Genomic DNA, 230,686 nt, shown 5'->3' on the forward strand with positions numbered 1-230,686 from the left:
ATGGAAAACGCCCGCATCCTTGAGGAAAGGTTAAAGCGCATTATCCGGGAGGTAAGCAATCAAACCGGAAATGAAATTAAACAAGACTTGTTGGTGGATTTGGAAAAAGAGGTAACAACTATCGTCCGTCAGAACTCCCAGCAGGAAGTAACCCGCTTCCTAACCTTGCTCAAAGGGGCCATTCATCAAATTTAGGGAGGGATTTTCATGTCCGTCAGGCAAACGGCCCAGGATGAAGCAATTCAGGCGTTGATGAAGGAAATCCTGGTGACCCTGCGTGAAAAATTGCTGCAACCTTTCGTTCAGGAGATAAACCAGCTGGCCCGCGCCATAGGTGAACTGCAGGAACAGCAAACTGCTTTTTACCGGGAAACCCGGGAATTAATCAACCAGCTGGAAAACCGGGTGACGGAAACCCCCCTGGTTACACTCACTGCCCTGCGGGATGCCATTCAGCAGGCAAAGGAGGGTTAACGCCATGGCTACCGCACAGGGCAAGGAAAAAGAGGTGGTGGATTCCCTGGCTCAAACCATCCGCCAGCGGATCGTCACCCCCGCTGAAAGGCGGTTTAAGCAGCTGGACGGGCAGGTAACCAGTTTGAACGCCGCCCTGCACGATAGATACCAGGAGTGGCGCTCGGCCATGGAGGAACTGGAAAAACGCGTCACCCGCCTGGAACAGGAGCTTTCCCAGGCAGAAAAGCAAATCCGGGGACTCGCCTTTGCCCTCGCCCTGCTCCTGGCCGGAGCCAGTTTTTTGCTCCTCAGAGGGTGGTAGACGAAAATTTGCCTTTCCGGTAGGAAAACGAAATAGAGAGGTAGAAGAATATCCAGCAATCCAATCTGCCCGGCGGGGGTATTCAAGTTGTATCCTCAAACCCACGTTTACTTCGCCGAGAGAGTTTGCGGGAAACTTTCTGATGCCCTGGTTTTAGGCAGCATTTTCCCCGATATGATTGCCGCCCTGGCCCCCGGCCGCGAAGAAAGTCATGGACGGGGGAAAGAGCTGCTGGCCGCCCTGGGGGACGATCCCCAGCTGCGGGATTTTGCCCGGGGGGTACTGACCCACGGGGTTACCCCGGAGGGCCTGGATTACTACGGGGATGAAAAATACCTTCACTACGAACGGGGTTACTGCTTTGAAAAGGGCCGCTCTATAGTGGAGGAAACCATCCGGGCATGCAACCTGCCTCCGGCCATGGGCTGGTGGAAAAGCCATAACATCGTGGAGATGGGTATTGAACTCATCACCGGCGAGGGTAGCTTTTACGGCCGGGCCCTGGCCGCCGCCTTTAGCAATGCCGTCCTGATCGATAAAATCAGCCGGCAGGTGGCCCCGCTATACGGCGTGGAGCCCCGCCGGCTTTACCAGCGCATCCATAACTTTCCCTATTACATTGAAATAGCCCGGCTTACCCCCCGCACCCTGGCGGCCAAGTACGATGTGCAGATGTTTTACAAACACCGCATCCGCATCGACATCGAGCGGACGGCCCGGCTTATTGCCGCGGCCCGGCACATCGTGGAAGCAGACCTGGAGGAATTTTTCAAGTACGCAGAAGAACAGGTGCGGCAAAACATGCTCAAAGCAGGGGCTTGGGAACCTGTAGCAAAAAGTCCCGGCCATGCCTAACCGGGATTTTTTATTTGAAGAATTTACATTAACGCCGGCCCCAGGGCAACCGACTTTACCACCACTCCTTCGATTTGCTGCAAATCCCGCTCCAGCGTCTTGCGCTCGCTTTCATCGGCCTCCACGGTCAGGGTGATAATCCCCCGCCTGCGGCTGGGATCCGGAATCCCCGACCGGCTTAAAATCCTGGAACCGTGCCTGGTAAGCACCTGCTGCACCTCCGGCGCCCTGTCTGCCCGCCCATCCACTAAAATCCCCACCACACAAATATCCTTTTGCATTACCACCATCCCCTCTGACTTTCTTTCCCTGAACGTGAGGACCTATTCTAGTATTTACCCTGCTGGCAGTTTTTATTTCAGCAAGCAAGCAGAATGAGGTAATTACTCCAAAGCCTGGATAATATGCTTTTACTAAAAACTTTTTCTAAAAAAGCAAAGGGGCTAGTCCAGTGTGTGAAGTCCTTATACTGATTATTTGCCTGGCCCTGGCCTTTGACTTTATTAACGGTTTCCATGACACCGCCAACGCCGTGGCCACCTCCCTGGCCACCGGCGCCCTGACAAACCGCTTGGCCATCCTTCTGGCCACCGCCATGAACTTTCTGGGGGCGCTCACATTTACCGGGGTGGCTCTGACCATTGCCGAAGGCATTGTTGATACCGCCGTCCTTTTCAACAATCCCAAAACTATTTTGGCCGCCCTGCTGGCGGCCATTGTTTGGAACCTCTTTACCTGGTTTGGCGGGCTACCCAGCAGTTCTTCCCATGCCCTGGTAGGCGCCTTAACCGGCGCCACCCTGGCCGCAACAGGCCTGATGGGGGTTAACCTTACCGGACTGACCACTATTTTTCAAGCCCTGGTCCTGTCCCCACCTCTGGCCGTAACTGCCGGTTTCACAGTCATGTCCATCGTCTTTTCCCTGACCAGGGGCCGGGCCGGTCCCCGTCTAAGCCGCCGGTTCAAACACTGGCAACGCCTGGCCGCCGCCCTCCAGGCCTTTTCCCACGGCACCAACGACGCGCAAAAAACCATGGGGGTAATTACCCTGGCCCTGGTCCTGACCGGATACCAGGAGAGTTTTGTGGTCCCCCTGTGGGTCAAAGTCCTTTCGGCCCTGGCCCTGGCGCTGGGAACCTCCTGCGGCGGCTGGCGGATCATCCGTACGGTGGGCAGGGGCATCACTCATCTTGACCCGCCCGCAGGCTTTGCCGCGGATATGGGCTCGGCCCTGGTGATTTTCACGGCCACCCTTTTGGGATTACCCGTCAGCACCACCCATGTCATTTCTTCTTCCATCACTGGAGTTGGCCTCACCCGGGGAACAAAGGCCGTATCCTGGCCCACAGTGGCCAGAATTCTTTTAGCGTGGGTTTTCACCCTGCCGGCCACCACCGCCCTGGGGGCGCTGTTTTACTTCCTTTGATAATATAATACGTACACCGTTACCACCAGGGATACTTGTTACGTATCCGGCTCCGGGGGGTCAAAAGCTTTATTAAGATCATTCCGGCTACAAAACCTCCCACATGGGCCCACCAGGCCACGGGGTTTACCACCCCACCCAGGGAAGCCGCCCCGTTGAAGAGCTGGATGACAAACCACAGGGCCAGGAAAATCACCGCCGGCACCTCCATCAGGGTGAGGAAAAAGAACACCGGCACCAGGGCCAGGATCCTTGAATGGCGAAAGGTAACAAAGTACCCGCCCAGAACCCCGGCAATTGCCCCGCTGGCACCGATAACCGGTACGGGTGAAGTTGGGTTGGCCAGTATATGGGCCAGGCTTCCCACCATGCCGCAGAGCAAATAAAAGAGCAGAAAACGAAAGTGGCCCAGCCGGTCCTCCACGTTGTCCCCGAAGATCCAAAGGTACAGCATGTTACCCCCGAGGTGTACCCACCCGCCATGCAAGAACATAGCTGTAATAAAAGGCAGCAATAGGGGTTCCAGCGGCGCCCCGGTTTGGAGGGCATGGGTTACCTGGACGGGAATAACGCCCAGGTTATAGAAAAGCTCGCTTAGTTGTGCCTGGGAAAGGCCCAGTTCTTTAAAAAAGAAAACCCACAAGTTGGTCAAAATTAAGAGCCAGTTCACAAAGGGCCTGCGTCGCGGGCGGATGCTATCGCGTAAAGGAATCACTAAATCAACCCTCTTCTCCTGTTTTTTTGCCGGGAATTGAGCACACGCAAAGGGCATCAGGCTGTGGCCATTCCTCCAATATAGGATATACTTTTCCGGCCATTTCTGACAAGGATTTTATTGGCACCAGTAACCCACAAAAAATGCCGGGCCGCTTTCATAGCCCGGCAAAAATCCTACCCTGCCAGCACCATCCGTGCATCCAGGACCAGCGCGCCCCGGTCATAAACAACTACCGGGTTTAAATCCATCTCCTGGATTTGCGGATAGCTGGCCACCAGATCGGAAATCTTAACCAGTATATTGACGAGAGCCTCTTCGTCTGCGGGCGGTGTACCCCGGTACCCGGCCAGCAACCGGTACCCCCGCAATGACCGGATCATGTTCCTGGCCACACCGGGGCTTACGGGAACTAGACGAAAGCTGACATCCCCCAGAATTTCTGTAAACACCCCACCGAGCCCGCACATGAGCACGGGTCCGAACTGCCGGTCGGTAGTAACCCCGATAATCATTTCCCTCCCCGGGCTTGCCATGGGCTGCACCGTTACTGCAGCCGCGGGATCTGTTGCCCTCGCCCGGGCCATGATCTCCCGGTAGGCCAGGCGCACCTGCCGGCTATCCACCAGGTTCAGGGCCACCCCACCTGTATCCGACTTGTGGGTGATTAAAGGGGACCGCACCTTCAAAACCACGGGATAACCCAATTCCCCGGCCCGCTCCACCGCTTCCTCCTCATTATGAGCCAGGAGGCAGGGGGGTACGGGTATTCCCACCCCACCCAGGATTTCCTTCACCTCATCCTCACATAAATACCGGCGCCCGGCAGCCCGGGCCTCAGCTAAGAATTCTGCAACGTTCACCGGCTGATCCCTCCTCGTTGCAGGGCGTAATGTAAAAGGGCCGACACTCCCCAGGCCGCCTCCTCGGGGGTAATGTAGACGGGGATGTCCCGGGAGTGCAACACTTCCCTCTCTTCCCTTACTTGTTCCTGGGTCGAAATGTACAGGGCCACCACCGGCTTGCCGCTCCGCTTTTGTGCGGCCAGGAGTTCCGGAGTAGGACAGCGCCAGTTCAGGTGAAGGCAGTAGATGGCCACCAGGAGATCGATTCGAGGATCATCCAGCACCGCTTCCACCAGCCGGCCAATGGCAGCCGCCTGCATGCCCTGTCCCGCCGCATCCAGGGGGTTTTTGAGCACCACCGGGGGGTTTTGTCCCAGTACCTCTTTGATTCTGTCCATAGTACTCTCAGCAAAGGGAGGGAATACCCCGCCCCGCAGGTTTACTTCATCCAGCAGTACGATACTGGGACCCGCCGTATGGGTCACCACCCCCACCCCGTTTCCCCGGGGAATGGGAGCCATGGCCAGGGCTTTACAGGCAGCCACCATTTCCAAAGCATTCTCCACTACCAAGAGACCGAATTGTTGCAGTATCTGCCTGTACATTTGATAACTGCCGGCCATGCTGCCGGTATGGGTAACAGCGGCAAGGTTCACCGTATCCGAACGCCCTACCTTATAAAATACCACCGGCTTACGCCGGGCCACCTCCCCGGCCACCTGTACCAGGCGCCGGGCATCATCGGTGCCTTCCACAAAAACACCAATGACCGCCGTGCTGTCGTCCCGGGCCAGGTATTCCAGGTAATCGCTCAACTCCAGGGTGCTGCGGTTGCCCACCCCCACCCACTTGTTAACGCCCAGACCCTCATCCATGGCTTTGTGAAGTATGGTAAGCCCCACGCCACCACTCTGGCTGACAAATGAAACTTTGCCCGAGGGTAACCGCAGGGGGTAAAAAGTGGCGTTCAGATTGGCCCGGGTATTAATCAGCCCCAGGGTGTTCGGGCCAACCACTTCCATGTTATATTGCCGGGCTACGGCAATCAGGCGTTCCTCCAGGGCCTTCCCTGCCGGCCCCATTTCTCGAAAACCGCCTGCTACGCAGATGACTCCTTTCACTCCTTTTTTACCGCACTGCTCCACCACTTCCACGGTAGCAAACTGATTTACCCCAATTACCGCCACATCCACCGGTCCGGGCACTTCTTCCAGGGAACGGTATACCGGCAGGCCCTGCAAGCTCTCCAGGCGGGGATGTATTGGATAAATCTTGCCCTGAAACCCCGAGTAGATAAGACTTTGTAAAAGGTTGTAACCTACCCGGTCGCTCGACTCGGTGACCCCTATTACAGCCACACTGCGGGGGTAAAAAATACTGTCCAGCACCTCCAGTTTATTGCCGGGCAATCGCGATCCCTCCCCACAAGAATGATCCCCTTACGGTTAAATTCTAAAAACTTTCTGATAAACCTGCCGGCCAGCAAAATAAAAACCTCCCCGGCCCGGGGAAGTTTAGAACTGGCGAACTCCGGAAGTCAGCTCAGGGTAACGTGCATGCCCGCCTTCAGGGAATAACCTTGGTCAACGGGTACTCAATGATGTCATGGGCACCGTTCCTTTTTAAGGCCGGGATCAAATCCCGTACTTTTTTCTCATCCATAATTACCTCCACCGCACACCAGTCACTATTTACCAGCTGGGAAATGGTGGGGTGTTTCATGGCCGGCAACAATGCCAGTACATCATCCAGCTTCTCCCTGGGCACGTTCATCTTTAAGCCTACCTTGGCGTCGGCCCGGAGCGCCCCCTGCAGCAGCACGGCCAGGTTTTCCAGCTTCTCCCGTTTCCAGGGATCCTCCCAGGCCTTTTTGCTGGCATGGAGGCGGGGGGTTGATTCCAAAATGGTGGCAATCACCCTTAAATTGTTGGCTTTTAGCGAGCTGCCGGTTTCCGTAAGATCGGCTATAGCATCCACCAGATGAGGCACCTTCACCTCGGTGGCACCGTAGGAATACTCCACATAAGCCTCTACGCCGTGGCTGGCAAGAAACTTTTTGGTCACCCGGACCAGCTCGGTGGCAATGCGCTTGTTTTGCAAATCGGCCACCGTCCGGATATCGCTATCATTGGCCACGGCCAGCACCAGCCGGATGGGGTTGGTGGTTTGTTTCGAATAAACAAGCTCGGCCACCTCCACCACGTCGGCCTCATTTTCCATGATCCAGTCCAGGCCGCTGATGCCCGCATCCAGCACACCCTCATGTACATACCGGGGGATTTCCTGGGCACGCATCAGCACTATTTCCAGCTCCGGATCGTCAACGCTGGGAAAGTAAGAACGGCTCTTGACCGCTATACTAAAGCCGGCCCGCTTGAATAACTGAAAAGTGGCTTCCTGCAGGCTCCCCTTTGGCAAGCCCAAACGCAACTTCAAATAAAACACCCCCACGATCCTTCTTTGCTTTAACATGATAAAATACTACTTAGTAAAACTATCATCCAGTATAGATCAGTCCCCCTCCCATGTCAATAGGAAGTTGCATAAAAAGGAAAACCCGGTGCCAGAATAAATCCGGCACGGCAAAGGAGGTTACGGGTATTGAGTTCCCGGAAGTTGTTTTGGTACACCCTTCTTGCAGTGTTCACCCTATTTATTTTTTTAAACGCAGCGCCTAAAGCCTGTGCGGAACAACAGCAACCCGATAAATTAGAAAATAAACAAAATCTGACTACGGCTACGGAAAACGTTCTTATTTTTTGGACCGACGGCCCCAAATTGAAGGCCATCACCCTGATGGCCATCACCCCGCGCAAGAAACCGGTGGGCATTGTCTCCATCCCCATAAACACCCGCATCCACGAGATCAGGGGCGTGGAAACGCTGGAGGAACTCTACCACAAAACGGGACGGGAAGGGACGACGGCATACCTGGAAAAACGCTTCGGCATACCCATCAACCATTACGTGGATATCAGCCAGGCCACCCTGACCCGCACCAGCGAGGCGCTGGGACCGGTGGAGATGGCGGGCAAACAAACTTCACTGCTGGAGGTATTTGAGGGAACTTATACCAGCCAGCGCATGGACCTGCAAACAGAAATCCGGGCCCTGGCGGCAAGGTTGATTGAGCCGGCCGTACTGATTAAACTGCCGCGCCTTTTGTGGATTTTTACCAGCGGGGTGGAAACAAACCTGGGCATGGGCCATATCCTGACCCTTTACCAGGCCTTGCAGGGGAACGGCCCGGAAATCCTGCGCAAGCAGGCCCTCCCCGGGCGGGATTATTTTGTCGGCCCCGCCAAATACCGCGAGGTAGCCCCGGATGCCTGGAACCGGGTGTTGCGGGAAGTCACCTGCACTTAAAACGTGACCGCTCGGACGAGCGGCTTTTTCATTCAGACAGAGTTACCATTATTAAACGCGCAAACACTTTATAACCGCAGGAAAATATATTAACGGCAGAAAAGCTAAAAGGGAGGAGCATTATGTTGTTGCAAAAAATTATTCTATCACTAATAATTGTCAGTATGGCCGGCATTCTTGGGGCTTCAAATTGCACAGCTACCGAGTCGCCCGTCTCAAAAAAGGAACTGGAAACCACTGTTAAGGAAATATTTGACACCCGTGCCCGGGCCATTATCACCGGAGCCGATCCCGCCCCGGCCCTGGCCTGCTACGACACCGGGGCCAAGCTGGGCCGCTGGGCCCTTGCCCATGAGGAACACAAGTTGAATTTTGTACAGCAGTGGGCTAAAAAGCGAGGGGTGCGGTTTATTGAAGCGAAACCATCAATACACATCACCTGGTTCCGTGTTCGTGGAGATACCGCCGAATTTATTGTTCACCAGACCCTTCAGCTGGGGTACGTTTACCCCAACGATCCTGCCGTTAACCGCTTTGGAATCGGCACCCGGCATTGGATGGAGCTGGTAAAAAGGGGCGGAAAGTGGCTTATCCGGAAGGACTTTTATAACGACGGGCTGGGTGACGACACCCTGGTACCTAAACCCACTCCTGCTGATGGCCCTGCTTACATAGGAACGGTTGTAAAATCCGATTCCATTCAAAACTACACAAAGGGGGTTTTCGACCGGGAGGGGGCGGCCCGGTACGCGGATAAATACGCCGGCCTGGCCTGGGGGGCCGGCAACAACCACAAATACAACCCCCGTTACCGCGACCTCAACGGCAACGGCGGGGACTGCACCAATTTTGTGTCCCAGTGCCTGGGGGACCAGGAAGGGGGCAGGCTCCCCATGGACGGCACCTGGTACTACCGCTACGACCGCAATGGCGGTTCGGGCAGCCGGGCCTGGGTGCAAACCGAGGCCTTTGCCAGCTGGCTTTTGTACAGCGGCCATGCCCAGCGTATAGCCCGGGGCACCTTCCCGGAATTGAACCAACCCGGCGCTAAATTTCCCCGGGGAGCCGTACGGGAACTGCAAAAAGGGGATGTGATTGGCTACGAGGAAAAGGGGCGCATCGAGCATTTTGCCATTGTGGTTGGGACGGACTCCCGGGATTACCCGGTGGTGGACGCCCATACCGTAGACCGCTACCACTGTCCCTGGGATATGGGGTGGGATAAGAAGACAGTTTTTCATCTCTTCCGGATCAACGACGGCTCTCAACAGATATCCAGGGCCCGGGAAGAAAAACGGGGGGTAAGCTGCCGGACTTATCCCCCTTAAAATATACGGGCCTCCCCCTCGTCCTCCCAGTCGTTGTTCACCTGGTGGTGGAAGATGGCCTCCAGGCTTTCATCATCGTAACCACCCGGGGGGCGCAGTTTAAGCTGGCTAATCACTTCCTTTACCCCCCGGGCCCTGGCGGCCGCAGCTTTGGCTACTTCAATCTCTTCCTGGCTGTCCACCCGCCCCTGGAGGAAAACCACTCCCTTAACGCTTTTTACCCCCACATGATGGCGGTTGACACCCGCCGCCTCCAGCTCTTCACCTACTTCAAAGGCCACATCATCGTCGGTGATGGCCCCGTCGGTACTTATGGCCACACCGTTTTCCACCGCCCGGATGCCTTCGATGGCCGAAACAATCCGGCGCACCTGTTCCCTCTCGGCCAGGGTATCCACGATACCGGTAATGCGGGCCTTGCCGTCCACCACATCGGCCTTCAATCCGTATTCCCTGGTACGCACGTCGCTGTCCAGGACGGCCTGCACCTTTTGTGTTAAAATCTCGTCCCGTTCTGCCGGCAAGACAACCCCTCCTTACTTCATAAAAATAAAGTGCATGCAGAGCTCTCCCATACCACCAGACCCTTTAAAGGGAAAACCGCCCTAACTAAAAATTAAGTGCAGTTTTCCCCCTTACTTGCAGGTATTATTCCCTTTCACACAATAAATATAGTGGAAAAACCATTCATCTTGCGGGGTGAAAAAATGGCATATCAACCCAACCGGCGTCCCCTGTGGGAAGTTACCGCCGATCTGGCCCTGGCCGCCCAGGGGAAAATACCGGCCGATGTGGTAATCAAAAACGGCCGGGTGGTCAACGTACATACCGCCGAAGTCCAGCCCGGCCTGGATGTGGCTATCAAACTCGGCCGGGTGGTGCTGGTGGGCCGGGCCGACCATACCATCGACAAGGATACCCTGGTGATCGATGCCGGGGGCTGTTACCTTGTACCTGGCTTTTTGGACGGACATATTCACGTGGAAAGCAGCATGGTTACCGTCACCCAGTTTGCCCGGGCGGTAATCCCCTGCGGCACCACCACCATTTTCATGGATCCCCATGAAATCGCCAATGTCCTGGGTATGGAGGGCATCCGCCTGATGATGGAAGAAGGGGAAAGGCTGCCTTTAAAGGTTTTTACCACCATGCCCTCCTGCGTCCCCGCCGCCCCCGGCTTTGAGGATGCCGGGGCAAGCATCGGGCCGGCGGAAGTTCGTGAAGCCATGACCTGGCCGGGGATCATCGGCCTGGGCGAAATGATGAACTTCCCCGGCGTGCTGGCGGGAGATCCCCTGGTACACGGGGAAATACAGGCCACCCTGAAAGCAAACAAGGTGGTCACGGGGCATTACTCCATTCCGGAAACGGAAGTGGGCCTGCCGGGCTACATTGCCGCAGGCATCGCCTCCTGCCACGAATCCACGCGCATGGAAGACGCCCTGGCCCGCATGCGCCTGGGTATGTACGCCAAGATGCGGGAGGGTTCGGCCTGGCAGGATGTCAAGGCTACGATAAAGAGCATCACCGAAACCCGGGTAGACTCCCGCTACGCCATCCTGGTTTCCGACGACACCCACCCGGAAACCCTGCTTACCCTGGGCCACCTGAACCACGTGGTGCGCCGGGCCATCCAGGAAGGGGTCGACCCGGTGCGGGCCATCCAGATGGCCACCATCAATCCCGCCCAGTGCTTCGGGGTAACCCGGGATCTGGGCAGCATTGCCCCCGGGCGCTGTGCCGATATTTTGTTTATCCCCGATCTTGCGGACATGAAGGTGGAAGGGGTCATGGTGGACGGCATGATGGTGGCCGAAAAAGGGCGGATGTTATTTGACCTGGCGCCCTTCGATTACCCTGAAAAGGCCCGTAACTCGGTGCACCTGCGCAGGTCCCTTGCCGCCGGTGATTTCACCATTGCCGCCCATCACGGCAAAAAAGCCCTGGTGCGGGTAATGGAAGTAATCGAAGCCAGGGTGGGCACCCTGCACCGGCAGGTGGAAGTACCCGTGGAAAACGGGGAAATCAAGTCTTCCGTGGAACTGGATGTGGCCAAGGTGGCCTGCATTGAACGGCACGGCGGGCCGGGAAACATGGGCCTGGGCCTGGTCAGGGGCTTTCATCTTAAAGGAGGCGCGGTGGCCTCCACCGTGGCCCACGACAGCCATAACCTGCTGGTGGTGGGGATGGACGACGCCGACATGGCCCTGGCCGCCAACACCCTGGCCGAATGCGGTGGCGGCATGGCGGCCGTGCTGAACGGCCGGGTGCTGGCCCTCCTGCCCCTGCCCATAGCCGGGTTGATGTCCGACCGGCCGGTGGAAGAGGTACGGGAAATGGTGGCCGCCCTGGAAGGGGCCTGGAGGGAGCTGGGCTGCCCCCTGGTCTCCCCCTTCATGACCATGGCCTTGCTCTCCCTGCCGGTCATACCGGAGCTGCGGGTGACCAACCGCGGCCTGGTGGACACGGTGAACTTCCGTTTTGTGGACCTGGTGATTGGGGAAACGGTGTGATACTGCCCTACTTTTTCCTTGCCTGAAACGCCCTTACCTGCTATGCTGGAAGTGAAAGGCAGGTGGCAGCCGTGGAAGAGGTCAAAAGGGAAATAGCAGCCACTTCCGATGAACAGGAATACCGCCAGGCCGGACAAATGTTCTTTCTGGGAAGCTGGGTTCAGGGTGAGATACGGGACCTGCGGGCCGAAATGCGGGAATTGCGCAAGGAATTATCCTCAACAGAAGATGGGTTAAGGCAGGAAATCAAAGCCGTTGAAGAAAGCCTGAGGAAGGAAATCAAAGCCGTTGAAGAAGGCCTGAGAAAAGAAATTAAAGCCGTCGAAGAAGACCTCAGAAAAGAAATCAAAGCTGTTGAAGAAGGCCTGAGAAAAGAAATCAAAGCCGTCGAAGAAGGCCTCAGAAAAGAAATTAAAGCCGTTGAAGAAGGTCTGAGAAAAGAAATTAAAGCCGTCGAAGAAGGCCTGAGAAAAGAAATCAAAACCGTTGAAGAAGGCCTCAGAAAAGAAATCAAAACCGTTGAAGAAGGCCTTAGAAAAGAAATGATAACTTTTGAATCAAGTTTAAGGCAGGAGATAAACTCGCTAAGGCACGAAATAAAAGGGTTTTTCTGGGCTACCGTCGGCATTGCGCTGGCCGCTCTGGCTGTTAGCATCAGTGTAGCCATCAAAATCTGGCAGTGATCGGCCTTGTTCTAATGAAGCCTCCGGGGAAAATTCCGGAGGCTTCATTGTTTTTTCAACCCGGCCCCGGATTAAAGAAGGCATCCACGCATAACCGGCGGGCAGGGCCGATCATAATACAGTTAAACACTTATCTAAAGGGTGAATCCCGGTGCTCAGTCTGCAAGAAATGATTGCCAGGCTGCTGCTGGCCTTTTTAGTGGGATTTTTCATCGGCCTGGAGAGGGAAATACGCCACAAGCCCGCTGGAGTGCGCACCCATACCCTGGTCTGCCTGGGGTCCGCCCTGTTCACTTTAATCAGCAGCTACGGGTTCATGTCCCTGTTGGGAACAACCCCCTACCAGCCGGGGGACCCGACACGCATTGCCGCCCAAATTGTCACCGGTGTAGGATTTATCGGCGGCGGCATTATCTTCAAGGACCAGGACCACATCCGCGGCCTGACCACCGCCGCCAGCATCTGGCTTACCGCTGGCCTGGGCACGGGCATCGGCGCCGGCCTGTACGTCCCCAGCCTGGTGGCGGCAGTGCTGGGGTACCTTACCCTGAAATTGAACCGCCTTCTCCGGAGATGGGGCCTGGACGACCCGGGCGAAGAGTAAAAAAAAAGCCCGCCGTAAAACCGGGCGGGGAAAATGCCTGCGGTATTTTATATTGTCCCGACCCATTCAAAGTCCCGCCTTATCCCCGGCTGGCCCGGCTGCCACTGGGCCGGCACACCTTCACCCGTGGCGGCAGCATACTGAATGGCCTGGAGAACGCGGATGATCTCGTCCACGTTCCTGCCCACCTCCCGGGGGTACACGCAGTAGTATTCTACGCGGCCCTGAGGGTTGATAATAAAAGTAGCCCGGTGGTTATACATAACATACTAACGCGGGTTACTTTCAGAAAGCATCTTTCTTACCATCCTGTTGAGCTGGCGATTAATACCAGCCACCCTCTCAACCTCCAGCACAAAGACAATGCCCTTTCCGGGCTTATTCAGGTCTGTTTCATTGACAATGGCTTCCAAAACCTTGCCGCTCTTTGGACGTTCAATCAAAGTTAAAATGATTTCCTTCTCAGGCTCAATAGGAATACCGAACAATTTGGCGTTCTCGTGAATTCCCGTGCCGCGGCCGAAAAGTATGGTTCCCCCTTCCGCACCGACTTTTCTTGAAGCATCAACCACTTTTTCCGAATCACCCTTGTTAACGATGGTCACAATTAAATCGTATAAAACCTCTTCGCCATCCTTTATCATTTCCATTCCTCCCGGATTCTGCTCAGGTGGTACAGCGGGGGTACCCAGGTGACAGATACCGGCCACCCGGCTCACGTCGAGAACAAAAGCTATCCCGCGGCCGGGTTTATCCAACCTGGCAGCAGAAATTACGGCCTGCAGCACAACGTCCAGCTTGCTTTCATCCACCAGTATAAGAATAATTTCCTTTTCCGGCTCTAGTTCGATCCCCAGAATCTCCGAAACTTGATGGCCCCCCGTACCTTCGCCCAAAAGAGTGGTCCCGCCTTCAGCCCCGGCCTTCTTTGCCGCCTTTACCGTCTTTCTGGCCACGCCATAGTTCACAACGGCTATCAACAGCTTATACTTCCGCATGATAGCGTTCATCCTGCTTCTCCTTTCTGCTAAAGAGCAGACCTAAAGATAAAACTGCCAGAATGGGAGAAAGCGCTACCATAGCAATCATCCCGAACCCTTCGGTTAAGGGATCACGGCCCTCTAAAGCCGAGGCAAAGCCCAGAACCATGGTTAATATAAAAGTCACGGTCATCGGCCCGGTGGCCACTCCCCCCGAATCAAAAGCTATGGCCACAAAGGAAGGGGATGAAAAACGCGCCAGTATGAAAGCAAGCAGGTAGCCCGGAATTACCAGGTACCACAGGGGAATTCCCAGCCAGACTTTCCACAGCGACAGGGCAATGGAGGCGGCCACCCCCAGCGATACCGTATAAAGCATTACCTGCTGGGGAATATAACCCCCCGATGCCTTCTCCACCTCATAATTTAACACACGGACGGCAGGTTCGGCAAACGTAGCTACAAAACCCATTAAAAAACCAGCCGGTATGATTAACCAGCCGAACTCCAGGCTACCCATGGTTTTCCCGATTATTTCTCCCACGGGCAGGAAACCCACGTAAACGCCCTGCAGGAAAAAGGACAACCCCAGGAAGGTCAGCACAAAACCCTTTAAAACTCTGATAAATCTCCTTCTGCTGAACTTCAGCAACCAGACCTGCAGGATTAAAAATAACAGCAGGAGAGGAGCCAGCGCAACGGCCACCTCCAGCAGAACGTGGCCAAAACCGTCAAATACTTTAAGTTCATTCAACCATAAATCACTCCCAGCAGCAGCACGGATAAGATGGGCCCAACAGAGCCCAGAGCCACGTAGCCGAATCCATCGGCGGAAGTGCTTCTACCCCCCAGAACAGATGCAACCCCCACACCCAGGGCAAGAATAAACGGCACCGTCATCGGGCCTGTGGTAACGCCGCCGGCATCCAGAGAAACGGCCCTGAATTCGGCGGGGGCGAGCACGGCCAGGATGAAGACCAGGGCGTAACTGGCAAGCAAAAGATGATGCAGGGGAACACCCAGAACCACCCGCAATATGGCCAGTCCCACAAATATGGCCACGCCCAGAGCGACAAAGATAATTAAAAGATCTTTGGAGATGGCTCCCCCGGATACTGCATCCACCTGGGTGGCCAGAACCCTGACATCCGGCTCGGCCACAGTCACCACAAAACTGAAAAGAAAACCGAAGAGGACCAGAATCCAGACCCTACCAATTCTGGAGAGCGCCGAACCGGTGGCTTCACCAATTTGCAGCATTCCCAGATGAATGCCCACCAGGAAGAATATCAAGCCAATGGTGACCATGACCACCCCGATCAAAAACTGCGCCATAACCAGAGAAGGTAACCGGAGCACTGCCTGCAGGATGAGCACAAATACAGTAACCGGTAAAACAGCCAGAACAACTTCCAGCACAGTGCCCTTAATATCTTTCATGACCTCATCCTTTCTTTTATGTTTTTACCCTGAACATTCACGCTGCAAGCTCAACCAGGGAACCCATAAAAAAGGGAACCCATAAAAAAATTTAATACGTTACCAATGAAAATTATATCATTTGTATCTTTAATTTATCAATCCAGTGGTCAAAAAAGGAATAACTAGCAACCACATGGCGGGTATGCACTCCGGGTACTGTGTAAGCTGCTGAAAGACGGGAAAATAAAAAGGGGAGGTAAACTCCCCTCCAGCGTACAGATAAAGTGTTTCCGGGATGTGCCCCGGTTTTACTCGCGGCGGCTCCAATTATACAAAACGTCTTTTCCGCATCAGGCAAACCCGTAAGCGTAAAATACCCCCCCCTTGCATTCAAGGTGGGGGCTAAAACATGCTAATTATTCATCCGGCATACAGGAGGCAAAGTTTCCGACCACGGCAGGAGTTGATCCAGGGCATCTTTGTCCTGGAGGTCCAGGTTGGGGAGTTTTTCGAAGAGGTGAATGAGGTACTGGAAGGGATTTAACCCGTTTTCTTTGGCTGTTTCTATGATGCTGTAGATAATGGCGCTGGCTTTGGCACCCCGCGGGGTGTTGGCAAACAACCAGTTCTTGCGGCCGATGACGAAGGGCTTGATGGAACGTTCACTCCGGTTGTTATCGAGTTCCAAACGCCCGTCTTGCAAAAAAGCGGTCAGTTTATCCCACTGGCCCAGGCAATAGTAAACCGCCTGCCCAAAGGAACTTTTGGGCAGTACCTGCGTTTTCTGTTTTTTTAGCCACGCCAAAAAGGCGTCCAGCACAGGCCGGCTGCGCACCTGGCGAATTTGATAGCGTTCTTCCGGTGTTGCCTCTTTCAACTCGCGCTCAATGGCAAAGAGCCGGTTGCAGAACTCCAGCCCCACCTGGGCGGCTACTGCTTTATTGCGTTTATCTTCCGGCAGGGCATTTAAGGCTTCATCAAACTTGCGACGGGCGTGGGCCCAGCAGCCGACCAGGGTAACATCCGAAAGCTCATTGTAGCCAGCATAGCCGTCAACGTGTAAATACCCCTTAAAACCTGCCAGGAAGCGGCGGGGATGTTTGCCGGCCCGGGTGGTCTGGTATTCGCAAAGGATGATTGATGGTCCGTCCCGCCCGGTACGGTAAAGCCAGAGATATGATTTGGTAGCAGCTTCCCTCCCGGGTTCCTGGAGCACCTGTAAGGTCGTCTCGTCGGCATGGAGGATATCTCTTTTAAGCAGGTGTTCATGGAGGCGGTCATAAATATGGGTTAGCCAGGTGTTGGCTCCATGGAGCACCCAGTTGGCCATTGTCTGCCGGGAAAGGTCTATCCCCAAACCCTTAAACTGCTGCTCCTGGCGGTAGAGGGGCAGGCCTGCCCCGTATTTCTGGGTCATGATGTAGGCCAGGAGGGAGGGAGATACCGGGCTGCCGGGAAGTATGGGTGCCGGAATAGGTGCCGTGATAACGGGAGTACTTATCTCTTCCCGCTCGCAGCGGCGGCAGGAATAGACGTAGCGCACATGTTTAACCACTTTCACCTGGGCCGGGATTACTTTTAGTTCCTGCCGTATTTCAGTGCTCATCTCATGCAAAGGACCACCGCAGCACGGGCAGACCCGTTCTTCTTCCGGCAGGCGGTGCTCTACACTTCTACCGGCAGGTTTTCCAGGTTCATCTCCCGGCGACTGCGCCCTTTGCAGCGCTGGTAGGTGATGGTTTCCAAATCAGGTTCTACTGCCTCAGGCCGGGCTTCCACTTCCGCTTCGTTAAAAAGCGAGAGCTGCTCTTCTTCTAAAGACCTGGTCCGTTCGCTGGAAACACCGAATTGCCACTTCTTGCTTAAACGAAACTGCTCCATAAACCAATTCAGTTTAGCGGTCAGCTCGGCATTCTGTTGTTCCAGCCATCTACACTGCTCTTCCAGCTGTAGACAGCGGCTTTGCAGCTCTTCTATATTCATGGCAGCGATAGATTGCGAAGTAGTGTTCATGAATAAAAGATTCGACGAAACCCGTCGAATCCCTCTAGAATCAACCACAAAGTGAAAATATTTCTTTCTGGTGCTTTATATTACAGTGCGTGCTTTTACCTCGGGATGAGCTTTAGGCTGTTCTATCGATAGGCCGTCGAGCAGCCAGCGCAGTTCCCGGCGGCTAATGGCAATAGTTGAAGAAGTGCTTCTTTCCGGCCAGGGGAATTTACCTTTCTCCAGCCGGCGGTAATAGAGCCAAAACCCATTGTGGTCCCAGTGGAGAATTTTAATTTTGTCCCGCTGCCGGTTACAGAAGACGAAAAGGCAGGAAGAGAAGGGGTCCAGCTCAAACCCTTCCTTGACCAGCACGGCCAGCCCGTCGATGGATTTGCGCAAATCGGTGGCGCCGCAGGCGAGATAATACTAAATTCATTTAGCATAACGCTACCAGCACCTTAACTACCTGAGAAAGCAAGGCTGGATCAAAGCCGGGTTTTACCTCGATGTTGGCCGGTCCTATTTTGACCAGTAAAGTATGGTCCTCTTCTATAAATGACTGGTTGCTTATTTCCACCGGCAGCCACCGGTTTGATTTTCCTGGGGTAACTCCGTTCCGGTCTTTAAACTTTCGCAGCCAGTACCATAACTGCCTGGGGCTGACGCCTTCATGGGCGGCGCACCATTCTCTGACGCTTTGCCCACTCATCCTGTATTCGGCTATTCGGGTTTCCCATAGCGCTTCCCGTTCGGCTTTGGTCATAAGAAAAAATCCTCCTCATCGAGCTTATTTTCTGAGCTTATTTTCTGAGTAACGGTGCCCCACCCGCCCCCATTATGCTGAACGAAGGAATGTAAGGGCATTGACCCCGGGAGACATGATAGGGTAAGCAGGGGGCGAATAGGTGGGTTAGACCACCCAAGATAAATTTTAAAAATGGCAGATTGAGTGAGCTTTTTAAAGTATCAATGAAAAATATTGAGATAGGAAGATTATCCCTTAAACTTGGGTATTATGCCAAGGTGGGTTGTGTTTGACGCTTACGGTGGTGGGGATGGACGACGCCGACATGGCCCTGGCCGCCAACACCCTGGCCGAATGCGGTGGCGGCATGGCGGCCGTGCTGAACGGCCGGGTGCTGGCCCTCCTGCCCCTGCCCATAGCCGGGTTGATGTCCGACCGGCCGGTGGAAGAGGTACGGGAAATGGTGGCCGCCCTGGAAGGGGCCTGGAGGGAGCTGGGCTGCCCCCTGGTCTCCCCCTTCATGACCATGGCCCTCTTATCCCTTCCGGTAATACCTGAACTGCGGGTGACCAACCGCGGCCTGGTGGACACGGTGAACTTCCGTTTTGTGGACCTGGTGATTGGGGAAACGGTGTGATACTGCCCTACTTTTTCCTTGCCTGAAACGCCCTTACCTGCTATGCTGGAAGTGAAAGGCAGGTGGCAGCCGTGGAAGAGGTCAAAAGGGAAATAGCAGCCACTTCCGATGAACAGGAATACCGCCAGGCCGGACAAATGTTCTTTCTGGGAAGCTGGGTTCAGGGTGAGATACGGGACCTGCGGGCCGAAATGCGGGAATTGCGCAAGGAATTATCCTCAACAGAAGATGGGTTAAGGCAGGAAATCAAAGCCGTTGAAGAAAGCCTGAGGAAGGAAATCAAAGCCGTCGAAGAAGGCCTGAGAAAAGAAATCAAAACCGTTGAAGAAGGCCTCAGAAAAGAAATCAAAACCGTTGAAGAAGGCCTTAGAAAAGAAATGATAACTTTTGAATCAAATTTAAGGCAGGAGATAAACTCGCTAAGGCAAGAAATAAAAGGGTTTTTCTGGGCTACCGTCGGCATTGCGCTGGCCGCTCTGGCTGTTAGCATCAGTGTAGCCATCAAAATCTGGCAGTGATCGGCCTTGTTCTAATGAAGCCTCCGGGGAAAATTCCGGAGGCTTCATTGTTTTTTCAACCCAGCCCCGGATTAAAGAAGGCATCCACGCATAACCGGCGGGCAGGGCCGATCATAATACAGTTAAACACTTATCTAAAGGGTGAATCCCGGTGCTCAGTCTGCAAGAAATGATTGCCAGGCTGCTGCTGGCCTTTTTAGTGGGATTTTTCATCGGCCTGGAGAGGGAAATACGCCACAAGCCCGCTGGAGTGCGCACCCATGCCCTGGTCTGCCTGGGTTCGGCCCTGTTCACTTTAATCAGCAGCTACGGGTTCATGTCCCTGTTGGGAACAACCCCCTACCAGCCGGGGGACCCGGCACGCATAGCCGCGCAGATTGTCACCGGTGTTGGATTTATCGGCGGCGGCATTATCTTCAAGGACCGGGATCACATCCGCGGCCTGACCACCGCCGCCAGCATCTGGCTTACCGCCGGCCTGGGCACGGGCATAGGCGCAGGCCTGTACGTCCCCAGCCTGGTGGCGGCAGTGCTGGGGTACCTTACCCTGAAATTGAACCGCCTTCTCTGGAGATGGGGCCTGGATGATTCCGGGGAGGAGTGAGTCCTTATACGGCAGCAGAAAACATTTACTTTTAAACTCATTTTATCCTCTTCAATCCGCTCCTGTTCTTTTTCCCTTTCCCGACTCTCTCCCTCAGATCCATTTCCAGTTCCATGTCGATTTCTCCCATGCTTTCTTCAATATGCTTCAGGAATATCCCCAGAGCGTATTCCGGCACAAACGCCGCATCGCCGACCCTGTCATAACTCAGCCTGTCACCGAGTATTTCCCTCAGCCAGTCCGCTACCGGCCCAATGTTTCCCTGGCTTTCCTCGACCAGGTCTTCGCAGAAATTGATCTCAGATGCCGCCCCGACCAGTATCACCGGGAAAAGGGGTAGCAACAATAACGGACCCTCCCCCGCCAGGTCGTCTTCCAGATCCGACCGTCTCACCCGGCAGGCAGAGGAAACGGGTATCACGATTTCTCCAGTATTTAGCAACTCCCAGGCCGCATCTTTTACGTGATCTTCAAATGCCCTGGCCTTCGGAGGCGCAACAAGCCGATCGCCTACAAAAATACGCATACCCCTGCACCTTAAAGGGGAAAGCATACTGAATTCTGGAACGTCTGCGAAAAACTGCCGCGCTTCAAGCGCAATCCGCTCGATATCTTCGTGCGGCAACCTCCCGGAAACAGCGCCGACTTCTCTAAGATCTTCCAGCACTACGGGGATGATGCCGTAAAACACCAGCACGGTAAGCTCTTCGTCCAGGGGCGGCGCAGGCAGAACAGGATGTAAAGACAGAACTTTTTCGAGAGCCGCCGGATTTTTCGCCATCTCCAGCGCCCAGGCGCTCCTGGCTTCTGCTCCGTCCTCCCAGTGGGGGTTATTCCGGAGCCATTTCACATACCACTCCCTGTCGAAGGGAACCTGGACAATCCTGACCGCCTCTTTTTCCGTTAGTTCTTGCAAGAAGTTGTAGCGCCGGAGGAGGTAGTCTTTGTAATCCTCTATCCCTTGAGCAAACATTGCTGTATAATCTTCTGGTAAGTAAATTCCCGCCGCTACCAAATGGTCCTCACGGGCAATGCCATTGAAAAGATTAAAAGACTTAATAAAAATCGCCCCCTGCAAATCATCTTGTAATTAACAAACAGTACACTGAACATTCCTTGCAGATTACCGGCAATCCAACCTGCATCAGCGAATATTTCCCTTCATCGGAGTAACTACCGGGCCTTATTTTCTCAGAGAAGCCCCATTGTTTACCTCCTTCCTACTATGCGTATTGCTTGGTCGCATTTTCGTCGGTAAATAGAACCCCGGGTAATCCGCAGATCTCCGGCCTTACTTTTAGGTAGCAGACGTGACGCATATACTGAACTCGCCGGAGCATTGGAATTCCAGGCCACCAAGCAAGAGCACGAAGACAACAAGCTTTCTCAACTTACAGAATAACATATTCAAGTAATAGAGTTCCAGTCAAAATAACATATTCAAGTAATAGAGTTCCAGTCAAAGGAGGTTTCATTTCTTTTTTTCTTTTTTTTGGGGGTCGTTCTCCTTCTGGTACATACTTACTTAAATTTTACACGGCCGAGTAGTTTCTTTTCACTTCCCCTGCTTTCCATCTTTTACTGCATCGCCTCCGACAAGTCAATTTTCGTTACATTAGCCACGACAGGCAGTAAATGACCATGTCGGCCAGTTCATGTCGGAGTGCGGCCAATTTTTCCCCATCAAGAGGTTCATTTTCGAGTGTCCACTGGAACAGGATATCAAACTCACAATCTCCTTGTTAAAAAATGTCTTTTTTTGTTGAAAAATAGCGAAAATAAAAAAAGCCGGGTTATCGGGCCACATCTGCCGAGGAGTGCAGTTCCACCCAGGTCCGCACGAAGCCATGGTCATCCAAGGGGCCGCAAGGGTACGGCCTGTTCGAAGCTTTCCTGGATGCCCAACCATGGCGCAAACAGAATTTTTTCCACCGTAGTCACATCAATGGCGCGAGTCACTTTGAGCCGCCACTGATTGCCGGTGTATGAGTAGCACTTATGCCCTTCCGCCGTGATGCCCAGATGTTCCCGTACAACGTCCACGTCCCACCTGTCGCGGCTCCTTAACGTCCGACACGGCCCGGGCAAAGTGCGACCCCGGTTGGTCTGCATCGATTGAACGGATCAGGTACACCTTTTCGAACCCCAGCCCCTTCTGGAATACCGGAATGACGTTCTGCATACGTTGCTCGCTGGCCAGTGCGATCATAACACGCTACATCGCTCAACCTCCTAAATCGTCCCGGCCCTTTCAAAGTCCCGCCTGATGACCGGCTGCAGTAATATTCAATACGACCCTGGGGGTTGATGATGAAGATGGCCCGGTAGGCTGCACCGGTCTCCTCATCGAGCACGCCATGGAATATAGTAATTGGCTTGCGCGCTGAAATTACGCTCCCCTTACTCCAATTCTTTCAACAATCTTACATACTTCCTTCGTCCGTTTAAAAGGTTAACCAGCTTTTCATCCGCAGTCCAGAATTCACATCCTTCCCCGGTTCTCTCCTCCACCACCTCGGTAACCGCCAGGAAAGCCGCATCGTAAAGCGTAGGCATATCAAAGTGGCGGCTGATTTTCCAGGCCAGGTCCATTATCGAGTCATCATTAAGGTACTCTATCCCGGGAAATTGCCGGAACTCCAACCATAGATCATCTGCTTCCTGAACGGCTAATTCCTCTCTTCTACGCTTCTTTCTCAGAACAGTACCTACTTCAGCCCACGCGAATGCGGGAAGCACAATGAGCTGCCGGTGGTCTATAATCCTTTGCAGAAGCGTCGTTGCTTTGTCACTATCTTCCTCCTCCATGAGCACCTTGATCAAAACCGAAGTGTCCAGGCAGATATAATTACTCATGACGACTCAATCCTTCCCGGATTTCACGGATCAGTTTTGTAGAATCACTCTTTATACCTGTCCTCTTCGCCACCTTGGCCCTTAACTGAAGCATCCTCTCCAGGCTTTTTTTCCTGGTTTGTGTCAACACGTCCATTTCATCGAACTTTCGCGATCTCTCGAACGTTTCAGCGTCGACCAGGTAAGCAACCGGCTTTGACCGCTGAAGGATTACCGCCGGTTCTTTTGAGCGAATTACTTCCGCCAGAACCTCGCGAATGTTCCTCCGCAGATCTGTCACATTTACTATATGCATTGCAGTCACTCCCAAGTGTATTTTTAATCAAAATATAACCGGTTAAGAGAGTGATTGCAACACTTTTCGGAAAATAGTAAAAAACAGGGAGGACCCCACCATTTGGGATTGACCTGTTTCAATCCCTCATAGGTAGGCTGGAAACGAGTAAACAACTTGCAGTTATGCTTTTCATTCAAGGGTTTCAATCCCTCATAGGTAGGCTGGAAACCCTCGCTCATGGCCCGAGCCCAGTTCTCGTACTTCTGTTTCAATCCCTCATAGGTAGGCTGGAAACGCCCGGCAAAGCCGCCTACGGTATAGGGTTTAACCCGTTTCGATCCCTCATAGGTAGGCTGGAAACGACCAGGAGCGGCTGGGCCACCCCCCGACGCTTCGCGTTTCAATCCCTCATAGGTAGGCTGGAAACGAAACCTGGCAAAAAAGCCAGAACGGGGCTATCCTGGTTTCAATCCCTCATAGGTAGGCTGGAAACTCCTGTTTTCCGTACCAAACAGGAAGCAGTAAACTGGGTTTCAATCCCTCATAGGTAGGCTGGAAACAACTTCCCCCAAGCGCATTCCCGTGTAGGCTGCAATAGTTTCAATCCCTCATAGGTAGGCTGGAAACATAACGGGGTTTTTACATCCGGGAAAACCTTCAATTGGTTTCAATCCCTCATAGGTAGGCTGGAAACGCCTGCCTCGTCAGGCTCCGGGCGGCCACCCCGGAGGTTTCAATCCCTCATAGGTAGGCTGGAAACCATTTCGGGGGCGCTATTTTACCGTTCGCCCCCGAAGTTTCAATCCCTCATAGGTAGGCTGGAAACTTTTTACTTCTTCTATACCTTCTTTGCTTCTTATGTGTTTCAATCCCTCATAGGTAGGCTGGAAACACAGGACTTCCCCCTTATTGCCGCTGGCATCGACCGCGTTTCAATCCCTCATAGGTAGGCTGGAAACGTGCAACAGCAAAGATGTAAAAGTTGTGGTTGTACCGTTTCAATCCCTCATAGGTAGGCTGGAAACGAGCCGGATGAAGCAGTTGCTTCCTAGTGGTGATGAGCGTTTCAATCCCTCATAGGTAGGCTGGAAACCCAGCCAGATCCACACCGGCACTGTCGCCAGCGCCCGTTTCAATCCCTCATAGGTAGGCTGGAAACTTTACCTGCAAAATAAAAGGATTTTATGGGTTCATGGTTTCAATCCCTCATAGGTAGGCTGGAAACCAGGGGAAACACGCCCTGATGCCCAAACAGTACGCTGTTTCAATCCCTCATAGGTAGGCTGGAAACTGCAGTGTATGCTTACAAATATGTCTGATTCCCAGGTTTCAATCCCTCATAGGTAGGCTGGAAACCTGCATAGCACCTTGCAAAAAAGTAATCACTACCAAGAGTTTCAATCCCTCATAGGTAGGCTGGAAACGTTAAAAACAGGTCTTGTGAAAGGGGGAATATAACGGTTTCAATCCCTCATAGGTAGGCTGGAAACAATTAAGTAAGGGGGAATTAATATGGCTACTTTGACGTTTCAATCCCTCATAGGTAGGCTGGAAACTCGCTTTCCAGGTTATCCTTCGCGCTGAACAACCCCGTTTCAATCCCTCATAGGTAGGCTGGAAACCATTTATTGATTTTGAAATGCAAAATAAAATAGTCCGTTTCAATCCCTCATAGGTAGGCTGGAAACCCCGCGCTATGAGGAAATGGGCCGCATATGCTTATAGGGTTTCAATCCCTCATAGGTAGGCTGGAAACCCCCGTATGGGGCTTATTTGTTTTGGGGAAAATTTCGTTTCAATCCCTCATAGGTAGGCTGGAAACCAATTAGAGAAGAAATATTGGGAGATCTTGGTTTGGAGTTTCAATCCCTCATAGGTAGGCTGGAAACACTAATTGCTCCAGATAAGAGCGAGCAACTCAAAGAGAGCATGTCCTAAATATCGTGGAATTTCGGTAGCGCCCTTTTTCGCGATTTTAAGCTGTTTTCACTGCCATGGAAGATTTTGGAGTAGTGATGACTTCAAGCAACGCTGTGGCCAATAAAGGCAGCTCCCGATATCCCTTGAGACGCTGAAACCCCTTCTCTGCTTGAAGCAGCCCGGCTGCTGCCCAGCGCAAAACCTGCATCCCACTGCGCCACCTCTTTACGTTCCGGGTAACAACCCTAACCTTGTCAAAAGCTGATTCTATCAAATTCGTCGAACATAGGCTCTTCCGCAGAGTTTCAGGTAAGCCCAGTCGGGTTATGGTAAGTGTCTCCTCCAACCCTTCACGCAGGCTCCTTGCCGCCCCGGGGTACTTTTCTTCAAGAGTGTCGGCCAGCCTGTTTAGTTCACTCAGAGCCTTACGGTGATCCTTTTCTGCCCAGGCCTGGTTTAGCTTTTTACCCACCCACCCCCGAGCTTCCCCGGGCAGGTGTTCCAATACATTACGCTTTTTGTGCACCCGGCACCTTTGCACCACAGCCCGTTCCCCAAAAACTTCTCTGACCGCGAGCCTCAAGGCCTTGGAGCCGTCTATGACCACCAGTATCCCCTCTTCCGCCTTCAAGCCACGTGCTACAAGGTCGGCAAGCAGGGACTTGCAAACCGTGGCATTTTCCGTAGCTCCTTCCCATAAACCCAGAATTTCCTTTTTTCCCTCGGCCGTGATGCCCAGGGCAACCACCACCGTGTGGCCGGCAAACATGACCCCATCAATTACCAAAACCAAAAAGCGTTTGTCCCCCAAAGGCCTGCTGAGCAGTTCCTCCAGGGCCTTGCGAGTCGCATGGATAAATCGCCGGCTGATGGTACTTTTGGAGATCCCCTGAGCGGGTACCTCTTCGCCTACGGGTTCAAGTCCGTGTTCATAGTTCCTGGTGGATAAGCCGCAAATCATACGTTCCAAAACCGATTCGGTAATGAACCTTTCGTCCTGAAAAGCTTCGTAGGTATTAAGCCTTACTTCTCTGCCGTCTGTGGTGCGTACCCGGGGCCGTCGGACAGCTACCTTCCGACCGCCCGGAACTACGCTGCCTTTCTCGCTCCCGTGGCGCACAGCTTGCCGGTTTGGGTTGTGCTTGCCTTTAGGTCCGACTATCTCGGCCACCTCAGCTTCCATCATGGCCTTAAGAACATTCAGTCCCACGGTAATGGAGAGGGCCAGGAGGCCATCCTTGGCACTGCCTATAGCTTCCCTCAAAGATACCTGTACATGGTCGGGCAGGTTAGAAAAACTATCAGGGGATATTGGGTTTTTAGCCTTCTTGTGATATACTGGCATTGGTGGCGGTTACCTCCTTTGGTTTGGTTTGTCTACCCCTGTTATATCACAGGGGATTGAGGGCCGCCACCTTCATTTTCCACGATTTTTGGGACAACGCCCTCAAAGAAGTTTCAATCCCTCATAGGTAGGCTGGAAACGAAATAAGTTCAATATTGCAAAGAATAAGGCTTAAGGGTTTCAATCCCTCATAGGTAGGCTGGAAACGCTTCGTTAATTTCGTCCATGAGCGGCCCTTTCAAGTGTTTCAATCCCTCATAGGTAGGCTGGAAACACGTGAGAGATTTTCGTGGGATAATCCCAAGTTCAATGTTTCAATCCCTCATAGGTAGGCTGGAAACACGGATAAAACAGTCCAGCATCGCCAATGTCCCATTGTTTCAATCCCTCATAGGTAGGCTGGAAACATGACGACATCGAGCACGAGACGAATCTGAAAGGCGGTTTCAATCCCTCATAGGTAGGCTGGAAACCGAGGCCAGTAGATGTGTATGTGGTAGTGTCCGAGGCGTTTCAATCCCTCATAGGTAGGCTGGAAACTTTCTAGAAAACGCTTCATACTCTTCCTCCTTCCCCGTTTCAATCCCTCATAGGTAGGCTGGAAACAGCCTGTCATAGACGGAGCCAAAGACGGGGCCATAATGTTTCAATCCCTCATAGGTAGGCTGGAAACGAAAGGGGAATGTGAGAATGAAACCGATATGTGTATTGTTTCAATCCCTCATAGGTAGGCTGGAAACCCATCATAGCGAATTCCACTTTTCTCAGAACATGTTGTTTCAATCCCTCATAGGTAGGCTGGAAACGCAAAACACCCTCTCAAGCGAGATTATCCATGCCAGTTTCAATCCCTCATAGGTAGGCTGGAAACTTGTTGCCAGAAATGCGTTTACATCTTTTCGTTGTTTGTTTCAATCCCTCATAGGTAGGCTGGAAACGGCCCGGGTTTACTCACCGTAAGGATTTTCCTGGGAGTTTCAATCCCTCATAGGTAGGCTGGAAACCAGGCCGCCAGCAGCCACCTTTTCCCGGTATTTCTGTTTCAATCCCTCATAGGTAGGCTGGAAACACGGGAGCAATGGACGTTCCAAACATGCAGCCTACGTGTTTCAATCCCTCATAGGTAGGCTGGAAACTCTACCTAAACGGAGAAGCATACACCATCAGAACGTTGTTTCAATCCCTCATAGGTAGGCTGGAAACTACTGCTTGCGTTGTTGTCAACAAGAATGAACTATTTGTTTCAATCCCTCATAGGTAGGCTGGAAACTAGAAAAGGCGCTTTTGGGCTGCATCCTGAAGGAGCGTTTCAATCCCTCATAGGTAGGCTGGAAACACCTCCGGAGTTGGTAGAGAATGATTCCGGAATCAGTGTTTCAATCCCTCATAGGTAGGCTGGAAACCGGCAAGACGTACCACGCCAACTGCTACCGCGAGGGTTTCAATCCCTCATAGGTAGGCTGGAAACTTCATGACACACCTCCATCACACAGGCTCCACTTTGGGTTTCAATCCCTCATAGGTAGGCTGGAAACGAACTCCCCATGCAGCCTGTCGGCGCACAATTTTGCCTAGTTTCAATCCCTCATAGGTAGGCTGGAAACAATCAAAAACACCCTTTTCTCCTGTTTGTGGATCTGGTTTCAATCCCTCATAGGTAGGCTGGAAACTGAAGCAGATTATCATACTCGTAAACAAGCATTATTAGTTTCAATCCCTCATAGGTAGGCTGGAAACCCAATACAGGGAGATGAAATAAACCATGGACAATATAAGGTTTCAATCCCTCATAGGTAGGCTGGAAACGGCTGATACAGTGATTGACACCAATTATATCATCGGTTTCAATCCCTCATAGGTAGGCTGGAAACCAAAACGATAACTGCGACGGCTGCATCCATCTGGACCAGTTTCAATCCCTCATAGGTAGGCTGGAAACGTAAGCGTCAAACACAACCCACCTTGGCACAATACCCAAGTTTAAGGGATAATCTTCCTATCTCAATATTTTTCATTGATGCTCTAAAAAGCTCACTCTATCTGCCATTTTTAAAAAATTTATCTTGGGTGGTCTAACCCACCTGTTCGCCCCCTGCTTACCCTATCATGTCTCCCGGGGTCAAAAGCCCTTACATTCCTTCGTTCAGCATAATGGGGGCGGGTGGGGCACCGTTACTCAGAAGCAGGGTCATGCCCTAATGGAAGTTTTTTCGGTTTCCCCCACCCAAGATTTTTTACCTTTGCTGATGATTCTTTTACGTGGGTAGAAGGAGGCCCCCCGCACCTTTTCAGAAGGGGCACCCCCCTAAGGGCATGAGCCTTTTAGGTCGCCAGTTGCTGCCGGCGATAGCTGCCCAAGACCTTCTCCGGGTCGTAGAGGCGTTTTTCTTTGGTCAGGGTAAACATTACCCGGAGGAGTTTGCAGGCGATTACTACCAGGGCCTGCTTACTTTTCAGCGTGTTTTCCCCCCGTGTTTTCAAGTAAGCATAGAGTGCCTTGAACTGGGGATTTTTGGCCACCAGGACCAGGGCAGCCTGGTAGAGGATGCTCCGCAACCCCGCCCGGCCCCGCTTGGAGATCTTTGTAACCCCTTTTTTGGAATCTCCGGATTGGTTTATGGTTAGGTTGTAACCGGCCAGTTTGCGGATCTGGCGCCAGTCTTCGTACCGGGTAAGATCCCCCACTTCCCCTAAGAAGCTGGCGGCAGTGACGACTCCGATTCCGGGGATGCTCAAAAGGTATTCGGCTAAGCCGGTTTTGGCCAGGGCCTTTTCCATGGCCGCTTCGGTTTGGGTCAATTGCTTTTGCCAGAAGGAGATTTCCTCCAGGCACTGGGTAAGGCGCAGACGGGCGGCATCTAAACCTTCCGACACGCCGATGGATTCCTGGGCGGCGGCTAGTAAAAGAACGGCCCGTTTTTGACCCACTTTCCCGCTGCTGGCTGCCTTAAGTTCAGCGGTCAACTCTTCTACCGTGAGCTGTTTTAGGTCGGCGGGGAAGGGCCGGTGGGTCAGAATGTACAGGGAGGCCTTCCCCAGAAGGTTTTTAAAAATACGGCGATATTCGGGAAAATACTCGTCCAGGATTGCCACCAGGTTGTTCTGGGCAGAGTTTAGTTTGGCCTTTTGCTGATGGCGGTTTTGGGTGTACCCTCGAAGTTCGGCCCAGATCCCTTTGGGTAGATAGCAGTGGAAAAAGCGTCCTTCCCAGGTTAAAGTGGCGATGATCAGGGCGTCTTTCCGGTCGTTTTTGGTGGGCGAGTTATCGTCGAGTTCTTTTTGCTTTTTGACGTGGTAAGGATTGACGATCACCACCGGGATACCGGTATTGATCAGGTAGCTGGCCAGGGGTTTCCAATAGTGGCCGGAAGGCTCCATGGCCACGACGATGTTTTGCGCACCGATTTGTTCTTTGACTCGGTGCATTCTACCCAGTAGACGGGAAAAGCCGTTTATGCTATTCTGAAAAGAGAAGGCGCTGCCCACTTCGATGCCTGTTGACCCGTCCAGCGTGCGGGCCCAGTGGGTCCTTTTGGCGATGTCGACGCCTACAATCAGGGTGTGAACACTGCGAATCTCTTTTAGGTTTTTGTTTCGTTTCGTCATTAATCTCGACCTCCGGTACGTTTGGAATTTGCTCTAACCTTTTTGTACCAGGAGGTCTTTTTATTGGTCAACCCCTCTCTAAAGCATTACAGGAATGCTCAAAAAATAAGCTCGATGAGGAGGATTTTTTCTTATGACCAAAGCCGAACGGGAAGCGCTATGGGAAACCCGAATAGCCGAATACAGGATGAGTGGGCAAAGCGTCAGAGAATGGTGCGCCGCCCATGAAGGCATCAGCCCCAGGCAGTTATGGTACTGGCTGCGAAAGTTTAAAGACCGGAACGGAGTTACCCCAGGAAAATCAAACCGGTGGCTGCCGGTGGAAATAAGCAACCAGTCATTTATAGAAGAGGACCATACTTTACTGATCAAAATAGGACCGGCCAACATCGAGGTAAAACCGTCCTGCCTGGCAAATGCCTGATAAATCTGTTCGGGTTTCAATCCCTCATAGGTAGGCTGGAAACGATGTGGGCGGCGACCCTATCCTTTCGGTCGATAGGACGTTTCAATCCCTCATAGGTAGGCTGGAAACCTACAGTGGATGCAGTCACCGAAGTAGTGTACCCGAGTTTCAATCCCTCATAGGTAGGCTGGAAACTCCATCAGTTGGAGGTAATAAGATCTCAAGCTAACACGTTTCAATCCCTCATAGGTAGGCTGGAAACCCCGCACTCGGAGGCCGTGCATGTCTTCGTAAGCTTGTTTCAATCCCTCATAGGTAGGCTGGAAACAAATATATCCACACCGGTATGGTATATACCCCTACAGTTTCAATCCCTCATAGGTAGGCTGGAAACCCTTGATCAGCCTACCAGGTGGGTACGCCTGCCTGGGTTTCAATCCCTCATAGGTAGGCTGGAAACCGTCGTGGCATTCCGGGCACAGTGCCAGGCCGCCGGGTTTCAATCCCTCATAGGTAGGCTGGAAACTCATGCGGATCCGGTCGGCAACGGCGCGGATCATCTGTTTCAATCCCTCATAGGTAGGCTGGAAACCGGCGGGATGTGTGTCAGGAACCTTTCCTTGCTGAAGGGTTTCAATCCCTCATAGGTAGGCTGGAAACATGCAGAAATTGTAAGCAAAACGACAACGGTTACTGGTTTCAATCCCTCATAGGTAGGCTGGAAACTCTGGCCAATATACCGCTTTTAACGGCTGCTATTACGTTTCAATCCCTCATAGGTAGGCTGGAAACCGTGCTTTAACGACGATTCCGATTATGCAAAAATCCGTTTCAATCCCTCATAGGTAGGCTGGAAACCGAGCGATTCAGGAAGGGAGAATCCGGATTCTACTGGGTTTCAATCCCTCATAGGTAGGCTGGAAACAAGTTTTCTTCCGGTACCCGGACGGGGGAATTAATGTTTCAATCCCTCATAGGTAGGCTGGAAACGAAATTAACGGAAAGGATAACATGCCTGCCTGCGGAGGTTTCAATCCCTCATAGGTAGGCTGGAAACCAGGGAACCGCGCAAAATCGAGTTGGCAAACGAATGGTTTCAATCCCTCATAGGTAGGCTGGAAACGGAGTTTTCTCTGAAATGGCTGGACCGGCTCCCCGGGTTTCAATCCCTCATAGGTAGGCTGGAAACGGAGTGGGCAACCTTATACTGAAAGCACTCCACACAAGTTTCAATCCCTCATAGGTAGGCTGGAAACTGTTACCGAACTTGCTAACCACCTCAGGGTTTCAGTGTTTCAATCCCTCATAGGTAGGCTGGAAACGGGGCCTTCCGTGGGTGCTACATGATAGCCAAATTCGTTTCAATCCCTCATAGGTAGGCTGGAAACCATTTACAACTGGCGAACTGTGGTTTCTGGCAGGAATGTTTCAATCCCTCATAGGTAGGCTGGAAACAAAAGACCGTGGTTCGGGCCGCATGGAAGTGGCTGCGTTTCAATCCCTCATAGGTAGCATTCCCGTAAACAGGAGTAGTGGGGCTTGAGGAAAAGAAAAAATCCTGGTATGGTGTAAATGCCAAAACCCAAAACCACCAATACCAGGAGGGATCAGCGATGTACAATCCCCTTTCCCAGAAGCTTGCCATGATCACACCTGAAACCTTAATTGTGGGTGTAGACGTGGCCAAGCATACCCACTACGCCCAAATGATCAATTTCCGGGGGGAGGGACTGCACAAGCCGTTCCCATTCCAGAATACCATATCCGGCATTGGTGATCTAGTCCAGCAAATCAGGACGATCCAGTTTAAACACGGCCTGTCTAAAGTTCTGGTGGCCATGGAGCCTACCGGCCATTACTGGCTCCCCTTAGCCTGTGTCTTAAAAACGCAAGGGATTACGGTGGTCCTGGTCAACCCGCACCATGTCAAAAAGGCCAAGGAACTGGACGACAATTCACCAACCAAACGGGATGACAAGGATGCCGGGGTAATTGCCCGCCTGGCCAGGGATGGTCGTTTCTACATCCCGCACATTCCAGCCGGCGTAATAGCGGATATCCGTAATCTCGTCAACTTCCGGGAACGGTTAAACAAAGACCTTCAGCAAAGCAAAGCGCGAATCAACACCCTTCTGGACCTGTATTTTCCGGAGTTTCAAGACGTTTTCAAGTCTGTTGAAGGAAAGGCCGCCATGGCTGCCCTGGATAATTTCCCTTTCCCGGCTGACCTCATTGAAAAGCCGGTAGATGAAGTGGCTGCCGTTTTAAGTCAGGCCACTCATAACCGGGTCGGGCTCAAGCATGCTGAGCTCCTAAAGGATAAAGCCAGGACCTCGGTGGGTGTAAGAGATGGCCTTGAAGGCGCCAGGATGGAGCTCCGCTACCAGCTACGCCGGGTCAAGGAAATCCTCAAGGAATGCGAGCTGGTTGAGGCCCGCCTGGCAGAACTGTTGAGGGAAATCCCTTATGCCGGGTACCTGCTCACCATCCCGGGAATGAGCATACTGCAAGTGGCCACCATAGTTTCCGAAGTGGGCGACCTGAACAACTACCGCAATGCCAGGCAGTTAATAAAGCTGGCCGGCCTGAACCTGGTGGAAAACAGTTCAGGCACCCACAAGGGAAGGACCCGCATCAGCAAGCGGGGCAGAGCAAAGCTGCGCTGCGCGCTCTTCCGGGTAGCCCTGGTTTTGGTGGCCAGAACGCAGGAATTTTCGATACTTCACCACTATTACACCACCAGGCCCAACAACCCATTGAAAGGAAAGCAGTCCTTGGTGGCCATTTGCTGCAGGCTTTTGCGCATCATCTTTGCCCTGGCACGTAAGGGAATGGCGTATAACCGGGATTTGGTTTTGCCTGAAAGCCATCCGGCCTTAGTACATGCCGAACCGGTTAGACCAGTGGCAAAAGTAGCCGCTTAGGCCGGTATCCAGGCAACGGCCTGTACCTGCCACGGCTTTCCTTCCGTTCTACCGGGCTGCAGGCGGAAGGTGCTGGCTGCATCATAACATTGTACCGTTATAATGCCCTTGCCACATGGACCTTGACAATCATGCAGCGCGGAGAGCCAAAAATCAAACCATGAGGGTAAGTAGACCCTGTTAGGTAGCACAATGGCCTCCACCCCTGGACAGGTGGGACGAAGGAAAGTCCGGAGCCGGTACGGTTCATTGGTATCCCGGGAGACATGAGAGGGTATATCGCCAGGGTAAAGTGTGGAGAAAAGAGCGCGCGAAAAATTGTCACACAAGCAGCCCTGGTATTTCTGTATACACCACCTTCCAGACAAAGGCATAACTGGGCATCATTATCAGTCATAGCCCTGCTGAAAAATGAAAATGGCTGAAATTGTGAGATTAACGAAGATTATTCAACCTTATTGAGAGAGGCTGGAAACATTTGTTTTCGGTGAATTGAGAGAGACGCTCTATTGGTTTCAATCCCTCATAGGTAGGCTGGAAACCCTTTACGACACTGGTTGTACGAATACAAGCAACTGGGTTTCAATCCCTCATAGGTAGGCTGGAAACGAAACTGTTTTCCTTCCGTGTCAGGGGTCTTGACGAGTTTCAATCCCTCATAGGTAGGCTGGAAACTGGGACCGCTGACCTGGTTCTGCGTAGGCGACCCGGAGTTTCAATCCCTCATAGGTAGGCTGGAAACATAGATTTCTTATATTTTTGGTCGTCTCCACTCTAAAGTTTCAATCCCTCATAGGTAGGCTGGAAACCGCCATATTGCCCGATTATCACACGCGGTTAGGCATGTTTCAATCCCTCATAGGTAGGCTGGAAACCCGGGAAAGCTTCACACTATAAGCATGTGGCAGAAGTGTTTCAATCCCTCATAGGTAGGCTGGAAACCCTAACTCCAGCAGGCGGGTGGCGAAGGTGTGGCGTGTTTCAATCCCTCATAGGTAGGCTGGAAACCCGAACCGATACCATAATACGGCTAATAAGAACATAGTTTCAATCCCTCATAGGTAGGCTGGAAACTCGGCGGCAGGGCTAGCAGGTAGGGCAGCATCTCCCCTTGTTTCAATCCCTCATAGGTAGGCTGGAAACTGCCAGCCGTCTACCGAACCTTGGGTATTGCCCACGTGTTTCAATCCCTCATAGGTAGGCTGGAAACCCGGTGGGCGTGGCGGGCAACAAATAGCGCCCACCTACGTTTCAATCCCTCATAGGTAGGCTGGAAACATATAAAGGGTGTTCCATATGAGCACATTAGGCCAAGTTTCAATCCCTCATAGGTAGGCTGGAAACGCGTGATTTTGGCAGTTCGTAAGGGTGTATCCCTCATGTTTCAATCCCTCATAGGTAGGCTGGAAACCACCGGCAATACTGACATGGGTAGACAAAGAAACAGGGTTTCAATCCCTCATAGGTAGGCTGGAAACTTGAAGCAGAAAAGCAGTTTTGGGAAGAGCACGTCTGTTTCAATCCCTCATAGGTAGGCTGGAAACCCTTCGTTTTCGAGCAAACACCAAAGGTATTGCATTTGTTTCAATCCCTCATAGGTAGGCTGGAAACCACCAGGGCAGTATCCTCCTGGTCGGCCAGGTCGGGTTTCAATCCCTCATAGGTAGGCTGGAAACCTACCCCTGGGCCGTGGCGTGCAGAGGTATATGCAGTTTCAATCCCTCATAGGTAGGCTGGAAACGCCGCTTGGCCTGGCTTCCGAGGATAGTTTACCGGGTTTCAATCCCTCATAGGTAGGCTGGAAACGTGAGAAGTGCGGCTGGACGTATCGGCAAAGATTTGAGTTTCAATCCCTCATAGGTAGGCTGGAAACCTGCATCTTCTCGTGTCGCATGTAAAGAGCCGTTTGGAGTTTCAATCCCTCATAGGTAGGCTGGAAACTTACATCCCTGGGAATCCAAGCATATTTCAGTGCGTCGTTTCAATCCCTCATAGGTAGGCTGGAAACGGCTGAAGGCCCTGCAACCACAATACCCGCAACAAAGTTTCAATCCCTCATAGGTAGGCTGGAAACGGCCGCCTTAAGGGATACCAAATTAATCCCCTCGAAGTTTCAATCCCTCATAGGTAGGCTGGAAACTGTGATAAATCAGTAAATCCATAATCGCCCAGAACTTTGTTTCAATCCCTCATAGGTAGGCTGGAAACCCCGTTTGGGCCGCATTGTATAAAGGCTCACTTTTTACGACCGGTTTCACAAACGTAAATACGGCAATCTGCTTACCAGGTGCAAAACGGCCCGGAACCTCGACCAGCGCGGCTTATCAATCCCCCCGAAGTTTTACCTGCTTGTCGTCGTTCCCCGGCACTTTTTGCATTATTGGACATCGACGACAAAAATCCTGCTAAAAGATCCACTCCTCCCCACCTTTCTTTATACCCATCAGTTCTCTTTTAGCATATTTCTGGTTTCCCAGGACATAAAAGAGGAGCGCGCAGGACACCTTCCTCTAGGTTCACATCCTCCCAGGTTTCAATCCCTCATAGGTAGGCTGGAAACGGTGCGCTGGACTATTGTTAATCCGGATATCGCTTAGTTTCAATCCCTCATAGGTAGGCTGGAAACCGGATTTGCCTATCAATCATTCGATCACTTTGAGAAACGTTTCAATCCCTCATAGGTAGGCTGGAAACCTATGATATAGCCAGAAGGGAACACAAGGGGGAGATGTGTTTCAATCCCTCATAGGTAGGCTGGAAACGCTAGCTCAAGCATTACTTGAGCTAGGAATTACGAGGTTTCAATCCCTCATAGGTAGGCTGGAAACCGGGGTGGTAGGCTAGTAGTAACCTACCACTATTCCAGTTTCAATCCCTCATAGGTAGGCTGGAAACACGCCGAGCAGGAACTGCAACGTACCCGGCTCGCGGTTTCAATCCCTCATAGGTAGGCTGGAAACAAGGACTGACGCCAAGTTTATCAGCAAACTGTTTACGTTTCAATCCCTCATAGGTAGGCTGGAAACTCACGACACCTTGCGCGCGATAGAAGTCATCCGCCAGTTTCAATCCCTCATAGGTAGGCTGGAAACCCGGTGGATTTTCCGCGGATCAAGATTCCTTCCGGGTTTCAATCCCTCATAGGTAGGCTGGAAACCCTTGAAAACTGGGCGCGGGACGGCCTGCGGACCGTGTTTCAATCCCTCATAGGTAGGCTGGAAACTGCCAGCCGCAGTGTGGCTGGCATTTAACTCAAGCTGTTTCAATCCCTCATAGGTAGGCTGGAAACCCCGTGGAGCAAGTTGTAAAAGAAATGCAGGAAAAACGTTTCAATCCCTCATAGGTAGGCTGGAAACCCATTATGCCGCATTATGCTGCTTACAGCCATAGCCAGTTTCAATCCCTCATAGGTAGGCTGGAAACAAAGGATGATAAAACAAATCCCCGGAATAAACGTTAGTTTCAATCCCTCATAGGTAGGCTGGAAACCATGGGTGCCGGGCGCTGATTATTCTATGTTGCCACGTTTCAATCCCTCATAGGTAGGCTGGAAACCTCTCACCTCCTGCGCTGGCTCCGCCTTAGCGAATATCGTTTCAATCCCTCATAGGTAGGCTGGAAACTCGCGGCAGTGCCGGTGCGTGAGTTCCGGCTTCCGGGTTTCAATCCCTCATAGGTAGGCTGGAAACACTGGACGCCTCTGGGTCGGGCGGGCATGCCGACGGGTTTCAATCCCTCATAGGTAGGCTGGAAACGATAATAGTAAGCAATTACTATCCCCGGCAGATGTGTTTCAATCCCTCATAGGTAGGCTGGAAACACATGGAAATCCTTCAAATAAACCATGATGTCATCGGTTTCAATCCCTCATAGGTAGGCTGGAAACTTGCGTGCTTTCCATTGATACCGGTGAAGAATTTATCAGTTTCAATCCCTCATAGGTAGGCTGGAAACGGATCTACCGCCCTTTCCCCGCCGGGCAGCAGAACCGTTTCAATCCCTCATAGGTAGGCTGGAAACCCCTGCCCGTTCTGTGCGGATGAGAAGCATTTCAACTTGTTTCAATCCCTCATAGGTAGGCTGGAAACTCGCCTTTTCCGAATACGAACTGCTCCTGCCCCAAAGCGTTTCAATCCCTCATAGGTAGGCTGGAAACCAGGAGGTGATAAAAGTGAAGGCATGGTGGAAAATTCAGTTTCAATCCCTCATAGGTAGGCTGGAAACCCGGCCGTGCAGAAGCTTTTGGGCAAGGGTTGCGGGTTTCAATCCCTCATAGGTAGGCTGGAAACTGATGAACTCCTGGGCGACCTGTCCGGGATAAAGTAGTTTCAATCCCTCATAGGTAGGCTGGAAACCCCGCCGCTGTTCTTCCAGAGTTTGGGCCTCCACCAGTTTCAATCCCTCATAGGTAGGCTGGAAACTGTCGTTGACCTCCTGCCACTCTTCCCGGAGTTTGCGTTTCAATCCCTCATAGGTAGGCTGGAAACCGCGATGGCCACTCTTTCGCCGATGGGGATTTCTATGTTTCAATCCCTCATAGGTAGGCTGGAAACCCAAAGCCAGTAGAACAACCAACACAGCCTCCGCCCCGTTTCAATCCCTCATAGGTAGGCTGGAAACCAAATCCCTGCAGACGTCTTGCCGATGCCAGTTAGATGTTTCAATCCCTCATAGGTAGGCTGGAAACGAAATATCACCGCACACTTGCAGGAGAATTTCCCGAGTTTCAATCCCTCATAGGTAGGCTGGAAACGGCGGGGCATGGCGTGGATCAGGGTTCAATAAAAAGGTTTCAATCCCTCATAGGTAGGCTGGAAACTTGCCGAAGAGATCAAAACTTTGGTTACCGGCCAGGTTTCAATCCCTCATAGGTAGGCTGGAAACCCGCCGGGCTGTTGAAGAGAAGCTCGGTTGGAGCGAGTTTCAATCCCTCATAGGTAGGCTGGAAACCAGAGGCCGGGAGGAGCACAGCGGTACCGAAAGTATTGTTTCAATCCCTCATAGGTAGGCTGGAAACCAAATTGCTCTGGGCATCACCATATGCCGGCTCGCATGTTTCAATCCCTCATAGGTAGGCTGGAAACCTGCTGGGTTACGGTCGCTAGGATACCGTTGCCGTGTTTCAATCCCTCATAGGTAGGCTGGAAACGCAAAACGCTGCGGGTTGCACACTGCCTTAGGCTCGGTTTCAATCCCTCATAGGTAGGCTGGAAACCCGAAAAATTAGCCCGGGGAAGGGCGGAAAGGGGAAAGTTTCAATCCCTCATAGGTAGGCTGGAAACGCCAGAGCCGCGCTGGTTGCTCTGAGCAAGGTGCAGTGTTTCAATCCCTCATAGGTAGGCTGGAAACGATCCGGGTTTTTCTCTATCGCAGTCCTATTGAATCGTTTCAATCCCTCATAGGTAGGCTGGAAACCGTCCAATGACTCCCAGCACAGTCTCGGGAGTGTGCGTTTCAATCCCTCATAGGTAGGCTGGAAACCAAAGTGCACAAAATTGAAGTAGTAAGATCTCAAGCGTTTCAATCCCTCATAGGTAGGCTGGAAACCACAGAAATACAGGCCCGAGCTTCGGGCGAATAGGAGGGTTTCAATCCCTCATAGGTAGGCTGGAAACCCCGCTAATCTCCGTGCTGGCCTCGTTGTCCCAGACGGTTTCAATCCCTCATAGGTAGGCTGGAAACATGTGGCCCGAAGAAAAATTGCGAGCCGTAACCGGATGGTTTCAATCCCTCATAGGTAGGCTGGAAACGGAAATTGCATACCAAAAGGCATGGGAAAGGGTCAAGAGGTTTCAATCCCTCATAGGTAGGCTGGAAACTTATAAACAACAAAAAGAAGAGTGGTTAAAGAAACAGTTTCAATCCCTCATAGGTAGGCTGGAAACAGAAAGAATATGGAGGGATTTTCCCGTACAAAAATCGTTTCAATCCCTCATAGGTAGGCTGGAAACTGATGAAGCCGGGCGAACAATTGACCTTGTTTGCGGGTTTCAATCCCTCATAGGTAGGCTGGAAACTGCTATCTGACCTGGAAAGTGAAGGCTACGAAACAGGTTTCAATCCCTCATAGGTAGGCTGGAAACAATAAGGGGGAGTTATAATGGCAAGACGTGCGAAACGTTTCAATCCCTCATAGGTAGGCTGGAAACGTTCTACCTGGCCGATAAGCCCGAGGATCTGCCCTTGTTTCAATCCCTCATAGGTAGGCTGGAAACCAAGTAGTGTAACAATCTGGCCAACCGGAATAAAAGTTTCAATCCCTCATAGGTAGGCTGGAAACATGAGTTGTTGTTTTTCGACACGGAAGATGTCACCATGTTTCAATCCCTCATAGGTAGGCTGGAAACCGTTGCATCTCGATAGACATCACACCGTACTTACTGTTTCAATCCCTCATAGGTAGGCTGGAAACGGAGTTTCAACCCGGCTTTCCCGGCTATGTCACGTGGTTTCAATCCCTCATAGGTAGGCTGGAAACCAGTCCTATTGAATCTGACATCGAGGTATTTACCGGGTTTCAATCCCTCATAGGTAGGCTGGAAACCACACACCTTCCGGCATGAAAGCTCTTGGAAAATCGTTTCAATCCCTCATAGGTAGGCTGGAAACCCATGCCTGGTTTCGTGTTGCAGGGGTTTGGCATAGGTTTCAATCCCTCATAGGTAGGCTGGAAACCTGTCGACTGCCCTGATGTCGTAGCTTTCCAGCCAGTTTCAATCCCTCATAGGTAGGCTGGAAACCATCGGGAGGAATCCTAACATGCTTGACCGGGATGTGTTTCAATCCCTCATAGGTAGGCTGGAAACGGGAGCTGGTTACATTGTGCGGTGGGAAGCAGGGTCGTTTCAATCCCTCATAGGTAGGCTGGAAACCCGAAAAATATACCGGCAATCTTGGAGGCAAAAAGTTTCAATCCCTCATAGGTAGGCTGGAAACAAACAAAAACTGAAAGCACAACTAGCACTGCAGGAGGTTTCAATCCCTCATAGGTAGGCTGGAAACGAACCCAACACTACTAATATAATAACTAAACTAAAGTTTCAATCCCTCATAGGTAGGCTGGAAACGGGCTGGGTTGTGGTGCGAGGGACTGAGTTGCTTCCGGTTTCAATCCCTCATAGGTAGGCTGGAAACGTTTACGGCACCCTGTCCCTGTTGCCCCGCCACCTGGAGTTTCAATCCCTCATAGGTAGGCTGGAAACCATTGTAGTAAATGATATAATCCAGTTCCTCCCAGGGTTTCAATCCCTCATAGGTAGGCTGGAAACGCATGATTGGAGCCGGCATCCTGGATGGTGATTACGGTTTCAATCCCTCATAGGTAGGCTGGAAACAGTTTAACACCATTCTTTTTAAGCTGCCTTTTATAGTTTCAATCCCTCATAGGTAGGCTGGAAACCCCGTTTGGGCCGCATTGTATAAAGGCTCACTTTTTACGACCGGTTTCACAAACGTAAATACGGCAATCTGCTTACCAGGTGCAAAACGGCCCGGAACCTCGACCAGCGCGGCTTATCAATCCCCCCGAAGTTTTACCTGCTTGTCGTCGTTCCCCGGCACTTTTTGCATTATTGGACATCGACGACAAAAATCCTGCTAAAAGATCCACTCCTCCCCACCTTTCTTTATACCCATCAGTTCTCTTTTAGCATATTTCTGGTTTCCCAGGACATAAAAGAGGAGCGAATCCTCTTCCGGATCGATAATTCGCTCCATGTCGGCCTTCAACGCACGGAAGGTTGCTTCGGTCAGCTCGCCCTCCAGGACCGAGTTCTGAACCCAGTTCAGGTACTTCCGCGCAATTTTCAGCACCTTGCCCACACGGGCAACATTTACATCGTATACAAGGATGACGTACATTCCGACACCTGGTTCAAAAAACTTGACTGTTTTTATTTCTAGCCAAGCCGGCCCCCAGACCAGGCATTCGCCTCCTTTCCGGATACTTGATTTTGCCCCCGAAGGGCGGGCGACAGGGGACCTCGGCCCGGGAGTCCCACCCGGACGGGAGTGCTGCACCGATAGGGCACAACTGGCACGGACCGCTTGCGCGAGGAAGCTCAGGCTTCCACCAAAATTGTGATGACCTATCGGTGGGGAGTTAACCCCGCCTCCCACATCCTGTTAGGACGTCTACCGGTTTGTCCGACACCGGCTAAACGGGGTCACCGTACGGACAGGGCCAACTGTTTGAGATCGTGCCAGACGGAGCAATAGGCTTCCTGCTGCCACGGGGCGAGCCCATTGTACACAGGGAGCTTCCTGTCCAGCCGCCTCAAGCAGGCCCTGACCCCACGGGTCATCCCTTTTCCTTCCCCCGGTGTATCAGGATTGACCTCACGGGTCAGGTTTCGCTTGATTCGGGCTACCAGTTGCTCAAGCTCTTTCGTTACCCGTTCCTTAAAGCCCATTGCCCGGCGGCCTATGCTCAATGCCGCCACACAGTGCACCGGAACAGCATAACGCTTCATGTACTTCCAGTAGCCAATGGTGGACGTGTGCCGGGCAGGCACTGCCTTGAAGGGCATCCCTTCCTTGGCAACCCTCCGGCACACCGCCCCCACCATTTTCGCGAAGGGAAAGTTGGAAGCCATGCGGTTAAACTTCTTATTAGTGTCCAGCCTGTCTTTGCCGAAATCGAGATCCTCCAGGACAATTGGCTTGCCCAAAAAGAAGGCTATGTCCACTACTACCCTGGCCAGGACGCCTATCAGGTAGTCCCGCCGGAAGCCGGAAGCGTAAGCCAGGTCGGGTATCCTGATGTAAAGAAAACCGTTGGGGTAAGTGATGACCTGAAACTCTCCCTCATACTTGCCCAGGTTGCTGGGGTAAGGGATATTAAAACCTGCCGGCCACGGCTCCGGTTGGCCCAAAGCGTTTACATTGCACAGGGCCACGCCATCGGGGTTCGTGTCTAATGCGAGGCAGCCCTTAGCAAAGTCGGGCTCCCGTACCCTGCCAAGATCGAACGTCAGGTGCACCAAGTAGCGGCCCTCCAGGGTGCGGATCAGCTCTACTGTGTAGGGCAACTTCATAGCCAGCCATATCCGCACCAGGTCCCGGTGCTTTTCTGGCAGCCACAACCTGCCCTCTACCCTCGGGGCGCGCCCCATCTTCGGGCGGCCAAGTTTATCCATGCCTGTCTGTTCGGAAAGGTGGGATATGGAGACCGTCAAGCGGAAGTCTTGCCCGTCAAAAGATACCTTGATGTTGGGGTTGCCGCCTTTAGTTTCGTCTCCCCGGGAGTAGAGACGGTTTCTGCGGGCGGCCCGCCACTCCTCCCGCATGGCCCGACCCCTGCACACCTTTTTCCAGAGCTTCCGGCCACTGAAGACCACTTTCGGTATGGTGCCGTTCTCCTGGTGGGTTCTGAGTTCTCCCAGCTTCTTTTCCAGGGAACCAACCCGGTTGCTCCGGCCCCTGACCGCCAGGCAGAGTTTTTCGATAACTTCCGGGGCAACTCCCTTTTCCTCCGTCTATACGGTAGCCTTTCCCCTGCGCATATACCCGCAACCTTTCCAGTTGGCGCGCCAAATTTCCGGCATCAGCCTGCTTCTTTGTAGATACCCGGGCGTAAAGGGCAACCGCCTCTGGCTCTGCTTTTATCCCCCCTGTCCCCAGAATGCGGTGTATCTCGTCCAGCGGGTACCTCCGCTGGCCGCTGGGTAGACGCACAGGTCTTTTCAAACCCTGCTTTTCCCATACCCGGAGGCGGTTCGGGTGTACGCCTAACCTCTTCGCCGCTTCTCCAATGGATAAAAGTTCCATGTTTTTACGTTAGCAAATTAGTTAGAAATACTCAACTACAGTATTCTTTTTCGTAGCTGCTTACCTGCCGGGCCAGGGCCTGCTAAAGAGATAGCAGCTCCCCGGTGGTATGAAGAAGAACACCTCATTACCAGCGGCTTACAAAGGGCTCATAGGTTTCCTCCCCGATCAGGTGTTTCTCCAGCTTGTACAATTCCAGCCGTATCAGGGTCTGATAACTGACATTGCGCTTGAGGCGCCGGTGATAGAAGGTGGTCTGAAGCTTATCCTCCAGTTCTTTGCAGGATGTTGGCCAGCGCACCCTCCACGAACTTCCGTGCCAGGTTGAGACGGCGGCCGGGATCCAGGTAGTGTTCGGCCTGGCGGAGGATCACATACCCGGGCCCGGGAGGACTTCTTGACCTCACCCACCACAAATTCACGCCCACCGCGGCGCACCAGGTCCAGGCACAGGTGCCCCAGGTGTACCTCCTTGCGCTCGCGTCCATAGGCGTGAGATCCTATCAGTCGCCCCAGTTCCAGGAACACGTTGTCCTCATCGGGGCAGATCTGCCGCGACATAAGCCAGACCTGCCGCGGGCAGATCATCATGGCCTGAACGAAACTTCCGATCACCCGGATATCCGTTGCCACAGCCTTCTCACCACCTGTTGAACGGCACCGGAATTGCCGGCCTCTGCCGGACATTCCACCACTCCCGGCTCAATAGATCAGCGCACCCTCATCTTTAACCCGCTTGAAACCGGTCTGCGCATCGTAGAACTCCTCGAGCAGGTGGGGAGGTATCACCGGTGGTCGTGATTCGCTGCCAATCCTGTGCAGCAGGAGGTCTGCCGGCACGGAAACCAGGTAGCGCAGGAAATCCCGTTTGAGGATGAGAAAGGCCTCCTTCCGGCGCTTCAGGTCCCGCTCCCCGGCCACGGTGGCCTGATAGCGGTTCCATACGTCTTCCGCAGCAGCGTCCGTACAGACGAAAACCTGTTTATAATACGGCAGGTCCCGGATCAAGGCGAAGTCCTGTACAGCCGGGCCCTCCTCGCCCCCTGCTCCCCTGGTAAAGCGCAACTTTGCCATGGCCTCTAGCAGCCCCTCGCTTTCGGCCATGGATTTGCCCTGGCGCACGGTGCGGAAGTAATCGTCCACGGCATCAAAAAAGTCCGGTTCCTCAAGGTACGGCCGGGCCGCAAAGAGCCGGCGGGCGGCCAGGGTATGGATTTTGCCGTAAACAAAGGAAGCCAGGGACCGGCCCCCCTCACCTGCCTGATCAACCAGGTGCAGCAGGCGGACATTCCCCTGCGGCCGCTGAAAGTGACGGTTGCAGCGCCCGGCCACCTGAACCACTGAATCCACCGGTCCCAGGTCCCGCCATACTTCGTCAAAATCCAGGTCCACACCGGCCTCCACCACCTGGGTGGACACCAGGACCGGCTTCTCCCCCCGTTCCAGCCGGGCGCGTATTTCCTTCAGGCGCCGCTCCCGCTCGGCTGGAACGATATTCGTGGAAAGGTAGTAAAGGGGAGGCCCTTTCCCGCCCCATTCCTCCCGCAGCGCCGCGTAAAAGGCTACGGAGCTTTTGATGGTGTTCAATACCACCAGGTAAGAGCGGCCGGGACGGTAGCAGCGCAGGAAATCCGCCGCCGCTAAGTCCACCGTCAGCGGGGTAATATCCGTGGAAACAATGACCCGGTTCACCGCCTGGAACTGCTGCCGAACGGCATCCGGATCCCCGGCCAGTTCCAGGATCTCATGCTCACCGAACCATTCCGGGCGGGTGGCAGTCATGAGAATGACCCGCAGGTCCAGCTGCCTGCATGCCCGGCGCAGGGTTTCTTCCACCAGGGGCCAGTATTCCACCGGAATGTTCTGCACCTCGTCCAGGATGAGGATGGCGCCCCCCAGCCGGCAAAACTTCTTCAGCATCCTGTTTTCGTAACCAATTAAAGTATGAAAAAGCTGAACGAAGGTGGTAATCACCATCTCGCTCTGCCAGCTTTCGATAAGCATGAGCGCCTCATCAAGGGACCTCCCGTCGTCGTCACCCCTTTCCTGGTAGCGAATTTCTGCCAGGTGGTGGTGTTTTAAAAGCCAGGAGGTTGGAACGCAGGCACCGGGAGAGACAAGGGCCGCCCGCAATACCTCCTCCCCCACGCCAAATGTCTGATCAATGATACTGGTAAAGGGAAGGGCGTAAATAATACGGGGCGGCAGGCCACTGGCGGCGGTTAACCGGCCGCGCAGGTAAAGGGCGGCCTGCATTCCGGCCAGTGTCTTTCCGGAGCCGGTAGGGGCAGTGATGGTAAAAATTCTCTGCCCCGGTGGGGCTTCCTTTATCCGGGCAGTGACATTCCGGTAGAGATTTTCCCGCAGCATTTCCATGGAAGTCCGGGGCGTACTGAACCGGACGGCACGGTACCGTTCCACCAGTTCTCCTTCTGCGGGAAAGACGACCCGCTTTCCTTCCTCCACACCCGCAGCATGGATTTTATCCGCATCGATAAGGGCGGAAAAGAGACTTAATAGATCGAAATAGTTTTTCAGGTCCTTTTCGGCCCGGCGCTTCAGCCTTCGCCATTGACCGTACAGTTCTCCATAGGCGGCCGTCCACCGGTCCAGAAACTCCTGCAGAATCCGGGACCAGTTCAGCCCCAACCAGTCCGGTACTGCCAGGTCCTGCCCGTCCAGGAACAGCGCGGTACGCCTGGCGGCCCAGGAGAGGGATCTGGCCACCGTACCGGCCTGATTGCGCAGGTCGGCCACCTGGTCTTTTACCACGCGCAACCGCCCGCTAACCGCCGGGTCGAGAGTATCCCAGGACGGCAGGGATAGATCCCGCGCAGGTACCAGGAACTCATCCGGGGTGGCCAGTCCCTGGTGGTGCCGGATCACGGCCAGGAAAACCGCCAGCCGCAGCGAAACGGGAAGATCAAGCCGGGCGGCCAGGTGGGCCGCCCAGAGGCCCGAAATGAAGGCGTGCTGTTTGGCCGGACCACCCCGGCCCTGCCGCAGGTAGCGCTGAAAGTAACTGGTGTACTTGCCGAAATCATGGGCCAGGCCGGCCAGCACTGCTGCCGGGATAAGTTCCCGGCGGCCCGGCAGGGACCGCAGCCGGGCGGCGGCCCCTGCCGCCACCCGGGCCAGGTGAATACTTAAAAGATGATACCGCTGTCCATCCTTATGGGCGTAGTAAAGCACTTCTACCCCTCCAGAAAAGCCACCGTTTCCACCGCGTTATCACCCACTAAGAAACGGCAGGCAGGAACAGCCAGGCGGACGTTCAGGGATTGTGCCCGGGCTTCGTAGATAACCGATACCGGCGGACGTAAGATGCGTCCCGGTCCGAAACTGTGGGGCGCCCGCTCCCGGACCAGGCGACGGGACGGCGTTTCCCCGGCCAGCAGGATTTCCTGCAGCAGGGCGGCGTTAAGGACCGAAGTAAGGGTGAGCGCCGTTCCCGCCGGGAGAACATCATAGTCATCCGGGCCGGCCAGGGCCACATACTCCCCGGCGGCAATACACTCGGTCAGCCCCAGGTACAGGGGATAATATGTCCTGTTTTCCCGCAGGCGGGCGGCCGCCTCCTCCACCAGCCCGGCATCCGGGTGGGAAAAGAAGATGCGGAAGCGCAACCTGCGGTGGTCGCCCTCCGGCAAAAGAAACTCCACCGGCGTCTGGGTGCCCCGCGCCCGGCCCAGGCGCCTTAACTCGGTGAGGTCTTCCCTTTTCGTCCGCACATAATTTACGGTCTGAACCAGCCGCCGCCCGGGCACCTTTACAGCCACTGCAAAACGTCCCCGGTCTAGCAACTCATAATACGAATCCCGTTCATATCCCACGACGGCCGCCACCACGCCCATCAGCACGGTGCGCGGCGGGAAGCCGTAGGTCAGGGATGAGGAGTTGGTGTAATACTTGCGAAAGTGGGCCATCGGACCGGTAAGGTCAAAAATGAGTACCCGTTTCAAGATATCAGATCCCCTCAATAGTCTCTATCCTGCCGGGACCCAGAAGATCGCCCATCCATGCGGCCATGGAAACCTCCTCCCCATCCACAGCGGTACGCAGGTCCGCATCCTGCCAGATATATACCCGTTCGATGCGCCCCCGCATCCGCTCCAGGCGACCGGCAAGACCTCCTATTTCCAGGGTGAAATCCTTCACAGCACGCAGGCCGCTCTCCGGTGCCAGGCTCAAATCCTCACGCAGGTCCCCTATAAAGGTTTCGTTATCGGTAAAGACAAAACGGGCGTACAGCCGGGGATACTGGCCGATTTTGGAGCGGGTGGCCAGCAGTGGAATGGCTTTGAGCATTGCTTCGTCCAGGAGGGCCAGATCGGCTTCACTGGTAGCCGCATCCTCATCCCCTCCGGCCCTGGCCAGCACTGCCGCGGCACGCCTGGCACTGACGACGCCGTGGAAGCCTATCAGCGCGTAATACAGCCGGTAGTCCTTCCCGAAGGTACCCTGCCGCGCCCCTTCACGGGTGGCAAACTGGGAGGAAATGGTCACCGAATCCACCAGCTGCACCCTGTTCAAGGAATAACCCCAGGTAAACTGCACCGGGCCGGTCAGGTTCACCGCTTCACCCCCGCCCCGCCGGTCTCCCTTAATGGGCATGGTCGCTCCAAAAAGCCGGACATCAATTAATTTTTTCAGTAAAACGGGCAGATCGGCACCGGTCGGGTCATCCCGGCCCAGCAACTGTTTCAAGCGTTCGGTTGCTTCCACCAGACCTTCAGCTTTGGTAACATAGATGGTGTGGCCCATCTCCTGCAGGTAGTCCCTAATATACCGCTTCAGCCGCACATCCGAAACCAGGCAGCGCTCCCGGTCGGTGTCCATGCGCGGTCGATTTTCATCATCCGGGTCGCCGTTGGGATTACACATTTTGGCATCATACAGGAACAGGATTTCTCCGTTTTGCTTAATCACTCCGCCCATTCTTCAGCTCCTCCTTCATTCACTGGCGATTTCACTGTTTTCACTTTCTTCCTTTGCCCTGATGGCCGCCCGGGTGGCATAGGCATAACCGGAGAGAATATAGAAAACATTCTCCTGGGGAGAAAGGGGCCAGTCCCTCCGGTGGGCGTCCAGCAATCTCTTCATAATGGCGAAAAGTCCTTCATTGTAGCGCAGGATATCGTACTGCCTCAGCTGGTTGAAAACAATATTGGACAACTGTACCACCTTGCCCCAGAGCATCCCGGCGTAATTAATCTTTTCCAGAACAGGTTTTTGTTTGTAACCCGCCTCCGCCTGCTTCCGCCCGATCTGGTTCATCAGATAACCGAGCAGGAACAGTGCCGTGGCCGGCTCCCCGTATTTCATTTCCCGCAGGTAATCCTGCACGGCTTTGTTGAGACCTTCCAGTTCCGGCGACCCGCTCAAGGACATCCCTCCTTCTAAAAGTTGCTCTTCCCTCAGGAACATCAAGAGCAAGTTGGCCTGGAGCATGTGGTGCCCCATCTCCAGTTCCTCGTACCCCGGCGCCGGAGGGTGAATATTGGTGCCCGCAAAACCACCGGTATGGTAAATGGCGGCCAGGGCCACAAACTGTTCTACCAGGAAATGGTAGCTTACCGGCCGCTGGCCAAGCAGGGCTTCATAAATGTAAAGCAGCTTTTTATGTTCTACCCCCCGTCTGCCCTCGCTGATGGGTATGAGCCGGTAGATGCGGGTCAGATCCAGCCACCAGGCCCGGTCGGCACCCAGGAGGGCCTCCCCTTTTGTTGCCACCCGGTAACTGTGGCGCAAAAGATGCGCTATCCGGCTGGGGGCCACGTCTTTCACCAGGGCCAGTACCCGGAATTCGCTCTGGCTTTTCTGGTAAAAAAGAAAATTCAACAGCGCCAGGTTGTCGTAGGGCAGTTCTTCCAGGAAGTCCTCCAGTTCATTTTCCAGGCCGCCCCGCCCGCCAAGGCTTTCCAGCCACCCGGCCAGGCTGCTCAGGGCACCTACCCGCGCCCGCAATTTTGCCGCCCAGGCCTCCAGATCCGCCCGGCTGATCTCCGGCTCGATGAGAAAGGAAGGCAGCACCAGAAAGTTAACCGGGCCGGCCCGCAGGCCCAGGTGCTGGCGGGCATACTTTTCAGCCAGCAACAGTGCCCGCAGGCAACCGGGACAGATCAGAAAGGTACGTGTAAATCCTTCTTCGCTGACTCCGGAAGCAAAGCCTATCTTATCCGTAATGTAGTATTTTAGAAAATCCAGCCCTGAAAGGTCGAAAGTGACAGAACTTTTCTCCAGCCCGCAGACGGAACAGACGCCCGGCACACTTTTTTTACTTCCTTTCGCCGCCGCCCCTTCTTTGCTCTGTACCACCACTTCAGCATAGGAAGGATCTGCAGCCAGGACCTCACCGTCCAGGAGGACCGACCATAAGCCTACCTGCGGAACCTTTAAGTCCAGCCCGGCCAGTAAATGGCGTTTCAGTTCGCCGGCCACCGCCTGGATGACTTTCTTAGCCCTTTCCCGCGGCTTGCCGGAAGCGCCATCCCACGTGTTTTGTAGAAAGTCCTTCCCGGCCAGGCCGATCTTTTCCGGGTCCAGTACGGGACTGCCGTCCGGAAGGGTGCTGAAATAAGTCTCCACCAGGAGGGCTATCTTCTGGTAAAAGCCGGTTTCCTGCCGGCCCATTCCCTGCAGGGCAGCCTGCAGGTTGGGCAGGGCCTGTCCCACCAGGTATTCAAGCTTATCCGTGGTCAGGAAGAACTGCGGCCGATTGCCGACGTTATTCCCCACCCACCGGTACCGGGAGAGCACGGCGGGATCAATTTCCACCAAATCCGCCGACAGTTCCGGCTTTGTCCCGGCCGTTAGAAAGTTCAGCCTCACGAGATATTGCTTGTCCACCCTGGGCGGTTTGGGGAGGGGCAGGACCAGATCCTCGATGGGGTCGCCGTCCCGGGCCAGGGTTTTTCCCACCAGAGCAACAGCTTCTAACAGGATCAATCACCTCCTGATTCAGGATTTTCATTTTCCTCCTTTTCAGCATACCATGACGGGCTGACCAATTTTTGTCGTTCGCCTGTTAAAGCTTATCCGATTACCGTGGCGCCCGGCGAGAGCACTGCCTAACATTTTAAGTAGTAGCCGATTACTACATGATTACCGAGCAACACCCATAGCCCTGGGAATTTTTCGACCCCAGACCTGCGTCCAGGGCCAGCTGCAAAAGCTCCGGGTCGCCGGAAAGTTCGTACTCCCCCATCCAACCTTTGATGACAATATCCTTGTAGTAAGTAACCTTCAGGTCCCGGTCCCCCACCCGCACCGGCCGGATGGCAAATCCATCCGTTGAAGCCCGGCGGCCGTGGACCAGAAGGTGTTTTTTGGCCAGGTTATTTGCCACCAGCTCGACGAAGCGCGGTTCGAAGGGCGAGTAATAATAGGTATATTTCCGCCCGTCGCCGGGAAAAGTGCTGTAAACCACCACGGGGGAGAGCATCCGCACGCGGATGGTCCGCCCTTTAACACGGGGGGCTGCGGTGGCCATCTCCTTCACTTCCAGAAAAACATCCCCCAGGCGCACCCTGCCCTGGCGCAAAAAGCCGGTTCCCAGTTCCTGCAGGATAAAGGGTACAGGTGAGCAGATGACCAGGCGCAAAGGCGGGGTAAGCACCAGCCGTCCAGCCGCCTGGTCGTAGGTCACCGCCTGTCCCATCAAGCGAGAAAAGGTGAAAAGCTTGAACCGCCGCTTCTCCAGGGCAAAGCCGTGCTCGTGCAGGAAGCTCCTGAGCACCGGATTATCCATCTGGCGGTAGATCAGCCCCTGGAGCAGGTGCCCGTACTGGACGGGAACGGCCACCGGCCCGGGGGCGGAGAAAAAGATGGTGAGCTGCATGGCATTCATTCCTCACTTTTAACAGGCTTATTCTTCTTTCAAGGGCTTTCATTTACTGAATGTGGGCCAACGTGACGCAAACGTAGGACCTGGCCATCGGGCAGACACGAAATACGCCATCCCTGGTTAAGCCGGAAGTGGCCAATTTTCTTCCCTGATGAATCTCTAACGTTCTCGTAGTCCTTATATTGCAGCCCCCCGTCTCTGCGTAATCCCTCAAGTCCACGTTCACGGTAAAGAAGGGACACTTTAGCCAGCGTTGTTTGTATATCTGCCCTTCGAGCGCTGTCTGTTATGGAATGGTAATCCTTTTCAAAAGACCTTTCATAAGTCAGAGATGGAAATGCCAGCAATCTACCGCTCAGGATTTTTTGCTTATTCCGTTTCCAGATAAGCAGTCCCCACGTACTGAGGGTATAACTACCCTGCTGATCGGATTCCAGATAAATTTCTGGAATGCCCTGTATCTCTTCCTTCGTAGCTATATAACCGTTTTCCATAAGGGCAAAAATAACAGCCTTTTCCCGAAGCACCGGAATTTCATCCATGACTACAGGCAGGCGGGGAATGCGAATGAGATCCGCCGATGGTGCCTCGAAAATGTAGATTATTTCGTCAGCATAGAACATGCCGAGGGTGTTCATATAACCCTGCAGGCTTTTAAAACCGCCCACCAGGTTGAAAACTATCCGGTAACGGTTCTGCCGGTAACCCGGCAGGGTTTCTTCACACCACCTGACCACCTCATTTACACCGGAGGTAAAACTGCTGCAGTCTCTGGTACTCAGTCTTGGTGGCACCATAAGCTCAACTGAATTGAACCCAAGCCTTTTTAGATGTTCAGCAAGCAAACGGGCAGCTGCATGGCCCTGGTAGGTATCAGTGGCCACCAGGACGTGATGATCCCTGCTGAAATCCCTGGAGTAAAAATCGCGGCCGTAGTAACCCAGCAGCCCGTTAAGCTCGGCACATAATTGTCGCATTTCTTCATACCCGGCATTCTGAAGCACATTACCAACTTCTGCAACCACCCCGTCGATCACATCTTTTTGGTAAGGCGATAATTCTTTTTCAACCATGTTGGCTGTGGTTATGAAAAGGGATTTCAGCTCCCGACTATTTTTTTTATTGACATAGTTGGTCAGCAGACTGGTACCCACCGTGGAAAGGATCAGTTCAGGCAAGCTTACTATCCCTCCCCACCTTCCAGGATATCTCTAATTTTGGCAATCTTGGCGGCGTTTTTCTTGTTGGGCTTCTTCCAATGGTCGGGTTTATTCTTCTGGTACCATCCGGCCAGGAGTTGGGCAATCTCACGACGGTCAGCAATTGCCGTATTATTATCCTGCATCCTGGAAAGCCATTTGGTAGTCAGCGCATGCATGAACCGTTCCGGATCACTGGTATAGCCGTCCTGCTCCATTTCGGCCCAGATGGCACTTAAAGGCCCTGGGGAAAGCGCACCAGATTCTTCAAGAACAGCCTCACTTTGCTTATCCCCGGGCTGTCGTGATGGCCATCGTTTAAGCCACTCCGCCTCCATTTCCCGGCGCCGGATAAAACGACCGTAACCAACAGCCGTTTTGGCACCGGCACCAATCCCCGCCAGGGCTTCCTCCAGCCATTCCAGCACAAGCACGCAATCCCGGCGATCCTCCGGGTACTCCGAATGTCGCGGTGCGATGGCAAATAAAAAGGATTGTCCGGGAGCCACGGTCAGAAAGGGAATGGGAACAGGATCAAACCAGTCCCCGGGCGGCTGTGGTACCCCCTGCGGCTGGTAGTATGGAGCATAATGGGGCGTCATAACGTCTGCCTGGACCTTTACCGGTCCCGCCGGCAGGGCATCGAAAAAGATAACGCTGCCCACACTTTTTTCAGGGACTGTACCGGGCGGGCCAAAAATGCGCAGCACATCGGCTTCATTCGCCCCCGCCCACTGTTCGGCCCAGGCGCGTACCACACCTTTGACGGAGGAACCGGGAAGGTAGGGAACGCCCAGCACATAATGCCAGGCAAAGCCATTTTCCACCGGGTGCTCCCGCCCAAGACCGGTGACAAAGCGCCAGTCGGTGGTAAAGCAACGCACCTCACCCCGCAAAGCCGTCACCATGCGTCCCAGGCGGTCAACAAACTCTTCCAGTAAAGCGGGTAAGCCAATCTTTCTCCCACTAATCTGGTTGATCCAATCGGTTTTTCCCGATTCCAGAGTCCAGTCTTTACCTTTTTTCGTCCACATATTGCAGAATTTGTCGTACCAGAGACCGGTATTAAAAGCATCCCGGTATTTCTCAGGGGCGTCGTTACCCGAATATAGCGGCAATAACTTGCTCAATTTCATCGCCCCCCGCCATTCTTTTTCAAGTAAGCGACGGCAAATTTCTTCAACCAGTTCAGCCATGACAAGGCCTCGGCCTGGGCGCGCAGGTAGGTTCGCCGGTCATTGTTTACTATGGCTTCCATCAGGTCCCCTGCCGTACGATAGGGCGCCTGGGGATCATCCCGGCAGAGCCAATCGTGCAGAAATGCATAAAGCTGGTAATGAGGATCCCCGCGATCACCCTTAGACTGTGCCAGCAGGGTGGCCAGCGCCTGACCCAGACCGTTATTGAGGATGGTTGCCGGCAAGCGTTCTACATATGAGGCAAATTTGTCTGCTTTATCAGGATCCAGTGTTTTTTCTATTTGATGGACCTTCGAGAGGGCATGGGCAGCCCGCTCCTGTTCCAGTGTTCGTTTCATTGCCTTTCACCCCCGGCTGTTAAACAGGAAACGGCACACCAGCCCTGTCCCACAGTCTCATTACCCCCTACCTGGAGATAAGGGCGTTCCACAAAAAGCCGAACCAGGTCGTCTACTGCCTGTTCTTTTCCTGGCCGGGCCATTACCAGGGCGTAAAAAAGACTGTCCGGGGGCAGGGTTTCTTCATACCACAGGTTTTCACTGGTCTTGGTCTCGTCATTCAGTACGTTGCGGGCGTTGACCTGCAAGCCGTAGCGAGCAAAGTAAGCGAATTCATCGTCGTTCACAACAACCAGCGAGCCGGACAGTCGATGCCGTACTGTTTGATGACGGACCAGGGGAATAATTGCCCGGGCTAGGCCATCCATGTCGGCGGTCACGATATCAAAGGATAGCTCCTCCAGGAAAAGGCGGCCCTGGCCTTCAGCCGCAGCACTTCCGGACAAAAGCCCGGGTAACCCGGGGAGGGTTATGGAAAGTCCGGCCAGTTCCATGTCCCGCTGGTAGCGCTCCAGGAGGTAGGGGCAGGTCACCCATTTATAATGACCATTCAATGAACGAACGGGCAGGAGTAACAGTCTTGCGTCGGTTACTGCCACTGCCCCGGCAGCTTCCTGCCGCCCGAATATTTCATAAACCTTTTCATTCTCCCGGCCCCACACCTGTTCAGCCCGCTCCCGCAGTGCCCCTTTCAAGCTGGAGCCGACGATGACAGGGTAACAGGTAGCGGCCTCCCGGGCCACGGGCAAGTCGATGACCCCTGCAGTTTGACCGGCTCCTGGATGAAGGCTGGTCTCAGCCAGTAAACCAAGAACAACACTTTTCACTGGATATCCTCCTCCCATTTTCCAATTACAACCTGTCCGAACCCGTATGCAGTTCTGTCACCGAGACACTGGCCGTGCAGGGCCGCCACTTTCTTTAAATCTGCCTCTCCTGCTTCAAAAAACCATGTACAGCCGGCGGGCAGAAGGGGCACCAGCGGGCGTGGTTCCTGATTGGCCAGATCCCACCCGCCTACCTGCTCGACCTTACCCACACAGGCAGAAACACAGCGACCGGGAACACCGGGCGGCCCTTCAAGAATCACCCGTTGGGGATCGTCATACCACCCCGGAGTGATCAGGGTTACGGTAAAACGCACTTTACGGTCTACCCCGGGTATGGGTACAGCCGAAACCGGAAGAATATTTTCACCACCGGCCGTTTCCACCCTTACCTCTGCCAGGCGCCCTTCCCCGCCCATATTGACCACCCGCCTGGCTTCAATTTTCCAGCCGCCGGGTATTCCGGCAATAAGAACGACCAGTTCCACCCTGTGCCCGGGTCGGACATGAATGCAGTTGTAAAGCCTGCTTTCCGCGGCGGTACGGGTACGGTCATCGCGCTCCAGCCCGGTGCGGTGTTCCTCACTCCAGATGGAATTCTTTTCCCGGACATCGGCATTCGCTGGCACTTTCCCCTCCAGTACCGACTCCAGGCCGGAACGTGTCAGGAAAAGATTTTGGGGTGGGCTCGCACCTTGCAGTGTATCCGCCGGTACCGGTAGGCGTACAATACCCAGGTCGCATTCCACTTCAAGGCCTGGCTCAAGCCGTATAAATTCAAATTTTACCCGGTTACCGGGATTCTTTTTTGCGGTTTTTCGCGAAAGTAAAATTAGCGGAGCTGCAAATAACGGCTGTCCGTCGAGGAAAATATAGGGTCCTCTCAACTGAAGGTTACCCGGATCATCGGGGCCACCCAGTTCCACCGGCCACCGGTGCTCCTGCCCCGGACGCCATCCCCGCTCTGCCGCCAGAGTGGTACGGATGGCACCCTGCAGTGTGGTCATATAAGGCGGGAAAATACCGCGGGCCACCGTGTGGCCACCTTCCCCCATGTTAAAGGGAAGCCCGTCGCGAAAGAAGCAGGTGTCCAGAAACCGGAAAGTCCACCGCTGCCATTCCATCAAACCACCCCCCTGCCAGCCAGGAACTTCACCAGCAGAGCACCGTCAAGGGTCAATGCCCCTTCCGCCTTGTGAACTATGCCTTCTTCATCGCGCCAGGAACGCCGGCAAATAGTGAGCAGTTTTTTTACCCTCTCCCGGGCTTCGTCCGGGGTACACTGGCGTTCCCGGTTTTTCAGGTATTCGGCTGCCAGGATGTCCACCATATCCTCTTCGGAAAGTTCTAAAGCGCCTTTTTCCTGCAAAATATCAAAACGAGCCCGTAAATTATAAAAGAAAGTGCTGTTGAACTCTTTCTGCCTGCTGTCATTACCCTGGAAGGCTTCCACCAGGTCGACAAATATATTGGTCCGGCCATCCGTCACCACCTCCCAGGGTGCGGACCAGGTCAGTACACGCCCGGCGCCCTTCCAGACGGCAACGGCCAGGCTGTCCCGCCCGGTTTCTTCCTTGGCCACATCATCGAGAAGCCGGTGCGCCTCGCGGTAAACGGCGGTCAGCGGCGTGGTGAAATGGGCATATACGATAGCCCCGGAAATGGTACCTTTCCCTGCCCCTACCCCGGCAAAACTTTGAAGATAAGCCGCATGCAGTCCAATGGCCGCTGGAAGAGCACCATCCACCGGCAGAAGAGCCAGGACGTCATCGCCACCGGCAAAAACAGTAACTCCATTGTTATCCTGGATAATTCTTTTGACAGATTGACTAAAATTACGCAGGGCAGCACTTATCTTTTCGGGCAGGTATTCCCTCAGCAGGGCTCCCAGCCGGTCCCCGTCCATTACCAACATGGCATAAAAGGGGGCAGCCGGCGGGCCCAGCTCTGCAAGGTGCTTTTTCAACTCACGGCGAAGGTCCGATATGTTTACGGCCTGTTCTGTCCCCTGTTTCCAGAGATTGGGGTTCGCCAGGGAGGAGTCGAAAAAACAATTCCCGTCCAGCGAGGCAAATTCCCGTGTTTCGGGGAAGCTGGCCAGCACTCCTTTTAAACAGGCAAACCGTTCCGGATTTTCGCAGCGGCTTACACCGGTTAAAGACGCGGCTTTTACCGCATACCGCCTGGCCTCTTCCGGCCGGTTCCTGCAAACCTGGGCCAGCCAGGGCACGGCTGCCAGGTAGGGCGTGGAAGGGTAACGCCGGGGTACCCTCCAGAGAATTTCCTCCGCTACCAGCGGGAAAAGGCGTTTCACCAGCGCTACGGCACAGAGCCGCTCCGTCTCGGCCAGGTTGAGGGCCCCCCACCCGCCTGCGCAATGCCTCCCAGAAGTTGTCCTGCCGTTCCCTTTCCCGCATACGCAGGTAACCGGACAGCTCCTGCATGTTGCCCATCAGCGTGCATTTATCGCCCGGCTCCACCGGTGGCACGTGGGTACGCCAGTTTTTGCGCCGGTCCAGCAGGGCAGGGTCATCACCCATAACCCAGACCATTTCCCAGAATCCGTTTATCTGCCTTTCCCATATTTCCCGGGTGCTCCGCCCCAGATGGACCACCGGCTGCAGGTAGGCCTGCCATACTTTTTCTGCCAAATCCGTCCAGGCCTCTTTTACCGCCTCAACACAAACGGAAGGGTCGAAATCGTCGGGAACCTCAGCCTGAAAACGGTTGGGCAGGGTGGCTATTTCAGGCCCTCCGGACACGGGGATACCCTCCCTGCGCTGCTGAATGGCCGAAAGCAGCGGATCGGTTATTTGTCCCATCTCATCCTTAACTGCCGGAAGAACCAGTTCCCCACCTGCTTCAATAACGGCCAGCATGGCCTGGCCGGCCAGGTAGGAAAGAATAAAGGAGCCGGCCCAGAAATCCCGGGTCCGCCGCGCCTGGGCCACAAAACCCTGCACAGGGCCGAGGGAGAAATGTAAACAGGTTTTTTCTTTCACGGCCAGACCACCATCCCATTTTTAAATGCGGAGCGGTTAAAAAAGTTCTCAATATCCCGATAGTTCACGCGGCAATCAACCTCGGCATATTTTCCACCGCCCGACATTTTGATACGCTCTCCCTCAGGCAGAAAGACCGCCGGTAGCAGGGTCAGGATAGCCGCGTATTCCCCGGAAGCCAGGGCATGAATGTGAATGAAAAGGGGGCTGGCCCGGCGCTTATAGTTTCTGGCATCAACACTGGCTTTTTGTCTGGTCGATAAAAAGAAATAATTATGGGGCAGGCCAAAAACCACCCGGCGTGGATGACTCTGGGGTTGTGATAATCGCCCGCTAAGCAGGTGCAGTATCAGATCGTGATCATCTGCGAAATTCTGTTCAGCCTTTTCTCTCCAGGGAAGAACATGCACCCCTCGATTTCTATCCCGGCAGCCATAACTACGATAACGTAACAATTCTCTCCCTATTTCATCTAAAAGATGGATGGGATCTTTTCCTGTTTTCACAATACTCACTTTTGCCTGCGTACTGAAAGCAGTATAACCCGGTTCCGATGGACAAACATCGGTAAGATTAATCTCCTTGAGCAACTCCCGGATACGATCACGAAGTTCTCCCATGTTCCTGGGAACAGACCATTTTTCTTCTCCATCCACCCGCAAGGATTCCAAAGACAGTGAGCCAAAACCCTTGCGCGCCCGCGCGCCTGCAGCTCCAAAAAGTCCAAGGGCTTTTAAAGCGGTAGATAAACAGGTTGTTATCTCTTGTGAAATGTTTTTCTTTATGGAAAGACGCAGGGTAATTTTCCCACCAGGTTCAAAATAGGGGCGTTTGGTTTCACCACGATCAACCACACCATAACCCAGATAACCAAGGCCTTGATAGTTTTTCCAGTTTTGCCCGGCAGTTACCTGGTTTAAATCCCGTCGATCCACCACTGACAGGAGGAACTGCGCCTGGCCCTCAGTGCTCCCAAACAACCTGTTCTCCATCACCTTAACATCTTCCCACCTTCCCTTGCCCGGCAGGGCCACTGCGCGAAACCAGAAGCGCATCAATCCCTTCAACGACGGCGGGCGCAGTTCAACATCTGCCGCAGGGTTCACTCCACCCAGGAACAAGGGCGTGGTCACACGGTAAGTAACTTCCCAGTTTGGCGTAGGTCATCACTCCTTCTCAAATAAGTTATAACAGCCAGTAACCGGTACCAAATCCCAAAGCACATACTTTTAATCTAATTTTCACCGCTTCCCTCGGGCCCGCTCGCGGATGGCCTGAAGGTTTAGAATTTCCATCACTTTAAAACGGGTTACTACACTCCCGGTCTCCGGCACCAGGCGTAAAACGGGCGGAAAGTGGCCCATGCGACCGTGTACCAAAGCCAGGACCACAGCGGCACTGTAGTTCAAAGATGGCAGGTTGATTAACAATGGTTCGGTTTGCCATTCCCGGGAGCTAAGGCCCAAATCCTCCAGCCGGGAGGCGATCTGGGGTTCCAGAGGGCTTTGCAGATCGATCTGGCTGGGTACTTCGATTACTTCTGAAACTGCACACCCGGCCAGGGTTTCAATTTCCCGCAAATTCTGTTCCGTCAAAGGATGAGAAAAATTAATAATCCTCACCTTGTTTCACTTCCTCCACCAGGGCAAAGTATGGAGCAAACTCGGCGATCAGTTTGCTGCGGTCCACGTTACCGTCAGGGTAACCCAGCCAGTCCCGCAGTTTCTCGTATACCCCCCGGAGCTGGTTGGCCACCGTCTGCTCCTGCTTGAAAAGGGCAGCAGCAATGGCAGCGTTATCCAGCCCCCGGCAGGCCAGGCGGACCACCTCCCTTTCGGCGCGGGTCAACCGGCGTTCAATGAACTCCCGCTGTCGTTTTATCCGGGTAGCACGGCTGAGTTTTTCATGCCAGGCCACCACTTCGGCGGGGTCATTCATCTCAGCCACGGTCTGCATCAGCACCCCGGCTTCACTCCAGCGGAGAACCGGCACGGATACCAGCCAGGCCCTATCTGCGGGGGAGAGATGCAGCCGGCGCTCGGAACCGGGCTGCCATCCTTCCGTGATCAGGTGCCAGACCCGATCCTCCGGGCCGAAAAGGAGCTGGGCAACCACCATGCCCAGTATCCCCATGACCTTGCGGCCGCCGGATATGCAAAGATGCACCATACCTCCCGCCTGGCGGGCACAGCGAATTTCCACATACAGGGTGCGCAGGAGAGCCCGCAGGTCCCTATCGGTACAGAAATCCAGCACTGGTCCATCCGTAGAAGTAACGGGAACGGCCCGCAGTTGAATACCCGGGTAGACCGCCCCCTGAAACTCCCCCTCTATGATTCTCAAGGCTTCCCGCACCCTGGGGGTTTCCGTGTAGATTACCACCACCTCACTGATTGCTTCACCACCGGATAACAGATGGTCCAGCGTTATGGTCACTACCTGGGGTTCCACACCCAGAGTGGCGATCAATATACCGGCACGGTGGTTGCTCTTACCCGGAGGACCGGAGGGAGGGCTCATATAACCACCTTCCCGCTCTAAAAATCCGTTTCCCGGCCGTTACGGGTATTCATAGAATTCCGGGGACCCGCCCCCAGCACCCAACACCCATCGTAACACTCAGTTTTCTGAGTGTTAACTTAACCTGGGTGTTGAATGCATGGTTCTATCTTCCACCCTACTCCGAAACGGCCGGTACAACCAGAGCTGCAGCCTACTAATTTAAATGGTAATCTTTTACCATACCCACCTTCATACCTGGTTTATGTTTCCAGGATTTATCCCTGTTATTCGACATATGCCCGTACAGTCCTGCCAGAAAAATGAAAAATACCCCATCAATTTGCATAACCTGGCACTTTCCACCATAAAAGCAAGAAAGACCGCCGGCGAAATGCCAGCGGCCCTCTTTAGTTACTTCACCACGATGTTCACCAGTTTCCCCGGTACGGGGATGACCTTCACTATTTGCTTTCCCTCCACCAGTTTCTGCACCCGGGGCTGGGCCAGGACCACCTCTTTCATTTGTTCCGGGGTGATGTCCGCCGGCACCAGCACCCGCTCCCGCACCCGGCCGTTGATCTGCACCACAATGGTAATCTCGTCTTCCACAATGGCCCCGGGGTCATAGGCGGGCCAGGGCTGCTTGTGGATGCTCTCCCGGTGGCCGGTGGCCTCCCACAGCTCCTCGGTTATATGAGGGGCAAAGGGAGCCAGCAGAATGAGCAGGTGCTCGATCCCTTCCCGCAAAACCGCCGGGTCCCGGTCGGTTTCCGGCACCTCTTTGTACTGGTACAGGGCGTTCACCAGCTCCATGATGGCGCTGACGGCGGTGTTGAAGTTAAACCGGTTGCCGATATCCTCGGTCACCTTTTTAATGGTCAGGTGGGTCACGCGGTGCATTTGCCGGTTGACCCCCACCAGCTTACCTGCCGGTTTTGGCGGTGCTTCCAGCAGCCCGCCGGCCACGGAGGTGACCAGGCGCCACACCCGGTTGAGGAACCGGTAGCAGCCCTCCACCCCCTGGTCGCTCCATTCCAGATCTCGCTCGGGGGGTGCGGCAAAGAGGATGAAAAGCCGGGCGGTATCGGCCCCGTATTTGGCCACAATCTCCTCCGGGCTGACCACGTTCCCCCTGGACTTGGACATCTTGGCGCCGTCTTTCAGCACCATGCCCTGGGTTAACAGGTTGGTGAAGGGTTCCTGGATGCCTACCAACCCCAGGTCGTAGAGCACCTTGGTGAAGAAGCGGGAGTACAGCAGGTGCAAAATGGCGTGTTCCACGCCGCCGATGTACTGGTCCACGGGCAGCCAGTAATCCACCCTGGCCCGGTCCCAGGGCTGCCTGTCGTCCCGGGGACTGGTGTAGCGGTAGTAGTACCAGGAGGAACACATGAAGGTGTCCATGGTATCCGTTTCCCGCCGGGCCGGCCCGCCGCACCGGGGGCAGGTGGTATTCACGAACTCCGGGCAGTCGGCCAGGGGCGACTGCCCGGTGGGCTTAAATTCCACGTCCCGGGGCAAGAGCACCGGCAGGTCCTTCTCCGGCACTGGGACGATGCCGCACTTATCGCAATATATGATCGGAATGGGGGCGCCCCAGTAACGCTGCCGGGATATCAGCCAGTCCCGCAGGCGGTAGTTCACCTGGCCCCGGCCCAGGCCCTTTTCCTCCAGGTAGGCGATTACCGCCCGGATCCCCTCGTCTTTGGGCAGGCCGTTGAACTGGCCGGAGTTTACCATCACCCCGTCGCCGGCATAAGCTTCCGTCATGGTCTGTGGGTCCAGTTCCTCCCCGGGCGGCTGGATGACCACCCGGATGGGCAGGTTGTACTTGCGGGCAAATTCAAAGTCCCGCTGGTCGTGGGCCGGCACGCCCATCACTGCCCCGGTACCATACTCCAAAAGGACGTAATTGGCCACCAGGATGGGCACCCGTTCCCCGTTCATGGGGTTGATGCAGTAAGCTCCGGTAAATAGCCCTTCCTTTTCCACGTCGGTGGCCGTGCGGGCAATTTCGTTTAAATTGCGCACCCGCCGTACGAAGTCGCGCACCGCTCCGGCCTGGGGTTTGCCTTCAACGAGCTTCTCCACCAGGGGATGTTCCGGAGCCAGCACCATGTAGGTCACCCCGAACACCGTGTCGGGGCGGGTGGTAAAGACCACAATCTCCTCATCCATATCGGCCACTTTAAAGCGGATTTCCGCCCCCTCGCTGCGGCCGATCCAGTTTTCCTGCATGATTTTAACCTTCTCCGGCCAGCCCTTCAGCAGCTCAAGATCCTTGAGAAGGCGCTCGGCGTAGGCGGTAATTTTAAAGAACCACTGTTCCAGTTCCCGTTTTTCCACGGGAGTCTTGCAGCGCTCGCAGGCACCCTCCTTGACCTGCTCGTTGGCCAGCACCGTGGCGCAGGAGGGGCACCAGTTGACCGCCGCCTTTTTCTTATAGGCCAGCCCTTTGTGGTAGAGCTGCAGGAACAGCCACTGGGTCCATTTATAGTAGCCGGGATGGCAGGTGGCCACTTCCCGGTCCCAGTCGTAGCTGATACCCAGCTGCTTGAGCTGGGCACGCATGGTCCTGATGTTATCCATGGTCCAGTCGGCCGGATGGATGTTACCGTGCTTGATGGCCGCGTTTTCCGCCGGCAGGCCGAAGGCGTCCCATCCCATGGGGTGCAGGACGTGGTAACCCTGCATGGTTTTAAAGCGGGCCACCACATCGCCAATGGAGTAGTTCCTTACGTGGCCCATGTGGAGCTTGCCGGAAGGGTAGGGAAACATCTCCAGGCAATAGTATTTTGGACGGTCGGAGAAGTCCGGGGTTTTATATAAATTTTCTGCGGCCCAGCGGGCCTGCCACTTCGCTTCAATTTCCTTGAAGTCGTAGCGTTCGTTCACCAAAGCATCCCCCTTGCCGTATACCGTAAACTGCTGTCCCTTGTTTCGACGGCATTTCATCATAAGTGTCATTTTATCATAAATGTTACGCTTAAGACAAGAACCGGCAACCCGGGGAAAAGAGAAAACGGGGTGGTGGACAAGCAGATGTCTTCACCACCCCGGGGGCAACAGGCAACTTCAGGCTGTTTCTACCCGGGCTGCCTGGAACAAATTCAACTCACGGATGGCCTGCTCCCGCAGCTTGAACTTTTGCACCTTGCCGTTGGCCGTGGTGGGGTAGCTCGATACAAACTGGATATACTGCGGTATTTTATACCGGGCAATCTTGCCGTTACAAAACTCCCTGATTTCCTCAGCCGTGGCTGTACAGCCTTCCTTCAATTGTATGAAGGCCATTACCTCTTCGCCGTACTTGCTGCTGGGCACCCCCACCACCTGCACATCCTTGATCTTGGGGTGGGTATGCAGGAATTCCTCAATCTCCCGGGGGTAGATGTTTTCACCGCCCCGGATGATCATATCCTTGATCCGTCCCGTAATACGGACGTAGCCCTGTTCATCCATAATCCCCAGGTCGCCGGTGTGCAGCCAGCCTTCCCGATCGATGGTGCTGGCCGTTGCCTCCGGCATTTTATAGTAACCCTTCATGACGTTGTATCCCCGGGCGCAAATCTCGCCCTGGTACCCCCGGGGTACTTCTTCCCCGGTGGCCGGGTCCACCACCTTCACCTCTACGCCCGGTAAGGCCCGGCCCACGGTGGATACCCTGATCTCCAGGGGGTCGTCGGTCCTGGTCATGGTAATTCCCGGGGAGGCTTCGGTCTGGCCGTAGGTAATGACTATTTCCTTCATCCCCATGCGGTCTACCACCGCTTTCATCACTTCTATGGGGCAGGGAGCCCCGGCCATGATGCCGGTGCGCAGGGAAGACGTGTCGAAGGGTTGTTTTTCCAGCACCTCCAGCTCGGTGATGAACATGGTGGGTACGCCGTGCAGGGCGGTACACCTTTCCTTTTCCACTGTTTCCAGAACCCGCACCGGATTGAAGGACTCCAGGGGCACCATGGTGGCTCCCGAGACCACACAGGTTAAAGTCCCCAGCACACAGCCAAAACAGTGGAAGAAGGGCACCGGGATGCACAGGCGGTCCCGGGGACCGAAATTCAGGCACTCGGCTACACTTTTTGCGTTCATGACTAAATTTCTATGGGTCAGCATGACCCCCTTGGGGAAGCCGGTGGTCCCGGAGGTATACTGCATGTTAATCACGTCATCGGGATCAAGGGAGGCCTGGCGGGCTGCCAGCTCCTGTTCGGAAATGGCCTCCGCCATCCCCAGCACCTGTTCCCAGGTGTACATCCCCGGGTGCTCCTCGTCGCCGATAAAAACCACACTGCGCAGCATAGGGAATTTTTTGGCATTCAGCCGCCCGGGCAGGCAGTGGTTAAGTTCCGGGCAGAGCTCGTGGAGCATTTCTATGTAATTGGATTCCTTTGTTCCGTTGATGAGTAAGAGGGTGGTGGCATCGGACTGCCGCAACAGGTACTCCAGTTCGCGCACTTTATAATTGGTGTTTACCGTAACCAGCACGGCGCCGATCTTGGCCGACGCGAACTGGAGGACGACCCACTGGGGTATGTTGGTGGCCCACAGGGCAATGTGCTCACCCCGTTTTATGCCCAGGGCCATCAATCCCCTGGCCGCCCGGTTACACAGTTCCCGAAACTGCCGGTATGTATAGCGCAAACCACGGTCGGTATAAACCAGGGCCTCGTTATCTGGATACAGGGCAGCCGTCCTGTCGAGCAGGTCACCAATAGTGATCTGGTCAAACCGGTCCATCCCACCGACCTCCTTGATATATTAAAACTTTAAAATGTTAACTTAGTAAAGAGACAAGAATATACTAATAGCACTCCCCCACCGGCTTCCCGGGGAGCATATAAAACGAAAGCCTCCCGCCCCTCTAGGGACGGGAGGTTTATCCCGCGGTACCACCCTACTTGGTAAATGGTGGAGCTGGCGGGAATCGAACCCGCGGCCTCTTCCATGCCAAGGAAGCGCGCTCCCTCTGCGCCACAGCCCCATAACTTACCCTCTCGATGTGCTTTAACGGCCACACGCCGGCCCGGAGTACTTCAGCTTTCCCCCGGGCAACTCCGGGGCGAGTTCAGCAACCCGGTTCACCGCCTCGCACCTGCCGGCGGCTCTCTGCAGATACCGCTGCTGCTTACTGCTCCCCATCACAGTCATTTGTCCTTATTAACGGACACCTACAATTGTACGACATACCCGCCCGTTTGTCAACAGCCTGGCGCAAAAATTTTATAGGTTTACGGGCATACCCACTACCCGGGCATCTCCCCACAGACGTTCCAGGTTATAAAATTGCCGTTCAGACTCCTGGAAGACGTGAACCACCACGCCGCCGTAGTCCAGCAGCACCCAGCGCCCCTCCCGCATCCCTTCCTGCCGGGGAACGAGCCTGGCCTTTTCATCCACCACCTTGATAATCTCCTCGGCGATGGCCTGGACATGGGTGGTTGAGCGACCGCTCAAGATCACAAAATAATCGGCGATGATGGATATCCTGCTGATATCCAGTACGGTGATATCATATGCCTTTTTATCTTCCGCCGCCTCAACGACAACCTTAACCAGCGCCTGCGGATCAAAGGTCAAAAGGCATGCCTCCTTAACAGTTTTTGGGTATATTATATTCGCCCTCGAGAGGAAAGTTCCTGCCGGTAAAAAGAAAACCTCCCGGTCCGGAGGATCTGGAGGTTTTTTCTTTTTAAGCACGCTCTTCCCTGGGCCTGGCTTCATTAACCGTGATTACCCGGCCGTTGAATTCGGTCCCGTTCAAGGCGGCAATGATGGCATCGGCATCTTTATCGGCCACCTCAACAAAGCCAAATCCCCTTGACCGCCCGGTCTGGCGGTCGGTAATTACCCGGGCGCTGATGATTTCACCATACCGGGAGAAAGCTTCTTCTAAATCCTCAGCCCTGGTAGCCCAGGGCAAATTCCCCACATAAAGGGTGCGAACCACCTGTTTCACCTCTTTCCTGCGGCATGTCTAAGTTGTGTGCGCTTATTATTTGCTAAAGATCTTTCCCTCATACTGCGCATAAACCCGAAAGCTATGCCATTTTCTTACTCAATGGCCCTTTATTGTTAGGAAAATTGTTTAGGATACGCTCGCAAAAAGAATGGCATTTCTAAATATTAAATTTATAATTTTTAGAAGCTATCACCGCTTATAAAAACTATAAGCACAAATTATACTTAAGAGGTCAAGTTTTTTCTCGCTTTGTTCGCATAAGCCTCCTTTAGCTCCAAAAGATAACGGGCTAAAAATTTGGCACGAAAATTGCGAAAATACTCCGTTGCCGCGGCAAAAAGTTAAACGATCCTACACCACCAAAGAAAGGAGAGTCCCATGACCACGCAAGAAAAGCTGCTCACCCGCAATCCCCGGGCCGATCTCCTGGTGGATCTGGCCGAACTGGTCAGCGGTCTTTTACTGGTGGGGTTCCTGTGGGCCCACATGCTATTTGTGGCCGCCATATTGCTCGGCGGCAGGACCTTTGACCGGTTGTCAATCCTCCTGGACGAATATTACCTGTCCTACATCGGCATTCCTTTTATTATCGTCGTGGCCCTGGTGCACATGGTGGTGGCCGGGCGGCGAATCCCCAACAAATGGCACGAGCAGCGCATTATCCTGCGCCACAGCAAAATGCTGGGCCACACCGACACCTGGATATGGGTCTTCCAAACCATCACCGGCATGGCCATTCTGGTTCTGGCCGGCATTCACGTCTGGATGGTCCTGTCCGGTTGGCCCATTCGGGCCGTTACTAGCGCCGAACGGGTACAATCCTTCCTCTGGTTTTACATCGTCCTGCTCCTGGTGGGTGAATACCACGCCGGTTTTGGACTTTACCGCCAGTTTGTGAAATGGGGCTGGATTAACAGGCATACCATTGGAGTGGTACTGAAAACCATCACGGTAATCATCGTGGCCCTGGGAGCGGTCACCCTTTGGGCCTTCATGCGGCTAGGAGGTGCACAATGAGCGTCTACCAAACCCACACCACGGACGTGTTAGTCATCGGTGCCGGCCTGGCCGGAGAACGCACGGCCATTGAAGCGGCAACCCACGGGCTGGATGTGATTATCTTAAGCCTGGTTCCTCCCCGGCGCTCCCACAGTACCGCAGCCCAGGGGGGAATGCAGGCTTCTTTGGGAAACTGCGCCATGGGTTACGGGGACAACCCGGACATTCACTTTGAAGATACGGTGAAAGGTTCCGACTGGGGCTGCGATCAGGATGTGGCCCGCCTCTTTGCCAACACCGCCCCCATAGCCGTACGGCAGATGGCCTACTGGGGAGTGCCCTGGAACCGGGTCGTGGCGGGCAGGAAAACCCTCCCCGATGGCCGGGAAATAGAGGACTTAAAGGAATACGAAGGACTGATTACGGCCCGGGATTTCGGGGGTACGGCCAAGTGGCGCACTTGCTACACCTCCGACGGCACGGGACACACCCTGCAGTACACCATGGACAGCATCGTCATCAAAATGGGCATCACCGTCCACGACCGCATGGAGGCCATCGCCCTGATTCATGACGGCGAGAACTGCTACGGGGCGGTGGCCCGCTGCCTGCGCACCGGCCAGCTCCATGCCTACCTGGCTCGCTCCACTGTCATTGCCACGGGCGGCTACGGCCGGCTGTACGGGATTTCCACCAATGCCGTGATCAACGAGGGCAGCGGCATGTTCCTGGCCCTGGAAACGGGCGTGGTACCCCTGGGCAATATGGAGGCGGTCCAGTTTCACCCCACGGGGATGGTGCCGGTGGGGATTCTGATCACGGAAGGTGCCCGGGGTGATGGCGGGTACTTGCTGGACAAAAACCTTCACCGCTTCATGCCCGACTACGAACCAAAGAAAAAGGAACTGGCTTCCCGGGACGTGGTCTCGAGGCGCATGATCCAGCATATCCGCAAAGGTTACGGCGTGGAAAGCAAGTGGGGCCCCCACCTGTGGCTGGATATCCGCCACCTGGGACGGAAACATATTTATACCAACTTGCGGGAAATTGCCAACATATGTAAGAACTTTGCCGGCATTGACCCGGCCAAAGACCTGATTCCCGTGCGTCCCACCCAGCATTACAGCATGGGGGGAGTGAGAACCAATATCGACGGGCATGCCTACGGCTTAAGGGGTTTATTTGCCGTGGGAGAAGCCGCCTGCTGGGACCTGCACGGCTTCAACCGCCTGGGGGGCAATTCCCTGGCCGAAACCATTGTGGCCGGCATGGTGGTGGGCAAGAAGGTGGCCGAATACACCCTGGGAGCCGCTCTGGATTGCCCCCTTAAACTGGTGGATGAGCACGTCAAGCGCCAGGAAAACAGGATAAACGACCTCATTTCCGGCCGGCTGGGCAAAGAAAATGTTTACGAGCTCCGCAAGCAGATGGAAGACACCCTGATGGAATACGTGGGCATCTTCCGCAACGGTCCCGATTTGCAAAAGGCCGTAGACAAGCTCCAGGAGCTTTACCGGCGCTCCTTAAGGCTGGGGCTGCGGTCCAGCGGGAAATATGCCAACCCGGAACTGGCCTCCGCTTTAAGGCTGCCCGGCATGATCCGCCTGGCCCTGTGCATAGCCTACGGTGCTTTAAACCGCACCGAGAGCCGGGGCAGCCACGCCCGGGAAGATTACCCCTACCGGGACGACGTGAACTGGCTCAAGCGCACCCTGGCCTACTGGCCGCCGGGAGCTGAACTGCCGGTCTTGAAATATGAACCGGTTAAAATCACCGAACTCCCGCCGGGAGACCGGGGCTACGGCGAATCGTCGGCGGCAAATGCCGCCAGGACGGAAACCACACCATAGAGAACAAAAAATGCTTGCCGTTTGCACAAAGTGAGCGACTTGAACGAGCAGAGGCCAAACTTAGCGAGGGCGAAAGCGGAGGCGGGGTCGAGCGCGGGATGCGCTCGACCGGCCCCCTGAGGCAGGAAGCGAATGGGCCGGGAACCCCGCCGGAGCTTGAAGCCCGAGCGCTAGTTTGGCCTGCGAGGCGAACCGGAGCGAACGTGGGTGCAAACGGCAAGCAAGGCAAGCCGATTTTGAGCCCGGCCCGTAGCACGGAGCGACCAGGGGCGACCGCTACTCAGGCGAATTTTAGTCTACGCACAGGATAAGGAGGAGAATCATGGCTGAACGCCTGCTGACTTTCAGCATCTTCCGCTACAACCCCAACACGCCGGAAATAAAGCCCTACATGCAGGAGTACAAGCTCGAGGAAATGCCGGGCATGACCCTGTTTGTGGCCTTAAATAAAATCCGGGAGGAACAGGACCCCTCCCTGATGTTTGACTTTGTGTGCCGGGCGGCCATCTGCGGCTCCTGTGCCATGCTGGTGAACGGGAAACCCCGCCTGGCCTGCAAAACCCTCACCAAAGACCTGCCGTCCAGGATTACCCTCCTTCCCCTGCCGGTATTCAAGCTCGTGGGGGACCTCTCGGTGGACACGGGCACCTGGTTCAGGCACATGTCCCTGAAAACGGAGGCCTGGATCCACACAACAAAAGAATTCGATCCCCAGGCCCGGGAAGAGCGCATGGACAACGAAACGGCCCTGAAAATTTACGAGGCGGAGCGGTGCATTGAATGCGGGTGCTGCATTGCCGGCTGCGCCACGGCCAACATCCGGGAAGATTTCATCGGAGCGGCGGGCATAAACCGGGTGGCCCGGTTTATGGTCGACCCCCGGGATGAACGCAGCCCGCAGGAATACTTCGAAGTGGTAGGCACGGAAGAGGGCACCTTTGGCTGCGTCGGCCTCATGGCCTGCGAAGATAACTGCCCCATGGGGCTGCCCCTGCAAATGCAGCTCGCCTACGTGCGCCGCAGGATGGCCGCGGCCGGTCTTGCAGCCAGGCCGCAAACCAGGGCCTGTTAGTTTACGAAGCTTTCCTTAAAAACCATGGACAGAGGCGGCCCGCATGTAAAAGAGGGGGCCGGTTGTCCAACCATATATGGTAAAGGGGAAAAGGGAGTCGATTGTCCCTTTTCCCCTTTATGCCTATTATTATCGAGTAAGAGGCGAGCACAGCCTGACCAATGACGGGGTAACCGAACCCAGCAAGCCCGCGGAGTCTTATTCATCGGCAATTTATATAAAGTAAAGCACCAGCCGTGATTTGTTTAATGCAAAGAGGTCAATTTTCCCTATACAGAGTTATACATTAGTTAACTAACATATAACTTTGCACCAAGGTACTCATTGTGCAGATGGCATTGCCACCGACGGCTACCTCCGTCACCGTCTGGCCCGACCTTAAACCCCGGAAGGGGAAGCCCCACATACCTGTAAAGCAGGTATGCGCCTGGCAGGCTTGTGGCTTTAAGGAGGCACTCCAGCGTTTTTCCGTCCCGCAGAACAAACTTCCTGCTTGCGCAAGGAGTTGCCCTTTGGGCACATACCGGAGGGGGGAGTTACCCCGCCTACCTGCCGCCCCCGCTCTCCCCTTGAACGATAATTAAACCGCGAACGCTGCTCCATCTATGCACATACTCTGTCCTTTTCTATCACGGGTGCCAGCTTCCCAGGAAAGCCGGGCATAAGGCAGGAACGGCAGGCTTGAAAGTTTATGCAACTTTTATTGCGTAAGTCAGGTAATTTTCGATTGTCCAGCTCTTTTTATAGTCGCCGTTTTTCCTGGCTTTTTGGCGGACGGCCTTGACTGTGCCGAAAAGCTTGCCCCAGGTGGAAAGGTGCGGCTGTCCTTCCTTCGGCGCCAGCAGCCTTTTGATTTCTTTAGGCAGCTTTTCTTTGTAGCCCAGCGCCCGCCTGGCGATGACCAGAGCAGCGGCCTGGTGGACAGCCAGGCCGTAGGTATCTTTATACTTGGCAAACCCGATGAGGGAAGTAAACTTCGGATTTACCGTAAAAACTGCAATCCCTTCTTTTCTTAAACGGATGACCAGGTTGGTGAACATGGCTTTATGCGAAAAGTTGTGGCTCATACGGTTGAAGAAGCGGTTGGTGTCGTGGTCCTGATTGAAAAACAGCTCCTCTAACGCAACCTGGGTGACGCTCTGTTTCTTTAACCACCAGGCAATTTCTCTGCAGAGGCTGCCGATGATGTGTAACCTCTTTTCGTGGCTCACATAGGGCAGGTCCGGGCAGGGAAAATTGCGCGAAGCCAGATAGTTGCCGTTGGGATGGACAATGGTTACCGAAATGACCTGCGGATTCAGGTCTATCCCGGCCATTTTTAAACTCCGGTCAACTTCTTTGGCATCTTCCAGGGAAAAGGAAATGTGGCAGAAAAACCGGTTCTTTTTGCGAATGACCTGTACCGTGTAGGGCCGGCCGGTGGCTAAATGTTCAGCCAGGTACTTGACGTAAGGAGCAGGTATGGACAGCGGCAGCGTGATCCAGTCTTCCTTCCGACGGGGAATGCCCCGGCCCAGTTTTATATCTTCGTCTTCCGGGGGCAGATAAACGTTCAGGAAGAAATTTTCTCCGTCGAAGAAGATTTCCGTGTTGGCGTTGCCCAGCTGTCCTTTTAACCCCTTCTGGTTGGCCTGGCCAACGCTGGTAAAGGAATTGCTCCGCAGTTCTTTCCACTCTTCTCTGGAAAGCTTACCCTTCGTTAAAGCGATGAAGTTTTTCTTACCGCCGAAAACAGCAGGGGGAACGGTACCTTTTTCTTTATGTGATTGCCAGTAAGAAAGCCTGTTCTGCAGTTTTTCGATTCTGCTTAAAATCCCCTTGCGGTGGACAGAGTTTTTTGCCCGTTCCAGTTTCTCTTCTGCTTTTTTGATTTTCGCCTCCAGGTCGTGAATGTACATGTCGATGAGTTCTTTCTGAGAGCGGATGGTGTCTTCCGCTTCGGCATAGGCCCACTGGCACCAGCGGGCGTTGCGGATGAATTTACTCTGGAGGGAGGAAATAATTTCTTCTCTCTTCACTCCCCGACGGATGGCCTGGTAGGCGGTGCGCCTGGCCGCCTGAAAGACGCGCATGAAATTAATCAGGGTTGCTGCCAGGCGCTCGTCCACGGTTAATATGCCTTTTATAGTGAACATGTTGTTCGGCTTTTTCGGCGGCTTCAATATCTTTCATGGCCTCCCTTACTTTTTTTCGGAACTCTTTACTCCGGTGGCCGTACAGCCTGGCACTGAAACTGGAAAGAACAGCTAACATGTCAGCAACAAGCTCTTCCTGAAGGGATTCCGGTTCTGCCCCATTGACGATTTCTATCCGGACACCGAAAGCGTTGAGGTATTTTTCGATGTAATTGTAGCCGAACCGGGCCAGCCTGTCTTTGAATTCGATTACTACCAGGTCGATTTTCCCTTCGCGAGCCATTTTAAAAATCCGATCGAGGCCTTTTCTTTTTTCGTTCAGTCCTGAACCCTGTTCGGCAATGACTGCTTTTATCTCGTAACCCTTTTCCTGGGCATATCTTTCTAAACGCTGCTTTTGGCGTTCCAGATTTCCTTCGCCGGCCTGCTTTGCCGAAGACACCCGGGCATAGATTACGGCCCGAACACCCTCGGGCTGATTTTCTCCCAAAAGGCGAAGGATCTCGCTTCGGGCGTAGCGCCTTTGACCGGAAGGAGTGCGGATGGCCTTAATTTTACCTGCTTTCTCCCACCGGCGCAGAGTTATGGGTACAACGCCCAGAATTTCGCAGGCTTTCCTCATTGGTAAATAGACTTCCAGATCATGTTTCATGAGGCAAGTATATCATTGTACAGGGAATATGTCAACTGTTGACAGGACTCAAGTTCACTATAAAGACGGATCAAAAGAACTTTTGGATCCCTTATTTCTAAAAATGAAATATTATATTTTTTAGAACCACCTTCCCTAAAACATTTTTAGACAGAAGGAATTTTTATATATTCTGTAGAATGTTTGCCTGGAAATAAAAGGATTAAATCTAGATAAAGGACTAGGATGCAAGGCCACGGTTTAAGGCTTCAGGGAGGCTAAGCGGGCCAGAATGCTGCAAGAAGAAACAGGCCCCCCTGTTCTCCAAAAAGTTTCAGGGAGGGTTTTCATTTGGAGAAGGAAACGCTCCTGCAAAAATTAAGAAATAAGGATCCTCAAGCTCTGAGATTTCTTTGCGAAATGTTTTATAAATCCTTATTTCAAGCTGCTTTTTTTAAAATTAGGTGGATAAAGCTGGAGATAGTTTATCAACTGGAAGGAAATATTAGCAAAGAAGAGGCTATAAAAAATAGTAATTTCACAGTTTTAAAAGCTTGAAAAAGTGTTTAAGTAATTTAGAAAAATGAGGTTGGAATGTGATTAAATTTTTAATTGCTTAGCTTTCTGTAATCAGGAGTAATAATACTTTCTTGAGGAAGAAGGTGTCATCCACAATCTATAAGCAGATCCGCAAATCACTGGAGGATAAGTTCGCATACAGTTCGGGGGACTCTTCAGTAATCTCAGGGGGCTCCTGGCCCGCGAGCTGTTACAGAGCCAGCAGGTAAAGCTTAAAATTATGTTCGTGCCGGTTTTTTTCATCTCATAAACAAATACACTGGGAGGGAATAAGGTGAAAAAATTAAAATTTATCATTGTATTGGCATTAGTAATGCCAGCAGTAGTAATACTAGCAATGCTTGGTAATAACACTTTAGGCCAGGCTAATGTTGCTGATGAGGCTGCAATCAAGTCAACAATAACTAAGTATTTTGCTTCCAAGTACGAATCACTTTCAACATTAACTGAGGTTTCAATTGACAACTTCTTTCTTAGAGAAGACCCGGTTTCAGCCAAGAGTGCACAATTTGAGAAAGATGTACGTCGCATATTAGTAGAGTGGAGAAAATTAAGAGATCTTCCCATAGAGAAATTCAGCCTCAAACCAAATTTTGAGGAAATAAAAATATCTGGAAACAACGCGAAAGTCCGTGTTTTTGATACATGTATTTACCAATATAAAAATCTCCCATTTGAAACAACAGAAAGCACGCTTCATGAAATTACATTAAGAAAAGTTGGCTCATCCTGGAAAATTATTAATGATTTTTATGAAGATTCAATAACACAACCTGAATCCGTGACGGGCTGATGAAGGTTGGCAAATCAACTTAGCACATTTAAGCAAAAGCCCCACGGCGGGCTGCACCTGCATCCCGGCTTTACTCCGGACAGGTGCTGCCCCTCCGCGGGCCATTCACTTATACAGCCCCCGGTTCAATATGTACGCCTCCACCGGCTCGGGCAGGAGATACTTGATGGGGCGCCCTTCCTGCACGCGGGCCCTGATTTCCGTGGAAGAAATGGCCAGGGCCGGCACTTCCATGGGGATAATGCGTTTCACGTGCTCCGGATCTATCCCCGCCAGCCGGCGCTTTAAATTTCCCAGGGGGTAGCCGGGACGGGTGGCGGCAACGAACCAGCACATTTCCAGCAGTTCATTTACGTTTTTCCAGTTCAATATTTCCAGTACCGCATCCGCACCGGTAATAAAAAAAATTTCCGCCCCTGGATAAAGATTCCGGACCTCCCGCACCGTATCAATAGTGTAGGAGTACCCCGGCCGGTCCACTTCAATGGTGGATGTATCAAAGTAGGGGTTGCTGGCCACGGCCAGTTCGGTCATAATCCACCGGTGGTGGGGGTCGGTAATTTTCCGCTTCGTTTTATGGGGGGGACGGCCGGCAGGAATAAAAATAACCTTGTCCAGTTGAAAGGCATGCCGGGCTCCCTCGGCGGCAACTAGATGCCCGTAGTGGATGGGGTCGAAGGTGCCGCCCATAATGCCTAATCTTTTCCATGTCTGCGCCATAAGCCAAAACCTCAGCATCATTTTAATGGCCCCGGTGACAAAAAGCAACCCCCTGTTGACACGATTTGCGGGTGCGTATAGAATTAGAAAGTGTTATTAAGTATAATAATAATTCACATTTTTCAACGGAGTTAACCCAACATTTGCCGCGTTTGAAAATGCCAGCCGAAAGGTTGCACACCAGTAAACGCAACTGGAGGGTAGAAAAGATAGTGCTCGATCACCAATTGCGGGTTTTTGTAACTGTAGCGGAAAAGAAAAATTTTTCCCGGGCCGCCGAGGTACTCAACCTCACCCAGCCGGCCATCAGCCAGCACATCCACGCCCTGGAAGAACACTACCGGGCACGGCTCTTTGACCGTTCAAACAAAAAGGTGGAACTGACCCAGGCCGGCGCCATCCTTTACTCCTACGCCAAAAAAATCTTAAACCTGCACCAGGAGGCCGAACGGGCGGTAACCGATCTCATCGAACTGGTTACGGGCAAGATTGCGGTGGGAGCCAGCATGACCATCGGGGAGTACGTGCTGCCCCGGCTGCTGGGCGCCTTTGCCCAGAAGTACCCCGATGTTGAGCTGGCCATGACCACCGGCAACACGGCCATGGTCTTTGAACAAACCCTGGAAGGAAGCATTGACATCGGCCTGGTGGAGGGGCCGGTAGAGCATGCCCACCTGCAGGTGGAACCTTTTCTCACCGATGAAATGGTGCTCATCGTCTCCCCGGGACATCCACTGGCCGGCAAATCCCAGGCTACGGGGGAGGACCTGGAATCCTGCACCTTCATCCTGCGGGAGGAAGGCTCCGGCACCCGTGTGGCTGCGGAAAACGCCCTGCGCCAGCTGGAGGTTACGCCGGCCAGGATAATTGTCATGGGCAGCACCCAGGCTATTAAGCAGGCCGTGGAAGCGGGGCTGGGCATCTCCTTCCTTTCCAAGTTGACCATCCGCAAGGAACTGGCCCTGGGCACCATTAAACCGGTTCGGCTGAAGGACATAAACATAACCAGGGAGTTCAAAATCATCCGCAACCGCACCAGGTTCCAGTCCCGGGCCTGCGATGAATTCGCCCGATTTATCACCTCCGAAGAGGTAATAGCAGCCCTGCAGGCCAGGGCTTAAACGCAAAGTAATTGCGAAAAAAGGACAGGCCTTTTACCCAAAGCCTGTCCTTTGCTTTTAAACCCACAATAAGGCATCAACTCCGGATTTGACCCTCGCCGAAAACAATATACTTGTAAGTGGTCAGTTCCTTCAACCCCATGGGTCCCCGGGCATGGAGCTTCTGGGTGGAAATGCCGATCTCGGCACCCAAACCGTACTGGTAACCGTCGGTAAAGCGGGTGGAGGCGTTCACGTATACTGCTGCCGCATCCACCTCCCGCAAAAACCGCCTGGCCCGGGCATAATCCCGGGTGACGATGGCCTCGGAATGCCTGGTGCCGTAGCGGTAGATATGCTCCATGGCCTCCTCCATGGATTCCACCACCTTCACGGCCAGGATCAGGTCCAGGTACTCCGTGGCCCAATCCTCCTCTGTGGCCGGCACTACCCAGGGCACCAGCTCACGGGTCTTCTCGCATCCCCGCACCTCTACCCCGGCCGCCCTTAGATCCTCCAGAAGTCCCGGCAGCAATTCCCGGGCCACCTGCTGGTGCACCAGAAGCGTTTCCATGGCATTGCACACTCCGGGACGCTGGCATTTGGCGTTGATCACGATGGAACGGGCCATTTCCAGGTCGGCACCATCGTCCACATAAACGTGGCAGTTGCCCACACCCGTTTCAATCACCGGTACGGTGGCATTCTCGACCACCGCCCGGATTAATCCCGCCCCGCCCCGGGGAATGAGTACATCCAGAAGGCCGTTTAACTTGAGCATGACATTCACTGCCGCCCGGTCGGTATTCTCAATGAGCTGGATGGCACCGGCGGGGGTGCCTGCGCCCTCGGCGGCTGCGGCAATGACAGCCACAATAGCGCGGTTGGAATTGATGGCCTCGGAACCCCCCCGCAGCACCACGGCGTTGCCCGCCTTCAAACACAAGCCCGCGGCATCCACAGTGACATTGGGCCGGGCCTCGTAAATCATCCCCACTACCCCCAGGGGAACCCGCATCCGCCCCACCTGCAGGCCGTTGGGCCGCAGCCACATGGACTCCACTTCCCCCACCGGATCAGGCAGGGAAGCCACAGCCCTCAACCCTTCAGCCATATCCTCGATGCGCCCGGGGGTAAGCAGCAGGCGGTCGATTAGGGCCCGGGATAAACCCTTCTCCCGCCCGGCCTGCACGTCAATTTCGTTGGCCGCCAGAATGCGCTCCTGGTTGTTAAGCAGGCTTTCGGCCATGGCCAAAAGGGCCCGGTTCTTTACCTCCGTAGAAAGGTAGGCCAGATGCCGGGCTGCCTCCCTGGCCCTCTGTGCTTTTTCCCTTACCTCTTGCTCAATTTGTTCCATCATCTTTCCTACCCCCCTATTAATTGCCGGCACGGCATGTTTAAATATCCAGCACCAGGTTGTTGCGGTGGACCACCTCGTCGTAGTCCTTATGCCCCAATACCCTGGCAATTTCCCTGGTCTGTATACCCTTGATGCGTTCCACTTCGGCGGAGGAGTAGTTCACTATACCCCGGGCAATTTCTTTACCTGCAGGATCGCAGATGCTCACGGTGTTGCCCATCTCAAAGGATCCTTCCACCCGGATGATCCCCGAAGGCAAAAGGCTCTTGCCGTTTTCCAGCAGCGCCCGCGCCGCTCCTTCATCCACGTAGATGCGGCCGTGCACGGCGGAGCTATAGGCAATCCAGCACTTTTTTTTCTCCAGCCGGCTGCAGGGCCAGAATACCGTGCCCAGGGGTTCGCCGGCCACCACCCGCCTGACCACATCCTTTTCGGAAGAACTGGCCAGCACGGTAACGATCCCCGAGTGCATGGCAATGCGCGCCGCCTGGAGTTTGGTAACAATGCCGCCGGTACCCACCGGCGTCCCCGCCCCTCCGGAAAGTGCTTCCAGTTCCGGCGTGATTTCGTGCACTTCCGCAATTAGCCTGGCCCCGCTGTTTTTGCGGGGATCGGCATCGTAAAGGCCGTCTATATCCGATAAAAGAATCAGCAACTCGGCATCCACCAGGGTGGCCACCAGGGCCGCCAGGTTATCGTTATCCCCCAGCTTTATTTCCTCCACCGCCACCGTATCGTTTTCATTAATCACGGGCACCACGCCCTGGCGCAAAAGGGTATACATGGTGTTGCGGGCGTTTAAAAAGCGCTTGCGGTCGCTGAAATCCTCCCGGGTCAGGAGGATTTGGCCCACGGCAACACCGTATTCGCCAAAGAACTTATCGTACATATGCATAAGCATACCCTGGCCCACCGCTGCGGCGGCCTGCTTTTCCGGAATGGTCCTGGGACGGCGGGTGTAGCCCAACCGGTGCTGTCCCACCCCAATGGCTCCCGAAGTGACCAGGAGCACTTCTTTGCCCTGGTTATGTAAATCCGCCAGCTGACGCGCCAGCTGTTCCATCTGGGAAAGGTTGGGCCGCCCGGTGGGATAGATAATGGAACTGGAACCCACCTTGACCACAACCCGTTTGATATGGCGGAAATCCCTCTCCCCGGCCATGAAAATCACCACCGGCAACAGTATACCATAAACCATGAACCGGTGCCAAAAGATACTATTGCGTGGCTGCCGGACGGCAGCCGCCCCGACAGCCCAGCACACTGAAAAATGATGCTCTTTCCAGAACCCGCTGTAACAATTAGCGAACGCTGGTCTTTGCGGTATAGCTTTTTAAGTGAGTGCTGGGTTGGCAATAAGGGAAAATTTATGGCTTAATGAAACCAAAATCCGCCTGGAAACGTCTATATAATAGGCCATGGTTTAAAAAGTGCAGGAAGGAGGTGGTCAGCACCGGCATGGGTGCGCATAACTACCGGCCAATCGCATGATTTTTTCATGCTTATAAGCTTTAGATTAGCAGCTTTTTAGTTAGAGGTGCTATCCCATGAAAGCAATTTTCCAGAAGATCCTGATGGGTCTACCGGTCCTCTGCCTGTTTGCCTTTCCCTTACAAACCCCGGCGTATGCATCGGCCAGCACAATTATTTTGAAGCTGTCCTCCAACCAGGCGGTGGTTGACGGAACGGTTTACCCTCTCCCGGCGGCACCGGTAATTAAAGACGGCGTTACGCTTGTGCCTTTGCGCTTTCTGGTGGAAACGCTGGGCATGGAAGTACACTGGAACAGCCGGTCCCGGGAGATAACTATTAAAGGACAGGAGGGCCAGATACAACTTAAACCGGAAAGCAAAGAGGCAGTGGTTGAAGGTCAAATCCGGCAACTGCACTGCGCACCCACAATCAGCGGCGGCACCAACCTGGTACCCCTGCGTTTCGTGGCCGAAACCTTAAAATATCAGGTTTCCTATGATGCTTCCACCCGGGAAATCAGGGTGGCCCAGCCCCCGCCACCGCCCCCGCCAAACCGGCCCCCGGTGGCCCGCTTCGAGATTGAAAAGACCACCGTGGCCCAGGGGGAGACAGTCATCTACCGGGATGAGAGTTATGACCCCGATGGGGACGGGCTGGTGGAAGTGAAATGGACGGGCAAACAGCGGGCCTTTTTCAAACCAGGGGAATATACCGTTACCCTGCAGGTGAAGGACAGCCGCGGCGCGTGGAGCGAAACAGCCAGCAAAACCATTACCGTCACCGAAGAAGTGGTCATGGACGAGATAACCTACAACCTGCACCACCCCATCCCGGGAGAACTCCTGGACTTATCGGCGGTTGAAGTGCTGAAACTGCCCGCGGTAGATCCCGCCACCACCATGAGCCGGGAAATGTTGATGGTCAGCAACAGCCCGGAGGTATTTACCCGGGAAGGCATCCTTTATGCCGATACCCTGTGGGGAACGGCCCGGCTTTATTACCACCACATCAACGGTAGCACCGTCAACCAGCACGTTTATCTCCTGGCCACCAACCAGGGCCTGGACACGGCCACGGTTACCATCAAAAAACAGGCCTTTGCCGGCCCCGGGGACCCCATGGCTGCAGGCCGGGCGGCCACCTACCGCTACCTGGCAGCAGGAACGGAACAGGCCCGGACCATATACATTAAACCGGGGGAAACGCGAATTTTAAATGAAGAAAAAAAGCCCATTGCCCCGGGACTGTGCGTACACGGCATCCTTGACCTGCATACCGACCGGGAAGTACTCTTTTCCGTGGTGGCCATGGAAAACGGGGATCCCATAACCGCATACAGTAATCTGTCCACGCTTCCACCGGACGGCAAGCACATCCGGGGCACTTTTCCCCGGGCCAACCGGTTCCTGTCGGTACACCTGTATGAAAACAAACCGGCCCGGCTGATTATTGCCGACGGCGGGGGTGATTCCTTCCTTTACGGCAGGGACGGGGCCACCAACCTGCTGGGGTACAACAAGGGCAATTACGGCGTATCTTACGAAATAACCATTGAGTCGAAGCACCGCATGGGCGTGTTTTTCTCGCCCCGGGGCGGGCCCTTTGCCGGCGCGGCCACCTGGGACGGCCAGCCCTTCTACCTGCCCAACCGGGGCGTGCTGAACCCACCCGGCCAGGGAGCCCTGGTGGGCATCATCGAAGCCGGGCAGCAAAAGACCCTGCGTTTTATGCCCCCGGCAGCGTCCTACCTGCCCATCAACCTGATTTTTATACCTTTTTAGAGGGCCTGTCCCGGGGGAGGTTCACACCTTTTTAAAAGGCCTTTCCCTTAAAAGTGGGGAAGGCCTTACTTCACTCCATATAAGTAAACTCAAATTTCCCGATGCGCACCGTGTCCCCTTCCCGGATACCAGCTTCCCTCAAGGCGTCCTCCAGCCCCATCCGGGAAATGATCCGCTGCAGCCTTTCCACCGCCTCTTCGTTCTCCAGGTCGGTCATGGCCACGTGGCGCTCGATCTCCCGCCCTTCCACTAAAAACACTCCATCCTGGCGGGATACGGTAAACCGGGGTCCCTCCACCCTGGTTACGCGCACCTTTTGCTCAGCCAATGGCTCGGGGGCCGGGAGCTGGTCCAGCAGCTCGGCCAGGCGGTAGATCAAGGGAGCTATCCCTTCCCCGTTCAAGGCACTGATGGGGAAAATTTCGTACCTATCACCCAGGGCTATGCCCAAACGGCCCAGATTTTCCTTGGCCCCGGGCAAATCCATTTTATTTGCGGCTACCACCATGGGACGCGTCGCCAGGGCCGGGTCATAGAGGGCCAGCTCCCGGTTGATGATTTCAAAATCCTGCAGGGGGTCCCGCCCCTCGCTCCCGGCAATATCCAGGACGTGCACTAAAAGGCGCGTGCGTTCCGTGTGGCGCAGAAACTGGTGGCCCAACCCGGCACCGGCGTGGGCCCCTTCAATGAGGCCGGGTATGTCGGCCATGACAAAACTGCGCCCCTCGTCCACCCGCACCACGCCCAGATTGGGCACCAGGGTGGTGAAGGGATAACTGGCGATTTTGGGGCGGGCAGCCGAAACACGGGCAATCAGGGTGGACTTGCCGGCGTTGGGAAAGCCCACCAGACCCACATCGGCCAGCAGTTTGAGTTCAAGCTCCAACCAGCGTTCCTCTCCCGGCTCGCCTTTTTCGGCCATACGGGGAGCCCTGTTCACCGCACTGACAAAACGGGCATTACCCCGTCCTCCCCGTCCTCCCCGGGCCACCACCACTTCCTGCCCCGGGTATACCAGGTCGGCAATCTCTTCCCCGGTAGCGGCATCCCGCACCAGCGTACCCGGGGGGACCCTGAGGATCAGGTCCTCCCCCTGCCTGCCGTGCATGTTCTTACCCATGCCGTGCTGACCCCGCCCGGCCTTGTAATGACGCTGGTAGCGGAAATCCACCAGGGTGCGCAGGCCCGGATCCACTTTCAGGATCACGTTCCCCCCCCGGCCGCCGTCACCCCCCGCCGGCCCGCCTTCGGGGACGTATTTTTCCCGGCGAAAGGCCACGCACCCGTTTCCGCCGTCTCCTCCCCTGACATAAATTTTTGCGGTATCAAAAAACATGCTCTTTCACCTTTGCTTATTATGTACCCCATTAAAATGGTTCAGGACTCCCGGCGGGGAAAAACAAGTAAAATTTCATAGAAACTTTCGCCGTTCTGCTGAACCGCAACCGCTTCTGCCCGGCCACCATGACCGGCGAGAATCCTATCTATGGCGCATATTTTCTCTTTTAGCGCTTCTAAGGGGGCCACCGCCGGAAAAACCAGACGGCAGGTGTAACACCCTTTTGACTCCTGCAGGCTGATCTCCAGGCGGGGGTTGGCAACCCCGGGCGATGACAGGATGGACAAAGCAAGGGAAAAAGCTGTTTCCAGGGCTGTACCCACCTGTGCCCCGGGAACGGAACAATCGCCCAGATTGCATTGAATGTCGTAGTCTACTTCAACCTGTAAATTGGTACCTTGAGCGAGAGCCGCCAGAAATACCGCGGTGGCCTCGGGCACCTGCAAATGGATGATTTTCGCCAGGCGCTCCAGTTCCCGGGCCACTTCCAGGAGATATTCCCGCGCCTTTTCCCCCTTATTCATTTGAATAAACCCGGAGATTACCTGTAAATGGTTGAGAAAATCGTGCCTTTGCAGGCGAATAAATTCCAGCAGGGACTGTAGCTCCATGAAAACCTTCCTCCAGCATTATACTCGACAGGTTAACTTTTTCTATACAGAAAAAGGGAATCCCTGCCGGTTTAAAAAAGTCTAGCGAAAAAATGAAGGCCAGCCTCAGAGCTGGCCCGTATCAATTCTCCTAAGCTTGCAATGCCGCCACCGGAATCACGCTAACCTGCTTTTTATTGCGCCCTTTGCGATGGAAGGAAACCACACCGTCTACCAGGGCAAACAGGGTATCGTCGCCACCTTTACCTACATTACGCCCCGGGTGAATGCGGGTTCCCCGCTGCCTTACCAGAATGCTTCCGGCGGTGACAAACTGACCGTCCTGACGCTTTACGCCGAGAAACTTGGGATTGGAATCCCGGCCGTTGCGTGAACTGCCTACACCTTTTTTATGCGCCATAAAATTCACCTCCTGCTAAGGCCGGCCCAAAGCACGGCTCCTTCAGGCTTCGATTTTTTCAACGATAACCTCGGTAAAAGGCTGCCTGTGTCCTTTTTTACGGCGGTAGTTTTTCTTGGGCTTATACTTAAAGACGATAATCTTGGGACCCCGGCCGTGGCGCACGGCTTTTAAAATTACCTTTGCTCCCTCCACCACCGGGCTGCCCACGCGGAGCTCCCCGTCCTTTTCCACGGCCAGCACCTGATCGATTTCCACCACTTCACCGGGCTCCACCGCCAGTTTTTCCACCAGCAGGGTGTCCCCTTCACGCACGCGGTACTGCTTGCCGCCTGTGGCAATTATGGCGTACAAGGATAAAACCTCCCCCTTCTCAGGTCTCGCCGAAAGCAGGTAGGGCCTGGTGCCCTTTGGCAAACCCCTTTCGTGCGGTTGCGGCAGCGCGAAAACTGCCTACGGTATAACATTTTAACACAACCGGTAGTTTTGTCAAGCAACACGAGAATTACTTCACCAGCCGGGCCCGGGCGTAGGTGCGGTAAACTTTACTTACCTCTACGGGCACCGTTTCGCCCACCAGGGAACCGGCTCCTTCAATGTCCAGGATAAAGCCGTCAATGCGGGCAATCCCGTCGTTGGTGTTGGAGATATGGGGTTCTTCCACCTTCACCTCCAGCACCTGGCCGGGCTTGACCGGCAAAGTGTGGGCAATAACTTCTTCTTTATTGTAGAGCGGCCGGATGCTTACCGATTCGATATGCTGCCCCTGGGAACCGCGGATGTACAGGTTTTTACCCGTTTTCTGCTCCAATTCCCGCAGGTTAACGCCCCCGCTGCCAATTAGCCGGGCAGCCACCAGGGGGTGGGCCTCCACCAGAATGGTGTCCGCGCTGGTACGCCGGGCCAGTTCAATGATGCGGTTCTTGAAATGAATGCCCACCGTTTCCTCTGAGAGCACCTTACCCCGCCCCTCACAGTAAGGGCAGGGACGCTGCAACACCTCGGACAGGCTGGGGCGGACCTTCTTGCGGGTCATTTCCACCAGCCCTAACTGGGTGATGCCCAGGATGTTGGTCCTGGTCTTGTCCTTTTTGATCTCTTCTTCCAGGACTTTTAGAACCTGCCGCCGGTGGCCTTCCTGCTGCATGTCGATGAAGTCGATAATGATGATCCCGCCTATATTGCGCAGGCGCAGCTGGCGGGCTATTTCCACTGCCGCATCCAGGTTGGTTTTCAGCACCGTGTCCTCCAGGTTGGTGCTGCCTACATACTTGCCCGTGTTTACATCTATCACGGTTAAGGCCTCGGCCTGATCGATAACCAGGTAACCGCCGCACTTGAGCCAGACTTTACGCTTAAGCGCCCGTTCTATTTCCTGTTCAATGCCGTAGTCCTGGAAGATATTTTCCTTTTCTTCCAAAAACACCTTGTATTTCAGCTTCGGAGAAGTGATGTCCAAAAGCTCCATGATTTTTTCATACTCGGAACGGGAATCCACCGTCAGGCGGTCCACATCCTCGGTAAAAACGTCCCGCAGGATGCGCTGGATCAGCTCCAGGTCCCGGTGGATCAGGTTGGGCACCGGTCCCTGGCCGGCTCGGTGGAGGATCTTGTGCCAGAGCCGGGTAAGCATATGCACGTCCTGGGCAATGTCTTCCTCTCCAACCCCTTCGGCCACCGTACGCACGATTAACCCCATGCCTTCAGGTTTGAAGCGGGCGGCCAGCTCTTTTAATCTTTCCCTTTCCCGCTCCTGTTCAATGCGCCGGGAAATACCGATGTAATCCATGGTGGGCATTAGAACCACATAACGCCCGGGCAGGGTAACGTGGGTGGTCACCCGCGGCCCTTTGGTGCCAATTGGTTCCTTAACAATCTGGACAATCACATCCTGGCCCTTTTTTAGTATATCGGTAATGCTGGTCCCCAGTCCGTGATGATGGAAACCGTTGCCTCCACGGGGCGGCAGGGCGTCCTCCACATATAAAAAGGCGTTCTTATCCAAACCAATGTCTACAAAGGCCGCCTGCATACCGGGCAGAACATTTTCCACCCGGCCGCGGAAAATATTACCCACCAGGCGCTGCTGGAATGAACGTTCAATATACATTTCCACCAGCACCCGGTCTTCCAGCACCGCTACCCGGGTTTCCTCTTCTCCCGCATTAATGACAATTTCCTTAAACAAAACTAAAACCTTCTTTCAAAATTAACCTCCATAGGATATTTCCGGTTCCGCCGGATATAGACCCGTCCGGGTCACCTCGAGCTGCTCATCCTTAACCGGAAGCCCGAATCTGGCCAGCACCTGGACCACTTCTTCCGGACGCACGGCTCCACGGCTGCCCACGGCAAGGCACATCTCCAGCCTGACGCGGCCACCTTCCAGCCGGCCGGACAGGGCATAAATGCCCGGGCGGATATCCAGGACCTTTTCCTTGTTTCCCCCGGACCGGCGGCTAATAATGATTTCCGGGGCCTCGAGCAGCCCGTCAATGCTTCTTTGCAGGTCCTCCTGCGTAATTTCCCGTGCCAGGGATACGTCCACCCGGTAGGTGGCTTTTTCAAGAGTGGCCATCAGTGCCGGCGCGTCATCGGGAATGCGCCATACCCGGGTCACCTTAAGTCCCTGGGGAAGCTGATCGTTTAAGCGCTTAAGCATTTCATCCACCGGGAGCGCGGCCAACAGTTCCAGGTCTAAATACTCTTTTTCCCCCTTCACCCCCACTGGTAAAGGCGCCCCCAGGCTGAAGCGGGGGTGGGGGTTGAACCCCTGGGAGAAGGCCAGGGGCAGCCCGGCCCGGCGCATGGCCCGCTCAAGGGTGCGCACCAGGTCCAGGTGGGAGATGAAACGGGCCGGGCCTTCTTTGCGAAACTCAATCCGGTAACGGGGCAAAATGGGTACCTCCTGTATTATATTTACATGAGACATTATCCGGATACACCCTCTGCCCGGTCCAGCACTTCCGGTTCGATTTCCAGGGTGGGGCAGAGCCCGCAGCCCGGGCACCTGCCGGTGCGGCAGTCGGGCGTAGCCTTCCCCTCCATGGCCCTCTTGTGTTCCAGGACCAGGTACTTCCTGCTCACACCGGCATCAATGTGATCCCAGGGCAAAAGGTCGTCGTATTCATAACGCCGGTAGGCATACCAGGCAGGGTCCAAACCGGCGGCACGAAATGCTTCCTGCCACCTGTTAAAGTCAAAGCACTCGGACCAACCGTCAAACCGGCTGCCCAACCGCCAGGCCTCTTCCAGCACCCGGTCCAGGCGCCGGTCTCCCCGGGCCAGAACTGCCTCCAGGAAGCTGGTTTCCACCTCATGCCAGTGGAAGACCAGGCCCTTTTCCTTCAACAGTCCCCGCAAAAGCGCTTGCCGGCGGTACAGCTCCTCCATTTCCACCTGGGGCTCCCACTGGAAGGGCGTATGGGACTTGGGCACAAAGGAAGAGGCACTGACCGTAACCCGGAGCCTGTTCCTGGGTACACCCAGTTCCCTTCCCCGGGCCAGCACCCGCCGGGCCAGTTCGGCGATGCCCCGCAGGTCTTCTCCGGTTTCCGCAGGCAAGCCGATCATGAAGTAAAGCTTGATGGCCTGCCAGCCGGCGGCAAAGGCGGCCGAAATCGCCTCCATGAGGTCTTCTTCTGTCACGCCCTTATTGATCACATCCCGCAGACGCTGGGTACCGGCCTCGGGGGCAAAAGTCAGGCTGGCCCGGCGTACCCGCTGTACTTCCCGGGCCAGGGTTACGGAAAAGGCATCCACCCGCAGTGAGGGCAGGGATACGCTTACCCCCATATCCCCCAATTGATCAAGCAAAGAGCGCACCACTTCCTGAACCCGGGAGTAGTCGGCCGTACTCAGGGATACCAGGGAGATCTCGTCATACCCCGTGTGTTTGACAATTTCACTGGCCTGTTGCAACAGGGTGGCCGGGCTTTTTTCCCGTACGGGCCGGTAAATTACCCCGGCCTGGCAAAAGCGACAACCCCGGGTACACCCTCTCTGCACCTCCAGCATACCCCGGTCATGAACCACACCCAGGTAAGGAACCAGCGGTTTCACGGGAAAGGGAGCCCGGTCGAAATTGCGGATGACCCGTTTGATCACCTTTGGCGGCACGCCGTCGGCAGCGGGCTCAATGGCGGAAATTGTTCCATCCGCATGATATTCCACCCGGTACAGGGAAGGAACATAAATACCGGCAATTCCCGCCGCCCGGCGCAAAAAATGCCGGCGGTCGGCCCGGTGCCCGCCCAGCTCCAGGTACAGGTCCAGCAGTTCATGAAAAACTTCTTCCCCCTCGCCGATTACAAACAGGTCAATAAAACCGGCCAGGGGTTCAGGGTTAAAGGCACATGGCCCCCCCGCAATCACCAGGGGATGTTCCGGACCCCGCCGGTGGCTGCGCAAAGGAATACCTGCAAGGTCCAGCATATTCAAGATATTGGTAAAAGTCATTTCATATTGCAGGGTAAAGGCCAGGATATCAAAATCCCTTACGGGCCGGTGGGACTCCAGGGTAAAGAGGGGTATGCCCCGGCGGCGCATCTCCCGCTCCATATCCACCCAGGGGGCGAAGGTGCGCTCCATGAGCGCGTCCTCCCGGCTGTTCACCACATGATAAAGGATTTGCAGGCCCAGGTGGGACATGCCCACCTCGTATACATCGGGAAAGGCAAAGGCCACCTTTACGGCAGTTTTGTCCCAGTCCTTGTATATGGCATTCCATTCCCCGCCCACGTAGCGGGCCGGTTTTTGCACCCGGTGCAGTACCTGTTCCAGTTCGAACATAAGATCCTCCTACTTGTATTATTGCCCGGGAAGGCACACCTTAAAATTATTTTACCTGTTTAACCAAAAGTTGTAAACACTAAAGCGGGTGCAAAGGCAGGCGGCCCACGGGCAGGTCCACCCCGTGGCTCAACAAACCATCGATAATCTGGGCTTCGGTAAGAAACCCTTTATACTGCCACTGACGGTCAAGAACCAGCACCAGGTGAAACTTCTGGGGTAGAAAGGGTTTGACAATCTTGCCCAGGGGGACGTCTTCCAGGGCAATCAGCGATTGCACGGGAAGCACCCCGGCCCTCAGGATTTCCCCCTTTTTACCGGCCAGTTGACCCATGAACAGGTAGGGGGCCATGCCCCGCTCCCGGGTGGCGGCAAAAAACAAAAACAGCCCCGTAAACAAAATATCTAAACCCGTAAAACCAAGGAACAACCCGAGGGATCCCAGCAGGACCACGGCCACGGCAAAGACCTGCCCCAGGGTGGCCGCCCGGTAGGTGGCCTCCTTTATGCTCATCCGGCCGGCCAGGCTGGCGCGGTAAACCCGGCCGCCGTCAAGGGGCAGGGCGGGCAGGAGATTGAAGGCGGCAATGAGCAAGTTGCACTGGAGAAAAAAAGGCCCCAGTTCGTCATGCCATAAACCGTAGTTCTTCATGGCCAGGCCCAGAAGGACCATAATTACATTGCATAACGGTCCGGCCGCGGCCACATAAACTTCTTTGACGGGATCCAGGACCAGTTCGCTGCCCATGCGGGTGACCCCGCCGAAGGGCAACAGTTCCACTTCGGTTACCGGCACGCCCAGATACCGGGCGCAGGCCACATGGGCAAGCTCATGAAGTAGCACTACGGCAAAAGCCACCAGCCCCTTGCCCAGGATGCCGGCCACAAAGAAGAGGCCCAAAAGGGCCAGGAAAAAGGTATTCAGGTATAAATCCACCCCCATGACTCGCCCCAGGCGCATGGAAACCACCTCAAAACTGCAACTTCATCAGGGGATCGATCAACCTTCCCTTTTCCCGCACTTCAAAATGCAAACCGCCGCCGGCCACATCCCCCTTATCCCCCACTTCAGCCAGTTTTTGCCCCGCGGCCACCTGCTGCCCGGAGGTCACGGCGATTCCGGTCAACCCGGCGTATAAAGTATAATCCCCCTCCCCGTGATCCAGGAGCACAAACCGGCCCAGGGAAGGATCCTCTCCCACCCTGGCCACCCGGCCTTCCCGGGCCGCTTTCACGGGCGTACCCACTGGCGCTGCAATATCAATACCTGCATGGAAACGTTCCAGATCGTCCAGGGGATCCCGCAGCCACCCGAAACCCCGTACCACCTTGCCCGACACGGGGATCTGGAAACGTCCATCTTCACCGGCAGGACCCAGGGTCTGGCGGGTGCCCGGGGGTATATCTTCGGGGAAGGGCTGATCCACGTTAACCATTTGCAGGGCCAGTTGCACCACCTTTTGTACTACGGGCTGATAGTTCCACTCGGTGGTCAAAAGGTAGCGCAGGCCTTCCCGCACCTGTTCCCCTCCCGGATAGGGAAGTTCCCGGGCCAGGAGCAGAATGGCAAAGATAATCATCGCCACCATACCCCGCCAGAACCAGCTGTTACCCCGGCCCCCCCTGGAAGGGGAGTACCGGTATGGCCAGTCTTCGGTACGTGGATATTCAGAGGTAGGGTATTTTCTTTTACGCCTGTTCCAAAGCAAGATTCATCCCCCCTGCTGGAAAAAATATATTGGACAGGGGGGACAAATATGACAAGCCCCGGTCTTAATTATGCCGCGACATTCTTCTGGTCCGCCCGGCGGTGGAGCACAAAATTTACCGCGTATCAGGACGGCGATCGGGACAGCATCCTAAAACAGGATTTTCTTGCGCCTCATGTAGACGTTCAGCAAAATCCCAAGCGCCGCCAGGTTCATGATCATGTTGCTGCCGCCGTAACTGAAAAGGGGCAGCGGGATACCCGTCACCGGCATAATCCCGACCGTCATGCCAATATTGACAAAAATATGAAAAGCAAACATACAAACCACTCCCCCGGCCAGCAGCGTCCCCTGCAGGTCCCTGGCCTGGGAAGCAATCTTCAACCCCCGGTATAAAAGGACCAGGTACAGGCTCAGGAGCACCACCGCTCCCAGGAACCCGAACTCCTCACCTACAACCGAGAAAATAAAGTCGGTATGGCGGATGGGCAGAAAGGTGAGGTGACTCTGGGTGCCGCCCAGCAACCCCTTGCCCAGGAACCCCCCGGAGCCAATAGCAATGAGCGATTGCCACACATGGTAGCCCGCCCCCAGCAAATCGCTCTGGGGATCTAAAAAAACGGTCAGCCGGGTCACCTGGTATTCTTTGAGGGTGTGCCGGTGAAAGGACTCATGCCGGCGGTGGGCTTCCCGGTAATCCCTCTCCACCTGTTGATATTTTCTTTGGAGCTCCTGCCTGGCCGTTTCGGAAACGGCCGCCTTTTTTTGCCGTTCCAGGTCCAGCAGCTGTTTTTCCAGGTTAACGTCGGCATTATGCAGGTACATATGCAGGACAAACAGGCCAACCGTCAGGGCCAGGCCGGCGCCGATCAGGGCCAGGAGCAAACCCGGCCTGGCTCCGGCCAGGAAGAGCATGCCGAACATGATGGCCACAAACACCAGGGAAGTACCCAGATCCGGCTGCTTCAAAATCAAAAGAGTGGGTATCCCCACGTACACGAAACAGGGCAGGAGATCCCGCAGGCGGTTTAAGCGGCCTTCCCGGGCGGACAGAAAACTGGCAAAGGTGATGATCATGATCAGCTTGGAAAACTCGGAAGGCTGAAAGCTCAAGGGACCGATAGAAATCCAGCGCTGGGCCCCCAGGGCTTCCCGTCCCAAAAAGATCACCGCAATGAGCACGATCAAGTTGAGTATATAAAGCCCCCGGGCGTGTTTACAAAGATCTTCGTAGGGTATATACATGATGGCCGCCATGACCAGTATTCCGGCAAAAATCCAGGCCAGTTGCCTTGTGACATAGGTATAGTCGAGGTGCAGGAGTTTTACGGCAAAAAAAAGATTTTTCAACCGGCTGAATGATTCGTCGGTAAATTCCAGGGTGGCGCTGCCGATGGCCACCAGACTAAAGAGAACCACCATGCCGGCGGCCAGGAGGAGGATATGATCGACGCTGCGTACAAACCGCTTACTAACCAAGTAAAATCACCGCTTCTGGATGAAGTCCTAAAACTACAGGTTTAATTATATACCACCTCCAAAGACAAAAAAAGCCCCGGGGTAATACCAAATTACCACAGGGTCAGGCTGGTGATTATGCGGTTACACCTTAAATACCCGACGCCAGGTGCCTCGTTACCCGTTTCATACCCTTTACCGGAATGCTGGCCACCAGGGCCACCTGAGTTTCATTGCTGTCCAGGTTGATCTCCAGTGCCTCCTCGTCAATATCCATGTATTTTTCAATAACTTTGATTAACTCCGTCTTTAAGGTTTGCAACAGCTGGGGCGAAACACTGGCCCGGTCGTGCACCAGTACCAGGCGCAACCTCTCCTTGGCCACATTTTTGCTCCCACCGGCTTCCCGCCCAAAAACGCGATTTAAAAACTCCAGCAAGGCCAACCCCCCCCCCTTACCAGTAGATTAGGATAAACCGATCATGCGCCGTAAAAAGCGAGACATAAAACCGCCTTCGTCCAGATTCATCATCGGTACCGGCTCACCTTTAATCCGCCGGACAATATTGCGGTAAGCCTGTCCCGAGCGGGAACGCTCATCCTGGACCACGGGTTCCCCCCGGTTGGTGCTGATCACCACCGCCTCGTCTTCCGGCACTACTCCCAAAAGATCGATGGCCAGGATGTCGATAATATCCTCTATGCTCATCATATCCCCGTGGCGCACCATGCGCGGGCGAATACGGTTGATAATCAACTTGGGGTCCCGCAGCTCGGCCGCCTCAAGAAGACCGATGATCCGGTCCGCATCCCGTACGGCAGCTACCTCGGGGGTAGTCACCACGATGGCCTTGTCCGCCCCGGCAATGGCATTGCGAAAGCCCTGCTCAATCCCTGCCGGACAGTCGATAATCACATAGTCGAATTCCTGTTTGAGTTCCTCACACAGGGCCTTCATCTGATCCGGACTGACCGCCGTTTTATCTTTGGTCTGGGCGGCGGGCAAAAGGAACAGCCCCTCGAAGCGCTTGTCCTTGATCAAAGCCTGCCGCAGGCGGCAATGCCCGCCGGTAACATCGGTTATATCGTAAACAATGCGGTTTTCCAGCCCCAGGACCACGTCCAGGTTGCGCAGCCCGATATCGGCATCCACCAGTACCACCCGGTGCCCGTGAGCGGCCAGGCCTGCACCCAGGTTGGCCGTGGTGGTGGTTTTACCAACTCCTCCCTTGCCGGAAGTAACTACGATGACCTCACCCATATGAGAGCCTCCTCTTTAGCAGTTTTCTATCTTCATCCGTGGCGTTCCCCATTAAAAATTTCGATCGTCACTACACCATTCTTTATCCGGGCCACTTCAGGCTGTTCGGGTTTTAAGCTCTGCCCGTCCGGGGGGCGCGTAATGTGACCGGCAATGCGAAGCTGGGTGGGCTCCAGGCGAAAGGCCAGCACCATGGCCTTTTCGTTTCCACCGGCACCGGCGTGAACAACCCCCCGTACGGCCCCCATTACAATGATGTTGCCCGTCGCCACCACCTCCGCCCCCGGGTTAACATCGCCAATAATGACGATATTGCCGTCGTAATGGATCTTTTGTCCGGAACGCAAGGTGCGCTGAATTAAAATCGTGTTATCATCTACCATTTCCCCGGCGTAAGACGGCCGCTCCCTGCCCAAGGTGCATTCCCCCCAGTGGTGCTTTAAATTCTACAGGTAGCAACCAAATCCTGCTAATAATTATAGTTTATTCATTACTTTCATGCCCGGGTATCCCCGGAACGTCCTGAGAAGGAGGTGGACTGCCGTTGTTTGACGGCTGGTTACCTGTATTTGACGGCGGAGCGGCCCCACCCCCTCCAGACGGGGGCAGAACATCGGGCGGGGTACTCTGCTCGTTGCCGGCACCAGGTGGGGACTCACCTGCGGGCTGCCCGGGAGAAACGCCATATCTCTGTTCCCCGGGAGATGCATCGGGTGGTGTCGTGGTGCGCCGGGGCTGGACATTCCCGGACCCGGACCCACCGGCAGGACGCCGGGAAGGTACAGGTGCGGCGCGAAGGGCTCCCGTTGCCCGCTCCACCGACAGGCCCGCAGTGGGAGGAGCGTTTTTCAGATTAAAGTAAGCATCCAGGATCTCCCGGGCCACGGAACCGGCGGCGGAACTCCCGTGGCCGCCATATTCCACCACTACGGCCAGGGCCACTTCCGGTTTTTCATAGGGGGCAAAGGCCACAAAAAGGGCGTGGTTGTCGTGGCCATGGACCTCGGCAGTTCCGGTTTTGGCAGCGGAACTGTACCCGGTCCCCGCAAGCACGCCTGCGGCGGTGCCGTCGGGCGGTAAAGTAACTTCGTGCATACCCCGGCGTAATATCTCCAGCGTACGGCCGGAGACGTTGACCCGGCGGATTTCCTGGGGTGAAAACTGGGCCACCGTCTGGCCATCGGGAGCCACAACCTTTTTAACCAGGTAAGGTTTGTAAAGAACGCCTCCGTTGGCAATGGCCGCTACGTAGTTGGCCAGCTGGAGAGGAGTATAGTAGTTGTTGCCCTGGCCAATGGCCATATCCAGGGTATCGTATTCCCGCCATTTCAATTCCCACTCTATCTTGTTGTACCTGTCCTGCAAAGGGGCCAGACGCCTGTTCATTTCCCGCTCCAGGGCCGCCTTTTCCCCTTCACCCGCACTGGCCAGGCGCTTCTCATACTCCTTGCGGATATCGTCCATTTGTTTTTGTACACTGTCCAGAAGGGGCTTCCACAGGTTGTATTTTTGCTCCGGTCCCGGAATGCGGCCGGCATGCTCCCCGGGCAGCTCCAGCCCCGTCTTTTGTCCCAGGCCGAATTCCCGGGCATAGCGGGCAATGGGTTCGGGGCCGAGCATTGCCCCGACGGTCCAGAAAAACGTGTCGCAGGATACCTTAAGGGCCCGTACCACATCCACCCGCCCGTGCCCGCCGGGTTTCCAGTCGACTTTGTATTTGTAACGCCCGGTATCGCTAATGGCGAACTGGGGAGTTATTTTGCCCAGTTCCAGCGCGGCTGCCGCCACCACCATTTTAAAGGTAGAACCCGGGGGATACAGGGCTATGGCCCGGTTGAGCAGCGATTGATCCCGGGCAATTTTGGCCCAGGCCGCATTCCACTCCTGCCGGGAAAGGTCCCGGGTGAAAATGGTGGGATCATAGGTGGGGTGGCTGGCCAGGGCCAGGATCTCCCCGGTGCGGACGTCCAGCACCACCGCCGCCCCGGCCCTGGCCTGGCTGTAACCCTCTTTTTGCACCCGGGCGATACCCCGGGCCAGGGCATCCTGGACCGCCCGCTGCAGCCGGGCATCAATGGTTAGCACCAGGTTGTTACCCGGTACGGGCTCCTTTATGCCCAGATCCCTTACCGGGCGCCCCTGGGCATCCACCTCCACCTGGCGGGCACCCCGCTGGCCCCGCAGATAGGACTCAAAGGATTTCTCCAGGCCGTCCTTGCCCCAGGAGTCCCCCAGCCTGTAACCCTTGTCTTTATTCTCCTCAAGCTCCTTCTGATCCATGATGCCCACGTAACCCAGGGTGGGCACCAGCAGGTCCCCGTAAGGATAGTGCCTCACCGGCCGCACATCGATGAGCACTCCCGGCAGCTCCAGCCGCTGTTCCTCAATCCGGCTTACCGTTTCACTGGACACCTTATCGGCTATGGGCACCGGTTCATAGAGACGCAACTTCTGTTCGTTGAGTTTTTTATGGATTTCCTGTTCGATCTCCGCCACGCTCATGCCCTGGAAGGTTTTTTCCCCCACCAAAATACGGGCCAGCCTGGCAATCACCCGGTCGGTATCCTCGATGCCTAAATAGGCAAAGGAAATGGTGTAAACCGGCTGGTTGCCCACGATGCGCACGCCGTTGCGGTCGAGAATTTCCCCCCGGGGGGCAATGATGGGAATCAAGCGCAGGTGGTTCTGCTGGGCCATCATCTGATATTTGTCCGCCTCCACCAGCTGCAAATAGGCCAGGCGGATAACAAGCACGGTAAAGGCGGCGATCACCATGCCCAGCAGCACCCGTAGCTTTTTCTCCAGACTTTTAGCTGTTACCCCGTTTGTTGCCACGGCGCATCCTTCCCTATTAAAACTGACCCATTCTGAACCATCCCCTGAGGTAAAGGCGGTAAAACTTGCGGTAAAATAACGGCACCAGCAGCGCATTGTACACGGCTGAAGGAAGGATCACCCCGAACAGGGCCAGCCCCAGGGAAATTTTGATCTGCAAATATACCAGCAGAAGATAATAAACCAGTTGACTGATCAGGGTGGCCAGAAAAGTCAAGGCTGCTACTACCAGACTGCTGTCCTTGTACAACCGGGTTTCCGACCAGCCCACCAAATAACCGGCTACAGCAGTAGAGAGGGCGTTGAGGCCAAAATAGTTGCCGGTGACAAAATCTTTCATCAAACCGGCAACAAACCCCCAGAAGGCCCCTTCCCGCTGCCCTCTCCAGAACGCATAAAAAACTACCAGTAAAAAAATCAGATCGGGCACCACACCCTTAATGCGGATCAAATCCACCACCGTTACCTGCAGCAGCAGAGCCAGCAATAAAAACCCGGGCAGGACCAGCAAGCCCAACAAAGAAAAAAACCTCCCGCACGGTCATCTTTTCAATCGCGACTTTCCAGGAAAAACGTCCGGTACACGGCCCGGCTTAAGGAGCCGGGGGGTGCGTCCCGGTAATCACCAGCACTTCCTCCAGGCGGTTAAAATCCACAAAGGGCCGCACGGAGGCTTCAAAGAAAAGACCGGTCGGATCCCTCTTCACACTGGTTATCTCGCCAATGGGGATGCCCCTGGTAAAAATGCTCTTCGTACCGGAAGTAACCACCACCTGCCCGGGTCTTGTGGGCATGTCGTTTGGTATGTGGATCATGCGCAGGCTTCCGGCACTCCCGGCGGTGCCCTCAACCATACCCGGCGTACGGCTGTCCTGCACTAAAGCGCTGACTGCACTGCGGGGGTCGGTAATTAATAAAACGGTGGCGGTACGGTCGGTGGCGGCAATCACCCGCCCCACCAGACCCCGGGGAGTCAATACCGTCATGTTTTCTCTGATGCCTTCAGCCCGGCCTTTGTTGATGGTAATGGTGCTGAACCAGTTCCCCGGATCCCGGCCTATTACTGCCGCCGCGGTAACTTCAAGTCCGGAGTCGGCAGCGGGACCGCTTTTAAAATCCAGCAGCTTTTTCAGTCTCTCATTTTCCAAACGGTATTCCCTCGCCCGGTGAAGCTCGCCTTCCAGCCGGGCCACCTGCTCCGATAACTCCCTTGCCCGGCGCGATGCGTTCACCAGGGAGAGGGGAAAGGTGACTATATCCCTGACCCCCCGGCCCAGCCTGGCGGTTACCTGTTCTAAAGGGGCAAAGGTATCCACCAGTATCTTTTCCAGGGGCGTTACTTCCACCCGGCTGAAGGCGGTCACCCGCATCACGTACAGGACCAGGACCAGCAAAATAACCAGAAAAAAAAGCCTCTTACCCGAAGTCAACGGGATCAACACCTATCTTTTGTTTCAGTTTACGACAGCTTGCGCGGGTTAATGAGTACCCGGCGTAAAACATCGATATTTTCCAGCACCCGCCCGGTGCCGTAAGCCACACACAAAAGCGGCTCGTCGGCCAGGTGCACGGGCATGGCCGTCTCTTCGCTCACCAGCCGGTCCAGCCCCTGCAGCAGTGAACCGCCCCCGGCCATGACAATGCCCCGGTCCATAATGTCGGCGGCCAGCTCCGGCGGAGTCTGCTCCAGGGTGCCCTTAATGGCATCCAGAATAGCCGATACCGGCTCGGAGAGAGCCTTGTAAATCTCCTCGGAGGTAATGCGCACCGTTTTGGGCAGGCCGGTCACCAGGTCTCTTCCCCGAACGTCATAGGTCTGGACTTCCCCGGTGGGATAGGCGGTTCCTATTTCAATCTTGATCTCCTCCGCCGTGCGCTCACCGATCATGAGATTATAGGCCTTTTTTACATGCTGGATAATGGCTTCATCCATCTCATCCCCGGCAATGCGAATGGAGCGGCTGGTAACAATACCCCCCAGGGAAATTACCGCCACCTCGGCGGTACCCCCGCCGATATCCACAATCATATTGCCTGTTGGCTCATGTACGGGCAGACCGGCGCCAATGGCCGCAGCCATGGGCTCCTCAATGAGATAGGCTTCCCGGGCGCCGGCCTGCAGGGCGGCTTCCCGCACCGCCCGCTCCTCCACCGCCGTCACCCCGGAGGGAACCGAAACCACTACCCGGGGGCGGATGAGAAAGGTGCGGTTGCGCAGGGCCTTGTTGATGAAGTACTTGATCATGCTCTGGGTTACGTCGAAGTCGGCAATTACCCCGTCCTTCATGGGCCGGATGGCTACGATGTTGCCGGGCGTACGGCCAATCATCTGCTTGGCCTCTTCCCCCACGGCCAGCACCTGGCCGGTATCCCGCTGAATGGCCACCACCGAGGGCTCCCTTAAAACAATACCCTTGCCCTTTACATAAACCAGGGAGTTGGCGGTGCCCAGGTCTATACCCATATCCTTGGAGAACAGCCCGATCCGCATGTTCTCTCCCCTTTCCATCCAGATCATCTAAATCAAACCTTTGGCCTTGAAACTGATGTACTTATTATCCCCAATAATCAGGTGATCCAGAACCTCAATGCCGATAATGCGCCCGGCTTCCAGCAGGCGCCTGGTCACCTCCAGGTCCTCCTGGCTGGGGGTTGGATCCCCGCTGGGGTGGTTGTGCAACAGGATTACCGCCGCCGCATTGCGGCGAATGGCATTCTTAAACAATTCCCGGGGATGCACCGTGGAGGAATTAAGGGTACCGATGGAAATGATCTCCCGGGCAATCACCTGGTTTTTGGTATTCAACAATAACGCCCGGAAATGCTCCCTGTCCAGATGGCGCATTTCCTCCATGACCAAACGGGCGGCATCTTCGGGACTCCTGATCACCGGCCGGGTTTCCCCGCCGGCCTGGGCAATGCGGCGGCCCAGCTCCAGGGCCGCTTTCAACATGGCCGCCTTGGCCGGCCCGACCCCCCGGACACTGCTCAACTCCTCCACGGAGGCATCAACCAGGCCCCGCAGGCCGCCGAAATGCCCCAAAAGGGCCGCCGCCAGTTCCATAGCACTGGCCGTGGGTGTACCCGTACGCAAGAGAACGGCCAAAAGCTCCAGATCCGTCAGCACCCCGGCGCCATCCCGCAAAATACGCTCCCGGGGGCGCAGATCCACGGGCATGTCCTTAATGGTAATGCGGTACGTTGGGGAATCCAAGGCTTCTTGCAGCCTCCAAACACACTTAAAAGATACCCGAAAGGGTTCCCGGGGAAACTTTCGGGGAAAATCTCAGTTGTTTTGAACATACTCCAGGGGATCCACACCAAATTCCTTCAGCACCTGGGCCAAACGGGCCAGGGGAAGGCCGACCACATTAAAATAGCATCCCCTGATTCCGGCAATAAAAATTGCCCCCAGTCCCTGGGCAGCATAGGCCCCTGCCTTGTCCAGGGGTTCACCGGTGGCCACATACCTGGCAATTTCTTCTGTGGTCAGCGGTCTGAACCTAACCCGGGTGCGCTCGTGGGTAACCACCCGGCGCCCGGAGGGTTTTTCCATCACCGCCACGCCGGTGAAAACCTCATGCTCATTCCCCGCCAGGAGGCCGAGCATCTCCGCGGCCTCCCGGGCGTCGGCCGGTTTGCCCAGGACCTTGCCCTGCCAGACCACTACAGTATCCGCCGCCACCACCAACCCTTTGGAAATGGAGGGCGCCACGGCCCCGGCTTTTCTTAAGGCCAGCGTCTCTACCAGTTGATGGGGGGGCAATCCTTCTTGCACCTCTTCCTCAACCTCGGGCACCACTACGGTGAAAGGCAAGCCCAGCTGTTCCAGCAACATGCTCCGGCGCGGCGAAGAAGAAGCCAGGTAAATAGGCAACACTTTTGAACCTCCGCATTTAGAGTTTACGGTATAAAAGATATCCCAGGAGTAAGCCCAGCGCCGTGAGAGGCCCTAAGGTAAGGGTAAAACCAAAGGTGAGCCGGGCAAAATGAAGATCCAAAGTAGCCGGGGCAAGGCCCACGGAGGCAAAAGGCTTGAGCGCGGGCAAAAAAGGAATGAGCACTGCTCCCAGCGCATCACCCACCAGTGCCCCGACCAGCATAAGAATTACCAGCAACCAGAAGTTTCTCTGGGGCTTGTACATAGCAGCCACAGCTATCACCCGGCCATCGAAAATTGACCACTTATCTGTACTAGTTTATCATTTTGCCTCTTTTGTGACAAGCTGCAATTCCGCCCTGTCAAGCATTTCCACTCTCGCACCGGCGTTTTTCGCCCGGCGGTAGGGTGGGGGGATCTTACCCTATTGTTCCGGTAAGCACCGCCGCCACAAAGGCAGCGTAAAAAACCCCGCCGTAGGCCACCAGAAGCCGTGCATCAAGAAAACCGCGCCGCAAAAGCAACAGGTAAGTCACCAACCCGGAAGCCAGCGCCAAAAGAGCACTTAAAAAGGCCGTTTCGGTGAGCACCCATGGGGTCAGGATAATGCCGATGGCTGGAATAACGGAACTCTGAAAAACCATCGCCCCGGTAATATTACCCAGGGCCATGGTATCCTTGCGCTGGGCAAGCCAGATAACACTGTTAAATTTTTCGGGCATCTCCGTGGCCAGAGGGGCAACCAGAAGGGAGAAAACAAAAGCAGGCACCCCCAGTATGGCCGAGAGATCCGCCACGCCATCCACAAAAACCTTTGCCCCGGCCACGATCCCCAAAAAGGCCAGGAGCACCTGGACGATTACCAGAACCAGGGGAGGATTGTCGACCCTTTTACACAGGTAAAGGGGTTCGCATTCCCCTTCCTCCTGGTCCAGGGTGCGCCCCTTGGTAATGGTTTCATATACAAAATAAATGTAGGCGACAACCAGCCCCAGGGCTACCACCAGCTTTAACGGACGGGGTAGAAAAGCAGCCGCAATGGCCAATGTATAAACCACCAGGAAGAAAAACAGGTCCCGCCGGATCACGTGGGGATCGGGCTCCAGGCGCGTGCGGCGGAAGACCAGCACGGCCCCCCCGCTGATCAGTAAAGCCAGGGTTCCCAGCATAAAGGGTGCGCCAAGAATGGCTCCGATGCCTATTTCTTCCCCCACCTCACCGCTGCCTAAAAGGATGGCGATCAGGGGAATGACCGTTTCCGGCATGGCCGTACCCACCGCAGCCAGGATGCTCCCTACCGCCCCCTCGGTCAGGCAAAGCTTCCTTCCCAGCCATTCCACACCGTTGGTAAAAAAACCGGCGCTAACCAGGATAACCCCCAGACTGATCAATAACAGGGCAAGATCCAAAACCATTGAAGCTCCCTCCACATAAAAAGGCCCACCGCCAAAAAACGACGGGCCTTACGTCTGGAATTAATTATAGCCCCATTGGCCGGCAAAGTCCAGCCTTATGCCTTGGGGGTGCCCGGCCAAACTGTCCGGCGCCGGTACATCTTTACCTCTTTTTTTACGTGAGCGCCTTCTGGATCAAGCCGGTCAGGGGAGTAAAAACGGCCTCCACGGCCCTGGCCGGATTGGGCAGCGGTAATCCCAGAACCAGGCCAAAGCTGTAGATCATGCCCAAGATCAAAAGGACACTGAAAGCAACCAACTCCCGCCACATTTTCTTTTTCACCAGGGGTGGCACCTGCAGGGCGATGATGGCGATAAAGAGCAGGCTGAGCAAAGCAATCTCCATCGTAGATCACCCTCCTTGATATGTTCACTGAGCTTCCTGCATCCTGGGAGGCCGTAAGGGTTTATTGATCAGGCCTATGCGCCGGATCACCGTTTTTACCTCCACCGTCACGGGCATGGTCGCGAAAACATCCTCCCATTCCCCTTCTACCTGCCTCCATACCCGGGGATACTTGCGGTGCACCGCTTCACCAAAGCCGAGGGCATCGGCCCGGTATTCCTCCTGCAGCCTGGTCACGCAGGCCATAACCTCCTGCTTGATTACCTCGGCCAGCTGTTTTTCCAACCGGGAAATGACCTGGGGATTCCTTAAATCAAGCTCCAGGTTTTCCGATTCGGTAAGGTTCACGCGGGTGGTGATCTCCACCCTCATGCCCGGCTGCCCGCCGGCCAGAAACGGTTCCAGCTTCACTCCCCCCCGGCCGGCACGCAAAATTTCCACGGCCAGTTTCTGTTCACCCCGGGGGCCGGGAAGGGAAAAGGTGATTGGCCCGCCCCGCACTTCCCCCCGCACCCACAACAATCCCCGGGCTTCCCGTTCGTTAAGCCATCCCACCAGCTTGTCCCGGCGAAAGACGGCCGTTCCGGTAAGTTTGATGTTATGAAAGGGCGCAGGCCCTGCCCCCCCGGGGTGCAGGGACACGCGGCTAAAAGCGGCGTTGGGCACTGCTTCCAAAATGGCCGTATAGGGCTCCTCGCCTGAACTCTCCAGCATCTCGGCAAATTCCCCCAGGTGGGTGGGGGCGAAACGGGCGGAAAGTTCCTGGTTGTTGATTACCCCCACGATATTCTGTGCCGGGGTGACCTCCAGGTGGACGGGAACCTCCATGATATCCCTGGGATCCCCCCTGGCTATCAGGATCCAGGTATCCCGCCGGAACTGGCGGTTGCGCTCAAAGAAATCCAGCACTTCCGCAACCCCCCTTTCCCGGGCCAGTTTTTCGGAAATAATGACCACCTGGTTGTGGGCGAAAAAAAGCTCCCGGGGACTTTCCATGGACAACCGGCGGATGGCTTCAAAAACCGTCCTACCCTCCGTAGCCAGGTTGAGGTAGCGCTTACGTCCGCCACCTCCGCCACCTCCGCCACCTCCACCACCACCGCCCATACCTGTGATTCCACCTCCGCCGGCAACGGCCGTGGGAACCAGGGTCTGCACTACCAGGCGTATCTTGCCCCCGGGGGCGGCATCCACGGCCGTGAGCAAAACAATGCCCAGATCTTCCACTTCCCGGTGGTCCCAGCAGCCAGTGAGGACGAAAGGCAAAAACAACAACAGAAACACTAACACCTTAATCCGCCCGCCCCGGGGAAAAAGTCGGAAACGATGACCCGGGACTGGTTCCGGCTGTTTTGCGTTGCAATCAAAACGAAACCTGCTCATTTGGCCACTACCCTTTAAGCTTGCAAGGATACAGATGCGGGTTCTGTTACCTTCTTTGCCCACCGCCGCCTCCCTTTTGCCCCTTCTGGGTTGGTGGGGCGGGTTTCAAGCCCGGGGTCTGGCGAATGGGATCTTCTTTGGCCAGCTCTGAAGGGCGGGCTTCCATGGCCCACAGGGGCGCCCGAATCACCACATCCTTTAAATCCCTGGCGTGCAGGGGGGCCAGGGGGGCCAGGTAAGGGATGCCGAAGGAACGCATGGAAGCCATGTGCACCAGGATAGCCAAAAGCCCCATCATCACCCCGAAGATCCCCAGGGTGGCCGCCAGGACCATTATGGGGAAACGCAACACTCGCACAGCGATGGCCATGCTGAAAACCGGCGCCACAAAGGAACTGATCCCGGTCAGGGCCACGACTATAACCATCAGGCTGGACACAATCCCGGCCGACACGGACGCCTGGCCGATCACCAGGGCCCCCACAATGCTCACTGCCTGGCCCACGTTCCGGGGCAGGCGGATACCGGCCTCCCTTAAGGCTTCAAAGGTAAACTCCATCAGGAAGGCCTCCACAAAGGCCGGGAAGGGCACCCCTTCCCGGGAGGCGGCTATGTTGATCAAAAGCCGGGTGGGGATCATTTCCTGGTGAAAGGTGGTAATGGATATGTAAAGCGAAGGTAATATCAAAGATGCAATAAAGGCAATGTAACGAAGCCAGCGTACGGCCGTGGCCAGAAAAAAGCGTTCGTAGTAGTCCTCGGAAGACTGTACGAAAACGACAAACTCCGCCGGCATGATGAGCACAAAAGGGGTGCCGTCGGTGATAATGGCCACGCGCCCGTCCAGAAGCATGCTCACCACCCGGTCGGGACGCTCGGTGCGGAACACCTGGGGGAAGGGAGAATACGGGTGATCTTCGATTAATTCTTCGATATTACCACTTTCGATTATGCCGTCCACCTTGATGCGAGAAAGACGGTCTTTCACTTCCTGCACCAGCCGGGGATCGGCCAGTCCCCTGACATAAACGATCTCCACAAAGGTACGGGTGCGCTCCCCCAGGGTGATCTTCTCCACCACCAGGTTGGGATTGCGCAGGCGGCGGCGGATGAGGGAGGTGTTGGTGCGCAGCAACTCGGTAAACCCCTCCCGGGGCCCCCGCACCACGCTCTCACTGGTGGGCTCCTCGATACCCCGCACCGGCCAACCGGGAGCGGTGGCCAGGAGGGCCACCGCCTCCCCTTCAACGAGTACGGCTGCGTCACCATAAAGAATCCCGTCCAGAAGTTCAAAAGCAGTAGCAGCTTCCTTTACCGAACTCACATTAATCATGAAATTACGGACCAGGGTGAACAAATTCCCGGCCGCCTTCCCCCCCAGGCCGGCCATGCGGGACTCCAGGGTCAGGCCCTTGATCAAGGTGTCGTTGACCGTACCCTTGTCCGTCATGCCGTCAATAAAAACAACGGCCCCGGGAACACCCCCGTCAACACCAAGCTGAAGCTCGCGGATAACCAAATCGCTGCTGTGCCCCAGGATTTGCTTAATAAGAGCCAGGTTATCCTTTAACCGGGAACTCAGGGGCATTTTTTTCAATTCCCCGGCCTCGAAGCTTTGCTCCCATTGAGTGTGGCTTTCCTTGAAGGATTGGGGTTTTTTGTTGCTCCGGGGTAAAATCCGGGCAAACTTTTTTAAAATACGGACCAAAAGAACACCTCCCGGGAAGACTATACCTCCTTCATGAATTAACCCTTCGAGATGGTATTATGAGTTGGCCGGAGGGGTTTTATCCAAACGTACCAAAATTAAAAAAAAGCACCGGATCATCCGGTGCTTTATTACGAAGTGTCCCATAATTTCATTTAATTTATTTATTCTTTAATTCAAATTAATGCTATCCTTTCCCACCCGCGTGCGGGACCCCATCCGTTGTCCCCTTCTCCATGAGTACCTCCCGGGCCTCGGCCACCATGTACAGTGAACCGGTTATGCAAACCAGCTCACTTGGACGGGCCAGGGACAAGGCATACTCCACAGCCTCGGGAACCGACTCGATGGTGTAGACCTCGGTTACATATTTGCGGGCCTCTTCGGCCAGACGCTGCCAGTCGCCGGCCCGGGGGCTGTTGGGCCGGGTAACCACCACCGCCCGGGCCCGGGGGGCCAGTTCAGCCACCACCCGGCCCCGTTCCTTATCCCCCAGCATACCGATGACCAGCACCACCTGCCTGCCGGTGAAATAATCGTCCCATGCCCTTGCCAGGCTGCGGGCGCCGTCGTAGTTATGGGCACCGTCCAGGAGCACCAGGGGCCGGCTCAAGACAATCTCCAGCCGGGCCGGCCAGCGGACCACAGCCAGGCCCCGGTACAGGGCTTCCTCCGGAATGGCAAACCCCTGCTCCATCAACAATTCCACCACCGCCACCGCCCCGGCGGCGTTCACCAGCTGATGCCTCCCCAGCAGGGGGATAAAGAGATCCCGGTAGGTGCGGCGCAGGCCGTGCACTGCAAGGTACTGGCCGCCCTGATCAAGCCCGCCCCCGGCTGCTTCCCACAAAACGGTGCGGCAAGAAATTCCCGGGTTGAGATTGAATCTGTTGCCGGTCTCCTCCGTCACTCCCGCCCCCGAAGCAATGGCGGTGCCCACACTGTTCACCAGCACCATGGGCGAACCTTTCTCCCGGCAAAACTTTGCCACCACTTCCAGGGCTTCCCCCCGGCAGGCCGTTACCAGGGGCACACCGGGCTTGATAATTCCGGCCTTGACAGTGGCAATCTCCCGGATGGTCTGGCCCAGGTAATCCATGTGGTCCATGGCTACGTTGGTAATGACCGTTACCAGGGGTTTTTCCACCACATTGGTGGAATCAATGGCTCCTCCCAGCCCTACCTCCAGAATTAAAAAATCCACCCCTTCTTCGTAAAAATACTTGAAGGCCATGGCCGTGCTAACCTCAAACTCGGTGGGATGCTCAAAACCCTCTTCCACCATGGCTTCCAGGTGGGGCTTCAGCTGGCTGATCAACGAGGCCACCCGCTCAGGAGGGATTTGCACTCCGTCAATCTGGTATCGTTCCGTATAGGAATGCAGGTGGGGTGAGGTAAAGGTGCCCGTGCGATAGCCGGCAGCAGTGAGCACGGAAGCCACCATGGCGGTGGTGGAACCTTTGCCGTTGGTTCCCCCGATATGCACCACTTTGAGCTTTTCCTGGGGATCCCCCAGCCGGCGCAACAGCTCTTTTATCCGCCCCAGGCCGAAATTTACCCCGAATTTGGTCAGGTTCTGCAGGTAGGTCATGGCTTCATCATACTGCACCGCTGTCACCCCAAACAATCTTCGAATTTCTGCACCTCTAAACGCTGGGGCACTTTAAACTTTATCCCTCGAGCATGGCCAGCCTTTCCCGGATGGCAGTTGCTTTGCCCGCCAGCTCCGCTTCTTTGGCCCGTTCCTTTTCCACCACTTCCGCCGGCGCTTTGGCCAGGAAACTTTCGTTTCCCAGCTTGCCTTCCACTCTCTTGAGCTCCTTTTCCACTGCCTCCAGTTCCTTTTTCAGGCGGGCCAGTTCCCGGTCAATGTCGATGAGTCCGGCCAGGGGCACATAAATCTCCACACCCCTGGCCACACCGTGGGCGGCCTGCGGGGGGACCCGGTCCAGTTGAGGTTTCACCTGCACCCGGCAGCGGGCCAGCCCCTGGATGTAACCGGACCACTTCTGGATCAAATCCCGGGTATCGCCGTCAGTTACAACCAGAACGACGTCCGCCGTCTTGCCCGGGGGAACATTCATTTCGCTTCTGATGTGGCGGATGGACCGGATTATCTCCATGAGCACCGCCATCTCGGCCTCGGCCTTTTCATCCCGCAACTCGGGCCGGTAGACCGGCCAGGGGGCTTGCATAATCGTGCGACCCTGGTGGGGGAGGCGCTGCCAGATTTCCTCGGTGATAAAGGGCATAAAGGGATGGAGCAGCTCCATGGTTCCCCGCAACACCCGGGCCAGCACATCCTGGGCGCAGGCCCGGTCCCGACCGTCCTGGCCGTGGTAAAGCCGGGGTTTGACCAGTTCAATATACCAGTCGCAGAACTCATCCCAGATGAATTCATAGAGAACCCGGGCTGCTTCTCCCAGTTCGTAGGAATCCAGGAACCTGGTTACTTCCTGCACGCAGGCCTGGTAGCGGCTCAAGATCCAGCGTTCGGCCAGGGTATGGGCTTCCCTGCCCGGGGCCGAGGCCGGATCGTAATCCTGGAGGTTCATCAGGGCAAAACGGGAAGCATTCCAGATCTTGTTGGCAAAGTTCCTCGCCCCGTCCAGGCGCTCAAAGTGAAAGCGCAGGTCGTTACCAGGCGTGTTCCCGGTAACCAGCATGAAGCGCAGGCTGTCTGCGCCATGGCTTTCAATAACGTCAATGGGGTCCACCCCGTTGCCCAGGGACTTGCTCATCTTGCGCCCCAGGGCGTCCAGCACCAGGCCATGGATGAACACTTCCCGGAAGGGCACTTCCCGCATGAAATGAAGGCCGCTCACAATCATCCGGGCCACCCAGAAGAAGATAATGTCCCGCCCCGTCACCAGCACGGAAGTGGGATAATAATAACCCAGCTCAGGCGTCTTTTCCGGCCAGCCCAGTGTGGAAAAAGGCCACAGGGCCGAGGAAAACCAGGTGTCCAGCACGTCGGGATCTTGCTCCAGGCGAGAGCTGCCACAACGGGTGCATTTCCGGGGCGGTTCCTTGGCCGCAATAGCCTCCTCACACTCCTGGCAATACCACACCGGGATGCGGTGTCCCCACCAGAGCTGCCGGGAAATGCACCAGTCCCGGATGTTTTCCATCCAGTTCAGGTAAATTTTCGTGAAGCGTTCCGGAACGAAGCGGATGCGTCCTTCCTTTACCGCCTGGATGGCCGGCTCCGCCAGCGGTTTCATGCGCACAAACCACTGGCGGGACAGCATGGGCTCAATGACCGTGTTGCAGCGGTAACAGTGCCCCACGGCGTGATTATGATCTTCTATTTTTACCAGGTAACCCTGCTCTTTTAAATCTTTGATAATCCTCTTGCGGCATTCCCAGCGATCCAGGCCCCGGTAAGGGCCGGCCTCTTCGTTCATCACCGCGTCCTTGTTGATCACCCGCACCTGGGGCAGGTTATGCCGCCGCCCCACCTCAAAGTCGTTGGGATCGTGGGCGGGAGTGATCTTCACCGCCCCGGTGCCAAAGGAGGGATCCACGTACTCATCGGTAATGACGGGCATTTCCCGGCCCAAAAGGGGCAGGACCAGGGTTTTGCCCACCAGGTGCCGGTAGCGTTCGTCCCCGGGATGAACGGCCACGGCCACGTCCCCCAGCATGGTTTCCGGCCGGGTGGTGGCTACGGTAATGGCATCACTGCCGTCCCTGGTGGGGTATTTGATGTAATAGAGCTGCCCGGGCTTGTCCAGGTGCTCCACTTCAATGTCGGAAATGGTGGTATGGCAGCGGGGACACCAGTTGACGATGTAATAATCCCGGTAGATGAGACCCTGTTCGTAAAGCCGCAGGAAAACCTCTTTGACTGCCTCGGAACACCCCTCATCCATGGTAAAGCGCTCCCGGTCCCAGTCACAGGAAGCCCCTAAGCGGCGCAGCTGGTGCGTTATTCGCCCCCCGTACTGTTCCTTCCAGGCCCAGACCCGTTCTAAGAACTTCTCCCGGCCCAGGTCATATTTGTTTTTACCCTCTTTGGCCAGCTGTTCTTCCACCTTGGCCTGGGTGGCAATACCCGCATGATCGGTGCCGGGAAGCCACAGGGTGTTGTAGCCCTGCATGCGGCGCCAGCGGGTGAGAATGTCCTGTAAAGTATTATCCAGGGCGTGCCCCATGTGCAGCTGCCCGGTGACGTTGGGCGGGGGCATCACAATGGAAAAAGGCTCCCGGTTATCAACCTCAGCACGAAAGAATTTATTTTCTTCCCAGTAGCGGTACCACTTTTCCTCCACGGCCCGGGGATCATAAGTGGTGGGCATGTCAAATTGCGTCATAATGCCTCTCCTCCCTGTAATCTGTGAACATTATAATGTGATCCCCGCTTTTTAGCAACCTCCGGGGTAACTGAAGTATCCCCAGTTTTTTAAAGCCCCTGTTTTGGCTCGTTAGCGAGCGACTTGAGCCGAGCGGCCAGCCAAACTTAGCGAGGCGAAAAGCGAAGGCAGGCCCGAGGGCATGGATGCCCGAGGCCGGCAACTGAGGCAGGATGCCGAATTTGCCGGGAAGCCTGCCGGAGCTTTGAGCCGAGCACTAGTTTGGCCCGCGAGGCTCACCGGAGCGAGCGGGAGCCAAAACAGGGTAGTTGGAAAGTGGGGATAACTCAGCCGGGGTAAATGTTCAGTAAACCCCGTTGGATGCGGCGCTATCCCCGCTCACTCCAGTGGCCGGACAGCGAATGCTCACCCTCCGGAACAAATTCCTGGCATGAAATGCTAATAACCTCATAGAGATAGTTAAAGGGGAAAATGAGGCCATGGAGAGCGGGGGGTGTTGGAAATTGGGCAGGCCCAGGTTGTTGCTGGTGCTTTTGCTGCTCTTGAGCCTGACCCTGTCGGCAGGCGCCATAATCATCAAAAGGTTTAGCCAACCACAACCGGAAACCAACATCATACGGCTAATGGAAGGGCCACGTTCGGTTTACCACCTGCCCCATTACATAGCCCTGGCCCTGGGTTTTTTCAAGGAGCAGGGACTGGAAGTGGTTCTGGAAAACACTGCCAATGAACAAACACTGCTGCCCGCCCTGGCCGGCGAACGGGCCGACGTGGCCTTAGTTGGCCTGGAACAGGCCATTTACAGCCGGGCAGATGGATTGCTGGACGACGTGGTAGCCTTTGCCGCGCTGACCCGGCAGGACAGCCATTTCCTGCTGGCCCGCAAAGCAAACGGCCCCTTTGAATGGGCCAGCTTGAAGGAAAAGACCGTTATCGCCGGTTGGCCGGAAAGCATTGAAACGGTGCTTTTAGAGGGGCTTTTAAGACAGAACAACATCGCCCCCTACCGGGAGGTAACCCTTTATACCAACATTCCGGCATCTTTACGCATAGGTGCCTTTTCAGCAGGGTCGGGGGATTTTATCATCCTGGCCGAACCACAGGCCTCAATGGTGGAAAACGCGGGACTGGGCCGGGTGGTGGTCTCCCTGGGCAAAGAAGCAGGCCCCCTGCCGGCGGCGGTTTACGCGGCCAGGACGGAGTTCATCCGTAAAAACCCCGTCGCCCTGCAGCGCTTCACCAATGCCGTATACAAAGCCCAGCTCTGGCTGGCCCATCACGGCACCCGTGAGGCCGCCCGGGTGGTCAGCCCCTATTTAAGGGATATGAACGAGAACCTGCTCATGCGGGCCATTGAGCGTTACCGGGCCCAGGAAACCTGGGCCACCAACCCGGTCATCGATCCCGAAAGGTACAACTATCTCATGGATTTGCTGGACCAATCCCGGGAAGTAGCCAGAAGGATTCCCCCGGAACAAATGGTAAACAACCAGTTTGCCCAAAAAGCCGTGGAAACGGTGGAGTACGTTCCGGAAAAGGAAAAACCGCGCTGGCTTGAACGTTTAAAGATTTAATTTATCCATCCCTCGATGACGCGCCAGAGCTCGTCCCGCCCTTCACGGGTGCGGGCGGAAAATTTAATCAGGGGGTCATCCCCGGTTAAACCCAGGGTCTGCCGGACTACCAGCAACTGCCGCAGGCCCTGGCTTTTGGAAAGCTTGTCCGCCTTGGTGGCCACCACCACTGCAGGCAGGTGGTGATGTTTCAGCCACTGGTACAGCTGCACGTCCTGGGCGGTGGGAGGATGGCGCAAGTCCACGATCTGGATTACACCCCGCAACTCCGGGCGGCGGGACAGGTAGCCCTCAATCAAAGGTCCCCAGCTGGCCCGCATCTTCTCCGGTACCCGTGCGTAGCCGTACCCGGGCAGGTCCACCAGGTAAAACCGGTTGTTGATCAGGTAAAAATTCAGGGTACGGGTCCTGCCCGGGGTATTGCTGGTGCGGGCTAGATTCCGGCGGTTGACCAGGCAGTTCAACAGGGACGACTTCCCTACATTGGAGCGCCCGGCCAGGGCAACCTCGGGCCTGCCCCCGGCCGGGCAGCGTTGCAAATCGACTACACTTTTAACAAACTCAGCAGAAACGATGTTCATGGATCGCGGCGGGATCCTCCTTAACCGGTATCACAGGCTGGTAGGAAACCTCGGGAACCTCCCCCGGGGAGGAGCCCAGTTCAGCAGCTTCGTGCTCCTGCTCCTTTTCTAAAAGGGCTATTTCCAGGACTTCATCCATGTGCTCCACCTGGATGAACTGCATCTTGCTCCTGACGTTGGACGGTATATCGTCCAGCTCCTTGCGGTTATCCTTGGGCAGAATCACCGTGGTGATACCCGCCCGGTGTGCGGCCAGCACCTTTTCCTTGATGCCGCCCACGGGCAGCACGCGCCCCCTCAAGGTAATTTCCCCGGTCATGGCCACATCATGGCGCACCTTGCGCCCCGTGAAGGCCGAAGCCAGGGCGCAGGCCATGGTAATGCCGGCCGAAGGCCCGTCCTTGGGGATGGCCCCCTCCGGAACGTGGATGTGGATATCGTGCTTGTCAAACACTTCTTCATCTATGCCCAGCTGACCCGCCCGGCTGCGTACATAACTGTAGCTGGCCTGGGCGGATTCCTTCATTACTTCACCCAGTTTACCTGTTAAAGTAAGCCGGCCGGTACCCCGGTAAACGGTAACCTCGATGGCCAGGGTGTCGCCCCCAACCTCGGTCCAGGCCAGACCCGTGGCCACGCCCACCTGATCTTCCTGTTCGGCCACCCCGTAACGGAACTTGGGCGTTCCCAGGAAGTGCTCCAGGTTTTGCACGGTAACGCGAACCTTTTTCGTTTCCTCTGCCACGATCTGCCGGGCGGCCTTGCGGCAAAGGGTGGCAATCTGCCGCTCCAGGTTACGCACGCCGCTTTCCCGGGTGTACTCTCGGATAACCCGGCGAATGGCTTTTTCTGAAATGCTGAACATCTCCCGGGTGAGCCCGTGTTCCTTCAGCTGTTTGGGTAAAAGGTGCCTCAAGGCTATCTGCACTTTTTCCTCTTCAGTGTAACCGGAAATCTGGATCACTTCCATGCGGTCCAGAAGGGGCCGCGGGATACTGTGCTGGACGTTGGCCGTGGTGATGAACATTACATTGGAAAGGTCAAAGGGTACTTCAATGTAATGGTCACTGAAGCTGTTGTTTTGCTCCGGGTCCAGCACTTCCAGCAGGGCCGCCGAGGGATCGCCCCGGAAGTCCATGCTCATCTTATCAATTTCATCCAGCAGAAATACCGGGTTCTTGGAACCGGCGTTGCGCATTCCCTGGATTATCCTGCCCGGCAACGCACCCACATATGTGCGGCGATGACCGCGGATTTCCGCTTCATCCCGCACGCCGCCCAGGGAAATGCGCACAAACTTGCGCTCAAGGGCCCGGGCAATGGAACGGCCCAGGGAGGTCTTGCCAACCCCCGGCGGGCCGACGAAGCACAAGATGGGGCCCTTCATCTTCTTGTTCAGCTTGCGGATGGCCAGGTACTCCAGGATCCGCTCCTTGACCTCGGTGAGGCCATAATGGTCTTCTTCCAGGATGGCTTCGGCAGCCTTGATATCCAGCCGGTCCCGGGTGCTCTTGCTCCAGGGCAGCGCCAGCAACCAGTCCAGGTAATTGCGAATAACCGCCGATTCCGCCGCCATGGGCGGCATTTTTTCCAGTCGCTCCACCTCCTTGAGGGCCTTTTCTTCCACTTCCTTGGGCAGCCTGGCTTCGGCAATCTTCTCCCGGTATTCCTCACCCTCCGCCACGCGCTCGTCCTTTTCACCCAATTCCCGCTGAATGGCCTTCATCTGCTCCCGCAGGTAATATTCCTTCTGGGTTTTCTCCATCTGCTTGCGCACACGGATATTGATCTTGCGCTCCAGTTCCACGATCTCCAGTTCCCTGGCCACCAGGGCGCACAGCTTCTCCAGCCGTTTGACAATGTCCACGGCTTCCAGCACCTGCTGTTTTTCCTCTATGCGCAGGGGCAGGTGGGAGGCAACGATATCAGCCAGCCGTCCCGGTTCCTCCAGGTTGACCACGGAAACCACCGTTTCCGGCGGGATGCGCTTGGAGAGTTTCACGTATTGCTCGAACTGGTAAACCAGGCTGCGCATCAACGCCTCAATTTCGGGGGTTTTGATAAAATCTTCATTATATTGTTCCACTTCTACTTTAAAGAAAGGCTCATAGGCCAGGTAACGCCGGATATGGCCCCGGGCAAGACCTTCTACCAGAACCCGGATGGTACCGCCGGGCAACTTGAGAAGCTGTTTCACCTCGGCTACGCTACCAATCCGGTATATGTCATCAACGCCGGGATCGTCGGTCTGGGCTTCCTTCTGGGTGGCCAGAAAAATAATGCGGTCGTTCATCATGGCCTGCTCAATGGCCTGCACCGACTTTTCCCTACCCACGTCGAGGTGGATGACCATGTAGGGAAATACCAGTATGCCCCTTAACGGCAGCAATGGTAAAATTCGTACTACCGGCTCCATAGCTGCACCTCCTTCTCGGTATGTTTCTGCGTTCCGGCCACACACACCACTATTTTAACATACACCTAACATTCCTGCCATAGCAATAAGTGGTGCGGAAAAACAAGAACCCGGCGCAAGACACCGGGTCAGGAACAGCTAATATTCACTGGTCGTAAATGTTCAGTAAAACCGTTATGATGAGAATGCGGCGCACCACCCGTCCATATTTTGGGGTTTAACTCCCGGGACAGTGGTTTGACGAAAGGCCGGGGGAAGAAAGCAGTCCCGCTGCCGCCAGCACATCCCGCGGCACCGGCAGGACGCCTTTGCGGGCGGCGCCGGGTTGTTCCATCAGGGCCGTTTTGAGCACCTCTTCCAGCCTGTCCACCGGTACCACCTCTACGTCCGGCAGGTCCCGGAAAAGCTCCTGGTAATTTTCCCGGGGGATGAAAACCTTCCTGGCCCCGGCCTGGCGGGCAGCTTCCACTTTGGGCACGATTCCCCCCACGGGCAGCACGAGACCACGGATGGAAACCTCGCCGGTCATAGCCACCCGGTTATCCACGGGGATGCCCGTAATGGCCGAGTATACCGCCGTAGCCACCGCCACCCCGGCCGAAGGCCCGTCTACCGGAATGCCGCCGGGGAAGTTCACATGGATGTCGTAGTCCCGGGGATCCACATCAGTGGTGCGGCGCAGAACGGTGAGGACATTTTCCACCGCCCCCCGGGCCATGCTCTTGCGCCGCATGGTCCGCCCCCGTCCTTTCACCTCTTCTTCGTCCACCACGCCGGTAACAATCACCTTGCCCTGACCCCGGGGGACAGGCAGGGCGTTGGCTTCAATTTCTAACAGCGCCCCCATGTTGGGACCGTAAACGGCCAGGCCGTTGACCAGACCCACCTGGGGTTGGGAGGCCACCTTCTTTTCGGGCCGGGGGCTGTACTGGCCGCTGTGCACAACCCATTCCACATCGGCCGCTTTGATCTGCTGGCGTCCCTCGGTAAGAGCAATACCGGCGGCGATCTGTACAATGTTTACCGCCTCCCGTCCGTTGGTGGCAAATTTTTTAATGACTGCCAGCCCCCGCTCATCCAGGGGAAAACCAACCTTGCGGGCGGCGTTGGCGGCAATAATTTCAATTTCGTGGGGCAGCAAAGGGCGGAAAAAGATCTCCACGCAGCGGGAGCGCAGCGCCGGCGGAATTTCCTCCGGGGTGCGGGTGGTGGCCCCCACCAGGCGGAAATCCGCGGGCAGGCCGTTTTGAAAGATATCATGGATATGATTGGGAATATTTGGATCTTCGGAACTGTAATAGGCGCTTTCTAAAAGGACTTTACGGTCCTCCATGACCTTGAGCAGCTTGTTCATCTGAATCGGGTGAAGTTCGCCGATTTCATCAATAAAGAGTACCCCCCCATGGGCTCTGGTCACCGCACCGGGTTTGGGCTGGGGTATACCCGCCATGCCCATGGGTCCGGCCCCCTGGTAGATGGGATCGTGCACTGAACCAATCAGGGGGTCGGCAATTCCCCGCTCGTCAAAACGGGCGGTGGTGGCATCAACCTCCACAAACTTCGCATTTTCCTTGAAGGGAGAATGGGGGTTTTTTTTGGCTTCCTCCAGCACCAGCCTGGCGGCCGCCGTCTTGCCCACCCCGGGCGGCCCATAGATAATGACATGCTGGGGATTGGGGCCGCAAAGGGCCGCCCGCAGGGAGCGGAGCCCTTCCTCCTGGCCAATGATCTCCTCGAATTTGCTGGGCCGGGTTTTTTCGGCCAGCGGTTCGGTGAGGGAAATGGACCGCAACCGCTGCAGCCTTTCTATTTCCTTGCGGGATTCCCGCTCCACGGCCGTTCTATTACCCTGCTGGGCCTTTAACAGGTTCCAGAAGTAAAGGCCGATGATCACTCCAAAGAAAACCTGGACAAAGGTGATAAAGCTGCCCAGTCCCCCGGGAAACTCTGCCACGGTCATGCCTCCTTGCCTTGATTTCTGGCAAGATCTATTATTGCCCTTTTATGCATCTAAAAAACACTGCTACCGTTCCTCCCACACTAGACTTTTCTAGGTACAGCTTTGCAAATCCAGTAGTTTAACTAAGCAACCAATGTTAGCAAGGAAAACGCTGCATACATAACCGAGAGTTGTGGTAAAGGTCATCGCTTCCGGAGAAATTTCCGCAGAAGCTACCCGCGACGGGAACAGCAACGCCGCGCCGCCGACCTTATAGGACAGCGGCCTCGTAAGGTTAAAACCGACCCGTGCGATATTCAAGCTTCCCGCATAGTCCCGGTCCGCCTGCCAGCTACACGAAGGACAGACGAACCAGGAGCCGGAATCCTTCTCAGTTTTGTTTCCCGGAGAGATTACATGCTTTCCAGCACCGAGGCACCGCGGGCAGACCCGGCTCGTGCCTCCCGGCGGTACCATGAACACCCGGATACCCGCCAGCTTCGCCTTGTATCTCAGAAGCCGGAAAAGTAGACCCCGCACCACCGTGGACACCCACCAGTTGAGGTCCCGGTTACGGCCTTTTTTGCCGCGCAGCGTGACCAGCCATTCGACGAAAATGTGCCGGCAATCAAAAATTTTGGCCAATAAAACCAAAAGCATACTCACCGTGTGGGCCAGAGTGTGCTGTACCCGGTGGTACTTCTGCCAGGCCGCCGCTATCTTCCGGTTACATTTCTTCCAATCTGGAGTCCCTTTTTCGTACCGGTCACGTTCTTTCTGGAGTTTTTTGATGTCCTCCCGGATGCGGAAGAGCCTGGCCTTGAGCCCAAACCAAAAAACAAAGAAAGGCGGCGTGAGCTGGCCCTTCCTCGAAACCACCGTGCAGGTCACCAGCTTCCGCAGTCCCCAGTCCACACTCAATGCCCGGCCAGGGTCACCGGAAGGTTCCTCCTCCGGTACCTCCACCTTTACGTCCAGCAAAGCTACGAGTTCGCCGTCCGGCTTGACTTTGAGCCGCAGGTCGGGAGCGCACAAAGCCCCGCCCGCGGCCAGCTTCTCCTGAAGTTCAGCCGGTATCTCTACGGAAAAGGGGAACCACTGCCAGTCCTTTTTCGACCGCACCTCTATCGTAACCGGAAGCTTTATTTCGCCCGACAGCCGGTTTTCTTCCAAACGGTACTTTATCGCCTGCCCGTCTTCCGCCCCGTCATCCGGGGCCAGGGTGTACGTGAACCGCTTCGGTTCCGGCTTTCTCTGAAATTCGAAAAAGTCCTGCGGCAACCTTTCGTGCTCAGTGCAGAATTCCGCCAGTTGTTCGGCCACGTTTAGAAGGTATCCGAACTTTTCCGGGTTACCTTCAGCCTTGAATTCTTTATAGAGCTTTCTCGCCGTGTTTTTTGCCCCACCGGTAAAGAACGGGAGCAGGTGCTCGAATATGCGCTTCCGCTCGGCCTGGGAGCGCAGGATGCGGCCCGCCGACTCCAAAATGCACCGCCAGGGACGGCTGGGGATGTAAACATCCTCCGGACGAGACATCTCCGCGTCGAGAAGTTTCCAGATCTGTCCGGAGTGAGCCGCTACCTTCTCCAAACCTTCTAAAGACCAGTAATGCCCCAGGGCCTGCTCCTGCAGCTTCAAGCCCAGTGTAGTTAGAGTTTATTACCGGCCCGACAAACTCATTCGGCAGCCTTACGCTCGTCGTCAGTATCAAGGCGTTCCAGCGCCCCTTTCACTTCCGCTTTTAGCTTTTTTACCTTGTGCGACCTGTACCCGTAGAGTTTGCCTGCAAAAGAAGTGACTATGGTGAGGCTCCTGCGATTGGTGGAAAGACCAGAACCAACGTCAGTCAGTACTACTATTTCGGAAAATTTAGAGCCATATGTCCCCTTAAGCGCCTCCACCTGCCGCGTCCGTGTCAAGATCCAGTAGGTATCTCCACAACAACTTTTCCCGTTATGAGACCTCACCGCTCAAAAACATTAGCTTCAAGGCAGCGGCCTTGACATCCACCCCGCAGGTGGTCAGACAAACCCACCGACGGGGCGGCTCCGGGGAACAGGTAACAATAATACACCCCCCGTCGCAAAACCATTATACCACCTGCGGGGGCCCCGGCTGTCAAGGCTCCCCTAACGGCGCTGCCTCTTAAGCCCTCTGAGGCTCACCAGGGAACAGGTTAGCCAATAAGGGCAGCAAAATCTGGCCGGGCAAGTTCCCGTAAAACATACTTAATCCACGGCCGGTCGGCAAAAGGACCCTTTAATGCCGGTAATGTCGCCTGCAGCCATTTTTCCACATCCCCGGCTTTTTGTTTTTCCACTGGCTTTAACTGCGCTAATTCCCTCAGCTTTTCGCGTTTCACCGGCCAGCGCAAAACATAATTATCAAGCTTCCCGTTTGCCTTAGCGGCCAAAATCCGGGCCATCCGGTCCCCACCGTTAATGGTCCACCGGGCTCCCAGGCGTTTCATCCGCCGGGCCACGTTGTGTTGTATCTGCCCTTCAATGGTGCCCAGGCGTTTTGCTCCCGGCAAGGCAACAATCCCCACCCAGTTTTCCTCAAGATATTGCAAAAGCCTGGTGATCCTCTTCTTCCGGTTACCTCTGGTCTTTTTCGCTGCTTCCGTTAGAATCCCTTGGGTTTCCTGCCAGTTACCCCGGGAAATAGCTGCGGCTACCTTCCGAAAGGTTTCTTCATCATACCAGAGAGCTTCCGTTAAATGCTTGCTCAGGTGGTATGGGTCTAAGCGATATTCGGCGCCGGGGAAGTATTCCACTCCCTGCTTGGGCCAGTCTGCTCCATCGCCGCCAATGTAGATCTTTTGGGTCCGGCTTAAATCCCATTTCCCCCCGATCTCGGCATAACCTTCTTCCCAGGCTGCCTCACCTTCATTTAAGCTGCTTAATACAAGCTTGTTTTTCAGGGCGAAGCGATCCCGGTCTATTTGCTCCTTCCCCTCGTAAGCTACTATGTGTTTGATTTCTCTTCGTTTCTGCTTTTCCCTTTGCAGGCGGATTATCACCCCGTCGGCTTCAATACACAGCTCCGGCGCCACTTCTTTCCCTCCGGGAGCTTCGCCGTCTTCAAAAACTGCTGCTCTTTTTTCTTGGCCTTCGCGTTGGAGAACTTCGCCTACTTCCTGGGTGGCCTGCCAGATGGTCATGGAACTTACCCCGGGAACAAGGTAGCTCAAAATCTCCGCCGCCCGGTCAAAGGGAAGCTCAGTGCTTAGTTTGACAGCCAGTTCCTTTAAGCGGGGGGTAATCGTGGCCCGCTTCGGCCAGCCCAGTAGCTCATCCAAAAAGAAGTTGGTTTCCCCGGTTTTTTTGTTTTTGTACAGGCGCCTTTTGTAGAGAAATTCCCCAAAGGTGCTGATGGCTGTTTTATCCCGAAATCCAACCACCCTCCAGGTGCTCCGGTCACGTTCATTCATCAGGCGGGTATCGAGCTGTTCCAGTGCCCAGGTGAATATTTGGTTGCAGACCTTTTGACAAAGCTCATGGATGCCTTTTTCAAGTTCATAGAAGTCCTTGCAACTACCAAGTAATTCAATCAGACCCTTAATGAAAAGAAGGACTGCACCCACTATTTGGCGAATATTTAGCATGAGACCTCACACTCCTTTTTGGGGTGTTTTGGCGCGCGAGGTCTCATTTCTTTTTCAGGGGGCTGATCCCCTTCTGGTGCCTACTGAAATTTTATACACGGCCTTTCACAGTTAACTGAGTATCCCCCATGAAACAAACAAAAAAGCACACGCATAACTACGTGTGCCTGCAATCTATTTTACCTTCCGGCAATTACGCCGTTTCTTCCTTTTTCTTTTTGCGGTCTAGGGCCACCACCAGGGGTTTCTCCTTTTTCAGGATGGTCTCTTTAGTAATGATCACCCTGGCGATATCTTCCCGGGAGGGAATTTCATACATTACGTCCAGCATGATGTCCTCCAGGATGGCCCGCAGTCCCCGGGCGCCGGTGTTGCGCTTGAGGGCCTCCTGGGCCACCGTCCGCAGGGCGTCGGGGTGGAACTCCAGACTCACCCCATCCAGCTCGAACAGTTTTTCATACTGTTTGACCAGGGCGTTCTTGGGCTCGGTGAGGATGCGGATGAGGGCTTCCTCATCCAGGGCGTCCAGGGTGACGATAATGGGCAAGCGGCCGACAAACTCGGGGATAAGACCGTATTTAAGCAGGTCTTCCGGCAGGATCTGGCTTAAGATCTCCCCAATTTTCTGATCCCGCCTGCTCTGGATTTCGGCGCCAAAGCCCAGGCCCTTTTTCCCGATGCGGTTCTGGATGATCTTCTCGATACCGTCAAAAGCACCGCCGCAGATAAACAGGATATTGGTGGTGTCCAGCTGGATGAACTCCTGGTGGGGGTGCTTGCGACCACCCTGGGGCGGCACGCTGGCCACGGTACCCTCCAGGATCTTTAAGAGGGCCTGCTGTACGCCCTCGCCGGACACGTCCCGGGTAATAGACGGGTTTTCCGACTTACGGGCGATCTTGTCGATTTCGTCAATGTAGACGATGCCCTTTTCCGCCTTCTCCACATCGTAATCGGCCGCCTGGATGAGTTTTAAAAGGATGTTTTCCACGTCCTCTCCCACGTAACCGGCTTCGGTCAGGGATGTGGCATCGGCAATGGCAAAGGGAACATTGAGCAACCGCGCCAGGGTCTGGGCCAGCAGGGTTTTACCGCATCCCGTGGGCCCCAGCATGATGATGTTGCTCTTCTGCAGTTCCACATCATCTATCTTGCCACCCAGATTGATGCGCTTGTAGTGGTTGTAAACCGCCACGGCCAGGGTTTTTTTGGCCTGCTCCTGGCCGATGACGTACTGGTCCAGTATTTCTTTGATTTCCTTAGGCTTCGGGATGTCCCCCAGGTCAAGCCCAAGGTCCTCGCTCAGTTCCTCTTCAATAATTTCGTTGCAAAGCTCAATGCACTCATCGCAAATGTACACCCCGGGACCGGCCACCAGTTTTTTGACCTGGTCCTGGAGTTTGCCGCAGAAGGAGCACTTGAGCTGACCTTTGTCGTTAAACATAGCTAAACACCTCTTTTATTTTGGCTTGCGATAGGTCAACACCTCATCGATGATACCATATTCCTTTGCTTCTTCAGCGGACATAAAGAAGTCTCGATCAGTATCCCGGGCAATTTTTTCCCTGGGCTGACCCGTATGTTTGGCCAGCAGTTCGTTCAAGATATCTTTTATGCGCAGGATCTCCCGGGCATGGATCTCAATCTCCGTCGCCTGACCCTGCACACCGCCCAGGGGCTGGTGCAACATGATCCGGGCGTAGGGCAGGGCATAGCGCTTACCCTTGGCGCCGGCAGCCAGCAAAAAGGAGCCCATGCTGGCGGCCTGCCCAAGGCAGATGGTGGAAACATCTGGTTTAATATACTGCATGGTATCATAAATGGCCAACCCGGCAGTAACAACGCCGCCGGGGGAGTTGATATAAAAATGGATATCCTTTTCCGGGTCCTCGGCCTCCAGGAAAAGCATCTGGGCAATAACCAGATTGGCCACATGATCGTCTATAGGTCCGCCAATGAAAATAATCCGGTCCTTTAAAAGACGGGAGTAAATATCGTATGCCCGCTCACCGCGGTTGGTTTGCTCAACGACAATTGGCACTAAAGTCGACATGATAACGCTACCTCCTGCGTAAAGGATGGATTATTATTACTACAGCGATCACAAGCGGGAACTTATTCCGTCGCCGGTTGCCCGTCCTGCGCGACTATATTAGCCTGGTCCACTAAGAACTGGATTACCTTATCCCGCACCAACCCCGTTGTGACCGCCTCCAGCTGACCCTGGCCCTCCACCACTTTACGCACTACCGCGGGATCCTGCTGCATTTCTTTAGCCATCCGCTCAATCTCCGCCTGTATTTCTTCTTCGGTGACGGTGATGTTTTCAGCTTTGGCGATGGCATCCAGCACCAGCATGGTCTTCAGGCTCTCCCGGGCATCCGGGCGGAGGCGTTCTTCCATTTCCTCCACGGTGCTGTTTGAGTACTTCAAATAGTTTTCCAGGGTGAGGCCCTGAACCATTAAGCGCCGCTCCAGGCTTTGAAGCATTTCCGCCAGACGGGTTTGAATCATTTCCTCAGGGATGTCAACCTGTGCATTTTCCACCGCCTTCTTCAGGACGGCCTGACGGGTTTCGGCCTTTGCCCTGGCTTCGGCAGCTTGTTTTAATTTATTCTCCAGGTCCGCCCTTAATTCCTCCAGGGTATCAAACTCACTCACGTCCTTGGCAAACTCGTCATCCAGCGGGGCCAACTCCTTGCGCTTGATGGCCTTCACGGTAACGGTAAAAACGGCTTCCTTGCCCGAAAGCTCCGGCTTGGGATAGTCTTCGGGAAAGCGGACCGTGATCTCCTTCGTCTCGTTGATGGCCATCCCCAAAAGCTGGTCCTCAAAACCAGGGATTAACCCGGCGTTCCCAACTTCCAGGGTATAATCGGTAGCCTGCCCGCCCTCAAAGGGCTCGCCGTCCACCCGGCCTTCAAAGTCAATGGTAACCAGGTCTCCTTGCTGCACCGTACCCTCGTCAAGGCTCACCAGCTTGGCATGGCGGTTTTGCAACCGTTCCAGTTCTTTTTGTACATCCTCGGGCGTTACTTCCGTACTGGGTTGGGTTACTTCCAGACCCTTGTACTGGCCCAGTTCCACTTCAGGCTTTACCACTACCCTGGCCTTAAAAACCACCGGCTTACCCTCTTCCACCTGGACCAGTTCCAGCTGGGGCTGGGCCACCGGTTCGATACCCGTATCTTGTACTGCTTTAAAATAGGCTTCCGGAATCAGCATTTCCACTGCTTCATCCAGCAATGCCTGTTTGCCGATATGCCGCTCCAGGATAATCCGGGGAGCTTTACCAGGCCGGAAGCCGGGCACGTTAACCTTCTTGACCAGCTTCCGGTAGGCCCTATCCATTGCCTGGGAAAATTGATCGGCATCTACCTCTACTTCCAGTAAAACAGTATTTTTCTCTATCCTTTCCGCGTTAGCTTTCATCTATGCTCCCCCTTATAAAGCTTTTTAAATAACCAAATTTAGCCCCTTTTGCCATTATAGGCCGAACAGTATTATAGTGTAACCATTTTTGAGGTAAATACTTAATTCTACGGTTCAAGGATATTTCCTCCAGAAAAAAGGCCTTTTATTTCCCAGCCCCCAAAAAATTTATGGCAAAAATTTTTCCAAAAAAGCCCTTGCTGGCCCGATATATGCATTATACACTAGTAAGGTATTTTACCTGAAGAGAGCCAAAACTGCAATATGAAATTCTGTCAAAAATTAAAACACCGAAAAGTCACGGCAGGCTGCAGGTATTGCGGGCTCCGGGCGGGACCGGAAAAGCGGCAAAAAGTATACCTTTCCAAAAACTAAGAGAGCGTGCTTTCTGGTATTTAGAATCTTGAATATTCTTTTTAGAAAAAAGATGTATTGCATTTCCGTCCTGTATACAATATACTGTTTGTTGAATACAATAAACAAAATTTGGTTATCTTCAACCGGCTGATCTTACAAGGTTCTTACCGGGGAATTTTAAGCGGGATTGATGAAAGCGGGAATTTATAAAAATTAAAAAGGAGGGCTGATAAATGATCGACTGGACCAATGCTCTGGTAGTAGCCATCAGCGGTATTGTTTCGGTGTTTCTGGCCCTGGGCATACTAAGCGCGGTGGTGAGCTTTTCCGGCTGGCTTTTTGCCTACAGCGCCAGGAAAAAAGCTGCCGTTCAACAATCCCAGCAGGCACCTGCTCAGGGAAAAACAGTTGCAATTCACTAGGAAAGGGGGTTCTGTAAGTGGCTACTCCGGTCAATTCACCCATGGTGGGCAAGCTGATTTCAGTTGATGTTAAAGTGGGGGATCAGGTGAAGGAGAATGATCCCGTGGCCACTATTGAAGCCATGAAAATGTATGTCAAAATCTATGCTCCGGCCAGTGGTGTGGTCAAGGAAATTAAAGCCAGTCCGGGCGATGTAGTCAACCCTGATACGGTAATCTTAACTTTGGAGTAGAAGAAAGGGGAACTGGCTATGCTGGAGCAGTTGACAGAGGTCATCAACAGCACGGGGCTCCTCAGTTTGACCCCGGGCAATTTAATCATGTGGGCCGTTGCCTTTGGTCTCATGTACCTGGCCATAAAAAAAGGGGTCGAACCCCTCCTGCTGGTGCCGATTAGTTTTGGTATTTTTGCAGCCAATTTTCCCCTCACTGGACTGATGGAACCGGGAGGGCTGTACTACTTGTTCTTCCATAACGGCATCCAGAACGAGTTAATCCCTCCCCTGATCTTCCTCGGTCTGGGAGCCATGACCGACTTCGGTCCGGTAATTGCCAATCCCAAGACTTTACTGCTGGGTGCGGCCGCCCAGCTGGGAGTTTATGCGGCCTTCTTCACCGCCCTGTTATTTGGTTTTAGCGTTGCCGAAGCGGCCGTCATTGGCATTATCGGCGGTGCGGACGGACCCACCACCATCTTCCTTTCGGCCAACCTGGCTCCGCATCTGATGGGGGCAGTTTCCGTGGCTGCTTATTCCTACATGGCCCTGGTGCCCCTGATTATCCCGCCGGTGGCCAAGTTGCTGACCACACCCAGGGAGCGGGCCATGGTCATGAAACAAATGCGCCCGGTAAGCAAGGGAGAAAAAATCCTCTTCCCCCTGCTGGCCAGCCTGGTGATTATCCTGCTGGTGCCCAAATCGGCGCCCTTAATCGCCATGTTCATGCTGGGCAACCTGTTCATGGAATCTGGTGTGGTCCAGCGCCTCACCGACGTTTCGCGCAATGAGCTGATGAACATCGTAACCATCTTTTTGGGCCTGGGTGTTGGCGCTACCATGTCGGCGGAAACTTTCCTTAAACCCCAAACCATTTACATTTTCATTCTCGGTGTCGTGGCCTTTGCCTTCGCAGCTGCGGGCGGCATCCTGATCGCCAAGATCATGAACTTGTTTACGACGAACAAGGTCAACCCGTTGATCGGTGCGGCAGGAGTATCCGCAGTTCCTATGGCCGCCCGGGTGGTGCACCAGCTGGGCTCGGAAGCCAACCCGCAGAACTATCTGCTCATGCACGCCATGGGGCCGAACGTAGCCGGGGTAATCGGTACTGCCGTAGCCGCCGGAGCCTTCATCACGGCCATCCATTAAGGCGAAAACCCCTTTGGCGCGCCGGGGAACTCAGTGAAGTTTCCCGGTTTTTTTAATTAAGGGACTGGAGAATGTTGATGCCGCAGCAACCGGCGGCTAAGGAAAAGCAGGAACAGCAAGGCCAGGCCGCCGCCCAGGGCGAACCCGGCCGGAGCACCCCAGAAGTGGGCCACAGTACCGCTGAAAAAATTGCCCAGCGGCACCAGGCCGATAAAGACCAGGGAATAAATGCTCATCACCCGGCCCCGCAGGTAGTCGGGAACGTTCATTTGGACGGTGGCGTTGGCGGAAGCACTAAAGGTGCTCACAGCAAAGCCAGCAAGGCACAGCAGCAATAGGGCCAGGGGGTAGTAGCGCACCAGGGCCAGCAATAGCTCGCACAAACAAAAGCCTGAAGCGGCGGCCAGGAGCAATTTGACCCGCGGGCCGCGATTGCTGAGGTAGGCGAGGGTAAGTGCGCCCATAAAGGCCCCCAACCCCGTGGCAGACATGAGAAAGCCAAAGCCCTGGGCCTCCCTGTGCAGCACCTCCCGGGCAAAAACGGGTACCAGCACGTTAAAATTGATGGCCAGGGTACTCATACTGCCTACCATGGCCAGTACGGTGAACACCGTTGGGTTGGAAAGAATATAGGCAAGGCCCTCCCGTACATCTTCCCACAGTTTTTTATGCCCCTCCCGGACAGCCTTATCCTCCTGTACCTGGATCAACAAAAGCCCGCCCAGCACGAACAAAAAGCTGGCCGCGTTGGCCAGGAAACAGGCCGCAATCCCCACGGTGCTGATCACCAGACCGGCCACGGCCGGACCAATGATGCGCGCCCCGTTGAATACGGAGGAATTGAGGGCAATGGCGTTCATCAGATCATCCCGGCCTACCAGCTCGATGATAAAGGCCTGGCGTGCCGGCATGTCCAGGGAATGCATGGTCCCCAAAAGAAAAGCCAGCACCGCCACGTGCCAGTACTGTACCACGTTAAAAAGGGTAAGCAGGCCCAGAACAAGAGCAATGAGCATAGACATGCCCTGGGCAAACAGGAGCAGGGGTCGCTTGGGCAGGCGGTCGACCACCGCCCCGGTAAACAGGGCGAAGAGGAGCAACGGGAGGAACTGGAGGGCCCCCACCAGCCCCAGCAGAAACGGGGAACCGGTCAGTTCCAGCACCAGCCAGGATTGAGCCATATTCTGCATCCAGGTGCCCACCAGGGAAATGCACTGGCCGGTCCAGAACAGGCGAAAATTCCGGTGGCGCAGGGATGAAATAATGGCTTTGAATCCCGGGCTCTTTTTTTGTTCCGGATAAGGGTGTATTCGCATGTTTTTTGGTGAACCATCCTTAAAATTTTGGCTTTAAATTCCGGCTACAGGTCCAATTCTCTGCAAGCCACCGTTTTCCCTGCCCTTTAAATGGGAGCTGGTGAAAACTCGCCGGTCAAAAGAGCGCTGTACATTGAAAACGCTTTGTATACCGTCTCGGATCACTTGATTAAAATGAACGACCTCAATAGCTTGAAGGAAATCAACCGGCTCCGGATTGACAAGTGACGTGGCCGGTAAAAAAGCGGGCCGTCCCAAAGGCAGGCCCGCCTTCTCTTTGATTCTCCCTTACTCCAGCCTGAACTGGCTGACCATTTCCTTCATAGAACCAGCTATTTTGTTTAGCTCGGCGGCTGAAGCCGCAACTTCTTCCATGGCCGCGGTTTGTTCCTCCGTGGTAGCCGCCACGTTTTGAACCGCTTCGGACATCTGCCCCGCAGACACAGCCACTTCCTGTGCCTTCTGGCTGAGTTCCTTGACCAGCTCGATAATGGACATCAGGGACCGCCCCACTTCCTCCACCACCCGGCTGCCTTGAACGGTTTTTTCCTTGCCGCTTTCCATAATTCTCACGGCCTGGGCGGACTGTTGCTGCACCTCGCCGATGATGGAGCTTATTTCTTTTGCCGAGCGAGCGGAATTTTCCGCCAGCTTGCGCACTTCTTCCGCCACTACGGCAAACCCCCGGCCGGCCTCCCCGGCCCGGGCCGCCTCAATGGCTGCATTTAAGGCCAGGAGGTTGGTCTGTTCGGCAATATCGTTAATTGCACCTACAAACAGCACTATTTTTTCTATGGCCTGGATTAACGTTTCTACAGACCGGGCCGCTTCTTGAGACGACTGCTCAATTTCCTGCATGGTATCTATCACCCTGTCGATATTCCGCTGGCTCTGGTCGGCCTGCCGGCCTGCTTCCGCCAGTCGGCCGGAGACGGCTTTTATGTTTTCAGCCACGTTGTCCACCGTAGCGGCAATTTCACCAACGGTAGAGGCATTTTCGGTAGCCGCACTTGACGTCTGATCCATCTGGGAGGAAAGTGCCGCCGCGGTGTTGGAAACCTGGGCGCTTCCCTGGCTGATGCCTTGAATCAACTGCCGCAGCCCCTGGCGCATCTGCTCGAAGGCGTGGGCCAGGCGGCCTATTTCATCGCTGGAGCTTACAGATACTGCTGCTGTGAGATCACCCCGGGCCAGCCGCTCCGCCGCCACCACCATATCGCTCACCGGCCGCACAAAACGCCGGGCAAAGAAGACTGCAAGCAAAACGGCAAGCACCAGACAGCCCAGGAGCGAAATGACAACCGCCAGCACCACCTGCCCGACCCTTTTCATGGTTTCCTGCCTGATCATGGCCGCTTCCTTCTCGATATCGTCTACATATATGCCGCTTCCAATAATCCAGTTCCATGGGCCGAACAGCTTCACATAGGAAATCTTGGGGTAACCCACCGAGGGGTCTTCACCGGGCTTGGGCCAGTAATAGACCACGGTGCCCTCGCCCTTTTCGGCACAGAGGCGGTTCATTTCCGCAAAAAGTTTCTTCGCCTTCACCCGCTCCCGGACTTCCGGGGCATCCTTGGTATAGATTTGTCCCTGGTAAAATATGGAGCGCACCAGGGCCAGGTCCTCATCGGCGGCCATGTCCTTACCCTTCAATTCCGGTTTGATGGGGTGCATCAGCATTACCGCCCGTTCCCCCGCGGTGTGAATCCAGAAATAGCCTTGTCCCTCGTCGTAAAGCATGTGGCTGATGCGTTTAAAAGCCCGCTCCTGTGCATCTTCCACCGTTAACTCGCCTGTCTTGACCCGTTGCACGTATTCACCGGTCAGGTTATGGGCGCTTTCCACCAGGCTCCTTAACTTGCCCTCCCGCTCCGCCAGCATTTGTTCGCGGATTTTTTCCACATTGCTTTCCCCAAACCGTTTAATCTGCCATACGCTCAATGAACCAATAATAAGTGCCGCCAGAACAATCAGGCTTACCACCAGGGTGACCACCTTGCCCTGCATGCTTTGGAAACCCCGAAACATTACCATACCCCCTTCGTCAATTTAAGGGGCTATTTTTCGTCGTATTATTCTTCATTTCCTGCCGTAAATTGTCTTTTTTGGCTACCTTCCGTACACTTGGTAACAAATAGCTCCGTCAGGCGCGGGTCAAACTGCCGGCCGGCCTTCTCATTCATCATTCCCTCTCGTGCAGGACAAAGATATATCTTGACCAAAAATCTCCCAAATGTTAAATTCATACCGGTAGCCATACCAGCAAAAGGAGAGGGCGGAAATGTCTGAAGATATGAGGGAATACCTTGAGCCAGTTTTTATTAGAGCCAGGAACCTGCCTGAAGCCTGGTACCTGCTTTTAAAAAAGCTGTTTGAAATTGACGCCTATACATATTTCCCCGAGTGGGGCGGCGGCGCGGACGAGCACGGCCGGTGCGACAACAGCCGGCGGGAGTTTGATTTCGCAGTCTGCCAGATCACCCACCCCTGGGAGCGACCGCTTTGCGATATCCTGCCACCCGGACTGGGTATTCCAGCTCCCCCTACCACGATGGACAAGATCGAGGAGTACTTTGCCACCTATATCCTGAACCCGTACAAAGCGGAAAACGAGTCGTACACTTACGGCGAACGCATCTGCGAGCAGGTGGACGACCTGATTCGCTACTACCGCACCTATGGATTTGACCACGTGAAGGGGTGCATAGAAATCGCTTCTCCGTCCGATCTGGCCAGAGGTAAATCCCTGCCCTGCCTCAGGCTGATTGACACCAAAATCCGCATGGATAGAAAGGCGGGCGTTTACCGGATGCACTTTTACGTCTACTTCCGGGCCTGGGATTTGTGGGGCGGGTTCCCGGTTAACATGGGCGGCCTGCAGTTGTTCAAAGAATGGTTGGTTGAGCAGATAGGCCCCCACCCCAAAACGGGTATCCCCCTGGAAGACGGAGAAATGATCGTCATGTCCAAAAGCCTCAATGTGCGCGGCCACATGGAACCTTTCGCCCGCGCCAGGGTCGGCCTGTAAAACAAAAACTCAGCAGGTGGAGATGTCTTTGCCGGCTTCTTCGATGTATCCCTAGATTTCCTAGTAAGCCCACGATTACCCGCGAGGGAAATATAATTGAAAGGGGGGAACGATCCATGTCCGAGCAACTGCTGAAAGAGATCCTCGGTGAATTAAAGGCCTTGAATCAATGTGTCGGCAATATGGACCAACGCATCGGCAACGTGGAGCAGCGCATCGGCGGCCTCGAACAAGGCCAGGAGGAGCTCGCCGGGCGCATGGAACGAATGGAACAGCGCATCAGCAACGTTGAGCAGGGCCAGCAGGAGCTTGTCAAGCGCGTCAGTGGCCTGGAGCAGGGCCAGCAGGAGCTCGCCGGGCGCATAGAACGAATGGAACAGCGCATCAGCAACGTTGAGCAGGGCCAGCAGGAACTTGTCAAGCGCGTCAGCGGCCTGGAGCAGGGCCAGCAGGAACTTGTCAAGCGCGTCAGCGGCCTGGAGCAGGGCCAGCAGGAACTTGTCAAGCGCGTCAGCGGCCTGGAGCAGGGCCAGCAGGAACTCGCCGGGCGCATGGAACGAATGGAAGCCCTTATCGAAAACGAAATCATCGATAAGATCCGCGCCCTCTTCGATGCCCGCGCAGTTCACATGGATTATTTCGTCAGCATCAGGAACTCCGTGGCCAGAATCGAAGAGAGAGTCGAGCACCTTGCACGAAGACAAGTAGAAACTTTTATCAAGCTGGAAGAGCACGACCGGGAAATCAGGCTCCTGCGCCTGGAAATGTCCGGTCATTGATCCTTTACTTATGACATAATGACAAATAAAAGACCGCCTCAGGGTTTAACCTGAAGACGGTCTTTTTTCTGGCGTCCCAGGAGGGATTCGAACCCCCGACCCACGGATTAGAAGTCCGTTGCTCAGGCCCAAACCCTCCAGCCCGCATCATTCCTGCACTTTCCCGAAACTGCCCTCGTCACCAACAACGGATTCAGTCGTTTTTCTTTGCGGGTAAATATTCGGAATCCGTTGTTCTGTTTCCTTCCGCTTTCCCATAGAATTTTCCCATGCCTCTATGAGCTTTTCTTATGCTCCGGCCCGGTGGTCTGGTGGCCTGATGGCTTGGTGAGAGGGTGGCCTGGCTACTGCAAGAGATTTCTACTTTTTAGAAACGTTAGTTCCGTGGCCGGGAACTCTTCCTTACCACCCTCCTGAAATACCTTTCCATCTTCATTTCCAATTCTTCCCTATCCCAAAGTCCTTCCTCAAACAACCTGTCCCGGTAGGCCTTCATCTTTTCATACTGTTCCGGCGTTATTTTCCCCCTCTCTTTCCATTTCCTGTACTTGTCCAAAACTTGTGCCTTCAAGTCTAGCCCTTGTGCCCTTCGTCTACTCATTCTTTTCGCCGGTGTTTCGTGTTCCTTCCCCATTTCCCGGTTAAAGAAAGCGTATAAGGCGGCGGTGAACACGTCCGGCGGTGAGATAACGGCCCGGCCTTTGATAACGTCCAATTCGGTGAAATTTCTAAGATGCCTGAGATACCTTTTGACGTTCTGATCCAGTATCTTTTTTGCATAGTCCACAAGCCCGCTTTCCGGCGGCTTTTTCAACTGGAGGTAGTAAACCCCCATGTCATAGACAAAGCTGCCATATTCGGAGAAAAGAACGGGAGTTTTGCCCCGCATGTAGAGGCGGTAGTTTTCAGGCGGCCCGGTAAAGGCTTGAACAAACTCTTCCAATTCCCGGAGGCCATACCCTTCCTCAAATGGCCGGAGGAATACCCCCCTTAGTTTTGCTTCCTTCCCCTGGACAATGGCCCTCCAAATGTCCACCACCATGTAGAAAAAACCCAGGGTATTTTCTAATTCGCTTACCAGGATGGCGTTACCCTTTCTGTTGATAAGCGGCCCATATTCCTGCCAGAAATCAATCAATGCGGCGTGGTTGCCGTTCAATACCTCTTCGGCCAGGGTAAAAACCTTCCTGTCAATGTCTGCCGGCAGCTTTTCGGCTTTCTTCGGATCCTCCCATACCAGGCATGGCCGCAGGTATTTCCCCGGTAAGCCCTCCCCTATTTCCACGGCCAGCCTGTGGCTTTTCCAAAACTCCTCTGCTTTTCTGTCCGGCAGGGTAATCTCCCAGGGAAACTTTTGTTCAATCCAGGCCCGGCATTTGCCCGGTGTTTTCAGGGTGATAGCGGTGGTAATCTCCATGTTCTGTTTTCTCTCCTGTCCGTTATTGTCCGTTAACATAATAGTACTATGGACTTAGCAAAAATTCAAGAGGGAGGTATTCAAAATGAATCGGATTCGGGAAATTCGCCAGCAGAAGAAGATGACGCAATTCGAGCTGGCCCGCCGAACCGGTATCCACCCCGTAAACCTGTCCAAAGTTGAATCTGGAGTTTTGAGGGCATACCCCGGCTGGCGGAAAAGAATTGCGGAAGCCCTGGGGGTGACGGAAGATGAAATCTTCCCAAAAGAAAAATAACGAAACCATCATTTCCGCATATGTCGGTGGACAGCTGAAAAAATGCGGTGTCTTGAAGCAGGAAAACGGCCGGTACGTTTTTGAGCAGCGAATCAGGGAAAGAGACATCTTAAAAATTCGTGGGGCGGCGGGTGTTGATCTGAGATACGAACCCCCTCTTCCCGAAGATTGCATAATTAGGCATGTCATAAGCGAATCCGGCAGTGAAACAGTGTTCGAAATTCCGCTTCAAGCGTTAAAACAACATCCCAAAATGGATATTGCAAGTATTGGCCCTAAGCACCCCAAAAGAATGTACTTGAGTTACCGCTTCTGGCGAAATCGAACACTAGAGGAAATGCAGCCCCGGCTTTTCGAGGCGGTGTAGTTATGAGTGATAAATACTCATTCAACGAACGATATGGCGAATCAATCGTTTCCGGCGGTGTGGCTGCCGTCCCTTTCGCCCTCTTCCGTTACCAAAAAGAACTGGGACTAAGCCCGGAGGAAACCTGGTTTGTAGTCTACATACTCTCCTTCAAATGGGACGGCGGCCTTCCATACCCGTCTTTGCGAAAAATGGAACGGCTTACCGGCGTCCCACGGCGGAGGCTTCACCGGATTAAGGACAGGCTGATAAGCAAGGGATACCTGCAAATTAGAAATCAGTTTCGTAAGGACGGCGGCCAGGACAGAAACCGGTACGACTTTTTTGGCCTGTTCAACAAGCTAAAATGGCACATCGAGCAAGATAAGAATCCAGAAAATCCAATAGCTGAGGACGATACCCCCGGTGACAAAATGACACCGGCCCCGGTGACAAAATGTCACCGCCCCGGTGTACGATTTGACACCGGCCCCGGTGTACGAAATGACACCCCTAAAGAAGAATCAGTAATAAAAGAAGAATCAGGGATAAATACTACTACGTCTACACCAGAAGAAGCCCAATTTATTTCTACATTGTCTACAGTGGAGAATTATCCCCTGGACATAGAAAAGGATGTTGCATTTCTAAAGAAACTCAAGGAACTGTTTCCGAACGTTGATGTAGTGGAAGAAACACGCAAATGGGCGGTGTATAAACTCGATAAGCCACTAAAGAAGAACTCCAACCCGCGAAGCCAAATCAGAAACTGGATGGAGATAGCAGCTAAAAAACAACAGGGAGGTAAACCAAATGGCGGCAGAATTAAACCCGTTGCAAAACCATCAGAGACATTCGATGACTGGCTATGATGAATATCTAGACAAGGTACGAAAACTCTTCCCTATTACCGCGAACTGGCCTGATGAAACGATTATTGAAAACATCAGGCTTTTCAAGGAAGCGAGCGAGCATATATCAGGGTATTGCTGCAACATCCGTCCTTTGAATCCGCGACACACATACAAAGCCCCGACAGAACGTCCCGGTGAGTTTGAGACTGTGCAGTGTCCCAAGGCATGGCAGACGGCGGTGAAGGAAGCCATAGCCGAGGCCAATCTTCCAAAGCGATTCTTGAGGCTTAAACTGGCCGATTTAGACGATGGAGAAGCAAAGACAAAACTGCTGGCCTATGTGAACGATTTTGAGGCCCTGAAACGGGAGGGAAAAGGTTTACTCCTGGCCGGCAGCGTAGGGACGGGGAAAACACAAAGAATTGTATCGTTGGCTGCCGAATTAATCAATCGTTATCTGACGCAGGTAAAGTTTGTGACGTGTCATGAACTTCTCGAATTGTATAAACAAAGTATGAATGATGGTATTAAAAGGTTGAAACTCAAGGAACTTCGTGAATGCGAACTGATGATAGTTGACGATGTGGGAGCGAATCGTTTTTCGGAATACGACCAGGCGGCATTCGGCAGTTTCATCAACGAACGTTATAATGAAATGCTTCCCGTTGTTTTAAGCACGAATCTGAGTAAGGCGGATTTAAAAGAGCTGGTTGGCGAGAGGGTTACCAGCAGAATCACCGAGATGTGCGAGCGAATAGTTTTAACTGGCCCCGACAGGCGGGAAGGGAGGTGAATAGTGTGCCCCGTATCACTTTTCGATTGGGCGATGAGATTGATACTGAATTGAGGCGGTTACTGAAAAACATCCGCAGGGACAATCCACGGATGGATGTAACGGTATCGGATATTATCCGGGCAGCTCTCCTGGCCTACATTCAGCAGTGGAAATTCATTTCCTGGGCTCAAGGCAACTACAAACTCCGGCCTAGGCCCAAGCGAGGCCCGCCGGAGGCCGGGAAGTAATACTAGTATCAAACACTAGTGTTGGGAGGAAAACGGAGATGGCCTCATTCCATAAAGTCAACGTAAAAGTGGCCCGAATGAAAGGCAAATACCAGGCCTGGCCGGGGAAACCACCGAACTACAAAAAGCGAAAGAAAGGTGGTGGCCAGGATGCGATGCTCAAGGTGCGGAGTTGAAATGGATGCGGAAGATTTGAAGAACGGTGTTTGTGCAATTTGCCTCGAATACGATGAAAGGAAGAGGCGAAAAGAACTGGCCCGCCGTGGCAAACTCCGGGCGGCGGGTGGACTGGCGGGGAAGCCACAACCCTGCTGGCCGTGGCCGCAGTTGGCCTATCAATGCAGTCGGATAATTAGCGGAAAGAAAGGAGAATGAATCATGAACGGACACTCTTCGGCAAATCTGGCGATTGCGAAAGGCATTCCGGTACGGGTGGCAAGTCCTGAGCAGCCACTGGTGCCAAAGACAAGGGTATATGTCCACGCGAAAGACATCGGATTCAAGGCCTACAGCGAACTAGCAGACTTCCTGATGGAGCAGGAGCAGGAGAAAAAGAAGCCCTCATTCCTGAGAAAAAGGGAAAACAAAGTTAGCCTGGAGGAAATTCTGAGCGATATTGATGTGCGGGTGACGGAAGCGTTTGAGAAAGAACTGGCCGAGGTTTCGACGAACATCCCGAAGGCCGAGCTGGAGGAATCCCTGGCCGGATTCAAGCGGGAAGCCCGTTTGGAGTTTCTGAAAAGCCTCTTGAGATACTGGCCCGAATTCGCCAGGCAGGTGTACGAGCTCGAACCTTCGCTATCCCCGCCACCCCAGGTAAATAAGGAGCAGTTGAGTAAGCTGCGGGAGCTTCAAAAAATCGTGGACAGGATTGTTGAAGATGTGGAGCGGGCAATATCGGAAGTCACCAAATACCTGGACATGGTGGCTGAGGCGGCCAGGGAAGAAAACTCCATCCTCCAGGGTACAGCGGAGGCAGGCAAAGGGAGGCTTCAGGAGTTACCCCCCCGGCTGGCCTGGGCTATCAGGACGCGGATTGTGCAATACGAAAGCCAGCGGGCAGGCTTCAGTGAGCGGATAAGACCTTTGGCGGAAACGGTCAAGTGGAGAAGGTGGTGAGCACATGGACCCGGTTATGGCCAAATACCACCCTTCGCAGTGGGAAAAACTGAATGAGAAGATAAGGATTCTGGTGGAAATCGAAAATCAACTCCGGCCAGAACTAGAAAAGGCAAAACAAACAGTAGAGGAACGGGAGGAAGAGTTTAAAGCGGCCCTCAGAATGTATGAAGCCGTCAGGGAACAGCTCCGGCGGATAAGGCTGGAACGTGAAACAATCGTCACCAACATGGAAATGGCAGCCAAAGCCGCAGGCAGGCGAAAGAAGCTGATTTAACGATGAATTTCATCGGCAAAGGGTGTCGGCAATGATGGACACCCTTCGTTGTTTGCCGGCAAACCTGTTCGACGAATTTCGTAGTACGACAGAGCCGTCCGTTTTTCGGATGGCTGGCCTGCCACACCCAGGAGGAAATAGCGGAGGCGGTGGGGTGTCACCATAGTACGGTACAGGAAGTTTTGCGGGAAAAGGCAAACTTGCCGGAATCCGCGTAGCGGCACTGGAAGCCGAAAAATGGCTTGCGAAAGAGGCGAAGGAGAGGCAGAGAAAACATGGAGGAACAGCCCCTGGAAGGCCAAAAACACTTCCTCAAAAGATTGAGGAAGTGTCTATTCTGGAAGAAAATAGGGAAACCGTTAGTCAAAAAATTGAGCAACGGAGGAATAAATCCGACGGCGAAGCTGCAGAACAGGCGGCAAAGCTGTTCGGGACTAATGGCCAGACGTAATTTGACGGATGAGCAGAGGCTTTTGGTGTGCGGAATTTGCGAAGGCGGCAGGCACGTAGTAAAATTGAGGAGGAAATAAATCCCAATAGGGGTACTCAAAAAATTGAGGAAGCCTATCAAATAGGCTGTTCCGCTTTGTTTCACCTTCCATAATGGCACCCCTGCGTTACCCGCTTTGGCGGGTATTTTTTTGGCAACGAAGTGCCCCGAAAAGCCGTACATCCCGCACCATCCGGGCACGAGGCGGCCCGCCCTATTTCCGCCGGAACCAACCCTGGCTTTCGGGTACGAAGTTTGCTTAGCAATGTTCGCACCAATAGCCAGAACGTAACCTGGCCGGTATAATCCAGCAGTTACGGCATATTGCCCGTGATTCGCTTCGCTACTATGGCTATTTCTCTTGATGCAGTATCATCGAAGTAGGCGGGCGGCGGGTATGCCCGCCAATTCCGCATAAAATGCGGCCTGGAGGGTGCTGAAGGCCCTATTTGGGATACTTCCAGGCGGTAATGCACGGAAAAATTTTGGAGGTAATACGGTACTAGTGTTTACTACTAGTGTTGGAGGCATTTTTTGGTGTATACTGACGGGAGGGATAACTCTCCCGGCGGGCGGCACACCCTCCCCCCTACCCCCGCGGCCCCGGAAGGAGGCTGGTCATGCCGGTTGTCCCGCTTTCACCGAGGGAATTTCAGGAGAAAACAGCCCTTTGCTGGGCTTGTGCCAATGCCACGGGTGCTGATTGTGCATACTTCTCCATCAAGGAGCCTTTGGTTGGCCTGGAGGCTGTCGGTGCAGTGGCCTACATGGTGGAGATAGAGGGCAGGCCGTCCTTCAAGGTGGCCCGGTGCCCTCACTTCCGGGAAGGCCCTCTCAGGCCATTGAGCGAACAGGCACTCCTGGCCGTTGCCTTCCTCTAACGCATAAACGGCCATAGAAAGGGCGATAACTGGCTGGCAGGTATGATAACATTACCCTCTCCGTTTTCTCCTGCTGTAGGCCAAAATTAAAGGCCGCTTATGCGGCCCGTTACTTCTTCTTCACCTTCCCGGCCCTTGTCCTCTCCGGCAGTAACTGCTTCACCGGGGAGGCTACGGCGTGTTGTTCGGCTAAGTCATTCTCCGTCAAGGCAAGGTATCGTTTTGTCATACTCAAGTCCGCATGGCCCAGCATCTTCTGCAAGGCATAGACGTGCCCGCCACCTCGCAGGAACATGATGGCGGAGGAATGACGCAGGGAATACGGCGTCAAGGGATACCCCAGCTTCCGGGAGTATTGCCTTATTCTATGTGCCCAGGAGCTTACAAGCATTGGCTGGCCGTCCTGGTTGGCGAAAACCGGAACGGTATCGTCCCAATCCTCCGGCCTTGCTTCCATCAGCTTTCTGATGGCCTTTGCCGTGGTGTGGGAGTATGTCACCGTCCTGGACACCCTGGTTTTGGCCACATCCCTGGATACAGTAACCTGGCAGGCCCGCAGGTTGAAATCAGAAGGAAGCAATCTCAGTGCTTCCCCCGGCCTCAAACCGCAGTCAACCTGCAGGAGAATCAAGGCATAATCTCGAATACCCGTATACGTCTTTCTGTTGGGTAAGTCCAGGAGCTTTTCCAGTATGTCCGGTGGAATGTCCCTGGCCTTACCCTCATCCTTTCTTTTGTGCAGCCCGGCGGTGGGATTGGCGGCCAGGATACCCTCTTCTACGCACCAGTTGAAGAAGGCCCGCAGGTAGGCCAGCGGAAGGTTGTAAGTTGCCGGTGCTTTCCCCGCCAATTCCGCGAAATAACGTCTGACGGCGGCCCGCAAGGCCTCGTAATCACCCCAGGCGTCAGGGTAGGCTTGAAAGAACTTGCTGATTCTTGTGTGGTAGTCATGGATTGTCCTTTTTGCCTTACCCTCCGCTTTCTTCTGGAATAAAAAATCCTCCAGAACATCCTCCCACGTCCGGCTTGCCTGCTTTTGCAGCTTGAGCACCTTTGGCATGTTGCCCTTCCTCCCCTTTCCTGCCGAATCCGTTGTTGTCGGGAAGGGCGTTTCAGGAACAAACGGATTCAAAACAAAAAGGCCCTTTCCGGCAATCCGGAAAAGGCCCGTAAATCAAGGCTGGCGTCCCAGGAGGGATTCGAACCCCCGACCCACGGATTAGAAGTCCGTTGCTCTATCCAGCTGAGCTACTGGGACATGATAGGGGGCAGGTTGCCTGCAGCCCCTATTGATTCTCAGTGCTTATATTATACAATACGAAGTGTTACGCAGCAACAGCCTGTGACAAGCTTTTTACATCTCCTGTACCTGCGGCTGGGTCAGGGGATCGATGCCGGCCTTTTGCATCAGGCGGCAAAAAAGGCAGGTATCGGCCGTGGTCGGCTGGCCGCATAGGGAACAACCTTTTAATTCCACAGGTGTATCGATGAAACTCCTGCGCCCCCTGTCCCAGAAACCGAAGAGGAATCTTTGTTTCGTACCGGGCATTTTCTCTTCCAGGGAGTTAATTAATTCTTTATAAGCTAAAGATGTCGCCCCCCTGGCCAGCGGGCAGTCATCGGCAAGAAACTCGATACCCTTTAACCGGCAATACAATTCCGTTTCCATTTCCCCCAACCGGACCAGCGGTTTAACGCGGGCGGGGAGGCGGGCATGGGTGGAGGGCAGGTGTGGATACTGGCGTGCCAGGTATCCTTCCTGCCAGCCAAATAAATTGCCAAGCAAAGCTGCTGTTTCGTCGTCCAGATTGTGTCCCGTGGCCACCACCCGGTAGCCCTTTTGCTGGACCACCAGGTTCATCAGGTACCTTTTAACCGTACCGCAAACGGAACAACTCACCCGGCGGGTACGCCGGACGATTTCCTGCATATTGCTGCCGTATGTGTCCACCAGGGAAAGCACGTACAACCTGGCTCCCCGGTTAGCGGCAAACCTTTCACAAATCAACCGGGAACCTTCGGAATATTCCCCTATGCCCAGGTCCACGTGCAACCCGTCCGCCCTGTACCCCAGGGACAAAAGGGCATCCCACAGGGCCATGCTGTCCTTCCCGCCTGAAACGGCAACCAGCACCTGCTGCCCCTCGGCAAGCATTTTATATTTTTTGATGGCCCTGGCTACCTGCCTTAAAAAGTACTCAATAAAATGTTCCTGACAAAAGGCCGCATTGGTCGATTTGAGATTTATTACCGACTCCCCTTTGCATTTCACACAGCGCCGCATCGTCAACCACCCTCTTTCCTCCGGTAAAAGTGAAAGGGGAGGTAGAAAACAGCTTCTTTCCTTGTAACAATTATCTCAAATAGGTATTGCCAACCAATATTGTATGATATAAACTAATATCAGGTGATGTTCACCTTTCATTCTCCCGGGATGTTCCCGGGAAAGGGCAGGGGCTGGCCCGGCGGGAGAAAGCTCCGATGGAACGTGCGCTGGCTGGCAGTGGCGCACGCGAAGCGGGCTTTAACGATGAGGTTTCCTTTGGGAACTGAGCACTGCCGGGTAGCCTGCACTGGGGTGTACGGGAAACGGCATTCCGGTCGGCCAAACCGTTCCTGTCCTTCAGGTGGGAGCCTTTGGGCGATAAGACCACCCCGCCGTTTGGAAGCCGTCAGGCTGTATAAAGACGGTGGGCCTTTCGGGTCTGCCGGATGACGTACCGGTTTGGCGGTCACTGTTTCGGGCGGGACTCCAGAAGCCCGCGGTCCGCCTGCCCCGTCAGCCGGGCAGGTGGGGATGCCCGGCCTCTCGGAGAGCGTGAACTGCTTTTGCTGTCGCTTTTATCGCTACTTGATAGAAGTTGATAGCAAAAATGAAACAGATATTCTGCCGGGTACAGTAAAAAGCATTAAGATCAAAAACTGGAGCGGGTGATGGGAATCGAACCCACGTACCCGGCTTGGAAGGCCGGTGCTCTACCATTGAGCTACACCCGCTCGATAAGAAAAAGTATAAATTGTCGGCAGCAACTATATTATAGCGAAAACATCTGTGGAAGTCAAAACAATTATCAGGAAATAAAACATAACTAAACCGCTAAAATCACCAAAACCGGAATTATACGTTCCCTAGAGCGCTCAATGCTCCCAGGGCATTAGCGTGGCATCCCTCAAGGCCAAGGTGATGATCATCCGGGTTATCCGGGGAATGCCGGCTGACCTGCGTTAAGCACCGCCGTCTCGCGATGGGATGTCCTTTAATTTTTTAAAAGGGGATGTCACACGGGGGCCTGTTTTTTGCGGCCCTTGCTGAAAAGGGCATCCTCTTCCAGTTTTACTGTTCTGATGGCTTCGTATATCAAAACCGGCTGGCCGTTTTCCACCCGCAACCTGACTTCCCCCCAGCCCAGTTCCCGGATGAATTTTATTAACTGCATTTCCCGGTTGGTAAATCCCTGCGGGGTACCGACCTCTTTTGTCATTTTACTTCCCCTCCCCTGGAGGTTTTCCCGGCCCGGTCCGTTTTCACTGTCCAGTTATGGTTTCTTCAGGATGAACAGCCCTGATAGGAAATAAATAGCCTGAAATTGTGTATTATTTCACAAAAACAATATCATAGAGCCCTCTTTCCGTCAACTACTCTACCTTGTCTTAATTTTTTTACTTTTTCTCTAAAAAACTTAACTGCAAAAACAAAGGCTGACCTCGCCGGTCACCCAAGTAACCGGACAGGCCAGCCTATCGTTGTTCGATTCGGCTGCTCATATTGCTTGATTGTCTGTTCCAACCCGGAAACCCGACCTATTTTGAGGATAACAAATCAGCGCAATATTGTCAACTGGTAACGGAACTGAAGTATCCCCAGTTTTTTTAAGCCCCTGTTTTGGCTCGGTAGCGAGCGACTTGAGCCGAGCGGCTAGCCAAACTTAGCGAGGCGAAAAGCGAAGGCAGGCCCGAGGGCATGGATGCCCGAGGCCGGCAACTGAGGCAGGATGCCGAATTTGCCGGGAAGCCTGCCGGAGCTTTGAGCCGAGCACTAGTTTGGCCCGCGAGGCTCACTGGAGCGAGCGGGAGCCAAAACAGGGTAGTTGGAAAGTGGGGATAACTCAGGTAACGGAAAGGACTTTGGTTACCGTATCCTTAAGATTGCTCAATTGAAAGGGTTTGGTTACATAACCACTGGCGCCCCGTTGCAGGGCTTCCAGTGCGGTGGGCAAGCTGCTTAACGCGGTCATAATGATTACCGGCAGCTTTTCATCCTTCTTCCGGATGTGCTCCAGGACCTCCAGACCGCTCATCCCCGGCATCTTGATATCCAGAAGCACTAAATCTACTTCCTCTTTGGCCAGTAAATTCAACCCTTCCGGACCGCTATTGGCGGTGAGCACCTCATAACCTTCATCCATTAAAGCCTTTCTCAGCGCCCAGCACATCCCCTTCTCGTCGTCAATAACCAGAACCCGGGCCATGGGTTAACCCTCCTTTTCTCCATTACTCCTAACCGGCAGGCACACGGTAAAGACCGTGCCCTGGCCGGGATGGCTTTCCACCGTGATCGATCCTCCGTGGATGCGGACAATTTCCTGGCTGATGGCCAGGCCCAAACCACTCCCCCTGGTTTTGCGGCTAAAGAAGGGCTGGAAGATATGCTCCAAATCCTCGGGAGGAATGCCCTCCCCGGTATCCCTGAAAACCGCACAAACCCCGTCTTTAGAAGCAAAAGTTTCTATATCGAGGCGGCCACCACCGGACATGGCCTGTATAGCATTAACGATCAAATTTAAAAACACCTGCTGGAGCTTCTCCCGGTTGCCCCTTACCGGCGGCAAACCATCGGCCAGGGATAAATTTAATTCCACCCCGTTTTGGCTCAAATACGCTCTGCTGGCAACGGCAATTTCGGATATCAAATCGTTCAGATTTATTTCCTTCATGCCGCTGCCCGGTCGCCCAAAGTCCAGCAGTTCGCCAATGAGCCCATTTAAGCGGCCAATTTGTTCTTCTATGATGGCCAGCGGTTCTTTCATCCCCTCATCTTTCTCCAGGGAAGGCCTGACCACCTCCACCGTGGACTGCATGATGCCGATGGGAGCGCGCAACTCGTGGGCAATATCGGTAACCAGCCGGCCCAGGGCCGCCAGGTGTTCGGAACGACGCAGGTGCTCCACCAGTTGCTCCTTTTCCGCCAGGTTTGCCGCCATCTGGTTGACGGCCCGGCCGATTTCCCCCAGTTCCCCGGGCATTTCCGGGATCCTTGCTTCCAGGTTTTTCTCCAGTTCCAGCAATCCCTCCTTCAACCGGCCCACTCCCCGTACCAGGGAAAGAATGCTGGCGAGGGTGGCCACCACCGCAAAACTAAAGATTCCTAAAGTGGCGTAGCGCAGCAAAAGACGCACCCGGGCACTCCGGGCAAAGAGGGGGTGCAGCCGCTCCTCAACCCAGACCACAGCCACCACTTTTCCCTGGATACGCACCGGCACCAGGTACTCAAGAAACTGGTCATCCCAGGTCTGGCCGATCCTGGTAATCGGCTGGCCCCCGGCCAGCACGGCCTTAATGCCTTCCTCAGCTTCCCTAAAAATGCGTTCTACCCGCTCTTCAGGCGTTTCCGGTTGGCGGGGCCGGTATTCGTGGAGAAACCCCTGCACCCAAATGCGTTCCTGACCGGTGATATATAGACCGCAACGAATTCCCGGGTGACTGCTGGTGAGGGGGGCAGCCAAACGGTTAAACTCATCCACCAGAAAACCGGTTAAGTCTGGACGGGGATTGGCTTTCCATTGCTCCAGAGCACGGGCCTCCATCTGTTCGCCCAGATGATCACCCAGCGCAACCAGCCGGTTTTGCATGTCCTTGATCAACTGGTCATCCGTCCGGGAAGCAAAAAGAATATCGTATAGCATCACCAGCACGGGAACAATCAACAATATGGCCACTATACTTATCAGCTGCAGCTTGAAACTCTGGGGCCGGAAATTTACCATCCTGGCACCTCCCCTTTCCCGCCCGCAATTACTTCCTACTTGTGAAATATTTCGCTTGTGCCGTAAACATTCCTTCTATACGGGTAAAAAATATTCGCCTTCCGGCCAGTGAAAAATCTTTTTAAACTTAATGGTTTATTTTTTCTCCTTGGTAGTTACCAAAAAGGAAAGGCCCCTTGAAAAGGAGGCCACATTCAAGGTAATATTTCAAATGCGGGTTTGGGGGTGAAGTGAGGGGAGAGGGGGTTGTTGTCTGTAAGACAAATAGGCCGATACCCCGGTAATTACCAGGATACCGGCCTATGGTTGTTCCATTCGGCCCTTTCTCTTTATGTTACCAAAAGGACAAGCCTCTGTAAAGTGGAGGAGAAAAAAATTTCCTTTAAAATGCGTATAACCTTAGTACTATGCTACGATTGGTCCCAGCATACGGGAAAGCCATATAACCATTAGAGCGCCGCTGACGAAAGAACCCAGGACGTCAATAAGGTCGCACAGCAAGCTTGATTCTTCCACCTGGTTAGGAGAACACTCCCACTCCCCCATCCACATGGATCTTCCCCCCAATACCCAATTTTTATTTTTCAAGGTACATTTTCTTTAACTTAAATAATAATACACCACCTGTCAAGGGTCAATGGAAATCGCAAAATTTAAAAGATTAAAAAATTCGGCTCCCCAAAAATTTTTTACGTTATTTAAATAGGGAAAACGAGATAATTAGCGAATTATTTCACAAACATATGAATGGGGGAATCCGCTGTGGGTTTATCTTTTCTAAAAATCAAGACGCCTCCTTGCCCCGCCTGTGGTTCAAAAAACACCACCCGCGGACGTATTATCAGGCTGGCAGCCGGGTTGGGCCTGGGATTTGGGGGAGCACTATTCTTTTTCCTGCTGGGCTACTTTTACCCGTGGATACGCAACATGATTCCCATTGCTTTACTTTGTGGCCTGTTTGTATGCCTTATCCCGCCCCTGGGGAAATACTGCTGCCTGGACTGTGATGCCTACTGGAACCCGGAAGAACCCGATAAGTTCTGGCGCCCCAAGCCCCCGGGTCTATAAAAATAAGGAGCCCCGGCTATATACCGGGACTCCTTCCCTGCGGGAGATAAGCTTTATGCTTTCATCTTGGCAGTTTCCTGCTCGCGCAGGCGCTTTTCCTTGACTTCTCTGGCCACGCCCAGGTAGAGCTGGATGAGAATGTAGGCGCAGATACCCGTGGCGGCGGTAAGCATCAGGATACCCCCCGCCTGGTTCCAGAGGTAGTCCTTCGTGTACGCGGCCCACCAATCGGGCTTGTTGGCTACCTCTACCATGTAATGATAAACGGCGCTCTTTTTCGCGTATATGGCGGAGATTTCAGCAGGTGTAAGCCCTTGTTTCGCGAGGAAAGCCTCAAAGGGTTTCTTGTAAATTGCCGCATAGCGGGAGGAAATTTCCTTGAGAATTACCGAGGTACAGGCAAAGAAGGTAGCGATGGTAAAGATCAGGCGGATGGTGATGCCGTACACATACTTGGTACAAACAGTACCGAACTGGGCACCCACGCTGGCTCCCAGAAGCATGATTACTGCGGCAACCAGTTCCACACCGCCCTTCAAGCTGTACGTAAAGGCGCCGTAAGCTCCCGAGAACATTACTTCAAACAGGTCGGTACCCACGGCAATCTTTGTCGGTACACCCATCAGGTAAATCAACGCGGGTACACGGATGATGCCACCGCCGACCCCGAGGATACCGGCTACAAAACCGGTGACTACGCCCACGAAGAGAATGGCCCACATGGAGACGCGCATCCTGGCAATGGGGCAGTAGAAGGTAGGCCAGATGTTGAGGGTGTCCTGGATCCAGCGGGACCAGGCAGTGCCGACGATGTCTTTAACCTGCTTGCCCGCTTCCTTTTCCAGCTTTCTTACCCGCAAGTATTCCGAAAGCATGAAGATACCGATGGAGGCCAGCAAGATCATGTACAGGTAACGTACCACGCTTCCGGCAATGCCCTTTTGCGTGAGCCAGTAGAGGATTTGGGCGCCGGTTTCAATGCCGGAGAAGGTGCCAATGAGCATCACTACCGCTATAATTACACTGACGTGGCCGAATTTCCAGTGTCTGAAGGTGGCTATAATGGATTTACCCACCAGGTGGGTCATGTCGGTGCCCACCGCATAAATCATGGGGAAACCGAAGATGTTTAATGCCGGCGTGATCAGCCAGGCGCCGCCGATGCCGAAGAAGCCTCCCACCACCCCGACGGTAAAGCCAATCAGCAGCAGCGGCCACCAGGCCATATCCACACCGCTAACGGGCATGTGCATCATAACCCAACACCCCTTTCTTCAAGACAATTATTGCAACCCATGAATGAACGGAATAATTGCTTGAGTTTTATTGCTTGATAACTGCGCTTTCATCTTCGAATTCTTTCTTGTAGGAACCCAGATCCACACGCAATAACCTGAAGATCCCGTCGGCAATCAGGCCGATGGCTACACCCAATACCACCATGGTTCCCACATTCACCACGGCATAAGTAAAGGGTGAACTTTTGGCCAGCCCGGCAGCCCATGTGAAGTACTCGCCAATCATCATGATTCCTCCTTTCTTAATTTTTTACCTGGCATTTTAGCCAGCCTTGCCCTTAACTTGACCACTAAGCAACCAGAAAAGCCACAGGCCTACGGAAGTGGTGCAAAAGAGCACGATGAAAATCTTAGTCAGAAGCTTACCCATGGAATTCACCTCCTTTCTTTACCAGGTGGACATTTGTACGGCAAGTTTTTCCAGTTTATTTAGCGTAAAAAACAGCTTATTAACCAGTAAAGTGTAATTATTGGGGGAGAAAGCCTTGAGGTAAAGGATGATAGTTAGAACTGAAATAGTGGATACCCCCACAACGTCGACGGCCAGCAGGGCGACGTCTTCCATCTTCTCTCTTTGGACGGCAGCAGGGGAACGTTTACCCGCCATCGGCGTTCTCCCCTTTCGTTAAAATTTTGAGGAAGAGAAAAAGGCCGGCTTCCTGGCATATATCCAGGAAAACCGGCCTATGGTTGTTCCATTCGGCCTATTTTTTCTTTGGCTTCATGTTACCAAAATCACAAGCCTCTGTCAATAGCTTTTAGGACAATTTTCCTGATAATTGTTCTCAATCGTCAATGAAAATATCAGAGATACGGGCTTTTGTTAAAAACGTTAAAAACCTATTGACATGAGCTTGATCCTTTGGTAGCATAAAAGGGGTAGTAAGTTAGGTTTCAGCCGAATCGAACAACGATAGGCTGGCAATCCGGCTGTAGGCCGGGTAGCCAGCCTTTTTGTATGCTCCCATCCGGGGCATCATTTGGAAAAAGAAGGTCGGTCTGGTGACCGGCGTCCAGTAACCCCGTTAAAATCGCCTTGCTCATATATACCCGGGTAAGCAACGTACCCGCAAAACCCCCTTTACGGGGGTTTCTTTTTGTTTTACGCGGCAGGCAAATTATTTACTTTTTGCAAGGAAAAAACTAACTACCTTGGCAGCTATTACTTTGCTCTTTTTCCTTTTTAAAACACTGCCGCCAGCCGGCCGATACCGGCGCACAGCCCGTAGGACAACCCCGCCAGAACGGCAGTCACTGGCAGCGTCACCACCCAGGCCAGGACGATCTTTTGCGCCGTCCCCCACTTGACCGTGGAAAAACGCCTGGCCGTACCCACGCCGATAACCGAAGAGGAAATCACGTGGGTGGTGCTCACCGGGAGCTTGAGCAAAGTAGCTCCCAGGATCACCAGGGCCGAACTCAAGTCGGCGGAAAACCCGCTGCCGGGCTCCAGCTTGATGATGCGCGTACCGACGGTTTTGATGATCCTCCAGCCGCCCACCGAGGTGCCCAGCGCCATGGCCAGGGCGGCAGAAAGCTTGACCCAAAATGGAACGTGAAGTGAACTTTGAAAACCACCGGCTACCAGGGCAAAGGTAATGATACCCATGGTTTTCTGGGCATCGTTGGTGCCGTGGGAAAAGGCCTGGAAGGCGGCGGTAAAGACCTGGAGCATGCGGAAGCGCCGGTTAATCCGGTGAGGAACGGCGTTACGAAAAACTAGCTTGATTAAGGTCATAATGGTAAAACCCACGCCCACGGCCAGGATCGGGGAGAAAACCAGGGCTTTCAGGATATTGATGAAACCGTGGAAATTAACCGCTGAGAAGCCGGCGGCGGCGATCACAGCCCCGGTTAAAGAACCAATCAGGGCGTGGGAGGAACTGCTGGGGAGGCCGTAGTACCAGGTGATCAGGTTCCAGGCACTGGCCGCCAGAAGAGCTGCCAGCACAATAACCAGCCCGTTGCTCAGGCTTAAAGGATCGGCAATTTTGCCGCCGATGGTCTTGGCCACGCCCGTGAAGGTCATAGCCCCCACAAAATTCATCACCGAAGCCAGGACGATGGCCGTCCGGGGCGTCAGAGCCTTGGTGGAAATGGAAGTGGCGATGGCGTTGGCCGTATCATGAAAACCGTTGATAAAGTCAAAGGTCAGTGCCAGGACGATTACCACGAAGATCAGCAAGAGGTGAGGGTCAGGCACCCGGTATTCCCCTTTCTTCAACAAGTTTGGACAGGCTATTCCCTCTGTATATTAACACCGATCTCACTGATTGTTAATAATTCAATAACAAAATTTTTGTCCCTACATGCCGATCCCTCTGGACTTTTGACCGTCATAACGTTTAAAATGGTTCAGGAGATCAAACACCGGACAGTAAGTGGGGGCAATTTTTCCTATGATTCTAAAACGCAAGCACGATATTTTTTTCGAACATTTCCTCCTGATTGCGGAAAACATCAGGGAGGCGGCCAGGCTTTTCCGGGAAAACGTTGAGCTTCTGGAGAACACCGAAGCTTACGCGGAAAACATTAAGCTTTTGGAAGACCGGGGTGACGAGTATACCCACACCATTTTCAAAGCGTTAAACCAGACCTTCATTACCCCGCTGGAACGGGAAGACATTATGCTGCTGACGGTAAAGCTGGATGACGTGCTGGACGGCATGGAAGCCTGCGCCGACCTGCTGGACATATACCGCATTAAAGAACCGGACCCGTACATGCGCCTTTTTGCCCGGATAGTGGAAAACTGCACGGAAGAGATTGTTGCAGCAGTGCAGTTGCTGGCTGCTAAAAAGCTCCACGATATACGCCGGCATACGTTTAGAATAAACGACCTGGAAAAAGAAGCAGACCAGCTTTACCGGGAAAGTTTGCAGGTCCTTTTTGACGAAAATAGTGATCTGAAAAAGATCATTCAGTTCAAGGAAATTTACGCCATGATGGAATCTATTCTGGATTGTTGCGAAGACGTGGCCAACGCGCTGGAAGGCATCATCATGCGCAGCTAAACACCTGGCATAGAAAAACCCCTGGCGGTCGAGACGCCGGGGGTATGTTTTTATTGAAAAAACCGGGCTTGTCCCGGGGGAGGTTCACGGCTTCCATTCCTTAGGGTCCAAAACCCGGCTTAACTTCCCGCCCCTCCATTACCAGAAGGCCGCATCCCGGGCCGTGTTCCCCCCGGGGGGCGTAAACGCTGCCGGGGTTGAAAAACAAAATGCCTTCGTGCTCCTGGCAGTAGCGGACGTGGGTATGCCCGAAAACCACCACGTCCGCCTGCAGTTCCAGGGCCCGGTAGAGGAGCTTCTGCAGGGAAAAATGCACGTGGTACAGATGGCCGTGGGTGAGAAATACCTTTTTCCCCGCCAGTGCCAGCACCTCTTCCTCCGGGCCGCCCGTTTCAAAATCGCAGTTGCCGGCCACGGCATGCACGGGCACTTTCAGCGCCTCCGCCAGCAGCCGGCCGTCGCGGTAATAATCTCCGGCATGGAGCAATAAATCCAGTGGTTCTAACTGATTTAATAGTTTGATAGCCCGGTCCACCCTTCCGTGGGTATCACTAACCACACCTACGCGCATGAAACAACACCTGCTTTCCGCTTAACCTGCATCCAGTTCATGGCGCAGACCCGCCAGAATTTCCCGCATGAGGGCCAGGGCGCGGCCACGATGACTGATCCGGTTTTTTACCGCCGGGTCCAGCTCGGCAAAGGTTTTCCCGCAGGAGGGTACGTAGAAGAGGGGATCGTATCCAAAGCCTCCTTCACCCCGGGGTTTATCTGCAATCACTCCCTCACAGGTTCCTTCCGCGGTAAAAACCCTCCCCTCCGGGGTGGCCACGGCCACCACACAGCGAAAGCGGGCGGTACGCTTTTCGGGGGGAACACCGGCTAAAAGCCTTAAGAGCTTTTCATTGTTGGCCCGGTCGTCATGCCCCTCACCGGCAAAGCGGGCCGAGTGTACCCCCGGCGCTCCCCCCAGATAATCCACTTCCAGACCCGAATCGTCGGCCAGGGCCAGCTGGCCGGTATAGCGGGCCACCGCGGTGGCCTTTTTCACCGCATTGTCTTTAAACGTGGCTCCGTCCTCAATTATTTCCGGCACACCGGGATATTGATCCAGGGAAACCACCTCGTAACCCAGCGGGGAGAGCAGCTGGTTCAGTTCCCTTACCTTACCCTGATTGCGTGTGGCCAGTACCAGTTTCATCAGTCATTTCCCCTTTGGGTCCAATTTGGCTGACCAGGGCGGGGCCCAGGACTTCCTTCTGATAATCCACCAGCAGCCTGATGCCATCCGCTGCCAGGTCCAGCATACGGTTCAATTCCTCCCGGGTAAAGGAAGCTTCCTCCCCGGTACCCTGGACTTCCACCAGGCGGCCTTCACCGGTCATCACCACATTCATGTCCACTTCGGCGGCCGAATCCTCGGCAAAGCACAGGTCAAGAACCAGTTCTCCGTTTACCCGGCCCACACTGGTAGCGGCCACAAAATCTTTCACAGGCAGATAGGGGAGCGACCCCTCTCCCACCAGGTGGGCCAGGGCATCCACCAGGGCCACAAAGGCACCGGTAATGGAAGCGGTGCGGGTACCCCCGTCGGCCTGGATTACATCGCAGTCCAGGATCACGGTCCGCTCTCCAAGGGCGGACAAATCCACCACCGAGCGCAGGGAACGGCCAATGAGCCGCTGGATTTCCTGGGTGCGGCCCTTGCCGCGGGTAAGGTCGCGGGAGGTACGCACGCCTGTGGCCCGGGGCAGCATGCCGTATTCGGCAGTCACCCAGCCCATACCCGTATCCTGGCGGAAGGGAGGCACCCTGTCCTCAACCGTGGCCGTGCAAATAACCCGGGTATCGCCCACCTCCACCAGGACCGAACCCTCGGCATATTTGTTAAAATGCCTGGTAATCTTCACCGGCCTCATCTGACCGGGTTTTCTCCCGTCTACCCTTTCCATAAATCGTCCTCCCACACATCTGTTATTTTGAAAAGCTGCCGTGCCTATGTTCCATATAGTTAGTATGTCCAGGTTCAGTATTAATACAGGAAATACGTATCCCCTTCGGCAGCCAGTTCCACCGTTCCGCCAAAACCAGCCTCGGCTTCGGCCTTTAAAACGGCGAGATCGTATTCAGGATAAAAGTGCGTGATGATCAGTTCCTTCACCCGGGCCTGCCGGGCCAGGGTTCCCGCTTGCCGGGCGGTCATGTGCCGGCAGCGCAGGAATTCAGCGTCCTTGTCCAGGCCCGAGGCTTCGCAAAGGAAAATGCCCGCTTCCTCGGCCAGGGCGGCCAGTTCTTCGGTGGGTGCGCTGTCCCCGGAATATACAAAATAGCCCGATCCCTCCACCCCCACCGAATAGGCGGGCAGGTTGTGGCGGGCCGGCAAAAAGAAGAGCCGCACCGGACCTACGGACCCGCAGCGCACCTTTATTCCCGGGGGCACCTCTTCTTCCGGCAGGGATTCGATGGGCACCACATCAAAGGCATCGGTACAGGCGGACAGCTCTTCAAAAATATGTACCGGTTCCGAGGGCAAAAAAAGCTGCACTTTACGCCAGCGGTGTTTTTCCCGCAGCCCGGCGGCGGTGGCGTGGCGCAAACAGTGCAGGTCCACATAGTGGTCGGGATGCAGGTGGGTAATCACCGCCGCCCGCAGGTCGCAATGATGGATGAACTGTACCAGGCGGCTGAAAGTTCCGTGGCCGGCATCCAGCAGGATATTGCCCCCGCCGTCCTGCAGGAGATAGCCGGAACAGGCCCCCCCCGCGGCCGGATAAGGAGCCCAGCAACCGAGAACAGTGATCCGCATAATAACACCTCCCACTTCTCACTTCTCACTTCCCAACTTGGCTTCCACACAGCAGCCCACCGCCCCGGTATACTGGGGGTGATCGGGAACCACCACCCGCACCCCCAGCTCTTTAGCTAAAATCTCCCTTAGAGCGGCGTTCTGAGCCACACCGCCGGTAAAAACCAGGGTGTCGCTGAAAAGGCGCAGCAGCATGGCCCGGATGCGTTTGAAGATGGTGTAATTCACCCCGGCAGCCAGGGAACCAATGGGGTGGCCTTCCAACACCTTGCCGATTAGCTCCGTTTCCCCGAAAATGGCACAGGTAGAACTGAGATCCACCGGGTTCTGGTGATGGCGGCTGAGCTCGTCCAGGCTGATGTTGAGCACGGCCGCCATATTTTCCAGGTAACGCCCGGTACTGGCGGCGCATTTGTCGTTGGTCTGGAAATCTATCAGCCGGCCGCCCCGCACCAGGGCCACCTTGCTGTCCTGCCCGCCCAGGTCCAGCAGGGTGAAGTCGGACAACCCGGTAAGGTGGACCGCCCCCAGAACGTGGGCCTTGATCTCGGGAATCACCCTGGCTCCCTTCAAGGCTACGGTCTGGCGGCCGTAACCGGTACTGACCACCACCCGGGGTTTGGTTCCAGCGGGCAGCAGGGCGGATAAATCCACCGCCAGCTGGCCTTCTTCCAGCCGGCCGTGCTCCCGGTAAAAAGCGACGGTATCGAATTTGAAAAATTCCAGGCGGCCTTCTTCGTCCATAAGAGCAACTTTCACATTGCGGCTGCCCAGGTCAACGCCACAGTACAAAGGAACACACCTCTTTACTGCAACATTTCAATGAAAGCATCCAGGCGCATGCGGGTGCGGGCATCCAGACGATTGGGTTTGTCCCCCTCCAGGGTAAGGATGGGAAGCCTGAGCCTTTGCCTCACGATGAGATCCTCAATCTGGCGGAAGCAAAAACTCTGGGCGTAGTGGATGACACCGTGCACCCGGCGCCTTTCCACTTCCCGGACGATATCTTCCAGGCGGTAAAAGATGCCGTAGGGATAGCTGTACAACCGGTAGCGCTCCACCAGATCCTCCGTCTCAAAGGGCAGGGTGAACTGGCGCTGGGTTTCGTTATAAACCACCCGGGCACCCCGCTCCTCCAGGTAATCGTAAAGATCGTCCATGATCGGCGGCACGCCTATGTAAGCCAGGCGGATCTTTTCCCGGCGGGGCCCGGCCCCCTTCAGGCGGGCCAAAAATTCATCCACTTCCCGCTCAAAAGCGTCCGGGTCCCCTTTAAAATCGCTGCAGTTCACCTGGTAGAGATGGTTGTCCCACCCGCTCACCAGGTTTTCCTGCCAGGTGAGGCGGTCGATCTCCCATACTTTGCGCCGGATTTGATCCAAACGCTCCCGGGCCCCGTTCACCGCGGCCCAGTCCACTCCAAAGCGGTCCATGAGTTTTTCAATCTGCAGGGCCAAGAGATCCCGGTCCCGGTCAAAGGGATAGGCAAAGGGAATCACTTCCACCCCAATTAATTCTAGAGTTTCCATCAGGGCATGGGTATTACTGCAGTCCCCCTGGGTGACCGCCACCAGGGTGCGGATATCCCGGTGGCGCAGGGCAGTGCTGTAAAGCCCCTTGATCCAGGCGCAAACATTGCGGGGGTAGCCGGCCAGCTCCGCTTCCTCCACCAACCCCCCGGGGTTGGGATCGGTAATGAATACGTTGTTTAAATCCACCGGGATGCAACCCGCGGCGTAAATCACCTCCACGGGCACGGTGGTGGTAATGCCTACCCGGCGGGACTTCACGCTGGTTCCCCTCCCATTGCTCTTGTCAACCACACCATGTCACCAAATAACTAAATTTTTCATTGCCGCCGCTGAATTCGACCTTCAGTCAAGTTTCACCTGCTGGACGGATGGAATATCCTCCCCTAAAAAATGGCGGGCCGCCTCCTGAAACACCCGGGGATCACCGCTGACAAAATAACGGTGCTGCACCGGCCCTCCGCCGGGATTGTTTAACAACCCCAGCCGGGACATCTCCTCCCGGGCGGCCATGATGGTGGCTTCCGCGGGATCGACCAGTTTTACCTCCGGGCCGAGCACCTCCCGGAATTCGGCTTCCAGAAACGGATAGTGAGTGCAACCTAAAATGAGGGTGTCCATGCCGGCCTGTTTTAATGGCTGCACATACTCGGACACCGCCTCCAGGGCCTCCCTGGTACCGGCCCGGCCCGCCTCCACCAGGGGTACCAGGCGGGGGGCAGCCTGGCCGAACACCGCCAGTTCCGGATTTAAAGCCTTCAACGCCCGCTGGTAAGCGCCGCTTTTGATGGTGGCTTCCGTGGCAATGACCCCAATGCGTCCCCCGGTACTCACCCGTACCGCTTCCCTTACCCCCGGCTCGATCAGGCCGATCATGGGTACCGCATAGCGTTCCCTGACCACGGGCAGAGAAATGGAAGAGTTGGTGTTGCAGGCAAAGATCACGTATTTCACCCCGCAGGACACCAGGAAGGTGAGGATGCTCTCGGCAAACCCAATCAGTTCTTCCGGTTTGCGAGGCCCGTAGGGTACATGGGCGTTGTCTCCAAAATAAACGGTGGATTCCCCGGGCATCAGGCGAAAAATCTGCCGGGAAACGGTGAGCCCCCCTACTCCCGAATCAAAAAGACCAATTGGTCTGGGATCGCTCAATTTTAGGCTCTCTCCTTGTCCTTCTTTAATTATGTTCAGGATAGTACCATCTTAATATTTATTCAATGAGGCGTGCTTTTACTCGTTCAAGGATCTTTTTTCCGGTTCAAAAAAGACAGGCCCGTGAAAGGACCTGTATCATCATAACATAGATTTTTCCTTCTGGAAAGTAACCAGTTGCCACTTTCTCAGCCCCAGCGCTCGCTTAAATAATCCATAATACCCTGGACTATGCCCTGTGCGGTCTCCTCCACAAACCAGTCCTGGATCAACAGGGCGGCCTCCTGGGGATTGGTGATGTAGGCTACTTCCACCAGCACCGCGGGCATTGCCGAAGTGCGCAAGACGGCAAAATTGGCCTCCAAAACCCCGTCATTTTCCAAACCGAGCCTTTGTACCAGCCGGGCCTGGATATAACTGGCCAGTTTGCGGCTTTCCTCCCGGCGGCTGGGATCTCCCCCTCCGGCAGGGCTGAGGATGTAGGTAGCCGTACCCTGGACGGCGGGGTTGATGTTGGCGTTAATATGAATGCTGACAAATATTTCTGCCCCCGCCCGGTTGGCCATGTCCGTCCGCTCGTACAGGCCCACTTCATAATCGGCATTACGGGTAAGCAGGGGGCGGGCTCCCTTTGCCGAGAGCAAGCCGGCCACCCGCTGGGCCATTCTCAAGGTTATATCCTTTTCCTTTAAACCGTTGCCCACGGCACCGGGGTCCGGCCCCCCGTGTCCGGGATCAATGGCAATAACTACATCCCGCAAAACATCACCGGGATCGGGGATATAAATTTGCATTTCCAGCGTTCTCCCGTCTGCGGACAGGCTGGCCCGGTAGCGCACAGGCCCTGTCAGGTCGAAGACCAGGCGGGTAACATCGGGGGACCGGCTGAACCAGCCCACCCGCAACCTGTTCACCGTCTCTGTGTTTACGGACATTTCCGGCGGCACGTTGCCCGGACGCACACCCGTTAAATCCACCACCAGGCGGTCGGGGGAAGTCAACTTGAACACATGGTAAGTCATGGCCCCTTCGGCCGCTACCGTAACCCGGGTGACCTTACCCGCCACGGTAACATCAAGCCTGGTTACGGCCGGACCCTGGTTCTGTTCCCCTTCATTGCCCGGCAGGGGGTCTTGCGGTTGTTGCCCCGGTATGCCGCCCGGATCCTGTCCCTGATTGCCGTCATCGCCCGGCCGGGGGCGCCCGCCGGGTACCCCCCGGGAATTTTCATCCCCCGGCACCGGCCCTCCGGGAATGGGGCCATCCCCCGGATCGGCAACCTGGCCTTCCTCCCGGACATACCAGGCTACAATCCAGCCCGTTCCTCCACCGGGCAGCTGCACCTGGTACCAGTCGGGAACCTTCCCCAACACCGTCAGACGATCCCCGCGGTTTACCTGGGTCACCACCGTATGTTGCAAGCCGGGACCGCTCCGTACATTTACCAAATCGCCCTGGACGACCACCTGACCCAGGGTACCCGGCTTGGTGGTACCGCCTCCCGTTGGAACAGCAGGTTGGAGCAGCACGGTACGGTTTTGCTGGTTCCATTCCACCCGGTAGCCTAAAGCCTCGGCCACATGGCGGGCGGGCAGGTAGCTGAGCCCGTCCCTGATCACCGGGGCCACATCCATATCCTTTGCCTGCCCGTTCACCGTTATGGTCCTGCTGCCCACCGTAAGCCTTAACTCAACACCGTCTTTGGTTAACAACACGGTCTTGGTATTTTTATCCCAGAGGATATCCTTCTCAGCTACATTCAGGGCCAATGCCAGGTAACGTAAAGGCACGTAAGTGCGCCCCTGGGCAATAAAGGGCGAGGCATCCATAGTTAAAGTTTTTTCATTTACGTAGTAGTTCTTTTCCCCCACTTTAAAAACAACTTCCTGTAGCCCACCGGCCAGGGAACCGCCCGGCCCGGAAAGTAACAAAAAACCGGCGGTCAGGCAGGTAACCGCCCCGAGGGACAACACTCGACAGAGTTTCCCTTTCTTCATCCTCCCAACTCCAGCCATTGTTCAACATGATTTGACACGCTGGATAAAGGGATTCTCCATTAATTCTGGAAATCCTGCCAGAGAAAAATCAAAAAAAGGACCACCTACCTCTGCTGGTCCTTTTCTGGTTATATTTTTTTGCTGCACGCCGGGAAACAGGATGAGGATGTTGACGATGGAATAGGCGAAAAATACATGGTGCATAAAAAATGGCAGAGGGCAAATAACTAAGGTGAAAACAAGCCACCAGCTGAACGGGGGTGGGCAAGACGGGAAAGAAGTTGTGTTTGTTGTTTACTCTACTTTTATTCCTGCTTTACGGGACCGTGCCGGCCAGTGGGGAAACACGATCTTTTGAACGCTGCTGCTGCGAACAGGAACAAATCCTCCAGATCCCGGCCACCTGGAACGCCATTGGCCAGACTGCCACCAGGCCAACCACCGGCCAGCAGGACAGGCCTCCGGCAAAGGATGTAAGCATTCTCATCGATACCACCCGGCGCACCCTAACGGTCTTATTCGACGGCCAGCCCCACCGCCAGTATCCCGTGGCCGTGGGCAAGTTCGAGACGCCCACACCCCTGGGCGACTTCCGGGTAGTGCGCAAGGCCATGCACTGGGGGACGGGCTTCGGCTCCCGCTGGCTGGGGCTGGACGTCCCCTGGGGACTGTACGGCATCCACGGCACCAACAAGCCCTGGGCCATCGGCAGCTACGCCAGCCACGGGTGCATCCGCATGCACAACCGGGACGTGGAGGAACTGTATCCCCTGGTTCCCGTGGGGGCGCAGGTAATCATTATCGGCAACCCCTTTACCTACCGGGAGCCGCCTTTTCGGGACCTGCGCCGGGACTTCTGCGGCTCCGACGTCATGGAGGTCCAGCGGACGCTGGCCCGGCTGGGGCTGTTCAAAGGCAAGATTGACGGTACCTGGCGCTGGGACATGGAAGAAAGCGTTTACCGTTTCCGGGCCATGCACAACCTTTCCCGGGACAACGTGATCGACAAACCGGCCTACCGGGCGCTGGGTTTTTAAGAAGGGGGAGCTAGGTTTTCTTGCACCCGGCGTCGGCCGGTTCGGCCACCGGGCGGCGGCGACGGGCCGGCCGGCGGGGCTGGTATTTGCTTTTCAAAACCGGCACCACCCGGTGGACATACCACCACAGGATGGCAAAACCGGTCAGCAGGTACAGGCTCACATAAAAGTCCGTGAACATCACCGCCACGGCCAGCCCGGCAAAAACCAGCGCGGTGATAACGGGAACAAATACCCCTCCCTTTACCCGGTAGGGACACTCAGCTTGCGGTTCTTTCTGCCTCAACCGGATCACCGCCAGACCCGCCAGGGCGTAAACCACCGACTCCATGGCGGCCGCCAGGTTCACCAGCACCAGATAACGGTGGGTTGCCAGTACCACCAGAGATATGGTCACACCGGCGGCAAAGACGGTGAGGATGGCCACCCAGGGTGTAAAAAAGCGCATGCTCAGGCGGGAAAAGACGGGCGGCAGGACATACTCCCGGGCGGAAGCGTAAATAAAGCGGGAGACGCTGATTAAACCCGCATTAAAGGTGGTGATGGAAGCGGCAAGGCTCAAGACCACCATCCAGAACACTCCCGCCGGCCCCAAAACGGTGCGGGCAAAAACCATCTGGGGGGCGGGTGAGGCCACCAGTGCCTCCCGGGAGCATGACGCGCTCATGGCCACGGTAAAAAGGGCATAAACCACGCTCAACAATCCAACCGCCAGAAGCATGCCCCGGGACACCAGGCGGCTGTGGGTGACCTCCTCGGCCAGCGGCGTAACCCACTCGAAACCAACAAAGAGAAAAACCCCCACCGCCACGGCGTTAATGAAGGCCAGAGCGCCGCCCGGGGCCAGGGGTGCTGTGAGCTGAAACCCCACCCTGCCCAGGGCGATAAAGGCGAGGACCAGCAGGGAGCCCATGAGCCCGTAGGTGATCAGGTCCTGAAACGTGCCGGCAATCTTAACCCCCCGGATATTCATGCCCGTGACCACCAGGAACATGGCCACAATCCAGACGAGGGGGGGTATGGCGGGCAGGGCCGCGTTGAGGACGGAAGCCAGCACGTAGCTCTCGGCCCCCACCACCCCCATCACCACCGCCATGTACAACAGGGAAACGGTCAGGGCCAGCCGGTCGTTGAAGGCCCGGGAGAAATACAGCCGGATGCCGGCGGCGGAGGGGAGGCGGGCGTTTAGTTCGGAAAAACAGGACGCAGCCCCCAGGCATAACAGCCCGCCGGTGAGAATGGCCAACCAGGCGGTATCCCCGGCCAGAAAACCGGCCACCTGCACGGCGGCCACAAAAGAGGAACTGGCCAGGGTGAGGCCAGCGCTGGTTGCAATTACGGTACGCAGGGTGAGCACCCGTTTTAAACCCATTTCACTCACCCCAGATCATCAGGGAGATGAAATCAAGACGGACAATATCATCTTCGGAACCGATGATCTTCAGCGTACCGTTCATATATGGTTCGGTAGGGGTAATATCACCGTAAAAAAGGTCCGCCAGGGTCTCGCTGTCGGAAATTACCGTCAGGTCGGCCCGGGGCGGCGCCCCTTCCCGCACTGACAATTCCCCGTTTCGCAATTCCAGGGTGTGCTGGGAAGGGATGTCGCTGGCCTGCACCAGGACCACCCGGTCCCAGTCCCGGTTCATTATTTTCAACCGCTCGTTCTTGTTGTAACCCTCCTGGAAGGCCAGGAGACTGGCAGTAATTTCTTCGTGACTGGCCAAAGATGCCTACCTCCAGATACATACTGTGGGTTTCAGCGCAAATACACCACCCGGGGCTTAAAGTCCAAACGCCGTAAAAGATCCAGGTAATCCTGGGAAGAAATTTCCTCCCGGGGCTTTTGCAGCAGGGCCACCAGCACCGCTTCCATGACATTGGTACCAAAGGAGCGCCCCTGAAATTCGGGTGTGGTGGTCACCAGGCAGCCCGCCCCCTTTTCTCTTAAGAAGGCCACATCGTCAGCGGTGGTGGTATTGGTAATAATAGTCTGGCCGTCAAGCTGGGGCATGTAACGGCGCACCAGGTGATAATCCCCGGCAATTACCTGTGCTTCCCGGTAATAGTGGCCGAATTTCTTGACTTTTTCCTCATCCTGGGTTTCCTGTTTCTTCCCGGTGGGGTAGAGCATGTGAAAGGGCAATTTGGTCATTTCCGGCAGCAGCTTGGCCGCCAGTTCTTCCAGTTCCTGTACGGTGTGAATGGGATAGGGTATGCCGGCTGCAAAAATGAGGTCGCCAAAGGTAAGATGGCACCCCAGCCCGGCAAATGCCTCGGCCATGCCGAAGCGATCCACCGCACTGACCATCAGCACCCTGGTACCGGTGGGAAGCAAATCCGTATGCTCCCGCAGGTAATAGACCGTTTCCCTTTCCAGGGTATTTTTCAAACCGCTGCCGTCCACCACCGGGGTCTTCTGGACGGCATCCATGAGCTTTCTGCCATCCCGGACCACATAGCGGGTCTTGCCGGCGTACAGGTAGACATCAATTCCACCCAGCCCGATGGCGTCCACCTTACCGTCCAGCTCTTTAAGCAACTGGATGGCCCGGTCGAAATCCCCGTCGGTACCCCGGCGGCTGATCTCAAAGCGCTCGCCCAAAAGCTCTACTTCCACCCGGTGATCCCGCCGGGAAGAACCCAGGCTGACACTGACCACTCGTTTCAAAAAAAGACCTCCATTTCCCAAACACGCTGATCCCTAACCATTGTAACCAAATAGAGCTAAAAATACAAGCGGCGGCTTTTCATCTCCTGTTCTAAAAAGCGGCGAACCTCTTCCGGTGCCGATAACTGCAGGGCCTGCAGGGCCACCTCCCGGGCTTCCTTTAAAGTAACCGCCCGGATTACTTTTTTAATTTCCGGCAGTGAGCCCGCGGCGGCACTGAACTGGTCCAATCCCAAGCCCAGAAGGAGCATGGTGGCCAGGGGTTCCCCCGCCATTTCCCCGCACATGGCCACCTTCTTGCGGGTGTTACGGGCCACATCAATGACGTTCTTAACCAGGCGCAGGATGGCGGGGTGTAAAACCTGGTTCAGGGGATTAATCCCCGCACTGGCCCGGTCCACCGCCAGGGTGTACTGAACCAGATCGTTGGTGCCGATGCTGTAAAAATCAACCTCCGGTGCAAAAAGCTCTGCGGTCAGGGCGGCGGATGGCACTTCCACCAGCAGGCCCACCTCGATCCGGGGGTCGAATTTTTTCCCGGCTCGCTGCAGTTCCTCCTGTGCCTGGCGCAGCATGGCCTTGACCCGGCGTATATCTTCAACCCGGGAGATGAGGGGGAACATCACCTTTACCCTGCCAAAGGCACTGGCCCGCAGGATTGCCCTGATCTGGGTATTAAAGATTTCCTCGAAGTTCAAATTTAATCTTATACCCCGGCAGCCCAAAAAGGGATTGGGTTCATAGTGCATGGGCTGGAAGAAGGGGCTTGAGGGACCGGCATAGTCAAGGGTGCGGATGACCACCGGCCTTCCCCGCATCTTTTGTACTACCTGCACATAAAACTCAAATTGCTCGTCCTCGCTGGGCATGGTATCCCGGCCCAGGAAGAGATGCTCGGTACGGAACAGCCCGATTCCCTCCGCCCCCTGGGCCAGGGCGCTGGCCACCTCCCCGGGATGATCGATATTGGCCAGGAGTTGAACCCGGTAACCGTCCCGGGTTTCCGCCGGGAGGTCGGAAAGCATCTGCATTTCTTTTTTACAGGCCAGATAGGTCTCCCGCCGGTGCTGGTACTCGGCAACCGTGGCCGGATCGGGATTGAGGATGACCGTACCTTTGCTGCCATCGACGATGATGAGATCTCCGTTTTGCACCCGGTGTACAAAACGGCCCAAACCCACCACGGCCGGTATTTCCAGGGACCGGGCCAGAATGCAGGCCGTACAGGTCCGTCCGCCCCTTTCAATGGCCAGGCCGAGAATGCGGGAACGGTCCAGCTGCATGCTGTCGGGGGCACTTAAATCCCGGGCCACCACAATGGAATCTTCCTTCAGGCGCGGCACCGGCGTCCAGGACTGGCCCAGCAAAATGCGCAGCAAGCGGCACCCCACATCCCTGTAATCGGCCGCCCGCTCACGCAGGTACTCGTCGCCCGAATCTTCAAACATCTGCACGTAGTTGGTCACCACCTCGCCCACGGCACCTTCCACGTTGACACCCGAACGGATGATACTAATCAACTCGGATTCAAAGGTGGCATCTTCTAAAATCATCAGCTGGGCATGGAAGGTGCCCGCCCGGTCCCGGCCCAGATCCGACATGGCCCGGGCGTAAATGCCGGCCAACTCCTGGTGAGCCTGCCGGAGGGCGTGCTGCAGGCGGACAAGTTCCTGATCAATTTCCGGCGGCGAAATGGTTTTCCGTTCAAACTCCAGTTGTTCCGGACGAAAGATGAAGGCCCTGCCAATCGCAATCCCCGGTGCCCCGGCAATTCCTTTTAGCATTTCGCTACCCCCCCTGAACTTGATGTTATGTACGGAGAACAAAAATGGCCAGCAGTTGCTGGCATCACTGACACGATTAAAGCTGCTACTTCTAATATATTTAATTTTAACTTCGACGTGACTGACTTTTATTCCTGCCTTTCGAACAATCAGAAAAAAATTTAACACCCTAAAACAGGAACGGGAGGATCAAAGCCTCCCGCTCACATTTCATCGCTAATCCCCGGAACAACCTCTTTTTTGTCCTGCCTGGCCTGTTCCAGCAGGGCCAGGGCCTCATCGGAGCCCTCTATACAACCCGAACGCCACAGGGCCGCCTGCGCCGGCGACAATACGGGAGCTTCCACCTTTTCCCGGATACGTTCCACCGCTTCATTAAAGCTTCGCGGCTGTTCAAGGCCAGCCTTTTTCCGGCGATCCATGCCCCAACCCCCCCCTTAAACCTGCGCCCCGTGTTTTTCCAGTATGTCCACGGCTCCCTGGACCTTGTCTTCACTGGTAACAACCGTTACGAGAAACGCCCGGCCCCCCGCCGTGCCGTAATCATGGGCGGCCATGCCGCTCACCGAGGGATCCGCCGCCTTGAGGACCCGGGATTCGCTGTTGGACAGGCTGTCGGTACCGGCAGAAAAAAGGGTCAACCCGGTAATGGTTTCCGCCCGGCCGGCGACGGGATTATTGATTTCCGCATCGTCCTCCACCCCAAAGCGGGACACCCGGTCCAGGCTGACGGTACCATAGCCGGCAGATCTCAATTCTTCCATGGCCCGCCGGGCTCTGGTGCTGGAAGGAAAGTAGGCCAGGATGGAGCGCTCCCCTGGAGAAAGCTGCATCACCATCACTCCCGCCTTTCTTTCCCGTTATTATGACCGCCGGCCCTGAAGATCATACAAAAGCAGCATGTACGGCTGCTGCTATCACCGCTGCTGTATGTGCCTGTAAAAAAAGAGCAAAAACCCGGCCGTAGAACGCTGGGCCCGGGGAAGGAGGATGCTCGTGGCCTGGTGGTAACTTTCTTCATCGGAGGGGGCCCGGACCAGGGGATAATATTCCCTGGCCTCCCAGGCATTGGCCGCCACCCATTCTTCAGGAGTGTGGCCAAGGTGGTACAGGCCTCCCGAGCCCACGCGGTAATAATGCTTTCGCCCCTTAACCCACTTTTCATAATCCAGGTGCCCGTCAAAGAGCTGGCAGCAGGCGTGATGGGGTACACAGGCATCCTGCACCAGATGTACGGCTGCACCGAGCATGAATAAAGACTTGCGATATTTTCCCCGGCGCCAGAACAATAGCGCCCTGTCGAAGTACTGCCTGCATTTCTGGGCGGCATTTGCCCACGCCCACACCCCCACCCCCCGCCGGGGATCAAAATGATGGGTGGTGCTGCGCAGGCCCCGGTCTGCCCAGGTGACCCCCGCATCCAGTTGGGCGGCAAACCGGTTGATTAACCGGGCACACTCCCTGTGGCCGTCGTGGTAAAGAATGACCCGCCCCTGTTCATTGCAAAAAACATGGGTATCACTGGCTCCCAGTACCTGTAAGGGAAGGTGTATGGAAAACAAATAGCGGGAGGCAGCGGCCACCGGATGGGTCCACCTGGCAACATGAACTTTCATTTCCCCACCTCATCGTTATTACCAGAAAGTAACCATATTGATATTCTCCATGAACGGGGAAAACCCCTTTTATCATTTGTGTTGGTTGGCTATCGTAAAGTTTAATTTTATGTTAACATAACAAATTTTAGCACTCGGAAGAACTTGAGATTTTTTTCACAAATAAGCTTGCTTTTTAGGAGCCATATGCTAAAATTATAGTTAAGATAATTATTCCCGGCATCCCCCGGCCAGGGTGGACAGTGAAAGCGTGGTGAACAACGGGGACGCCAGTGCATACATCTTGCAATAAGGCTAACGTTTCACAATCACCGGAAAAAGGCCAATTTAGTTTATTGGGCGCAAGAGAATTCCTTTTTCGCAAAGAATGCGTATGATAAAACTCATAAACCCCCCGTTGGAGGTGGCACCATGGCACTTGTACAAAATTTCAAGTTTTTTGCTGAAGCCGGTATTAAGGCTACCCCTGTGCCGGGGACGAGCAAGTACCTTGTTCAATTCCAGGACGGCAGCAGCATTTATGTGAATGAAAGAACCCTGTTTCATCTGTTGAGTTCCGGGGAGAGTATAGAAAATATTGTCAAGAGCCTGCGGGAGCTGGACCCTCCCCGCAACTACCCGGAACGGTACAAAAAACTCTTCCGTGCAAACCAGCAATGAAAAGCTGCCGGCAACCTTTCCACGGCATTTCCGGCTCCCCAAAATTAGAGGTTTAACCTTCAGGTTTATATGCAGGCTTACTTTTTCACGATTAAAATTAAAGGCAGGCTCTTATCCCACCTCTTCCAGTTCCACCCACCCGGCTACAACCACCGGGCGTTTTTCTCTTTTTGCCTTGGTGGAGGCCAAACTGGCGAGATTAATCAGATCCCGTACGTTGCGAGTGCCATTGGGCTCCCCACGCACCCGTGACCGCCGCCCGCCGGCCACGCCTGCCGATGCGGTAACCTTTATTCCCTGCGGCCATCTGGCATCGGCAAGCGCTTTTATCATCTGCCAGGACAACTGTTTCGCTTCTTCCAGCGGCCTGACGGTAACCACCGCAAACTCATCGCCCGCATAGCGGCACAGGTAATCAAGCCCTTCGGCGATGACGCTTTTTAAAATTTTCCCTACCTGCTGCAAAATCTCATCCCCGATAACGTGACCGAACTCTTTGTCTATCGTCCCGAAGTTGTCCAGGTCCAAAAAAATAATGGTAATCTCCTGCCCGCTCTGCAATAACTCCGCCGCTTTATGCTGCAGGAACTCGGCCCGGTTCAGGCCTGTAAGGGCGTCCACATGTTTGCCTATCTCGGCATAAAGCCGGGATTTTGTGATTATGCCCACCGTACGCCCATCCCTCACCACCACCAGCCGTTCAATCCCATGACTTTCCATTGTTTCCTTTGCTTCCCAAAAAGAACATTCCGGCGAAACGGTAACTACATTCCTGCTCATGGCATCGGCCACCAGCCGGTTGGGGTGGCAGTACCTGACATCCCTGGAGGTTATAATACCCACAAGCTTTCCCTTTTCCACCACCGGGAGGCCACCTATCTTGAGCTGGTTCATCAGGGCCGCCGCCCGGCCGACACTTTCAAAAGGACCAATAGTGACTGGATTTTTATGCATAATATCGCCTGCACAAAACACTATAAATCCACCGCCCTGTTCACCTGCACCACAATGTTTACCTGGGCTTTTACCACTGTATTTTCTGTAGCAACTCTCATCCCCTCTTCCAGGATGACCGGCAGAAATTTCTCCTGGGGAAGAAATTTCAATAATGACCTTTTCAGCACCGCTGCCTCGAAAATTTCGTGGTCCAGATAAATAATGTCGTACTGCTCCGGCGTCAGGGCATCCACCATCCGTCTTACCGCTTCCGGACCAATGGGCGCCCTTTTCCCTACCAGCAGCACGTCCTGCATGGGCGGGATTTCAAATTCGGATAAACGAATGGTTACCTCGGCTCTGCGAACCGGCTCGGATGAATGGGAAGCAAAGGGGGGCCTGGAGGACACCTGGTTACACCTTCCTCTCCCTTTCAGGTGAAATAACCCTTCTCTGTATAGTATACAGTACGTTCAAAATTTAACAAGACATATTTACCCCATTCCTCCAATTTAAGTACCCAAGATATTCAAATTAAAATATTACTTGAGAAGAGCTAGTACTCACTTGAGTGCTGTGTCCCCACTCATCGAGTAGGAGGGGGCGGCTAGCCCCCGTCCTCTCACACTATCGGACATGCAGGTCCGCATCCGGCGGTTCACCAAGCTTGACGGAGATAAGAATAGCGTTCGGTTAAGCTCATCAGGCCCTGGGACTGCCAGTAGGCGTTGCCCAGGGCTCTATTCATTGGCCCGTGGGCCATCCGCCAAGGCCCTTTGCGAGCGTTGGCGAATTCATGTACTACCCATTCAGGCAGTCCCAGTGCACGTAGCTCGCGGTACCTTGTCCGCACTCGCTTCCACTGCTTCCAGAGGCACATGCGCAGCCTCCTCCGCATCCAGCCTTCCAGGTTCTTGAAAATGCTGGGCGTTTCGGCCAGAGCAAAGTAGCCCATCCACCCGCCCAGGTAGGCGTTTAGCCGCTCTATGCGCTCCGCCATGCTTACGGGCTTATTCCGGGAAGTTATCTCCCGAATTTTCATCTTCACCCGTTTGATGGTTTGCGGTGCCAGGCGGATAAGGATTTGCCCTGCTTTGACCTTGTACATGCTAAACCCCAGGAATTTCAGTTTCCACGGCCGGACTCGGCCCTCCCGCGGTCCCCCGCGGCTTCACCACTTCCTCCCGCGGGCAGGCCCCTTCCGGGGTTTTCTGCTGTCTTTGCCCTTCTCGCGAACGCATCGGTCTCACCTCTGACTTGATGTTCGGGCCTTCCCCTGGAGTTCATGACCCCCAGGGTACTATGCCCTCTGCTGACTCCTGCCGGTTCAGCCGTGCCTCTCGACACGGGTTACCAGCTTTGCCTGGCTTATCCGGCAGGCCTCCCCGGGTAAGAGCGTTAACCTTCACCCCGTGCCCGCCCCATATACTCTACCGTCCCTTGGCAGCCTGGGATTTCGCTGTGTCTTGCCAGCTCATCCGAACGGTCTAGCCTCTTATGGGGTTCTTGTTCATCGGGCCGTGGTTTTGCCGCCGGCTTCCTTCGGATTCCATCTCGCGATGGACACCCTTGCCTTTGGCTAGCAGACTCGTGCTGCCTCGCCTGCAGTGGACTTTCACCACCAAGTTAACGCCCATGCCGGGCGCACAAGAAAAAACCGGGCATTACGCCCGGCTTTTCTCCCAGGAAAATGACACTCAGTATCTAGCGGTAAGTTTCCTCACCCTTATACGTTTTTCGGTCGCAGTGATAATGCTGCCCTTCTCCAAGTCCTCCTTGTACCGGGCCAGCACCGCGGCCAGAACCCGTTTCCTTTCCTCGAAAGGAATGTCAGGCAAACGAACGATGCTGGCGCGTGCCGTTCCGGTGGCCACAGCGAGTTGCCCGAAATCTTTGTCCAGCGTGATTATGACCCGTCGCTCTCTTGCTCCCCACGCCATAACCTCATCGTCGGCCATGCGGTAGTTTATGCTCTTCACTTCCGCCACGTCATGGCCCATTTCACGGAGCTAACCGGCCAGTTTACTGCCAGCGCAAACGTCAACAAGAAACCTCATTGAGCCGCCTCCACGCGGACCGCGCTCAAATCCTCGTTTGCTACAAGGTGCCTGGCATAAGCAATACAAGCCCTGATGTCGTCCGGCTCCAGTTCAGGATAGTCCTCCAGGATATCCTGTACCGTCACACCCTGTTCCAGGAGGGCCAGCACGTTCTCTACTTTGATACGCATGCCCCGAATAATGGGCTTCCCTTGAAAAATAGCAGGATTGACGGTAATACGTTGCAGAAGTTCCTCCCTTTCTTTCATCTCCGCACCTTCCCCTGTGTACAGTCCTGTTTTTAGTTTAACAGGATTAGTCCTGTCCGGCAACAGGCTTGAACGCTCGTTGTGATCCAGGTTTTGACACAATCCCGAAGCCAGGTAAAATCAAGGCTCCCGGAGCCCCGCCTTCTTTTCCATCAACGCCCGCACCTTTAATGGCAAACCGAAAAGATTGATAAACCCGGCAGCATCGGCCTGGTTGTAAATCTCATCCCGGCTGAAGGTGGCCAGTTCCGGATTGTAGAGTGAATAGGGCGAGCTAACCCCCGCGGGGGTGCAGTTACCCTTGTAGAGCTTCATGCGCACCGTGCCGGTTACCGTACGCTGGGTCACCTCTACAAAGGCATCCAGGGCTTCCCGTAAAGGAGAGAACCACACGCCGTCATACACCAGCTCGGCATAACGGGCGGCCACCAGTTCTTTGAAATGCATGGTCATCCGGTCAAGACATATACTTTCCAGCTCCCGGTGGGCCAGGTAGAGGATGGTACCACCGGGGGTTTCGTAAACACCGCGGGACTTCATCCCCACCAGGCGGTTTTCCACCATATCCACCACACCTATACCGTTGGCGCCCCCCAGGGCATTTAACTTTTCCACCAGCGCCACCGGGTCCAGGGATTCCCCGTTTACTTTCCTGGGAATGCCCTTTTCAAAATAAATTTCCACGTAAGTGGGCCGGTCCGGAGCCTTTTCCGGCGGCGTGGTCAGCAGAAGCACGTCGGCGGGCGGTTCCTTGGCGGGGTCCTCCAGGTCCCCTCCTTCGTGACTCAAGTGCCAGATGTTGCGGTCCATGCTGTAAGGGCGTTCCCTGGTCACGGGAACGGGAATCCCCCGGGCCTGGGCGTAGTCAATGGCATCCTCCCGGGAACGGATGTCCCATTCGCGCCAGGGGGCGATAATCTTGAGGTCGGGATTCAGCGCTTTCACCGAAAGCTCAAAGCGCACCTGATCGTTCCCCTTGCCGGTGGCTCCGTGGGCCACGGCCTCCGCCCCTTCCCTTTCGGCCACCTCCACCAGCTTTTTGGCAATCAAAGGGCGGGCCATGGAGGTGCCCAGAAGGTACTTGCCTTCGTAAACGGCCCCCGCCCGTAAGGTGGGGAAAATGTACTCTTCTACAAATTCCCGCTTTACGTCCTCAATATAGATCTTGCTGGCACCGCTTTTAATGGCCTTTTCCTCCAGCGGGGCCAGTTCCTCCCCCTGCCCCAGGTCGGCCACCATGGCAATGACTTCGTAGCCGTAATTTTCTTTGAGCCAGGGAATGATGATGGAGGTGTCCAGGCCCCCCGAATAGGCAAGCACTACTTTTTTCATACTAACGCTCCTTTCTCCTCAGCCATAGCAAGTACATGACGGCCCAGCCCAGGGTTATGCCGGTAAACCAGGCGCCCAGCTGGATGGGCAGGTGGACAAAGTCCCGCTTGATGAAAGCCAGGGCCACAATGCCCGCGCCCCCCAGCAGGGCCAGGATGAGCGGCATGCGTGTAATCCGGAACATATCACGCCATCACCAGGGCCAGTACGGCCTTCTGGGCATGCAGGCGGTTTTCCGCCTCGTCCCAGACCACCGAGTGGGGTCCGTCGATGACTTCCGCCGTTACTTCTTCACCCCGGTGGGCCGGCAGGCAGTGCAGGAAGATAAAGTCCGGCCTGGCGTGGCGCACCAGTTCTTCGTTCACCTGGTAGGGGGCAAAAACCTTCTTTCGCTGTTCACTTTCCTGTTCCTGTCCCATGCTGGCCCAGACATCGGTGACCACCACATCCGCCCCCGCAACCGCCGCCACCGGATCGGTAAGAATTTCGATGCGGCTGCCGGTTGACAAAGCGTCGGCCCTGGCCGCCTCCACAATTTCCGCCCTGGGCTGGTAGCCGGGGGGTGAGGCCACGCTGATGTGCATGCCCGTTTTGGCGCAGCCGAAAAGCAGGGAGTGACAGATGTTGTTGCCGTCCCCGACATAGGCCAGCTTCAAGCCGGCCAGCCTGCCTTTATGCTCCCGGATGGTCTGCAAATCGGCCAGGATCTGGCACGGGTGCAGCAGGTCGGTCAGGCCGTTGATCACCGGGATGTCGGCGTAACGGGCCAGTTCCTCCACATCCGCCTGGGCATAGGTGCGGATCATAATCCCGTCCACGTAGCGGGAAAGCACCCGGGCGGTGTCGGCAATTGACTCCCCCCGGCCCAGCTGCAGGTCGCTGGCATTGAGGTACAGGGCGTAGCCCCCCAGCTGGTACATGGCCACTTCAAAGGAAACCCGGGTGCGGGTGGACGATTTTTGAAAGATCATGCCCAGGGTCTTCCCGGCCAGGTAAGGGTGGGGAATACCCCTTTTTTGTTTGGACTTCAGATCATCGGCTAGGTCCAGGATGGTCATAATCTCTTCCGGAGTGAAATCATGCAGGGAGAGAAGATCCCGGCCTTTAAAATTTTCCTTCACTGGATTATCCCTTCCTTTACAGGTTCGGTTTTACTGAACATTTAACACATAAGGATAACGGAGTCACGGCAAGGCCTCACGTTCCCGCGCCAGCATTCCCGCGGTAAATTCCAGCACGCTTACCGGGTCCGGCTCCTCCCCCTGCTTCAGGCACTGCAGCACCGTTGCCAGCGCCCGGGCGGTATCCAGGGACGTCAGGCAGGGCACCCGGTATTCGGCGGCGGTGCGGCGCAGGCGGAAGCCGGGCCGGGCAGGGTGCTTGCCCCGGGTGGGGGTGTTGATGACCAGGTTCACCGTACCCGAACGCAACAGGCCCGCCACATCCTCCACTTCCTGCACGGGCATGCCGGCGGCGGCAATGGCCCTGGCTGTTCCTCTGGTGGCGTAAAGAGTGTAACCCAGTGCGGCATACTGGCGGATCACGGGCAGCGCCTCGACCTTGTCCCGGTCGGCCAGGGAAACCAGCACCGCTTTTGGCGCGGCAGGAGCAGACCCACCGGGCGATTTTGTGCCGTTTATACCCGAAAAGGGACTTAAACCGGCGGCCACCATGGCCTTGTAAAGTGCCCGGGGGAAAGTACGGTCCACCCCCATGACCTCCCCGGTGGACTTCATTTCCGGTCCCAGGGAAATTTCCACCTCGCCCAGCTTTTCAAAGGAAAAGACCGGTGCCTTCACAGTTACATAATCCGAAATTCTGCCCAGGCCCGGCCCGTAGCCCTGCTCGGCCAGCCTTTTGCCCAGCATGGCCCGGGTGGCCACCTGCACCATGGGCACGGCCGTCACCTTGCTCAAAATGGGCACGGTCCGGGAGGCCCGGGGGTTCACTTCCAGGACATAGATGCCGTCTCTGGCCACCACGTACTGGATGTTTAAAAGCCCGCACACCTTCAGCGCCCGGCCAATCTGCAGGGTGTAGTCCACCACCTGCTCTATTTGCGCCGGGGTGAGGTTCTGGGGCGGGTAAACTGCCATGCTGTCCCCCGAATGCACCCCGGCCCGCTCGATGTGCTCCATAATGCCGGGGATGAAAATATCCCTGCCGTCCCCTATGCCGTCGATCTCCACTTCCCGGCCCCGGATGTACTTGTCGATCAGCACCGGGTGGCGCGGTGAAACCTGCACCGCCGTTTCCATATATTTTAGCAGTTCCGGAGTGTTGTGGACAATCTCCATGGCCCGCCCGCCCAGCACGTAGGAAGGCCGCACCAGCACCGGGTAACCCAGGCTCTCGGCAATTTGCCGGGCCTGTTCCACGGCAAAGGCAGTGCCCCCCTCGGTCTGGGGAATGCCCAGGCGGGACAAAAGGGCGCTGAATTTTTCCCGGTCCTCGGCAGTGTCAATGGATTCTACCGGCGTGCCCAGCACCTTCACCCCCCGGGCCGCCAGCTCCCCGGCCAGGTTGATGGCCGTCTGCCCGCCGAACTGGACGATCACCCCCAGGGGCTTCTCCTTCTCCACAACATTGAGGACGTCCTCCAGGGTCAGGGGCTCAAAATAAAGCCGGTCGGCGGTATCAAAATCGGTGCTCACCGTCTCCGGGTTGTTGTTGATGATGATGGCCTCCACCCCTTCGGCCTGCAAACCCCACACGGAGTGAACCGAACAGTAATCAAATTCGATACCCTGGCCGATGCGGATGGGCCCTGAACCGAGGACGATCACTTTAGGCCGGGAAGACACCGCAACCTCATCCACAGTGTCGTAGGTGGAATAGTAATAGGGGGTGGCGGCCTCAAATTCCGCGGCACAGGTATCCACCATCTTGTAGGCCGGGACAATGCCGTACTCCTTTCGCAACGCCCGCACCCGGTCAAAATCCAGACCGGTCAGGCGGCCGATATGGCTGTCGGCAAAGCCGCAGGCCTTGGCCCGCCGCAGCAACCCGGGGGATGGGTTGTCCCCGGCCGCCCGCAGCTCTCCTTCCAGAACCACGATGTTTTTTATTTTCTCCAGGAAGAAGTAGTCTATGGCCGTGAGTTGAAAGATTTCCCGCATGGCCCAGGCCCGGCGGAAGGCTTCGGCAATGGCAAACAAGCGCAGGTCGTTGGGACGGGAAAGCAGCTGCTGCAGCTCCATTTCGCTCCAGCTGCCCGAGCCCTTCCACTGCAGGCTGTCCACGCCAATTTCCAGGGAGCGCACCGCCTTGAGCAGGGCCCCTTCAAAGGTGCGGTCAATGGCCATTACCTCGCCGGTGGCCTTCATCTGGGTACCCAGGGTGCGATCCGCGCTGCTGAACTTGTCAAAGGGCCAGCGGGGTATCTTGACCACCACGTAGTCCAGGGCCGGCTCAAAGCAGGCGCAGGTTTTTCCCGTCACCGGGTTGATAATCTCGTCCAGCCTCAGGCCGATGGCTATCTTGGCCGCCGTGCGGGCTATGGGATAACCGGTGGCCTTGGAGGCCAGGGCGCTGGAACGGCTCACCCGGGGGTTGACCTCAATCACGTAATAGCGGAAGCTTTCCGGGTCCAGGGCAAACTGGACGTTGCAACCCCCTTCCACCTTCAAGGCCCGGATGATCTTCAGGGCGGCGGAGCGCAACAGCTGGTATTCCTTGTCGGCCAGGGTCTGGGATGGGGCCACCACGATGCTGTCCCCGGTGTGGATGCCGATGGGGTCGATGTTTTCCATGTTGCAGATGGTGATGCAGTTGTCGGCCCCGTCCCGCATCACTTCGTACTCTATTTCCTTCCAGCCGGCCACGCTCTTTTCCAGCAGCACCTGGCCGATGGGGCTCAACACCAGCCCCCGGTGGACGATGGCCTCCAGCTCCTGCGGGCCTGTGGCCATGCCGCCCCCGGTACCGCCCAGGGTGTAGGCGGGCCGGACGATCAGGGGGTAACCGGTTTCCCGGGCAAACTCCAGGGCCTGCTCCACGCTGGTGACCGTGGTACTGGGGGGCACCGGCTCGCCTATGGCCAGCATGGTTTCCTTGAACAGCTCCCGGTCCTCAGCCCGGCGGATGCTGTCCAGGGAAGTGCCCAGCAGTTCCACGCCGTATTTTTCCAGCACCCCTTGCCGGGCCAGTTCCACGGCCAGATTCAACCCCGTTTGACCGCCCAGGGTGGGCAGCAAGCCCTGGGGCCGCTCCCGTTCGATTATGCGGGCCACGGTCTGCCAGGTGAGGGGTTCGATATAGATCTGGTCGGCCATGTGGCTGTCGGTCATGATGGTGGCCGGGTTGGAATTCACCAGCACCACCTGAACCCCTTCCTCTTTGAGGGCCCGGCAGGCCTGGGTGCCGGCATAGTCAAATTCCGCGGCCTGGCCGATAATGATGGGGCCGGAGCCGATGACCAGCACTTTTTTGATGTCCTTTCGCCTGGGCATGGGTATCCTCCTGCTGCAAAAGTGACTGCTTCATGTAACCTGGTTCACTCAATTTACTGTTTCATCTCGGCCAGGACGCCGGCCAGGATGTCCACGGCCCCGTCCACCTCGGCCTCTGTGATAATCAAAGGAGGAATAAAGCGCAGGATGTGATTGTCCACACAGTTAATCAACAAACCGCGGTCCTGGCATTTGCCCACGATGTCCCTGCCTTCGATAGTTAGTTCCATACCCAGCATCAGCCCCAGCCCGCGCACTTCCTTGACGAAGGAAAACCGGCCGGCCAGCTCCAGGAGGCGGTCTTTCAGATAAGCACCCACCCGGGCGGCATTTTCAATGACGCCCTCATTGAGCAGGCATCCCACGGCTGCCAGCCCGGCCGCACAGGCCAGGGGGTTGCCCCCGAAGGTGGAGGCGTGGTCGCCGGGGCTAAAGGCCGCGGCCACTTCTTCCTTCGCCACCATGGCGCCAATGGGAAACCCGCCGCCCAGGGCCTTGGCCAGGGTAAAAATGTCCGGCTCCACGCCGTAATGCTGGTAGGCCAGGAACTTGCCCGTGCGCCCCAGGCCGCATTGGACTTCGTCAAAGATCAGCAGGGCATTGTAACGGTCACAGAGCTCCCGGGCGGTCTTTAAGTATTCGGGCGTGGCCACGTTCACCCCGCCCTCGCCCTGCACCGGCTCCAGCAGCACCGCGCAGGTGCCGGGGTTTACGGCCCGGGAAAGGGCCTCCACGTCGTTAAAGGGCACGTATTTAAAGCCGGCAGGGAGGGGCTCAAACCCCTTCTGGTACTTGGGCTGGGCCGTGGCGGTGATGGCCGCCAGGGTGCGCCCGTGGAAGGATTTCAAGGCGGTGATGATTTCATACTTTTCCTGCCCGCCGTGGATTTTCCCGTACTTCCGGGCCAGCTTGATGGCCGCCTCGTTGGCCTCGGCACCGCTGTTGCAGAAAAACACCCTGTCGCCGCAGGAATTTTCCACCAGCAATTGGGCCAGTTTCGCCTGGGGTTCAATATGGTACAGATTGGATACATGCATCAATTTCCGGGCCTGGGAGGCTATGGCCTCCACCACCGCCGGGTGGCAGTGGCCCAGGGAGCAAACGGCCAATCCGGCCACAAAGTCAAGGTACTCTTTCCCTTCCGCGTCCCAGACCCGCGCGCCCTGCCCCCTCACCAGGGCGAGGGGCAGGCGCCCATAGGTATGCATCACGTATTTACCGGTAAGTTCGATAATTTCCGCGGTGGTCATATTGCAATTCCTCCTGAAAGTTTTGGCTTCACCGGACGACCATGGTACCGATGCCTTTGTCCGTGAACACTTCCAGCAAAATGGAGTGGGGCACCCGCCCGTCCAGAATATGGGTGGTGTTGACGCCGCCGTAAAGGGCCCGGGTACAGCACTCCACCTTGGGGATCATGCCGCCGTCAATAATGCCCCGGGCAATTAAATCAGGCACATCGTCCGCCCGGATTATTGAAAGCAGGGAGTCTTTGTCTTCCCTGTCTTCCAGAATGCCTTCCACGTCGGTAAGGATAATTAATTTGTCGGCACCCAGGGCCACCGCCAGCTCCCCGGCGGCGGTATCGGCGTTGACGTTGTAGCTTTCCCCTTCGGGGCCCACGGCCACGGGGGCCACTACGGGAATGTAGCCCTCATTGATCAAGGTATGGACGATGGCCGGGTTGACCTTTTTCACCTGTCCCACGCAGCCGATATCCACCATTTCCACCGTCCCGTCGGGCTGGTATACCTTGCCGGGTTTCTTCACCGCCTGAAGCAGGCAGGCATCCTTGCCCGAAAGGCCCACCGCCTTGCCGCCAATGCGATTGATCAGGGAGACGATTTCCTTGTTCAGCTTGCCCGCCAGGACCATTTCCACTATTTCCATGGTTTCCTCGTCGGTGACCCGCAGGCCGCCCACAAAGCGGGATTCGATACCCAGCTTCTGGAGCATGGCCGTAATTTCCGGTCCCCCGCCGTGGACAATTACTGGGTGGATGCCCACGTACTTCATTAAAACCACATCGGTGAGCACGGTCTTTTTCAGCCCGCAGTCCACCATGGCGTGGCCGCCATACTTGATGACCACCGTCTTGCCGTAGAATTTCCTTATGTAAGGCAGGGCCTCCACCAGGATGGCCGCCTTCTCCTGTGCGCTGAGCAATCGGATACCTCCCCCGGTTTACTTATCCTTAAAAACCCAGGATACAGGATAACAGGCCGTTATGTCCGGTAGCTGGCGTTAATGTTCACATATTCGCCGGTCAGGTCGCAGCCCCAGGCCGTGGCCTCATATTCTCCCGACTTTAAATCCACCAGCACCCGCACCTCACGGCCCGCCAGCACGGACGAGGCTGCTTCCTCGTCAAAGGGCAAAGCCACCCCGTCCCTGGCCACCATTATGTCACCCAGGTATATATCCACCCGGTCGGGATCAAAGTGCGCACCCGAGTAGCCGGCAGCGCAGATGATCCGCCCCCAGTTGGCATCCTGGCCGTATATGGCCGTCTTGACCAGGTTGGAAGCCACTACCGCCCGGGCGGCCAGGCGGGCATCTTTCTCGCTTGCCGCATTGATCACCTTCACTTCCAGCAGCTTTGTGGCCCCTTCGCCATCCCTGGCCACCGCCCGGGCCAGCCGGGTGCATACCTCGGTGAGGGCATCCCGCAGCAGGTGATAATCTTCATTTTCGGCGGCAATTTCCGGGTTGCCGGCCCGGCCGTTGGCCAGGGCCAGGACCATGTCATTGGTGCTGGTATCCCCATCCACACTGATCATATTAAAGCTGCGGTCCACCGCATGACGCAGCATTTCCTGCAGGCAGGGCGCAGATACAGCCGCATCGGTGGTAATAAAGCAGAGCATGGTGGCCATGCTGGGATGAATCATTCCGGAACCCTTGGCCATACCCCCGATGGTTACCGTATGCCCGCTCAGGGGGAGAGAAAGGGCCGTTTCTTTGGGCTCGGTATCGGTGGTCATAATGGCCTCGGCAGCGGCCGCGCCCCCACCGGAGCTCAACTCCCGGGCCGCAGCAGCAATACCCGGCAAAATGCGGTCCATGGGCATGGGCTGGCCGATGACCCCGGTGGAGGCCACCAGGACATCCTCCTCGGGAATATTCAATACCCGGGCCGTTTCCTGCGCCATGGCCCGGGCATCCCGGATACCCTGCTCCCCGTTGCAGGTATTGGCATTGCCGCTGTTCACCACCACCGCCCGGGCGCGCCCCCTGGCTATACGCTCCATGGTGACCACCACCGGGGCACCCTTCACCAGGTTGGTGGTGAACACCCCGGCAGCCCGGGCCGGAACCTCGGAAAAAATTAAGGCAATATCCCGTCTTCCTTTATACTTCACCCCGGCGGCCACTCCCGCGGCCAGAAAACCCTGCGGGGCAGTGACACCGCCGCTCTTCTCTTCCCATGTTCTGGCCAAGCCAGCATTCCTCCTTATCCACTACGTCGTTAAATTGTCCGGGTTCGGACCGGACTCAACATTAAATTACTCGCTTCATGTGCAAGCGGAAAGCGTAAATATTCAGTGAACCTGGTTGGATGCGGCCCAGCACTCACCCAAATATGATCCTGCTCCCGGTGTTTCAGGTTTAATTGGCACATCAGGTTTTGGGAAGAGCTAGTATCCCGGTGAGTGCTGGGTCCCCGCTCATTCCAGTGCTTCGCGTAAGATGCGCACCGCGGCTTGCTTCGCCGGGTGCTGTTGCCGGCGCTTCGCAAGTCATTCGCTCCCGACAGTGCCGCATCCTTGTCATAACGGTTCTATTGAATATTAACCAGAAAGATATTCTACATATTTCTACGGATATACCCCTGGACCGTAAAGCGCCGTTTCCTCCGCCAGCCCGAACATTATATTCATATTCTGCACCGCCTGGCCGGCAGCCCCTTTGATCAGGTTATCGATGGCGGAAATGATTACCACCCTGCCGGTACGCCGGTCTACCACCAGGCCAATGTCGCAGTGATTGGAACCGGCCACCATTTTGGTCGCCGGCAGCATGCCCGCGGGCAACACCCGGACAAACTTCTCCTGCCGGTAAAATTCCCGGTAGAGGGTCAAAATTTCCTCCGTGCTCTTCAGCCGGGTCAGCCGGGCGTAGATGGTGCTTAAAATACCCCGGATCATGGGCGTCAGGTGGGGGGTAAAGGAAACCAGCACCTTTTTGCCGGCCAGGGCGCTTAATTCCTGCTCGATCTCCGGAGTGTGGCGGTGCACCGCCACCCCGTAGGCCTTGATGCTCTCGTCAACCTCGCAGTAATGGGTGTTTAAGGATAATCCCCGCCCGGCCCCGGAAACGCCGGACTTGGAATCAATGATAATGGTACCGGTTTCCACCAGGCCTTCTTTTAACAGGGGAGCCAGGGCAAGAATTACGCTGGTGGGGTAACAACCCGGATTGGCCACCAGTCGGGCGGAACGGATTTTTTCCCGGTGGATTTCCGGCAAGCCATACACCGCTTGAGGCAACAGCTCCGCAGCCGTGTGTTCGACCTTATACCATTCCTGGTAAACTACAGGGTCGTGGAGGCGGAAGTCTGCTCCCAGATCCACCAGGGCTTTTCCCCCACCAATAACTTCCCGGGCCACGGCCATGGCATGGCCGTGGGGCAGGGCCGTAAATATAACGTCGCTTCTGTTCACCAGGGCCGGCAAATCCTGCTCCTCGCAAACCAGGTCCACATACCCGTAAAGGTGGGGGTAAACCTCCCAGAAGGCTTTGCCGGCATAACTCTGGGTGGTCAATCCCACCAGCTCCACCTGCGGGTGGACATTTAACAGCCTGACCAGTTCGGCACCGGCATAACCGGTGGCCCCGATAATGCTTGCTTTAATAACCATAATCGTCAGGTGCAAACCCGGGCGGCCTGAAGGCCGGGGTTTCTGGTCACCCTCTGAGGCTCCTTTCTATATGGGAATACTTTATAATTATACAATTGGTTGTATAAAAATACAACCTCAAAGATAAGATAAAAATTACCCGGTTGGATCAATTTCTGCACAGGCGCGCAAAATCCCCTGTACTAATTACAGCCAAATTTTGTTATTAATGTTATTATCGGGATCGGTGTTAGATGGGGTACGGGCTTTGTAGTTTTGCCACCAGGGCGGCAAAGGCCGGGGATAAGCCCAAGGCCACCGGGCTCAAAGTCGCACCCAAGCTTGTCACCGTTAAAACAGGGTTTACCTTTCTTCAGGTAATTTTTAAGCCATTGCCAGTAAATAAATGGCGGGGCGGTGAAAAACCGCCCCTTACTGGTTTTGTTCCGCCCGTATTTTTTTAAACTCCCGTGTGAGCAGGGGCACCACTTCAAAGAGGTCGCCCACGATCCCGTAATCGGCCACCTTGAAGATATTGGCTTCCGGGTCCTTGTTTATGGCCACAATCACCTTGGATGAGCCCATCCCCGCCAGGTGCTGGATGGCTCCCGAGATGCCGCAGGCAATGTACAGCTGCGGGGATACGGTCTTACCCGTCTGACCCACCTGCATGCTGTGCGGCGCATATCCCGCATCCACCGCCGCCCGGGAGGCTCCCACCGCCGCCCCCAGCACGTCCGCCAGCTCTTCCAGTATCCTGAAGTTCTCCGCCGATTTCATCCCCCGGCCTCCGGAGACAATAATGTCCGCTTCGGTGAGTTCGGGACGGCTGGATACCTGGCGAACTACTTCTTTAATGATCTGGCGGATGTCCCCCGGTTCCACGTCCACCCGTACCACTTCCGCCGCGCGTCCCCTTTGGGGTTCGGGCACCGGCAGTACGTTGGGCCTGATGGTGGCCATCACCGGCCGGGCTTCCGGAGAGATGGCCTGGACAAAGGCCTTGCCCGCGTATATGGGCCGGGTGAGGGTTATCTGGCCGTCCTGCAGTTCCACCTTCGTGCAGTCGGTGCACAGCCCCGCCTGCAGCCGCTGGGCCACCTGGGCGGCCAAATCCCGCCCCTGTACGGTGCAGCCCAGGAAGATGGCCGTGGGCCGGTGTTCTAAGGCCAGCCCGGCCAGCGCCCTGGTGTACCCGTCCGTGGTGTATTCGGCCAGGGCGTCATTTTCCAGCACGTATACCTTGTCGGCACCGTATTCCCCCAGGGCGGATGCGAGTTCGCCCACTTCTTTGCCGATGATTACAGCCGCAACTTCTTCAGCCAGCTGGTCAGCCAGCTGGCGGGCGGCACCCAGCATTTCATAGGTGACTTTTTTAACCTTGCCGTTTTTGTGTTCGGCGTAGACCCAGATTCCTTTCCCCATTTCCTTCCACCTTCCTTAGATGACCTTTGCTTCTTCCCGCAAAAGCCGCACCAGGGCGGCGGCAGCTTCCGCCGGTTCTCCGGGTACGATCTTTCCTTGTGCCCTGGGGGAGGGCAGGAAGTATTTGAGGGCGCGCACTTTGGGCGCTACTTCTTCCGCGGTAAGTCCCAGGTCGCTCAGAGCGAGTTTTTCCATGGGCTTCTTTTTGGCCTGCATGATGCCCTTCATGGTGGGATAGCGGGGTTCGTTCAACCCTTTCTGGGCGGTGATCACCGCGGGCAGGGGCACTTCCACCATTTCGCTGCCCCCTTCAATTTCCCGGGTGGCCAGAACCTTGCCGCCGGCTATTTCCAGCTTGATGACCATGTTGACCACCGGCAGTCCCAGGATTTCCGCCACCCGCCCGGCCACCTGGGCGGAGCCGTCGTCAATGGCCCGCCAGCCGCCCAGAATGAGGTCGTATTCCATGCGGGATACGGCTCTGGCCAGGATGGTGGCCGTGGTGTATTCGTCCATTTCTTCCAGTTCGGGGGTGATGAGCACCGCCCGGTCGGCGCCCATGGCCAGGGCCTGGCGCAGGACGTCCTGGGCCTTTGGCCCGCCCATGCTGACCACGGTTACTTCCCCTTTGGTTTTTTCCTTGATGCGCAGGGCTTCTTCCACGGCAAATTCATCGTAGGGGTTCATGATCAGGCTGACGCCTTCCGGGTTGATTTTGCCCTGGGCGTCGAGGGTGATTTTGGCTTCCGTGTCAAAGGTTTGTTTGGTGAATACTACTACCTTCATCTTAATAAACACCTTCTCCCGCTAAAGCTTTTAGAAAGGTATCGCCACTCAGTTTGCCCGTATCATATTTAAAAAGTCAATTATTGCTTCGTTTACTTCACGGGGTTTTTCCAACATAGTCATATGCCCGGCACCGTAAATAATTTTTAGCCGGGAATTTGCTATTTGATTGTTTAAGTATTGGGCATACTTAACCGGCGTCATTTTGTCTTCATCCCCAACAATGATCAGGGTGGGAACTTTGATTTTCTGAATGTCACTCATCCGGTCAAAACTGTCACAGGCCTGATAATCCGCCAGGTACAGCGCGGCGGGAAGCTCTTCCATTTCTCGCCTGAAGCTTTGCACCAGGCTCTGCGGAACGGCAGAACCAAAGAGGTTGTTTATATTGTGCAGCGGCAATTCACCCCCGGCCAGGGTCCCCAAAACCTGGGGATTCACCCTCAGCCGTGCTCCCGTGCCTACCAGGATGAGCCCCTGCAATTTTTCCGCATGGCACAGGGTAAACTCCAGGGCAATGGCGCCGCCCATGGAGTGCCCGGCCAGAACGAATTTCCTGCTGTGTAAGGCATCGACAAAACCAGCAACTAACTCGGCGTACTCGGTAATGGAGGCAAGAGGCTTCCCGCCGGATTGTCCGTGCCCGGGTAAATCCAGGGCTACCGCCCGGTATAAACCTTTGAGGGCTTCCAGCTGAGCGGACCATCGCCGGCTGGAACCTCCCGCACCATGAACAAATATCATCAGCGGTTCTCGGCCCGTTGTCTCCTGGTAGTAAATTTTTAGGTCGTTATATATAAGGTATGGCATTCAACACCTCTGCCTTTTCTTCATGAATTAATTTTTTGGGGCCGGAACTTGTAACCATACCTGATCACATCTTCTTCCGTGTATATTCTTCTGATGACCAGTTCCACCGGCATGCCAATTTCTACTTGATCCTTTTCCACATCCACCAGCTGGGCCACAATGCGGGGCCCTTCATCCAGTTCCACCAGCACCACCGGGTAGAATCGGCGGTAGGCCGCTTCTTCACTGAATTCCGGTGGCGCCCCGGCACCGGCAATAATGGTATATGAATAAACCTTGCCCTTGCCGCTTAGCTGTGCTTCTTCAAATTGATCGAAATTACCACAATACTTGCATCCTGCTTTGGGCGGGAAATTTATTTTGCCGCACTTCAGACACTTCAGGCCCACCAGGCGGTAGCGCTGCTTGACTGCCCGCTGGTACATGGGTATGGATATATGGGCTCCCACTGGTAAATCACCTCGCTAGATGTATCTTTTAACCTGCAGGTACTGGGCGTAGCCAAGGTAGGTTATGTTTTCATCCAGCTGCTTTTTGACCGTGTTTCTTCCTTCCTTTAAAGGTGCACCGGTAACCGTTAAGCTAACGGCCATGCTTCCCGCACCGGATCCATATGCCGCCAGTAAAATTTTTTCCCCGGGTTTGGACTGGTCCAGGACAGCCGCCAGGCTCAACAGGGCAGAGGAAGCACCCGTGTCGCCGGTTTGCTCGTAAAGCAGGCCGGGAGCCAGTTGCTCCTCGTCAAACCCCAGTTTTTTGGCCACACTCTTCGCACTGCGGCCATCGATCTCTTGAATAACCAGGTAATTGTAATCAGAAGGCTTCCTACCCAGCTTCTCCATCAGGCTTTGGAGCGCCCGGGTGACCAGCTGGTTGTAGGATGCGAACGTAAAAGCCCGTACTCCTATATCTCTGAGGTTGTTGTCGCCTGCAGGGCGGAAGCGCTCCCCCAGCATTTCACTGACAAAAGAATTGAAGCCGTCTATCTCAGCAATGAGATTTTCCGTACCCAAAATATAGGCTACACCACCGGCACCAAGACCATGTTCAATGCTTTCCCGGGGGCAAGCCCGCGGCGCATCGGCGGCAATCACCAGGGCGTTCCGGCCGCTGCCGGCACTGAGAAAAGCCCAGGCCGTCAATAAAGCCTCACTGCCCGCCCTGATGGACTGGCCGTGTTCGATAGCTATTACATCCTCCCTCAGGCCGAGCATAACCGCAGCGGCTCCCGATACCATCTTTTCCTGGTAAGGAGGATTAGTGGAAGCCCAGCATATTATTCCAATCTTTTCGGGGTTTATGCCGCATTTCAGGGCCTCTTTGGCCGCCTCAACGCCCATGGTTAACGCGTCTTCGTCAAAATCCATGACGGTTTTTTCCTTAATGCCGGCGGAACAGTTACCCCAGGCTTGCTGGTATTCCTTTTTGGTTATTCTTAACCGGGGCAGGTATGCGCCATAACCGACTATCCCCACTGCCATCTTACTACCCCTCCCGCCTGTAAATGAATACCGTCGCCGTACCACCAGACCCGCCCACGTTGTGGGAAAGGCCAATTTCGGCGTTCTTTATCTGCCGCTCCGGGTTTTTGGCCTGCCCGCGCAATTGGTTAAATACTTCATAGGCCTGCCCGCAACCGGTAGCTCCAATGGGGTGGCCTTTACTCTTCAACCCGCCGCTCACATTGACGGGAATACGTCCGCCCAGGGAAGTAGCCTCTTCATCAAGAAGACGGCCGGCTTCTCCCTTCTCGCAGAATCCCAGGTCATAGTAGGCCACCACTTCCGCGATGGTGAAACAGTCGTGCACTTCCGCAAAGTCAATGTCCTCCGGTTTTACCCCGGCCTGCTTGTATGCCTCCTGGGCGGCCATGCGGGCGGCCTTGAAACTGGTGATGCAATCCCTGTCCTGCACGGCCAGGTAGTCGGTACCGGCACCATAGCCAATAATATAAACGGGATGATCCGTGAATTCCCTTGCCCGCTCCTCGCTGCACAGCAGGACCACCGCAGCCCCGTCAGTGGTGGGACAACAATCCCAGATATTCAGAGGATAGGCCACCGGTGCCCCTGCCACGGCCATTTCCAGGGTAATTTCCCTCCGGAACTGCGCCTTGGGGTTCATGGCCCCGTGTTTGTGGTTTTTCACGGCCACCTTGGCCAACTGCTCCCGGGTTAAGCCAAACTCGTGCATGTACCTGCTGGCCACCAGGGCATAGATGCCGGCAAAGGTCAACCCGGCCAGCCTTTCAAATTCGGTGTCCCCGGAAATACCCAACCAGTATTTCGTCTTGGTGGAGGAAACATCCCGCATCTTTTCTATCCCTCCGGCCAGGGCGATATCACACTTGCCGGACGCCACCGCGCAAATGGCGCTGTACAGGGCAAAACCACCGGACGCACAGGCATTTTCCACCCTGATGGCCGGAACGTGAGGCAACCCCACATGCCCCATCAAAAGAGCGGCAAGTTGTCCCAGCTGAAACCCGCTTCCGGCGCTCAGGGAACCGATATAGGCCAGTTGAATTTCTCTGGGATCTATTCCCTTGTCCACACTATGTAGCATGTCTTTAAAGGCCCAGGCAAAAAGTTCCTTCACTCCCAGGGTGGGGAATTCACCGTAGGGCGTCTGCCCGGCGCCGATAATGGCCACTCTTCTCATTGCTCATTCCCCCGCTTTAAGGAATTGCCACCTGTTTTTACCTTCCTTTATAAACCGGGCGTCTCTTTTCCAAAAAAGCAGTCAACCCTTCCAAATGATCCTCTGTTCCAAATAGTATTGTTTGAGCCAGTCTTTCTATGATTAAGCCGGATTCAAGGCTGACATTGCTGCCCCAGTTGATCACTGCCTTGGCAAAACGAACGGCGAGAGGTCCTTTCGCCATTATCTTCTTGGCCATTTCCTTGGCTGCCCGCACTGCCTCACCGGCGGGCACTACTTTGTTAACCAGCCCAATTCGGTAGGCTTCGGCGGCATCAATGATTTCACCGGTTAGAATCAATTCCTTGGCTTTACCAATACCTACCAGCCGAGCCAGACGCTGGGTGCCGCCTGCTCCGGGCAAAATGCCCAGGTTCAGTTCCGGCTGGCCGAGCCTGGCGTTTTCAGCGGCCACGCGCAGGTCACAGGCCAGGGCCAGTTCACAGCCGCCTCCCAGGGCGTAGCCATTAATGGCTGCAATGGTAACCTTCTCCATGTTGGCCAGGCGGTTTAAAATGGCCTGGTTCTCGTTTACAAAGGTTTCCAGCATGGTTCTTTCTTTCAGGGAAGCCACATCTGCACCGGCCACAAAGGCTTTATCCCCCGCCCCCGTGAAAATCACTACCTGTATTTCCTCATCTTTTTCCACCTGGTCAATCAACGAGTTGATCTCCTGCCAGGTTTCCCGATTTAAGGCATTGCGAACCTCCGGGCGGTTAACCGTGGCCACGGCAATGCCTTCTTCCTTTTCCAAGATAAGGTTTTTGAAACCCATTATGTCCTTCACCTACTTCCCGGTATAATCATAAACGCCTTTACCTACCTTGCGTCCCAGTCTGCCCGCCTGAACATACTTAACCAGCAGCGGGGCGGGGCGGTACTTCTCGCCCAGGGTTTTATGCAGGTATTCCAGTATTTTTAACCTGGTATCCAGTCCTACCAGATCGACCATCTCAAAGGGGCCCATGGGATGGTTCAGACCAAGCTTGAGGGCTTTGTCAATGTCCTCCGGTGTACCCAGACCTTCCTGAAGCATTAAAAAGGCCTCGTTCCCAATGAGCGCATTGATCCGGGTGGTCACAAAGCCCGGGAACTCGTTGATTTTTACAGTCTCCTTGCCCATTTGTTTGCAGGCTTCTGCAGAGATTGCGTAGGTCTCCTCCGATGTTTCCAGCCCGCAAACAATTTCGACCAGTTTCATTATGTGTACGGGATTGAAGAAATGCAGACCAATCACTTTTTCCGGTCTTTTTGTGGCAGCGGCAATCTCGGTAATGCTCATGGAGGAAGTGTTGGTCGCAAGGATGGTATGAGTGGGGCAGTATTCATCAAGCTTGGCGAAAACGTCCTGCTTCAATTTCATATCTTCCGGGACGGCCTCAATAACCAGATCTACATCCTGAGCCGCTTCTTTCAAATCGGTAAAACAGCTGATGCGGGCCAGGGCGTCCTCTTTATCTTCCGGCTTGACCTTGCCCCGTTCCACCCCTTTTTGCATGTTGTCCTCAATGATTTTCAATGACTTTTCCAGATACTCGCTGCTTACATCCTGCATGTTAACCTGAAAGCCGCCCAGAGCACAGACATGGGCTATTCCCCTTCCCATGGTACCGGCACCGATCACGGCAACCTTTCGAACTATCATTATTGTTCTCCTCCCCGGAAATAATCTCTCTAAACATGCTGATTGTCTGGCCGGTCTAGGCCAGTGCATATTCCTTCAACAGCTGGCTTGCGATAATGTTCTTTTGGATCTCCGAGGTACCCTCGTAGATTCTGGTAATTCTGGCGTCACGGTAGTACCGCTCGATGGGGAAATCCTTCATGTATCCCATCCCGCCAAAAATCTGCACGGCCTTGTCGGCCACCCGGCAGTAGGCCTCGGAAGCAAAATATTTTACAGCCGCGGCTTCCTTGATCACTTTCATGCCCTGGTCAACCATCCAGGCAACTCGATATGTAAACCACCTGGTAGTTTCAATATCGACAGCCATATCTGCCAGCATATGTTGCACCGCCTGGAAGGATGCGATGGGCTTGCCAAACTGTACCCTTTGCTGGGCATATTGAACACACAGTTCCAGCAGTTTTTGCATGGAGCCCAGGTTGCGCGCGGCCAAACCGGCCCGTCCGTTGGCCAATATTTTTAAGGCATTGACATACCCCTGGCCTTCCTGGCCCAGCACATTTTCCACCGGCACCTCGCAGTCCTCCAAAATGACCTCCGCGGTATGGGATCCCCGCAAGCCCATCTTGCGTTCGATAGTACCGATCCGGAAACCCGGGAAGTCTTTCTCTACAATAAAAGAGGTGATTCCTTTGGGTCCCTTGGACTTGTCGGTAACAGCCATTACGGTAAAAATGTCCGCCTCGGGAGCGTTGGTAATAAAGTGCTTGGTGCCGTTGAGGATGTATTTATCTCCCTTGCGAACCGCCGTTGTCTTGATGTTTGCCGCATCCGAGCCGGCATCTGGTTCGGTGAGGGCGAAGGCACCCAGGCGATCACCGGAGGCGAGATCCGGAAGATACTTTTTCTTTTGCTCTTCAGTGCCTAGCTCTACTATGCCTACCGTACCGATTCCCGTGTGGGCACCGATAAGAGTGGTAAAACCGTTACAGGTGCGTCCCAGTTGTTCATAAATGAGGCACTTGCCCAGCATACCAATGCTGCCCACGCCGCCGTATTCCTCAGGTATGCTCAACCCAAACAGGCCCATTTCCTTTGCCTTTTCGATGATTTCTTCCGGAATGCGATCTTCTTCGTCAATACGCTGGCTGACGGGATCTACTTCATTGTCCACAAAATCCTTTACCGTCTCTACCATCAGTTTTAACTCGTCGCTAATATTGAAATCCACCATTACCCCTCCCAAAGCTTTTTCTTTTGGACCAACAACTTAAATTACTCCCTTTTTTTTCAGCTCGTTTATGTCTTCCTCGCTGTATCCCAGGCCGGAAAGCACCTCCACGGTATGCTGTCCCAGCAGCGGCGGGGCCATGCGCACTGAACCCGGTGTTTCCGACATTATAATGGGAATCCCCAGCACTTTCATCGTACCGATGGTTGGATGTGGCACTTCCTGAATCATACCCAGGTGAACCACTTGCGGGTGGGATAATACCTCGGCAATGTTGTAAATCGGACCGGAAGGAACACCTGCTTCCTTTAATTTGGCCAGGATTTCCGCGGAAGTTTTGGTCCTGGTGTAATCACTCATCAGGGCAACCAGTTCTTCCCGGTTCTTTACCCTGTCTGCATTAATCGCGAATTTCGGGTGTTCTTTTAAGTGGTCGAGACCCAGTGCATCGCACATTTTCTTCCACAACCAGTCGTTGGGTACGGCAATGATTATGTACCCGTCCTGCGTTTCAAATACCTGATAAGGTGCCACGTTGGGATGGGCCGAACCCAAACGACCGGGAATCTTGCCGGTGGCCAGCACCCCCTGGGCCAGATAGGTTTGTAGCGATACTATGGCCTGCAGCAGGGAAGCTTCTACATACTGGCCCCGGCCTGTTTTTTCCCTGGCCAGCAACGCCAGCATTATACCCAGGGCGGCATAGAGCCCGGTGGTCAAATCAACCACTGAAAAGCCGACTTTCACGGGAGGCCGGCCCGGTTCACCGGTCACACTCATAAGCCCTCCAAAGGCCTGCATCAACAAATCGTAAGCCGGTTCATCCTTCATAGGTCCGGTACGGCCAAAACCGCTTACGGCGCAATAGACCAGGCGCGGGTTAATTTCCTTCAAAACTTCGTAACCCAACCCGAATTTCTCCATAGTCCCGGTACGGAAGTTTTCAATTAGAACGTCTACCTGGCTAACCAGTTGTTTAACAATTTGCCTGCCTTCTTCGGTCTTCAGATTTAACGTGATGCCTTTCTTATTGCGGTTCAGGCTAAGATAATAGCAACTTTCTCCACCCCATTCGGGCGGTTTATAGCCCCTAGTCTCATCACCGACACCAGGCTGCTCCACCTTAATCACCTGGGCACCCATGTCAGCGAGCAACATGCTGCAGAAAGGACCGGCCAACGTTCTCGACAGTTCTAAAACCCGGATACCTTCCAACGCTCCAGCCATAATACTCCTCTCCTTTTACATCCTTTTGCATTTTTTATTTGCTCCTGGTTCCAGCTATGACCTCTCACTGAAGACCTGTACATTGATGTGTTCCGCCAAGGGAATTGTTTTTCCTTTGTGGAACAATTATACTAACAGTCATTATATTGTGTCAATATCTTCTGTAAATAGAAAATAGAAAGGTAATAATAGAATTATCAAAGGACAGGTATGTTCCGGTTCAGTCAATGGTTCTCCCGCCGTCTATCAGAATAGTCTGGCCGGTGAGGTAATCCGAGGCCGGCGAGGACAAAAACAGCATCGTCCCCACCAAATCTACGGGCCTGCCAATTCTCCCCATAGGGATTTTTGATAGTATACCGGCATAGACTTTTTCGTCCTTCAAGTATTCTTCCGTTTGCTCGGTAACTATGTATCCAGGGGCAATGGCGTTAACATTGATGTTGTAGCGGGCCCATTCATTGGCCAGTACTTTAGTCATCTGAGCGACGGCCCCCTTGGTCATAGCATATATGCACAGGTTAGGGTGCCCGCGTACGGAGGATACCGAAGCAGTGTTAATTATCTTGCCCCTTTTCTGCTCAACCATATATCTGCCCACCTGCTGAGCCATAAAAAAAGCCCCCTTGGCGTTGACATCAACGATACTGTGCCAGTCTTCCTCGGAATATTCCAGGGCCGGTTTTCTGATATTCAACCCGGCGTGGTTAAGTAAAATATCAATTCTCCCGAAACTTTCCACCACTTTTGCCACCGATTCTTTTATTTCCCGGGTATTTTTGAGGTTGCAGGGGAAGATCTCTACCCTTACTTGGTATCTCGACAATTCTCTTTTAAGCATTTCCAGCTTTTCCTGCCTGACATCCAGCAGCGCTAGGCTTACGCCGTTCTGGGCTAGGGCGGCAGCGAACTCCCGACCTATGGAACCGGCTGCCCCTGTTATAAGCGCTATCTTACCGGCCAGGTTAAAAAGCGACTTGTAGTCAGTATTCAAAGATAAGCCCCCTTATAGAAATCATTTTCTTTAATTTTCTTTAACCGCTTCACTTTGCTGCGATTCTTAAACTCCAGTTCAGTCCCCTTCTAAAACAAATACCATTTCTAAGGATAAAGCAATATTTTACCCCTTTTTTTATTACTTGCAAGATCAAAAGCAGCTACGGCCTCTGCCAGTCTAAACCTGTCGGTGACAATATGTTCAAAAGGGAATTGCGGCAGACCAGCATACTCTATAGCCTGCAAAAAAGATTTCTTACTGGTCCCATAGGTACCCTTTAGGCCGATTTCTCCCCGTACCATGCAATCCATGGGCAATGAAAACCTGCCCGTGGATATTCCCACCAGAATGACTTTTCCGCCTTTTTTTACCAGGTATATGGCCTTTTCCGGCACTGACGGATGACCGGAGCAGTCAAAAACTACGTCCGCGGGCCTATCCTGAAGATGCCCGGCCAAGGCTGAAAAATCAGCAGGATCTACTCTTACCGGAATGGCTTTTATTTTTTTCACTATTTGCAGTCTTTCTTCATCGTCAGGAAGCCCCGCCACCAAGGTTTTACCGGATCCCAACCCCTTACAGATCACCGCTATCCCCAAACCTATGGGCCCTGGGCCAAAAATTACGATGTTCTTGTTTTTAACGTCGCCGATCTTGTTTACGGCATGCACACCAACTGCCACCGATTCCAAAATTGCTGCCACCTCATCTGAGATTTTATTACCCAGCGGCAGGGCGTTGTCCCGAGGGACAACCATGTACTCCGCCATACCGCCGTTTCTTCTGAAACCAAACTGCAGAGACAGGGGCGGGGCTGTCAGGGTGCGCGGTCCGGCCTGGCAGATGTTTTCTTCCCCCTTAAGGCAGTTGTCGCAGGCATTGCATGGTATGTAGGGGTTGATAACCACCCTTTTCCCCACTATATCCGGTTCCACACCAGATCCCGCCGCCTCCACCACACCGACAACCTCATGGCCTAGTACCACGGGGTAATTAATCCATCTATATCCCTCATGACCCAGGTACATGTGCAAGTCGCTACCACATATGCTGCTGGCGGTGACTTTGATGAGTACCTCGTCATCCTTCAGAGAAGGAATCTGTAAATCAGTCAGCTCGATATCATACTGCTTCGTTGACTTTTTAACAAGGGCTTTCACTGTCTAGCTCAACCTCACTTAAAATATAGTTGGCCTTATCTCCGGCCTAACTGTAAAATCTCCCTTGCCTCGTCCGGCCGAGCAACTTCTCTGCCCAGCTCCTTTATTATCCTTACCGCCCTTTCAACAAACATCATGTTGGTTCCAAACATTTTGTCCTCGTATGAATAAAACAGATTGTCTTCCAGCCCTACCCTGATGTTACCCCCAAGAATTACCGCCATGGTTATCAGGTCGGTCTGCACCCTGCCAATGGCCGTCACTGAAAAAGTACTCTTCTCAGGTAAAATCTCCACCATGTGAAGCAGGTTTTTGGGAGTCCCAGACATGGAACCGGGAACGTTAAAAACGAGGTTAAAATTTAAGGGAGGTCTTAAAACCCCCTTTTTCAGCAAAAACCTGGCATTATCCACCATGGAAATGTCAAAAACCTCAATTTCAGGTACCACACCATTTTCGTACATCTTCTGGGCCAGGTATTCGATCAGGTCGGGAGGGTTGAGGTTGACGCCGTTGGAAAAGTTGGACGACCCGGTGGTAAGGCTGGCCATTTCCGGCCTCAGATCGATGCATGCGCCCCGCTCAAAATGGTTTCCCGTCCTGGCTCCCGTGGATAGCTGGATGATAATGTCGCATTCCTTTTCAATCAGCTCTTTAATTTCCCTGTAACGGTTGACGTCCGCAGTGGGCTTTCCGCTGTCGTCCCGGGCGTGTATGTGAGCCACCGAAGCTCCAAGGTGATAACACGCCACAACATCCCTCGCAATTTCCGAAGGCGTGATGGGAGTGTGGGGATTATCCTTCTTGGTGGGAACGCTGCCCACCGGTGCAACCGTAATAATTACCTTTCGCTTCATACTACCCTACCCCCTCAACTATTTGGTTTATCACGTTGTTACTGAGTTCGCTTAAAAAAAAGCCAGGAGTACAAAATGAAAATATACCAGGGCGACCAGGAACAGCAAAAGGGTAAACCTTAACTGCCACCTGACGCCTACAGTAAATGGGTCGTTGCCCGTCATGTTGGAAAGGCTCAAGCTGCATGCGGAAAAGGGCGAACAGGTTACAGCCAGCCCCCAGCCTGTAACCACCACCACCGATAAAAGGGCGGCGGGCAACCCCAGTGACTGGGGAGTAAAAGACGCGACAATGCTGGTGGTAGTCAGTACGGGGTGAAACCCCACCAGAGAAAGCCCCACCACTATGAGGATTATTACGGCGGTTAAAAGAACGGGGCTGTCTGAGACACCGGAAAAAATCCGGGTCAGGTATTGAACTGCGCCGGATTTGCCCGCGGCAACCGCAAAAAAGCCTGCACCCAGAAAGATTACCACTTCGTTGGACATCCTGGGCAAGCCGCTGCTGAGAAAATTTTTGAAGTGAATCCACTGGGTCCTGGTTTCCCCGGCTAACACCGCCCAGATAAAGGGATAGATCAGTGACATCAGGGGAACTATGGTAAGGATGCCCAGAGGTGTAGCCCAGTCCAAAAAAACTACAAGGCATAGGAGCAGGATCACCGCAATAACAAGCCAGCAAAAATCCCTGTATACCTCGGAGCTCCCGGCATGCTTTGCTGCGCCGGAATTGCCCGGAGAAACAGCCTTACCATGCTCCTCCTCCCTCATACCCCACAACCTGTTTTCAACCCAGCCCAGCGCCAGGGCCACAGCTGCCAGCGGCAGCCCCACAGGGATAACGTCCACCAGGTTTCCGCCCCAATAACCCAGAACCAGACCCAGCGCCCCTGAATTGGGTGACCAGAAGCAGGTAGTGGTATATCCACGGGCCGTTGCTCTGGCCAGCATATCAAGATTTCTGCCGGCAATGCCCGTTTTCAATATGTAATAAGTTATAGAAACACAGGCAATATTGACAATCACACCGATGAGGTGAGACGTGAGGTGGCTTAGCAAATACAATCCTCCGTCGCTCCGCACCACCCCTTGCAGCACATGTTCCAGGGACCGCCGGTAGCGCGGAAAAGTGAATGGAATGCTAAGCATAGGCACAAACATCATGAGAGTCAGTATTTTACCGTTTTGCGTGACGGCGCTGCACCAGGTAGCGACATCGGCGCCGCTTGCGAACAATAATATCGACCCAAGCCCGAACAAGCCGGCGCAGGCAAAACGAGTAATGCCACTTATGGCGGGCAGGCACTGAAGCAAGGTAAGAACAGTGATAACCGTGACCAGCCCTTCTAATCGGACTGGTCCCTTGAAGGCCATAGCCAAATAGGAGAGGCCGCATAAAAAAACTGAGTAACCCCGAAGGCCATCCGCCATTCTGCCTATGGGCAGACCGGAAAAGATAAACCGGGACTTTTCCTGCCTATTTGTTTCCATTACTTGCCTGCAGGGGCCTCACCTTATAAGTGGCAGTACCAATAGCCACCAGTTGACCCTGGTTGTCAAACACTTCAGCGGTGCCAACCATTAAATTTCCTTCTTTAACTAATCTGGCAAATGCAAATATATCGGAATCAACAACAGGGTACAAAAAATTTACCTTTAATTCCACCGTTGCCGCCCCGTAGTCTTTACCAATGGCGCTGTTGACAGCCACTGCTACCGCCGCATCAACCGCCGTGGCAATGATCCCGCCGTGAACACTGCCATAAATCTGCTTGAGACTTTCCGAATTCCTGACGTGAACTCCGGGTTGCCCCTCCGCATTCCTAATAATTTCCATACCTATATATTTCCAAACGTTGCCCGTCTGGAGCAAATCCAAGTCTACCATTTATTTGTTACCCCTCCCCGCTGCTTGCTTTTAAATAGTAACTTGATTGGTTTTCATAACCCTTTCAAACAAATCCCTCAAACCAAATTTGTCCGCCAGTAACGACAGCTCACCTATGAATACCCGGGGCAGGGTCAAACCCTCCAGCAAGTTTTTCTGCCTTTTCTTCTCCTCAATTTCGCCGGGAAGAAAAATCTCTTTCACCTCCGGAGCCCGGGGAGAGTTCTTGACCGATTCAATGAGCCGGCCTAAACGACTGTAAAACAGATCCTTATTTATAAAATGACCGATGTTAATAGCCATCAGGAAATGACCCGTCCTCTGCTTGTTGACAAAGTCAAAGTACAGCGGGGTGACCTCTTCCCCAAACCCGGACCCGGTTAATACCCCGGCCAGAATGTCAATCATCAGGGCCAGCCCGTAGCCCTTGTATCCCGCCATGGGTTCTAAAAGCCCACCGTCCAACACCGCCTTCGGGTCTGTGGTGGGCACTCCCTCCCTGTCCAACCCCCACCCAAGGGGTATCTGCCTACCTTCCTTTGCGGCTAGTTGTATCCTGCCTATGGCAACATTGCTACAAGCCATGTCCAGTACTATAGGCACATGGTTCCACGCCGGCACGGCGATGCACAGGGGGTTGTTGCCCACCAGGCGCCTGGACCCTCCGGTGGGGGCCATCAGGGGGGTGGTATTGCAAAGAACGATGCCTATCTGTTCTTTTTTTACGGCTAGAAGGGCGTAATAAGCAGCCACCCCAAAATGAGTACTGTTCCGCACCCCCACGACCCCTATCCCCGTATGTGCGGCTTTGGCAATAGCCATCTCCATGGCCCTGGTGGCAACATACTGTCCCATACCGTGGTCCCCGTCAATAACGGCCGTAGCTACTGTTTCCTTGACCACAGAGGGTTCTGCCCGGTTATTTATCAGCCCGAGTTCCATTCTTTTCACGTAAATCGGCAGACGTAACAGCCCGTGGCTGGATACCCCCCTCAAATCAGCTTCCAAAATAACATCAACAATGATATTGGCCGCCTCTTCTGCAACTCCCAATTTTAAAAAGAGGGCAAGGCAAAATTCTCTAAGTCTTTCGACGTTTACTTTTACCTTCATAATTTAGAAGACACCACCAGGTAAATTTGATTTAATCTCATTTTTGACCTCACTTTTGCGGAATTTTTGCAGGATAAATGCCAGCACGATTAATGCAATGCCAGCCGTATCCGTAGATATACCGGGCTTAATTAAACAAAGGGCAGCAGCAAAGAGCAAAATCCTTTCCAGTAGATTGGCCCTCTTAACCAGCCAGCCCTCAATGGACGCAGCCAGGGCAAAAATGCCCACAAAGGCAGTGCAGGCGGCAATGACTATCTCAATTGGTTCGCCGATCAGTATCAGGGCAGGCCCGTAAGCAAACATAAAAGGTACTATGAAGGCAGCCAGGGCTAGCTTAAAGGCCGTTAACGCGGTCTTGTTTACATCGGCCCCGGCAACGCCGGCGCCAGCATAAGCTGCCAAGGCCACCGGCGGAGTAACCGCTGAAATAATTGCATAATAAAAGGCGAACAGGTGGGCCGCCAGAAGGGGAATGCCAAGCTGGACTAGGGCCGGAACCAACAGGGCGGCCTGGATAATGTAGGCAGCCACAGTGGGAAGACCCATCCCCAAAATCAGGGCGGTTACCATTGTAAACAGAAGTGCCAGGAATGAATTGCCGCCAGCCAGGGACATGATCAGGGTGCTTAAACGCAGGCCCAGTCCGGTTAACGAAATTATGCCAATGATCACACCGGCAGCGGCGCAGGCAATGGCCACTTCCAGGATGGTGCGGGCGCTAGCTTCGAATATATTTAAAAAGTCCACCGGTTTAATGAACCTGGGGTTGCGTGCAAAAGTTACAATTATCAGCGTGACAGTGGCGTACAGGCCGGCCTTAAGAGGGGTGTAACCCGCGATTAAAAAATAAACTAAAGCCACTAAAGGCAACACGTAGTGGAAACCTTTGGCAAATTCCTTGGTAAAGCTGGGCAACTGGTCTCTAGGTAGCCCCTCGATTCCTTCTTTTATTGCCCTAAAGTGAACCTGAAGACCAATGCTGAAAAAATACATCAGGGCAGGAATGGCGGCGGCGGCGGCAACCTTTATGTAAGGTATGCCGGTAAATTCAGCTATGATGAAGGCGGCTGCGCCCATGACGGGAGGGGTAAACTGCCCTCCGGACGACGCGCAGGCTTCCACCGCTCCCGCAAAATGAGGCTTGTAACCTAGTTTTTTCATCAGGGGAATAGTAAAGGCCCCGGTGGTAACCACATTGGCCACGGCACTGCCGGACAGCATGCCCATGAAACCACTGGCCACTACGGCGGTTTTTGCCGGGCCGCCCCTGAACCTCCCCATGAGGGCTAGGGAAACCTGGTTGAAGAAATCACCCGCACCGGTTTTCTCAAGGAAGGTTCCGAAAAGGATAAAGATAAAAATGTAGGTAGCGGACACGCCCAGGGGAATGCCCAGGATCCCTTCCGTAGTATAAAATACGTGGTCAATAACCCAGCCCAGGTCGTATCCCCGGTGCCGCAACATGCCTGGCAGGTGCTGCCCGAACAGGGCATAAAGAAGAAACGCGGCCATTATAATGGCGAAGGCCCGCCCTAGCATTCTTCTAGACGCTTCCCACAAAACCAGAATGCCCACAACTCCCACAACCATCTCCACACCTGTCAGGGGTGTCACATAGGCCAACCGGCTGGCGATATCTCCCGAATTGACCACCACGTACCCGAAGCTAGCCAGGGCCAAGATTATAAAAATCAGATCGTACCATGGAACCCTCGGGTCTTTGGCTTTTGAAACCCTGCAAATCATAAAGGAAAGGACAATAGCAAAAAGCAGATGCAAAGAGCGCTGGAGAGTAGACTCGAAAATTCCGAAAATTGTTGTATATATCTGGAAAAGTGTCATCATAACGGCAACAGCAGTGATTATCCTTTCCCAGGGAAACTGCCGTTTTTTTTCAGTCCTGTCATTCAAGATCGAGGGCAAAACAAATACCTCCTTACGATTATTCTCAGGAAAGTTGGCCCCAGCAACTAATCGCGTAGCACCGGGACCAACTCACAAAAAGTTACTTGATTATACCTACTTCCCTATAGTACTTTTCCACACCCGGGTGTAGCGGAACGCCGAGGTCCTTGGCTATGGTGTCCTTGGTCATGTATTCCAGGCTCTTGTGAACGCTTTTCAACTCGTCAAGGTTTTCATAAAGTGCTTTAGCTATCTTGTAGGCCAGATCCTCGGGCATGTCTTTCCTGATAATCAGTATGGCGTTGCTGCCCAGGCAGGGCGTATCCTCTTCCATACCTTTATAGGTACCGGCTTTTATGGTGATATAAGTGTAGCCCGGGTTGAGCTTCTTTAACTCCTCAAACTTTTCCGGCCTCAGGGGTAAAAGCCTGACTCCGTCCGCCTGGGCGACCTCCTGAATAGAGGGGGCCGGCCAGGTTGTGATCGGGGAATACATATCAATCTGCCTGTCCTGCATCAGGCTGGCCGAGTCGCTGTAGGAAACCCGCTCCACCTTGGCCATATCCTCGAACTTCAGCCCGTGAACCTGCAGCACCAACCTAGTCATTGTTTCACCTGATAGCCCTTTGGGACCAGGCGAAATACGCTTGCCCTTTAAATCTTCAATTTGTTTGATATCGGAATCGGCCCGCACCACCATCTGCAGTGCCGAGGGGTAAAGCCCCGCCAACCCGGCTATGTTTTTGAGCGGTTCCTTAAAATTCTCTTTGCCGGCAAGGGCCTCTGCCGCCGTGTGCGAATAAGTAATCCCTATATCATACATGCCTTTGTCCACGCCCAGGGCGTTTGCTTCACCACCGCCCTGCTGCACCGATACAACCGCTCCGGGAATATTGTTTTGAATTATCTTAGCTACGGCCCCGCCTAGCGGGTACCAGGTCCCTCCCGCCGGCCCGCTGGCAATGGTTAGGTTAATAGTTTCTGCCGCACCCCCACTTTTCTTGTCTTTGTTCTCAGCAGGTTTTTCTTTCTGACCCCCGCAGCCAGCAGCTGTCAGTATGAGGCTTAAAACCAGTAAAACACTTAAGAGCCTGCAAATCCTTTTCATTTTCTTACCTCCTCCAAAAATTTAAATGTATAAATCCACTTTAAGCTCGGTAGTTACCCACCTCCTTTTCCATAATTTTTTACTTTAAAAATTTTTGGTAAATTGTTGGTACAAAAAATTATTTAAGGACAGACATTTCCCGAACAGTTATGGCAAAGTCCGGGCAGACCATGAGGCATCTCAGGCATCCCATGCATTTTTCGGTGTGAGCCGCCACCATGGGCTTGTAACCGGAGGAATTAAAAAAACCTGATATAGTGAAGACGCCCAGGGTGCAAACTTCCTTGCAGTAACCGCACCCCTTGCAGATATTGACATTTACTTCCACATTAAAGTGGCGCAAGTCGCACGACAGGCAGCGTTGCGCTTCCCGGACGGCGGTGAGGTCGTCGTAACCCTGTTCCACCAGCTTGAAGCCGCCCTTGCGTTCTTCGGCGGTTATTGCAGGAGCAATGTGGCGGGCGGTTCCTCTGGGGGCACCTTCCCGCAGGCTAACTTTGGTATCTTCGGCTAGTTTTTCGTCTATTACGCCGTTACCGCCTAGGTATTTGTCAATGGAGGAAGCCGCACGACGGCCCTGGGCAATGGCCTGGATGATGGAGGACGGTCCGGTAACCGCGTCACCGGCGGCAAATACGCCTTTAAGGGAGGTAGCCAGAGTGTCCGGGTCCACCTTAATGGTGCCGTCAGCATTGCCCTCCAGGCCCAGAGAAAATGCGTCGGCGGACTGCCCCACGGCGGCGATCATGGTGTTGCAGCTGATGGTGAACTCGCTTCCCTCCACCGGAACCGGGCGGGGCCTGCCGCTTTCATCCGGCTCCCCCAGGGCCATTCTAACGCAAACAACATTGTTCTTCTCTATCGCTTTAGGAGTTGCCAGAAATTCAAACTTGATCCCTTCTTCGACAGCTTCCGCCACCTCTTCCGGGCTGGCCGGCATTTCAGCCCTGGTGCGCCGGTACAGCACCACCACTTCCCTAGCGCCCAGGCGTACCGAGGACCTAGCGGCATCTATGGCGGTATTGCCGCCTCCCACCACCAGCACTTTTTCGCCCACCGCCGGAGGATTTCCGGTGTTAACGGCCCGCAGGAAGGATATGCCGTCCATCACCCCTACCGACCCGCCCTCAAGTTCGATTCCCAATCCCAGCCAGGACCCAGCGGCCACAAGGACGGCGTCGTATCCTTCATGCAATAGTTTTTCGGCCGATTCCACTCTGGCACCGGTTTTAATTTCCACGCCGCGATCCCTTATAACATTGATTTCCCTGTCCACCACCTCCTTGGGCAAGCGATATTCGGGAATTCCGTAGCGCAGCATGCCGCCAGAGGAAGGCATGGCTTCGAAAACGGTGACCCGGTGTCCCTTTCCAGCCAAGTAGTAGGCCGCCGTCAATCCGCAGGGGCCGGCTCCCACCACGGCCACCTTTTTGCCAGTGGGCGGGATCGGGCCTAATTTACCCTTCCATGCTTCCCCGCCCTTTTCTACCGCCGCCCGCTTCAACATGCGAATGGCTACGGGCTCGTCGTACTGCTGGCGGGCGCATTTTGATTCGCAGGGACGGACGCAGGCGTACGCGCACACTGCGGGAAAGGGTATTCTTTCGCGGATTACGGACAATGCCTGGTCGAATTTACCCTCTTTGATGCACCTGACATAACGCGGTACGTCAACTCCCGCCGGGCAGGCCTCCCTGCAGGGGGCTTTTGTTTTCACTTCCAGTTCTCCCATGGTTTTACGGGGTCAACTCCTTCCCGCATTGATAGCGCTTCGAAAAAACATTGGACACTTCAAGCTCGGGGTCCAGTTTTCAGTGGAAACCCTATTTTCTGAACAAACCCGCACCAGTGTACAGGGCCTTCACGTTCATCTCGGCGGTTTTCCCTGAAAATCTTCTGTTTACCACTTTAACCAAGCTCTCCAGGTCAACTAGGCGGGTAACAGCGCTCATAACGCCCAGGGCAATCATGTTGGCCGTACCCATATACCCCAGTTCTTCAGCTATTTCAGTAAAGGGGTAGCCGTAAAAGTTATCCCCGTTGCGCTCCTTCAGCATCGTGGTATCGTAAAAAATTAGCACCCCGGACCGGGCCAGGTTTTCATACTTTTCCATGGCCCCTTCGGTGAGGACAAGGACCACATCGGGATTTTGCACCTGCTGGAAAATGATTTCGTCCTTGTCGATGATCACCTCCGAAGCAGAGAAGCCGCCCCGGCTGGCTATGCCGTAAGACTGAGTCTGAACCACGTTTCTGCCTTCCAGTATGGCAGCTTCCGCCAGCATAATGCCGGCAACGATCAGCCCCTGGCCGCCTGACCCAGCCAAGATCACTTCATACCTGTCTTTTTTGTCCATCATCTCCCTTGCCGCCTCCCTAAGACCGCATGGCCCTGGCCCGGATTTCTTCGTACCTGCTGTTGAAGTCTGGGGCGTCCCGGTCCACCAGCCTGCCGATGGGGAAATAGCCTTCCTCTCTGGGGTAGGTAACCGGGTTGTACTTTTCCACAGGAATGGCCTTTTCTTTAAGCCACCTGAACATGGCCAGGGCCGGCTTTAGCTTGTTGTTGCGGCCAAAGTGGGTGGGGCAGGGGCTGATTACTTCCACGACGGAGAAGCCCTTTTTGGTTAGTGCTTCCGTGATCACTTTCTGTAGCTCCCACCCGTGGTAGGGGGTTCCCCTGGCCACGTAATTGGCGCCAGCCACCTCGGCCAGGGTACAAATGTCGATTTCCCTTTCAGGGTTCCCGTAAACGGTGGTACTGGTAAGCTTGTCGGAAGGGGTAGTACCGGAAACCTGCCCGCCCGTCATGCCGTAGTTCATATTGTTCACCACTATGGCGGTAAGGTCTATATTCCGCCTGGCGGCGTGGATAAAGTGATTGCCGCCGATGGTTACGCTGTCCCCATCACCCATCAGGACCACCACATTAAGCTTGGAGTTGAAAGCCTTGATGCCCGTGGCAAAGGCCAGGGCCCGACCGTGAGTGGTGTGCAGGGCGTTGGTGACCACGTAGTCGTCGGCCTTTCCCCAGCAGCCTATGCCGGTTACTACCACTGTCTCCTCTTTTTTAAACTTCAGCTCCTCAAAGGCCCGCAGCAAGGCCCCCAGAACCGTGCCGTTGCCGCAGCCGGGACACCACATGTGCGGCAGCACACCATCCTTTAAATACTTCAAGCCTGTCGCGTAAGACACTGTAACACCTCTCTTCTTGCAGTTGTAAGGGCTTACGGGGCCTTATTTCATTACTTTCAGAATATCATGGGGAGTGATGATCTGCCCGTTGTACTTGTTAACCCTTCTTATGTCCTTATTGGAGCCTAGAGCTTTCTGCACCTCGCCGGCCACCTGCCCGGCGTAGTTCATTTCGGGCACTATAATCATTTTGGAGTTTTGTCCAAGGGCGGCCACTTCCTTATCCGGAAAAGGCCAAAGTGTGATCAGTTGCAGCACCCCCGCCTTGATGCCGTTTTTCCTAGCTTCCAGGGCCGCCGCCCGGGCCGCCCTGGTGGTAGCACCGAAAGCTACCAGCAACACCTCAATATCGTCGTCGGTGTAAAAGCTCCTGGTCAACACAATTTCATCCCGGTGAAGTTCCAGCTTCCGGTGCAGTTGGGTGACCCGCCACGTGGCGTTGGCCGGGCTGTTGTTGCTGTAACCGTCCGGCCCGTGCATTGAGCTGGACACGTGGAAGACGTATTTATCTCCGTAGGCAGCCAGGGGGGCTACCCCGTCTTCATCGGCTACAAAGGGCTTGTACTGATCCGGTGGGCCGGTGGGCCTTTTCCTGTCTATCACTTCCAATTCGCCCGGGGCCGGAGCTATAAAGTTCTCCCGCATGTGGCCCACTATCTCGTCGGCGGCCAGGATCACCGGAACACGGAACTTTTCGGCAAAGTTAAAGGCCTGAACCGTCAGGGTGAAGCATTCTTTCACCGATGAGGGCGAAAGAGAAATGATCGCCTGATCCCCGTGCCGACCCCACCGGATCTGCATTACGTCCGACTGGGCGGGCCTGGTGGCAAGGCCGGTGCTGGGGCCGGCCCGCTGTACGTTTATAATCACGCAGGGCACTTCACCCATTACTGCCAGGCCCAGGTTTTCCTGCATCAGCGAAAATCCCGGTCCGCTGGTGGCCGTGAAGGCTTTGGCGCCTGCCAGAGAAGCCCCCACCACGGCGGCTATGCTGGCGATTTCATCTTCCATCTGAATGTACACGCCACCGACCTTGGGCATGACCCGTGAGCATTCCTCGGCAATCTCCGAAGAAGGGGTAATCGGGTAACCGGCATAAAACCTGGCCCCGGCGTAGATAGCCCCCTCGACGATGGCCTGGTTACCCTGAATTAGTCTTGCTTCCTGCTGCAAATTGGCCCACCATCCTTTTAACTAATTGATAAATTACAAGAGGTGACTTTCCCATACTTCCGGGTTAGCCAGGTACTGCGGCCGGCGGCCCTCCAGAACGTCCAAAATGCCCTGTGACACATCAGTAGCCATGTTGATCAGTGCCAGGTCGGACATGGCGGCCATGTGTGGCGTTAACAGGACGTTATCCAGTTCGAACAGGGGCATGTCCTTTCCAGGGGGCTCTCTTTCAAAAACATCTAGTGCCGCTCCAGCCAGCCTGCCTTCCTTTAAAGCCCTGTAAAGCGCTTCCTCGTCTACAATACCGCCCCTAGAGGTGTTGATTAAATATGCCGTGGGCTTTACCAGGAATAACTCCCTTTCCCCGACCAGGTGATGGGTATCCTTTGTATAGGGCACGTGAAGGGATATAAAATCGGAATCGCGCAAAACATCGTCCAAGCTCTGGCAGCGCTCGACCCCGGCGGATTTAAAGACCGATTCAGAAACCAGAGGATCATAGGCTTTGACCCTCATATAAAGACATTTTCCGGCAATCTCGGCCACCCGGCAGGCTATCCTGCCCAGGCCCACCAGACCCAGCACCTTACCCTTCAATTCCAGGGTTGTGTAGCCCAGTTTCTGAACTAGGCCGGGCAGCGACCCGGCGGCACAAAATTCACCCTGCCTGAAGGCTTTTTCTGCCTTGTTAAAATTACGGGCGCAGTGCAGCATGGCCCAGAGGGTATGTTCCGCCACGGCGTTGGTGTTAGCCCCGGGGGTGTGCACCACCGCTATGCCCAGGCGCGTGGCCGACTGTAGATCGATATTGTCCAGACCGATGCCGTGGCGGCCAATAACCTTGAGCCTTTTGCCGGCCTCCATCAAACGGGCCGTAATTCTGGAACTCCTGATCAGCAGGGCATCGGCGTCCCCGATAAGCGGCAACAAGTCGTCTTCCGACGGGCTTGGAGCTATGACGACCCGAGCCTTTTTTTGCAGCAGATCAATCCCTACCGGAGATATGGATTCTGTAAGTAAAACCTTAAAATTCAAATATTTCACCCTCTCAGGTTCCAAACAAATATTAGACTAAGCAAATTCAACTAGATTCTAATAATGGAAAAACTTCAAAAAGAATAATGAAAAGGACTTGCTGCAGGAATTAATAGAGAGATTACTGAAGAAGGTGCAAAATGTTGGGCGTGGAATTGAAAAAGTAACTGAGGAAACCATAAAGAATATGCAAAAAGAAATGGAGGATATTAATTTGATATGGAAACCTGTAAAAGAACTGATAAGGAAACCATTTGTGTAAATATATTCCTGCTATCTGGCTATCCAATAAAGGCTCTTACCTGCCAGGAGTATAGGGCACTGCTGGAAGGCAACCCGAGCGCCTAGTGGGATTCTGCCGGGGATAGACCCCTTGGTTCCAGATACGGAACTTGGTTCCGTGCCTAAGATAAGTTTACCAGCCCATTAAGGTGAATGTCAATAGTTTCTTTGTAATCTTTTTGCACTTTTGTCCATTCACAAAGTTATGCAAATAATATATTTCCAGAATATACTGAAAAATTGGTGGCTTATATTTTACTACCTTGGGGTGCACCATAACGCTGCAAGAGAGGACTCTCGAGTGAGAACCCGCCGTTAAACGCCAGTGCTGTTCAGAAATTGTTGCCCTCGAGCATTCAGGCGGCCACCCCGGGGAAATGAACTATTTTTCTCAAAAGGGTCGTTAGACCCCATCATTACCTGGCTTATAGCCCCTGCCGGGGGCGCGAATTCGTATCTGGGAACTCCGGGCTTTTCTACCGGCACCTGGAACATGAACTCAAGATAAGGCTTCCCTAATCAGGGCATCCTGGCCTGCCGGTGCATATGGTTCTTTTCCGCTAAAGGCGTCAGTTATTCTCCTGGCGGCCTCTTTTACTTTTTCCGCATAAAAAGGCATTACTTCCGGGTTCATCTGCGCAGCCAGTCCGATACATGCAATGACCATACTAACATTGCCATACAGGTCGAAGATCGGGGCACTTACACCGCAAATCCCCGGTGTATGCTCCTCATAACTCTCGGCATAACCCTTAACGCGGATTTGCTTTAAGTGTTCCATGAATTGATCTATATTTGTTATGGTCTTGTTTGTAAACTGCTTGATCCCCACTTTTCTAATAATTTCCTCTGCCTCTTTTTCATCTAAAAAAGCTAAAAAGCACTTGCCAAAGGAAGCGCTGGTAATGGGGAAATACTGCCCAATACTCACTGTAACGCGAACCGGCCGGTTGGGTTCTTCCTTAGCCACGTACATTAACCGGTTGCCCGATATAGGTTCGACAAGAACGCTCGTTTGCCCGGTTTGTTCGGCCAACCATTTCAGATGTGGCCTGGCCGTTTTAAGGTAGTCAATAAATTCCGCCGCCCTGGCTCCCAGGACAATCAGATACGAACCAAGGCTATAATGTTTGGAATCTTCATCATAGGAAACAAAACGGTACTCATTGAGCACTTTTAAAATGCGGTAGCAGGTGCTCTTGTTAATTGATAGATCCCTTGAAATTTCGGATAATGTACTTAAACGGTGTTTGTAACGGCTCAGGTATTCCAGGATTTTAATGGCCGTTTCTACGGCCGGAACCTCTGACCTGTTCTTTTTACTTTCGTTTAGCATTTCCAAACCCCTTGTCTTTTTTAATTTAATTTTCCCAAAGTTTCATACCTGGAACCACATTTCCCTAAAATTATACGGTTTTTGGTTCCATCCTGTCAACAGTATCCGGGCAAAGAAACGAAACTCAACAACCTTTCAACTATACTTATGAAAAGACTTATGAAAAGCCCGGCCGGGCCGGAATCATGGCTTCGAGCGGCAAAACGTACTGTCCCATCTCTTCTCATCTACTCCCTGGTTTCAGCGGCCCACGGGAAGCGCCGGATGAGGAACAAAGCCAGCAGGAGTCCTGCTACCGCCAGGAGGTTGAGAGCCTGAAATACCGCCGGTACGCCCAGGTGGTCGGCCAGTACCCCCAGCAGGGTTACTCCCACGCCGCCCATACCCACACCAAAGCCAATGGTAAAGCCGCTGGCCAGACCTTTACGGTCGGGCATGAGCTGCTGGCCCAGAACGATGGTGGTGGAAAAGGTACTGATCAGCGCCGCCCCAATCAGGGCCAGCAGCACCAGGGCGGCCAGACCGCCGCCGACATGGAGGAATAAATAGATCAGGGGGATGAGCAGGGCCATGGAACCGGCCATCACCCGGGGGGCTCCTAAAACATCAGTCAAAGGGCCCCCTAAAAGGGTGCCGAAAGCCCCGGCTAGCAGAAAGACGGAAACAAAATACCCGGCCAGGTGGGCATCACCGTGCAAATAGTCGGTGTAATAAAGGGGCACGTAGGTAGAAAGCCCCGCGTGCAGCCAGGAACGGAAAATGATATAAATGAGGAGCAGGGTAAAGGCAACCAGGGTTCCCTTGTTCCATTTCACACCGGCAGTTTGCGTAGAAGTCCGGTTCTTCCCTGAAAGGGCTGTCCCGCTTCTTTCTTTTCCATTTGCAAGGTCTCTAAAAGCCTGCCCTACCCCTTCTTCCCGCAGGGAATTAAGGCGCGGCCAGCAAAACATCAGCAGCCCGGCGGTAACCAGGCCAGGCAAAATGAAATAAACCGTGGCCTTCGGTCCACCCAGGGTCAAAAGCCAGGCCATGAACAGGGAGCCCAGGCCAAAACCCAGGTTTCCGCCCACGGAAAATACGGCCATGCCGCTTCCCTTGCGCACACCGCTGGCCAGGTTGGCCGCGCGGGAACCTTCCGGGTGGTAGGCCGCCACGCCCAGGCTGGAGACGGCCACCGCCAGCAGGAGAAGGGAAAACCAGGGTAAACGGCCGGTAGCGGCCAGGCCCATGCCGGCCACCAGGCAACCCAGCGGTAAAAGCCAGCGGGCCGGACGCCGGTCGGCAAAATAACCGAAAACAGGCTGGATAACCGATGAAGCCACGTTGGACACAAGCACTAAAAGACTGGTCTGGGCATAGGTAAGGGCAAAAGCCTGTTTTAATACCGGCAGCAAAGCGGGTAAGGCACCCTGGGCCATGTCGGTGACCAGGTGGCCCCAGGATAAGAGCAAGAGCACACCCGCAATCGGTCTTTTCTGTTTTGCCGCCTTTCCCGCCGGCATTGCGCTACTTGTTGCTTCCATTTTTGATACGGACAAATTTTCCACCCCCATTTAGCACAACCGCCCTTCGCAGGGCTTTAATCTGACGGCAACATCATTAAATTTAATCTTACTCCTCCCCCTCCTGTTGTGGCAATGTCAAAAAGGCAGCAAATTACAAAGTTAACATGTTAATCATCAATTCTTTTTACTGTTTTTCGGGAGCTTTTTGGGGCACAAAAAAAAACTGCCGTCCTTTTAAAACATTCGCTCCCCCGGTTCATAGAGGGACGGCAGCGGCTCCACACACTCCTGTTCCAAGCGCAGGCCTTCCTGGAGCATTTTTTGAATCACGGGGTGGAAGAGGCGGTAATCCGGATCTTCCAGCAGAGAACGGAGGCGCCGGCCGTATGCCGGGGTAAAGGGCGAAGCAAACCGGCGGTATTGTTCCAGGGTGGGCACATCCATGTACAGGGGCTTCAGCCCGGGCAGGCAGCGCTTCTGCAGGTGGACAAAGATGGAAAAACCCCCGTAGTCAATGTCACCCCAGTGGTAAAACGGCACCGCCCGGCCGGTACCGGCCAGATATTCCCGCAGTTTACTCAGAAACCGCCGGCGAACCGCGTTATGATAACCCCCCAGGTATATGGCCAGAAATTGGTCGCGGCAGGTCTTTACAAACCGGTAGAAGGGGGTCAGGTTTTCAATGGTGATAATGTAATCGGCGGCAACATTTTTGACCGTCAACCGGTCCACCATCTCCGCCGGCAACCCCAGGTCCGGGGAAAAATCTCCCACCCGGAGGGTACGGCCTTCGACAGCAAATTCCAGGCCGCCGCTGATGAAAATGTGCTGGGGGTTGTCCACAACCCCCACTTCGGCCAGGACCTGATTGACCTCTGCGGCAGTAAGGGCGGTCTCTTTTCCCCCGCCGTCTTTACCCCAGTCCGGGTGGAAATCCCGGACAATTCGCGCCACAGTTGGAGCCAGATTGTTAAAAGCCTTGCTGTTGCCCAGCACCCGCAGGCTGAAAACCCGCCTGGGTATCTCTTCCTGCAGAAGGCTGATCTCCCGAATGACCATGAAAAGCTGCTCCGCATGCTCCCGGTCCGCGGGATTCAGGTAGGGCTGGCTTTCCCCTTCTTCCAGCCGCCGGGCAACAGTATGGAAGAATTCCTGCGCCCAGGGGGCCGCCCCCCGGGCATAGTGCCCGGCCAGGCGGGCCAGTTCCTGGAATTGCTCCGCCCTGGGACGCCGTTTCAGCCGGGCGTAGGCCTCGTCCAGGCGGCCAGTATTTAAGGCCACTTTCTCGATGAGATTGTTTTCCTCAAACTTGACCCAGCGAATCTCAATTAACCCCCGGCGCTCCAAAGCCAGGGCGGCTCCATTGATCTCTTCCTTATACCGGGCGGTGGTATCGTCAAAATAACGGGGCATGGTACGCTGGTTGAAATGAAGCCAGATGCGGCGGTTGCCCCCTTTGCCCCTGGCCAGGGCGCTGCGCTCATACTTGTCCAGCAGAGTCTCCAGAATATAGCGTTCGTAGTCCATGGCCATCAACCCGCCGCCCTTTCCGCCGCCTCGATCCGGCTTTCGCCAACCGCTTCCTTAAACTGCTTGTAATCCTCTATCCAGCTGTTTTTCCCGTCGCGCATCACCAGAAGGGTGGTGGGTACATGGGGGCTGATAAACTCGCACTTGTCGGTAGGGGCGGCGATGATGGCCTGCATGCCCATTTCATTGATAAAGCGCAGGGAATTTTCCATACGGTCGATATCCATCCGGTTGAAGGCCTCGTCAAAGAGCATCAGCCGGATGCTGTCCCGGTTGGTCTTGGCGCGGTAGAGCTGGGCAAAGGAAGCCACAATGGCCACGTAATAGGGGGTCTGGGTCTCGCCCCCCGACTTTTCCCGGCAGACCTTGCTGAAGGTAGAGGTTTCACCGCTGGCATGGGTAATTTTGATATCATAATCCAGAAAACTGCGGTAATCGGTGTATTCCGCAATGCTTTCGGGCAGGTACCTGGGCGGCAGGTTGATGATTTTATCAAACAGCTCGTCCAGGGCCTCCCGGTGCCGCTGCTGAAAAACACTGTCAAAAAGGGAGACACCTCCCTCCACCATTTCCGTATCCTCCAGCATCTGGTAGAACTTACGGTGCCTTTCGGAAGGGTATACCAGAAAACGGTATTTATCTCCGCCAAAGGAAATATCCTTTAAAGCTTCGTTCAAGAAGTCAAATTCATTGCGGGCATTTTGAATGTTCTCCCGCAACTTGTAGATGAAGTGCTCCTTGAACTCCTCCTCGGCTTCCCTTTTGGCCTGGTTGATTTTTTCCTCATATGCGGGCAGCTCGCTTTCCACCAGTTTCTTATACTCCTGTACCCACTCGTCATTCTCATCCGCTTCTATTCGCCCGCCGAACTGGTACTTATTGTTATATTCGGCCTTGAGGAGTTCCAGGGCCTTTTCCTTGTTAAGAATAAGCGTTTCCACGCTCTTGCGGTTGTGGGCGAAGTTGGCCGCCACCTCCTGGGGCGAATGGCGCCGGATCTCCCGGGCGTAACGCCTTTCCCCCTCGGGCACAACACGGGGGTTCAAGGAGCAAAACTGCCGGAACTCCTCTTCCAGCCGGGCATGCTCGTCTTCCAGGGTCACCCGTTCCGTTCTCTTCTGTTCCAGGGTGGTCAGTAATTCTCCCTGCCGCTGGTTATATTTCTCAATCCGGCCGTTCAAGGCGTCCATTTCCAGTTCCAGTTGATCCAGCTTTTGCTGCAGGGCGTCAATGCCTGAAGTATCCACCCCGGCCAGTTCCCGTTCCCTGGCGGACAGATCCTGCCGTAACGCGGCCAGTTCCAGCCACGTCCCCCGGCGCTCTTTCAGGAAAATGTAGTGTTCGTCCCGGCCGCTTGTCGTCTGGCTCAGCCTTTCCAACCTTTCCAACCGGGGGAGCAATTCCTTCCGCGCCGCGGCAATCTCCTGCAGGCGGGCTTCTTTGCGGGCAATCTGGCGGGCATAGGCCCGTTCACCGATAAAGGGAGTTTCGTAAACTTCAAATTTAATCTGCCGGGCGGTATGATTGCTGTAGGTCATGCAGGTCGGGGTAATGGCCCGGCGGTAATTTTTCAGTTCCTGTTCATTTTCACACTTGATCAGGTCGCCCATAAGCTGGTGGACGTAGGCCAGGGCGTAGCGGTTCTGGGAGCGCACCTCGCAGGCCAGGGAGTTGGGTTCAATGCGGTTCAAGTACTTCAACACCCGGCCGGTATTGACCAGGCCCACCCCTGAGATGCGCCGTTCCTTTTTGTGTTTTTCATATACGGAAAGGGCATAATCAAAATGTTCCGGCTCCACAATCAGGTCGAAGCGCCGGGTGTTGAGCCAGCCCTCCACCGCGTCCTGCCACTTCTCGTCGGGAACTTCCAGAAGCTCGCAGAGCACCCTGGGCTCTACGTCAATGCCTTTCACGGCGCGGAATTTCTCCCGGATCAGATCCCGCAGGTCGGTCACCTTGCGGTCGTAAATATGCTTCTTGTTGCGCAGGCTGGCCAGTTCCTGCTGCAGGGTTTGCTCCTCCTGATCCAGCTCCTTCAGCTTGTGCCGGATTTCCCAGGCCTGTTCCTGCACCCTTTCCCGTACCTTCCCCAGGGTTTCCCGGCCCCGGTCAATCAACCGGCCCAGGGCATCGAGGGCTTCCCCGTCACCGGGCGGCAGGGGCTGCCCCTCCCCAACCTGCCCGCCACCGGCCGCGGCCAGCCCCTGGAGCCCGTCCACCAGTTCCGCGAGTATACTGCGCTCAGCCGGTAAAAGCAAACCTTCCCCCGCCTCGTCCAGGAGTTGCGCCAGCACCCGGCATTCTTCCCGGGCGGTTTCAGCTACCTGGCTGCAAGCGCGGGACAGTTCCTTCACCCGTTCCTTGAGGGTGCGGATCTCACCTTTCAAACGCTCCACCAGCTGCCAGGTGGTATTGGCCGCCAGGGCGTCCCGGTAGGACCGCTCCTCCTCCCGGCAGCGTTTCAACCGTTCCCTGGCCCCGTCCAGAGCCTGGCTCAACCGGGCCAGCTCCTCTTCCAGGGCCCGGGCCTGTTCCAGATTGGCCTGCAAACTGGCCGCCACCCCGTCCCGGTTGGCCCGCAGGATCACGTAATCCTGGATCAGGGCTCTTTCCCGGTCCCGCTGGATCTCCCGGTATTTTTCTAAGATGCCTTCCAGAGCGGCTATTTTCTCCCTGGTCTGGGCCGCCAGGTCGCTGTACTCCTTGTAGCGCTGGAGGTTCTCCCGCATGATGTCGATATTTATTTGCTTCTCTTCCAGCACGTAGGAGTAAACAAACTGGCGGATGTCCGTTATCGGCTTGAAGGAGATGGCCTTTACGAAAAGGGTAAAGAACCGGTCCCCCAGGGAACCCAGCTTGTGGAGCAAATCGGCCTGGTATTTTTCCACCGTGGGATAAATGGTGGCCTTGCGGTCCCTCACCGCGGCCCGGAACTCCCGGATATTGCGGGGGTGCTTGCCCGCTAAAAAAAGGCTGTCGTCCAGGCGGCAGTCCTCGATCTTGAAAAAACGGCTTTCATAGGTCACGTCATCGGCGTAGGAATCAATGACCGCCCCCAAAAGGAAGTAGTTCTTTCTGGAGGTATCATAGAATTCCAGGACCACATAGGAAGTAATGTCGCCCTGGCGCTCGTACTTGCGGCCGCTCTCGCTGTCCCGCCCGGTCTTGCAGCGCACGTAACCCAGCAGATCCCGCCTGGTCTCGTCAAAGGCGGAAATGTTAAATTTAACCCGCCGCAGGTCGGCCACCAGCACGTACTGGATGGCGTCCAGAATGGTGGATTTGCCGCTGCCGTTGTCCCCGGTGATCAGGGTGCTGCCCCGGATGCGTATGGTTTCGTTGGTAAAATAGTGCCAGTTGATTAACCTGATGCCGGTTAATTCTTTCAATTACACCAGCTCCTCAGCACTCAGTGAACCTGGCTGGATGCGGCGCTGTCCCCGCTCACTCCAGTGCTTCGCGCCGACAGCACCGCATCCTTGCTGCAACGGTTCTACTGTATATTTCCGTTTTCCTCTTCCAGCCCTTCTTCCGCCCCGGCCCGGCGGTAGGTATCCAGCTTTTCGTACACCTGCCGGATGTCCTCCACCCGCAGGGCGAAGAGAATGGTGGGAAACACCTCCAGGCGGCAGTCGGGATCGGTAACCTCCCCGTCCAGCACCCGCAGGATGTTGAAACGCTTGAGCAGGCCCATGGTTTCCCGCAGGGTTTTTTTGTCAATGGGCCGGTTGCGTATTTTCAGGGCCGCATACTTGTCCTGGATCTCCCGCACGGTAATCATTATGTTCTCCGTCACGTTGATTTGGCGGCGTTTTTCTTCGTAGCAGAGGCGCAGGATGAGGATGATTATGCTTTCTTCCAGTTTCAGGCGCAGCCGGTTATAGGCGAAATCGCTGAAAACACGGTAGACCCCATAGGCCCGGTCTCCTTCCAGGCTCCAGCCTCCCAGCTTCAAATAGGCCCGCAGGAGGTCTTCGTGCCGTTCAATAAAGTAGTAGTCCCGGCGGTTTTCTTCGTTCTTGCGGGTGATGAATGTACAGGAGAGAAGCCTGTTCACCACCCGGGTAAACTCTTCCCGCTCCGCCGGAAGCAGGCGGTTCCACTGTTCCAGCAGTTCCATCCGGCTCGCCCTTCCTTATTTTCTTTCAAAACGCAAATCTCTAAATTCAAAGCGGCCGCCGGCCGCAGATACCCGGGGCCTCCCATCCCGGTGCACCCGGTAACCTACCTGGCGCGAACGCCCGTAAGCCGTAGCATAGATCAGTTTGATAAATTCCTCCACATCCTCGATGCCCAGCTCCCGGGCGCAGATCTCCTTCCGCCCGGCCAGTTTTTCCATCACCCAGGCGTTGATCTTCTCCCGGGTCATGCGCCTTTCCAGCTGCTGCCGGAAGGAGCGCAGCCGCTCCCTGCGGCGCTCCGGGTCAATTTCCTCCAGCTCCTGCACTTCCCGGGGCTGGTGCTGCCTGGCCGCCTCCCTACCGGTATAAAGGGATTCCCGGTCCAGAAATCCCTGGGTGAAGAGGCTGAACAAGCGACCCAGCTCTTCCGGAAGGAGGTCGTCCGGGCGCATGCCCTCCTGCGCGCGCAGCCCGGCCAGGAACTTTAAAATTTCCATCAGCTGGCCTTCCACGTCCTTACTGCTGTTGAGGATGTACTTCAACTGCTGGAAGGAAGCGTTGGCATAGCGGGCATTGCGCCGGTCAATTTCATCCAGCAGGTCGTCCAGGCCGATGTAGGCCTGGCGGATGTAGTCAATACGGCGGTAAATCTCCTGCCGCGCCGTGGGCAGATCCGGAAAACGCTCCCGCTGCACTTCCAGACCGGCCGTCCGGTCCACCCAGGCCGCATCGTTGTACCACTGGTTCAAACGGGCAATAATCTTCGGACGGTAGCGGGAAACGTTGTCCGAAGTTTTCAGGCGGTGGTAGCTGCGGTCGATAATTTCCTCCATGTAGTCTTGAAAATGAATCTTTAAAATCTCCCGGGGCTCCTTTTCCGCCAGGACCCGCTCAATGTAACGCTTAATGTTGTGATTTAGGGACTTCAAACCGTTGATCAGCTGCTCGGTCTGCTCATAGGCCTTTTCCAGGGCCAGGTTGCCCTGGCGGTCGGCCTCCTCGGAATGGAGCAAGGTGTAGGTGGCATAAACATATCCCTGGTATTCCACCTGCCGGTGGCGGCGGATCTTGTCCAGTACATCCAGAATTTTTATGGCATAATCGGGCAGGCTGATGTACTGCACGTAATTGCTGTACACCTCGCTGACCACCCAGCCTGTGGCCTCCAGCTTGCGCAGGATAAAGGCGGCCCTTTCCCGGGGCCCGGCCGGCGTATCCAGGGATTCCTCCCAGATCTCGTCGGCCAGAGCCTGTTCAAAAAAGCCGTCCTTCTGCTCTATATAGTCAACAATCAGGTCGATGACCACATCCCGTTCCATCCCGAAGGTGGTCAGCTGGTACTGGTCGTAAATGCGGAACAGGATTGCCGCGTAGTCCTGCTTCAAGGGGCTGGCCAGGACCGAAAAAAACCGCTCCGGGATGACGGCAAAAAGGTTCACTTCTACACCCCTCCCGGGGAAATTTTTTAACTGGATGTGGTTCGGCATCGCCAGCAGATTTCCTCTTAATTGTACTAATTTTTCAGGGGGAAATACAACCATATCCATCAATTTTCCCCATAAACCGTTGCGGCCCTCAGCGGTGGACGACCTTTCCGGACATTGGAATGAAGGGAACCGGGTTTATCCGCAGAAATAAAATGTTCAGTGACCCGTTATGGTGCCGCGTTGTCCACGCTCACTCCAGTGCTCCGCGCTGACAGCACCGCGGCTCGCTTCGGACCGGACTAGTGGCGCTGCAAATGCGGCATGGCAGTTGCACCTTACTGTCATCTTTTTGGCGTTTCAGTAAGTTACCTTATTCTAAAGCAACATTTCGGTGCCGCTGGTTTCGCGCCGCAGTCCGGTTACCCTCCCCAGCACTCACGGCAATGATGCCCTCACCAAGCCTGTTGCGACAAGATGATTTGTTTGGAACTTTTAAGGTTATAAATTCTCAGTGAGTGCTGGGCGGGTGCTGTTACCAGCGCTCCGCAAGTCGTTCGCTTTGGACAACGCGGCACCGTGCCGATGGTAGCGGTTTTACTGAACAATTTTACATAATGTATACAAGAAATCGGGGAACATAGTTTCAATGCTTTGCAGTCTGCATTTACCTCCACAACTGGAAGAAGCCACCTTCATCCGCCGCTTGAACCGCTTTGTCGCCGAGGTGCTGGTGAAGGGAAACCGGGAACTGGCCCACGTGCCCAGTTCCGGGCGCATGGCGGAATTGCTGGTGGCCGGGCGCAGGGTTTGGGTTAAGCGCCACGCCAAAAACGGCCATAAAACCACCTGCCGCCTGCTGCTGGTGGAGTACGAGGGCATACTGGTATCGGTGGACGCCACCCTGCCTAACCGGCTGGTGGGCCGGACACTGCAGGCGGGGGCACTGAAAGAATTTATGGCCTACGACACCATCCGAGCAGAGTACACCCGCAGCCAGAGCCGTTTCGATTTTTATCTGAGCGGCCCGCCGGGCGGGTGCCTGCTGGAAGTAAAATCCGTGACCCTGGTGGAAAAGGGAGTGGCCCTTTTCCCCGATGCCCCATCAACAAGAGGAACAAAGCACCTGGAGGAGCTGGTAGCGGCCCGCAGGGAGGGACTGCAGGGAGCGGTTCTCTTTGTGGCCCAGCGGGAAGACGCCCGTTGCTTTTCCCCCCACCACCGGCAGGACCCGGCTTTTGCCAGGGCACTGCAGCGGGCCGCGGCCAGCGGGGTGCGGGTGCTGGCCTACCGCTGCCGGGTAAGCCGGGAAGCGGTTACCCTGGAAAAGGAGATTCCCGTTTTGTTGTAAATGGAAAGGGATCTTGTCATGCTATGATATAATGGTGAGCCGGAAGGTTATTTTTAACCGGGCGGCCACCGGACCGATTAGCGGTTTCTTCACGGTAGAGTAGAATAGTGGCCATGGAGGATAAAACAAAAAATGCATAAGCAGAAACAAACGCCCGGGCGGCAGGGCCTGGGCGTGGCACTGGTTCTATTTTCCACTATTTGCCTGAGCGTGGAGCCCGTAGCGGCCAAAATTGCCTATCAGGGTGGCGCCACCGTCATGACCACCCTCACCCTGCGGTACGTTCTGGCCGCAGTGCTTTTCTGGCTGTTCATCCTGGCGGGAGGTTATGCTTTCAGGCTTACTCTCCGGCAGTTGCTGGCAATAACGGCTTTATCTGCGGGAACCCAGGCGCTCGCCGTACTGGCCCTTTTTGAAGCTTTCCGTTACATAACGGCCGGAATGGCCATCCTGTTTCTCTACTTTTACCCCACGGTGGTCACCATCCTGGCCTTCTTCTTTTTAAAAGAACCTTTTACCCGGCAGAAAGTGCTGGCCCTTTTTTTAACCCTGGGAGGCTGTGCGGTGATCCTGGGGCAACCGGTAAATACACTGGACCCAAGGGGGGTGGTCCTGTCCCTGACCGCCGCCTTCACCTATGCCATATTCCTGGTGGGTTCCACCCGCCTGCTGGCCAGCATCCAGACACTGGTGTACAACACCTGGGTTACCACCCTTCTGGCCGTGACCCTGGGCGGGCTTGCCCTCCTGCGGGGGCAGCTGGACCTGTCCTTCAATACGGAAGCCATGATGGCCATCGGGGTGCTGGGTTTCGTTTCCACCGTCCTGGCCATGGCCGCCCTGATGCGGGGGGTAAAGGAAATCGGCGCCTCCCGGGCAGCCATCATCAGTACCTTTGAACCGGTGGCTACGGCCGTGCTAGGTTTTCTGGTGCTGGGCGAAAGCCTGACCTCCTGGCAAATGGTGGGAGGGGCGGCCGTCCTGGCGGGCGTTTTCCTGCAAAAGAGGGCATGAACCGGAATTGTTTCAGATTCGGATAGTTTCTGGTGGTACGTTATGGCGCCAGGTGAATGTTCAGCAAGCGAGCTGCGGTACGCATCTTACGCGAAGCATTGGAGTGAGCAAGGACCCAGCACTCACTGGGATAGCAGCTTTTCCCCAAACCTGATGTGTCAATAAACGTAGAACACCGGGAGGAGAGTCATATTTGGGTGAGTGCTGGGCCGCATCCAACCGGGTTTACTGAATTACGGCGTTAGTTGCGCAGTTGCTTTAACAAAACGGCAATGCTTCAGTGACGTTTAACGAAAAGTTAATTTGTAGCGGGTATATGAGTAAGTTATAATATAAACAAAATGTTGCAAAGTAGGGGGAAAAACTTTTGTCCAGGAAGAAGAGAGTACTTTTTTTGTGCACCGGCAACTCCTGCCGCAGCCAGATGGCCGAAGGGTTTGCCCGAACCATGGCCGGGGACAAATGGGATGTTTACAGCGCCGGAACGGCTCCTGCCGGGGTTAATCCCCGGGCCGTTCAGGTAATGGCGGAAGCAGGCATCGATATCTCCGGCCAGAAATCCAAAGCCATAGACCCGGAAATTCTCAACTCCGCCGATATAGTGGTTACCCTGTGCGGGGACGCCCGCGACAACTGCCCCCTCACACCGCTTGCGGTGAGGCGCATCCACTGGCCCCTGGAAGACCCGGCCCGGGCCACGGGTACGGAAGAGGAAATCATGGCCAGATTCCGGGCCGTGCGGGATGAAATAAAAAAACGGGTGGCCGAACTGCTCGCCACCTTAGAGGACTGACCGAAAGCCACCCACCAGGCGTTGTCCCGTTAAAAATTGTTCCGGGATACTTTTTGTGTTAAGATCAGTTCAAGAAACCCGGATGAAAAGCGACGGTGATTTTCAGGATGAGGGAAATCATCATAACGGGAAAAACCCCGGAAGAACCTCCTGCGGTGAAAAGATACACGTACGAGGAATACCTCAAGCTTGATGACGGCAACCGTTACGAGCTGATCGAGGGGGAACTGGTATTGACACCTTCGCCGGGCTTTAAGCACCAGAGAACAGTTGCCGCAATAGAAAGGGCTCTAACGACCTTTGTGGAGGAGCATGACCTGGGGATGGTAATCGTAGCGCCCTATGACGTAGTTCTCGACGAAGGCGTGGTCCTGCAACCCGACATCCTTTTTGTCACCCGGGAAAAGTTTCACCTGCTTACCGAAGCATGCCTGAAAGGTGCTCCTGACCTGGTAGTGGAAGTAATCTCTCCTTCATCTGCCGGACGGGACCGGATCAAAAAAAGCCGGCTCTACCGCCGTTACGGCGTGCGGGAATTGTGGCTCGTGGACCCTGAAGCCCGAACGGCGGAGGTTCTGACCACCGGGGAAAATGGCTGGTATCAGGCTGCTGCCTGCGACGAAGAAGACATACTGACTTCGCCCCTTTTGCCGGGCTTAAAAATAAACTTAAAGGAAATATTTGCGCTACCGGAGGGAATATCACTGTAAACCTGTTTCAAAACTGGAGGGGAGAGGTCGGAATCGAACCGGACTCCCGCCTGGGTTGCAGGCAGGCCGACGGGTTTGCAGCCCGCGGGAGGCACCAGCCCCGCTCTCCCCGCTATTTATTTTTCATCGCAGGCCCATAAAATCCTTCTATATGGGTCATTTAATTATTCTATAGCCCGGTGAGTCTTGATAAGAATGAAAAATAACAACGAAAAAACCTGCCGTCTACCGGCAGGCTCTCTCGCCAAACTATCAAGCACTATAATGTTCCGGGAAAAACCTTTGCCGTAAAGCCTTTTTATTAAATTTCCCCACGCTGGTTTTGGGAACTTCGTCGATAAATTCTATACGGTCCGGCAGCCACCATTTGGCCACCCGCCCCCGTAAAAATTCCAGAATATCTTCCGCTGTAACCTTCCCCCGGAATTCCTCCTTGAGCACCACACAGGCCAGTGGTCTTTCCTGCCATTTTTCATGGGGCATGGCAATGACCACTGCCTCCGCCACAGCCGGATGAGCCATGATGGTGTTCTCCAGATCCACGGAAGAAATCCATTCGCCTCCGCTCTTAATCAAATCCTTGGACCGGTCACAGATATACACGTAACCTTCCTCATCAACTGTAACAATGTCCTGGGTTCTGAACCACCCATCCCGCAGGGCGTCCCTGGTGCGCTCCGGGTCCTTGTAATATTCCTCGGTTATCCAGGGCCCCCTGAATTGCAGCTCTCCCATGGCACGCCCATCCCTGGGCACGCTGTTGCCGTTTTCGTCGACCACCCTCATTTCTATCCCCGGCACAAAAAGGCCCTGTTTCGCCCTCACCTGGTAAAGTTGTTCTTCGGGCCAGTCAAGCATATAGCTCTTGGGACGGGACACAAGGGTAATGGGGGTGGTTTCCGTCATGCCGTAAACATTCATTACATTAATACCCAGCTTCTTTTCATACGCTTCAATAAACACCCGCGGTATGGCCGAACCGCCAGCCAGAATCCGGTTCAGGCTGCTTACATCGTAGGAACCGTCCTCCAGCAGCTTGAAACATTCCATCCAGATGGTGGGTACACCTGCAGTAACGGTCACGCGTTCCGACTCGATAAGGCTGCACAGCGTCCGGGGATCGGGACGCACCCCGGGCAATACCTGCTTGGCCCCCACCAGTGTGGCCGTAAAGGGCAATCCCCAGGCATTGACGTGAAACATGGGTACAACCGGCATCAGCACATCTTTTTCAGATACCGCAAAGGTATCCACCATACCCGACATCAAGCTGTGCAGGTACAGAGCCCGGTGGGAGTACATAACCCCTTTCGGATCACCGGTGGTAGCAGTGGTGTAGCACATGGCCGCCGGGGACCACTCATCGAGATCGGTGGGGAAATCATAAACGGGGGGAGCTTCCCGTAACAGGTCCTCATAAGAGTACACCGGACTCAAGGAAGTACCGGGAATACTTTCCTTATCGGTCATGATTACAAAAAGCTCTATGGTTTTAATTTGCTCTTTGATCCCCTCGATAATCGGCACCAGGTCTTCGTCAATAAATATCAATTTATCCCCGGCATGGTTTAAGATATAGACTATTTGCTCAGAAAACAAGCGTAAATTGACCGTGTGCAAAACCGCACCGGTACAGGGTACGGCAAAGTACAATTCCAGGTGGCGGTGGTTGTTCCAGGCCAGGGTGGCCACCCGGTCCCCCCGCTTTACTCCCAGTTTTTCCAGTACATTGGCCAGGCGGCACACGCGCTCGTAAAATTCGCCGTAGGTGTAGCGGAAAATACCGGAAAAGTCCCGGGACACTATTTCTTTTTTCGGGAATAACTGGCGGGAGCGCTCTAAAATGGTGCGAACCAGAAGCGGATATTTCATCATAAGCCATCACCTCACTGATATTGATAGAAACCTCTACCGGTTTTTCGTCCCAGATGTCCTGCCCGCACCAGCTTTCTTAGCAGGGGTGCCGGGCGGTATTTGGAGTCGCAGGTTTCCTGGTAAAGGGTATCCATAACCATCAGCAGCACATCAAGCCCAATCAAGTCCGCTAAAGCCAGCGGGCCAATTGGGTGGTTGGCACCCAATTTCATCCCTTTGTCAATGTCCTGCGCCGAAGCGATGCCTTCCTGCAACACAAAGATAGCCTCGTTGATCATGGGAACTAGAATGCGGTTGACCACAAACAGGGGGGCTTCCTTAACCGTGATGACGGTTTTGCCCATCCGCTCACACACTTCCCGGGCAATGTTATAGGTTTCATCGCTGGTTTCTTCCCCGCGGATGATCTCCACCAACTGCATGACCGGCACGGGATTAAAGAAATGAGTTCCTATAAATTTGTCTGCCCGGCGGGTGACGGAAGCCATCTCTGTGATGGAAAGACCCGAAGTATTGGAACAAAAGATGGTTTCCGGACGGCAGGTGCCGTCCAGTTCCCGGTAGAGAGCCTTCTTTTGCTCCATGTTTTCGATAATGGCTTCAAAAACCAGGTCTGCCCTCTCTACCCCGACCAGCCCAACGGCAGGGGCAAGCCTTCCCATAATCGATGTTACGTCCTGTTCGCACAGCTTTCCCCTGGCCGCCAGACGTTCCAGGCCGGAGCGGATACGGGCCAACCCGCCCTGCACAAATTCTTCTTTGATATCGGATAAAATCACCCGGTAGCCGGCCATGGCGGCCACCTGGGCGATACCGGCACCCATGGTACCGGCACCGATAATGGCAATGTTTTCAATTTTTATATTGACCACTCCTTTCCGATTTTTCTGTCACAACATTGCAAAATTACTTTTGAAAGTAATCACGATATATTAAACGCAGATCCCGCTTCAGAATTTTGCCGCTGGGAGTTTTGGGCAACTGGTCGATAAAGAGTACTCCCCTGGGGACTTTAAATGGAGCCAATGGCCATGTATTTTTGCCTTTCGGCCCCGGTCAGGGGAGCCAGAGCGAACATGAAAACCCCTCCTATTTTTCATTTTCCAGCAGGGTCCGGGCGATAACCAGCCGCTGAATCTGGTTGGTTCCCTCATAAATCTGGGTGATCTTGGCGTCGCGCATCATACGCTCCAGGGGGTACTCCCGCATGTAGCCGTAACCCCCCAGAAGTTGCACCGCATCCACGGTCACCTGCATGGCCACGTCAGAAGCGAAAAGCTTGCTCATGGACGACAACCGGCTGATTTCGCCGGTGGAAGCTCCCAGCGCAGCGGCATTTTCGATGAAAAAGGCCGCTCTATAAACCAGCTGGCGGGCTGCTTCCACTCTGGTGGCCATGTCGGCCATCATGAATTGCAGTCCCTGGAAAGAGGCAACCGGCCTGCCAAACTGCACCCGCTCCCGGGTGTAATTGACGGCATAATCCAGAGCCCCCTGGGCAATGCCCACTGCCTGGGCACCGATTACCGGGCGGGTGCGGTCCAGGGTCATCATGGCAATCTTAAATCCATCCCCCTCCTTCCCCAAGAGATTTGCAGCCGGCACCGGGCAATCCTCAAAAATGAGCTCCGTGGTGGGAGAGCCCCTGACCCCCATTTTCTTTTCCTTCTTACCAATCGAAAAACCGGGGTAATCCTTTTCCACAATGAAAGCTGAAAGGCCCTTCAAACCCCGGCCCGGGTCTGTGCTGGCAAAAACAGTGTAAACATCGGCTATACCACCGTTAGTGATGAAGCATTTCTGCCCGGAAAGCAGGTACATGTCCCCCTCACGGCGAGCCCAGGTTCTAATCGAACCGGCGTCGGAACCGGCATTGGGTTCGGTAAGGGCAAAGGCACAGATGCGCTCCCCCGAGGCCAGGGTAGGAAGGTACTTTTCCTTTTGCTCCTCTGTCCCGGCCAGCAAAATGGGCATCAACCCCAGTTCCTGGGCCGCCACAATTAAAGAGGCGGATGCAGAAACTCTGGCGATCTCCTCCACAATCAGGCACACCGCCGGCAGGCCCTGTCCGGTGCCGCCGTATTCCTCCGGCACCCCGACCCCCAAAAGTCCCTGCCCGGCAAATAACTCTTTCAAATCCCAGGGATAGGCATCTTCCTCGTCTATAGCGGCGGCCCGGGAAGCCACCTTTTCTTCGGCCATCCGCCTTACCACCTGGCGGAGCATCTCCAGTTCTTCCGTTAGTTGATATGACATGGTCATCCCTCCTAATCGCTTTCCCTTTCCAGAATCATGGCCATCCCCATACCGCCGCCGACACACAGGGAAGCCAGGCCCAGGCGGAGGTTGCGGCGGGCCATTTCGTAAAGGAGGGTTACCACTATGCGCGCGCCGGTACATCCCACGGGATGGCCCAGGGCGATGCCGCTGCCGTTGACATTGGTAATCTCCCGGTTTAATTCCAATAGCTTTTCGCAGGCCAGGTACTGGGCGGCAAAGGCTTCGTTTAATTCAATCAACTGGATATCTCCCAGGGTAAGACCGGCCCTCTTGAGTGCCTTGCGGATGGCCGGCACCGGCCCGTAACCCATCAGGTCCGGCTCCACCCCGGCCCGGGCGAAACTGACAATGCGGGCCATGGGCTTTAAACCCAGCTCCCCGGCTTTAGACGCGGACATGAGCAACACCGCCGCTGCGCCGTCGTTGAGCCCCGAGGCGTTGCCGGCCGTAACCGTGCCGTTCTTGCGGAAAACCGGAGGAAGCTGGGCCAGCTTTTCCATGGTCACGTCCGGGCGGGGGTGTTCGTCCCTGTCCACCACCTTGGGGGGCCCTTTGCGCTGCGGTACGGCCACCGGGACAATTTCCTCCTTAAAGCGCCCTTCTTCAATGGCCCGGCAGGCGTTCTGGTGGCTGCGCAGGGCAATCTCGTCCTGTTCCTCCCGGGTGATCCCGTATTTGTCCGCCAGCCTTTCGGCCGTTTCACCCATAAGAATGCGGTGGATGGGGTCAGTCAAAGTCTCCCAGAGAGCATCGGTCATTTCACCATGCTGCAGGCGCTGACCCCAGCGGGCGCCCTTCAGCACATAGGGGGCGGAACTCATGGACTCGGTACCCCCGGCCACCACAATTTCCGAATCACCGGTGGCGATTTGCTGGTAGCCGGAAACAATGGCCTGCATCGCAGAGGAACACTGGCGCTGGATGGTCATACCCGTGACCTGCACCGGCAAACCGGCCACCAGGGCCGCCGTTCTGGCCACGTTGGGTTCGTCGGAACGCTGGACGCAATTCCCCAGGATCACTTCATCTACCATATCCCCTGCTATGCCCGCCCGCCTTAACACTTCTTGAATTACCGGAACGGCCAGCTGGTGGGAAAGCATGTTCCTGAACGCACCGCCAAAGTCACCAATGGCCGTTCGCGCAGCCGCAACTATTACCACGTCCTGCATATTCTTCAACTCCCCCTCGTTATTACTCTCCCAAATACGGTTTATTCGCCCGCCGGGCGGTTTTTGCACCAGCATTTTAATTCTAAAAATTCATGCAACAACAGTGCCAGGAAGAAAAAAGGTGGGCAGGGTTGTCTTTATTCGCCCGGCCCTTAAAGTTTTAAAAGCCCCTTTCCCTCAGATCCCCTTTTGAATGTGCCGCCCGCCTGATGCACTAACTGAAAAGCATCGGGACTGCATCAAAACAAAAACCGCCCCCGGCGTTTTAACAGAGGCGGCCCTTAACTAGAGGCGGCCTTTAACTATCATGCAGCAATGCTCGCCCCGGTTGAGAACGGGTGGCGGAAAGATTGTATCCGTATTTCTTCAACCACCTCACTACAGTGGATTGGTTTACACCCAAAGCTGCAGCCACTTTCCTTGTGCTCCCCAGCTGCTGGTACAGGTTTAAAAGCATCGCCGGTTCCGGGTTCCCCTTTTTCACCAGTGCAGAAGCGGCCATTTTCCTGATTTGTTCCGGCAAAGACCCCGGCTTGATCACCTCTTCCACGGAAATGACCACCAGCCGCTCCATGACGTTTTCCAGTTCCCGGACATTACCGGGCCAGGGGTAGTTTTGCAACCACTCCATAGTTTCAGGGGCTATCTGCCTGAAAACATTGAACTTTTTGTTAAAACGATGCAGGAAGTGATGCACCAGTGGGGCAATATCCTCGGGTCGCTCCCGCAGGGGAGGGATGCGAATAGGGATCACATTTATCCTGTAGTAAAGATCCCTGCGAAAAGCCCCCTTCTCCACCATTTGCTCCAGATTCCTGTTGGTGGCCGCAATCAAGCGGAAGTTTACAGGGCACGGTTTTATTCCCCCCAAACGACGCACCTGTTTTTCCTGAATAACCGTTAAAAGTTTTGCTTGGAGGCCCGGGGGAAGTTCTCCAATTTCATTTAAAAACAGCGTGCCTCCGTCCGCCATTTCGATCAGCCCCGGTTTCCCCTGGCGGTCGGCACCGGTAAAAGCACCCGCCGTATATCCAAACAGTTCAGACTCCAAAAGATTTTCCGGTATGGCCGCACAGTCAACGGAAATAAACGGCCCCGTCGCCCTGGCAGACCGGTGGTGGATGAAGCGGGCCAGGAGATCTTTACCGGTTCCCGATTCACCGAGAATGAGAATATTGCTGTCATAGGGCGCCACCCTTTGGGCCACGGCCAGCACGTCCCTCATGGATGAGCTTTTGGCCACCATCCTGTCCGATTCCCGGGCTTCCCAGCGCAGGCTTTCCAGTTCGGCATGGTAGCGCGCCCTCTCTTCTTCCAGCTGGCGGCGCAATTCGGCCAGCTCGGTCAGGTCCCGGCAGTTTACCACAATCCGGCGAATGCCCCGGCTATGCTCGTCCACTATGGGAGTGGCGGTGGTCAGCACCTCCCGCCCCGTCCGCAGGCGCTCGATGACACAGGCGGAACCCCCCTTTTCCAGCGCCGCCAGTACGGCCAGGAAGGACAGGTAACCCTTTTGGACGAGGTCCTTCGCCCTTAACCCCCGGATCTTTTCCCCACAAACCCCTTCCACCTGCTCGTAGGTGCGGTTAAGCTTAATCAATCTTCCCTCCTGATCGACCAGGGCAATTCCCTCACTGGATGCATTAATAATGGTATCCAGTTCCTGAGCCATTCTTTTTACCGTTTCCAGCTGCTGGGAAAGTGCTTCCACCTCGGAAACATCATGAAAAAGACTCACCGCACCGATGATCTTGTTGCCATAAATTACAGGTGCCTGGTTGGCAATGACGGTGGTCTGGTGCAGGACAATCTTCTGGCCGTAACTGGCCTTACCCGTCTGCAGCACTTTCAGCAAACCCGATTGCGGGATGACCTCTTCAATATGACGGCCCACCACCTGGTCAACCGACAGCCCGGTAATTTGTGCGGCGGACTGGTTGAAAATAACCACCGTTCCTTTTTCGTTGACGGCACAAATGCCGCTCAGGGCACAGTTCAGAACTGCATTCAAAAAACTGATAATATTTTTATATTTTTGCTCAAAAGCCTGCACCAAACGGGTCCGGGTCATCATGCCGACCAGCCGGTTCTGCCGGTCCACTACCGGCACACGCCCAATTCCGTACTTCAGGGCCATCTCCCATGCACTCTCAGGTACGTCATCTTCAAATATGGTGTACACCTGACGGCGCATCAGGTGCCGTACAGGAGTGTCCACGGGCATGCCTCCGGCAATGGCCCGCATGACATGAGTTTTGGTAAAAATCCCGGCCAGCTTCCCGGTTTCGTCAACCACCGGTGCCCCGTCAATTTCATATTTACTAAAAATCTTTGCCGCGTGTTGAACGTTATCATCAGGTCGCAGACATACGGGCTCCCTGGCCATGAAGTCCCGGATTAACATGGTCGCACGCCCACCTCCAGAGATCTGTTGCCAAATCCTGCCGCGCCTTTTCGCAGCACTCTTCTCTCGCTGCAAACGAACCACCGCCCATGTCACGGCACCCCCAGGGCGCAGGGGCCGGTGGCGCATTTGCCGCAAACGTCGCAAAGGCCGAGGTCGGTGTAGTAAGCGTCCACCTCCAGAAGGCGCCGGTAACATTTCTCTTTGTCCAGTCCCTCCACACTCAACGCCCCGGTGGGGCAGAGTTTTACACAGGCCGTGCAGGATCCCTCCCGCCGGTACAGGCAGTTCTCCCCGGCAGCCGGCGGGTTCGGGGAGAGGTCCACGTCCACCACCAGGCTCCCCAGGCGGCCGGCACACCCGGACGGGGTGATGAGCATGTGGTGCAGCCCGAAGGTACCCAGCCCGCAAAGGCAGGCTACATGTTTGTGGGACCAGAAAGACACCAGGGCCACCGGGTCAAAATTATGGGTGGGCTCACACCAGGCAGCCTTTACCCCGCGGTCTTCCAGTTCCCGGGCCAGCACACGGCATGTTTTGCCGATCAACTGGTTTGTTTCAATGTAGGCCTCCGCCCACCGGCGGCTCACGTAAGGATCCCGGCGGTGGATATTCACCAGTTCCGGAGTAAAGGGAAGGAAAAAGGCCACCACGGAGCGGGCACCCGGCAGCAAGTCCTGCGGCAGCAAATGGCCGGAACCGACCACTTCCTTTAATTTAGCAAATCCGGGATCACCGGCCCGGGCAAAACCCACCAGGGGAGTGCGGTAGCCAGTTTTGCCCCGGTGGTTTTTTACCACCCGGGCAATAATTTCTTCAATCAGTTTTTCCATACTTATCCTCCCCAGCTTTATCACCAGCTTTTTTTAACTCTTTGCCACCGGCTTCCTTCCGGAATCAAGAGCAGATTTTCCCGCCGGAGGGGATCAACCGGTACCCCGGTCACTATCGCCGGGCCATTCTTCCTGCGCCCGGCGGCTTATGAGCCGGTAGATGCCGGCCAGGACCACCTCCGGCGGCTCCTTCCCCTTCCAGAATGGAGGCGGTCCAAGGGTTTTCAACAGCCCGGCCTCCACTTCCGGCGGCACCGGCCAAAAGCGCAGGCCGGCCAGCTCTTCACCCTCATCCCAGAAGCGGTCCAGTTGCCCTTCCAGGGGCGGGCCGGCTGGTTCCGGGAAAGCCTGAGCAATCTCCTCCCCCTGCTCCTGTTCTGCCCGGGCCGCCCTTTTTTCCCTCAGGGCGGAAATCAACTGCTCCCGGGTGCGCCCCCGGAGCAGGAAAAGGAAAAAGGGGTCTTCATCAAATTTCTCCCCCAGCAGGTAATAGACGGCGGCAATATGCTTGCAGGGATTGGCCCAGTCGGGACACGAGCAGTCGGTCCTGATATCCCCTGCCGAGCGGGGGAACAGGGACAGGCCCGCCTGGCGGAAGGCCTCTTCAATGTCCCGGGGCATTTCCCCCGCCAGCAGCAGGGCGGCAAAAACGGCCCGGCCGGCCATTATACCTGTTACCCTTTCCCATTCCCGGTCCGAAAGGGTCTTAACCTCTATGCTTACCCGGTAGGGACGCGGGCGGCTGCCCTGCACCCGGGCCGAAACCACCCCGGGTTTTATGTCGATTTCCAGAACATTGCCTGCCCGGGCGTAAGCCCGTCCCCGCCGCAGTCGCGTATCCCAGCCGAAGGATTCCAGTACCTCGAGCCAGCGCCTGCCCCACCAGGTGGCACCAAAACCTCTTTTGGGAGCCAAAAGCCTTCACCATCCCCCTTGCTATTCTTCACCCAGGGCCTGGGCGCGCAGGGCCAACAACTCCCGCAATTCTGCAGTGGTCATTTCCGTCAGCCACTCCTCGGCGCCGGTCACAATACTGGCGGCCAGGGTCTTTTTTTCCTCAATCAGCTGGTCTATGCGCTCTTCCAGGGTGCCACTGGTAACAAACTTGTAGACGAAAACATTGAGCTTCTGTCCTATGCGGAAGGCCCGGTCGGTGGCCTGGTCTTCCACTGCCGGGTTCCACCAGCGGTCGAAGTGGAAAACGTGGTTGGCCCGCGTCAGGTTCAGGCCCACCCCGCCGGCCTTCAGGGAAATCACGAAAAACGGCGGCCCGGACTGCTGCTGGAAGCGCTCCACCATGCGGTCCCGCTGGCGCTGGCCCACACCACCGTGCAGGAAAAGTGCCTCCCGGCCAAAATGGGCCTGCAGGTGGTTCTTCAATATTTCCCCCATGCGGGCAAACTGGGTAAAGATCAACGCCTTCTCGCCGCCGGCCAGCACTTCTTCCAGCATTTCCAGAAGACGCTTCATTTTACCGGACCGCCGGGCCGCCAGTATGCCGTCGCCAAGAAACTGCGCCGGGTGGTTGCAGATCTGTTTTAACCTGGTGAGAGCGGACAGAATCAGGCCCCGGCGCTCCATGCCTTCCGCCTCTTCTATGCGTTCCATCATCTCCTGGACCACCGCTTCATACAGGGTGGCCTGCTCCCTGGTGAGGTTACAGTAGACCCGGCTTTCCTGTTTTTCCGGCAGGTCCTGGATAATGCGGGGGTCGGTTTTCACCCGGCGCAGGATGAATGGCTTCACCAGCTGCTGCAGCCGCCGGGTCTTTTCCTGGTTCCCGTACCGCTCTATGGGCAGGGCAAAACGGCGGTTGAAATCGGCCGCCGGGCCTAAAAAACCGGGGTTTAAAAAGTCCACGATGGACCATAATTCCGAAAGGCGGTTTTCCACCGGTGTGCCGGTAAGGGCAAAACGGTAGCCGGCCTTCAATTTCTTCACGCTGCGGGTCTGCTTGGCAGCCGGGTTTTTGATGTTCTGGGCCTCGTCCAGCACCACCCCGTCCCATTCCACTTCCGCCAGCAGGCGTTCATCCCGCTGGGCCAGGGAATAGGTGGTCAGAACCAGGTGGCAGGCCCCGGCCTCCCGAACAAACTTCTTTCCCCGCAACCGCTGCGGCCCGTGATGAACCAGAACCTTCAAGCCCGGGGCGAAACGGGCCACTTCCCGCTGCCAGTTGCCCACCACTGAAGTGGGGCAGACCAGCAGCGCCGGCCCCCGGGGTTGCCCCTCTTCCAGGCGGTGCAGCAAAAAAGCAATAAACTGCACGGTCTTGCCCAGTCCCATATCGTCGGCCAGGCAGCCGCCCATACCCATGCGGGCTAAAAAGGCCAGCCAGGAAAAACCCCTTTCCTGGTACGGGCGCAGCTGCCCCCGGAATCCCGCCGGCACCGGCTGCGGGTCCAGTTTATCCTCATTCTTCAATTTCTCCAGCAGCGGGGAAAGTTCTCCCTCTCCCGTCACGTCCAGCACCGGCAGGTCATCCAGCTCCAGGCCGGCCCGGGCCGGCATCCCCGCCGCCAGGCGCATGGCTTCTCCCAGGGTCATGACGTTATTTTTCCTGTTGCCGGCCAGCAATTCCAGAATCTTCTCCACCTGCCGGGGCTCCAGTTCCACCCACTGTCCCCTCACCTTCACCAGGGGAAGCTTCATGGCCACCAGCTTTTCAAATTCTTCCCTGCTGATGGTTTCCCCGCCCAGGGCCAGCTCCCAGTGGAACTCCACCAGGGTATCCAGTCCGAGGAGTCCCCGGCCCACCCCTTCGCTCTGCCCCTCCTTGTACCTTCTCAACCTCAAACGCACACCCGGGACGGGGCCGGCAGCTCCCTCACCCCACCAGGAAGGTACCAGCACGCCCAAACCCCTTTCCTGAAACAACGGCACGGCCTGCTTCAGGAAAGTATACGCCTCGGCGGTGCTGAGTTCACAACGGGTGGGGCAGGGGTCCTGCAGGGACCTTTCCAGCGGCGGAAACAGCCGGCAGGCCTGCCCCAGGTCGGCCAGGAGGCGCTCCTGGGGGTTTTCAAAGCGCCGGTGCAGGAAGGTCAGGGCGGCGCCGCTTTCCTTCCACACCATTTCCACCGGCACCAGCAGGCTGGGATCATCCACGGCCTGTAAAAAGAAACTTAATGTCCAGGTTTTTTCGCCATCGGGCGGCGGTTCCAGGCGGAAACAGGTGCGAAAAGGCACCTGCCGGCGCCGGGACAGGGGCAAGCGCCAGGCTATTAATTGCCCGGTCATTTCCTTGAGCATGTCCTCCGGCAGTTCCACCGGCCCTCCCCCACGGCCCAGCGCCTGCACCCAGCGAGCAGCCGGATCGTTTTGACGGTCTTTGATACGTGCTCCGGGCGATGGAGCCAGCCATCCGGATATTTTTTCCTGCACCACCCGGCGGACAAAATCCATCACCAGAACATCGGGTGCCGGCAGGATGGTTGCGGTCCCTTCCGGCAGGCCGGGGCCATTTTTCAAAGCGGCCACGGCACGGCATACCGGGGGCATGGACCGGGCCAGCAACTCCAGCCGGGAGAGGTCTTCCCGGGCGTTGAACACGGGTCTCCAGACAGCCTGATAGCTTTTTTCATCCAGCAGGGGGATAAACCGCTGCCTGACCATCAGCTCCATGGCCCAGAGCGTTACCCGGCGCCAGTAGTGCCAGCCGGCAGACGGCATGACCACCTCCTGGGAAAAGCGGCCCCTTAAAAGCATCTCTGCGGCCTGCCCGGCAGGAAACAAAAACCCCTCCACCAGCCAGGGCCTTAAGACGACCTCTTCATCCGGAAAAACAGGTTCATCGGCAGCACCGGCCACCGGTAAAAGGGGTGAAGGCAGCGGCCGCCCCCCGGAGGAGGGCAATAGGACCCAGAGCTCTACGGTATCCGGCACCCGCTTTAAATCCATCCCGTGGTATAAATCGGCCACTTCAGCCTGTCCGGGGTGCCATCCCCGGGGCCGGCGTCCCCGCCGGCGGGGCAGCACCTTATCACCGAACTCTGTCCCGGGAGCCAGTTCTCCCCACACAAAAAAATAGCCGCTGTCCTTACCCACCACACCGGCGGGAAGCCAGGTTCCGTGCAAAACCAGCATCAATATTCACCCTAAAGGAATGTTTCGACATTTATTAGCCGTTCCCTGCCCGGGTATGAAACAGGCAGCCGCTCAATGAAAGGCCGGATCATCAACGGACCGGTGAGGATTACTAAAAGCACATCTTTTCTGTGAGCCAAATCACTGCCCCTCTTCCTTGCCAGGCCTATAATGTAAGCTAATGGTTAAACAAAAAAATTCTCAAGGAGGGTGAAAAGCACATGTTTTGTTACCAGTGTGAACAGACGGCCAACGGCACCGGTTGTACTAAAGCAGGTGTATGCGGCAAAAACGAGGACATCGCCAGTTTGCAGGATACCATAATCATCGCTTTGAAAGGGATTGCCGCTTACGCTTACCACGCCCGGGAACTGGGTGCCAGGGATGAACAGGTGGACGCCTTCATGCATGAAGCGCTGTTTACCACCCTGACCAACGTGGACTTCGATTTAAACCGGCACATTGAACTGGTACTCAAGTGCGGCGAAATGAACCTGCGGGTCATGGAGCTTTTGGATAAGGCCCACGTGGAACGCTTCGGTTCCCCTGAGCCAACCAGAGTCTCCACGGGCACCAAGGCCGGCCCGGCCATCCTGATCACCGGACACGACCTTTTAGACCTGTACGAATTGCTGAAACAAACAGAAGGCACCGGAATCAACGTGTACACCCACGGGGAAATGCTCCCGGCCCATGCTTACCCGGAGCTGAAAAAATTCCCCCACCTGGCCGGTCACTACGGCAGTGCCTGGCAGAACCAGAAAACTGAATTCGACCAGTTTCCCGGCGCCATTCTGGGCACCACCAACTGCGTGCTCATTCCCAAGGAATCCTACAAGGACCGCATGTTTACCTGCGGCATAGCCGGGCTGCCGGATGTAACCCATATCAAAAACCGGGACTTCACGCCGGTAATTGAAAAAGCCAAATCGCTGCCACCTCTGCCGGAAAAAGAGGGCGGGACACTGCTGACGGGCTTCCACCACAACGCCGTTTTAGCCCTGGCCGGTAAAATCATCGACGCCGTTAAAGCCGGCAAGATCCGCCACTTCTTCCTGGTGGGCGGCTGCGACGGGGTGAAGAAATCCCGGAACTACTACACCGAATTTGTACAGAAAGTGCCCGGGGACTGCGTGGTGCTGACCCTGGGTTGCGGCAAGTTCAAGTTCAACTACCTGGATCTGGGCGAAATTGAAGGAATCCCGCGGTTGATCGATATGGGCCAGTGCAACAACGCCTACTCGGCCATCCAGGTGGCCGCAGCCCTGGCCAGGGCCTTTAACTGCAGCGTGAACGACCTGCCCCTGAGCCTGGTGCTGTCCTGGTTCGAGCAAAAGGCCGTGGCCATCCTGCTCACCCTGTTCCACCTGGGCATCAAAAACATCCGCATCGGCCCGTCCGCACCGGCATTCATCACACCCAACGTGCTCAAGGTGCTGCAGGACAACTACAACCTGAAGCTGATCACCACTCCCGATCAGGACCTGAAGGAAATCCTGGGTTAATAATCGCATCCGGCTCGTTAAAACGACTTGCTGCTGCAGTAATAAGGCCATGGATAAAGGTCCCGCCGGTTTATGGACACCGGCTGGGGCCTTTATGTTACCAGGACGATCCCGGGACCCATCCTTCACCTGAAGAACCGCATCCCGGCTGCGAACGTGTCATCTTTGCCCAAACTCCTCCCGGTACCTGGCCAGAAAATATTCCAGCCGCCTTTTGTTGTGTGTTATTGCTTCCGCCCAGGCATGGAGCAGTTCCTCCCCTTCCGGAGTTAAACGGTACAGGCGCCTGGCCGGACCGCCACCGCTGGTATCCCACCGGGAAGAAACCAGGCCTTCCTCTTCCAGGCGGCGCAAATTGCGGTAAACCGTACCCGGGTCGGCCTCACTGTCATGGAAGCCAAACTCCCTCAAGCTTTGCATCAGTTCGTAACCGTGGGCCGAACGGCGGTGAAGCAAAAGCAAAAGGCACGGCTGCATAAACCGCTCCATAGGAGCCCCGGCACACCGGCAGTCGCCGTGCCGGTGGCCGGGACCGTGATTTCTGCACATCAGGCATCCCTCGCTTACCGGTTGAAACCTATGTGGGACAACCCCCGCCCCGGGTCCGGGTTGTCCCCACCTTCCAGCTACCCAGTTCTGGCTCTCGCTTGCTCCGGTGACCCAGCACTCACCCAGCACTCACCCAGCACTCACCGGATCCAGGTACCTGCGCAGAGACTAAAGCCGCATATGGTAAGCAGTTACTATAGAGAACCCGGTTGCTGTGAGTGCTGGGTACCTGCGCAGGGACTAAAGCCGCATATGGTTAGCAGTATTACTACCAGAGAACCTGGTTACGGTGAGTGCTGGGCAAACATTTTATTAATAGTTTTTTTCGCCGGCACCCTGCGCAAACCTTCCCGTTTCCCTCACCTTTAATATCATCTCCATGAGATACCCCGTAGCAATTATGGCCGGCAGGGTTAACGCCAGCCTCAAGAGCGCAAAGGGCAGCCCGACAAACTTGACTTCCATCATCAACATGGGAATTTTAATGGTCGCCCAGGTGCCCAGGAAAATTACCGCATTGGCCAGACGACAGCCCTTTCTGAGCAGCGTGCCGGCCACCGGAAAACCGGCATAAAGGGGACCGGCCGCCGCAGTGGCCACCAGAATTGAGATAATCACACCGCGCACACCGGAGTCCGGTCCTACGTTCTTCTCCACAATCTGACGGGGAACCCATACGTCCAGCAGGCCTACCAGGACGAAAATCGGCGGCATGAACAATAGCATTTCCATCAGATAATCCAGGGCACTTTTCACAGCTTCACTACCCCTGGCTGGATATTGCCAGGAAAGAAACAGGTCGGCAACCACCACTAAAGCAAACAGGGCATATCTCCTGAGCTGGGATTTCACTGCAGAACCACTCCCATCACGCCCCCAATCACCAGGGCCAGCACAAACCCGATGGCATTGCGCCAGAAAGTAAATTTTTTACCGAAAAAGTTAACTTCCATGGGGGCCGTGATAATCCCCACCATTAACAGGGTCGTAATAAAACAGGCCACCGCCATCACGCTGGCCCCGGATTGCAAAAGGGAAGCCGCCAGGGGAAAAGCGATAAAGGCGGGCATCAGGGTAACGGCGCCGGCCAGGGAAATGAGGAGAATGCCCGCAGGACTGTTATTTCCAAAGAGCCCCGCAATAACCTCCCGGGGCACCAGCGCCAGCATAAGGCCAATCAGCCCGATGATCCCCAGCATGCTGGGGATCAGGTTGCGAAAGGAGTTCCAGGCAATGGCCAGGGCCTTTTTTGTCTTCTGCCGGTCCCGCCGGAAAGAAATACATAAAGCTGCTGCCGCAAAAACAAAGAGGGTGACGTTGAATAACACAGAACCACTCCTATGCCATCTGGCCTTGATCAAGCGGGCAAAGTGTCCGCGATCATCCGCGATCAATAGTGCTGAAGGGGCACCAGGCCCCTTCTTCAAATAATCTTCTAACCTTTTAGCCCTTTAATCCTTTCCTCGACTGTCTTAATTTCTTCCTGCAGGTCCTTGAGATAGGCCTCCAACTGCGCCAGCTCCTCCTGCCTGGTCAGGACGCGCCGGTGAAAGCCGCTCCCGTGGCAGCAGCAACCCCTGCCGTGGCCGGAACCAGAGCCGTGTTGATGGCCATGAGCATGCATCCTGCCGCCATGACCGGCACCGCAACACATATGAATCACCCCCTTATATGCATAATGCCTCTATAGAAATAATACCACCACCGGTGCGTTT

At 55.0% G+C, this 230,686-nt stretch carries 207 protein-coding genes, 4 tRNA genes, 6 pseudogenes and 5 CRISPR repeat arrays (1 of these 222 cut by a window edge); of the genes and pseudogenes, 47 read left to right on the top strand and 170 right to left on the bottom strand.

The window, feature by feature from the left end:
• On the top strand, positions 1 to 34 hold the final stretch of the coding sequence (locus G7K71_RS04270; protein WP_166343750.1) for a dynamin family protein. 2,261 nt of this gene lie to the left of the window's left edge; the window shows 34 of its 2,295 coding nt (coding positions 2,262-2,295); the start codon falls outside the window, past its left edge; it ends in the stop codon at positions 32 to 34.
• On the top strand, positions 1 to 195 hold the full coding sequence (locus tag G7K71_RS04275) for a hypothetical protein (RefSeq protein ID WP_166343752.1): 195 nt from the start codon (positions 1 to 3) through the stop codon (positions 193 to 195). The genes G7K71_RS04270 and G7K71_RS04275 overlap by 34 nt, the downstream gene beginning before the upstream one ends.
• A gap of 12 nt (positions 196 to 207) precedes the next feature.
• The gene (locus G7K71_RS04280; protein ID WP_166343754.1) at positions 208 to 474 is read left to right on the top strand and encodes a hypothetical protein; all 267 of its coding nucleotides are present in this window, start codon (positions 208 to 210) and stop codon (positions 472 to 474) included.
• A 4-nt stretch (positions 475 to 478) separates the two neighbouring features.
• Positions 479 to 778, top strand: coding sequence for a hypothetical protein (locus G7K71_RS04285; protein ID WP_013821618.1), 300 nt, complete (start codon positions 479 to 481; stop codon positions 776 to 778).
• Positions 779 to 865: 87 nt separating this feature from the next.
• The gene (locus tag G7K71_RS04290; RefSeq protein WP_207712629.1) at positions 866 to 1,633 is read left to right on the top strand and encodes a hypothetical protein; all 768 of its coding nucleotides are present in this window, start codon (positions 866 to 868) and stop codon (positions 1,631 to 1,633) included.
• Between the two features lie 23 nt (positions 1,634 to 1,656).
• Here the strand turns inward: G7K71_RS04290 and G7K71_RS04295 are convergent, their stop codons facing one another.
• A complete protein-coding gene (locus G7K71_RS04295; protein WP_041282741.1) occupies positions 1,657 to 1,914 on the bottom strand; it encodes a hypothetical protein in 258 nt (85 codons plus the stop codon).
• A gap of 170 nt (positions 1,915 to 2,084) precedes the next feature.
• Between G7K71_RS04295 and G7K71_RS04300 the strand changes: the two genes are divergently transcribed.
• Positions 2,085 to 3,059, top strand: a complete 975-nt coding sequence (locus tag G7K71_RS04300; protein ID WP_166343756.1) for an inorganic phosphate transporter — start codon at positions 2,085 to 2,087, stop codon at positions 3,057 to 3,059.
• A 19-nt stretch (positions 3,060 to 3,078) separates the two neighbouring features.
• On the opposite strand, the gene G7K71_RS04305 is transcribed toward G7K71_RS04300, so the two are convergent.
• The 4 genes from G7K71_RS04305 to hisG all read right to left on the bottom strand — a co-directional run bounded on the left by G7K71_RS04305 (position 3,079) and on the right by hisG (position 7,055).
• Entirely contained in the window at positions 3,079 to 3,774 is a 696-nt protein-coding gene (locus G7K71_RS04305; protein ID WP_166343758.1) for a rhomboid family intramembrane serine protease, read from the bottom strand.
• 176 nt (positions 3,775 to 3,950) lie between these two features.
• On the bottom strand, positions 3,951 to 4,637 hold the full coding sequence (locus G7K71_RS04310) for an acetate--CoA ligase family protein (RefSeq protein WP_166343760.1): 687 nt from the start codon (positions 4,635 to 4,637) through the stop codon (positions 3,951 to 3,953).
• Positions 4,634 to 6,028 carry an acetate--CoA ligase family protein gene (locus G7K71_RS04315; RefSeq protein WP_166343762.1) on the bottom strand — a complete coding sequence of 465 codons (1,395 nt, stop codon included), beginning with the start codon at positions 6,026 to 6,028 and terminating at the stop codon, positions 4,634 to 4,636. The genes G7K71_RS04310 and G7K71_RS04315 overlap by 4 nt, the downstream gene beginning before the upstream one ends.
• Before the next feature lie 157 nt (positions 6,029 to 6,185).
• The gene (gene hisG / locus G7K71_RS04320; protein WP_166343764.1) at positions 6,186 to 7,055 is read right to left on the bottom strand and encodes an ATP phosphoribosyltransferase; all 870 of its coding nucleotides are present in this window, start codon (positions 7,053 to 7,055) and stop codon (positions 6,186 to 6,188) included.
• Positions 7,056 to 7,220: 165 nt separating this feature from the next.
• Between hisG and G7K71_RS04325 the strand changes: the two genes are divergently transcribed.
• Together G7K71_RS04325 and G7K71_RS04330 are read left to right on the top strand one after the other, a co-directional pair.
• Positions 7,221 to 7,985 (top strand): LCP family protein, encoded by a 765-nt coding sequence (locus G7K71_RS04325; RefSeq protein WP_013821610.1) that lies wholly within the window; start codon positions 7,221 to 7,223, stop codon positions 7,983 to 7,985.
• Positions 7,986 to 8,107: 122 nt separating this feature from the next.
• Positions 8,108 to 9,313 carry an amidase domain-containing protein gene (locus G7K71_RS04330; protein ID WP_166343766.1) on the top strand — a complete coding sequence of 402 codons (1,206 nt, stop codon included), beginning with the start codon at positions 8,108 to 8,110 and terminating at the stop codon, positions 9,311 to 9,313.
• Here G7K71_RS04330 and G7K71_RS04335 read toward each other — a convergent pair.
• Complete coding sequence (locus tag G7K71_RS04335; RefSeq protein WP_166343768.1) at positions 9,310 to 9,837, bottom strand: BON domain-containing protein; 528 nt, start codon at positions 9,835 to 9,837, stop codon at positions 9,310 to 9,312. The two genes, G7K71_RS04330 and G7K71_RS04335, sit on opposite strands and share 4 nt — an antisense overlap.
• 183 nt (positions 9,838 to 10,020) lie before the next feature.
• Between G7K71_RS04335 and ade the strand changes: the two genes are divergently transcribed.
• The 3 genes from ade to G7K71_RS04350 all read left to right on the top strand — a co-directional run bounded on the left by ade (position 10,021) and on the right by G7K71_RS04350 (position 13,113).
• Positions 10,021 to 11,826 carry an adenine deaminase gene (gene ade / locus G7K71_RS04340; protein WP_166343770.1) on the top strand — a complete coding sequence of 602 codons (1,806 nt, stop codon included), beginning with the start codon at positions 10,021 to 10,023 and terminating at the stop codon, positions 11,824 to 11,826.
• A gap of 71 nt (positions 11,827 to 11,897) precedes the next feature.
• A complete protein-coding gene (locus G7K71_RS04345) occupies positions 11,898 to 12,509 on the top strand; it encodes a DUF1640 domain-containing protein (RefSeq protein WP_166343772.1) in 612 nt (203 codons plus the stop codon).
• Positions 12,510 to 12,660: 151 nt separating this feature from the next.
• Entirely contained in the window at positions 12,661 to 13,113 is a 453-nt protein-coding gene (locus G7K71_RS04350) for an MgtC/SapB family protein (protein WP_166343774.1), read from the top strand.
• A 47-nt stretch (positions 13,114 to 13,160) separates the two neighbouring features.
• Here G7K71_RS04350 and G7K71_RS19780 read toward each other — a convergent pair whose 3' ends face one another.
• The 7 genes and pseudogenes from G7K71_RS19780 to tnpA (G7K71_RS04385) form a co-directional block, all read right to left on the bottom strand.
• A complete protein-coding gene (locus tag G7K71_RS19780; RefSeq protein ID WP_279221002.1) occupies positions 13,161 to 13,289 on the bottom strand; it encodes a hypothetical protein in 129 nt (42 codons plus the stop codon).
• Between the two features lie 93 nt (positions 13,290 to 13,382).
• Positions 13,383 to 14,111 (bottom strand): P-II family nitrogen regulator, encoded by a 729-nt coding sequence (locus G7K71_RS04360; RefSeq protein WP_207666929.1) that lies wholly within the window; start codon positions 14,109 to 14,111, stop codon positions 13,383 to 13,385.
• Positions 14,098 to 14,847, bottom strand: coding sequence for a DUF1538 domain-containing protein (locus tag G7K71_RS04365; RefSeq protein ID WP_121451951.1), 750 nt, complete (start codon positions 14,845 to 14,847; stop codon positions 14,098 to 14,100). The genes G7K71_RS04360 and G7K71_RS04365 overlap by 14 nt, the downstream gene beginning before the upstream one ends.
• Positions 14,844 to 15,533 carry a DUF1538 domain-containing protein gene (locus G7K71_RS04370; RefSeq protein WP_166343776.1) on the bottom strand — a complete coding sequence of 230 codons (690 nt, stop codon included), beginning with the start codon at positions 15,531 to 15,533 and terminating at the stop codon, positions 14,844 to 14,846. Before G7K71_RS04370 ends, G7K71_RS04365 begins: the two co-directional genes overlap by 4 nt.
• Positions 15,534 to 15,927: 394 nt before the next feature.
• A pseudogene (gene tnpC / locus G7K71_RS04375) lies at positions 15,928 to 17,498 on the bottom strand (IS66 family transposase).
• Between the two features lie 105 nt (positions 17,499 to 17,603).
• Positions 17,604 to 17,921, bottom strand: a pseudogene (gene tnpB / locus G7K71_RS04380) (IS66 family insertion sequence element accessory protein TnpB); the annotation flags it as partial.
• 22 nt (positions 17,922 to 17,943) lie between these two features.
• Entirely contained in the window at positions 17,944 to 18,270 is a 327-nt protein-coding gene (gene tnpA / locus G7K71_RS04385; protein WP_166343779.1) for an IS66 family insertion sequence element accessory protein TnpA, read from the bottom strand.
• Positions 18,271 to 18,547: 277 nt separating this feature from the next.
• Between tnpA (G7K71_RS04385) and G7K71_RS04390 the strand changes: the two are divergent.
• The 3 genes and pseudogenes from G7K71_RS04390 to G7K71_RS04400 form a co-directional block, all read left to right on the top strand.
• Positions 18,548 to 18,889: pseudogene (locus tag G7K71_RS04390) on the top strand (adenine deaminase C-terminal domain-containing protein); the annotation flags it as partial.
• Between the two features lie 71 nt (positions 18,890 to 18,960).
• A complete protein-coding gene (locus tag G7K71_RS04395; RefSeq protein WP_166343781.1) occupies positions 18,961 to 19,407 on the top strand; it encodes a DUF1640 domain-containing protein in 447 nt (148 codons plus the stop codon).
• Between the two features lie 151 nt (positions 19,408 to 19,558).
• The gene (locus tag G7K71_RS04400; protein WP_166343783.1) at positions 19,559 to 20,011 is read left to right on the top strand and encodes an MgtC/SapB family protein; all 453 of its coding nucleotides are present in this window, start codon (positions 19,559 to 19,561) and stop codon (positions 20,009 to 20,011) included.
• 37 nt (positions 20,012 to 20,048) lie between these two features.
• On the opposite strand, the gene G7K71_RS04405 is transcribed toward G7K71_RS04400, so the two are convergent.
• The 6 genes from G7K71_RS04405 to G7K71_RS04430 all read right to left on the bottom strand — a co-directional run bounded on the left by G7K71_RS04405 (position 20,049) and on the right by G7K71_RS04430 (position 30,015).
• Positions 20,049 to 20,984 (bottom strand): hypothetical protein, encoded by a 936-nt coding sequence (locus G7K71_RS04405; protein WP_243174557.1) that lies wholly within the window; start codon positions 20,982 to 20,984, stop codon positions 20,049 to 20,051.
• 878 nt (positions 20,985 to 21,862) lie between these two features.
• Positions 21,863 to 22,054, bottom strand: a complete 192-nt coding sequence (locus tag G7K71_RS04410) for a hypothetical protein (protein ID WP_166343787.1) — start codon at positions 22,052 to 22,054, stop codon at positions 21,863 to 21,865.
• A 357-nt stretch (positions 22,055 to 22,411) separates the two neighbouring features.
• Complete coding sequence (locus G7K71_RS04415; protein ID WP_166343789.1) at positions 22,412 to 22,867, bottom strand: type II toxin-antitoxin system VapC family toxin; 456 nt, start codon at positions 22,865 to 22,867, stop codon at positions 22,412 to 22,414.
• Complete coding sequence (locus G7K71_RS04420) at positions 22,860 to 23,162, bottom strand: type II toxin-antitoxin system Phd/YefM family antitoxin (protein ID WP_072871586.1); 303 nt, start codon at positions 23,160 to 23,162, stop codon at positions 22,860 to 22,862. The genes G7K71_RS04415 and G7K71_RS04420 overlap by 8 nt, the downstream gene beginning before the upstream one ends.
• 115 nt (positions 23,163 to 23,277) lie before the next feature.
• A CRISPR array of direct repeats spans positions 23,278 to 25,033; the repeat unit is 30 nt; unit sequence GTTTCAATCCCTCATAGGTAGGCTGGAAAC.
• 86 nt (positions 25,034 to 25,119) lie between these two features.
• Positions 25,120 to 26,409 (bottom strand): IS256 family transposase, encoded by a 1,290-nt coding sequence (locus G7K71_RS04425; RefSeq protein WP_166343791.1) that lies wholly within the window; start codon positions 26,407 to 26,409, stop codon positions 25,120 to 25,122.
• Positions 26,410 to 26,519: 110 nt separating this feature from the next.
• Positions 26,520 to 28,348: direct repeats of the CRISPR family, unit length 30 nt; unit sequence GTTTCAATCCCTCATAGGTAGGCTGGAAAC.
• A gap of 383 nt (positions 28,349 to 28,731) precedes the next feature.
• Positions 28,732 to 30,015, bottom strand: coding sequence for an IS110 family transposase (locus G7K71_RS04430; RefSeq protein WP_166343793.1), 1,284 nt, complete (start codon positions 30,013 to 30,015; stop codon positions 28,732 to 28,734).
• 133 nt (positions 30,016 to 30,148) lie between these two features.
• Here G7K71_RS04430 and tnpA (G7K71_RS04435) point away from each other — a divergent pair, with 133 nt between their 5' ends.
• A complete protein-coding gene (tnpA, locus tag G7K71_RS04435) occupies positions 30,149 to 30,439 on the top strand; it encodes an IS66 family insertion sequence element accessory protein TnpA (protein WP_166343795.1) in 291 nt (96 codons plus the stop codon).
• A gap of 13 nt (positions 30,440 to 30,452) precedes the next feature.
• A CRISPR array of direct repeats spans positions 30,453 to 31,942; the repeat unit is 30 nt; unit sequence GTTTCAATCCCTCATAGGTAGGCTGGAAAC.
• 92 nt (positions 31,943 to 32,034) lie between these two features.
• Complete coding sequence (locus tag G7K71_RS04440; protein WP_166343797.1) at positions 32,035 to 33,345, top strand: IS110 family transposase; 1,311 nt, start codon at positions 32,035 to 32,037, stop codon at positions 33,343 to 33,345.
• Positions 33,346 to 33,791: 446 nt separating this feature from the next.
• A CRISPR array of direct repeats spans positions 33,792 to 35,553; the repeat unit is 30 nt; unit sequence GTTTCAATCCCTCATAGGTAGGCTGGAAAC.
• Between the two features lie 322 nt (positions 35,554 to 35,875).
• Positions 35,876 to 40,744: direct repeats of the CRISPR family, unit length 30 nt; unit sequence GTTTCAATCCCTCATAGGTAGGCTGGAAAC.
• 197 nt (positions 40,745 to 40,941) lie between these two features.
• On the opposite strand, the gene cas2 is transcribed toward G7K71_RS04440, so the two are convergent.
• From cas2 to G7K71_RS04560, 25 genes and pseudogenes are all read right to left on the bottom strand, one after another.
• The gene (cas2, locus tag G7K71_RS04445) at positions 40,942 to 41,205 is read right to left on the bottom strand and encodes a CRISPR-associated endonuclease Cas2 (protein ID WP_013821597.1); all 264 of its coding nucleotides are present in this window, start codon (positions 41,203 to 41,205) and stop codon (positions 40,942 to 40,944) included.
• A gap of 305 nt (positions 41,206 to 41,510) precedes the next feature.
• Positions 41,511 to 42,632, bottom strand: a complete 1,122-nt coding sequence (locus G7K71_RS04450) for a hypothetical protein (RefSeq protein WP_207712633.1) — start codon at positions 42,630 to 42,632, stop codon at positions 41,511 to 41,513.
• Positions 42,571 to 43,113, bottom strand: coding sequence for a MerR family DNA-binding transcriptional regulator (locus G7K71_RS19010; RefSeq protein WP_207712635.1), 543 nt, complete (start codon positions 43,111 to 43,113; stop codon positions 42,571 to 42,573). The genes G7K71_RS04450 and G7K71_RS19010 overlap by 62 nt, the downstream gene beginning before the upstream one ends.
• 127 nt (positions 43,114 to 43,240) lie before the next feature.
• A pseudogene (locus G7K71_RS04460) lies at positions 43,241 to 43,393 on the bottom strand (subtype I-B CRISPR-associated endonuclease Cas1); the annotation flags it as partial.
• A 113-nt stretch (positions 43,394 to 43,506) separates the two neighbouring features.
• Positions 43,507 to 43,800 (bottom strand): annotated as a pseudogene (locus tag G7K71_RS19785) (Dna2/Cas4 domain-containing protein); the annotation flags it as partial.
• Positions 43,801 to 43,815: 15 nt separating this feature from the next.
• Complete coding sequence (gene cas3 / locus G7K71_RS04470) at positions 43,816 to 46,305, bottom strand: CRISPR-associated helicase Cas3' (protein ID WP_166343799.1); 2,490 nt, start codon at positions 46,303 to 46,305, stop codon at positions 43,816 to 43,818.
• A gap of 2 nt (positions 46,306 to 46,307) precedes the next feature.
• Entirely contained in the window at positions 46,308 to 47,075 is a 768-nt protein-coding gene (cas5, locus tag G7K71_RS04475) for a CRISPR-associated protein Cas5 (protein WP_166343801.1), read from the bottom strand.
• A gap of 4 nt (positions 47,076 to 47,079) precedes the next feature.
• On the bottom strand, positions 47,080 to 48,051 hold the full coding sequence (cas7b, locus tag G7K71_RS04480) for a type I-B CRISPR-associated protein Cas7/Csh2 (RefSeq protein WP_013821592.1): 972 nt from the start codon (positions 48,049 to 48,051) through the stop codon (positions 47,080 to 47,082).
• Positions 48,052 to 48,066: 15 nt separating this feature from the next.
• Entirely contained in the window at positions 48,067 to 50,061 is a 1,995-nt protein-coding gene (locus tag G7K71_RS04485) for a TIGR02556 family CRISPR-associated protein (protein ID WP_166343803.1), read from the bottom strand.
• Between the two features lie 148 nt (positions 50,062 to 50,209).
• A complete protein-coding gene (cas6, locus tag G7K71_RS04490; protein WP_166343805.1) occupies positions 50,210 to 50,953 on the bottom strand; it encodes a CRISPR-associated endoribonuclease Cas6 in 744 nt (247 codons plus the stop codon).
• A 38-nt stretch (positions 50,954 to 50,991) separates the two neighbouring features.
• Complete coding sequence (locus tag G7K71_RS04495; RefSeq protein WP_166343807.1) at positions 50,992 to 52,137, bottom strand: CRISPR-associated protein; 1,146 nt, start codon at positions 52,135 to 52,137, stop codon at positions 50,992 to 50,994.
• A 5-nt stretch (positions 52,138 to 52,142) separates the two neighbouring features.
• The gene (cmr6, locus tag G7K71_RS04500) at positions 52,143 to 53,288 is read right to left on the bottom strand and encodes a type III-B CRISPR module RAMP protein Cmr6 (protein WP_166343809.1); all 1,146 of its coding nucleotides are present in this window, start codon (positions 53,286 to 53,288) and stop codon (positions 52,143 to 52,145) included.
• A gap of 2 nt (positions 53,289 to 53,290) precedes the next feature.
• On the bottom strand, positions 53,291 to 53,695 hold the full coding sequence (cmr5, locus tag G7K71_RS04505; protein WP_166343811.1) for a type III-B CRISPR module-associated protein Cmr5: 405 nt from the start codon (positions 53,693 to 53,695) through the stop codon (positions 53,291 to 53,293).
• Complete coding sequence (cmr4, locus tag G7K71_RS04510; protein WP_166343813.1) at positions 53,692 to 54,522, bottom strand: type III-B CRISPR module RAMP protein Cmr4; 831 nt, start codon at positions 54,520 to 54,522, stop codon at positions 53,692 to 53,694. Before cmr4 ends, cmr5 begins: the two co-directional genes overlap by 4 nt.
• Positions 54,519 to 55,646: a type III-B CRISPR module-associated Cmr3 family protein gene (locus G7K71_RS04515; protein ID WP_166343815.1), complete on the bottom strand. Its 1,128-nt coding sequence runs from the start codon at positions 55,644 to 55,646 to the stop codon at positions 54,519 to 54,521. The genes cmr4 and G7K71_RS04515 overlap by 4 nt, the downstream gene beginning before the upstream one ends.
• Positions 55,646 to 56,488 (bottom strand): Cas10/Cmr2 second palm domain-containing protein, encoded by an 843-nt coding sequence (locus G7K71_RS19015; protein ID WP_207712639.1) that lies wholly within the window; start codon positions 56,486 to 56,488, stop codon positions 55,646 to 55,648. Before G7K71_RS19015 ends, G7K71_RS04515 begins: the two co-directional genes overlap by 1 nt.
• Position 56,489: 1 nt before the next feature.
• Complete coding sequence (locus G7K71_RS19020) at positions 56,490 to 57,524, bottom strand: type III-B CRISPR-associated protein Cas10/Cmr2 (RefSeq protein ID WP_207712641.1); 1,035 nt, start codon at positions 57,522 to 57,524, stop codon at positions 56,490 to 56,492.
• Complete coding sequence (cmr1, locus tag G7K71_RS04525) at positions 57,521 to 58,657, bottom strand: type III-B CRISPR module RAMP protein Cmr1 (RefSeq protein WP_166343817.1); 1,137 nt, start codon at positions 58,655 to 58,657, stop codon at positions 57,521 to 57,523. The genes G7K71_RS19020 and cmr1 overlap by 4 nt, the downstream gene beginning before the upstream one ends.
• Positions 58,658 to 58,765: 108 nt before the next feature.
• On the bottom strand, positions 58,766 to 59,146 hold the full coding sequence (gene csx15 / locus G7K71_RS04530) for a CRISPR-associated protein Csx15 (protein ID WP_166343819.1): 381 nt from the start codon (positions 59,144 to 59,146) through the stop codon (positions 58,766 to 58,768).
• Positions 59,133 to 60,044 (bottom strand): CRISPR-associated protein Csx14, encoded by a 912-nt coding sequence (locus G7K71_RS04535; RefSeq protein WP_166343821.1) that lies wholly within the window; start codon positions 60,042 to 60,044, stop codon positions 59,133 to 59,135. Before G7K71_RS04535 ends, csx15 begins: the two co-directional genes overlap by 14 nt.
• Before the next feature lie 393 nt (positions 60,045 to 60,437).
• Positions 60,438 to 62,921, bottom strand: a complete 2,484-nt coding sequence (gene leuS, locus G7K71_RS04540) for a leucine--tRNA ligase (protein WP_166343823.1) — start codon at positions 62,919 to 62,921, stop codon at positions 60,438 to 60,440.
• 180 nt (positions 62,922 to 63,101) lie between these two features.
• Complete coding sequence (locus G7K71_RS04545) at positions 63,102 to 64,766, bottom strand: AMP-binding protein (RefSeq protein ID WP_166343825.1); 1,665 nt, start codon at positions 64,764 to 64,766, stop codon at positions 63,102 to 63,104.
• A 169-nt stretch (positions 64,767 to 64,935) separates the two neighbouring features.
• Positions 64,936 to 65,010 (bottom strand) — tRNA-Ala (locus G7K71_RS04550).
• Positions 65,011 to 65,249: 239 nt separating this feature from the next.
• Complete coding sequence (rsfS, locus tag G7K71_RS04555) at positions 65,250 to 65,606, bottom strand: ribosome silencing factor (RefSeq protein WP_166343827.1); 357 nt, start codon at positions 65,604 to 65,606, stop codon at positions 65,250 to 65,252.
• A gap of 112 nt (positions 65,607 to 65,718) precedes the next feature.
• Entirely contained in the window at positions 65,719 to 65,976 is a 258-nt protein-coding gene (locus G7K71_RS04560) for an RNA-binding protein (RefSeq protein WP_013821576.1), read from the bottom strand.
• A gap of 390 nt (positions 65,977 to 66,366) precedes the next feature.
• On the opposite strand from G7K71_RS04560, the gene G7K71_RS04565 reads away from it, so the two are divergent.
• The 3 genes from G7K71_RS04565 to G7K71_RS04575 all read left to right on the top strand — a co-directional run bounded on the left by G7K71_RS04565 (position 66,367) and on the right by G7K71_RS04575 (position 69,909).
• Positions 66,367 to 67,005 (top strand): succinate dehydrogenase, encoded by a 639-nt coding sequence (locus G7K71_RS04565; protein ID WP_166343829.1) that lies wholly within the window; start codon positions 66,367 to 66,369, stop codon positions 67,003 to 67,005.
• The gene (locus G7K71_RS04570; protein WP_166343830.1) at positions 67,002 to 68,837 is read left to right on the top strand and encodes a fumarate reductase flavoprotein subunit; all 1,836 of its coding nucleotides are present in this window, start codon (positions 67,002 to 67,004) and stop codon (positions 68,835 to 68,837) included. Before G7K71_RS04565 ends, G7K71_RS04570 begins: the two co-directional genes overlap by 4 nt.
• Before the next feature lie 322 nt (positions 68,838 to 69,159).
• Entirely contained in the window at positions 69,160 to 69,909 is a 750-nt protein-coding gene (locus tag G7K71_RS04575; protein WP_013821573.1) for a fumarate reductase iron-sulfur subunit, read from the top strand.
• Positions 69,910 to 70,598: 689 nt separating this feature from the next.
• Here the strand turns inward: G7K71_RS04575 and G7K71_RS04580 are convergent.
• The gene (locus tag G7K71_RS04580; RefSeq protein WP_166343832.1) at positions 70,599 to 72,071 is read right to left on the bottom strand and encodes a transposase; all 1,473 of its coding nucleotides are present in this window, start codon (positions 72,069 to 72,071) and stop codon (positions 70,599 to 70,601) included.
• Positions 71,986 to 72,666 (bottom strand): IS607 family transposase, encoded by a 681-nt coding sequence (locus G7K71_RS04585; RefSeq protein ID WP_243174560.1) that lies wholly within the window; start codon positions 72,664 to 72,666, stop codon positions 71,986 to 71,988. The genes G7K71_RS04580 and G7K71_RS04585 overlap by 86 nt, the downstream gene beginning before the upstream one ends.
• Before the next feature lie 360 nt (positions 72,667 to 73,026).
• Here G7K71_RS04585 and G7K71_RS04590 point away from each other — a divergent pair, with 360 nt between their 5' ends.
• Both G7K71_RS04590 and G7K71_RS04595 read left to right on the top strand, forming a co-directional pair.
• The gene (locus tag G7K71_RS04590) at positions 73,027 to 73,233 is read left to right on the top strand and encodes a hypothetical protein (RefSeq protein WP_166343834.1); all 207 of its coding nucleotides are present in this window, start codon (positions 73,027 to 73,029) and stop codon (positions 73,231 to 73,233) included.
• A gap of 295 nt (positions 73,234 to 73,528) precedes the next feature.
• Positions 73,529 to 74,047 carry a hypothetical protein gene (locus G7K71_RS04595; protein WP_166343836.1) on the top strand — a complete coding sequence of 173 codons (519 nt, stop codon included), beginning with the start codon at positions 73,529 to 73,531 and terminating at the stop codon, positions 74,045 to 74,047.
• A 105-nt stretch (positions 74,048 to 74,152) separates the two neighbouring features.
• Here G7K71_RS04595 and nadD read toward each other — a convergent pair whose 3' ends face one another.
• Positions 74,153 to 74,767, bottom strand: a complete 615-nt coding sequence (nadD, locus tag G7K71_RS04600; RefSeq protein WP_166343838.1) for a nicotinate-nucleotide adenylyltransferase — start codon at positions 74,765 to 74,767, stop codon at positions 74,153 to 74,155.
• Positions 74,768 to 74,979: 212 nt separating this feature from the next.
• On the opposite strand from nadD, the gene G7K71_RS04605 reads away from it, so the two are divergent.
• Positions 74,980 to 75,888, top strand: a complete 909-nt coding sequence (locus tag G7K71_RS04605; RefSeq protein ID WP_041283111.1) for a selenium metabolism-associated LysR family transcriptional regulator — start codon at positions 74,980 to 74,982, stop codon at positions 75,886 to 75,888.
• A 76-nt stretch (positions 75,889 to 75,964) separates the two neighbouring features.
• Here the strand turns inward: G7K71_RS04605 and G7K71_RS04610 are convergent, their stop codons facing one another.
• Entirely contained in the window at positions 75,965 to 77,248 is a 1,284-nt protein-coding gene (locus G7K71_RS04610) for a glutamate-5-semialdehyde dehydrogenase (protein ID WP_313884926.1), read from the bottom strand.
• A gap of 16 nt (positions 77,249 to 77,264) precedes the next feature.
• A complete protein-coding gene (proB, locus tag G7K71_RS04615; protein WP_166343842.1) occupies positions 77,265 to 78,389 on the bottom strand; it encodes a glutamate 5-kinase in 1,125 nt (374 codons plus the stop codon).
• A gap of 385 nt (positions 78,390 to 78,774) precedes the next feature.
• Between proB and G7K71_RS04620 the strand changes: the two genes are divergently transcribed.
• Positions 78,775 to 80,481: a stalk domain-containing protein gene (locus G7K71_RS04620; RefSeq protein WP_166343844.1), complete on the top strand. Its 1,707-nt coding sequence runs from the start codon at positions 78,775 to 78,777 to the stop codon at positions 80,479 to 80,481.
• Positions 80,482 to 80,551: 70 nt separating this feature from the next.
• On the opposite strand, the gene obgE is transcribed toward G7K71_RS04620, so the two are convergent.
• The 26 genes from obgE to G7K71_RS04750 form a co-directional block, all read right to left on the bottom strand.
• Positions 80,552 to 81,817 (bottom strand): GTPase ObgE, encoded by a 1,266-nt coding sequence (obgE, locus tag G7K71_RS04625; protein WP_166343846.1) that lies wholly within the window; start codon positions 81,815 to 81,817, stop codon positions 80,552 to 80,554.
• Between the two features lie 41 nt (positions 81,818 to 81,858).
• Complete coding sequence (locus G7K71_RS04630; RefSeq protein WP_166343848.1) at positions 81,859 to 82,431, bottom strand: Spo0B domain-containing protein; 573 nt, start codon at positions 82,429 to 82,431, stop codon at positions 81,859 to 81,861.
• A 130-nt stretch (positions 82,432 to 82,561) separates the two neighbouring features.
• Positions 82,562 to 82,831, bottom strand: a complete 270-nt coding sequence (gene rpmA, locus G7K71_RS04635) for a 50S ribosomal protein L27 (protein WP_013821565.1) — start codon at positions 82,829 to 82,831, stop codon at positions 82,562 to 82,564.
• Positions 82,832 to 82,873: 42 nt separating this feature from the next.
• Positions 82,874 to 83,185: a 50S ribosomal protein L21 gene (rplU, locus tag G7K71_RS04640; protein ID WP_013821564.1), complete on the bottom strand. Its 312-nt coding sequence runs from the start codon at positions 83,183 to 83,185 to the stop codon at positions 82,874 to 82,876.
• Positions 83,186 to 83,336: 151 nt separating this feature from the next.
• Positions 83,337 to 85,019 carry an Rne/Rng family ribonuclease gene (locus G7K71_RS04645; RefSeq protein ID WP_166343850.1) on the bottom strand — a complete coding sequence of 561 codons (1,683 nt, stop codon included), beginning with the start codon at positions 85,017 to 85,019 and terminating at the stop codon, positions 83,337 to 83,339.
• Between the two features lie 21 nt (positions 85,020 to 85,040).
• The gene (locus G7K71_RS04650) at positions 85,041 to 85,727 is read right to left on the bottom strand and encodes a TIGR03936 family radical SAM-associated protein (RefSeq protein ID WP_166343852.1); all 687 of its coding nucleotides are present in this window, start codon (positions 85,725 to 85,727) and stop codon (positions 85,041 to 85,043) included.
• A 35-nt stretch (positions 85,728 to 85,762) separates the two neighbouring features.
• Positions 85,763 to 87,622 (bottom strand): TIGR03960 family B12-binding radical SAM protein, encoded by a 1,860-nt coding sequence (locus tag G7K71_RS04655; RefSeq protein WP_166343854.1) that lies wholly within the window; start codon positions 87,620 to 87,622, stop codon positions 85,763 to 85,765.
• Between the two features lie 79 nt (positions 87,623 to 87,701).
• A complete protein-coding gene (locus G7K71_RS04660) occupies positions 87,702 to 88,583 on the bottom strand; it encodes a M50 family metallopeptidase (RefSeq protein WP_166343856.1) in 882 nt (293 codons plus the stop codon).
• 10 nt (positions 88,584 to 88,593) lie between these two features.
• Positions 88,594 to 89,331: a M23 family metallopeptidase gene (locus G7K71_RS04665; RefSeq protein ID WP_013821559.1), complete on the bottom strand. Its 738-nt coding sequence runs from the start codon at positions 89,329 to 89,331 to the stop codon at positions 88,594 to 88,596.
• Positions 89,332 to 89,481: 150 nt separating this feature from the next.
• Positions 89,482 to 90,810 carry a rod shape-determining protein RodA gene (rodA, locus tag G7K71_RS04670; RefSeq protein WP_166343858.1) on the bottom strand — a complete coding sequence of 443 codons (1,329 nt, stop codon included), beginning with the start codon at positions 90,808 to 90,810 and terminating at the stop codon, positions 89,482 to 89,484.
• A 130-nt stretch (positions 90,811 to 90,940) separates the two neighbouring features.
• Positions 90,941 to 91,228: a cell division topological specificity factor MinE gene (gene minE, locus G7K71_RS04675; RefSeq protein ID WP_013821557.1), complete on the bottom strand. Its 288-nt coding sequence runs from the start codon at positions 91,226 to 91,228 to the stop codon at positions 90,941 to 90,943.
• 27 nt (positions 91,229 to 91,255) lie between these two features.
• Positions 91,256 to 92,050, bottom strand: a complete 795-nt coding sequence (minD, locus tag G7K71_RS04680; protein WP_013821556.1) for a septum site-determining protein MinD — start codon at positions 92,048 to 92,050, stop codon at positions 91,256 to 91,258.
• 32 nt (positions 92,051 to 92,082) lie between these two features.
• The gene (gene minC / locus G7K71_RS04685; protein WP_243174698.1) at positions 92,083 to 92,433 is read right to left on the bottom strand and encodes a septum site-determining protein MinC; all 351 of its coding nucleotides are present in this window, start codon (positions 92,431 to 92,433) and stop codon (positions 92,083 to 92,085) included.
• 100 nt (positions 92,434 to 92,533) lie between these two features.
• The gene (gene mrdA, locus G7K71_RS04690) at positions 92,534 to 94,885 is read right to left on the bottom strand and encodes a penicillin-binding protein 2 (protein WP_166343862.1); all 2,352 of its coding nucleotides are present in this window, start codon (positions 94,883 to 94,885) and stop codon (positions 92,534 to 92,536) included.
• A gap of 16 nt (positions 94,886 to 94,901) precedes the next feature.
• A complete protein-coding gene (gene mreD / locus G7K71_RS04695; RefSeq protein WP_207712644.1) occupies positions 94,902 to 95,405 on the bottom strand; it encodes a rod shape-determining protein MreD in 504 nt (167 codons plus the stop codon).
• 73 nt (positions 95,406 to 95,478) lie between these two features.
• Complete coding sequence (gene mreC / locus G7K71_RS04700; RefSeq protein WP_166343864.1) at positions 95,479 to 96,315, bottom strand: rod shape-determining protein MreC; 837 nt, start codon at positions 96,313 to 96,315, stop codon at positions 95,479 to 95,481.
• A gap of 29 nt (positions 96,316 to 96,344) precedes the next feature.
• Entirely contained in the window at positions 96,345 to 97,376 is a 1,032-nt protein-coding gene (locus G7K71_RS04705; RefSeq protein ID WP_013821551.1) for a rod shape-determining protein, read from the bottom strand.
• Between the two features lie 27 nt (positions 97,377 to 97,403).
• Positions 97,404 to 98,063 carry a DNA repair protein RadC gene (gene radC / locus G7K71_RS04710; protein WP_041283107.1) on the bottom strand — a complete coding sequence of 220 codons (660 nt, stop codon included), beginning with the start codon at positions 98,061 to 98,063 and terminating at the stop codon, positions 97,404 to 97,406.
• Positions 98,064 to 98,171: 108 nt separating this feature from the next.
• Positions 98,172 to 98,765, bottom strand: a complete 594-nt coding sequence (locus tag G7K71_RS04715) for a nucleoside triphosphate pyrophosphatase (protein WP_166343866.1) — start codon at positions 98,763 to 98,765, stop codon at positions 98,172 to 98,174.
• 16 nt (positions 98,766 to 98,781) lie between these two features.
• Positions 98,782 to 99,030, bottom strand: coding sequence for a DUF4321 domain-containing protein (locus G7K71_RS04720; protein ID WP_166343868.1), 249 nt, complete (start codon positions 99,028 to 99,030; stop codon positions 98,782 to 98,784).
• Positions 99,031 to 99,184: 154 nt separating this feature from the next.
• Positions 99,185 to 100,180 carry a sodium:calcium antiporter gene (locus G7K71_RS04725; protein ID WP_166343870.1) on the bottom strand — a complete coding sequence of 332 codons (996 nt, stop codon included), beginning with the start codon at positions 100,178 to 100,180 and terminating at the stop codon, positions 99,185 to 99,187.
• A 154-nt stretch (positions 100,181 to 100,334) separates the two neighbouring features.
• Positions 100,335 to 100,565 carry a hypothetical protein gene (locus tag G7K71_RS04730; RefSeq protein ID WP_013821546.1) on the bottom strand — a complete coding sequence of 77 codons (231 nt, stop codon included), beginning with the start codon at positions 100,563 to 100,565 and terminating at the stop codon, positions 100,335 to 100,337.
• 24 nt (positions 100,566 to 100,589) lie between these two features.
• Positions 100,590 to 101,855, bottom strand: coding sequence for a Ger(x)C family spore germination protein (locus G7K71_RS04735; RefSeq protein ID WP_166343872.1), 1,266 nt, complete (start codon positions 101,853 to 101,855; stop codon positions 100,590 to 100,592).
• A 139-nt stretch (positions 101,856 to 101,994) separates the two neighbouring features.
• Positions 101,995 to 103,656 (bottom strand): spore germination protein, encoded by a 1,662-nt coding sequence (locus tag G7K71_RS04740; RefSeq protein ID WP_166343874.1) that lies wholly within the window; start codon positions 103,654 to 103,656, stop codon positions 101,995 to 101,997.
• Between the two features lie 187 nt (positions 103,657 to 103,843).
• Positions 103,844 to 105,265 (bottom strand): folylpolyglutamate synthase/dihydrofolate synthase family protein, encoded by a 1,422-nt coding sequence (locus G7K71_RS04745; protein ID WP_313884886.1) that lies wholly within the window; start codon positions 105,263 to 105,265, stop codon positions 103,844 to 103,846.
• Between the two features lie 61 nt (positions 105,266 to 105,326).
• Positions 105,327 to 107,972, bottom strand: a complete 2,646-nt coding sequence (locus tag G7K71_RS04750; RefSeq protein WP_166343876.1) for a valine--tRNA ligase — start codon at positions 107,970 to 107,972, stop codon at positions 105,327 to 105,329.
• Between the two features lie 503 nt (positions 107,973 to 108,475).
• Between G7K71_RS04750 and G7K71_RS04755 the strand changes: the two genes are divergently transcribed.
• Positions 108,476 to 109,546 carry an ABC transporter substrate-binding protein gene (locus G7K71_RS04755; protein WP_166343878.1) on the top strand — a complete coding sequence of 357 codons (1,071 nt, stop codon included), beginning with the start codon at positions 108,476 to 108,478 and terminating at the stop codon, positions 109,544 to 109,546.
• On the opposite strand, the gene yihA is transcribed toward G7K71_RS04755, so the two are convergent.
• From yihA to tig, 9 genes and pseudogenes are all read right to left on the bottom strand, one after another.
• Positions 109,543 to 110,127, bottom strand: a complete 585-nt coding sequence (yihA, locus tag G7K71_RS04760) for a ribosome biogenesis GTP-binding protein YihA/YsxC (RefSeq protein ID WP_013821540.1) — start codon at positions 110,125 to 110,127, stop codon at positions 109,543 to 109,545. The genes G7K71_RS04755 and yihA overlap by 4 nt on opposite strands.
• Positions 110,108 to 112,543, bottom strand: coding sequence for an endopeptidase La (gene lon / locus G7K71_RS04765; protein ID WP_166343880.1), 2,436 nt, complete (start codon positions 112,541 to 112,543; stop codon positions 110,108 to 110,110). Before lon ends, yihA begins: the two co-directional genes overlap by 20 nt.
• 217 nt (positions 112,544 to 112,760) lie before the next feature.
• Positions 112,761 to 114,497 carry an ATP-dependent protease LonB gene (gene lonB / locus G7K71_RS04770; protein ID WP_313884887.1) on the bottom strand — a complete coding sequence of 579 codons (1,737 nt, stop codon included), beginning with the start codon at positions 114,495 to 114,497 and terminating at the stop codon, positions 112,761 to 112,763.
• 96 nt (positions 114,498 to 114,593) lie between these two features.
• The gene (locus tag G7K71_RS04775) at positions 114,594 to 116,120 is read right to left on the bottom strand and encodes a zinc ribbon domain-containing protein (RefSeq protein WP_207712645.1); all 1,527 of its coding nucleotides are present in this window, start codon (positions 116,118 to 116,120) and stop codon (positions 114,594 to 114,596) included.
• Positions 116,121 to 116,158: 38 nt separating this feature from the next.
• Positions 116,159 to 116,290, bottom strand: a pseudogene (locus tag G7K71_RS04780) (IS607 family transposase); the annotation flags it as partial.
• Positions 116,291 to 116,658: 368 nt separating this feature from the next.
• Complete coding sequence (locus G7K71_RS04785) at positions 116,659 to 118,089, bottom strand: ISLre2 family transposase (protein WP_166343884.1); 1,431 nt, start codon at positions 118,087 to 118,089, stop codon at positions 116,659 to 116,661.
• 193 nt (positions 118,090 to 118,282) lie between these two features.
• Positions 118,283 to 119,533, bottom strand: coding sequence for an ATP-dependent Clp protease ATP-binding subunit ClpX (gene clpX / locus G7K71_RS04790; protein WP_013821537.1), 1,251 nt, complete (start codon positions 119,531 to 119,533; stop codon positions 118,283 to 118,285).
• A 15-nt stretch (positions 119,534 to 119,548) separates the two neighbouring features.
• On the bottom strand, positions 119,549 to 120,142 hold the full coding sequence (clpP, locus tag G7K71_RS04795) for an ATP-dependent Clp endopeptidase proteolytic subunit ClpP (RefSeq protein WP_013821536.1): 594 nt from the start codon (positions 120,140 to 120,142) through the stop codon (positions 119,549 to 119,551).
• 62 nt (positions 120,143 to 120,204) lie between these two features.
• Entirely contained in the window at positions 120,205 to 121,521 is a 1,317-nt protein-coding gene (tig, locus tag G7K71_RS04800; RefSeq protein WP_166343886.1) for a trigger factor, read from the bottom strand.
• A gap of 590 nt (positions 121,522 to 122,111) precedes the next feature.
• Here tig and G7K71_RS04805 point away from each other — a divergent pair.
• Genes G7K71_RS04805 through G7K71_RS04815 form a run of 3 tightly spaced genes read left to right on the top strand, consistent with a single transcriptional unit; the run spans position 122,112 to position 123,667 of the window.
• Positions 122,112 to 122,300 carry an OadG family protein gene (locus tag G7K71_RS04805; RefSeq protein ID WP_166343888.1) on the top strand — a complete coding sequence of 63 codons (189 nt, stop codon included), beginning with the start codon at positions 122,112 to 122,114 and terminating at the stop codon, positions 122,298 to 122,300.
• Between the two features lie 17 nt (positions 122,301 to 122,317).
• Positions 122,318 to 122,533: a biotin/lipoyl-containing protein gene (locus tag G7K71_RS04810; protein ID WP_166343890.1), complete on the top strand. Its 216-nt coding sequence runs from the start codon at positions 122,318 to 122,320 to the stop codon at positions 122,531 to 122,533.
• 18 nt (positions 122,534 to 122,551) lie between these two features.
• Positions 122,552 to 123,667, top strand: coding sequence for a sodium ion-translocating decarboxylase subunit beta (locus G7K71_RS04815; RefSeq protein ID WP_166343892.1), 1,116 nt, complete (start codon positions 122,552 to 122,554; stop codon positions 123,665 to 123,667).
• Positions 123,668 to 123,723: 56 nt separating this feature from the next.
• Here the strand turns inward: G7K71_RS04815 and G7K71_RS04820 are convergent, their stop codons facing one another.
• Both G7K71_RS04820 and G7K71_RS04825 read right to left on the bottom strand, forming a co-directional pair.
• On the bottom strand, positions 123,724 to 124,983 hold the full coding sequence (locus G7K71_RS04820) for an MFS transporter (RefSeq protein ID WP_166343894.1): 1,260 nt from the start codon (positions 124,981 to 124,983) through the stop codon (positions 123,724 to 123,726).
• A gap of 288 nt (positions 124,984 to 125,271) precedes the next feature.
• Positions 125,272 to 127,014, bottom strand: a complete 1,743-nt coding sequence (locus tag G7K71_RS04825; protein ID WP_166343896.1) for a methyl-accepting chemotaxis protein — start codon at positions 127,012 to 127,014, stop codon at positions 125,272 to 125,274.
• A 253-nt stretch (positions 127,015 to 127,267) separates the two neighbouring features.
• Between G7K71_RS04825 and G7K71_RS04830 the strand changes: the two genes are divergently transcribed.
• Together G7K71_RS04830 and G7K71_RS04835 are read left to right on the top strand one after the other, a co-directional pair.
• Complete coding sequence (locus G7K71_RS04830; RefSeq protein ID WP_013821530.1) at positions 127,268 to 128,014, top strand: thymidylate synthase; 747 nt, start codon at positions 127,268 to 127,270, stop codon at positions 128,012 to 128,014.
• A gap of 182 nt (positions 128,015 to 128,196) precedes the next feature.
• Positions 128,197 to 128,793, top strand: a complete 597-nt coding sequence (locus tag G7K71_RS04835; protein WP_166343898.1) for a hypothetical protein — start codon at positions 128,197 to 128,199, stop codon at positions 128,791 to 128,793.
• Between the two features lie 376 nt (positions 128,794 to 129,169).
• Here the strand turns inward: G7K71_RS04835 and G7K71_RS04840 are convergent, their stop codons facing one another.
• Positions 129,170 to 130,210: a hypothetical protein gene (locus tag G7K71_RS04840; protein WP_166343900.1), complete on the bottom strand. Its 1,041-nt coding sequence runs from the start codon at positions 130,208 to 130,210 to the stop codon at positions 129,170 to 129,172.
• 85 nt (positions 130,211 to 130,295) lie between these two features.
• Between G7K71_RS04840 and G7K71_RS04845 the strand changes: the two genes are divergently transcribed.
• From G7K71_RS04845 to G7K71_RS04875, 7 genes are all read left to right on the top strand, one after another.
• Positions 130,296 to 130,487 carry a helix-turn-helix domain-containing protein gene (locus tag G7K71_RS04845; protein ID WP_166343902.1) on the top strand — a complete coding sequence of 64 codons (192 nt, stop codon included), beginning with the start codon at positions 130,296 to 130,298 and terminating at the stop codon, positions 130,485 to 130,487.
• Complete coding sequence (locus tag G7K71_RS04850; RefSeq protein WP_166343904.1) at positions 130,462 to 130,854, top strand: hypothetical protein; 393 nt, start codon at positions 130,462 to 130,464, stop codon at positions 130,852 to 130,854. Before G7K71_RS04845 ends, G7K71_RS04850 begins: the two co-directional genes overlap by 26 nt.
• Before the next feature lie 2 nt (positions 130,855 to 130,856).
• Entirely contained in the window at positions 130,857 to 131,705 is an 849-nt protein-coding gene (locus G7K71_RS19025; RefSeq protein WP_207712647.1) for a helix-turn-helix domain-containing protein, read from the top strand.
• On the top strand, positions 131,647 to 132,480 hold the full coding sequence (locus tag G7K71_RS04860; protein WP_166343906.1) for an ATP-binding protein: 834 nt from the start codon (positions 131,647 to 131,649) through the stop codon (positions 132,478 to 132,480). Before G7K71_RS19025 ends, G7K71_RS04860 begins: the two co-directional genes overlap by 59 nt.
• Positions 132,481 to 132,485: 5 nt before the next feature.
• Positions 132,486 to 132,710: a hypothetical protein gene (locus tag G7K71_RS04865; protein WP_166343908.1), complete on the top strand. Its 225-nt coding sequence runs from the start codon at positions 132,486 to 132,488 to the stop codon at positions 132,708 to 132,710.
• Positions 132,711 to 133,088: 378 nt separating this feature from the next.
• Entirely contained in the window at positions 133,089 to 133,829 is a 741-nt protein-coding gene (locus G7K71_RS04870; protein WP_166343910.1) for a hypothetical protein, read from the top strand.
• A gap of 4 nt (positions 133,830 to 133,833) precedes the next feature.
• Positions 133,834 to 134,106, top strand: coding sequence for a hypothetical protein (locus G7K71_RS04875; protein ID WP_166343912.1), 273 nt, complete (start codon positions 133,834 to 133,836; stop codon positions 134,104 to 134,106).
• 157 nt (positions 134,107 to 134,263) lie between these two features.
• Here G7K71_RS04875 and G7K71_RS04880 read toward each other — a convergent pair whose 3' ends face one another.
• Positions 134,264 to 134,779, bottom strand: coding sequence for a hypothetical protein (locus G7K71_RS04880; protein WP_166343914.1), 516 nt, complete (start codon positions 134,777 to 134,779; stop codon positions 134,264 to 134,266).
• 437 nt (positions 134,780 to 135,216) lie between these two features.
• On the opposite strand from G7K71_RS04880, the gene G7K71_RS04885 reads away from it, so the two are divergent.
• On the top strand, positions 135,217 to 135,477 hold the full coding sequence (locus G7K71_RS04885; protein WP_166343916.1) for a hypothetical protein: 261 nt from the start codon (positions 135,217 to 135,219) through the stop codon (positions 135,475 to 135,477).
• Positions 135,478 to 135,586: 109 nt separating this feature from the next.
• Here G7K71_RS04885 and G7K71_RS04890 read toward each other — a convergent pair whose 3' ends face one another.
• The 8 genes from G7K71_RS04890 to G7K71_RS04925 form a co-directional block, all read right to left on the bottom strand.
• A complete protein-coding gene (locus G7K71_RS04890) occupies positions 135,587 to 136,537 on the bottom strand; it encodes a tyrosine-type recombinase/integrase (protein WP_166343918.1) in 951 nt (316 codons plus the stop codon).
• 121 nt (positions 136,538 to 136,658) lie between these two features.
• Positions 136,659 to 136,735 (bottom strand) — tRNA-Arg (locus G7K71_RS04895).
• A gap of 96 nt (positions 136,736 to 136,831) precedes the next feature.
• On the bottom strand, positions 136,832 to 137,761 hold the full coding sequence (locus G7K71_RS04900) for an ATP-binding protein (RefSeq protein WP_166343920.1): 930 nt from the start codon (positions 137,759 to 137,761) through the stop codon (positions 136,832 to 136,834).
• Positions 137,762 to 138,400: 639 nt separating this feature from the next.
• Positions 138,401 to 138,474, bottom strand: a tRNA-Gly gene (locus tag G7K71_RS04905).
• Between the two features lie 281 nt (positions 138,475 to 138,755).
• On the bottom strand, positions 138,756 to 138,959 hold the full coding sequence (locus tag G7K71_RS04910) for a hypothetical protein (RefSeq protein WP_013821527.1): 204 nt from the start codon (positions 138,957 to 138,959) through the stop codon (positions 138,756 to 138,758).
• A gap of 624 nt (positions 138,960 to 139,583) precedes the next feature.
• The gene (locus G7K71_RS04915) at positions 139,584 to 139,946 is read right to left on the bottom strand and encodes a sigma-54 dependent transcriptional regulator (protein WP_166343922.1); all 363 of its coding nucleotides are present in this window, start codon (positions 139,944 to 139,946) and stop codon (positions 139,584 to 139,586) included.
• Between the two features lie 3 nt (positions 139,947 to 139,949).
• Positions 139,950 to 141,461 (bottom strand): ATP-binding protein, encoded by a 1,512-nt coding sequence (locus G7K71_RS04920; protein ID WP_166343924.1) that lies wholly within the window; start codon positions 141,459 to 141,461, stop codon positions 139,950 to 139,952.
• Between the two features lie 405 nt (positions 141,462 to 141,866).
• Positions 141,867 to 142,013: a hypothetical protein gene (locus G7K71_RS04925; RefSeq protein WP_013821524.1), complete on the bottom strand. Its 147-nt coding sequence runs from the start codon at positions 142,011 to 142,013 to the stop codon at positions 141,867 to 141,869.
• 210 nt (positions 142,014 to 142,223) lie between these two features.
• Here G7K71_RS04925 and G7K71_RS04930 point away from each other — a divergent pair, with 210 nt between their 5' ends.
• Positions 142,224 to 142,529 (top strand): hypothetical protein, encoded by a 306-nt coding sequence (locus G7K71_RS04930; RefSeq protein WP_013821523.1) that lies wholly within the window; start codon positions 142,224 to 142,226, stop codon positions 142,527 to 142,529.
• Positions 142,530 to 142,582: 53 nt separating this feature from the next.
• Here G7K71_RS04930 and G7K71_RS04935 read toward each other — a convergent pair whose 3' ends face one another.
• The 4 genes from G7K71_RS04935 to G7K71_RS04950 all read right to left on the bottom strand — a co-directional run bounded on the left by G7K71_RS04935 (position 142,583) and on the right by G7K71_RS04950 (position 146,030).
• Complete coding sequence (locus G7K71_RS04935) at positions 142,583 to 143,785, bottom strand: sulfite exporter TauE/SafE family protein (RefSeq protein WP_166343926.1); 1,203 nt, start codon at positions 143,783 to 143,785, stop codon at positions 142,583 to 142,585.
• A 67-nt stretch (positions 143,786 to 143,852) separates the two neighbouring features.
• The gene (locus G7K71_RS04940; protein WP_243174565.1) at positions 143,853 to 144,056 is read right to left on the bottom strand and encodes a hypothetical protein; all 204 of its coding nucleotides are present in this window, start codon (positions 144,054 to 144,056) and stop codon (positions 143,853 to 143,855) included.
• A gap of 159 nt (positions 144,057 to 144,215) precedes the next feature.
• Positions 144,216 to 144,434, bottom strand: a complete 219-nt coding sequence (locus tag G7K71_RS04945; RefSeq protein WP_013821519.1) for a hypothetical protein — start codon at positions 144,432 to 144,434, stop codon at positions 144,216 to 144,218.
• Between the two features lie 576 nt (positions 144,435 to 145,010).
• The gene (locus tag G7K71_RS04950) at positions 145,011 to 146,030 is read right to left on the bottom strand and encodes an inorganic phosphate transporter (RefSeq protein ID WP_166343928.1); all 1,020 of its coding nucleotides are present in this window, start codon (positions 146,028 to 146,030) and stop codon (positions 145,011 to 145,013) included.
• A gap of 196 nt (positions 146,031 to 146,226) precedes the next feature.
• On the opposite strand from G7K71_RS04950, the gene G7K71_RS04955 reads away from it, so the two are divergent.
• Positions 146,227 to 146,841, top strand: a complete 615-nt coding sequence (locus G7K71_RS04955) for a DUF47 domain-containing protein (RefSeq protein WP_013821517.1) — start codon at positions 146,227 to 146,229, stop codon at positions 146,839 to 146,841.
• 100 nt (positions 146,842 to 146,941) lie between these two features.
• Here the strand turns inward: G7K71_RS04955 and G7K71_RS04960 are convergent, their stop codons facing one another.
• The 8 genes from G7K71_RS04960 to G7K71_RS04995 form a co-directional block, all read right to left on the bottom strand.
• The gene (locus tag G7K71_RS04960) at positions 146,942 to 147,412 is read right to left on the bottom strand and encodes a metallophosphoesterase (RefSeq protein WP_166343930.1); all 471 of its coding nucleotides are present in this window, start codon (positions 147,410 to 147,412) and stop codon (positions 146,942 to 146,944) included.
• A gap of 21 nt (positions 147,413 to 147,433) precedes the next feature.
• Positions 147,434 to 148,042, bottom strand: coding sequence for an XTP/dITP diphosphatase (locus G7K71_RS04965; RefSeq protein WP_166343932.1), 609 nt, complete (start codon positions 148,040 to 148,042; stop codon positions 147,434 to 147,436).
• On the bottom strand, positions 148,008 to 148,793 hold the full coding sequence (gene rph, locus G7K71_RS04970; RefSeq protein ID WP_166343934.1) for a ribonuclease PH: 786 nt from the start codon (positions 148,791 to 148,793) through the stop codon (positions 148,008 to 148,010). The genes G7K71_RS04965 and rph overlap by 35 nt, the downstream gene beginning before the upstream one ends.
• An 80-nt stretch (positions 148,794 to 148,873) precedes the next feature.
• The gene (locus tag G7K71_RS04975; RefSeq protein WP_013821513.1) at positions 148,874 to 149,647 is read right to left on the bottom strand and encodes an MBL fold metallo-hydrolase; all 774 of its coding nucleotides are present in this window, start codon (positions 149,645 to 149,647) and stop codon (positions 148,874 to 148,876) included.
• 18 nt (positions 149,648 to 149,665) lie between these two features.
• Positions 149,666 to 150,439 (bottom strand): acyl-CoA dehydratase activase, encoded by a 774-nt coding sequence (locus tag G7K71_RS04980; protein WP_013821512.1) that lies wholly within the window; start codon positions 150,437 to 150,439, stop codon positions 149,666 to 149,668.
• A gap of 14 nt (positions 150,440 to 150,453) precedes the next feature.
• On the bottom strand, positions 150,454 to 151,437 hold the full coding sequence (locus tag G7K71_RS04985; protein WP_013821511.1) for a 2-hydroxyacyl-CoA dehydratase family protein: 984 nt from the start codon (positions 151,435 to 151,437) through the stop codon (positions 150,454 to 150,456).
• An 84-nt stretch (positions 151,438 to 151,521) separates the two neighbouring features.
• On the bottom strand, positions 151,522 to 152,328 hold the full coding sequence (gene murI, locus G7K71_RS04990; protein ID WP_013821510.1) for a glutamate racemase: 807 nt from the start codon (positions 152,326 to 152,328) through the stop codon (positions 151,522 to 151,524).
• Positions 152,329 to 152,516: 188 nt separating this feature from the next.
• On the bottom strand, positions 152,517 to 154,325 hold the full coding sequence (locus tag G7K71_RS04995) for an N-acetylmuramoyl-L-alanine amidase (RefSeq protein ID WP_166343936.1): 1,809 nt from the start codon (positions 154,323 to 154,325) through the stop codon (positions 152,517 to 152,519).
• Positions 154,326 to 154,615: 290 nt separating this feature from the next.
• Between G7K71_RS04995 and G7K71_RS05000 the strand changes: the two genes are divergently transcribed.
• The gene (locus G7K71_RS05000) at positions 154,616 to 155,362 is read left to right on the top strand and encodes a L,D-transpeptidase family protein (protein ID WP_243174567.1); all 747 of its coding nucleotides are present in this window, start codon (positions 154,616 to 154,618) and stop codon (positions 155,360 to 155,362) included.
• Between the two features lie 10 nt (positions 155,363 to 155,372).
• On the opposite strand, the gene G7K71_RS05005 is transcribed toward G7K71_RS05000, so the two are convergent.
• From G7K71_RS05005 to G7K71_RS05035, 7 genes are all read right to left on the bottom strand, one after another.
• Positions 155,373 to 156,734, bottom strand: a complete 1,362-nt coding sequence (locus tag G7K71_RS05005) for an APC family permease (RefSeq protein WP_166343940.1) — start codon at positions 156,732 to 156,734, stop codon at positions 155,373 to 155,375.
• 1 nt (position 156,735) lies between these two features.
• A complete protein-coding gene (locus G7K71_RS05010) occupies positions 156,736 to 157,089 on the bottom strand; it encodes an SCP2 sterol-binding domain-containing protein (RefSeq protein WP_013821506.1) in 354 nt (117 codons plus the stop codon).
• A 32-nt stretch (positions 157,090 to 157,121) separates the two neighbouring features.
• Complete coding sequence (locus G7K71_RS05015) at positions 157,122 to 158,033, bottom strand: quinate 5-dehydrogenase (protein ID WP_166343942.1); 912 nt, start codon at positions 158,031 to 158,033, stop codon at positions 157,122 to 157,124.
• Positions 158,034 to 158,089: 56 nt separating this feature from the next.
• Positions 158,090 to 159,817: a phosphoenolpyruvate--protein phosphotransferase gene (gene ptsP, locus G7K71_RS05020; RefSeq protein WP_166343944.1), complete on the bottom strand. Its 1,728-nt coding sequence runs from the start codon at positions 159,815 to 159,817 to the stop codon at positions 158,090 to 158,092.
• A 203-nt stretch (positions 159,818 to 160,020) separates the two neighbouring features.
• Entirely contained in the window at positions 160,021 to 160,239 is a 219-nt protein-coding gene (locus G7K71_RS05025) for a hypothetical protein (RefSeq protein WP_166343946.1), read from the bottom strand.
• A 15-nt stretch (positions 160,240 to 160,254) separates the two neighbouring features.
• Positions 160,255 to 160,650, bottom strand: a complete 396-nt coding sequence (locus tag G7K71_RS05030; RefSeq protein WP_166343948.1) for a hypothetical protein — start codon at positions 160,648 to 160,650, stop codon at positions 160,255 to 160,257.
• Between the two features lie 84 nt (positions 160,651 to 160,734).
• Positions 160,735 to 161,433, bottom strand: coding sequence for a zinc dependent phospholipase C family protein (locus G7K71_RS05035; protein WP_166343950.1), 699 nt, complete (start codon positions 161,431 to 161,433; stop codon positions 160,735 to 160,737).
• A gap of 411 nt (positions 161,434 to 161,844) precedes the next feature.
• Here G7K71_RS05035 and G7K71_RS05040 point away from each other — a divergent pair, with 411 nt between their 5' ends.
• Positions 161,845 to 162,093, top strand: a complete 249-nt coding sequence (locus G7K71_RS05040) for a hypothetical protein (protein ID WP_166343952.1) — start codon at positions 161,845 to 161,847, stop codon at positions 162,091 to 162,093.
• A gap of 111 nt (positions 162,094 to 162,204) precedes the next feature.
• Here the strand turns inward: G7K71_RS05040 and G7K71_RS05045 are convergent, their stop codons facing one another.
• From G7K71_RS05045 to G7K71_RS05220, 36 genes are all read right to left on the bottom strand, one after another.
• Complete coding sequence (locus G7K71_RS05045) at positions 162,205 to 163,047, bottom strand: CBS domain-containing protein (protein WP_041283096.1); 843 nt, start codon at positions 163,045 to 163,047, stop codon at positions 162,205 to 162,207.
• Positions 163,048 to 163,067: 20 nt separating this feature from the next.
• Positions 163,068 to 163,439, bottom strand: a complete 372-nt coding sequence (locus tag G7K71_RS05050) for a hypothetical protein (protein WP_166343954.1) — start codon at positions 163,437 to 163,439, stop codon at positions 163,068 to 163,070.
• Between the two features lie 248 nt (positions 163,440 to 163,687).
• Entirely contained in the window at positions 163,688 to 164,137 is a 450-nt protein-coding gene (locus G7K71_RS05055) for a group II intron maturase-specific domain-containing protein (protein WP_243174568.1), read from the bottom strand.
• 589 nt (positions 164,138 to 164,726) lie between these two features.
• Positions 164,727 to 165,029 (bottom strand): DUF5615 family PIN-like protein, encoded by a 303-nt coding sequence (locus G7K71_RS05060; protein ID WP_207712652.1) that lies wholly within the window; start codon positions 165,027 to 165,029, stop codon positions 164,727 to 164,729.
• Positions 165,030 to 165,082: 53 nt separating this feature from the next.
• Complete coding sequence (locus G7K71_RS05065; RefSeq protein ID WP_013821496.1) at positions 165,083 to 165,337, bottom strand: DUF433 domain-containing protein; 255 nt, start codon at positions 165,335 to 165,337, stop codon at positions 165,083 to 165,085.
• A 120-nt stretch (positions 165,338 to 165,457) separates the two neighbouring features.
• Positions 165,458 to 166,669 carry an argininosuccinate synthase gene (locus G7K71_RS05070; RefSeq protein WP_013821495.1) on the bottom strand — a complete coding sequence of 404 codons (1,212 nt, stop codon included), beginning with the start codon at positions 166,667 to 166,669 and terminating at the stop codon, positions 165,458 to 165,460.
• A gap of 1 nt (position 166,670) precedes the next feature.
• The gene (locus G7K71_RS05075; protein WP_041282727.1) at positions 166,671 to 166,853 is read right to left on the bottom strand and encodes a hypothetical protein; all 183 of its coding nucleotides are present in this window, start codon (positions 166,851 to 166,853) and stop codon (positions 166,671 to 166,673) included.
• A gap of 1 nt (position 166,854) precedes the next feature.
• Positions 166,855 to 167,790 carry an ornithine carbamoyltransferase gene (argF, locus tag G7K71_RS05080; RefSeq protein ID WP_013821493.1) on the bottom strand — a complete coding sequence of 312 codons (936 nt, stop codon included), beginning with the start codon at positions 167,788 to 167,790 and terminating at the stop codon, positions 166,855 to 166,857.
• A gap of 63 nt (positions 167,791 to 167,853) precedes the next feature.
• Positions 167,854 to 171,120 carry a carbamoyl-phosphate synthase large subunit gene (carB, locus tag G7K71_RS05085; protein ID WP_166343956.1) on the bottom strand — a complete coding sequence of 1,089 codons (3,267 nt, stop codon included), beginning with the start codon at positions 171,118 to 171,120 and terminating at the stop codon, positions 167,854 to 167,856.
• Between the two features lie 53 nt (positions 171,121 to 171,173).
• Positions 171,174 to 172,370, bottom strand: a complete 1,197-nt coding sequence (locus G7K71_RS05090) for an acetylornithine transaminase (protein WP_166343958.1) — start codon at positions 172,368 to 172,370, stop codon at positions 171,174 to 171,176.
• A gap of 28 nt (positions 172,371 to 172,398) precedes the next feature.
• A complete protein-coding gene (gene argB / locus G7K71_RS05095; RefSeq protein WP_166343960.1) occupies positions 172,399 to 173,286 on the bottom strand; it encodes an acetylglutamate kinase in 888 nt (295 codons plus the stop codon).
• A gap of 59 nt (positions 173,287 to 173,345) precedes the next feature.
• On the bottom strand, positions 173,346 to 174,560 hold the full coding sequence (argJ, locus tag G7K71_RS05100) for a bifunctional glutamate N-acetyltransferase/amino-acid acetyltransferase ArgJ (RefSeq protein ID WP_166343962.1): 1,215 nt from the start codon (positions 174,558 to 174,560) through the stop codon (positions 173,346 to 173,348).
• Positions 174,561 to 174,938: 378 nt separating this feature from the next.
• Complete coding sequence (gene argC, locus G7K71_RS05105) at positions 174,939 to 175,982, bottom strand: N-acetyl-gamma-glutamyl-phosphate reductase (RefSeq protein WP_166345103.1); 1,044 nt, start codon at positions 175,980 to 175,982, stop codon at positions 174,939 to 174,941.
• A 411-nt stretch (positions 175,983 to 176,393) separates the two neighbouring features.
• Positions 176,394 to 177,386, bottom strand: a complete 993-nt coding sequence (locus G7K71_RS05110; protein WP_166343964.1) for an electron transfer flavoprotein subunit alpha/FixB family protein — start codon at positions 177,384 to 177,386, stop codon at positions 176,394 to 176,396.
• Between the two features lie 15 nt (positions 177,387 to 177,401).
• Complete coding sequence (locus G7K71_RS05115) at positions 177,402 to 178,172, bottom strand: electron transfer flavoprotein subunit beta/FixA family protein (RefSeq protein WP_166343966.1); 771 nt, start codon at positions 178,170 to 178,172, stop codon at positions 177,402 to 177,404.
• A gap of 48 nt (positions 178,173 to 178,220) precedes the next feature.
• Positions 178,221 to 178,982 (bottom strand): alpha/beta fold hydrolase, encoded by a 762-nt coding sequence (locus G7K71_RS05120; protein WP_166343968.1) that lies wholly within the window; start codon positions 178,980 to 178,982, stop codon positions 178,221 to 178,223.
• A 20-nt stretch (positions 178,983 to 179,002) separates the two neighbouring features.
• A complete protein-coding gene (locus G7K71_RS05125; protein WP_166343970.1) occupies positions 179,003 to 179,431 on the bottom strand; it encodes a Zn-ribbon domain-containing OB-fold protein in 429 nt (142 codons plus the stop codon).
• A 15-nt stretch (positions 179,432 to 179,446) separates the two neighbouring features.
• A complete protein-coding gene (locus G7K71_RS05130) occupies positions 179,447 to 180,463 on the bottom strand; it encodes a hydroxymethylglutaryl-CoA synthase (protein WP_166343972.1) in 1,017 nt (338 codons plus the stop codon).
• Positions 180,464 to 180,467: 4 nt separating this feature from the next.
• Entirely contained in the window at positions 180,468 to 181,643 is a 1,176-nt protein-coding gene (locus G7K71_RS05135; protein ID WP_166343973.1) for a thiolase domain-containing protein, read from the bottom strand.
• Positions 181,644 to 181,680: 37 nt separating this feature from the next.
• A complete protein-coding gene (locus G7K71_RS05140; RefSeq protein ID WP_166343974.1) occupies positions 181,681 to 182,457 on the bottom strand; it encodes an enoyl-CoA hydratase-related protein in 777 nt (258 codons plus the stop codon).
• Positions 182,458 to 182,469: 12 nt separating this feature from the next.
• Positions 182,470 to 183,327: a 3-hydroxyacyl-CoA dehydrogenase gene (locus G7K71_RS05145; RefSeq protein ID WP_207712654.1), complete on the bottom strand. Its 858-nt coding sequence runs from the start codon at positions 183,325 to 183,327 to the stop codon at positions 182,470 to 182,472.
• A gap of 55 nt (positions 183,328 to 183,382) precedes the next feature.
• Positions 183,383 to 184,543 carry an acyl-CoA dehydrogenase family protein gene (locus G7K71_RS05150; protein WP_207712655.1) on the bottom strand — a complete coding sequence of 387 codons (1,161 nt, stop codon included), beginning with the start codon at positions 184,541 to 184,543 and terminating at the stop codon, positions 183,383 to 183,385.
• Between the two features lie 36 nt (positions 184,544 to 184,579).
• Positions 184,580 to 185,767 (bottom strand): CaiB/BaiF CoA-transferase family protein, encoded by a 1,188-nt coding sequence (locus G7K71_RS05155; RefSeq protein WP_166343975.1) that lies wholly within the window; start codon positions 185,765 to 185,767, stop codon positions 184,580 to 184,582.
• A 220-nt stretch (positions 185,768 to 185,987) separates the two neighbouring features.
• Positions 185,988 to 186,761 carry an SDR family NAD(P)-dependent oxidoreductase gene (locus tag G7K71_RS05160; protein ID WP_166343976.1) on the bottom strand — a complete coding sequence of 258 codons (774 nt, stop codon included), beginning with the start codon at positions 186,759 to 186,761 and terminating at the stop codon, positions 185,988 to 185,990.
• Positions 186,762 to 186,868: 107 nt separating this feature from the next.
• Positions 186,869 to 187,924: a zinc-binding dehydrogenase gene (locus tag G7K71_RS19255; protein WP_121452619.1), complete on the bottom strand. Its 1,056-nt coding sequence runs from the start codon at positions 187,922 to 187,924 to the stop codon at positions 186,869 to 186,871.
• Between the two features lie 35 nt (positions 187,925 to 187,959).
• Positions 187,960 to 188,781 carry a 3-keto-5-aminohexanoate cleavage protein gene (locus G7K71_RS05170; protein WP_121452618.1) on the bottom strand — a complete coding sequence of 274 codons (822 nt, stop codon included), beginning with the start codon at positions 188,779 to 188,781 and terminating at the stop codon, positions 187,960 to 187,962.
• 51 nt (positions 188,782 to 188,832) lie between these two features.
• Positions 188,833 to 189,930 (bottom strand): hypothetical protein, encoded by a 1,098-nt coding sequence (locus tag G7K71_RS05175; RefSeq protein ID WP_166343977.1) that lies wholly within the window; start codon positions 189,928 to 189,930, stop codon positions 188,833 to 188,835.
• Between the two features lie 328 nt (positions 189,931 to 190,258).
• Positions 190,259 to 190,669: a PaaI family thioesterase gene (locus G7K71_RS05180; RefSeq protein ID WP_121452616.1), complete on the bottom strand. Its 411-nt coding sequence runs from the start codon at positions 190,667 to 190,669 to the stop codon at positions 190,259 to 190,261.
• A gap of 30 nt (positions 190,670 to 190,699) precedes the next feature.
• Complete coding sequence (locus G7K71_RS05185; RefSeq protein ID WP_166343978.1) at positions 190,700 to 191,782, bottom strand: Ldh family oxidoreductase; 1,083 nt, start codon at positions 191,780 to 191,782, stop codon at positions 190,700 to 190,702.
• A 3-nt stretch (positions 191,783 to 191,785) separates the two neighbouring features.
• A complete protein-coding gene (locus G7K71_RS05190; RefSeq protein WP_207712657.1) occupies positions 191,786 to 193,708 on the bottom strand; it encodes a TRAP transporter permease in 1,923 nt (640 codons plus the stop codon).
• Between the two features lie 82 nt (positions 193,709 to 193,790).
• Positions 193,791 to 194,798, bottom strand: a complete 1,008-nt coding sequence (locus G7K71_RS05195) for a TAXI family TRAP transporter solute-binding subunit (RefSeq protein WP_166343979.1) — start codon at positions 194,796 to 194,798, stop codon at positions 193,791 to 193,793.
• A gap of 118 nt (positions 194,799 to 194,916) precedes the next feature.
• The gene (locus tag G7K71_RS05200; protein WP_166343981.1) at positions 194,917 to 196,515 is read right to left on the bottom strand and encodes an FAD-dependent oxidoreductase; all 1,599 of its coding nucleotides are present in this window, start codon (positions 196,513 to 196,515) and stop codon (positions 194,917 to 194,919) included.
• A 106-nt stretch (positions 196,516 to 196,621) separates the two neighbouring features.
• On the bottom strand, positions 196,622 to 197,158 hold the full coding sequence (locus tag G7K71_RS05205) for a 2-oxoacid:acceptor oxidoreductase family protein (RefSeq protein ID WP_027355776.1): 537 nt from the start codon (positions 197,156 to 197,158) through the stop codon (positions 196,622 to 196,624).
• Positions 197,159 to 197,174: 16 nt separating this feature from the next.
• The gene (locus tag G7K71_RS05210; protein WP_027355777.1) at positions 197,175 to 197,993 is read right to left on the bottom strand and encodes a thiamine pyrophosphate-dependent enzyme; all 819 of its coding nucleotides are present in this window, start codon (positions 197,991 to 197,993) and stop codon (positions 197,175 to 197,177) included.
• A 42-nt stretch (positions 197,994 to 198,035) separates the two neighbouring features.
• A complete protein-coding gene (locus tag G7K71_RS05215; protein WP_027355778.1) occupies positions 198,036 to 199,166 on the bottom strand; it encodes a 2-oxoacid:acceptor oxidoreductase subunit alpha in 1,131 nt (376 codons plus the stop codon).
• A gap of 33 nt (positions 199,167 to 199,199) precedes the next feature.
• Positions 199,200 to 200,201: a hydroxyacid dehydrogenase gene (locus tag G7K71_RS05220; RefSeq protein WP_027355779.1), complete on the bottom strand. Its 1,002-nt coding sequence runs from the start codon at positions 200,199 to 200,201 to the stop codon at positions 199,200 to 199,202.
• Between the two features lie 97 nt (positions 200,202 to 200,298).
• Here G7K71_RS05220 and G7K71_RS05225 point away from each other — a divergent pair, with 97 nt between their 5' ends.
• Complete coding sequence (locus tag G7K71_RS05225; protein WP_165859367.1) at positions 200,299 to 200,463, top strand: hypothetical protein; 165 nt, start codon at positions 200,299 to 200,301, stop codon at positions 200,461 to 200,463.
• A gap of 519 nt (positions 200,464 to 200,982) precedes the next feature.
• Here the strand turns inward: G7K71_RS05225 and G7K71_RS05230 are convergent.
• The 6 genes from G7K71_RS05230 to G7K71_RS05255 all read right to left on the bottom strand — a co-directional run bounded on the left by G7K71_RS05230 (position 200,983) and on the right by G7K71_RS05255 (position 210,414).
• Positions 200,983 to 201,819 (bottom strand): IclR family transcriptional regulator, encoded by an 837-nt coding sequence (locus G7K71_RS05230; RefSeq protein WP_051617773.1) that lies wholly within the window; start codon positions 201,817 to 201,819, stop codon positions 200,983 to 200,985.
• A 227-nt stretch (positions 201,820 to 202,046) separates the two neighbouring features.
• Positions 202,047 to 203,357 (bottom strand): MFS transporter, encoded by a 1,311-nt coding sequence (locus G7K71_RS05235; protein ID WP_166343983.1) that lies wholly within the window; start codon positions 203,355 to 203,357, stop codon positions 202,047 to 202,049.
• 201 nt (positions 203,358 to 203,558) lie between these two features.
• Positions 203,559 to 204,857 (bottom strand): Wadjet anti-phage system protein JetD domain-containing protein, encoded by a 1,299-nt coding sequence (locus G7K71_RS05240; protein ID WP_166343985.1) that lies wholly within the window; start codon positions 204,855 to 204,857, stop codon positions 203,559 to 203,561.
• On the bottom strand, positions 204,857 to 208,243 hold the full coding sequence (locus tag G7K71_RS05245; RefSeq protein WP_166343987.1) for an ATP-binding protein: 3,387 nt from the start codon (positions 208,241 to 208,243) through the stop codon (positions 204,857 to 204,859). The genes G7K71_RS05240 and G7K71_RS05245 overlap by 1 nt, the downstream gene beginning before the upstream one ends.
• A gap of 104 nt (positions 208,244 to 208,347) precedes the next feature.
• Positions 208,348 to 208,974: a DUF4194 domain-containing protein gene (locus G7K71_RS05250; RefSeq protein ID WP_166343989.1), complete on the bottom strand. Its 627-nt coding sequence runs from the start codon at positions 208,972 to 208,974 to the stop codon at positions 208,348 to 208,350.
• 15 nt (positions 208,975 to 208,989) lie between these two features.
• Positions 208,990 to 210,414 carry a Wadjet anti-phage system protein JetA family protein gene (locus tag G7K71_RS05255; RefSeq protein ID WP_166343991.1) on the bottom strand — a complete coding sequence of 475 codons (1,425 nt, stop codon included), beginning with the start codon at positions 210,412 to 210,414 and terminating at the stop codon, positions 208,990 to 208,992.
• A gap of 634 nt (positions 210,415 to 211,048) precedes the next feature.
• On the opposite strand from G7K71_RS05255, the gene sfsA reads away from it, so the two are divergent.
• From sfsA to G7K71_RS05275, 4 genes are all read left to right on the top strand, one after another.
• The gene (sfsA, locus tag G7K71_RS05260; RefSeq protein WP_166343993.1) at positions 211,049 to 211,750 is read left to right on the top strand and encodes a DNA/RNA nuclease SfsA; all 702 of its coding nucleotides are present in this window, start codon (positions 211,049 to 211,051) and stop codon (positions 211,748 to 211,750) included.
• 132 nt (positions 211,751 to 211,882) lie between these two features.
• Entirely contained in the window at positions 211,883 to 212,764 is an 882-nt protein-coding gene (locus G7K71_RS05265) for a DMT family transporter (protein ID WP_166343995.1), read from the top strand.
• A gap of 367 nt (positions 212,765 to 213,131) precedes the next feature.
• Positions 213,132 to 213,557, top strand: a complete 426-nt coding sequence (arsC, locus tag G7K71_RS05270; RefSeq protein WP_166343997.1) for an arsenate reductase (thioredoxin) — start codon at positions 213,132 to 213,134, stop codon at positions 213,555 to 213,557.
• Positions 213,558 to 213,652: 95 nt separating this feature from the next.
• Positions 213,653 to 214,267 (top strand): Uma2 family endonuclease, encoded by a 615-nt coding sequence (locus tag G7K71_RS05275; protein ID WP_166343999.1) that lies wholly within the window; start codon positions 213,653 to 213,655, stop codon positions 214,265 to 214,267.
• 14 nt (positions 214,268 to 214,281) lie between these two features.
• On the opposite strand, the gene G7K71_RS05280 is transcribed toward G7K71_RS05275, so the two are convergent.
• The 9 genes from G7K71_RS05280 to G7K71_RS05320 all read right to left on the bottom strand — a co-directional run bounded on the left by G7K71_RS05280 (position 214,282) and on the right by G7K71_RS05320 (position 226,917).
• A tRNA-Cys gene (locus G7K71_RS05280) sits at positions 214,282 to 214,378 on the bottom strand.
• 141 nt (positions 214,379 to 214,519) lie between these two features.
• On the bottom strand, positions 214,520 to 216,142 hold the full coding sequence (locus tag G7K71_RS05285) for a long-chain fatty acid--CoA ligase (protein ID WP_166344001.1): 1,623 nt from the start codon (positions 216,140 to 216,142) through the stop codon (positions 214,520 to 214,522).
• A gap of 11 nt (positions 216,143 to 216,153) precedes the next feature.
• Positions 216,154 to 216,999: a 3-hydroxybutyryl-CoA dehydrogenase gene (locus G7K71_RS05290; RefSeq protein ID WP_166345113.1), complete on the bottom strand. Its 846-nt coding sequence runs from the start codon at positions 216,997 to 216,999 to the stop codon at positions 216,154 to 216,156.
• Between the two features lie 232 nt (positions 217,000 to 217,231).
• Positions 217,232 to 218,398 carry an acyl-CoA dehydrogenase gene (locus tag G7K71_RS05295; protein WP_166344003.1) on the bottom strand — a complete coding sequence of 389 codons (1,167 nt, stop codon included), beginning with the start codon at positions 218,396 to 218,398 and terminating at the stop codon, positions 217,232 to 217,234.
• Between the two features lie 11 nt (positions 218,399 to 218,409).
• Positions 218,410 to 219,594 (bottom strand): acetyl-CoA C-acetyltransferase, encoded by a 1,185-nt coding sequence (locus G7K71_RS05300; RefSeq protein ID WP_166344005.1) that lies wholly within the window; start codon positions 219,592 to 219,594, stop codon positions 218,410 to 218,412.
• Between the two features lie 298 nt (positions 219,595 to 219,892).
• Positions 219,893 to 221,998, bottom strand: a complete 2,106-nt coding sequence (locus tag G7K71_RS05305; RefSeq protein WP_166344007.1) for a sigma-54-dependent Fis family transcriptional regulator — start codon at positions 221,996 to 221,998, stop codon at positions 219,893 to 219,895.
• Positions 221,999 to 222,090: 92 nt separating this feature from the next.
• Entirely contained in the window at positions 222,091 to 222,831 is a 741-nt protein-coding gene (locus tag G7K71_RS05310; protein WP_166344009.1) for an epoxyqueuosine reductase, read from the bottom strand.
• Positions 222,832 to 222,924: 93 nt separating this feature from the next.
• A complete protein-coding gene (locus G7K71_RS05315; RefSeq protein WP_166344011.1) occupies positions 222,925 to 223,746 on the bottom strand; it encodes an SWIM zinc finger family protein in 822 nt (273 codons plus the stop codon).
• A 21-nt stretch (positions 223,747 to 223,767) separates the two neighbouring features.
• Entirely contained in the window at positions 223,768 to 226,917 is a 3,150-nt protein-coding gene (locus tag G7K71_RS05320) for a DEAD/DEAH box helicase (protein ID WP_207712659.1), read from the bottom strand.
• A 221-nt stretch (positions 226,918 to 227,138) separates the two neighbouring features.
• On the opposite strand from G7K71_RS05320, the gene hcp reads away from it, so the two are divergent.
• Positions 227,139 to 228,422 carry a hydroxylamine reductase gene (gene hcp, locus G7K71_RS05325; protein ID WP_166344013.1) on the top strand — a complete coding sequence of 428 codons (1,284 nt, stop codon included), beginning with the start codon at positions 227,139 to 227,141 and terminating at the stop codon, positions 228,420 to 228,422.
• A 159-nt stretch (positions 228,423 to 228,581) separates the two neighbouring features.
• On the opposite strand, the gene G7K71_RS05330 is transcribed toward hcp, so the two are convergent.
• The 4 genes from G7K71_RS05330 to G7K71_RS05345 form a co-directional block, all read right to left on the bottom strand.
• Positions 228,582 to 228,971, bottom strand: a complete 390-nt coding sequence (locus G7K71_RS05330) for a helix-turn-helix transcriptional regulator (protein ID WP_166344015.1) — start codon at positions 228,969 to 228,971, stop codon at positions 228,582 to 228,584.
• Between the two features lie 312 nt (positions 228,972 to 229,283).
• Entirely contained in the window at positions 229,284 to 229,823 is a 540-nt protein-coding gene (locus tag G7K71_RS05335) for a permease (RefSeq protein WP_166344017.1), read from the bottom strand.
• Positions 229,820 to 230,299, bottom strand: coding sequence for a permease (locus tag G7K71_RS05340; protein WP_121452149.1), 480 nt, complete (start codon positions 230,297 to 230,299; stop codon positions 229,820 to 229,822). Before G7K71_RS05340 ends, G7K71_RS05335 begins: the two co-directional genes overlap by 4 nt.
• Positions 230,300 to 230,406: 107 nt before the next feature.
• Positions 230,407 to 230,625, bottom strand: coding sequence for a DUF5320 family protein (locus tag G7K71_RS05345; RefSeq protein WP_166344018.1), 219 nt, complete (start codon positions 230,623 to 230,625; stop codon positions 230,407 to 230,409).
• Between the last annotated feature and the right edge of the window lie 61 nt (positions 230,626 to 230,686).

The organism is Desulfofundulus sp. TPOSR (assembly GCF_011393055.1).
GTDB lineage: Bacteria > Bacillota > Desulfotomaculia > Desulfotomaculales > Desulfovirgulaceae > Desulfofundulus > Desulfofundulus kuznetsovii.

What these genes read in the sequence shown, in the direction of transcription:
- G7K71_RS04885 (WP_166343916.1), top strand. Translation starts at nt 135,217, where the DNA reads ATGCCGGTTGTCCCGCTTTCACCGAGGGAATTTCAGGAGAAAACAGCC.
- G7K71_RS04415 (WP_166343789.1), bottom strand. Translation starts at nt 22,867, where the DNA reads ATGAGTAATTATATCTGCCTGGACACTTCGGTTTTGATCAAGGTGCTC.
- G7K71_RS05265 (WP_166343995.1), top strand. Translation starts at nt 211,883, where the DNA reads ATGCATAAGCAGAAACAAACGCCCGGGCGGCAGGGCCTGGGCGTGGCA.
- G7K71_RS04890 (WP_166343918.1), bottom strand. Translation starts at nt 136,537, where the DNA reads ATGCCAAAGGTGCTCAAGCTGCAAAAGCAGGCAAGCCGGACGTGGGAG.
- G7K71_RS05230 (WP_051617773.1), bottom strand. Translation starts at nt 201,819, where the DNA reads ATGCTAAACGAAAGTAAAAAGAACAGGTCAGAGGTTCCGGCCGTAGAA.
- G7K71_RS04405 (WP_243174557.1), bottom strand. Translation starts at nt 20,984, where the DNA reads ATGTTTGCTCAAGGGATAGAGGATTACAAAGACTACCTCCTCCGGCGC.
- G7K71_RS04720 (WP_166343868.1), bottom strand. Translation starts at nt 99,030, where the DNA reads ATGTACAAGCCCCAGAGAAACTTCTGGTTGCTGGTAATTCTTATGCTG.
- G7K71_RS04925 (WP_013821524.1), bottom strand. Translation starts at nt 142,013, where the DNA reads ATGTGGATGGGGGAGTGGGAGTGTTCTCCTAACCAGGTGGAAGAATCA.
- G7K71_RS04570 (WP_166343830.1), top strand. Translation starts at nt 67,002, where the DNA reads ATGAGCGTCTACCAAACCCACACCACGGACGTGTTAGTCATCGGTGCC.
- G7K71_RS05175 (WP_166343977.1), bottom strand. Translation starts at nt 189,930, where the DNA reads ATGCTTAGCATTCCATTCACTTTTCCGCGCTACCGGCGGTCCCTGGAA.
- G7K71_RS04655 (WP_166343854.1), bottom strand. Translation starts at nt 87,622, where the DNA reads ATGTTCGAACTGGAACAGGTACTGCACCGGGTGCAAAAACCGGCCCGC.
- G7K71_RS05330 (WP_166344015.1), bottom strand. Translation starts at nt 228,971, where the DNA reads ATGTGCAGAAATCACGGTCCCGGCCACCGGCACGGCGACTGCCGGTGT.
- G7K71_RS04515 (WP_166343815.1), bottom strand. Translation starts at nt 55,646, where the DNA reads ATGGAATGGCAGCGGTGGACTTTCCGGTTTCTGGACACCTGCTTCTTT.
- G7K71_RS04860 (WP_166343906.1), top strand. Translation starts at nt 131,647, where the DNA reads ATGGCGGCAGAATTAAACCCGTTGCAAAACCATCAGAGACATTCGATG.
- G7K71_RS05025 (WP_166343946.1), bottom strand. Translation starts at nt 160,239, where the DNA reads ATGGATCGCCGGAAAAAGGCTGGCCTTGAACAGCCGCGAAGCTTTAAT.
- G7K71_RS04420 (WP_072871586.1), bottom strand. Translation starts at nt 23,162, where the DNA reads ATGCATATAGTAAATGTGACAGATCTGCGGAGGAACATTCGCGAGGTT.
- ade (WP_166343770.1), top strand. Translation starts at nt 10,021, where the DNA reads ATGGCATATCAACCCAACCGGCGTCCCCTGTGGGAAGTTACCGCCGAT.
- G7K71_RS04545 (WP_166343825.1), bottom strand. Translation starts at nt 64,766, where the DNA reads ATGGACCGGTTTGACCAGATCACTATTGGTGACCTGCTCGACAGGACG.
- G7K71_RS04805 (WP_166343888.1), top strand. Translation starts at nt 122,112, where the DNA reads ATGATCGACTGGACCAATGCTCTGGTAGTAGCCATCAGCGGTATTGTT.
- G7K71_RS04575 (WP_013821573.1), top strand. Translation starts at nt 69,160, where the DNA reads ATGGCTGAACGCCTGCTGACTTTCAGCATCTTCCGCTACAACCCCAAC.
- G7K71_RS05155 (WP_166343975.1), bottom strand. Translation starts at nt 185,767, where the DNA reads ATGGCTGGAGCGTTGGAAGGTATCCGGGTTTTAGAACTGTCGAGAACG.
- G7K71_RS04630 (WP_166343848.1), bottom strand. Translation starts at nt 82,431, where the DNA reads ATGGAGCTACAGTCCCTGCTGGAATTTATTCGCCTGCAAAGGCACGAT.
- G7K71_RS04920 (WP_166343924.1), bottom strand. Translation starts at nt 141,461, where the DNA reads ATGGTAAATTTCCGGCCCCAGAGTTTCAAGCTGCAGCTGATAAGTATA.
- obgE (WP_166343846.1), bottom strand. Translation starts at nt 81,817, where the DNA reads ATGTTTTTTGATACCGCAAAAATTTATGTCAGGGGAGGAGACGGCGGA.
- G7K71_RS04425 (WP_166343791.1), bottom strand. Translation starts at nt 26,409, where the DNA reads ATGCCAGTATATCACAAGAAGGCTAAAAACCCAATATCCCCTGATAGT.
- G7K71_RS05120 (WP_166343968.1), bottom strand. Translation starts at nt 178,982, where the DNA reads ATGCCATACCTTATATATAACGACCTAAAAATTTACTACCAGGAGACA.
- G7K71_RS05310 (WP_166344009.1), bottom strand. Translation starts at nt 222,831, where the DNA reads ATGGAAAAACTGATTGAAGAAATTATTGCCCGGGTGGTAAAAAACCAC.
- G7K71_RS05320 (WP_207712659.1), bottom strand. Translation starts at nt 226,917, where the DNA reads ATGCTGGTTTTGCACGGAACCTGGCTTCCCGCCGGTGTGGTGGGTAAG.
- G7K71_RS05285 (WP_166344001.1), bottom strand. Translation starts at nt 216,142, where the DNA reads ATGATGAAATATCCGCTTCTGGTTCGCACCATTTTAGAGCGCTCCCGC.
- G7K71_RS04875 (WP_166343912.1), top strand. Translation starts at nt 133,834, where the DNA reads ATGGACCCGGTTATGGCCAAATACCACCCTTCGCAGTGGGAAAAACTG.
- G7K71_RS05055 (WP_243174568.1), bottom strand. Translation starts at nt 164,137, where the DNA reads ATGTACAAGGTCAAAGCAGGGCAAATCCTTATCCGCCTGGCACCGCAA.
- G7K71_RS04450 (WP_207712633.1), bottom strand. Translation starts at nt 42,632, where the DNA reads ATGCGGGAGGAGTGGCGGGCCGCCCGCAGAAACCGTCTCTACTCCCGG.
- G7K71_RS05070 (WP_013821495.1), bottom strand. Translation starts at nt 166,669, where the DNA reads ATGAAAAAAGTAGTGCTTGCCTATTCGGGGGGCCTGGACACCTCCATC.
- cas6 (WP_166343805.1), bottom strand. Translation starts at nt 50,953, where the DNA reads ATGCAGCTCACCATCTTTTTCTCCGCCCCCGGGCCGGTGGCCGTTCCC.
- carB (WP_166343956.1), bottom strand. Translation starts at nt 171,120, where the DNA reads ATGCCCAGGCGAAAGGACATCAAAAAAGTGCTGGTCATCGGCTCCGGC.
- sfsA (WP_166343993.1), top strand. Translation starts at nt 211,049, where the DNA reads ATGCTTTGCAGTCTGCATTTACCTCCACAACTGGAAGAAGCCACCTTC.
- minC (WP_243174698.1), bottom strand. Translation starts at nt 92,433, where the DNA reads ATGGTAGATGATAACACGATTTTAATTCAGCGCACCTTGCGTTCCGGA.
- G7K71_RS04835 (WP_166343898.1), top strand. Translation starts at nt 128,197, where the DNA reads ATGGACCAACGCATCGGCAACGTGGAGCAGCGCATCGGCGGCCTCGAA.
- G7K71_RS04955 (WP_013821517.1), top strand. Translation starts at nt 146,227, where the DNA reads ATGATTCTAAAACGCAAGCACGATATTTTTTTCGAACATTTCCTCCTG.
- G7K71_RS04330 (WP_166343766.1), top strand. Translation starts at nt 8,108, where the DNA reads ATGTTGTTGCAAAAAATTATTCTATCACTAATAATTGTCAGTATGGCC.
- G7K71_RS04725 (WP_166343870.1), bottom strand. Translation starts at nt 100,180, where the DNA reads ATGGTTTTGGATCTTGCCCTGTTATTGATCAGTCTGGGGGTTATCCTG.
- G7K71_RS04910 (WP_013821527.1), bottom strand. Translation starts at nt 138,959, where the DNA reads ATGACAAAAGAGGTCGGTACCCCGCAGGGATTTACCAACCGGGAAATG.
- G7K71_RS05170 (WP_121452618.1), bottom strand. Translation starts at nt 188,781, where the DNA reads ATGAAGCGAAAGGTAATTATTACGGTTGCACCGGTGGGCAGCGTTCCC.
- clpP (WP_013821536.1), bottom strand. Translation starts at nt 120,142, where the DNA reads ATGTCGACTTTAGTGCCAATTGTCGTTGAGCAAACCAACCGCGGTGAG.
- G7K71_RS04815 (WP_166343892.1), top strand. Translation starts at nt 122,552, where the DNA reads ATGCTGGAGCAGTTGACAGAGGTCATCAACAGCACGGGGCTCCTCAGT.
- G7K71_RS04430 (WP_166343793.1), bottom strand. Translation starts at nt 30,015, where the DNA reads ATGACGAAACGAAACAAAAACCTAAAAGAGATTCGCAGTGTTCACACC.
- G7K71_RS19025 (WP_207712647.1), top strand. Translation starts at nt 130,857, where the DNA reads ATGAGTGATAAATACTCATTCAACGAACGATATGGCGAATCAATCGTT.
- G7K71_RS05065 (WP_013821496.1), bottom strand. Translation starts at nt 165,337, where the DNA reads ATGAAAGAAAGGGAGGAACTTCTGCAACGTATTACCGTCAATCCTGCT.
- G7K71_RS04565 (WP_166343829.1), top strand. Translation starts at nt 66,367, where the DNA reads ATGACCACGCAAGAAAAGCTGCTCACCCGCAATCCCCGGGCCGATCTC.
- radC (WP_041283107.1), bottom strand. Translation starts at nt 98,063, where the DNA reads ATGCCCGTGGATCTGCGCCCCCGGGAGCGTATTTTGCGGGATGGCGCC.
- G7K71_RS05305 (WP_166344007.1), bottom strand. Translation starts at nt 221,998, where the DNA reads ATGTTAATCCGGGACTTCATGGCCAGGGAGCCCGTATGTCTGCGACCT.
- yihA (WP_013821540.1), bottom strand. Translation starts at nt 110,127, where the DNA reads ATGAACATCGTTTCTGCTGAGTTTGTTAAAAGTGTAGTCGATTTGCAA.
- G7K71_RS04945 (WP_013821519.1), bottom strand. Translation starts at nt 144,434, where the DNA reads ATGGCGGGTAAACGTTCCCCTGCTGCCGTCCAAAGAGAGAAGATGGAA.
- tnpA (WP_166343795.1), top strand. Translation starts at nt 30,149, where the DNA reads ATGACCAAAGCCGAACGGGAAGCGCTATGGGAAACCCGAATAGCCGAA.
- G7K71_RS05030 (WP_166343948.1), bottom strand. Translation starts at nt 160,650, where the DNA reads ATGCAGCTTTCTCCAGGGGAGCGCTCCATCCTGGCCTACTTTCCTTCC.
- G7K71_RS04620 (WP_166343844.1), top strand. Translation starts at nt 78,775, where the DNA reads ATGAAAGCAATTTTCCAGAAGATCCTGATGGGTCTACCGGTCCTCTGC.
- G7K71_RS05035 (WP_166343950.1), bottom strand. Translation starts at nt 161,433, where the DNA reads ATGAAAGTTCATGTTGCCAGGTGGACCCATCCGGTGGCCGCTGCCTCC.
- G7K71_RS04360 (WP_207666929.1), bottom strand. Translation starts at nt 14,111, where the DNA reads ATGCGGAAGTATAAGCTGTTGATAGCCGTTGTGAACTATGGCGTGGCC.
- G7K71_RS04825 (WP_166343896.1), bottom strand. Translation starts at nt 127,014, where the DNA reads ATGTTTCGGGGTTTCCAAAGCATGCAGGGCAAGGTGGTCACCCTGGTG.
- G7K71_RS04960 (WP_166343930.1), bottom strand. Translation starts at nt 147,412, where the DNA reads ATGCGCGTAGGTGTGGTTAGTGATACCCACGGAAGGGTGGACCGGGCT.
- G7K71_RS05130 (WP_166343972.1), bottom strand. Translation starts at nt 180,463, where the DNA reads ATGGCAGTGGGGATAGTCGGTTATGGCGCATACCTGCCCCGGTTAAGA.
- G7K71_RS04730 (WP_013821546.1), bottom strand. Translation starts at nt 100,565, where the DNA reads ATGGAGATTGCTTTGCTCAGCCTGCTCTTTATCGCCATCATCGCCCTG.
- G7K71_RS04370 (WP_166343776.1), bottom strand. Translation starts at nt 15,533, where the DNA reads ATGAAAGATATTAAGGGCACTGTGCTGGAAGTTGTTCTGGCTGTTTTA.
- G7K71_RS04820 (WP_166343894.1), bottom strand. Translation starts at nt 124,983, where the DNA reads ATGCGAATACACCCTTATCCGGAACAAAAAAAGAGCCCGGGATTCAAA.
- ptsP (WP_166343944.1), bottom strand. Translation starts at nt 159,817, where the DNA reads ATGCTAAAAGGAATTGCCGGGGCACCGGGGATTGCGATTGGCAGGGCC.
- G7K71_RS05295 (WP_166344003.1), bottom strand. Translation starts at nt 218,398, where the DNA reads ATGTCATATCAACTAACGGAAGAACTGGAGATGCTCCGCCAGGTGGTA.
- G7K71_RS04900 (WP_166343920.1), bottom strand. Translation starts at nt 137,761, where the DNA reads ATGCGGCGCTGTGTGAAATGCAAAGGGGAGTCGGTAATAAATCTCAAA.
- G7K71_RS04285 (WP_013821618.1), top strand. Translation starts at nt 479, where the DNA reads ATGGCTACCGCACAGGGCAAGGAAAAAGAGGTGGTGGATTCCCTGGCT.
- G7K71_RS04965 (WP_166343932.1), bottom strand. Translation starts at nt 148,042, where the DNA reads ATGAAACTGGTACTGGCCACACGCAATCAGGGTAAGGTAAGGGAACTG.
- G7K71_RS05195 (WP_166343979.1), bottom strand. Translation starts at nt 194,798, where the DNA reads ATGAAAAGGATTTGCAGGCTCTTAAGTGTTTTACTGGTTTTAAGCCTC.
- clpX (WP_013821537.1), bottom strand. Translation starts at nt 119,533, where the DNA reads ATGTTTAACGACAAAGGTCAGCTCAAGTGCTCCTTCTGCGGCAAACTC.
- G7K71_RS05240 (WP_166343985.1), bottom strand. Translation starts at nt 204,857, where the DNA reads ATGGCCATGGACTACGAACGCTATATTCTGGAGACTCTGCTGGACAAG.
- G7K71_RS04845 (WP_166343902.1), top strand. Translation starts at nt 130,296, where the DNA reads ATGAATCGGATTCGGGAAATTCGCCAGCAGAAGAAGATGACGCAATTC.
- rph (WP_166343934.1), bottom strand. Translation starts at nt 148,793, where the DNA reads ATGGAAAGGGTAGACGGGAGAAAACCCGGTCAGATGAGGCCGGTGAAG.
- G7K71_RS04830 (WP_013821530.1), top strand. Translation starts at nt 127,268, where the DNA reads ATGTCTGAAGATATGAGGGAATACCTTGAGCCAGTTTTTATTAGAGCC.
- G7K71_RS04880 (WP_166343914.1), bottom strand. Translation starts at nt 134,779, where the DNA reads ATGTACGGCTTTTCGGGGCACTTCGTTGCCAAAAAAATACCCGCCAAA.
- lon (WP_166343880.1), bottom strand. Translation starts at nt 112,543, where the DNA reads ATGGAGCCGGTAGTACGAATTTTACCATTGCTGCCGTTAAGGGGCATA.
- G7K71_RS04940 (WP_243174565.1), bottom strand. Translation starts at nt 144,056, where the DNA reads ATGATGATTGGCGAGTACTTCACATGGGCTGCCGGGCTGGCCAAAAGT.
- G7K71_RS04585 (WP_243174560.1), bottom strand. Translation starts at nt 72,666, where the DNA reads ATGAGGAAAGCCTGCGAAATTCTGGGCGTTGTACCCATAACTCTGCGC.
- G7K71_RS05185 (WP_166343978.1), bottom strand. Translation starts at nt 191,782, where the DNA reads ATGAAGGTAAAAGTAAACGTCGAAAGACTTAGAGAATTTTGCCTTGCC.
- G7K71_RS04785 (WP_166343884.1), bottom strand. Translation starts at nt 118,089, where the DNA reads ATGCTAAATATTCGCCAAATAGTGGGTGCAGTCCTTCTTTTCATTAAG.
- G7K71_RS04975 (WP_013821513.1), bottom strand. Translation starts at nt 149,647, where the DNA reads ATGCGGATCACTGTTCTCGGTTGCTGGGCTCCTTATCCGGCCGCGGGG.
- tnpA (WP_166343779.1), bottom strand. Translation starts at nt 18,270, where the DNA reads ATGACCAAAGCCGAACGGGAAGCGCTATGGGAAACCCGAATAGCCGAA.
- G7K71_RS05140 (WP_166343974.1), bottom strand. Translation starts at nt 182,457, where the DNA reads ATGGGTTTCAAAAACCTTATCTTGGAAAAGGAAGAAGGCATTGCCGTG.
- G7K71_RS05005 (WP_166343940.1), bottom strand. Translation starts at nt 156,734, where the DNA reads ATGGGTTTAAAACGGGTGCTCACCCTGCGTACCGTAATTGCAACCAGC.
- G7K71_RS04535 (WP_166343821.1), bottom strand. Translation starts at nt 60,044, where the DNA reads ATGAGCCCTCCCTCCGGTCCTCCGGGTAAGAGCAACCACCGTGCCGGT.
- G7K71_RS04440 (WP_166343797.1), top strand. Translation starts at nt 32,035, where the DNA reads ATGTACAATCCCCTTTCCCAGAAGCTTGCCATGATCACACCTGAAACC.
- G7K71_RS04750 (WP_166343876.1), bottom strand. Translation starts at nt 107,972, where the DNA reads ATGACGCAATTTGACATGCCCACCACTTATGATCCCCGGGCCGTGGAG.
- hcp (WP_166344013.1), top strand. Translation starts at nt 227,139, where the DNA reads ATGTTTTGTTACCAGTGTGAACAGACGGCCAACGGCACCGGTTGTACT.
- G7K71_RS05060 (WP_207712652.1), bottom strand. Translation starts at nt 165,029, where the DNA reads ATGGGCCATGACGTGGCGGAAGTGAAGAGCATAAACTACCGCATGGCC.
- G7K71_RS05300 (WP_166344005.1), bottom strand. Translation starts at nt 219,594, where the DNA reads ATGCAGGACGTGGTAATAGTTGCGGCTGCGCGAACGGCCATTGGTGAC.
- G7K71_RS05250 (WP_166343989.1), bottom strand. Translation starts at nt 208,974, where the DNA reads ATGGAACTGCTGGAACAGTGGAACCGCCTGCTTCCGGCGGAGCGGGAA.
- G7K71_RS05075 (WP_041282727.1), bottom strand. Translation starts at nt 166,853, where the DNA reads ATGTTCCGGATTACACGCATGCCGCTCATCCTGGCCCTGCTGGGGGGC.
- G7K71_RS04850 (WP_166343904.1), top strand. Translation starts at nt 130,462, where the DNA reads ATGAAATCTTCCCAAAAGAAAAATAACGAAACCATCATTTCCGCATAT.
- G7K71_RS04275 (WP_166343752.1), top strand. Translation starts at nt 1, where the DNA reads ATGGAAAACGCCCGCATCCTTGAGGAAAGGTTAAAGCGCATTATCCGG.
- G7K71_RS05115 (WP_166343966.1), bottom strand. Translation starts at nt 178,172, where the DNA reads ATGAAGGTAGTAGTATTCACCAAACAAACCTTTGACACGGAAGCCAAA.
- G7K71_RS04280 (WP_166343754.1), top strand. Translation starts at nt 208, where the DNA reads ATGTCCGTCAGGCAAACGGCCCAGGATGAAGCAATTCAGGCGTTGATG.
- G7K71_RS05135 (WP_166343973.1), bottom strand. Translation starts at nt 181,643, where the DNA reads ATGAGAAGAGTGGCCATTATCGGCGCCGGGCAGACGCCCTACGGTGAA.
- cas7b (WP_013821592.1), bottom strand. Translation starts at nt 48,051, where the DNA reads ATGGGCGGAGTGATTAAGCAAAACGGAGAAATCCTGTTCCTGTATGAT.
- rpmA (WP_013821565.1), bottom strand. Translation starts at nt 82,831, where the DNA reads ATGGCGCATAAAAAAGGTGTAGGCAGTTCACGCAACGGCCGGGATTCC.
- G7K71_RS05145 (WP_207712654.1), bottom strand. Translation starts at nt 183,327, where the DNA reads ATGATAGTTCGAAAGGTTGCCGTGATCGGTGCCGGTACCATGGGAAGG.
- proB (WP_166343842.1), bottom strand. Translation starts at nt 78,389, where the DNA reads ATGGCCGGGGAGAGGGATTTCCGCCATATCAAACGGGTTGTGGTCAAG.
- nadD (WP_166343838.1), bottom strand. Translation starts at nt 74,767, where the DNA reads ATGGCGCAGACATGGAAAAGATTAGGCATTATGGGCGGCACCTTCGAC.
- G7K71_RS04840 (WP_166343900.1), bottom strand. Translation starts at nt 130,210, where the DNA reads ATGGAGATTACCACCGCTATCACCCTGAAAACACCGGGCAAATGCCGG.
- G7K71_RS05205 (WP_027355776.1), bottom strand. Translation starts at nt 197,158, where the DNA reads ATGATGGACAAAAAAGACAGGTATGAAGTGATCTTGGCTGGGTCAGGC.
- G7K71_RS04995 (WP_166343936.1), bottom strand. Translation starts at nt 154,325, where the DNA reads ATGAAGAAAGGGAAACTCTGTCGAGTGTTGTCCCTCGGGGCGGTTACC.
- G7K71_RS05110 (WP_166343964.1), bottom strand. Translation starts at nt 177,386, where the DNA reads ATGGGGAAAGGAATCTGGGTCTACGCCGAACACAAAAACGGCAAGGTT.
- G7K71_RS05045 (WP_041283096.1), bottom strand. Translation starts at nt 163,047, where the DNA reads ATGCATAAAAATCCAGTCACTATTGGTCCTTTTGAAAGTGTCGGCCGG.
- cas2 (WP_013821597.1), bottom strand. Translation starts at nt 41,205, where the DNA reads ATGTACGTCATCCTTGTATACGATGTAAATGTTGCCCGTGTGGGCAAG.
- G7K71_RS04935 (WP_166343926.1), bottom strand. Translation starts at nt 143,785, where the DNA reads ATGATGCACATGCCCGTTAGCGGTGTGGATATGGCCTGGTGGCCGCTG.
- G7K71_RS05090 (WP_166343958.1), bottom strand. Translation starts at nt 172,370, where the DNA reads ATGACCACCGCGGAAATTATCGAACTTACCGGTAAATACGTGATGCAT.
- G7K71_RS05180 (WP_121452616.1), bottom strand. Translation starts at nt 190,669, where the DNA reads ATGGTAGACTTGGATTTGCTCCAGACGGGCAACGTTTGGAAATATATA.
- G7K71_RS04705 (WP_013821551.1), bottom strand. Translation starts at nt 97,376, where the DNA reads ATGCGGATCGGGCTGTTCTCCAAGGATATGGGTATAGACCTGGGCACC.
- argC (WP_166345103.1), bottom strand. Translation starts at nt 175,982, where the DNA reads ATGGTTATTAAAGCAAGCATTATCGGGGCCACCGGTTATGCCGGTGCC.
- G7K71_RS05040 (WP_166343952.1), top strand. Translation starts at nt 161,845, where the DNA reads ATGGCACTTGTACAAAATTTCAAGTTTTTTGCTGAAGCCGGTATTAAG.
- G7K71_RS04660 (WP_166343856.1), bottom strand. Translation starts at nt 88,583, where the DNA reads ATGCGCCTGGGGCGAGTCATGGGGGTGGATTTATACCTGAATACCTTT.
- cmr5 (WP_166343811.1), bottom strand. Translation starts at nt 53,695, where the DNA reads ATGAAACGAACACTGGAACAGGAGCGGGCTGCCCATGCCCTCTCGAAG.
- tig (WP_166343886.1), bottom strand. Translation starts at nt 121,521, where the DNA reads ATGAAAGCTAACGCGGAAAGGATAGAGAAAAATACTGTTTTACTGGAA.
- G7K71_RS19010 (WP_207712635.1), bottom strand. Translation starts at nt 43,113, where the DNA reads ATGGAACTTTTATCCATTGGAGAAGCGGCGAAGAGGTTAGGCGTACAC.
- G7K71_RS05150 (WP_207712655.1), bottom strand. Translation starts at nt 184,543, where the DNA reads ATGGTGGATTTCAATATTAGCGACGAGTTAAAACTGATGGTAGAGACG.
- G7K71_RS04915 (WP_166343922.1), bottom strand. Translation starts at nt 139,946, where the DNA reads ATGGCCCGGGTTCTGGTTATTGACGACGAGAAGGGGATGTGCTGGGCG.
- G7K71_RS04870 (WP_166343910.1), top strand. Translation starts at nt 133,089, where the DNA reads ATGAACGGACACTCTTCGGCAAATCTGGCGATTGCGAAAGGCATTCCG.
- G7K71_RS04295 (WP_041282741.1), bottom strand. Translation starts at nt 1,914, where the DNA reads ATGCAAAAGGATATTTGTGTGGTGGGGATTTTAGTGGATGGGCGGGCA.
- minD (WP_013821556.1), bottom strand. Translation starts at nt 92,050, where the DNA reads ATGGGTGAGGTCATCGTAGTTACTTCCGGCAAGGGAGGAGTTGGTAAA.
- G7K71_RS05345 (WP_166344018.1), bottom strand. Translation starts at nt 230,625, where the DNA reads ATGTGTTGCGGTGCCGGTCATGGCGGCAGGATGCATGCTCATGGCCAT.